Raw genomic sequence first — 226,584 nt, 5'->3', positions numbered from 1 at the left:
GCATTCAAGAAAGGCGTCAAGGACGGTACCGAAGAGATCGAACAGGACGCGTCCGAGCTGGCCAAGGATGTCACGCCCGAGTCCGACAAAGACAAGGTCTAATCGCCCATGTTTGATCTGGGCTGGACCGAGCTTCTGGTCATCGGCATCGTTGCCCTGATCGTCGTGGGGCCCAAGGACCTGCCGGTTCTGTTCCGCAATGTCGGACGGTTCGTCGGCAAGGCCCGCGGTATGGCGCGCGAGTTCTCAAGCGCCATGAACGAAGCGGCCGACCAGGCGGGCGTGAACGATATCAAGAAAGGTCTGGACGCGGCCACCAACCCGGTGGGCAGTGCGATGGACGGCGTCAAGCAGGCGGCCCAGGACATGGCCAAGAGCATGGACCCGACCAAGTTCGACCCCGACAGCGAAACCGGCAAACTGGCCGCTGAGCGGGCCGAGCAGGCGAAGAAGATCCAGGCCTCAACCGCCCGTGCCGCCGCCGAGCGCAAAGCGAAAGAAGCCGCCGAGGCCTTGGCCAAGGCCGAAGAGGCCGAAGCCGCGCTGAAAACCGAAGGCAAGACATGAGCAAGACCGACGAGATCGAAGATACCTCGGCCCCCCTGATCGAGCATCTGGCCGAGCTGCGCACGCGTCTGATCCACAGCGTCGTGGCCTTTTTGATCGGTATGATCATCTGTTTCACGGTTGCCACGCCGATCTTCAACTTTCTGACCCAGCCTCTGTGCGATGTTCTGTCCGAGCGCGGACAGGACTGCGACCTGATCTTCATTTCGCCGCAGGAGGGCTTCTTCGTGGCGATCAAGGTCTCGCTCTTGGGTGGGTTCATTCTGGCCTTTCCGTATATCGGTATGCAGATGTGGCGGTTCGTGGCGCCGGGGCTCTACAAGTCGGAAAAGAACGCCTTTCTGCCGTTCCTCGTGGCCTCACCTTTCATGTTCCTGTTGGGCGCCAGCTTTGCCTTTTACGTGGTCACGCCGCTGGCCTATGACTTCTTCCTTGGGTTCCAGCAATTCGGGGCCGAGGGCGAGGCCTTGGCGGATGGTGCCACTGCGCCGCTGAGCGTGGTTTTCCAGGGCTCGGCGCAGGAATATCTGAACCTGACGATCAAGTTCATCGTGGCCTTCGGTCTGTGTTTCCAGCTTCCGGTTCTGTTGACCCTGATGGGCAAGGCCGGGCTGGTCAGCGCCGAAGGTTTGGGCGCGGTGCGCAAATATGCCGTGGTGGGCATTCTGGTTCTGGCCGCCATCGTGACACCGCCGGACGTGATAACCCAGATCATCCTGTTCGTTGTGGTCTATGGCCTGTACGAGATTTCGATCTTCCTGGTGGCCCGGGTCGAGAGAAAGCGTGAAGAACAGCTGCGCGAGGAGGGCTATTACGACGATGAAGAAGCCGCCGATGATGCGATGATGAACGAGTTTGACGCAGAAGACGGCAAATAAACCCGAGCAATAAACGGGGAAGGGCGTGCCTTGACGGGTGCGCCCTTTCTTCATGCGGGTCTTGTTGACGGCTCTTGAACGTGGTTGAAATCGGCCGCACGACTTTGGAGGACCCATGGACGACCAAGCTCTGAACCGCATCGCCGACGCATTGGAACGCATGGCCCCGGCGCCGTTGGCCGCGCCTGATTTCTCGGCGGCGCCGGCCTTTGTCTGGCATGTCTCGCCCGACCGGCTTGAGCCGGTGCACCATGTCAACCGCGTCGATCTGGATCTGCTGGTGGGCATAAACCGGTCGCGCGATACGCTGCTGGACAACACGCGCCGCTTCGCCGCCGGGTACAAGGCCAACAACGCGCTGCTGTGGGGTGCCCGCGGCATGGGCAAGTCCAGCCTGGTCAAGGCGGTGCACGGCACCCTTCAGCCCGAGTTTCCGGACCTGAAATTGGTCGAGCTGCAGCGCGAGGACATGGGCTCGGTCGCGCGGCTGCTGAACCACCTGCGCGCCGCACCTTACCGGTTTATCCTGTTCTGCGATGACCTGTCGTTCAGCCATGACGATCAGCACTACAAGTCGCTGAAAGCCGTGTTGGATGGCGGGATCGAGGGCCGGCCCGAAAACGTGGTGTTCTATGCCACGTCGAACCGCCGCCACCTGATGCCGCGCGACATGATCGAAAACGAACGCTCAAGCGCGATCAACCCGTCCGAGGCGGTCGAGGAAAAGGTTTCGCTGTCCGACCGGTTCGGCCTGTGGCTGGGGTTCCACCCCTGCGATCAGGACGAATACCTTGCGATGATCGACCAGTATTGCGCGGCTTATGGCGTCAGCGTCGATGCCGACGTTCTGCGGGCCGAGGCGATCGAATGGCAGGCCACGCGCGGCGCGCGTTCGGGCCGCGTGGCGTGGCAGTTCTTTGTCGATCTGGCGGGCCGAAAGGGCGTTCACATCGAATGAAAACGGCGCCCGCTTGGGGCGCCGCAGCATCTTTCCCGTCGATCTGACCGAAAGGTCTCAGCCCAGCATGGACAGCAGGCGCGCGGCCTCGTCCGAGGGACTGGCCAGCTTCGACCGGTCCTCACCGGGGAAGAAACGCGCGCGCAGGGCTGTGGCCATCGGCTTGGGCTGCAACACATGAACCTTCGGCCCGGTGCGAACGGTTTCGGCGGCCCAGCTGCGCGCCATGGCGATCTGCGCGGCCTTGGTTGCGCCGTAGGTGGCGCAGAACTTCTCGCCGGCACGCGGGTCGTCAAAGAACACGGCCTGTCCAGCCTCACCCAGCAAGGGCGCGACATAGGGGATCAGCACCGAAGTTGCCGAGGCGTTCACGTCCACGGACTTTTGCCAATCCTTGGGGTCGATGAAATCTGCGGGCGTCAGCGGTGCGGTGTGGATGGCCGTATGCAGCCACAGATCCAGCTTGCCCCAGCGGTCATGGATGCCCCGGCACAGCGTGGCCATGGCATTGGGGTCGGCGATGTCCATCGGCGCCAGGGTGGCCGCGCCCCCTTTGGCCTTGATGCGGTCATCCAGGTCTTCCAGCCCGCCGGTGGTGCGGGCAACGGCGACGATGTGATATTCGGGCGCCAGGGCCTCGGCCAGAGCGGCACCCAGGCCGCGCGACGCGCCGGTAACAAGTGCGATTTTGGTCTGATCGGTCATGCGCGGGGTTTGAACCCAAGCGCGCAGCCCGTCAAGCCCGGATCAGCTTCCGGGGATGGCGATGCGCTGGGTCCGGCCGCTTTGTCGCAGCATGATGCCGTCTTTGTCGATGGCCACGATCGTGCCCGAACCAAAGCGGCTGCCTGTCTTGACCTCTTTCACCCGTCCAGACGATGAGCGCATCAGGGCGCGCATGTCGTTCTGCGGGCCAAAGACGCCCAGGACGGTCGTACCATTCTTGCTGAGCGCGCCCTTTTGGGTGGCCGCGCTGTCGACGCTGGGATTTGCCATGTAAACTGGCCGGCCCGGTGGCCCGGCCTCCGTGTGATTGCGTGAGTGAGCAGCCGGTTGGCTAGCAGAGCCAAAGGGGAAGGAAAAGCCGGTGCAGCAGGTTTCGGCCATGTTTCGCCACGCAGATCCGGACCATGAAAAAAGGGGCCCTGCGGCCCCTTGGAGAAGTCTCTGAATTCCGGCCTTATTCGGCCGCCGGTTGCATCTTGAACCCTTGTTCAACCATGTCCGCCGGAGTGACGGGATACTCGCCCGAGAAGCATGCATCGCAGTATTGCGGGCAGTCCTTGCTGCGGCCCTGCGATTCGCCGACCGCCCGGTACAGCCCGTCCAGCGAGATGAACTTGAGGCTGTCGACCGCCAGATGCTTGGTCATTTCTTCCTCGGTCATGGTGGCGGCCAGCAGCTTTTCGCGCTGTGGCGTGTCCACGCCGTAGAAACAAGGCCAGGCCGTGGGCGGCGAGGCGATGCGGAAATGCACCTCTTTCGCTCCGGCATCCAAGATCATTTCCTTGATCTTGCGGCTGGTCGTACCGCGCACCACCGAGTCGTCAACCAGAATCACCCGCTTGCCCTCGATCAGGGCGCGGTTCACGTTCAGCTTGAGGCGTACGCCCATGTTGCGGATCTGTTCGGTGGGTTCGATGAAGGTGCGGCCCATGTATTGATTGCGGATGATCCCCATCGCATAGGGGATACCCGACTCCAGCGAGTACCCAATGGCCGCGGGCGTGCCGCTGTCGGGCACGGGGCAGACTAGATCCGCCTCGACCGGGCTTTCCTTGGCCAGCTCGCGTCCGATGGCTTCGCGTGTCTCATAGACCGAGCGTCCACCCAGAATCGAGTCTGGGCGCGAGAAGTAGACATGCTCGAAAATACAGAACTTGCTGGGTTGCCGGCGGAACGGGAAGTGGCTTTCAACGCCGTTCTGGGCATTGATCACCACCATTTCGCCGGGCTCGATCTCGCGCAGGAATTCAGCACCGATGATGTCCAGGGCACATGTTTCCGAAGCAAGACACCAGCCATCGCCGATTTTGCCCAATACCAGCGGGCGCACGCCCAGCGGATCGCGTACGCCGATCAGCTTGGTGCGGGTCATGGCGACCACCGAGAAGGCGCCCTCGACCCGGCGCAGCGCGTCTTCCATCCGTTCGGGGATGTTGCGCTGTAACGAGCGGGCCATCAGGTGGATGATGCATTCGCTGTCGGACGAACTTTGGAAGATCGAGCCGCGCTCGATCAGCTCGCGCCGCAGGGCATTGGCGTTCGTGATGTTGCCATTGTGCGCAATCGCGGCCCCGCCCATCGAAAACTCGCCAAAAAACGGCTGGACGTCACGGATGGCGGTTTGGCCCTTGGACCCGGCCGTGGAATAGCGCACATGGCCGATCCCGATCGGTCCGGGCAGGCTTTCCATCACGTCGGACGAGGTGAAATTGTCGCGCACATAGCCAAATCGACGGGCCGAGTTGAAACCGAGTTCGGGATCATGGGTGACGATCCCGCCGGCTTCCTGCCCGCGGTGCTGCAGGGCATGCAGACCAAGAGCAACGAAATTGGCGGCATCCTTGACGCCGACGACCCCGAAAATCCCGCATTCCTCGCGGAGCTTGTCATCATCGAACGGGTGGGCGGGGGGCATCTGCGGGCTATGCAAGACAGGCAGCTCCGATTCCATGGCGAGTTGGCCCTCACATAATGCCTAATGCCCCCCATGTCACCAAAGGATCATAATTCGTTTTGCCGCAGGCCGGGTTTCTGGTTTGATGGGGCCGCGAACATGAGTGTTTCCCGTGTTTTGAACGCGCTGCGTGGAAAGTTGCCGGCAGCATTTGACCGAGGGCAAAACAAGTATGTGGCAGGGACGACCGGGCCAGAAAAAGGAAGAGCACGTCAAACGCCGGTGCCATCGATGCCGCGGAATGGGACGTGCACCTTGCCAGATATGCAACGGCAAGGGCGAAGTCCTGAAGGCCCGAGACCACTTGGGCAAGCCGCAGTTCAGCCGGTGTGACGGATGCTTTGGCCTGAAAACCAACCGCTGCTCGGTTTGTGGGGGCGAAGGGTTCGTCTGACCCTCTGACAAAAGAAAAGCCCGGCTAGCTGCCGGGCTGGTTCGTTTTGCTTGGCTGGTAGCTGTTACTGGCCCTGCGAATCCGCGGTGCAGGATGCAACAAGCTCTTCGTACTGGGTGGTCACCCAACCCAGGGCAGCCTCGGGGTTCTGTTCTTCGATCCTGTCGCTGAACTGCTCAAACACCTTGGCCGATCGGCTTTCGTCGACGATCGTGTAGGACTGGCCGGTCATCACGGTGTCGTAGACAAAGAAGGCGATGGCAACCAGCAGAATGCCGCGGGCAATGCCGAAGAAGAAACCCAGCGCCTGATCCAGCCCACCCAGCGCCGAGCGCTGTACCAAGGACGAGAACAACGGAGTGAAGATGCTGACCACGATGAGCGCAATGGCAAACACTGCGGCAAAGCCCGTAATCACTGACAATTCGCAGCTGTCACGCAAGAAGTCTCCGACCACAGGGATTTCCTTGACCAGCGGCACGGCTTGCGGTGCAAAGATGAAGGCCAGAACTGCGGCGGCGACCCAACCTGCAATGGCCATGACCTCGCGCATGAAGCCGCGCGAATAGGCCAGAATCCCCGACAGCACGATGATCAGGGCAACGAGCCCGTCAATTATTGTAAAACCTTCCATGGCCCTCGCCTGTTCTTTTTCTGCCCCTCGAGGCGCGACTTTAACCTGCTCCGAAGGTTTCGCCAACAAACCCGACCAAATCAGAGGGTCGGGTGAGTGTCAGACCTGCCACAGTACCGGTTTTGCCGCCTGCCGGAGCAATTGCTGCTGTGAAACCAAGTTTTTGCGCTTCTTTCAACCTGTTTTCGGTCTGCGGCGCTGGTCTAAGTGCCCCGGATAGCGAGATTTCTCCAAAAACCACGGTGTCGGCGGGCAGGGCGGTGTCCTCGCGCGCGCTCAGCAGAGCGGCGGCCACGGCAAGGTCGGCTGCGGGTTCGCTGATCTTCAGGCCCCCGGCAACGTTCAGATAGACGTCAAGCCCTGCAAAGGGGATGCCGCAGCGCGCTTCGAGCACGGCGAGGATCATCGCCAGCCGCCCGCTGTCCCAGCCGACGACCGTGCGGCGGGGCTGTGAATGGGGCGAGGGGGCGACCAGCGCCTGCAGTTCGACCAGCACGGGCCGCGTGCCCTCGATGCCTGCGAAAACGGCCGAGCCGGGGCTGGGTGTGCCGCGTTCCGACAGGAACAGGGCCGAGGGGTTGGTGACCTGCGCCAGACCTTTCCCGGTCATCTCGAACACGCCGATCTCGTCGGCGGGGCCAAAGCGGTTCTTGACCGCGCGCAGGATGCGGAACTGGTGGCCGCGCTCGCCCTCGAAATAGAGGACGGTATCGACCATGTGTTCGACCACGCGGGGGCCAGCGATTTGGCCTTCCTTGGTGACGTGGCCGACCATGATGATGGATACACCGTGGCGCTTGGCGAAGCTGGTAAGCTCGTGCGCGGCGGCGCGGACCTGACTGACTGATCCCGGTGCGCTGTCGACATTGTCCGCCCACATGGTCTGGATCGAGTCGATGATGGCAAGACCGGGTTTCTCGGCCTCGAGCGTGGTCAGGATGTTGCGCAGGTTGGTTTCGGCCGCCAGTTGCACCGGCGCGTCTTCAAGCCCCAGACGACGCGCGCGCATGCGGACCTGGGCGCTGGCTTCCTCGCCCGAGACATAGATGGTTTTCAGCCCCGACCGGGCAAAGCGCGCGGCTGCCTGCAACAACAGGGTGGATTTGCCGATGCCCGGATCGCCGCCCACCAGCAGGGCCGAGGCCGGGACCAGCCCGCCGCCCAAGACACGGTCCAGTTCCTCGACACCGCAGACCGTGCGGGGCGGCGGGGCCTCTTCTGTAGACAGGTCGGTCAGGGTAACGGCCTGGCCGCGTTTGCCGCCCAGCGATTTCTTGGCCGGGCCTGCCGACAATGGGGCCTCTTGAACTATGGTGTTCCACTCGCCACAGCCGTCGCAGCGGCCGGACCAGCGGGAATGCGAGGCGCCACAGGCCGAGCAGGTGAAAGTCGTCGTCTTTGCCATGGCGCAATTCGTGCCCGAGCTTGCGCGGTTCTTCAAGCCCTTCCGGTGTTCAATCCGGACTTACGGGCCGCTGCGTCAGGCCCGTGTGGGCCATCCTTCGCGGCGGGTGCTGACGCACCTGGTGAGTGAGTGGCTATTCTGCGGCGCGGGGCGGGGGCATTGCGATGACGCTCGACGCGGTCGGGTCGCTGTCGTCTGGCGGTGTCTGCAACTGGGCGGAAAGCTCGGGCAAAAGCTCGAACAATTCCTCGCGCAGGCGGGCTAGTTGCGCCTTGGCGATGGACTCCTCGATCTCGATGTCGCGGGTCCACTGGCGCAATTCATGCTGTATGGTCTGGGCGTCTTCGATCCGTTGCTGGAACAGTTCGACCTCTTCCTGCCGCTGTTGCAGGAACGCCCGCGCTCGGGCAACTTTGGCCGCGCCGTAGGTCTCGGCCAGTTCGTGGCTGACCTGGCTCATCTGCGCGGCCAGTTCAAGGATCTCGGGCTCCAGCGATTGCAAGTCGGGGTGATCGCGCAGGAAGGCCATGCGCTCCTTGACCGCGTCAAATTCCGAGGCCAGCGCGAACACGCCGCTGCGGTCGGCTGCATGGGCGATCTGGTAGGCATCGACCACGTCCTGCATCTGCAGCGAGAACTTCCGATGCGCGTTTTCCAACGCCATCATGCGCGCGCTGGAGGGCAGAAAGAAGGCGAGCATCAGAACCAGAGCGGTCAGGCCGATCTGGATGTAGATGCCTGCGTTCGGGATGTCCTGCCCGCCCAATCCAGCCCGCATCGTCAGCCAAGGCCAGACATTTACGGCAGCGAGCATGGTGGCGGATACGGCAAACAGAGCGGCGGCACAGATCAGGAAAAAAGTCAGTCGCAGGAATACGTTCTGGAAATGAATTGAAATCGAATGGAGGGCGGCCATGGCAGTCCTACTCCTTTTGAAACCGGCAAAACCGGGCCCGGGCGGAGTATCCATCAAACGTGCAAGACGGTCCGCGTCGGACCCTGAAACAAAAATGACTTGGCTGCTCGAATACTGGCCATCATAGCCAGAAATGCGTTTTCAATCAATCAGGTCCGGCGGTTTCGTGAACCAAGTTTCACTTCGGTAACGTATCCCAGTGCGATCGACGCAAGGATGCAGCCGGTGAACAGGTACAGGCCCCACGCTGTTTCGATCGTTGCGTATGAGATGCCCTTGGCCAAGGTGATGTAGAGCGCGATGAGGAAGATATCGGCCATGGCCAGCTTGCCCATGATGTTCAGCGCGGGTTGGACGCGCGGGTCCAGCAGGTCCCATTGGACCAGCGCGGTTCCGATGGTTTTGATGTACGGGGCGAACAGGGCAAAGACGGTGACGACCAGCGCGAGGAATATGTCGGATTTCCAGAGGGATTGGAGGCCGGTGATGACGCTGATCTCGCTGAGGCCGAAGATCGGCAGCAGGCCCGCGCGCATCAACGGGGCGAACCACGCGATGGGGTAGAGGATCAGCAGCGAGAGGGTGGCGAGGCGGAGGGTCATTATGCTTAAATCGTAGGGTTTATGGACGACGCTTTCTTCGACTGAATGATGTGATAACGTGTACAAGTGAAGTCATGTAAAGTCATTCGGCAAGGAGATAATTTCTATGCCCGCCTATTTGGCGTTCAAGTCGGTGGTTGATCCTTCCGATTGCGATTTCCTTGGGCACATGAATGTATCCAGGTATTTTGCAGCATGTTCAGATTCCGTTTTCGCCATGCAGGCCGAAATGGGCTTGACGGCAGACGATATGCGGAGCGGTAGGCGGCTTTCCTTCGCAGTGGTGAATATCAACAGCGACTTCCGGCAGGAACTTGGTTCAGGCGAAGCGATCCAAATGGAGAGCGAAATTCTGGAAATTGGAAAGAAATCCATGACTTTCCGCCACACGCTTAGAAAAGTAGCGGACGGTGAAACGGCTTTCATCGCTGTGTTTAAATGTGTTTTGCTGAACTTGGAAACACGCCGGGCTGAGGTGTTGCCCGGTGATGTTTCAGAAAAAGCGAAACTGTGGATGGATGTAGAATAGACCTACCGCACCGCCTCGATCGGTCCCTCGGCACTCCCACTGATGAACTGCTCGACGAAAGGATCACCCGAGGAATCCATCTGGCTGACCGGGCCGGTCCACTGGATCACCCCGTCATGCAGCATCGCCACGTTGTCAGCAATCGCGCGGACCGAGCTCATGTCGTGGGTGATGGTCATCGCGGTGGCGCCCATTTCGGTCACGATCTCGCGGATCAGGTCGTTGATGACGCCCGACATAATCGGGTCCAGGCCGGTGGTGGGTTCGTCGAAAAAGATGATCTCGGGCTCGGCGGCGATGGCGCGGGCCAGACCCACGCGTTTCTGCATGCCGCCCGACAGCTCGGAGGGATACAGATCTGCCACCTTGGCGCGCAGGCCCACGCGGCGCAGTTTCTCGATCGCGATTTCACGTGCCTCGTCCGTCGGTCGTTTCAGCGAGCCGCGCAGCAGGCGGAAGGCCACGTTCTGCCAGACGGGCAGCGAGTCAAACAGGGCCGCGCCTTGAAACAGCATACCGAACCTGGCCAGAAAGGCGTCTCGGTCGCCGGTCCGGGCGTCCTGCCCATCGACAAAAATCTTGCCGCTGTCGGGTTTGATCAGGCCAAGGATGCATTTCAGCGCCACGGATTTTCCGGTGCCCGAACCACCGATGATCACCATGGACGTGCCTTTGGCAATCTCGAGGTTCATGCCCCTGAGAATATGGTTGTCGCCGAAGGCCTTGTGTACGTTCTCCATTCGGATCATAGCGAGAAGAACACCCCCGTGAGAACGAAGTTGGCGGCAAGGATCAGGACTGCGGCGGCCTCGACCGAGCCCTTGGTTGCGCGGCCCACGCCTTGCGCGCCGCGTCCCGAATGCATGCCGAAATAGCAGCCCATGATCGCCGCGATCATCCCGAACGCCGCCCCTTTGACCAGCGAGGACAGGATGTCGAGCGGCTCGAGGAAATCGACCGTGTTTTTCAGATAGGCTGCCGGGTTGAAACCGAGGTTCTGTGTCGCCACCGCATAACCGCCTGCGATGCCGATGATGTCGCCCACGGCAACCAGAACAGGGACGGTGATCAATGCGGCCAGAACGCGCGGGGCCGCCAGGTATTTCATCGGGTGGGTCGACAGGGTGACCAGCGCGTCGATCTGCTCGGTCACCTTCATTGTGGCGATCTCGGCGGCGATCGACGAGGTGACGCGCGCGGCAATCATCAGGCCGACCATGACAGGACCCAACTCGCGGACCATGCCGATGGCGACGATCTGGGGCACCACGGCCTCGGCGTTGAAACGCGCGCCGCCGGCGTAGATCTGAAGCGCCAGCGCGCCGCCGGTGAATATGGTCGTCAGGCCTACGACCGGCAGCGACAGCCAGCCGATGTTCAGCAGAGCCATGCCCAGTTCACGCGGGTAGAACGGCGGTCGAAAGATGTGTGACAGAGCATCCAATGCAAACAGCGCCACGCGGCCGAACGCCGCCAGCAGGTTCAGGACCGCGCGGCCCAGTTCGCCAAGCCATGCGAGTGGGTTCATTCGACATAGCCCCGCGAATAGCGGCTGCCGAGTGAGGTCAGGATCTCGTACCCGATGGTGCCCGCGGCCTCGGCCAGGTCGTCCACCGTCTGGTGGCCGTTCAGAATGCGCAGACGTTCGGGCGTGTGCGGCAGGTCGGTCACGTCGACGGTGATCAGATCCATCGAGATGCGTCCGACGACGGGGCAGGGCAGGTCACCGGCGAAGGTGTCGATGCCGCCACCGATGGCGCGGTGCAGCCCGTCGGCATAACCCGCAGCCACGGTTGCGATCCGCGAGGGGCGCCGGGCTTTCCACGTGTTGCCGTAGCCGACGGTTTCTCCGATCGCCAGCTCGCGCACCTGTATCACCGGCAGATCGACGGTGACCACAGGTTTGGCGCCCGCAAAGGGCAAGCCGCCATACAGGCCGATGCCGGGCCGACAGAAATCAAAGTGGAATTCCGGCCCCAGCAGCAGGCCACCGGTGGCCGCCAACGAACGCGGAGCCGATACGCCATCGGTCATCTCGCGGAAGGTTTTCAGCTGTTGCCGGTTCATGGGATGGTCCGGTTCGTCCGAACAGGCCAGGTGCGACATGACCACGACAGGGTTCAGCGCCTCGGCCCGGCTGCGCAGAGCGGCCCAGTCGGAAGGCTCCAGCCCGAGGCGGTTCATGCCACTGTCCAACTGAATCCCGAACGGATGGACCGGTAGCGCCTGCAGGTGGCGTTGGAATTGCTCGGGCGAGTTGATCAGCGGCACAAGGTCGTGATCGCGCAACAGGTCGGCGTCGCCCTCCATATGGCCTGAAAAGACGCAGATCAGGGGGCCGGGGCCAATCGCTTGGCGGACGGCGGCTCCTTCCTCGGCAACGGCGACAAAGAACTTGCGGACGCCTTCTTCGGCCAGCGTGTTGGCCACAGGTCCGGCGCCCAGACCATAGGCGTCGGCCTTCACCACGGCGCCGGTCTCGACATCGGTTTTTGCGTCCAGCGCCCGCCAGTTACTGGCCAGCGCATGAAGGTTGATCGTCAAACGTGCAGTACTCATGACCCGTTCATGACATTGCGCCGCACGAGGTCAAGGGGGAATGCGCTGCAAACGCGCGTAAAGTCCTTGCCATGGGCGGCTTGTAGCCGGGTTGCGCAGGTCCGGGCGGGCTTGAACGCGGGCAAGACAGCCTGCCAGCATTGTCCGCCTATCCGGGCCAAAACCGTTGGCTGATCCAGATCGTTCATCCGGCGCATTGGGCCGCGGCACATGGATTCGGGCCTGATAGGCTTAGTAGCCTTCGATCTGGCTACCCTGCTGCCAGGGTTTGACAAGGTTGCCAAAGCGGGTGAACTGCGCTTCGAAGGACAGCTCGACCGTGCCGATGGGGCCGTGGCGCTGCTTGCCGACGATGACCTCGGCCTTGCCGTGCAGGCGTTCCATGGCCTGCTTCCACTCTTCCATCTTCTCCAGCTCGTGATCTCCAGGCTTTTCGCGCTCTTTGTAGTATTCCTCGCGGAACACGAACATCACCACGTCGGCGTCCTGCTCGATCGAGCCGGATTCGCGTAGGTCGGACAGCTGCGGGCGCTTGTCGTCGCGGTTCTCGACCTGACGCGACAACTGCGACAGGGCGATGACGGGAATATTCAGCTCTTTCGCGATAGCCTTCATACCCATCGAGATCTCGGCGATCTCGTTCACGCGGTTGTCGGACATGCCTCGGCACAGCTGCAGATAGTCGATGACCAGCAGGTCCAGCCCATGCGTCCGCTTGAGCCGCCGCGCCCGGGCCGCCAGCTGGCTGATCGGCAGAGCCGGCGTGTCGTCGATGTAAAGCGGACAGGCTTCCAGCGCCTTGGCCGCATCGACGAAACGGCGGAACTCGTCCTCGGTCATGTCCCCTTGGCGGATCTTGTGGCTGGAGATCTCGGACGCCTCGGCCAGAACCCGTCCGGCCAGCTGCTCAGCGCTCATTTCCAGCGAGAAGAAACCGACGACGCCGCCGTCCACCGCACCCTCGGTACCATCGGCGCGCTGACCCCGCTTATAGGCTTTGGCCACGTTGAACGCGATGTTGGTCGCCAGCGAGGTCTTACCCATCGACGGACGCCCGGCAAGGATGATCAGGTCCGACGGGTGCAACCCGCCCAGCTGTTTGTCCAGATCGGCCAGCCCGGTCGAAATCCCGGCCATGCCGCCGCCGCGCTGATAGGCCTCGTTGGTGACATTCACCGCCTCGGTCACAGCCTTGAGGAAAGATTTGAACCCCTGTTCGGTCTGGCCCTGTTCGGACAGCTTGTAGAGCTTCTGTTCGGCCTCGACGATCTGTTCCTTGGGTTCGCTGGCCACTTCGACCCGCGCGGCCTTGTCCGAGATGTCGCGGCCAAGCCGGATCAGTTCGCGCCGGATCGCCAGATCATAGATCATCTGGGCATAGTCATGCACGGCGAAGGCGCTGATCGAGGCCCCGGCCAGCTTGACCAGATAGGCCGGGCCGCCGAGTTCCTTCAAACCCTCGTCCTCGGCCATGAAGGATTTCAGAGTCACCGGCGATGCCAGCGCGTTCTTGGCGATGCGCGCGGCGGCGACCTCATAGATACGGGCATGGACCGGGTCATAGAAATGCTCGGGCCCGATGATCGAGGCGACCCGGTCATACAGGTCGTTGTTGGTCAGGATCGCACCCAGAAGCTGCTGTTCGGCCTCGATGGAATGCGGCATGGTCTCGGCGTTCTGAATCTGCGCCGCTGCCTGCTCGATACTGCTGATCTCGTTCATTGCTGCTCTCGCTGTCCCCATGGGACAAAGGTCATATCTCGGCCCCGTGAGTCGGGGCAAATTGTATGTTTTCTGGGGATATGCTGTGCATATCTTCCGCTCCTGCATCTTGCCGCAGGGACTGGTCATTCGTCAACATCTTGTGGATAGGCAGCAAGGCTGACGGCCAGTGTTTCCCGGCCGTCAACAATGGCCAGATAGTCAGCTCTTGTTGGCCTCCTGCCAGCCGCGCGGGTCGTTCAGGAAGGCTTCGACCCCGTCCAGCGTTTCCGCGTCAAAGGTGCCCTGCGCCTTGGCCTCGGCCAGAACGTCCCACCAGGTGCACAGGTGGTGCAACTGCACGCCATGATCGCCGAGCGTCTTTTCGGTTTCGGGGAAGATGCCATAGTAGAAGATCACCGCCGTATGCCCACAGGTGGCGCCCGTTTCGCGGATCGCGTCCACAAAGGACAGTTTCGAGCCGCCATCAGTGGTCAGGTCCTCGACCAGAAGCACGCGCTGGTCTTCGGTCATGACCCCTTCGATCCGGGCGTTGCGGCCATAGCCCTTGGGCTTTTTGCGCACATAGGTCATCGGCAGGGCCATGCGCTCGGCCACCATCGCGGCGAAGGGAATGCCCGCGGTTTCACCGCCGGCGATGTTGTCGAAGGCTTCGAAGCCGGCATTCCGCATGACGGTGACCGTCAGGAAGTCCATCAGGGTCGACCGGATGCGCGGGTACGAGATCAGCTTGCGGCAGTCGATATAGGTGGGGCTGGGCAGGCCACTGGCCAGCGTGAACGGCTCGCGCGCGTTGAAATGCACCGCCTTGATCTCCAGCAGCATCCGCGCGGTCAGGCGGGCGATTTCCGTGCTGTCGGGAAAGGAACTGGGGATCATGGCGGGACCTCGGTGCTGAAATGACGTTGCGGGCTGATAGCCTGCCGACCGGCCCGATGTCGAGAGGGGTTGGCCCAAAAGAAAAGCGGACCTCGCAAGAGGTCCGCTTGATGCCCGGATGGGCAGTCGAGCCAGCCAAGGTGGGCTTAGCTGCTCATGTCATAGGCCCGTTCGCCGTGGACCGACAGGTCGAGCCCGTTCGTCTCGGTCTCGGCGTCTACGCGAAGCGGGGTGACAAGCGCAACCACCTTGATCAGCACAAATGTGACAACTGACGTAAAGACACCCACGATCACCAGCCCGCCCAGCTGCGCGGTCCAGGCGCCCAGGCCGAAAACGGCGATCATGATGGTGCCGAAAATGCCGCCCACGCCATGCACGGCGAACACGTCCAGCGTATCGTCGATGTTCAGCACGTTGCGGACCACGTTCACCGCCTCTTGGCACAGGATGCCGGCGACCGCGCCGATGATCAGCGCCTGAACCGGATCGACATAGCCCGAGGCCGGCGTGATCGAGGCCAGACCCGCGATGGTTCCGGTGACCAGACCGACCAGCGAGGCCTTGCCGTACTTGATCCGCTCCCACAGCGCCCAGCTGAGCGATGCGGTGGCGGCCGAGATATGCGTGACCGTCAGCGCCATGGCCGCGCCGCCATCCGCGGCCAGCTGCGAGCCGCCGTTGAAGCCGAACCAGCCGACCCACAGCATCGCGGCCCCGATCATGACGTATCCGGGGTTGTGCGGCGGGGTGGTGCGGTTCCTGCGCGGCCCCAGGACCCACGCGATGATCAGAGCGGCCAGACCGGCGGTTTCGTGCACCACGATGCCACCGGCGAAATCGCGCACGCCGATTTCGCCCAGAATGCCGCCATCGGTCAGGATGCCGCCGCCCCAGATCCAATGAACCACCGGCGCATAGCACAGCAGCATCCAAAGGCCCGAGAAGACCAACACGAAGCCAAAGCCCACGCGCTCCACATAGGCGCCTACGATCAGAGCCGGAGTGATGATGGCAAAGGTCATCTGGAAGGCAAAGAACAGCACCTCGGGCAGGGTGCCTGACAGGCTGTCGGCATCGACGCCGTTCAGAAACGCCTTGCCCAGCCCGCCCCACAGGCCCGAACCGCCGTCACCGAAGGCGATCGAATACCCGGCGACCAGCCACAGGATGCTCATCAAGCAGGCGATCGCGAAACAGTGCATGAAAACGCTCAGCACGTTGCGGGCGCGCACCAGCCCGCCATAAAACAGGGCGAGGCCCGGCAAGGTCATGAACAAGACCAGCGCCGTCGCGACGATGATCCAGGCGGTATCGGCTCCGTTCATTGGGCCGTTCTCCTCTTTCCTGTAGCTGCGCCAAGGGGCGCGGTGTGAGTGACGTGCTGAGGGTTCAACCGAACGGCGGCCGAGGAAAAAAGAGGCAGGCTGTGAAAAAGGTGCCTGTTTTGGCGTCCTTTTTCCAAGTGGTGACAAAAAGTGCGCCTTGTCCGGGTGGGTGCCAAAAATTTAGGCGACTTCGGAAAGGCCGTTTTCCAGCAGCTTAAGCGCATGATCCCGCGCCGCGCGTCGGACATTGGCGCGGCCCGCGGTGCCGAACTCGACGGTTTCGGTCAGGGTGGGCTGGCCTGTGACGGCGAGGCCGAAACAAACCCGGCCCTCGGGTTTGAACTCGGACCCGCCGGGCCCCGCGATGCCGGTGATCGAGACCGCAAGCTGCGCCTGAGAATGCGCCAGCGCACCCTCGGCCATTTCGCGGGCGACCTCTTCGGAGACGGCCCCATGGGCCGCCAGCGTGTCGGCGCGCACGCCCAGTATGTCCTGCTTGGCGGCGTTGGAATAGGTGACGAAGCCTCGGTCAACCACGGCCGAACTGCCGGGAATGTCGGTCAGCGCGGCGGCAACCATGCCGCCCGTGCAGCTTTCGGCGGTGGCGATCATGACGTTCAGCGCCTTGGCGCGGTCGAGCAGTTCGGCGACGGTCATAGGCCCAGTACTCCATGTGCGATCCCGGCCAGGATCAGAACCCCCGCGGCCGCGAACGCGCCCGCGATCACGTCGTCCAGCATCACGCCCAAGGGGTCGCCGCGCCGGTCGGCCCAGCCGATGGGGCCGGGTTTGGTGATGTCGAACAAGCGGAACAGCAAAAACGCGGCGATCCAGCCCGGCCACAGGGCGGTGATCGCGATGTCATGCGCCCAGGCTGGATAGGACACGGCCCAGATGGCGATGAACTGGCCCGCGACCTCGTCGACGACGATCTCCGAAGGGTCGTGATCGTCCTGCCCGGCGGTCATGACACCTGTGGCCCAGGTGCCGGCCACAAAGACGGCGACGGTTGCGACGGCCAGCAGCGGGAAGCCACCCAGCAGGTGCAGCGCCAAGGCCAAAGGCAGTGCGGCCAGCGAGCCCCAGGTGCCGGGGGCAGGGCGCAGGTAACCGACCCCGCCCACGGTTCCGATCAGGCGCGCCAGGGTCATGGTTTCACCAGACAGGCGGTCGCGATAGCGGCGATGCCTTCCTTGCGCCCGGTAAAGCCCAGACGCTCGGACGTGGTGGCCTTGATCGACACGCGGTCGGCGTCCAGCCCCATGATTTCGCTCATTTTCTGCCGCATCGCCGCAGCGTGCGGGCCGATCTTGGGGTATTCGCAGACCAGCGTGCAGTCGACGTTCGAGATGCGAAAGCCCATGTGCGCGGCCAGATCCACCGCATGGCGCAGAAAGATCTCGCTGGCGGCGCCCTTCCATTGCGGGTCGGACGGGGGAAAGTGCTGGCCGATATCGCCCTGCGCCAGCGCGCCATAGATCGCGTCGGTGACGGCGTGCATGCCCACATCCGCGTCGGAATGGCCCTGCAGCCCCCGATCATGCGGGACCTCAACGCCGCACAGGATCACGTGATCGCCCGGCCCGAACCGGTGCACATCATATCCGTTGCCCAGCCTTACATCCATGTCTGACCTCAATATGCGTTCGGCCCGGGCAAAATCCTCGGGCCGTGTGATTTTCAGATTGTCCGCGTCGCCCGGCACGATGGCCACGTCGATCCCGGCGGCGCGGGCAACCTCGACATCATCGGCGGCCCCGCCGGGATGCGCCGCATGCGCGGACACGATGGCGTCATAGCGGAACCCCTGCGGCGTCTGCGCGGCAAACAGGCCCGCGCGATCTCGGGTGCCGGTTACCTGGTCGTTCTCTCCGGTCCACAGCGCATCGGTGACGGGCAGCCCCGGCGCCGCGGCGGCGTGGGTGTCGAGGGCCGCCAGCACGTCACCAATGACCCGCGCGCTGACACAGGGCCGAGCTACGTCATGAATCAGAACCTTGCTGACGCCGCGATCGGCCAGCGCCTGCAGCCCGTTGCGCACGGATTCGGCTCGGTCTGCGCCGCCGGGCGCAAGAATCAGGCCGCTGTCGGCGAAGTCCGCCCAAGCCTCGGGGTCATCGGGGGACAGGACCAGCACGACCAGTGGCACCTGCGCCCTGATCCGCTCGATCGTCCAGTCGGCCACACGCCGCTCGGCCAAGGGGCGCCACTGCTTGGGCTGGCCCCCTCCGGCGCGCAGGCCGCGCCCGGCGGCGACGATGATTGCGGCGGTTGTCATGTCTGAATTTCCGACCTTCGTTTGGCTTCCGTGTTTAGGCGGCGGTGAAAGCAGAGGCAATCACTCGCGGTAAGTCGATTAAAAATTAGGCACATGATGATTTTGCGGGCTTGTTGGTCGCGGATTTGTTGTTCATATGCCCCGGATTCGATATGAAACCCGCAATTGCTCAAGGATTAGGCACGTTGACGCTGCGAATTGCCGAGAAAACTTTGACCCCGCCGGTTCTGCTGGCGCCGATGGCCGGAATCACCGACCGGCCGTTTCGCGACCTCGTCATGCGGTTCGGCGCCGGGATGGTGGTCAGCGAGATGGTCGCCAGCCAGGAAATGGTGCAGGCCAAGCCCGGCGTGCGCGAACGGGCCGAGCTGTCGGCGGATGTGGAAAACACCGCCGTACAACTGGCCGGGCGCGACGCCTATTGGATGGCCGAGGCCGCGCGGCAGGTTGCCGACCGGGGCGCGCGTGTGATCGACATCAACATGGGCTGCCCGGCCAAGAAGGTGACGAACGGTTATTCCGGCTCGGCCCTGTTGAAGACGCCCGACCACGCCCTGACCCTGATCGAGGCGGTTGTGGGTGCGGTAGATTTGCCGGTGACGCTCAAGACCCGACTGGGGTGGGACGACACGCTGCTGAACGCGCCGGACGTGGCGCGGCGGGCGCAGGAGGCCGGCGTCCAGATGGTGACGATCCACGGGCGCACGCGCTGTCAGTTCTACAAGGGCGAGGCGGATTGGGCCGCGATCCGCGCCGTCAAGGATGCCGTCAGCATTCCCGTCGTGGCCAATGGCGACATCACCAGCCCCGAGCGTTCGCAGGCGGCGCTGGAACAGTCGGGCGCGGATGGCGTCATGGTGGGCCGTGGCGCGCAGGGCAAACCGTGGCTGCTGGCGCAGATCGCGCACGAGTTGTGGGGGACGCCGGCGCCAGAGGTTCCCGAGGGCGACGATCTGGCCGACATGGTGCGGGCGCATTATGAAGCGATGCTGGGGTTCTATGGCACCGATCTGGGGCTGCGTGTCGCACGCAAGCATCTGGGCTGGTACATGGACGAGGCCGGAACGCCGGCGTCGCTGCGCCGCGCGGTCCTGACCGCGCGCGATCCGGCCGAAGTTCTGCGGCTGATCGGCGACGCGTTGGCGGAAAATGCCGAGGTGGCAGCATGATTTCGGATCAGGTCATCTGGGCATCGCTGCCGGTTCCCGCCTTCATCATCGACCCCGAGGATCGCATCGCGGATGTCAATTCCTCGGGTGAGGGATTCCTGAACGCCTCACGCAAATCGGTGGTCGGGCATCCGGTCTGGGACCAGATCGCCGTGGACGCGCCGTTGGAAGAGGCGTTCACGCGCGCCCGCGAGCAGGGCACGCCGCTGTTCGTTAATGACGTGGACGTGGGCTCGGGCAATCGCGCGCCGCTGCAATGCGCGCTGCAGATCGCGCCTTTGCTGGGGCACCCGGGGTCGATGATCATGATCGTCTCGCCGCGCGAACTGGCCAGCCGCATGACCCGCGGCAACACGGTCAAATCGGCGGCGCAGTCGGCGATCGGCATGGCCGAGATGCTGGCCCATGAAATCAAGAACCCGCTGGCCGGGATCACCGGTGCCGCGCAGTTGCTGAGCATGAATATCGGCCCGCAAGACCTTGAGCTTACAGATCTTATCGTGGCCGAAAGTCGCCGGATCGTGAAGCTGCTCGAGCAGGTCGAGCAGTTCGGAAACCTCTCGCGTCCCGAGTTCAAGCCCGTCAACATCCACGATGTCCTAGACCGCGCGCGCCGCTCGGCGCTGTTGGGCTTTGGCGCGGACATGACCATCATCGAGGATTACGACCCGTCGCTGCCACTGGCCTATGGTGACCCGGATCAGCTGTTACAGGTGGTTCTGAACCTGCTCAAGAACGCGTCCGAGGCAGCAGGCCCCGAGGGCGGAATTATCCGCCTGCACACCTATTTCGAACATTCCTTCCGCCTGCGGCGCAGTGATGGCTCGGGCCACTCGTTACCGCTGCAGATCGAGATCATCGACGATGGCCCGGGCCTGCCCGAGGACATCCGCGGCGACATTTTCGACCCGTTCGTATCCGGCAAGGAGAACGGCACCGGCCTTGGCCTGGCGTTGGTCAGTAAGATCGTGTCCGACCACGACGGTTGGATCACGGCCGAGTCGGTTCCGGGGCGGACAGTCTTCCGGCTGTCGCTGCGCCGCGCACCGCGCGAGGCAGGGCAGGGCAAAGAATAATAAAGGAGAACACCAGATGGATGGCACGGTACTGGTTGCAGATGATGACAGAACGATCCGGACGGTTCTGACCCAGGCCCTCACGCGGGCGGGCTGCAAGGTGCATGCGACCTCGTCCCTGACGACGCTGATGCGTTGGGTCGGCGAGGGCAAGGGCGACGTGGTGATCTCGGACGTGGTCATGCCCGATGGCAACGGGCTGGAAATGCTGCCCAAGATCGCGCAGGACCGGCCGGGTCTGCCGGTGATCGTGATCTCGGCCCAGAACACGATCATGACGGCGATCCAGGCGGCCGAGGCGGATGCCTATGATTACTTGCCCAAACCGTTCGACCTGCCGGATCTTATGAAGCGTACTGCCCGCGCTCTGGACCGCAAGCAACGGGTTCAGATCGAACCCGCGGACACATCCGAAGACCGCCCCGACGAGCTGCCATTGGTCGGCCGAACACCGATGATGCAGGCCCTGTACAGGTTGGTGGCACGGGTCATGAATACCGATCTTTCGGTTATGATTTCAGGTGAAAGCGGAACGGGCAAATCTTTGATTGCGCGGGCAATTCACGATTTCTCAGACCGACGGACACTGCCCTTCGTGACTGCTACAGCAGCAGACCTGCGCGACCTGGAGGGTCCGGCCCGGGTCATGGCCCGAGTGCGCGGCGGTACCTTGCTGATCGACGAGATTGCAGACCTGGACGATGAAATCCAGGCCCGGATCGTGCGGATGATGGATACGCCCGGCGACCACGTTCCGCGCTTCATGGCGACCAGCCAGTCGGACCTGACCGAGGCGATGGAAAGCGGGCGGGTGCGGCAGGACCTTTACTACCGCCTCTGCGGTGCCACCATCCATGTGCCAGCCCTGCGCGAGCGGGTCGACGACATCCTGTTGCTGGCCGAGCATTTTCTGGCCCGTGAAGAACGCGAAAACGGCACAAAGCGGCGGTTGGGCCCTGACGCGATCGAACTTGTGCGCCGGTATTCCTGGCCTGGCAACGTGCGGCAACTGGAAAACGCGATCCGGCGGCTGAGCCTGACAAGCCGATCCGACGAAATCACCAAGTCCGAGGTCGAGGCCGTCTTGGGCAGCCAGCCCGAGGCCGAACCACTGCTGAGCGGGAGCGAACGAGAAAAACTGTCGTCGTCGGTTGCGCGGCATCTGCGGCGTTACTTCGACCTTCATGGAAACATGCTGCCGCCACCGGGTCTGTACCAGCGCATTCTGCGCGAGGTCGAGGCACCGTTGATCGAAATCGCTCTGGATGCGACCGGAGGAAATCAGGCAAAATGTGCCGATTTGCTGGGGATCAACCGGAACACGCTGCGCAAAAAAATCACGGATCTCGATATTCAGGTGACACGTCGACGCAAACTGATGTAATCTCGCCACACAAACCGTGGCATCCGGGCACAGTCCCGGAAAAGACCACGACATATGGCGGTACGCCGCGAAAGCGGCACATCAGGATGAGGGCAGACGGTGGTATCCCGGGCACAGAAACGGCCGGCATTATCCCTGAATCGGTGGCGTAAGTCCCGGAAACTGCGCAATTTCGGCACCTTGGGGCTGGTTGTGTTGGGGCCGGTCCTGACCCTTGCGACCTACCTTGTAATCGGGCCGTTTGACCTGGGTGCGAATGCCCCCACGCTTCGGCTGATTCTGCTGGCAGACCTTGTCTACATTCTGGTCGTGGCGGCCCTGGTTCTGGGGCAGTTGGGCAATCTTATTGCGGCGCGCCGGGCCAAATCGGCGGGCTCTCGCCTACACCTGAGGCTGATCGGTGCGTTCACGCTGTTGGCGCTGGTGCCCACGGTGACGGTTGCGATTTTTGCCGGTCTGACCGTGAATATCGGGCTTGAGGGATGGTTCTCGGACAGGGTCAGGCAGGTGGTCGGATCTTCGCTGACGGCCGCCGAGGCCTATGAACAAGAGCACGAACAGGGTCTGACGCAGGATGCCACGGTTCTTGCGCGGTTTCTTGACAATGCACGCAAGCTGGACTTCTACATCTCGGATGCCGAGCTGCGCGAGGTGCTGGCCCAGGGGCAGGCACAGATTCAGCGCGGACTGCGCGAAGCCTACGTGATTGACGGTAGTGGTGAAATCCGGGCCCGCGGAGACAGGTCTTATCTGTTCAACTACGAACCGCCGAAACCCGAGCAGTTGGAGCAGGCCCGAGACGAGGGTCTGTTGATCATCGCGGACTGGCCCAACAACGAATTTCGCGCTCTGGTGCCGCTGCGCGCCTATCTGGACCGATACCTGTATGTCAGCCGCGCCGTAGATGGCCAGTTGTTGACCCTTTTGGACGACACCAAGGAAACCGCGCAGTTCTATCAACAGTTGGAAAACGAACGGGGCAGGGTGCTGTTCGAGTTCGGGCTGCTGTATCTGGGGTTCGCGGTAATCCTTATTTTGGCGGCCGTTTCGCTGGGTATGTGGTTCGCCGAGCGGCTCTCGCGCCCGGTTGGTCGTCTGACCACGGCCGCGCAGCGGGTCGGGGCCGGTGATCTGGACGTGCAGGTCATCGAGGAGGCCAGCGACGACGAAATCGCCATGCTGGGGCGGTATTTCAACCAGATGACCCGGCAATTGAAGGCGCAGCGGGGTACGCTGCTGGAAAACACCCGCCAGATCGAAAGCCGCCGCCGGCTGTTCGACTCCGTGCTCAGCTCGGTGACTTCGGGCGTGGTCGGGGTGGATCCGGATGGTCAGGTGACATTCGTCAACCGCTCGGCCGAGCGCTTGCTTGACTGGAAAGGCCATGAACAACAACTGGCTATCGGCATCGCCGTGCCCGAGTTCCTGCCTTTGTTCGAAGCGCTGAAAGAAGGCAGCCAGGAAGCAATTCAGGACGAAATCAAGGTCACCCGCAAGGGACAGTTGGAAAACCTGCTGGTCCGGATGGCGACCCGACGCGGCGAGGACGGCAGGCTGGAAGGTTACGTGGTCGCCTTTGACGACGTGACCGATCTGGTCAGTGCCCAGCGGATGGCGGCCTGGGGTGATGTTGCACGCCGCATCGCGCATGAGATCAAGAACCCGCTGACCCCCATTCAGCTGAGCGCCGAACGCATCCGGCGGAAGTTTGCGCGGAAGCTGGATGAAGAGGACAGCGCCAGCCTGGAATCCATGACCGACGTGATCGTTCGCCAGACCAACGACCTGCGCCGGATCGTCGACGAGTTCTCGAAGTTCGCCCGCATGCCCGAGCCCGACCGGCACGAGGAAGACATCGCGGGCTTGGTGTGTGAGGCGGTTCTGCTGCAGCAGGCCGGTCAGCCAGACGTTCAGATCGACGCGGAGATCCCGGACCAGCCTGTATCGGCCGATGTGGATGCGACGATGCTGAACCAGGCGCTCACAAATCTGATCAAGAACGCCGGAGAAGCCATCGAAACCCTGAAAAAGAAGGGTCCGCCCGACAACCTCAACCCGCAGATAAAGGTGCGCCTGTCCACGGATGACGACGGAACACTGATTACCATCGCCGACAACGGCATCGGGCTGCCGGAAGACCGGGCGCGGCTGTTCGAGCCCTATGTGACCACGCGCGACGAAGGGACTGGCCTGGGCCTGCCCATCGTCAAGAAAATCATTGAAGAACACGGCGGTACGCTGACCCTTGAGGATGCGCCCGTGTTCGACGGACAGGACCATTTTGGCGCAATGGCCGTGATCCGGTTGCCGAAGGCCAACACGGCCCCGGTCGCAGCGCCGCAAAAGCAGGCAATTAAAACCAAAACACTGAAAGCAGGCCAAAGATGAGTGACATTCTGATCGTAGATGACGAGCGCGATATTCGCGAACTGGTGTCCGACATTCTGGAGGACGAAGGATATTCCACCCGGCTGGCCGGCAACTCGGACGAGTGCATGGCCGCGATCAACGCAGAACCACCCGGGCTGCTGATCCTGGACATCTGGCTCAAGGACAGCCGCATGGATGGGATCGACATTCTGAAGGCGGTCAAACGCGACAATCCGGATGTTCCGGTAGTGATCATATCGGGGCACGGAAATATCGAAATCGCCGTCGCGGCGATCAAGCAGGGGGCATATGATTTCATCGAAAAGCCCTTCAATATCGACCAGTTGATGGTGGTGATCCGCCGCGCGATGGAAACGTCGCGCCTTCGTCGCGAGAATGCCTCGCTCAAGCGCAAGGAAGTCAGCAATTCCGACATGATCGGCAAGTCGGCTGCGTTCCGCGCGATGCTGAGCCAGTTGGACAAGGTGACCAAATCCAACGGTCGGGTGATGCTGCGCGGTCCCGCCGGATCGGGCAAGGAAATCGCCGCGCGCTACATTCATGCGCACTCGAACCGGGCGAACGCGCCCTTTGTCACGGTCAACTGCGCCGGCGTCGAACCCGAGCGCATGGAAGAAGTGCTGTTCGGCCGTGAATCCGCCGAACGCGGCGTTGAATCCGGTCTGCTCGAACAGGCCCATGGCGGTGTGGTCTATTTCGACGAGGTCGCCGACATGCCCTTGGGCACGCAGTCCAAGATCCTGCGCGTTCTCGTCGATCAGCAGTTTCAGCGGGTGGGTGGCTCGGACAACGTCCGTGTCGATCTGCGGGTGATCTCTTCCACTAACCGCGACCTTGAAACCGAGATTTCCGCGGACCGGTTCCGCGAAGAGCTGTATCACCGTCTCAACGTCGTCCCGATCGCGGTGCCGTCTTTGGAAGAACGGCGCGAAGATATTCCTGTCCTAGCCAAGCATTTCATCGAGATGTGCAACGAAACCCAGGGCCTCCCCGTGCGCGAGTTGTCGGAAGAGGCCGTCGCTCTGCTGCAGACCATGAGTTGGCCCGGCAACGTGCGCCAGTTGAAGAACCTGGTCGAGCGGGTCTTGATCCTTGGTGATGGCACCGGACCGATCGAAGCGCGGGAATTGCCGAATGAGGAGGAAAAGGCCGACGATTCCGGCCGGGTCGTGCTGTCGGGCGCTCTGGCAACGCTGCCACTGCGCGAGGCACGAGAGGCGTTCGAGCGTGAGTATCTGCTGACCCAGATCAATCGCTTTGGCGGCAATATCAGCCGCACGGCCAGTTTCGTTGGAATGGAACGCAGCGCCTTGCACCGCAAGCTGAAATCGCTGGGTGTAGTCACGTCGAACAAGTCGGGCGCGCGGGTGGCCCAACTGGACGAGCCTGAACCGGCGGAATAGGGGCCGGCCATGCCGGCAGGACAACGGGAGGCGCCCGGCCATGACGCTATCGATGATCCAGCAGGGATTTCCCGCCTTTGGTCGTCGTCTCAAACGGCTTCGGCGGGCCACCGGGATGAAGCAGGCGGCGCTTGCACATGTGATGCGGGTCGATCAGGCCACGGTGTCGCGCTGGGAAAACGAAGTCCAGACCCCAAGCCCTGAACAACAAGCTGCGGTTTTCACGGCGCTTTCGGATCACCGCGCCGACGATGCAGCACTGAAGCGGCTTGTCGGCAGTTCGCAAGCCTGTCTCCATCTGGTGGACGAAGCGAGCCATGTTTGTCTGGCCTATTCACCCAGCCGCGCACGGGATTGGTCAGCGAGCCAGCACTCGTTGTTGGGGGTGTCGCTGTGGCAGTTTGCGACCGACGAGATCCGCCAGGCCGAAATGGAGCTGACGGACGAGGGTTGGTGGGACCTGCAGGTGCCAAATCCCAAGGCTTTCATTACTTCTCAGGCCGTGCACGACCAGATCACCATCAGCGCAGGCCAAATTGTATGGGAGCGGCTGTATCTGGCCGATGGAACCCCAGTGCGCCTTGTCAGCGGCACGCGCGTACGCGCCGCATAATATATGCGTTCACCTCGCCAGAGGCCGAGGGTAGAACGCGGGTGTGACTCAATCTTTTCGCATATTCCTGCAGGTGATCCTGTTATGGGTGGCTGGACTGGGCGCGGCCACGCAGTTCGCCAAGATCGCCGTTGCCTTCGACGCGGTCGGTGCATTGTACCCAGGCTATGGGGATTCGATCGGCTGGTTGTTGTCGATCATCAGTTTGATGGGCGCCGTTCTGGGGGCCATGTCAGGCGCCATTACCGCGCAGTTCGGACCGGTCCGCCTGCTGGTGTTCGGTTTGCTGCTGGGCGGCGTTGTATCGGTGTTCCAGTCCACCATGCCTAGCTTTCAAGTGATGCTGGCCAGCCGGATCATCGAGGGCGTTTCGCATCTGGCGATCGTGGTTGCCGCTCCGACGCTGATCGCACAGATCACACGCGGAGCCGCGCGCAATGCCGCCATGGTTTTGTGGAGTTCTTTCTTTGGAGTTGCCTTTGCGCTGAACGCTTGGTTCGGTCTGCCGATGATCCAGCGTTTTGGATTGGCGGATTACTTCATGGGCCACGGGTTCCTGATGGCGCTGATTGCAGGACTGGTCGCCGTGTTTCCGCCAAAGGTTCCGCCCATCGCGACGGAACGGCAGGGGTGGGGGCTGGGGTCCATCCTGAAGACGCATCTTGAAACCTACCGCTCGCCCCGCATGGCAGCACCGGCGATCGGATGGTTCTTCTACACTCTGACCTTCGTGTCGTTGCTGGCGATCCTGCCCGGCCGTATGCCCGAGGATCAGTCGGTTCTTGTAGCCAGTCTGATGCCGCTGGCAGGAATCGTGCTGTCGTGGGTCGCGGTGCCCGTGCTCTTGACTTTCCTGACCGCGGTCACGGTTGTAAATCTTGGTTTTGCGGCCGGGATGGCTGCCCTTGCCCTGCTGTTTTTCGGAGCGCCTCTGCCCGTTGTCGGCATTGCGCTGTTTGCGGTGTTGGGCCTGGTACAGGGCGGCAGTTTCGCGGCGGTTCCTCAACTGAATGGCTCGGTCCGGGATCAGGCGCTGAGCTATGGGGCGATGGCGCAGATGGGAAATGCGGGCAACCTGCTGGGCACACCTGTTCTGCTTGCTATCCTTTGGCGCGCCGGAGAGAGCTCGATGTTCGTGGCCGTACTTGTATTCTATGCAGCCGCCATCGCAGCACATCTGTTCCTGTCACTCCGCCGGCGATCGTCGCCTGGCGATCTGGCCTGAAGTCAGCCGGTCATCCCGGCAACCCCGGCGTGATGATCTGGAATGAGCCGTCGTCGAATTTGACGAAACAAGAGGCCGTGCCCAATGGCGGCAGTACGGTTGTTCGGGTCGGTGGAACGCCCGACTTGACCGACTGTTTGCAGGGCGGCAGGCTGATGGGGCGGTAGCCCTTCTTGGCCATGCACTGCGCCTCGACCGTGTTTCGCAGCCCCTGATTTACATCTACGGTGTAAACGCGGCCCGGCTCCCACCATCCTCCGGTGCGGTAGCATCGCCCGCGCCCGTCGCAATAGGTGCGGCCCGGCCAATAGGTGGGCGGGCTTTGGCGCACCTGGTTTGCAACCGGTGCATCCTTCAGCGCCTGCACTTGGCATTCGGTCGTTTCTGCCTGCATCCGCGAGACGCTTTCGCCTTCGCGATAATACATCGACAACGGCCCGCATCCGGCCAGCAGGGCAAGGGGAACAAGCAATCGAAGCACTGTTTTCATTCGCTTATCTTGCATCACACAGGCCGTCATGACAATTCGATTGACCGCTCTGTGGGCATCTGTCATTCAAAACGCTCAGGCAGAAAGGCCAAAGGCATGAAGGTCATCATTTGTGGCGCCGGCCAGGTGGGCTGGCAGATTGCTCGACACCTTTCGGGCGAGTTGAATGACGTCACCGTTGTGGACAACAACCCTGACCTGGTACGCCGGGCGACCGAGACTCTGGACGTTCAGGGCATCGCCGGCTTCGCCAGCTATCCAGACGTGCTCGAGCGGGCCGGAGCCCGTGACGCCGACATGATCATCGCCGCGACCCATTCGGACGAGGTGAACATGGTCACCTGCCAGATGGCGCACTCGGTGTTCTCGATCCAGCGCAAGATCGCGCGGTTGCGGTCGAAATCCTACCTCGAAGCGATCCATCGCGACCTGTACCGCCGCGACCATCTTCCGATCGACGTGGTGATCAGCCCCGAACGTGAAGTTGCCGCAGCAGCCATGCGCCGCCTGTCGGCGCCTGCGGCTTTTGACACGGAGCTGTTCATGGATGGCAAGGCGCAGCTTCTGGGCATTCGGATCGCCGAGGATTGCCCGATCGTCAACACGCCCTTGCGCCAACTGACAGACCTGTTTTCAACGCTCAGCGCCATCGTGGTGGGTATTCGCCGCGACGGAACGCTGTTCGCGCCGGAATCCGAGGACCAATTGTTCGTCGGTGACGAATGCTATGTCTTTACCAGCGTCCAAGACGTTGATCGTACGATGGAAGTCTTTGGTAAATCACAGAAAAAGCAGGATCGTGTGGTTATCGTGGGCGGCGGGAACGTCGGCCTCGAAGTCGCCCGGACGCTGGAAGAGCGCGAGGGACGCATCCGTGCAAAGGTTATCGAACGTGACCGGCGCTGTGCGGAACTGGCCGCCGAGTCGCTGGAGCGTACGATCGTTCTGAACGGCGACGGTCTGGATTCCGCGCTGTTGAGCGAAGCGGGGATCGAGCGCGCGGACGCGATGCTGGCCGTCACCGATGATGACCGGACCAACATGCTGGCTGCGGTACGGGCCAAGGCCGAAGGTTGTCCGCTAGCGATTGCGCTGATCAACGACCCCAGCATGGTGGCCTTGATGGGGCCATTGGGGATTGACGCCTATATCAACCCGCGGGCCACGACCGTCAGTTCGATCCTTCGCCATATCCGGCATGGCCGGGTGCGACAGGTCTATTCGATCGGCGATGCCGAGGCCGAAGTGATCGAGGCCGAAGTGCTGTCGACCTCGCCAATGGCCGGGCAGAAACTGCGCGACATCGACTTTCCCGAAGGCGTCCTGGTCGGCGCGGTGCGCAAGGGCGACGAGGTCCTGCGGCCCACTGGCAGTCTGCGGATTGACGAAAAGGACGTGGTTGCGATTTTCGCAATGGCCAATGATGTACCCGAGGTCGAACGCCTGATGCAGGTTTCGATCGACTTTTTCTGATGGCTGTCGCCCGCGCACCCAAAACCAGCGTTATTCGGCGGCTACCGCTGTTTCTGTTGATCTCGGCGGTTGTGTCCTTGGCGATGTGGATCCCGGCGATCTACGCCCTTGCCTTGGATGACCATCCAACGTCGCGGTCGTTCTTCTATTCGGGTTTGGTTGGGCTGTTCCTGGTCACGATCGTAGGTCTGGCGACGGCCAGCCGGCAACCGCGGCGCGGAACCTTGGGGCAGTTGGCGGTCCTGCTGGGCTCGTTGACGGTATTGCCGTTGTTTCTGGCCGTTCCGGTCCATGACGCGTTGGGGAACACGACCTTTCTGAACGCCTATTTTGACATGGTCAGCGCCATCACCACCACCGGAGCGGACCTGTTTCCCGATCCCGAGCGCCTGTCGGCGCCGGTTCACCTGTGGCGGGCACTCGTCGGCTGGATGGGTGGGCTGCTGATGTGGATTTCGGCGGCTGCGATCCTGGCGCCTCTGTCGTTGGGCGGGTTCGAGATTACCGCGCGGGGACAGCCGGGCCGCCCGGTTTCCGGCGTTGCCCAGAGCGAAAAGGTCGACCCGCGGGGGCGACTGCTCCGTGTGACGGCGACATTGACCCCGGTTTACGCCAGCCTCACAGCGGTAATCTGGGTCTTGCTGTTGATCGCCGGAGAAAAGGGCCTGACGGCCATCTGCCACGCAATGTCGGTTATGGCCACGTCCGGCATATCGCCAGTGGGCGGGTTGGAAGGGTCTACCGCCGGGATCACCGGCGAGGCCATCCTGTTTCTGTTCCTGTTCTTTGCCTTGTCCCGCCTGACGTTCTCAAAGGACACCGCAACAACCGGCTATTCCCGGCTGGACCACGACCCGGAATTCCAGATCGGCCTGATGATCGTCGTCGGCGTGGCGGCTCTGCTGGTTTTCCGGGTGCTGGCCGGGGTTGCCGAGATCGGTGGGCAGGTGACGGGCCTGCAAACGCTGAATGTCATCTGGGGTATGTTGTTCACGGTAATGTCGTTCCTGACGACGGCCGGGTTCGAAAGCGCTTATTGGAACGACGCGCAACAGTTGTCCGGTCTGGGAACACCGGGGCTAGTGTTGATGGGGCTTGCGCTTATCGGGGGCGGGGTCGCCACCACCGCCGGCGGGGTCAAGCTGTTGCGGGTCTATGCGCTTTACCTGAATGGCGCGCGTGAACTGGACAGGCTGATCCACCCGTCATCGGTCAGCGGGGCGGGCGGTGGCAACCGCCGCATCCAAAGCCAGGGTGCCTTTATCGCGTGGGTCTTTCTGATGATGTTCGCGCTGACGCTTGCGTTGCTTGATGTCGTTCTCGCTGCCGAGGGGGTTGGGTTTGAACGCGCCATGGTGCTGAGCGTCGCGGTTCTGAGCACGACCGGACCGTTGATCGAACTGGCCACCGATCTGCCGATCCGTCTGATCGATTTGTCGGCCGGAGCCAAGCTGACCATGTGCGCCGGGATGGTGATCGGCCGGCTGGAGACTCTGGCGATCATCGCGTTGATCACTCCGGCCCTGTGGCGGGATTGAACCGGCAATTCGGGCCTTCACGTTACTGCCTGATTTTTCATCTGGAATATCTCTGCGCGTCACTCCATACTCGCGCGGAGGGAGCGCGTTGGTCCGCAGCGCGTAAGCAAGAACAACGGCGAGATAACAAAATATGGCTTCGGACAGACAGAATCTTCAGGATGCCTTCCTGAACAATGTACGGAAAGCAAAGGTTCCCGTTACAATTTTCCTGATCAACGGCGTGAAATTGCAGGGTGTCATCACCTGGTTCGACAATTTTTGCGTATTGTTGCGCCGCGACGGACAGTCGCAGCTTGTCTACAAGCACGCGATCTCGACCATCATGCCGTCGCAGCCGATCAACCTGTATGAGGGCGAAGACGCCTCTTGATGGAACATGACCGGAGGCGCACCCGGGCCTGGGTGCTGCATCCCGATATCAAGTCAGATGACCAGCGCCGCGACCCCGTTCCGGCGCTGGAAGAGGCGGTGGCGCTGGCTGCCGCCTTGCCCGATCTGGATGTGATCGGGTCCGAGATCGTGCGCCTGCCGCGGGCGCAGCCCGGCCTGCTGTTCGGCAGCGGCAAGATCGAGGAATTGGGCGCGCGTTTTGCGGAAAACGAGATCGAGCTGGTTCTGATCGACGGGCCGGTCACCCCGGTTCAGCAGCGCAACCTGGAAAAGGCGTGGAAGGTCAAGATCCTCGACCGGACGGGGCTGATTCTGGAAATCTTCTCGGACCGCGCCCGCACGCGCGAGGGTGTGCTGCAGGTCGAGATGGCCGCGCTCAGCTATCAGCGCACGCGCCTGGTGCGGGCCTGGACCCACCTGGAACGTCAGCGCGGTGGGCTGGGCTTCGTCGGCGGACCGGGGGAAACCCAGATCGAGGCCGACCGGCGTGCGATCGACGATCAACTGGTGCGCTTGCGCCGCCAGTTGCAGAAGGTCGTGAAGACCCGGACGCTCCACCGGGCCGCGCGGGCCAAGGTGCCCTATCCGATCGTGGCACTGGTCGGCTACACCAACGCAGGCAAATCCACGTTGTTCAACCGCCTGACCGGGGCCGAAGTCATGGCCAAGGACATGCTGTTTGCCACGCTGGACCCGACCATGCGCCGGATCGAACTGCCCGACGGACCCGAAGTGATCCTGTCGGACACGGTGGGGTTCATCTCGAACCTGCCGACCGAACTGGTCGCGGCCTTCCGCGCCACGCTCGAAGAGGTTCTGGCCGCCGACCTGATCGTGCATGTGCGCGACATCAGTCATGCCGAGACCGAAGAGCAGGCCGAGGATGTGCGCACGATCATGGCCTCGCTGGGTGTGGACAATACCCGCCCTCAGCTTGAAGTCTGGAACAAAATCGACCTGCTGTCCGATGAGGACCGCGATGCCGTGCAGGCCCGGGCCGAGCGCGATCCGGCGGTGTTCCCGATATCGGCCGTGACCGGCGAGGGGATCGACCCGCTGTTGACCGAGATCGCCACGATCCTGCAGGGCGTGCGCCGGGAAGAGGTTTTGAAGCTGGGCTTTGCCGACGGCGACAAACGCGCCTGGCTGTTCCGTCAGGACGTGGTGCGCGATGAAAAACAGACCGAGGACGGGTTCGAGATCACCGTTCTGTGGACCGACAAGCAGGCCAATCAGTTCGCGGGCCTCTGACGATCAGGCCCCGTCGATCTGGCGCTGATGGTCGTCGGCATCGAACCAGCACAACGACGACCGGATCTTGTACTCCGCGTCCAGCTCCCATTCTTCCCAGCCGCGCGTGATCACCGCATTTCCGGTCTGTGCATGGTGCCCTTCCAGGGTCCAGACGAAAATGGCATGGGGACCGGCCCATCGCAGCATATCGCAGCGCACTTCAAGATCGGGAAAGTCGGTATGAATCCCGCGCGCCATTTCCGCGATGGCCGCCCGCCCGACGATGGGCGCGCCGCGATTGATCGTGATCTGCCCGTCCGACGTAAAGAAGTCGGCCACGGCATTGGCGTCACCCGAGCTCCAGGCGATGGCATAGTCGCGGGCTAGATTGTTCAGGGTATCGCGCAAACTGGCCATGATCTTCCCCCTCGCGCTGCGGTCCGGGCGCTCCGGAATGGTAGGCCAAGCCACGGGGCCACGTCCACGGGGCGACAAAAAAGGGGCGGGGGTCCGCCGAAACCCCGCCTATTGCGGCATCAGGCGGGTGGTCCCGACGGCGGCGGCGCGCGCCAGATCCAGATCCAGCGACATCGGAATGTACTCACCCCGGCGCCACAGTTGCGCCTGATCGTCATAGTAGCGCGACAGGAAGTGGCCCGATTGCCCGGTGGCCGTGATGAAGACCGAGCTGTCGGGGTCGGCAAAGTCATAAACCCCACGATAGCCCGCGCCGTGCACGTTCTGGAACGGGTCCGGCCCTTCGCCCGAGGTGCGTCCGCGCTGCAGGGTGTTGTCGCCGCCGCTGGTCGATTGGCGGATGTTAACAAAATAGCGCAGCACCGGAACCTCACCCAGCACCGGGTGATCATGGGTGGCCTGGTGGGCATCGCCCCAACGCAGGGATTCCAGTTGGCTGCCATAGCGCTCGGAAATCCAGACCAGTGCATCGTCAAGGGCCAGCCGGGCCATGTCGGTGCAGCTTTCCACCGGTGCGCTCTGCCGGACGTCGCACCAGGTCGAGGCCCCGTCGATGTCGCGAAAGACGCGTTCGATGAACAAGGGCTCGACATGCTTGAATTCCTTGGCCAGCGGCCCGAGGTCATCGGCGATCAGTCGTTTTTGCAGCGCGCGGACCCAGGCCGCATAGATCAGCGGCTCGGGCAGGTGCTCGTTCATCTCGCCGTTCCATTCGGCCAGCAGGGTCAAGGCGATCTGGCGCTGGCGTTCGGGGGTGCCTTCGGGCGCGGCCTCGCCGGTGAACCAAAGGTCGGCCCCGATCAGCGGCAGCAGTGACCGCGCGGTGAAGCTGACCGTGTCCAACTGCGCCTCGATGAAGCTGTCGCGGGTGTGCACCTCGCGGGATTGCATCAGGAATTCCCAGCGGTGGACGCGCTGCGTATCGCCCCATTCATAGGACACATGCAGGGGGAAGGGCCGGTCGATGATCTTGTTGTTGGTGTTGCCCAGTACGCCGCCGGCCGGAGCCACGAATTCGGGGTTGTCGGAATAGGGCAGACGGCCCTGCCAACGGTTGGCAGCGATCCAGCCCGGGGTCGGGATGCGCCCACGGCTCTGGTTGTTGAGGTCGCGGCTGGGCATTGCGCCGATGAGTTTCATGCCGACGGTCGTCTTGTCGACCACCGACAGGTTTTGCGACGGCGCGATGAACAGCTCGGCGGCTTCAATCGCTTCAGGTACGGTATCCGCGTTCATCAGCGCCATCGACGCGCTGATCGAGGTGTCGCGCGGACTGAGCGCCGTCCAGGACAGCGAGGCGACATGCCCCGGCGGTGTGATGGTTTCCAGGTTGAAATGGGTGCCTGGCAGGACGGGGCCGTTCTCGGTCCAGCGCAGGGTCAGGGTGATTGGGGGGGCGTCCTTGATCTCGATGATTGAAGGGCGCGACTTGAAGGGTTTGAAGCCTTCGGGCGTCAGATATTCCTCGGGGTTGTCGGGATTCACTCGTTCGATATGCACGTCCTGATCGTCCAGATAGGACGAGGTCAGGCCCCATCCCAGCCGGTCACTACGGCCGGACATAACCGCCGGAATGCCGGGGATGGTGGCGCCGATCACGCCGCCCTTGGTCAGTTCAAGACGCGCCAGATACCAGATCCCCGGCGCAGTCAGGCCCAGATGCGGATCGTTTGCCAACAGGGTTCCACCGGTTGCCGACCGCGAAGGAGCCGCAGACCATGCATTCGAGGCACCCGCCAACCCGCGCTGCGGGACCGGGTTCAGCCATGAGGCCGCGGGTTCCGAATTGGCGGCATAGCGGGGCAGGTTGGGAAACAGCGCCGCATATTCGGGCAGCGCTGCAATGCCCGCGCCAGGCACGTCCGGCAGAATATCTGAGAGCCGCTGCGGATCGTTCAGCATCAACGAGGTGCGCGCCCGCAGCACTTCGTCCTGCAAATGCCCGGATAGCTGAACCGCCATCAGCTTGATCATGGCTATGCTGTCACCCGGTTGCCAAGGAGCAACCGGTGCGTTGAACAAGAACATTTCGGGCGCGCCGCGGCCCAGGGCGTTTTCGTTGATTTCGTCCAGCCGCGCATTGACACCGGCGGCATAGGCGCGAAGAGCGGCCTTTGTGTAATCGTCCTGAACCTCGAAGGACTGATGCGCCAGCCCGTATAGATCCAGCCGACGCATGAGCTTGTCGATATGCACGGTCCGCTGGCCAAAAACCTCGGACAGGCGCCCCTGCACGGTCCGGCGCATGACCGTCATCTGCCACAACCGGTCCTGGGCATGCGCATAGCCCAGACCGAAGAACACGTCGGGGTCGGTCTGCCCCAGGATGTGAGGCACGTTGGCTGTGTCGCGCACGATCTCGACCGGGGCATTCAGGCCTTTGACCTGCAGCGTTTGATCGTAGTCAGGCAGCGACTGGCTGGCCAGGAAATACACCAGACCGATCGCCGCGAGGGTCAGCAGGACCAGACCCGAGGCGATACGCATCAACCAGCGAAAGACGACACCCATCAGCAGCGCACCATTTGAATTTGCAGATCAGGCGAAGGTTAATTCATGGCTCTGGCGACCGAAAGAGGCCGCGCCGCGGAATCTGCGTCTGAAACGAAAAACTCCGCCACGGCATTGGCCAGTGACGGAGTTTTCTTGAGGGGGATCAGGGGGTCAGGGAATAATGCGCGTGTATTTGATGCCTTCGACCGTCGCGCCCAATTGCAGCCCAGCCTGACCGAAGACCGCCGCCAGCACGGGTTTGCGCAGGGTGGTCAGGTCGGTCGACAACTGGTCCGCCTGGTCGCTGACGACATATCCAATGTCCGCGCCGGCGGTCCATCCGCTTGAGCGGCGGAAATCGTTCAGGGCGTCTTCGGTCATGAAGAATAGGACATGGGCGTATTGCTGGGCGCCAATCTGAAGCCCCGCAGTGCCCTTTACGGCGGAGTAGTAGTCGACCGTGGCGCCATTGATGCGCAGTGCGCCTTTTCCGTAGCCGCCTCCAAAGACGAACCCCGCCTCGGTGATCAGCGGCATGACCAGCATCCCGTTGGCCTTGTTGGCGATTTCCTGGGTGTTCGGGTAGCGGGTATACATCTCGGTCAGCGTGGCATCGACGCGGGCATCGATCGTTGCCGCGTTCGAGTTTCCGACGCCGTTGCCGCAGGCGGCGGTCAGGGTCAGTCCGGCCATGCCAAAGGCAAAGCCGCGACGGCTCAGTCGTGGTGTGTTGGAACTGCTCATGTTTGTTTTTCTCTGTCTATGTGCCTGAAAAGCCGGGTGGTCCCGGTCTTGTGTGCAAGAATACGCCGAGCCGCCTCGGGTGTCACGGGAAAACCGGCAGGCCAAGGCCGGCCGATCGGCGAAAAATCGCGGAGTCCCGCGGGATTAGCCGTGCAGAAGCCGGGCGACCTGCGGTGCGAAATAGGTCAGGATGCCGTCACAGCCCGCGCGTTTGAAGGCCAGCAGGCTTTCCAGCATCACCTTTTCGCCGTCGATCCAACCGTTCTGCGCCGCGGCCTGGATCATCGCGTATTCACCCGACACCTGATAGGCATAGGTGGGTGCGCCAAACGTGTCCTTGACCCTCCGGCAGATGTCCAGATAGGGCATGCCGGGCTTGATCATCACCATGTCGGCGCCCTCGGTCAGGTCGCGTTCGATCAAGCGCAGCGCCTCGTTCGAGTTGGCCGGGTCCATCTGATAGGTCTTCTTGTCGCCGGTCAACGCGCCCGAGGCGCCCACCGCATCACGGAAGGGTCCGTAGAAGGCGCTGGCATATTTCGCGGCATAGCTGAGGATCATGACGTCGTGATGGCCGACGGCCTCGAGCGCCCGGCGCATCGCGCCGATCCGGCCGTCCATCATGTCGGATGGGCCGATGATGTCGGCTCCGGCCTCGGCCTGGGCCAGCGTCATCTTGACCAGCGCCTCGACCGTTTCGTCATTCACGATCTTGCCGTCCACCACGTATCCGTCGTGGCCGTTGATGTTGTAGGGGTCCAGCGCCACGTCGGTCATCACCGCGATCTCGGGCGCGGCCTGCTTGATCGCGCGGATGGCGCGGTTCGACAGGTTGTTGGGGTTCCACGCCTCGGCACAATCCTGCGTCTTGAGGCTGGGATCGGTGTAGGGAAACAGGCAGATCGCCGGGATGCCCATTGCCTGCGCCTCGGCTGCGGCCTTGGCGATCAGATCGACCGAGCGGCGCACCACGCCGGGCATCGAGGGCACGGGCTCTTCGACGCCCTCGCCGTCGAGCACGAACACCGGCCAGATCAGATCATCAACGGTCAGGGTGTTCTCGCGCACCAGGCCCCGGATCGCCTCGGACTGGCGGGCGCGACGAAAGCGGCCGTGGGGGTAGGGGGCGATTGTCGGTTTCATGGCGCGTTCTCCTTGAACATTCGCGCATTGGGTGGCATGAATTTGCACAGGTCTCAAGGGTACCAATAGCCGCGCCGTTGCGATAGAACCGCCTGAGAATTTTGAATTAAAGGACCGAGTTTGGACTGGTACTCCTCGATTTTCGAACTCATCGACATGCGCAGCTTTTCGAATCTGTGGTACTGGATCGCGCTTGCGGTGCTGTGGTCGACAGCCAGCCATTGGGTGATGGGGGTTCCGTATGACCTGGTCGTGCGCGCCCGCCGCGTCGGTGGGCAGGCCGAGACCGACCTGCTGGACATCGTGCGGATCAACACCAATCGCATCCTCTACATTGCCGACGTTTCGGGGGTCGTAATCTTGGCGCTGTGCTGTTTCCTGTTCGCAGGGCTGGCGACGCTTGGGTTTTACTATCAGGTCGAGTTCGCCCAGGCCGTGTTCCTGCTGTTGTTCCCGATGGTTCTTGTCGGCGCAAACAGCCTGCGGGTGGCCCGGAACCTGCGGCGGCAGGAGTTGACGATTGAAGCTGTGTCCAAGGCGCTGCATCGATGCCGGCTGGCGACGCAGGTCATCGGCATGTTTGCGATACTGGTCACTTCGATGTGGGGCATGTATCAGAACCTTTCGATAGGCGTTCTGGGATAGCAGATTCAGAAAGGCAGCGTGATGAAGGCTCCGAACCACGTGACAGTCGGCGGCGCCCCCGAGGGGTTTGACGCGCAGCTGGTGCTGAACGAAGTCGCCCGCTCGGGCGGGCCGGTTCTGCATGTGGCGCGCGACGACAAACGTGCCGAGGCGATGCGCGCCGCGCTGCGTTTCTTTGCGCCCGACATGCCGGTGATCCTGTTCCCCGGTTGGGATTGCCTGCCTTATGACCGGGTGTCGCCCAACCCCGACATTGCGGCGGCGCGGGTGGCGACCCTGGCGGCGCTGGTGCATCAGATGCCCGAGCGCTTTGTTCTGCTGACCACGCTGAACGCCGCCACCCAACGCGTGCCGGCGCGCGACGTGCTGCGGCAGGCGGCGTTCACCGCACGGGTCGGCCAGCGCATCGACGAGGCCGCGCTGCGCGATTTTCTGGTACGCATGGGGTTCAGCCAAAGCCCCACGGTGATGGAACCTGGCGACTATGCCGTGCGCGGCGGGATCATCGACATCTTCCCGCCGGGCGAGGCAGGGCCGGTGCGGCTGGACCTGTTCGGTGACGTGCTCGACGGCGCGCGCCGGTTCGATCCGGCCACCCAGCGCACTACCGAAAAACTTGATCTGGTCGAACTGGCCCCGGTCTCCGAGGTGATACTGGACGAGGCCGCCATCACCCGGTTCCGTCAGAACTATCGCATCGAATTCGGTGCGGCCGGCACGGATGATCCGCTGTACGAGGCGGTCAGCGCCGGGCGCAAGCATCAGGGCATGGAGCACTGGCTGCCCCTGTTCCATGAAAAGCTGGAAACGCTGTTCGACTATCTGCCGGACGCGACGATCACGCTGGACGATCAGGTCACGCCCGCGCGTCTGGCCCGGTGGGACAGCATCGCCGATCAATACGAAACCCGGCGTCTGGCGCTCGAGAACCGCTCGCGGATGGATTCGGTTTATAAACCCACGCCGCCGGGTCTGCTGTACCTGGATGACGACACCTGGACCCGAGCTGTGGCGCAGCGGCGGGTGCTGCAATTCAGCCCTCTGCCGCAGGCCAGCGGCCCCGGGGTGATCGACGCGGGCGGTCGGATCGGGCGCAACTTTGCCCCCGAGCGCCAACAGGAAAGCATCAGTCTGTTCGGCGCGCTGGCCAGCCACATCAAGGACAAGCTGGAGAAGGGGCCGGTTCTGGTCGCCTCGTATTCCGAGGGCGCGCGCGAACGCCTGACCGGGTTGATCGAGGATGAGGGTCTGGCCGAGGCGATCCCCGTTTCGGATGGCTCGCGCATGGGCAAACGCGGCCTGCACCTGGCGGTCTGGGCGCTGGAGCATGGGTTCGAGACGCCCGACATGACGATGATCTCGGAACAGGACGTGCTGGGCGACCGGCTGATCCGTCAGCCCAAGAAACGCCGTAAGGCCGAGAATTTCCTGACCGAGACCCAGTCGCTCAGCCCCGGTGATCTGGTCGTGCATGTCGATCACGGCATCGGCCGCTACATGGGCATGGAGGTCGTGACCGCCCTGGGCGCCGCGCATGAATGCCTGCTGCTGGAATATGCCGAGGGCGCCAAGCTGTACCTTCCGGTCGAAAACATCGAGCTGCTGTCGAAATACGGGCACGAGGAAGGCTTGCTCGACAAGCTGGGCGGTGGTGCGTGGCAAGCCAAGAAGGCTAAGCTCAAGGAACGCATCCGCGAGATGGCCGACCGGCTGATCCGCATCGCCGCCGAACGCGCCCTGCGCAAGGCCCCGATCATGGACCCGCCGCCCCACGCGTGGGAAGAGTTCAGCGCCCGCTTCCCCTATCAGGAAACCGAGGACCAGTTGCGCGCCATCGCCGACGTGATGGAGGACCTGCACTCGGGCACGCCGATGGATCGCCTGATCTGCGGCGACGTGGGGTTCGGCAAGACCGAGGTCGCCATGCGCGCGGCCTTCGTTGCGGCCATGTCCGGCCTGCAGGTGGCGGTGATTGCGCCCACAACGCTGCTGGCGCGCCAGCACGCCGCCAGCTTCAAGGACCGGTTCCGGGGCTTCCCGCTGGAAGTCCGACAATTGTCGCGTTTCATCTCGGCCAAAGAGGCGCAGCAGACCCGGGAGGGGCTGGCAAAGGGCACGGTAGACATCGTGATCGGCACTCATGCTCTGTTGGCCAAGGGCATCCGGTTCCAGAACCTCGGGCTGTTGATCATCGACGAAGAGCAGCATTTCGGCGTGGCCCACAAGGAGCGGCTCAAGCAGTTGCGGTCCGACGTGCATGTGCTGACGCTGACCGCCACACCGATCCCGCGCACGCTGCAGTTGAGCCTGACCGGTGTGCGCGACCTGTCGATCATCGGCACGCCGCCCGTCGATCGCCTGGCGATCCGCACCTATGTCAGCGAGTTCGACGCAGTCACCATCCGCGAGGCGCTGCTGCGCGAGCACTATCGCGGCGGGCAGAGTTTCTATGTGGTGCCGCGCATCTCGGACCTGCCCGAGATCGAGGAATTTCTGAAGGAACAGCTGCCCGAACTGACCCATGTGGTGGCCCACGGCCAGATGGCGGCTGGCGAGTTGGACGATCGGATGAATGCCTTCTATGACGGCAAGTATGACATCCTGCTGGCCACCACGATCGTGGAAAGCGGGCTGGACATTCCCACCGCGAACACGATGGTCGTGCACCGGGCCGACATGTTCGGGCTGGCCCAGCTCTATCAGATCCGGGGCCGGGTGGGGCGGTCCAAGACCCGCGCCTACGCCTATCTGACCACCAAGCCGCGCGCGCGGTTGACGCCGGCCGCCGAAAAGCGGCTGCGGGTTCTGGGCTCGCTCGATACGCTGGGGGCCGGGTTCACGCTGGCCAGCCAGGACCTGGACATTCGCGGCGCGGGCAACCTGCTGGGCGAGGAACAGTCGGGCCAGATGCGCGACGTGGGCTATGAACTCTACCAGTCGATGCTGGAAGAGGCGATCGCCAAGATCAAGGCCGGTGAGATGGAGGGGCTGAGCGAGGCCGACGACCAGTGGGCGCCGCAGATCAACCTGGGCGTTCCGGTACTGATCCCCGAAGACTATGTGCCCGATCTGGACGTGCGGCTGGGCCTCTATCGCCGCCTGTCGTCGCTGTCGACCAAGGTCGAGCTTGAGGGTTTTGCCGCCGAACTGATCGACCGGTTTGGCCCGCTGCCGAAAGAGGTGAACACCCTGCTGCTGGTGGTGCGGATCAAGGCGATGTGCAAACGCGCGGGCATTGCCAAGCTGGACGGCGGACCCAAAGGGGCCACGATTCAGTTCCACAACGACAAGTTCGCCTCACCGCAAGGTTTGGTCGAGTTCATCCAGAACCAGCGCGGGCTGGCCAAGGTCAAGGACAACAAGATCGTGGTGCGGCGCGACTGGAAGAAGGACAGCGACAAGATCAAGGGCGCCTTTGCCATTGCCCGCGATCTGGCCGAGAAGGTCGCCGCCGAGAAAAAGAAGAAGGCCAGCGCCTGAGGGCGCGGCCTAGTCCCCGGCCACGAACGTACACAGCTGCCAGTCACCGCTGTCCGACTTCACGAAGGCCGCGCGATAGCCGACCATCGACCACAGGAATTCGGAATAGATATAGCCGCGCGTTCCGTCGGTCAGGATGACGCCCTGATATTCGGCCTCTTCCAGATAGTCCGGCACGATCACCACCTCGTGGCTGATCAGGTCCAGAATGGGCGCGCCGCGGTTTGGGGCCTGGCGCAGGGTGACATCCTGACCGGTCACGAAATAGGCGGTGAACGGATCCAGCTTCGCTGGCAGGGTAAGCCGCCACTGGTGCGGCATCCAGAATTCGCCATCCTCGTCGAAATAGCCGGGCTGGGTCAGCGTGGTCTCGAGGTCGCGCCAGTAGTCCTCGCGGATGGTGGCGGCGTGGCGGCGGTCGGCCTCGGGCAGGGTTTCGGGATCGACCGTCAGATTGGCGCGGAAAGTCTCGGGGCCGTCCTCGTCGCCGTGGCTGGTGTAGATCTCGGGGCAGGTGGCGGCCATCACGCCCTCGAGGTCGCGGGCGGCGACCTTTGCGCGCAGGTCCGCACGAAAGGCTTCCAGTGCCGGGTCTTGGCTGGCCTCGTCCACAGGCGGAAAAGTCTGACGGTCGGCCCAGGCGGGACCGCAGCACAGCGCGATCAGCGCAGCGTTCAACAGTTTCATTCAGCGGCTCTCATCGCGGCCTGGGCGCAGAAGCACGAGGCGCCGACGCTGCGGTCGGCCCGCGCCAGGGCCAGGTCAAGTCGTTGTCGGATCAGCTGCAATTCCTCTACCGCGCCACGCGCCTTGAGGCAATCGTGCAAGCCCTTGAGGCTCCAGACATTGTCGGGATGGATCGAGGCGCGGCTGAGGGTGCCGCCCAGACCCAGATCCTCGCGATAGACGGCTTCGGCCTCGGCCACGTGGCCCTGCTCGAACAGCAGCGCCCCCAGCGCGTGGCGGGTGGGCTGCATCCAGCCCCAGGGCTCGTCATAGGGCAGATTGTCGTCCAGCTCGACCGAGCGGCGCAGGTGGGCGAAGGCCGTGTCGAAATTGCCTTTGCGGTACTCGATCTCGCCCCGCAGCATTTCGCGCGCGATCTCCAGCAGGTCGATCACGCGGTTGTTGTGCAACAGGCGGGTTTCCGGCACGCGGTCCTTGGCGGAGAGGAACAGCTGCTCTTCAGCTTCGGCCTCGGCCACGTCGCCGGTGGCGGCATGGGCGATGGCGCGGGCGTAGTGCGTGGTGGCCGTCACCGTCAGATACAGGTCCGGATCGGGGGGCAGGAGCAGAGCCTTGGCTTCTTCCCAACGGCCGAAACGGATCAGGATATGCGGCCCCATGGCCATGTAGCTTTCGAAGTAATCCGCCATGGGCGGGCTTTCGATGCGCAGCATTTCCTCGGGCGTGGTGTCCCACAGGCCCTTGTTGGCACGCAGGGCGGGCTCCATCTGACCGAGGAACAACGCGCCATAGATGACGAAATGGTAATTGTGCTGGCGATAGCCGGTGTAGATGTTGAACGCGCCTTCGCGCTGGTAGTATTTCAGATCGGCAGTGACCGCCTGTTCGTTCCAGTGGACGACGTTCTGGTAGTGGCCGCACAGCACGTCGATATGGGTTGGCATGTGCACCAGATGCCCGGCATCCGGCACCAGCGTGCGCAGCACGTCACCGGCCTTCAGTGCCTTTTCTGGCGTGGGCGACATCTCCATCAGGTGTACGTAGAGGTGCAGCAGGCCCGGATGCGACATCGCCGCCGGATCGTGAGCCATGGCCCATTCCAACTCCTCCTGCGCTTCAAGCGTGGCGGCGCCCTCGGCGGGCTGGCCGGTCCTCAGGTCCCACATCTGCCAAGGGGTCAGGTTCAGCAGCGACTCGACATAGATGGTGCGCAGGTCCAGATGATCGGGCTGGGCCGCGAAGGCGGCGCGCATGGCGTCGGCGAAGTCGTGGTCCCAGCGGTGCATGTCGGGCGCCGGGTCACGCTGGGGATAGCGGGCGGGCAGGGCGCGGATCAGTTCGCGTTCGACGGGCGTGCAGCGATCCAGCAGGGCCTGTGCGCATTGGGTTGCGTCATAGGCGCAGTTCAGGGCCTTGGCCTTACCGCGGTCGTCCAGCAGATCCCAGGGCAGGTTGTAGTTGGGCCCGGCGGCATAGGCCACGCCCCAATGGGCCATGGCGCAGTCGGGGTCATGCTCCAGCGCGCGCTGGAAACACACGACCGCCTCTTCATGGTTGTAGCCGTAGGTCCAGACAAGGCCCCGGTCGAACCACAGCTGCGCCTGATCCGAGGACGTGGTGACGGGGCAGCTATGCGTGCCCAGATCGTAATAGTCGCTCATGCCGAACTCTCCCTGACTGGGGCGAGCCTAGCGCAGTTCGGGTGCGCTGCACAGGTCAGGCGGGAACGCGGTCTTCGATCCGGCCCATGTGGACCATCAGCCCGAAGGCCAGCGCGCACATGGTCAGGATGCCGATGGTCAGCGGCCCCAGCGTGCCGTCGAACAGCAGCCCCACCGGCGCGGCGATCGCGGCGGCCAGCACGGTCGAGATCGACCCGATGACCGAGGCCGCCATGCCGGCGATATGGCCCATCGGCTCCATCGCGATGGCATTCAGGTTACCCATGGTGACGCCGGCCATGAAAAAGACCGTGGTCTGCCAGAACACGAACAGCGCAAACGAGGCCTGCGGCGACAGGTTCGACATGTTCAGGGCAATCACCAGCGAGGTGATCAGGATCTGTCCGGCCAGCGCCCAGGTCACCATACGGCGCATCCCCACGCGCACCACGACGGCAGCGTTCAACAAGCTGGCCGAGCCGGACATCAGCGCCACGAATCCGAACCAGAAGGGGAAGCTGTCGGCGCGGTCGTGGATCACATCATAGATCGGCTGCACCATGGTCAGCATGGTGAACAGCATGCCCATGCACAGGGTCTGGACAAAGATCGACAGGCGCACGGTGGGGTGGGCAAACATCTCTTTCACCGCACCGACCATCAGCGGCAGGCGGAACGGGCGGCGGTTTTCCGGCGCGAGGGACTCCGGCAGTCGGAACCCCATCCAGACAATGATCACCAGCGCAAACAGGATGAACGACATGAACACACCGCGCCAACCGGCGAAGGCAATCACGGCGGCTCCGGCCATCGGCGCGATGGCGGGCACCAGGGTGAAGATCATCATTGCGATGGACACGATCCGCGCCATTTCCCGGCCCGAGAACAGATCGCGGATGATCGCCATGGCGACCACGCGGGGCCCGGCGGCCCCCAGCCCCTGAACCACCCGGGCGGCCAGAACCAACTCGAGCGACGAACTGGCCCAGGCCACGGCCGATGCCAGAATATAGACTGCTGCTCCGGCAAAGATCACCGGCCTGCGTCCGACCGCATCCGAGATCGGGCCGGTGAAGAATGTGCCGATCCCCATTCCCAGAACAAAGCTGGTCAGGATCAACTGCGCCCGGTTCACGTCATCAGGGCTGAGCTGCGCGCCGATCTCGGGCAGGGCAGGCAGCATTGAATCAATCGAAAATGCGATGGTGGCAAACATCATCGCGATCAGCGCGATGAATTCGGCCTTGGAAATACGGTCAGCCATGCGGGGACTCCTTGCCCCAACGCGCTAACACGACGGGGCAAGGTGGGCTAGGTGCAATCGCGCACAGAACTCTGTGCTATTCTGCAGAGGAAGGCTCAAGCTGAGACATGATTTCGCCGATCACTTGCGCCCACAATTCCGGTGGTTGCGCCCCAGGGACCGCGTGCTGGTTGGCGACGATGAAGGTGGGGACCGAGTTTACGCCCATCTCACGCGAGTGCGTATCCCGCTGACGAATGTCGTCCCGGTCGGCGTCGGATTTCAGCAGCTTCAGAACAACTGCGGCGTCCATGCCCACGCTGTCGGCGATGTCGGCCAAAACCTCGTGGTCGCCGATGTCGCGGCCCTGCACGAAATACGCAGTGAACAGCGCATCCACCACCTGGTTCTGCTTGCCCTCGATCCCTGCCCAATGGATCAGGCGATGGGCGTCCAGCGTGTTCGGGGTGCGTTTCATGGCCTCGAAATCGATGTTCAGGCCGGCCTTTTCGGCATGCTCCACCACCGGCGCATAGGCGCGAACCGCACCCTCCTTGCCACCGAATTTGCGTTCCAGGTATTCGCGCCGGTCCATGCCGCCTTCGGGCATGTCGGGGTTCAGCTGGAACGGATGCCATTCGATCACGAAGGGATGGTCCGGGACCGAGGCCAGCGCCTTGTCCAGGTTGGTCTTGCCGATATAGCACCACGGGCAGATCGGGTCGGACAGGATATCAAGCTTGACGGTCTGGGTCATTCTTCGGGTGCCTTGAAATAGGCCGGCAATGCGCGGCGCAGGAGTTTTCCGTTGCCCCCGGTGGGCAGTTCGGGAAGATGGATGAAGGCGCGGGGTTGCTTGTAGCGCGCCAGGTTGGCCTCGACATAAGCGCGCAGGGCGGTTTCGTCCAGTTTTTCCGGCCCGGAATAGAAGGCTGCGATCACGAAAGTGTCCGGTTTGACCTCGACCGCCGCCGCGCCGACCTGAGAGATTCCGGGAAAGCGCGACAGGACGGATTCGACCTCGACCGGGGACACGCGATAGCCGCCGGCGTTCATCATGTCGTCGTCGCGCCCCAGATAGGTGATCTGCCCATCCACGGCCATCGCCCCCTGATCGCCGGTCAGGAACCAGTCGCCCTGCATGCGCGCGCGGGCCTCGTCCGGGGCGTTGAGATAGGTCAGCATCAGCCCCGGGTCCGAGCGGTGAATGGCGATGGTGCCTTCCTGCCCCTGCGGAACCGGCCCGTCAGGCCCCAGGATCGCCACGCGGCGCCCCGGTTGCGGCTGGCCCAGAGAGTCTCCGCGCGCGGGGTGGGATGGGCTGGATGAGATGAAGGTCGAACATTCCGACATTCCATAGGCCTCGTACAGCTCGGTCCCGGTGGCCTGAACCCAGCGTTCGTGCAAGGCGCGCGACAGTTTCTCACCGGCGCTCAGGCCGTGGCGCAGATCGGGCAAGGACAGCGTGTCCGCCGCATTCAGCATCTTGCGGTAGACACCGGGGGCGGCCGCAAAGATCGAGGCGCGGTGGCGGCGCAGCAACTCAGGCAGGGCTGCCGGGTCGGTTCCGGGTTCGGGGATCAGCGCGGTGGCACCGATGGTCCACGGGTCCATCAAGCCGGTGCCCAGCGTGTAGGTCCAGTTGAACGCGCCCGCGTGGCACAGGCGGTCGGCCTCGCGCAGACCGTACCAGCCATCGACCATCATCTGCCGCGCCCAGATCGCGCGATGCGCATGGGCCACGGCGCGTGGTTTGCCCGAGGTGCCCGAGGTATAGACGACATAGGCCATGCGTTCCGGATCGCCCATGTCGAACGCCGCGGGCGGCAGGTTGCGCATGGCGGCAAGGTCGGCCAGGCAGATCTGGTTGGGGTGCGCGGCACAGGCCACGGACGGATCGCGCAGAATGGCGGCTGGAGACAGTTCCCGGATCATCCGCTCCGTTTCCGGCTCGGTCAGTTGCGAGGAGGTGGGCACCGGGACCAGCCCGACCGCGATTGCCCCAAGATAGGCGATGGGAAAATCGACCGTATTGCCCAGACGCATCAGCACGATGTTTCCGGGCACGAGGCCTGCACGCAGCAGCCCGGTTCCTGTGCCCAGAACTGCAGATTTCAACTTCGCAAAGGTCCAGTCGTTCGAACCGTCAGGGCGCAGCACGGACAGGGCCACCTTGTCGGGCGTGGCATCGGCGCGGCGCAGCACATGGGCGGCCAGGTTGAACGGCGCGGGGCAGGGCGTCGGCGGCCCCTGATCGAAAATCGACAACATGCGCCTTGGCTATTGCCGTTTGTCATGCGTTGCAAGCGCTCGGCGCTGGCCCTATAGAATGACGCATGACGAGCAAAGACCACAAATCCATCGTACGCATCGCCCGCGACAACGGTTCCCGCACCGAGCTGGAGCCGGTGGATCTGGGTGCCCGAGTGCGTGAACTGCGCAAGGCACGGAAATGGACCCTCGAGCAGGCGGCGAACCAGGCCGGGTTGGCCCGGTCCACGCTTAGCAAGATCGAGAATGGCCAAATGTCGCCGACCTATGATGCGCTCAAGAAGCTGGCGATCGGTCTCGAAATCTCTGTACCGCAGCTGTTCACCCCGCCCGAGCGGGATCAGGTTATCGGTCGCATGGCAGTGACCAAGATGGGTGAAGGCACCGCGCACGCCACCACGACCTACGAGCACGAGTTGCTGGCCGAAACGCTGACCAAGAAGCAGATGCTGCCCTATCGGGCCCGTGTGCGCGCCCGGTCAATGGACGAGTTCGACGGCTGGGTGCGTCACGATGGCGAAGAATTCCTGTATGTGCTGACCGGCGTGATCCGCCTGTACACCGAATTTTATGAACCGGTTGAGATGCGTCGGGGCGACAGCGCCTACTACGACGGCAGCATGGGGCACAACGTGATCTCGGTAAGCGATGAGGACGCGACCATCCTGTGGGTCACGTCGCTGGCCTAACGCCGGGCTAGCTCGCGGTTCAGGCCTTCGGTGTAAAGGAAATCCTCGACCTCTTCATGGGCCTCGTTCACCGTCAGGTGGTGCCGCTCGGCCAGATAGGCCTCAAAGCGTTTCCTGTCCGTCCTCACGCGCGCCATATCCTGATCGCGCAGGTTCGGAAAACGGTGCTTGGCACGTGCGTAGGACGCGCTCCAGTCTTGTGTCAAATCAGCCCAGTTCAACATCTGCGAGCCTTCCGTGGTTCGGGTTTCAGGACTGCTCTTCCCCAGACCAGCGTACGGAGCGCGCAGCCCGCGCGAAGACATGACAAAATGTCGCAGGTCAGGGCGCTGGAAAATCAAAGCGGTTTTTCACGCCGTGCTCGGCCCGTTTTCCCACTCACTGTCGGTTTTGGCGATCGTTCAAATGCTCGCACTCTGGACTGCGCCGAATACAGGGCTTTGTTCTATCTAAGAAATCTGTTTTCGGTGCAGGTGTCCGTTGCGTCGATCCTCACTTGGATTGCGAGATATCGTGGTAACAAGCGTTCCACCCGCAAAAAGTAGTCAAATGCTCTAGAAATAGCGGCCAGCGGATTTGTTTGATCGCCTTTTGGTGTTTGGTCACATGTGCCGAAAATTGCCGACGCCCGCGCGGCGTCCGATCCGAGCTAAGTGCATCACTTGAAATGGGCCGGGGCACAAGCCCCTGCCGGTTGCCTGCTACTCCTCGTACCACCAGACGTCGGGCATGAACTGCGGCCCGTCGCCGTAGATTGGCAAGATCTGAGGATGCTTCATTTCCTTCACATGGGCGATGCGGCCAACATCAAAGCTCCAGATTGGAATGACAAACCGTCCGGCGGTCAGAACCCTGTCAAGCGCGCGGGTGGCGGCCACGAAATCCTCACGGCTTTCCGAGGCCAGCATCGCATCGATCAGCCCATCCACTGCCGGAGAGGTGACCCCCATCAGGTTGCGTGTCCCTGAAGCATCCGCGCCTTCGCTGCCCCAGTAGAGGCGTTGTTCGTTGCCCGGCGACAACGACAGTGCGCGGCGGAACGGGGTCATGTCGAAATCCAGCTCGGACACTCGCTGGGTGTATTGTGCGTCATCCACCTTGTCGACGGTCAGCTCGATCCCCAGCCGTTCCAGCGCGCGGGCATACATCTCGGCAATCGCATCCACGTTCTGAACCACATTCAAGCTTCCCTGACTGATGACCAGGGTTATCTTGAGCGGCTCTCCCGCTGCGTTCTTCAACACGCCGTCCTGGATTGTCCATCCGGCTTGCTCCAGCAGATCTGCCGCCTTGCGGATGTCCTTTCGGTTGCGAACCGAGTCGTCGCCTTCGGGCAGAACATACCCTTCCAGAGTTCCCGGAGGCAGATCAGCCGCGTAGGGCTGCAACATCTCAGCCACCCGGCCGGTTGCCGGTCCGGGTTGCATCGCCAGTTCAGACCCCGAGAAATACGAGGTGATCCGAGGCTGAGCACCGCCAGTGATCGTGCCGTTGATGAACTCAAAATTGAACGCAAGCGTCAGCGCCTCGCGCACGCGCCAATCGTCAAAAGGCGCTTTGCGCGTGTTCATGACCAGACCTGTCATGCCCGAGGGCTTTTTATGCGGGATCTCGGTTTTGATGACATCGCCGCGCTGAACGGCCGGGAAATCGTATTGTGTGGCCCATTTGTCGGCGTTGAACTCGCGGACGGCCGAAAGCGCGCCGGCCTTGAAGGCCTCGAACAGAACCGTCTGGTCGCCGTAGAACTCCAACCGCATCTCGTCGAAATTCATGGTACCCCGGCGGAACGGGACATCGTTGCCCCAATAATCCGGATTGCGTTTGAGGTTCACGAAACGCCCGGCCTCGTAGTCATCGATGACATAGGGGCCGGTGCCGATCGGGACATCTTGCAGCGCTGCCTCGGCGAAATCCTTGCCCTCCCATTGGGCCTTCTTGAGGATCGGCCGCAGCCCTGCGATCAGGGCCAGCTCGCGGTCTGGCTCGTTGAAGATGATCCGGACCGAGCGTGGTCCGGTCTGCTGAATGCTGTCGATCTTGGACCACAAACCGCGATAGCGCAGATGCCCCTGCGTTCCGAGGGTTTCGTAAGACCAGATCACATCGTCTACCGTGACCGGCGATCCGTCAGAGAATCGGGCAGTCTCACGCAGGGTGAATTCGACCCAGGATCGGTCCGGCGCGGTGTCGATTGATTCGGCCAAAAGCCCGTAAAGAGTGAAAGGTTCGTCCCACGAACGGCCCATCAACCCCTCGTGGGTCCAAAATCTCAGCTGCCAAGGGGCGGTGCCTTTTTGCACAAACGGGTTGAGACTGTTATAGCCGCCGGTATTGCCGAACACGACCTTGCCGCCCTTGGGCGCGTCGGGGTTGGCATAAGGCAGCGACACAAAATCCGGTGGTAGGGCCGGGTCTCCATACATAGCTATGCCATGGGTCGATTCTGCTTGCGCTAACGTGGCGACAACCGAGGCAGCGATTCCCGCGATCAACGGGCGGATGGGACGGAGAATATCGGGGCTCATTTTGGAAACAATCCTGCTCTGGCCTTATTTTGTTGGGATTCACCGTACCGATGATTTTTCTTATTATCAAACTTTTAGCTTGGATGACGGCGCGGAATTGCTTATAAAGGTTCCACTGCTCGATAGGTTTCTTGCCTGTATGAAACCTGCCTCAATAACTTAACGCCCGCTTCGTGCGGGCGTTTTTTTCTGCCTCGAGCTCCGAACTTCCCGCCCATAAATTGACCGTATCCGCAACCGGGTCTTTCCCCGTTTATTTTGCAGGTGCAGCATGGCACTGTGTCTCCAAATCATGAGTCTGTGGGAGACCCAAAATGAACCTGTCGGGAAAAACAGCAATCATCACCGGATCGAACTCGGGCATCGGGTTGGGCATTGCGCGCGAATTGGCCAAGGCGGGGGCCGACGTGGTTCTGAACTCGTTCACCGACCGCGATGAAGATCACGCGCTGGCGGCCGAGATCAGCAAGGAGACCGGAACCAACGCGCGCTACATCAAGGCCGACATGTCCAAGGGCGAGGAATGCCGGGCGCTGATCGAACAGGCCGGAGCCTGCGATATCCTGGTCAACAATGCAGGCATTCAGCACGTCGCGCCGATCGACCAGTTCCCGGTCGAGAAATGGGACGCGATCATCGCCATCAACATGAACTCGGCCTTTCACACGATGGCGGCGGCGCTTCCGATGATGCGCAAGGCCGAGTGGGGGCGGATCGTCAACATTGCCTCGGCGCATGGGTTGACTGCATCGCCCTACAAGGCGGCTTATGTGGCGGCCAAGCACGGGGTTGTCGGCATGACCAAGACCGTTGCGCTGGAAACCGCGCAGGAGCCGATCACCTGCAACGCCATCTGTCCGGGCTATGTGCTGACGCCGCTGGTCGAGGCGCAGATCCCCGACACGATGAAGGAATACAACATGAGCCGCGAGGACGTGATCAAGAACGTCATGCTCGAACGGCAACCCTCGAAAGAGTTCGCGACCGTCGAACAGCTGGGTGGAACCACCGTGTTCCTGTGCTCGGACGCCGCGGCCCAGATCACCGGCACCACGATCTCGGTCGACGGCGGCTGGACCGCGTTGTGATCCGCGGCGCGTGCCGGGGCTGGCCGATATGGTAAAGCGTATCAATCTTGCCCTGCAGGGCGGCGGCGCGCATGGCGCATTCACTTGGGGCGTGCTGGACCGTCTGCTGGACGACGAAGACATTGAGGTTGCGGCGATTACCGGAACCTCGGCCGGGGCGCTGAACGGAGCCGCGTTCAAGGCCGGCATGGTTCATGCCGGTCGCGATGGCGCGCGCGAGACCCTGAACGCCCTGTGGGAGAGGATGGGCGCGGTGGGCGACATGCGCATCGCCAACTGGCTGGCCGGGATGGAGCCCGCTCAGATCGCGCAGGCGATGGAGTATTCCTTGCCGTTCTCGGTGGCTGATACCTGGTCGCGGATGGTGTCGCCCTATGCCTATGGACCGTTCTACCGCAATCCGCTGGCCCCGGTGGTCGAGGCGTTTGATTTTGGCGAGGTCTGCGCCGATCAGGGGCCACGCCTGTTCGTCTGCGCCACCTGTGTGCGCAGCGGCAAGATCCGTGTTTTCACGGGCGATGAGGTGACGACTGACGCGATTCTCGCCTCGGCCTGCCTGCCGAACCTGTTCCAGGCGGTTGAAATCCACGACCCCGAAACCGACCGGACCGAAGCCTATTGGGATGGCGGCTATACCGGCAACCCGGCGCTGTTTCCGCTGTTCAACGCGGGCCTGACCGAAGATGTTGTGATCGTGAACATCAACCCGCTGGAGCGCGACGAGGTTCCCAAGACCCCGCAGCAGATTCAGAACCGGATCAACGAGATCAGCTTCAATTCTTCCCTTCTGCGCGAGCTGCGGGCGATCAACTTCGTGCAGCGCCTGTTGGCCAAGGGCAAGCTGAAGGCGGGTGAAATGAGCCGGGTCTTCGTGCACATGATCGCCGATGACGCGCTGATGAACAGCCTGTCGGTGGCGACCAAGACAGTGCCCAACCCGGTGGTTCTGCACAGCCTGAAACAGGCGGGACGGGCCGCGGCCGACCAGTTTCTGGCCGATCACAAACCCGATCTGGGTGCGCGAAGCTCCGTTGATCTGCCCGCGATGTTCGGCTGATCACTCAGGCGGCTGCGTGGGGTCTTTCTGGTTCGGATAGACCAGCCCGGCCGAAATCACCAGCTTGGCGGCATCCTCGATCGACATGTCCAACAGGATTACGTCTTCCTCGGGGAAGAACAGCAGAAAACCCGAAGTCGGGTTCGGTGTGGTTGGGATGAACACGCTCAGCAGACCGCCGCCGGTTTCGGCGCGTTTGTTGATTTCGCCCTTAGCCTCGGTCGAGACGAAGCCGATGGCCCAGATGCCGCGGCGAGGATACTGCACCAGGCAGGCTTTCTCGAACGACCGCTCGGTCTGGGCAAAAACGGTTTCCGAGATCTGCTTGATCCCGGAATAGATCGACCGGACGACGGGCATCCGGTTGACCAGGCTTTCGGCAAAATGGATCAGTGACCGGCCCAGGATACCTTTGGCGATCCAGCCGACCAGAACCGTGAAGATCAGGAAGAACAGCACGCCCACGCCGCGCAGGTTGATGCCAACATATTGCTCGGGGCGGAACTGGTGTGGGATCAGGGGCAGGACCGCGCTGTCGATCCAACCGACCACCGACAGGATCAGCCACAGCGTCAGCCAGACCGGTGCGATGACGACGATACCCGTCAGAAACGACGCGCGTAGCCGCGACAGCAGGCCGGGGCGGCGGTGTGGTTCTTCATCAAACGGTGTGTTCATCGCGGTTCCGAGCGGTTTGCCGGACTAGTTAATCAGTCCGGCGCCTTGGTACAATAGGTCCGTTTGACGTTCAGCCAGCCTGAGCCTTCAAAGCCTTGGCGATACCAGCCGCAAGGCGCGCATTGTTGCGCACCAGGGCGATATTGGCGATCAGCGATCGGCCTTCGGTCCGCTCGTAGATGCGCTGCAGAAGATAGGGCGTGACGGCTTTGCCGGTGATGCGATGCGCTTCGGCGTCTTGCTGGGCCGAGGCGATGATGGGGTCCAGTTCCTCGGACGGGATCTGGTCGGCCAGCGGGATCGGGTTGGCTACCAGTTGTCCGCCGGGCAGACCCAGCGCGCGGCGCGTCGCATGGGCCTTGGCGATCTGCTCGGCCGTGTCCATCCGCAAGGGCGCGGCAAAGGGCGACTTGGCCGACCAGAAGGCCGGGAATTCATCCTGCCCATGGGCGATGACCGGCACGCCCAGCGTCTCAAGCACTTCGAGCGTTTTGGCCAGATCGAGGATCGCCTTGGCCCCTGCGGCCACGACCGTGACCGGGGTCTGCGCCAGTTCGTGCAGGTCGGCCGAGATGTCAAAGCTGGTTTCCGCGCCGCGATGCACCCCGCCGATGCCGCCGGTGGCAAAGACCTCGATCCCCGCGAAATGGGCCGCAATCATCGTGGCGGCAACAGTCGTTGCCCCGGTGCCGCCCGAAGCGATACAGGCGGCCATGTCCGCGCGCGAGATCTTGGCCACGCCCTGCGCCTGTCCCAGATCCTTCAGTTGATCGGGTTCCAGCCCCACACGCAGCCGGCCGTCGATCACCGCAATGGTGGCCGGAACGGCTCCCGCGTCGCGGATGTCCTGCTCGACCTGGGCCGCCACCTCGATGTTCTGCGGGTAGGGCATGCCGTGGGTGATGATGGTGCTTTCCAGGGCAACGATGGGGGTTCCGTCGTTCTTGGCCGCGCGCACTTCAGCGGAATACTGGATGTCGATCACAGGGGGGTCTCTCCGGATACATAGGTTGCGGCGGCATGCAGGGCGCGGGTCAGAGCCTCGTCGATGCTGGCGCCATTGGCTTCGGCGGCGATATGCGCCGCCATGAAGGTGTCGCCTGCGCCGGTCACGCGCGTGACCAGAACCGACGGGGGTTTCTGGGTGATCACCGCCTGGGCACTGGCCACGGTGGCCGAGTTGCCCCCGTCGGTAACAAGCGCACGCAGCGCGCCCCGGTCCAGCAGAGCGCGGGCGGCGGTTTCGGAATCGGCGAACTCGCGCTGGCACAGCAGCCCGGCTTCTTCGAGGTTCACGTACAGCGTGGCCCGGCCGTGCTTGAGGAAGGGCGACAGCCGTTCGGCCTTGCCGGGCGAAGCCGGGGCCACGCGCAGGTCGGCACGGGCGAAGGCCGGGCTGACGGCGATTTCTTCCAGAAGGTCCAGAGTCAGGTTGCCGTCCAGCGCGATCTGGCCCTCGAACGGGGTGTTTTCATAGCCCAGCGGGCCATGGATCAGCGGGCGCAGGATCTTGGCGCCGGCAGCCTCCAGCGAATGGGCGTCGGCGATGGCGGCGATCAGGCCGTTTGCGCCTTCGACCGCCATGTACCGGTCGGTGGGCAGGTCCTGCGAGCGGTAGACATGGGTCGTGTCCATGCCCAACCGCTTGCAGGCATGGACCAACTCGTCGCCTTCGGGGTCGCTGCCGATGGCGGTCAGCAGGGTCGGGGTCATGCCAAAGCGCACAAGCGTCATGGCGATGTTCATCGCCACGCCACCGGGCAGGCGCGTGATGCGGCCGGGCACGTCCGACCCTTGCCGCATGTGGCTGGCGGATCGTCCGATCACGTCCCACAGGACGGATCCGATACACAGGATGTCGCTGTTCTGAGTCATTTCCTCGTCATGCCGCAGGCGCAGGGCGCGCGCAAGCCGGAAGCTGCGCGGGCTGGGTCCACGTCGGCGATTTGGCTTGCCAATTGTTTGGAAGGACGAAACACTCGGACACAGTGTTTTTTGGTTCTTTTGGATATTTTCGGATGGGTCTCAATATCCGTTTGCTGACCTTCCTGCGGTTTCGCGCCTGGATCATTGCGCCATTGCTGGCATGTATTTTTTTGGCAATGCCAGCATGGGCGCAACAGAGCGGACGGACAATCGTTGACTTTCAGGTTCGGGACGGTCGGCTTCTGGTCGAAATCGCCTTGAACGCCGAGGCCGTTCTGGCCGGGGTCGATCCGCAAGAGGTCGCGAAGGGCGGCGACGGCGGGAGCGCGCGTTACGCACAGCTGCGCCGGCTTGTCTCGTCCGAGCTTGAGGAACACGTCCACGATTTTGTAACGGATTGGAAGCAATCCTTGCAGATCGACGTGAACGGGCCGGTTGCGTTGTCCTATGAAGGCGCAAGTATTCCGGTGGTCGGCAACCCGGACGTTCCGCGAATTTCCCGAGTGCTTTTGGCCGGTCCTCTGCCACCCGATGTAAGCAGCCTGCGCCTGACGTGGCCCGAAGGGATCGGCCCCGTGGTCTTGCGCCAGCAAGGGGTCGAGGCGCCCTATACCGGGTTTCTGAGTGGCGGCGAGGTCAGTCCTCGCATTCCCTTGGCAGGCGGAGCCGGGCTGGGTGCCCAGCAAGCGGCCGAGGCTTTTTTCCGGGCCGGGCTGCTGCATGTCGCGGGCGCGGGAGCACAGCTTCTGGCGCTGGCCTCGGTTCTGGTTTTCTTGTCACTGAAGTTGCGCCCGGTCCTTGTTCAACTTGCCGCGCTGGGGCTGGGCGTTCTGGTGACGCTGCCGCTTGGGATGTTCGACGTGTTGAATGCGAGGCCGTTCCTGCCGTGGCCGGTTGTGCCGGCGGCCATCGCCTTGTTGGCGCTTTGGAACCTCGTCACCGACCGGTTGGGGGTCTGGCGCGTGCTGTTCCTTTTGGCGACCGGTGCGGTCCTTGGCCTGACACTGTCAGAAACATCGTCGCGCCTGGGTGTGCCGCCGCACCATGTCGCGCCGGCGGTGCTGGGTTTTGCCGCTGGCATCCTGTTGGCGCTGAGCGGTGTCGCGATCCTGATCCTCGCCACCCTGACCGTGCTCTTGCCGGATTCGCCCAGGCTGCGCGGCCGTATCTCCACAGTCGCCTCGCTGTTGTTGGCGGGCTTAGGGCTGTACTGGGCGGTTGTGTCCTAACCGCCGGTTTTCATCGGCGCGATCAGCGTGTGCAGGGCGCTGAGCGGGTCCTCTGCGGTCCAGATCTCGTCTCCGATACCGAAGAAGTCGGTGCATTCAGCCAGTTCGGCAACCAGTTCGGGTGTCAGGCCGCCTTCGGCGACAACCGGAACCTCGATCATCTCGGACCACCATTGGAACAGATCACGCTCGGCGCGGGTCCCTTTGCCCAAGGACACATCTCCAACGGGCCCAAAGGCCACATAGTCGGCCCCGGCTTCGCCCGCGGTCATCCCGTCATGGCGCGAGGTTCCGCAGAAACTGCCGACGATGGCATCCGCCCCCAGCTCTTTGCGCGCGGCCCGGACCGAGCGGGCCGCATCCTCCAGATGCACCCCGTCCAGCCCCAGCCGTTGCGCCAGCAGGACATGGTTCGAGATCACCAGCGCCACGTCGCGCGCATGGGCCACCTCGCGGCAGGCGTCGGCCGCGCGGGCGATGGCGTCCTCGTCGCTGCCGGCCAGCGCCAGCCGGATGCAGGCGATCTCGGTCCCGTCCAGAACGCGGGCCAGCCGGTCGGGAAAGGTGGCCGGGTCGATGGTCGGCGGGGTGATCAGATAGATCTGAGGCTGCTCGGGGGTGTCCATTGGCGGATCCTTCGCGGTTGGTCTTTGGCGCGGTTTAGCCGATTGCGGCGGCGAAGCAAACTTTATTGCCCGCAGACCGCGTGATTTGCAATCGGGCAGGGCGGCCGGGCTTGCCCTGTGCCAGCGGCGGCAGTATGGCAGGCGCAACTTTCGGAGATCAGAATGCCCATCGACAGACCCCAGCCCTCATTCGTGCTTGTCCGCCCGCAGATGGGCGAAAACATCGGCGCCGCGGCGCGGGCGATGTGGAATTTCGGTCTGGACCGTATGCGCATCGTCGCCCCGCGCGACGGCTGGCCCAACCCCAAGGCCGTGGCCATGTCGAGTGGTGCCGGGCGGCTGCTGGACGAGGCGCAGTTGTTCGACGATCTGGCCGGCGCGTTGGGCGACCGCACATACGTTTTCGCCACCACCGCCCGTCAGCGTGGCCTGACCAAACCCGTCTACAGCCCCGAACGCGCCATGCAGATCGCGGCCCAAAAAGTGGCGGCGGGCGAAAAAGTGGCCGTGCTGTTCGGGCCCGAGCGGGCCGGGTTGGAGAATGAAGACATCGCCAAGGCCAATGCGATCATCTCAGTGCCGGTGAACCCCGAATACGCCTCGCTAAACCTGGGGCAGTGCGTGTTGCTGACCGCCTATGAGTGGATGCGCCAGACCGGCAACTTGGTGCACGAGGCCACCGATCTGGGCAAAGGCGACTGGGCCACCGGCATCGAGGTCGAGAAACTGGTCGAACACTACGAACAGCGGCTGGACGAGGCCGGGTTCTTCTACCCGCCGGAAAAGGCCGAAGGGATGAAGGTGAACCTGCGCAACCTTTGGTCGCGCATGCGGATGACGCGGGCCGATGTGCAGATGCTGCACGGGATCATGCGTCAGATGGTCCGCTGGAAGGACAAGGGCTGAGGCTGGACCTTCCCGGGCACTGGCCCTAGCTTGCGGGAAAATCAAGGACATGAGGACGGCATGAGCGGCAAGCGCAGCATCTTCGAAGAAGTCTCGGGTGAACAAAAGCAGGAAACGGTCCAGCCAGGCATGATCGACCGCGGCCGGGGCGGCGCGCGCAAGGCCATCCGTATCTGGCTGATGATCCTGTTCGCGCTTGTCGTCATGATGATCGCGGTGGGCGGGTTGACGCGTTTGACCGACAGCGGCCTGTCGATCACCGAATGGCGACCGGTCACCGGGGCGATCCCGCCGATGTCCGAGGCCGACTGGCAGGCCGAGTTCGACAAGTACAAACAGATCGACCAGTGGCGCATCATGAACCAGTGGATGGAGTTGGAGGACTTCAAGACCATCTACTGGTGGGAATGGGGCCACCGGCAGCTGGGCCGGGTGATCGGTCTTGTCTGGGCGCTTGGCTTCGGTGGCTTTCTGGTGCTGCGCAAGATCCCCGCAGGCTGGACCGGGCGCCTTGCGATCCCCGGACTGCTGGGCGGCGTTCAGGGCGCCGTCGGTTGGTGGATGGTGGCTTCGGGCGTGACGCAGGGCGAGGGGATGACCGCAGTTGCCAGTTATCGTCTGGCTACCCATCTTGGCCTCGCGTTCGTGATCCTCGGCTTTCTGGCCTGGTACATCTTCATGCTGGGGCGCGAGGAACGCGGCCTGATGCAGGCCCGCCGCGCGAAAGAGGCGCGGCTGTTCTCGCTGTCGACCGGGCTGCTGCACTTTGCCTTTCTGCAGATTTTGATCGGCGCATTGGTGGCTGGCATCGACGCCGGCCGGTCCTATACCGACTGGCCGCTGATCGGCGGGCAACTGCTGCCGCCGGACGCCACCGCGCTTGAACCGCTGTGGCGCAATTTCTTCGAAAGTCCGGGACTGGTGCAGTTCATCCACCGCTGCGTAGGCTATGCACTGTTCGCCTTCGCCATTTTCGTCTGGCGGCGCGGCAGCAGCAGCGCCCACCCGCAGACTCGGTTCGCCTTCAACGCCATGTTCGCGGCGCTTTCGCTGCAGGTGGTCGTGGGCATCCTCACCGTGGTCTATGGCGCGCCCTGGCAGATCGCCATCTTCCACCAGTTCATGGCCGTGGTCGTCTGGACCCTGATCCTGCGCGCCCGGTTCCTGACCGCTTATCCCATTGCAACCTCGCTGCGCGGAGCTTGACCCAATGACTGCATTCAACGACCTGATGGCCTTTCAGCGGGAAACCTCGGCACTGGCACAGATCGCCGGGCGTCTGGGCTGGGACCAGGAGACTGTCATGCCGCGCGGGGCCGCCAACCAGCGCGCCGAGGAGATGGCCGCGATCGAAGCCGTCCTACATGCGCGCCGTTCGGATCCGCGCGTGGCCGAGTGGTTGGAAAACGCCCATGCCGACACTGAGGTCGGTCAGGCGCAGTTGCGCGAAATCCGTCGCACATACGAGCGCACGGTCAAGGTGCCCGCTGATCTGGCCACGGCTATCGCCCGCGTGACCTCGGCCGCGCAGGGCAAGTGGGCACAGGCCCGCGCCGACGAGGATGTTGCCGCGTTTCTTCCGGTTCTGGAGGAAGTCGTGGCTCTGCGGCGTGAGGAAGGGGCGGCTCTGGCGCAAGGCGGCGATGTCTATGACGCGCTGGTCGAGGATTACGAGCCCTACACGACCGCTGCCCAGATCGGTGCGATCTTCGACGCCATGCGCCCACGCCTGGTTGCGCTGCGCGCGGCTGTGCTGGACCGGCCGTCCCCGGCGGGGGTGACCGGCACGTTCGACGAAGTGGCGCAGATGAAGCTGACGCAAAAGCTGGCCGTGACCTTTGGCTACGACCTTAACCGCGGTCGGGTGGACAAGGCGGTGCACCCGTTCAGTTCGGGCAGCGGCGATGACGTGCGGATCACTACCCGCACCAGCGAAACCGACCCGTTCAACTGTTTCTATTCGACCATCCATGAGGTCGGGCACGCCTGCTATGAGCAGGGCATAAATCCGGCTTACGCTCTGACTCCGCTGGGTGAGGGCGTTTCGATGGGTGTCCATGAAAGTCAGAGCCGCATCTATGAAAATCAGCTGGGCCGCTCGCGCGCCTTCACGGGCTGGCTGTTCCGGCAGATGACGGACACCTTCGGTGATTTCGGCATCGCGGATGAAGATACCTTCTATGCCGCCGTCAACCGGGTGCACAACGGATACATCCGCACCGAAGCGGACGAGGTTCAGTACAATCTGCACGTCATGCTGCGGTTCGATTTGGAACGCGCACTTATGTCGGGCGATCTGCAGGTGCAGGACCTCGAGGCCGCGTGGAACGACCGCTTCCATGCCGATTTCGGCTATGCGGTCGACAAGCCGTCGAACGGGTGTCTACAGGACGTGCACTGGTCGGTTGGCCTGTTTGGCTACTTCCCGACCTATTCGCTGGGCAATGTGTACGCAGGCTGTCTGTATCAGGCTCTGCGGGCGGCAGTTCCAAGCCTGGATGATCAACTGGCACAGGGCGATACCGCCGCTGCAACCGGATGGCTGCGCGAGCATGTTCAGCAGCATGGCAGTCTGTATGCCCCACGCGATGTCATCCGCCGCGCCAGCGGCATGGAGCCCGGACCCGAGCCGTTGTTGGCTTATCTCGAAGACAAATTCGGCACGCTCTACGGTCTTTGACCTGGAAAGATGACCGCCAAGGGCATGATAGGGGTCATCTAGCCGCGGTGTGCATCAGGCACCCAGTCTTCCAGAGGCCGGTTCCAGAACCGGTTCGGGTTGTCTACGTCCTGCCCGCGGATGTGCAGCGTTCGAAAACACGGGTGCAGAAAGATCACCGGTTCTTCATAGGGATGGGCCGCGTAGATTGCGCGCAGCACGGCCGAACGCGCGCCGTCCGACACATTCAGAAAGAACGAGACTTCGACGCAGGGAACATCGACCGTGTCGCAGGTGACGGCATTGCGTCCGGTCCCGAGTGACCGAAAGCTCTGAGTTCCGGGCGTCGACCGGAAGGTGACGCGATCATAATCGCCATAAACAAGGTTGGCTTCCGCCAGAACAGCATCAACCACCGCCTGCGCACGGTCCTCGGGAACCTGAACGATCAGGCGCCAACCTTCGTCTGTCAGATATCGTTCGGTGTCCTGTGGTTTTTGGGTCATTCCAGTCTCCTAACCAAGCAACTTCAGAATGACCGGGTTTGCGTCTCAAGTGTGACTTATCGCTTCGCCATCGACCGAACTGACGACTCGAGTCAATCAAGCGCGGAGTCCGACAGGCCGAAATGGCGAGTCAGTGCGATCTTGCCGTCCGGCGTGATGGTCAGGGCGCGACTGGACCTTTGGCGCGCCAACCATTTGTCTTTCAGAGCTTTTTCAAGAATCGAGATTCCCAAGGGACCTGAGATGTGATGGCGGCGCTCCGTCCAATCCAGACAGAATTTGGCGACCGGCCGGTGGGTGCTGACCCGCGGTGGGTTCAGGTCGAGATCGGTCAGAAACGCGTGATATCGCGGACCCGGCGCCAGTGCCCCATGTGCCAGCTGCAGAACACCCGTATCCAGCAGGTTGTCCGTGATCCAGACACCGAGACGCCCGGCAAGATGGTTATAGCAGCAACGGGCCAACAGGACTCCCGAGTCCGGTTTCGCGGCCCGCCGGACATGATCGCTGGGAGTTAGCGTCGACAGTTTTTCCAAAGCCGATGCGACCTGTTCGTTTGTGATCCGGTGATAGACATGCCTGCCGCTGCGCATCGATGTGGTCAGGCCGGCCTGCTCCAACTGCTTGAGATGGGCCGTCGCAGTTGGCGGCGTTATGTTGGCAGCGCAGGACAACTCCTTGTTGGTGAACGCCCGCCCGTCCATCAGTTCGCACAGGATGCGTGCACGGGTTGGGTCGGCGAGGGCGGCGCCGATGATGTCCAGCCTGGGTTCGGGTCTCATTGGATGAGCCTAACGCAAAACCCGGCTTGACCCCAGAAAGAACGCTTCGAGATCCACCGAAACGAAAAGGAGCGGCTGCTGTTGCAGAGCCGCTCCGTCGTCGTTGAGGTGAGAGCCGCCGATCTGCGGCGGCCATCCTTACGTTTCGCTATCGTCTTCTTCGTCACCCTGGTCTGCGATCCAGGCGACGCTGACGACTTCCTCGCCTTTGCCGGTGTTGAACACCTTGACCCCGCCCGCGCTGCGGGACCGGAACGAGATACCGTCGACCGGAACCCGGATCGACTGCCCCTTGGACGTGGCCAGCATGATCTGGTCGTCGATTTCGACGGGGAACGAGGCCACCAGCGCGCCGCCCCGCATCGCCTTGTCCATGGCCATCACGCCCATTCCACCGCGGCCGCGCACCGGGTAGTCATGCGACGAACTCAGCTTGCCCGACCCGCCGGCCGTGATGGTCAGGATCAGGTTTTCCGCCGCAGACATCTCGGCATAGCGCTCCTGAGGCAGGATGCTGTCTGCGTTGCCTTCGTCTTCGTCGGTTTCGGTCTCTTCGGTGACGCCTGCCATCAGGCGGCGCATCTTGAGGTAGGCGGCGCGCTCGTCCGCCGTGGCCTCGAAGTGGCGAATGACGGACATCGAGACGACCCGATCGCCATTCGTCAGCTTGATGCCGCGCACACCGGTCGACTTGCGGCCCTTGAACACGCGCACGGCAGTGGTCGGGAAGCGGATCGCCCGGCCGGAGTTGGTGACCAGCATCACGTCGTCATCCTCGGAACAGATGCGCGCATTGACCAGTTCCACACCCTCGGGCAGGTCCATCGCAATCTTGCCGTTGCGCTTGACGTTGGTGAAATCGCTCAGCGCGTTGCGGCGCACGTCGCCGGCGCTGGTGGCGAAGACGATCTGCAGGTTTTCCCATTCTTCATCCGGCACATCGACCGGCATGATCGCCGCAATCGAAACACCGGTGGGAATCGGCAGGATGTTGACGATGGCCTTGCCCTTGCCGGTGCGACCCGATTGGGGCAGGCGCCATGTCTTAAGCTTGTAGACCATCCCATCGGTGGTGAAGAACAGCAGTTGCGTATGCGTGTTCGCCACGAACAGATTGGTGACGACGTCCTCTTCCTTGGTCTGCATCCCTGACAGGCCCTTGCCGCCGCGCTTCTGCGCGCGGAAGTCGGCCAGCGGCGTACGCTTGATGTAGCCGCCAGAGGTCACGGTCACGACCATGTCCTCGCGTTCGATCAGATCTTCGTCTTCCATATCGCCGGACCAGTCGACGATTTCAGTGCGGCGCGGCACTGCGAACTGCTCTCGAACCTCGCGCAGTTCGTCTGCGATGATGCTCATGATCCGCTCGCGCGAGGACAGAATGTCCAGGTATTCCTTGATCTTGGCGGCCAGGTCTTCCAGCTCGTCCGTCACCTCTTTGACACCAATCTGGGTCAGGCGTTGCAGGCGCAGATCAAGGATCGCGCGGGCCTGAACCTCGGTCAGGTTGTAGGTGCCGTCGTCGTTCATCTTGGACAGCGGATCGTCGATCAGCCGCAGATAACTCTCGATCTCGGCTGCGGGCCAGCGGCGGGTCATCAGCTTTTCGCGCGCCTCGGCCGCATCGGCCGAGGACCGGATCGTAGCCACAACCTCATCCACGTTCGAGACCGCCACGGCCAGACCGCACAGGATATGGCTGCGTTCCCGCGCCTTGCGCAGGTCGTATGCGGTGCGGCGGGCAACGACATCTTCGCGGAAGTCGATGAAGCTGGTCAGGAACCGGCGCAGGGTCAGTTGCTCGGGGCGGCCGCCGTTCAGCGCCAGCATGTTGCAGCCGAACGAGGTTTGCATCGGGGTGAATCGGTACAGTTGGTTCAGCACCACCTCGGGTGTTGCGTCGCGTTTGAGCTCGACCACCACCCGCACGCCGTTGCGATCGGATTCGTCCTGAACGTGGCTGACGCCTTCGATGCGCTTTTCGCGCACGGCTTCGGCGATCTTCTCGATCATCGAGGCTTTGTTCACCTGATAGGGGATCTCGTCCACGATAATGGCATAGCGATCCTTGCGCAGTTCCTCGACGCGGGTCTTGGCGCGGATGATGACGCTGCCGCGGCCTTCCAGATAGGCCTTGCGCGCGCCAGACCGGCCCAGCATTACGCCGCCCGTGGGGAAATCGGGGCCGGGGATGTATTCGATCAGCTGTTCGCTGGTCAGGTCCGGATCGTCGATCAGCGCCAGCGTCGCGTCGACCACTTCGCCCAGGTTGTGCGGCGGGATGTTGGTGGCCATGCCCACCGCGATGCCGCCGGCGCCGTTGACCAGCATGTTGGGGAACCGCGCGGGCAGGACGGTGGGTTCCTTGTCCTTGCCGTCGTAGTTGTCCTGGAAATCTACCGTCTCTTTCTCGATATCCGCCAGCAGAGCGGCGGCGGGCTTGTCCATGCGGACCTCGGTGTAGCGCATGGCCGCCGGGTTGTCGCCGTCCATCGAGCCGAAGTTGCCCTGACCATCCAGCAGCGGCAGCGACATCGAGAAATCCTGCGCCATCCGCACCAGCGCGTCATAGATCGCGCTGTCACCGTGCGGGTGGTATTTACCCATCACATCGCCCACGGGACGGGCCGATTTGCGGTAAGCTTTGTCGTGGGTGTTCCCGGTCTCGTGCATCGCATAGAGGATGCGCCGATGCACCGGTTTCAAGCCGTCGCGCAGATCGGGGATCGCACGGGACACGATGACCGACATCGCATAATCCAGATAGGACGTCCGCATCTCGGATTCGATGGATACCGTCGGGCCGTCGTAAACCGGGCGCTCGGGCGGGGTTTCATCCATGTTTTCGGGGATTTCTGGCGTATCGCTCACGTAAACTGCCCGTTTATTGTGCTGGGTCTATATCTTGTGGATGCATCTTATCAGACCCGGCACATAGGGTGCAAGCAAGCAACCCGGAAGTGGCCAGAAACCGCGGTGTTTTTCGGTTAACACATTGTTTTAATACGGATTGAAAAGGAATCATGTTACCCTGAAGGGACCTTTGAGGAAATCTGGAGGTCTGAATGGAGAAAAACGAAACCGAATTGATGCTGAAGGGGTATGGCCTGACAACGGCTGAAATCTTCTATCGCATGCCGGATTACATCCATGTTCTGAACACGTTCATCTGGCAGGATTACGACTTGGCGCCGGATCATCCCAAGCTGTTCAATTTCATCGAGTTCTGGCAGCGCGAAATCGAGGGTCCGCTGCATTCGGTGCGCTTTACCCACCGCAAGATGATCGCACCCGGAGAATGGCGGAACGTCGTCGGAGAATACCGGCTGAACTAGCGTTTCGGCCAGGTTGCGCTCGAGGCCAATGCGCCTTGATCCGGCCGATGGATCATCGAATGAATGCCGACCTGCGTTTCGGCGCAGGTTACTCACTCTCATAATTTCTGAACACAACCAGATCTTGGCAATCCGTTGACGGCGGACGCGTTGAGCGGTTGAATATTCTTGTGCGTTTCGGTGGCGGTCCGGTGCGGCGCACACGATTGGTACAGATTGGAAAACCAGAGAAAGTCCAGGATATGATTGCGCTAACATTGGACATGCCGGCGATGGCGCGTTAAGGACGGCTCATGGTTTCTCGCGTTATACCCGTCGACCCATTTGATCTGGTCATTTTTGGTGGCACCGGGGATCTGGCGCAGCGCAAGATTTTGCCTGCCTTGTTTCGTCGTTATTGCGCGGGACAGTGGAATGACGATGTTCGGATAATCGCCGCAGCAAGGTCCGCACATGATCAGGCGGGCTATCGTGCGATCGTCGCCGAGTCGCTGGCCCAGCACGCACCTCGTCAAGCGGGAGATCCCGGCAACCTTGATGGGTTCCTGAACCGGCTGCAGTATCTGCGGTTGGATGCCAGCTCTGATGATGGGTGGGAAAACCTTTCAGGTCTGTTGACGGATTCGCGGATCCGCGCCTTCTATTTCTCGGTCGGACCCGGATTGTTCGCCCCGTTGGCGGAAAAAATCCGCCAGCACGGTCTGGCAAACGAGCAGACGAGGATCGTCGTCGAAAAGCCGTTCGGTCACGACCTGGACAGCGCGCGGGCGTTGAATGCCACGCTGGCCTCATATTTCAGCGAAAACCAAATCTACCGGATCGATCATTATCTGGGTAAGGAAACCGTCCAGAACCTGATGGCAGTCCGGTTCGGCAACATGCTGTTCGAGCCGCTGTGGAACAGTCAGTATGTCGACCATATCCAGATCACCGTCGCCGAGACCGTCGGCGTGGATGGTCGCGAAGAGTATTACGAGCGCGCTGGGGCAATGCGCGACATGGTGCAAAACCACCTGATGCAGCTTCTGTGCCTGATCGCGATGGAGCCGCCTGCCAAGTTCGATTCGGACGCCGTGCGCGATGAAAAGCTCAAGGTGATCCGCGCGCTGGACCCGGTGCAGCCGCACCACATCGTGCGTGGGCAGTATTCGGGTGGTCCCGACGGGCCGGGCTACCGCGAAGCGGTGGGCAATCCGCGCTCGACCACCGAAAGTTATGTGGCGCTGCGGGCGCATGTCAGCAATTGGCGGTGGGCGGGGACTCCGTTTTACTTGCGCACCGGCAAGCGGCTGGTGGCGCGGTCCTCGGTGATCAACGTCATCTTCAAGGATGCGCCGCATTCGATCTTTGGGGCCGAGGCCGGGCGGCATGCCAACACGTTGTCGATCCGCCTGCAACCGAACGAAGGCATAACGCTGAAAGTCACGATCAAAGAGCCGGGGCAGGGCGGAATGCGTTTGATCGACGTCCCGTTGGATATGAGTTTTGCCGAAGCGCTCGGGCCCGAAAACCAGGAAGCGCCGGATGCTTATGAGCGTTTGGTGATGGACGTGATCCGAGGCAATCAAACACTGTTCATGCGCGGAGACGAGGTCGAGGCCGCCTGGGCCTGGACCGACCCGATCATTGCGGGGTGGCAGGCGCGCGGCGACGTGCCTAAACCCTATGACAGCGGCAGTACCGGTCCCGGCGACGCCGAACTGCTGATGAAACGCGACGGTCGCCATTGGCAAGGGATCAAGCCATGAAGATTCAGGAATATGCCGACAGGGACATGCTGGCCATTGATGTTGCCAACGTTCTGGCAGGCGAGTTGGAGGCCGCACTGCTGCACAACGATGTCGTGGCTTTTGCGGTTCCCGGCGGCACCACGCCCGGACCGATCTTCGACAGCCTGTGCGCCGCGGATCTTGAATGGGAGCGTGTCCGTGTTCTGCCCACCGACGAACGCTGCGTCCCGGCGGACAGTGACCGGTCTAACGAACGCTTGATCCGCGACCGTCTTCTGACCAACCGGGCGGCGGCGGCGGACTATGTCCCGCTCTATATTCCCGGCAAGGCGCCCGAAGAGGTTCTGCCCCAAATCGAAGCTCTGATCGAGCCGCTGCGCCCGTTGGCGGTGCTGGTTCTTGGAATGGGCGACGACATGCATACGGCCTCGTTGTTTCCGGGGATGGAGGGGCTGGCGCAGGCATTGGCAAGCAACGCACCGGCATTGGCCGTTGCCCGCCCGCAGACGCAGCCCGAGACGCGCATCACTCTGACGGGTCCGGTTCTGGATGGTGCCCTGTCCAAACACCTGGTCATCTATGGTGAAAAAAAGCGCGCAGCGCTTGAGCGTGCCATGAGCCTGCCGCCCGAGGAGGCGCCAATTGCGGCAGTCTTGGATGGAATGACGGTACACTGGGCGGATTGATCTCATGCAACTGGACACTCTCAGAACCCTTGCCGCGCAGGCGGCGGATACCCGCATCCTCGACCTGTTCGCGCAGGATCCCGACCGGGCGCAGAGCTTCTCGGCCTCGACCGGCGATTTGCTGTTCGACTATTCGAAGACCCTGATCGACGCGGACATCCGCGCGGCGCTGATCGACCTGTGCGATCAAGCCGGTCTGGCCGAGCGGCGCGACGCGATGTTCCGCGGCGACAAGATCAACGAGACCGAGGGCCGCGCGGTGCTGCATACGGCGCTGCGCAATCTGGACGGCGGCCCGGTCGAGGTTGATGGCCAGGACGTGATGCCCGACGTTTTGGACACCCTGCAGCGCATGCGCGTGTTCGCCGAAGAGGTCCGGGGCGGAACGGCCCAGGGGGCAGGGGGCAGCTTTACCGACGTGGTGAATATCGGCATCGGCGGTTCGGACCTTGGGCCGGTGATGGCGACGCTGGCGCTGGCGCCCTATCACGACGGGCCGCGCCTGCACTATGTCTCGAACGTGGATGGCGCGCACATCGCCGACACGCTGCGCGAACTGGACCCGACGCGGACGCTGGTGATCGTGGCGTCCAAGACATTTACCACCATCGAAACCATGACCAACGCGCGGACGGCGCGGGCCTGGATGCTGGACGGCGGCGGCGACCCGGGGCGGCAGTTCGCGGCCGTGTCCAGCGCCGTGGACAAGACGGCGGACTTCGGCATCCCGTCTGACCGCGTGTTCGGCTTCGCCGATTGGGTCGGCGGGCGCTATTCGGTCTGGGGTCCGGTTGGACTGCCGGTGATGATTGCGGTGGGCTCGAACGCCTTCGACGCGTTCCTGCGCGGCGGGCAGGCGATGGACGTGCATTTCCGCGCCGCGGGCTGGGCCGAGAACATGCCGGTGATGCTGGCGCTGGTGGGCTTCTGGCACCGTCAGGTGCTGGGTCATGCCAGCCGCGCGGTTCTGCCCTATGACCAACGGCTGCTGCGGCTGCCGGCCTACTTCCAGCAGCTCGAGATGGAATCGAACGGCAAATCGGTGGCCATGGACGGCTCGGCGCTGAGCGTGCCTTCGGGGCCGGTGGTCTGGGGTGAGCCCGGCACCAACGGGCAGCACGCGTTTTACCAACTGATCCATCAGGGCGCCGACGTGATCCCCTGCGAATTCATGGTGGCCGCCGAAGGCCACGAGCCCGAACTGGCCCATCATCACCGTCTGCTGCTGGCCAACTGCCTGGCTCAGTCCGAGGCGTTGATGCGTGGCCGGTCGCTTGAGGAAGCGCGAGCGCGCATGGCCGAGATGGGCCTGCATGGCGACGAGTTGGAGCGTCAGGCCCGGCATCGCGTGTTCCAGGGCAACCGGCCCTCGACCACGCTGATCTATCCGCAGCTGACGCCCTTCGTTCTGGGCCAGATCATTGCGCTGTATGAACATCGGGTGTTCGTCGAAGGCGTGCTGTTGGGCATCAACTCGTTCGACCAGTGGGGGGTGGAGCTGGGCAAGGAGTTGGCCACCTCGCTGGGGCCAATCGTCGATGGCGATGCGGGCACCGAGGGCAAGGACGGCTCGACCGCCGCACTTGTGGCCTATGCGCTGCGGCACCGGGGCTGAAGCACTGCAAATCTGACGGCCTGCCGCCACGGCAGGCCGCATTCTTTTATTGTCAGACAATTAAATGATTGGCAGGATCGGCCCCGAGGAGAAGCCCTGGGGCCGGCCATGCCGCCGTGTCGCCTGGCCGCAACAGACGCCGCATCAGGCCGGCGCGATGAATGGGAGGATGTCCATGCTGGGACAGATGATGACGCAGCCGCTGTTGATTTCGTCACTGATCGATCATGCTGCGCGCTATCATGGTCAGACCGAGATCGTGTCGGTCGAAACCGACGGAACCGTCACCCGGACGAACTGGGGCGAGATCGCCGCCAATGCCCGGCGACTGGGGTCGGCGCTGACCAAGCTGGGCTTGCAGCCGCAGGACCGGATCGGCACCCTGGCCTGGAACAACCGCCGGCATCTGGAAATCTACTATGCGGCCTCGGGTGCGGGTTTCGTCTGCCACACGATCAATCCGCGCCTGTTCCCCGAACAGCTGGTTTACATCATCAACCATGCGCAGGACCGGGTGCTGTTCTTCGACGCCACCTTCCTCCCGCTGGTTGCCGCGATCCGCGATCAACTGATTGAGGTGAAGCATTTTGTCCTGATGGGGCCGCGCGACGAGGACGCACTCCAGCAGATTCCCGGCCTGGAATTCTATGACGAGTTGATCGAGACCGGCGACGCCGATTTCGAATGGCCCGTCTTCGATGAAAACACGGCCTCGAGCCTGTGCTACACCTCGGGCACGACCGGTCACCCCAAGGGGGTTCTGTATTCGCACCGTTCGACCGTTCTGCACAGCTTTGCCTCGAACACCCGCGACGTCATCGGGTATTCGGCGATGGATGTGGTGATGCCGGTGGTGCCCATGTTCCATGTCAACGCCTGGGGGTCGCCCTATGGCTGCGCCATGTCCGGTTCGCAAATGGTGCTGCCCGGGCCGGACCTGCATGGCGAGGCGCTGGTGAACCTGATCGACACCTATGGCGTGACGCTGGCGATGGGGGTTCCCACGATCTGGCAGGGACTGCTGGCCCACGCCGCCAAATGCGGCACCAAGCTGGAAAGCCTCGAACGTACGGTGATCGGCGGTGCGGCGTGCCCGCCCTCGATGATCGAGACCTTCAGGGAAAAATACGGCGTCGACACCGTGCATGCCTGGGGGATGAGCGAGATGAGCCCGCTGGGCACTGCCAACATTCCGCTGGCCAAGCATCGCAAGCTGCCGATCGAGGAACAGCACAAACTGCGCGAGAATCAGGGTCGTCCGCCCTTTGGGGTCGAGCTGAAGATCGTCGATGACGACGGCAACGACCTGCCGCATGACGGGGTCACGCAGGGCGACCTGATGGTGCACGGCCATTGGGTGTTGGACAGCTATTTTCAGCTGCAGGATCAAGATCTTCTGCAGGATGGCTGGTTCGCCACCGGCGATGTGGCGACGTTGGACCCCGATGGCTACATGACCATCCGCGACCGCTCCAAGGACATCATCAAGTCGGGCGGTGAGTGGATCAGCTCGGTCGAGCTGGAAAACATCGCCGTAGCGCACCCGAAACTGGCCACCGCGGCGGTGATCGGCGTGCCGCATCCCAAATGGGACGAACGCCCGCTGCTGGTGGCGGTCAAGGCCGAGGGCGAAGATCCGTCCGAGGCCGAGCTGCTGGAGTTTTTCGACGGCAAGATTGCCAAGTGGCAGGTGCCGGACAAAGTGGTCTTCGTCGACGCGCTGCCACTCAATGCGACGGGCAAGGTCCTGAAACGCAAACTGCGGGATGAATTCAAGGACGCCTTGGCAGGTTAACGATTGATTTCTAAGGATTTTTGGCTCCGGCGGTAGGGATCGAACCTACGACCAATTGATTAACAGTCAACTGCTCTACCGCTGAGCTACGCCGGAACTGAGGGGCGTGTACCAATCTGCAAAGACGAGGTCCAGACGAAAATTGCTTTCTCCGGACGAATTGCGCGCTCCAGGTTTCCGTTTCGGATTTCAATCGGGCTGCACAGGTTTGTTGTTTCCTGCGGCAGTGAATCGTTGCGTTGATCTACGCGCCGGTCGCGACGTGATCGTTTCATCCGGATCAGAAAGAGACTAGCCTCTCGATAATGCACCATGCTTCGGTGAACCTGTTGAAACCGGAAAGGAACCCAAGATGCGGACAGCTTGCAGGATTGTAGCGAAGCTTTTCTTCTTTGTTCTTGCCGCGCCGGGGATCGCCCAAGAGGCCGGAACCCTGATCACCGGCGCTCGGATTTTCGACGGGGTCAGTTCCGACCTGATCGAGGGTCAGGACGTTTTGATCCAAGACGGCATGATCACGGCCCTTGGTCCTGATCTGGATGCGCCGGAGGGGGCGACGGTGATCGATGCGCAGGGTCGGTTCCTGATGCCCGGATTTGCCGACATGCATGCGCATCTGATGTTTCAGATGCCGTTCGGTATCGCATTCAATGCCGATCGCGAATACTGGGCCTATGTTGCCGCAACCGTCGCCGAACAATACCTGATGCAGGGGTTCACGACGGTCCGCGATGTCGGCGGGAACTCGTTTTCACTGAAACGCGCCATAGACGAGGGCATCCTGAGGGGGCCTCGGGTCTATCCTTCGGGTCCCATGATCTCGCAGAGCTCGGGCCACTCGGATCATCGGACGGACGCAAACGAGCCCGGGTCATTGGTGTTCGAGCCCAGCATTCCGATGAAATACTTCCATGTCGCAGTTGCCGATGGGCGTGACGAGGTTCTGAAAACCGTACGCGAGGTGTTGCGCCGCAGGGCCTCGCAGATCAAGATTTCGGTCGGTGGCGGCACCGGGTCATTTGCTGATCCATTGGACACCACGCAGTACACGGAAGACGAAATCCGTGCAGCCGTCGAGGCGGCCGAAGACTGGAACACCTACGTTACCGCCCATGTCTACAACTCGGATGGCATCATCCGCGCCGTCGAGAATGGGGTGAAGTCCATCGAGCATGGCAATCTGATGAGCGAAGAGGCCATGCGCGTGATGATGGAGCATGATGCCTGGCTGTCGCCGCAGGTAATCGTCTACACATTCCATCCGGCAGGCTACAACGACGAACAAAAAGCCAAGCATGACGAAGCCTATGACGGCATCAACCAGATGTTCACCATGGCCAAGGAGCTTGGATTCGAGAATATCGTCTTCGGCACGGACGTGATCACTTCTCCTGAGATGATCAAGCGCGCAAACGAGGAGTTCGTTCTGAGAACGGAATGGTTCGACAATGCCGAAATACTCCGTCAGGCAACCTCGAAATCAGCCGAGTTGCTTGCCTTGTCGGGGCCGCGCAATCCTTATCCCGGGGCGCTGGGTGTCATTGCGGAAGGTGCTCATGCGGATATCCTTCTGATCGACGGCAACCCCCTTGAGGACATGTCTGTCATGACCGAATACGAAGAGCGCTTCGATCTGATCATGAAGGGCGGGGTGATCTACAAAAACGAACTGTAGCGGACGATCTGCTGTGCAAATGCATGGCGGACCAAACTTGCGTCACAGGCGCTGGAAAATTCTCTGATGTTTCGCGGGTGTGATTGACAGGATTGGGCTGATCGAAAGACCAACTCCAAACTAACGGCGCAGGTCCTTGGGGGCAGGCTGATTGTATGCCTGGAACCAGCTGAAAACCCGGCCTGTCGGATCGGCAACCGACCATACACGGGACGCGAGCGGTTGGGTGCGCCACAAACTTCTGAAATCAGAGGATTTTGGCTCCGGCGGTAGGGATCGAACCTACGACCAATTGATTAACAGTCAACTGCTCTACCGCTGAGCTACGCCGGAACTGAGGCGCATATAGCAATCCGGTTTTTCGGCGTCCAGAGGGGAAAAGCACCGAGGGCGAATTTTTTGTGCGTTCAGGAGATGCGATGAAAACTGGTCTGCACCGACAGCGCGCCCCGGGGGGCGACGCGGTCTTTTCCGGTCAGGTCCACCAGATGGGCAAACACGTTGCGCTCGGCCGCTGGAAGCAGGGCAGGCGGGGTTTCGACATAGATCCGCTGGGCCAGATCCCGGGCTGTGCCCGGGCGCTCGGCCAGCGCGTCGAGGATTTGTGCCTCACGTTCGAGCCGGTGGCGGATCAACCAGTCAAGCCGACCCGAAGGGTCTGTGATCGGCGCGCCGTGTCCGGCATGGAAGACGGACCAGTCGCGTGCGCGTAGCCGGTGGCAGGCTTTCATGAAGTCTGTCAGATCGCCATCCGGAGGCGAAACCAGCGAACTGGCCCAGCCCATCACGTGATCGGCGGTGAAACACACGTCTCCCCAGGCCAGCGCGATGTGGTTGCCCAGATGACCCGGCGTGTGAATGACCTCAAGGCCCCATCCGTCCCCCTCGATCCTGTCGCCGTCCGCCAACTCGATGTCCGGGCGGAATTCCGTGTCGATTCCCTCACCGCCGCCGGCGAGGCCTTGCTCGGCCAGTTGGGACATGATCGCGCTGCGCCCTGACTGTGGCCCGCCAAAGGCGTAGATCGGGGCACCTGTCCGTTCTGACAGCGGAGCAGCCAGCGGCGAATGGTCCAGGTGGCTGTGGGTGACCACGATATGGCTGATCTTTTGCCCGGGCAGCAGCGCATCCAGAATGGCTTGCATGTGACTGTCGCTCAACGGTCCGGGGTCGATTACGGCAAGGTCGTTGGTGCCCAGGAGGTATGTGTTTGTCCCCAGATAGGTCATCGGCGACGGGTTTGGGGCCAGCAAGAGCCTGAGGCCCGGCTGCAGGGCGACAGGGATCCCCGGTTTCGGGTTGAAATCGTCTGCTGGCAGCATCTTGGCCTCTTTCTCTTGGCGGGGCAGCCCGCTAGGTTTAACGCATGTCTTCGCGCTGGCTCAAACCCTATTTGCCCCGCAGCTTGTATGCCCGGGCGGCCCTGATTCTGGTGCTGCCGGTGATCGTGGTTCTGTTGGTGGTGTCGGTGGCATTCGTGCGTGAACACCTCGAGGATGTGACCGGTCAGATGACCCGCGCAGCGTCGCGCGAAGTGCGGCTGGTTCTGGAAGATATTCAGGGTGCCGAAACCCAACAGCAGGCGTTGGCCGCGGTGCGCCCGGATCTGAGGGTGCTGGACATGCAGGCCCGGTTTCTGGGGATCAACGAAACGCCTACGATTGAACCTCGGCGCTGGTATGATTTCATCGCACCGCAGATCGACGCTGATCTTCAAGAGCTGCTGCCAAACCTCGTGGCGGTATCGTTGCCGGACAGTCAGGTCGCGACTTTGTTCTTGAACACCCATCTGGGTGTTTTGGAGCTTGGCTTTGATCGCCGGCGTCTGTCGACGGTCGCTCCGCACCAGTTGATCGTTACGATGCTGTTCTTTGCGGTGATCATGACCTCGATTTCGTTCTTGTACATGCGCAATCAGTTGCGGCCGATCACTCGGCTGGCCGACGCGGCGCAGGCTTTTGGTCGCGGTCGGGTCGTGCCGTTCACCCCTGGAGGGGCCGTCGAGGTGCGGGCCGCCGGTAGCGCGTTTCTTGACATGCGTGCCCGGATCGAGCGGCAGATCGAGCAGCGGACCTTGATGCTGTCGGGTGTCAGCCATGACCTACGAACGCCTCTGACCCGGCTCAAGCTTGGCCTGTCGCTGCTGCCCGAGGAAGATGCCAAGCCGCTGCTTCAGGACGTGAACGAAATGCAGTCACTCCTGGATGCCTTCCTTGATTTCTCGCGCGGCGCGTCCGAGGGCGAGCAGGTCGAGGTTCGTCCGGATGAGCTTTTGCGCTCGATCGTGGATGATGCGCAACGGGCCGGGCAAAGCGTCGAGTTGCTGCCGCCCGAAGGGCAGGGTGCAGTGATGCTGCGTCCGACTGCGATCCGCCGCGCGGTGGAAAACCTGATCGGCAACGCGGTGCGCTACGGGTCGCACGCGATGGTCAGCATGACCCTGACTGACAAATCGCTGCGCATTCGGGTTGAGGATGATGGCCCCGGCATCCCGCCCGAGCAGCGGACCGAGGCGGTGAAGCCGTTCAGCCGGTTGGACCCGTCGCGGAACCAGAATCAGGGCAGCGGGGTGGGCCTCGGGCTGGCGATCGTTGCAGATATTGCTCGTGTCCACGGCGGTGTTTTACGCTTGGGACAAAGCGAGCGCTTGGGCGGTTTGTGCGCAGACATCATCATCGGGCGGTGATTTCGGCCGAATATGGTAGGCCCGGAGGGACTCGAACCCCCAACCAAAGCGTTATGAGCGCTCTGCTCTAACCAATTGAGCTACAGGCCCGCCTGAGCGCTTGGGTACCACGCAGAACAGCCGCGTCAAGCCTGACCGTTGCAACGCGGCGCACAATCGACTAACCCGCGCTGAAAGCATTCATGAGGGAACGGCCATGACAGCGGGCAAGAACGGCATCACCTATGCAGATGCGGGTGTGGACATCGATGCGGGCAATGCCCTGGTTGACCGGATCAAGCCCGCCGCCAAGCGGACGAACCGCCCCGGCGTCATGAGCGGCCTTGGCGGGTTCGGCGCGCTGTTTGACCTGAAGGGGGCAGGGTATTCCGACCCGATCCTAGTGGGGGCAACCGATGGCGTGGGCACCAAGCTGCGGATCGCGATCGACACGGGCGTGGTCGATGGTGTGGGCATCGACCTGGTGGCCATGTGCGTGAACGACCTGATCTGTCAGGGGGCCGAGCCGCTGTTCTTCCTGGATTACTTCGCAACAGGCAAGCTGGACACTGACACTGCCGCGCGGATCATCGAAGGCATCGCCGAGGGCTGCGTCCGCTCGGGATGTGCCTTGATCGGGGGTGAGACCGCCGAAATGCCGGGGATGTACCCCGATGGCGATTTTGACTTGGCCGGCTTTGCCGTCGGCGCGATGGAGCGCGGCAGCGATCTGCCTGCCGGTGTGCAGGCCGGGAATGTTCTGCTGGGGCTGGCCTCGGACGGGGTGCATTCCAACGGCTATTCGCTGGTGCGTAAGCTGGTTCAGATCTCGGGCTTGGGATGGGACGCGGACTCGCCCTTCTGCGACGGGCCTTTGGGAGAGGCGCTGCTGACGCCCACGCGGCTCTATGTCAAACCCGCCTTGGCCGCGATCCGGGCCGGTGGTGTGCATGCGCTGGCGCATATCACCGGCGGCGGGCTGACCGAGAACCTGCCGCGCGTGCTGCCCGACGATCTGGGTACGCAAATCGACCTGAATGCCTGGGACCTGCCGCCGGTGTTCAGGTGGATGGCGGAAACCGGGGGCATCGCCGAGGCGGAAATGCTCAAGACCTTCAACTGCGGGATCGGCATGATCGTCGTCTGTGCCGCCGACCGCGCAGATGACCTGGCCGCCCTGCTGACGGATGCCGGCGAGAGCGTCGCGCGCATCGGATCGGTCACCGAAGGGGCGGGCGTCAGCTACGCAGGCAAGCTGCTGTGAGCCACAAGCGCGTCGCCATTCTGATTTCCGGGGGCGGGTCGAACATGGTGTCGCTGGTCGACAGCATGACCGGTGACCACCCGGCGCGCCCTTGTCTGGTTCTGTCGAACAATGCAAATGCGGGCGGACTGGCCAAGGCGGCGGATCGCGGGATCGCCACGGCCGTGGTCGATCACCGACCGTTTGGCGGTGACCGCGCGGCGTTTGAGGCTGAGCTGTGCAAGCCGCTGCTCGGGGCGCAGCCAGACATCGTCTGCCTGGCGGGGTTCATGCGCGTGCTGACTGGCGATTTCGTGTCCCGCTTTCAGGGACGGATGCTGAATATCCACCCCTCGCTGCTGCCCAAGTACAAAGGGCTCAACACCCACGCCCGGGCCATCGCCGCCGGGGATGCCGAACACGGCTGCACCGTGCACGAGGTCACCGCGGCGCTGGATGACGGTCCGATCCTGGGGCAGGCCCGGGTTCCGGTCGAACCCGGCGACACCCCGGAATCGCTTGCTCGGAAGGTGCTGGCCTGGGAACACAAGCTGTATCCGGCCGTTCTGAAGCGCTTTGCCCGTGGCGATCGCGCACCGGTGTTACTCCCCTGATCTTGCGCCAGAGATTTACATGAGCGGCCAATTCGGCCTATGGTCTGGCCAAGCGCTCGGGGCAGAAGAAACCAACGGGCAATGACCAGAGCAAGAGCAAGAATAGCAAGCGCATGAAGACCCTCAAAACCACGCGAGAGTTGGCTGACTTCTGCAAGGCTGCCGCCCAACATCCCTATGTGACCGTCGATACCGAATTCCTGCGCGAGCGGACCTACTACTCCAAGCTATGTCTGGTGCAGTTGGCTGTGCCCTCTGAAGACGAGGACAGCGCGGTATTGGTCGATCCGCTGGCAGATGGGTTGTCGCTGGAGCCGCTTTACGAATTGTTCCAAAACGAAAACGTCGTCAAAGTGTTCCATGCCGCCCGCCAGGACCTTGAGATTTTCTGGGTAGAAGCCGGCATTTTCCCCAAACCGCTTTTCGATACGCAAGTCGCTGCAATGGTTTGTGGTTTCGGGGAACAGGTTGGCTATGAAACGCTGGTTCGCAAGATCTGCAAGCAGGGTCTGGACAAGACCTCGCGGTTTACCGATTGGTCGCGGCGCCCGCTGAGCGAGGCCCAGCAGACCTATGCGCTGGCGGATGTGACGCATCTGCGCAAAATCTATGAACATCTGGCCGCCGAGCTGGAAAAGTCCAAACGCAGCCATTGGGTAGCGGAGGAGTTGCGCGTTCTGACCGATCCCGCAACCTATGACATCCGCCCCGAAGAGGCATGGCGGCGGGTCAAGACCCGGACCAACTCGGCCAAGTTCCTTGCGGTGGTGCGGGAGCTTGCCCGGTTCCGTGAGGAATATGCCCAACAAAACAACGTGCCGCGAAGCCGTGTATTCAAGGATGATGCGCTGGTCGAACTGGCGTCGACCAAACCACGCACGCATGCTGATCTGGGCGGCTCGCGTTTGCTGCAGCGCGAAGCGCGCAAAGGTGCCATCGCCGACGGGATTCTGGCCGCCGTGCAGGCAGGTGTGAATTGCCCGCCAGAGGATCTTCCCAAAGTGGACAACAGCCGGGACAAGATCAAGGTGAACCCTGCGCTGGCTGACCTGCTGCGAGTTTTGCTGAAGTCAAAGACGGAAACCGCAGGGGTCGCGGCCAAGCTCATCGCGACCAGCTCGGAGCTGGATCAGATCGCGGCTGGGGACCGTGACGTTGCTGCGATGTCCGGCTGGCGGTTCGAGGTTTTTGGAGAGGACGCGCTCAAACTCTGCAGAGGCGAGATTGCCTTGGCAGCGAAGGGACAAACTGTTCAGGTCGTCCCCCTGTAAGATCGATTTCAGCGCCGACGCGATTCCAGGGCGTTCTGCTGACCGACCACGCGGATCAGACGAATGCCTTCAAGGTCCTGACGGCTGACATTGACTGCATCGGTCACTTCACGCGTACGTTCGGGCCCCTGCGCAGTGGCATAGGTCGGGTAGTTCACGCGGAAAACGAACTCCATAACGCCGTTCTTCCGGTTTTCCTCGGATTCGACGAAGGTGAGCTTTGCGTCATAGGCGCCCTGGCGGAAGGCGGTGCCTTGCGCGACAACGATGGCACCCGAGGCGTTCGGCTCGATCCGCAGCTCAGTGATGGTGGTGATCGGTACGCTGGTATCTTCGGGTTCAGGGCGCGCGAACAGTCCCCGGCCCGAGCTTTGCTTCGGCACCAGCGCATCTGCGTCGCTGGCCGATGTCTCGACCGGGGCAGGGGTGCTGTTCCCGAACCAGTTCGACGGGTTTGCCCGGGAATCGCGCCAGCTGCTGCAGGCGGACAGGGTCAACAGGGTGACGAGAAGGACGGAAACAGTTTTTTGCATGGACCCAAAGCTTTGCAAGGTATTACTCGCACTGGGTAGCCTACTTTGGGTCGTTTGAAAAGCCGCCCATAGGGGTGGACACCGGACATCGGGCGACTTAGGTCAGAACCAGAACCGCAACCAGAGGACCCACGTTCATGGCCACGCCTGCCTTTGAGGAGATTGTCGAGGATTTCGAGTTCCTTGAGGACTGGGAAGACCGGTACCGCCACGTGATCGAGCAGGGCAAGGCGATGGCTCCGCTGGATGACGCCTTGAAGGTGCCGGCAACCAAAGTCCATGGCTGCGCCAGTCAGGTCTGGCTTCATCCGGTGATCGAAAATGGTGTTTTTCGGTTTGACGGCGACAGCGATGCGCTGATCGTGCGTGGTCTGATTGCTGTATTGCGCTCGCTTTACAACGGTTTGCCCGTTGCCGAAGTGGAGAAGGTCGACGCCGCGGCCGAGCTTGCCCGATTGGGGTTGAATGAACATCTGTCGGCCCAGCGGTCAAACGGTGTGCGTGCGATGATCGACCGAATCCGAGACGTAGCGCGCGAAAACGCCTGAGCCGGGTTCGCCACTCGGGGGCCAATCAGGAAGATTTGGGGCGTGCGCCGGCCCAGTCTGTCAGCGTGGTCTGGAGATCGCCATATCCGGTGAAACGGCGTTCGAACTCCAGCCCCATCCGCTCCGCGCATTCCTGTGCCCGACGGGTCAGTTCGGGGTCATCTGTCTGCGCCTGGTAGATCAGCTTGGTGTAATTTCCGAAATACATGTCGCGCAGTTCCGGGTGCCGATCCAGCCCCAGCGGCTTCCAGACGAACGCATCGAATTGTCTGGCCAGAAAGTCGGTCAGGTAGAAGGCCGTAGTCTCATCGTCGCCGCGTTCGGCGAATTTTTCGTTTCCTTCGAAGAAGGAATAGCAGTGCGGCCCCCGCACCATTTCGACACCCAGCCGTTTACACGCCTGCTCCAACAGTCCGCCGGTCCCGCAATCGGCATAGACGACAAAAATCCGGTCATACTGGTCGCGATGCTTGGCGACGGCATCCTCGACAGCCTGAGTGATCCGTTCGGGATAGACATGCAGGATGGCAGGCAGGCACGTCAGTGCAAGGTGGTCCCAGCCGTTGCGTGTCTTCAGATCCAGAATCTCGCGCGCCAACGCACCGCAGGCGATCAACAGGATGCTTTGCTGTGAATCCATTTCGTCAAACCCCTGTTCCGTCAGGCATTTGTCGTCAGGTATGTCATGCTGCGGCATGTGTCGCCTCCGCAAGGTTCCAATGTCAAATGACTGCGAAAAAGCCCCGGATGCAAGTTCGCGGCCTTTGGGATCACACACTCGGCACCCGAGTTTCAATCTCGTTGTGTTGCCCTGGTGCGGAAATGAAAAAGCCGCCCGGACAGGCGGCTTTGCCAAAACAAGGCGTGCAGGATCAACCCGCCAGCTGGTTGTGCTTGCGCGAGACGAACTCCTTGGCGGTTTCGACCGCAACCGCCGCGTCCCGGCAATAGGCGTCAGCGCCGATCGCCTTGCCGAACTCTTCGTTCAGCGGGGCGCCGCCGACCAGCACGATGTAATCGTCACGCTTGCCCTGTTCGACCAACGTGTCGATGACCACTTTCATATACGGCATGGTCGTCGTCAGCAGAGCCGACATACCCAAGATATCAGGCTGCTCTGTTTCCAGCGCTTCCAGGTAGTTTTCGACCGGATTGTTGATGCCGATATCGACAACCTCGAAGCCGGCGCCTTCCATCATCATCGAGACGAGGTTCTTGCCGATGTCGTGGATGTCGCCCTTGACGGTACCGATCACCATCTTACCGACGCGCGGAGCGCCGGTTTCCGCCAGCAGAGGCTTGAGGATGGCCATACCGCCCTTCATCGCGTTGGCGGCCAGCAGAACTTCGGGCACGAACAGGATGCCGTCGCGGAAATCCTGTCCGACGATGGTCATACCGCCGACCAGCGCCTTGGTCAGAATGTCATACGGTGCCCATCCACGTTCCAGCAGGATGTTCACGCCTTCTTCGATCTCTTCCTTCAGGCCATCGTAGAGGTCATCAAACATCTGTTCGACGAGTTCGTCGTCGTTGAGTTCCGACAGGACGATGTCTTCTTCATCGGACATGGGTCATTTCCCTGAGCTGGCGGGCCTTGCGCCCTTGGTGGCTGTTTTTCCCGTTTTGGCCATTTCGCCGCAGTTAGACTGTGACGATTGCGACCTCGGCGGTTCCGAGACCGACCTATAGGTGAAAATCTTGCCGCGCTCGACGCCAAATTTCACATGATCTTTCTGAGCGGTATTCATGGGTTCTGTGCATGAGACAAGACCGGCAACTGTGATGGCGGACTTGCCGCGGAAACCCGCAGATGCTAGGGATTGCGCGAACAAAGAGGGAACAAATATGCCGTTGCGCCACACTATTTCCGGGCGAGGTGCCGTATCGAACGATGCTGGTCGGTACGAGGCGTATGCGCACGAAGCGGTCGATGACGGCTGGGAGGATCCCGAGCCTCTGCCTCCCTTGCGAACCTCGGTTCGGGACGAGGTCGCGAAGTCTCTGATCACCTACAACAAGTCACCCGATCTGCCATTTGACCGGTCGATCAACCCGTATCGCGGGTGCGAACACGGTTGCGTCTACTGCTTTGCCCGACCCACACATGCATATCTCGGACTATCTGCCGGGTTGGATTTCGAAACGCGACTGATCGCACGTCCGAACGCGCCTGATGTGCTTGCGCGCGAGCTTTCGTCCGCGCGGTACAAGGTGGCGCCGATTGCGCTGGGTACAAATACGGACCCGTATCAGCCGATCGAAAAAACACGTTCGATCACAAGGGCCTGCCTGGAGGTTCTGAGAGATTTCAACCACCCGGTTGCGATCGTGACAAAGGGTGCTTTGATCGAACGGGATATCGACATTCTCGCGCCGATGGCCGCCCTCGGGCTGGTCCGGGTCGGCATCTCGCTGACCACGTTGGATTCTGGCCTGTCGCGGCGGATGGAACCGCGTGCCCCTGCGCCAAAACGTCGGCTGCGCACGATCCGAAAGTTGACCCAGGCCGGGATTCCCGTGCGCGTCATGACGTCCCCGATCATTCCGGGACTGACCGATCACGAGCTTGAAGCGCTGTTGGAGGCGGGCCGCGACGCAGGCGCGGATGCGGCCAGTTGGATCATGCTACGGTTGCCCCGCGAAGTCTCTCAACTGTGGCAGGAGTGGTTGTCCGAGCACGAGCCCGGTCGCGCCGAAAAGGTCATGGCGCGGTTGCGCGAAATGCACGGGGGCAGGGACTACGACCCGCGGTGGGGGCATCGGATGCGCGGCGAGGGGGTCTACGCCGAAATGGTCGCCAAGCGGTTCAAGTCTGCGATTGCGCGATTTGGATTGGCGACCACAACTCCCAAACTGCGTTGCGACCTCTTTGCCCGGCCTGCGCGGGCCGGGGATCAATTGTCACTGTTCCAATAAGAAAAGACCCCGCTCGATGGCGGGGCCTTTTTGCCTGTCTCAGCGGTTTTCGATGTCGACGTAGTCGCGCAGAGTTTCGCCCAGATACAGCTGGCGCGGGCGGCCAATCTTGTTCTGAGGGTCGGCGATCATTTCTTTCCACTGGCTGACCCAACCAACGGTGCGCGACAGCGCGAAGATCGGGGTGAACATCGAGGTCGGGAAACCCATCGCCTCGAGGATGATGCCCGAGTAGAAATCGACGTTCGGGAACAGCTTCTTGTCGACGAAATACGGATCTTCCAGTGCTTGTTTCTCAAGCGCCTTGGCGACCTGCAGTTTCGGGTTGTTCTCGATGCCCAGCAAGTCCAGAACCTCGTCGGCCGACTGCTTCATCACTTTGGCGCGCGGGTCAAAATTCTTGTACACGCGGTGACCAAAGCCCATCAGGCGGAACGGATCGTTCTTGTCCTTGGCGCGTTCGATGAACTCGGGGATGCGGTCGACGCTGCCGATCTCTTCCAGCATCTCCAGGCAGGCCTGGTTGGCGCCGCCGTGCGCCGGACCCCAGAGGCAGGCGATACCGGCCGCGATGCAGGCGAACGGGTTCGCGCCCGACGACGAAGCCAGACGCACGGTCGAGGTCGAGGCGTTCTGCTCGTGATCGGCGTGCAGGGTGAAAATCCGGTCCATGGCGCGGCTGAGGATCGGGTTGACGACGTAATCCTCGGCCGGAACGGCGAAGCACATGTACAGGAAGTTCGACGCGTAATCCAAGTCATTGCGCGGGTAGATGAACGGCTGACCGATCGAGTATTTGTATGCCATCGCCGCAATTGTCGGCATTTTTGCGATCAGGCGGTGCGTCGCGATTTCGCGCTGGCGCTCGTCGCCCACGTCAGTCGAGTCGTGATAGAAGGCCGACATGGCTCCGACCACGCCCACCATCGTAGCCATCGGATGCGCGTCGCGGCGGAAACCACGGAAGAAATAGTGCATCTGCTCGTGGATCATGGTGTGGCGGGTGATCGTCGTTTCGAACTCTTCCAGTTCGTCGGCCTTGGGCAGGTACCCGTACAGCAGCAGGAAACACACTTCGAGGAAGTGCGATTTCTCGGCCAGTTGGTCGATCGGATAGCCACGGTGCAGCAACTCGCCCTTTTCACCATCGATATAGGTGATGGTGCTGTCGCAGCTTGCGGTCGAAGTGAAGCCCGGGTCGTAGGTGAACACGCCGGCCTGACCGTAGAGCTTGCGGATGTCGACTACGTCGGGTCCGGCCGTTGGCGAATGAACCGGCAACTCATAGGTTTTTCCGTGGACGGTCAGAGTCGCTGTCTTGTTGCTCTCGGTCATTTTTTCCCTTCCTCAATCATACGAATGCCGGCTCGCTGACCGACAAAACGGGCGGTGATCGCGCAAGGCTGCGCGAGTCACGTCGTAGCGGAGCAGCGTTACCCGAATGTGAAGTCAGGACTGTGCCGCTGCATCAGAAATCCGTGCAATGGTCTCATCCCGACCCAGCACGAGCATCATGTCAAAAACCGAAGGTGTGACGGCCCGACCCGCCAACGCAGCCCTGAGGGGGCTAGCCAGCTTGCCGAACTTCAACCCGTTTGCCTCGGCAAACGAATTGAGGGTCTCCTCCAGTTCGTTCCGCGTCCAGCTAGCATTTTGCAGCTGCGGCGTCAATTGATCCAGTATACCGTCGGATACAGAACTCAGCGCCTTTTCTGCTTTCTCATCGCGCTGGATCGGCCGCGAGGTCAGTGCAAAATGCGCCTTTTCAAGGAGTTCTGGAAATGTACGCGCCCGATCCTTGAGGCAATACATCGCACGTTCCAAATCATCCGATTGTGTTCCTGTCAGCTCAGGCAGGCCAGCGGCGTCCAGATATTCTTCGATTTCGTGCCGCAATGCAGCATCTTCGGATGTGGCGATGTGCTGTCCGCACAAGTTCTCGAGCTTTTTTAGATCGAACCGCGCCGGGCTTTTCCCGATTCCGTCCAGGTCGAACCATTCCTTGGCCTGTTCATCGGTAAAGAACTCGTCGTCCCCGTGGCTCCAGCCCAGGCGCGCCAGGTAGTTTCGCATACCGGCGGCAGGATAGCCCATGGCCTGGTACTCCTGCGCGCCCAACGCGCCGTGCCGCTTGCTGAGTTTCTTGCCGTCAGGGCCGTGGATCAGCGGGATGTGCGCCCAAACCGGAACCTTCCAGCCCATGGCTTCATAGATCGTCATCTGCCGCGCCGCGTTGTTCAGGTGGTCGTCGCCGCGAATGACATGCGTCACACCCATGTCGTGGTCATCAACGACCACCGCCAGCATATAGACCGGTGTGCCGTCCGAACGCAGGAGGACCATGTCGTCCAGCTGATCGTTTCGGATGGTCACGTCACCCTGGACCTTGTCGCGGATGACGGTTGTGCCGTCCTGCGGAGCCTTGATCCGCACAACGAAGGGGCGATCGGGGTGGGTGCTGGGATCGGCGTCGCGCCACGGGCTGCGGAACAAGGTCGACTTGCCTTCGGCCCGGGCCTGTTCACGAAAGGCCGCGATCTCTTCCTGGGTTGCAAAGCACTTGTATGCTTTGCCTTCTGCCAGCAGCTGGTGGGCGACTTCGGCGTGACGAGCTGCGCCCGCGAACTGGCTGATGACATTTCCGTCGTGGTCGAGCCCGAGCCAGCTCATGCCCTTGAGGATTGCCTCGGTCGCTTCGGGCGTTGACCGTTCGCGGTCCGTATCTTCGATCCGCAGTAGGAACTTTCCGCCTCGTCCGCGGGCGTAAAGCCAATTGAACAGCGCAGTACGGGCTCCGCCAATGTGCAGATAGCCGGTGGGCGAGGGTGCAAATCGGGTGACGACCTGATCGGACATTGTAGTGATTAACCTTTTGGTAACCGCGTTGAGCGTAGAGTTGAGCCTGTCTAACGAGCCTCAAGGACGGGGGCAACCATGCGTGTTGTGGCGTGGGTCGAAGGTGCGTTGCTAAACCAGCGAGGGCACCTTTTGCCTTGGTCTCCGGTTTGTCTGGCCATCGGCATAGGCCTGTATTTCGCAACCCGGTTCGAGCCGGATGCGCGGATTTATTCGGGCCTGTCCGGGTTGGTCCTGCTTGCCATTTGGGCCAGCCGCCGGATGTCGTCTGCCTGGGCTCCGTTGGCAATAGGGGGGGCGCTGGTCGCCGTCGGGTTCATCCTGGCGGGTGCTCGCGCTCACATGGTTGCAGAGCCGGTTTTGAAATGGCGCTATTACGGCCCGGTTGAGGGGAGGGTCGTGGCGTTGGATCGCTCTGCTTCGGATGCGCTGCGGGTTACGCTGGACCAGGTGCGGATCGGGGACGTGCCGCCGGACCAAGCCCCGCAGCGCATCCGGCTTTCGTTGCATGGCGACCATGCACCGATTGTGCCAGGGCAACGCGTTATGACGACGGCCCATCTGTCACCGCCGCAAGGTCCCGTCGAGCCCGGCGGCTTTGATTTTCGCAGACACGCCTGGTTTCAGCGCTTGGGCGCGGTCGGATACGCGCGCACGCCGGTGGTCACAGCTGCTCCGGCCCGCTTTGAGGCCGGAGTGCGTATCGCTGCCGTACGCATGGCCATTTCCGGCAGAGTGCGAGAAGTGCTGCCAGGTGATGTCGGCGGCTTTGCCGCCGCTGTTTCGACCGGGGATCGCAGCGGCATCAGCGCCGACGCTTTGGACAAATTGCGTGCGTCGAATCTTGCCCATCTGCTTGCAATCTCAGGCCTGCATATGGGGTTGTTGACGGGGTTCGTCTTTGTGACTTGCCGGGTACTGCTTGCGGCCTTGCCTGCACTGGCGTTGCGGTGGCCGGTCCGCAAGGTTGCCGCGGTCTGCGCGCTGATCGCTGCAACGCTCTATCTGTTGCTTTCTGGGGGCAATGTCGCGACCGAGCGCGCCTTCGTGATGGTATCGGTTCTGTTTGGGGCAGTTTTGATCGATCGGCGTGCCATATCCTTGCGGGCCGTCGCGGTTGCCGCGCTGTTGGTGCTGTTTCTTCGCCCTGAATCATTGCTCAGCCCCGGTTTTCAGATGTCCTTTGCCGCCACGACAGCACTGGTCGCGGTTTTCGGTGCCCTTCGCGACGTCGAGGTTCCAAGAGCGCCCAAGTGGTTGCGCCCGGTGGGTGGGCTTCTGTGCTCCTCGGCGGTCGCTGGTTTGGCGACCGCCCCAATTGGTGCGGCGCATTTCAACATGGTTTCGCACTACGGCTTGCTGGCCAACACCCTGTCCGTGCCGGTTATGGGATCCGTCGTGGTTCCCTCGGCAGTTCTGGCAGCGATCCTCGCGCCTTTCGGGATCGAGGCCGTGGCGATCCATGTGATGGGTTTCGGGCTGGCGTGGATCCTGGCCGTTTCGGACTGGGTGTCCGGCCTGGATGGTGCGCGGAGCTTTGTTGCCAGCTCGCCCGGTTTTGTCCTGCCGCTGTTTTCCTTGGGTGCGCTGTGGGTCGTTTTGTGGCAGGGACGCAGCCGCTGGGTCGGAGTTTTTCCGATGGCGTTTGCCGCCGTATTCTGGGGACAAGGCCAGCGACCCGAGGTGCTGATCGCCGATTCAGGTGGTTTGGTTGGGGTGATGACCGAGCGGGGCCGCGCGTTGAGCAAGGAAAAGGGCGCTGGGTTCGTCGCTTCGGTCTGGCTTGAAAACGATGGAGACGGAGCAACCCAGCCGGAGGCTGCAGGCCGGTGGCCATCGGCCCCAGATCTTGTTCAGCGATACCCTTTCGAGAAATTCCAGCTGGTCCACATCACGGGCAAGCGCGCGGCCCAGCAGGTCACCGTTTGCCACCCGGGCGAACTCGTGGTCTCTGCTGTGCCGATCAAGCTGACTGGTGTCTGCGCCGTTTTTGATCCAGATCGACTGCGAAAGACCGGAAGCCTTGCGATCCGCCAAGGAAAGCTGTTCAGCAGCGCTGATGCGACGGGGCCGCGCCTTTGGTCACCGGCTCGGCCCGACGGCTTCAGTAAGTCCGAATAAGTCCGACCAGACGCCCTTGGACCTTGACCTTGTCCTCGGGCAATACCCGCGTTTCGTAGGCGGGGTTGGCAGCCTCGAGCGCGATCGCCTGGCCGCGCCGGAAGAACCTTTTGAGGGTTGCTTCCTGGTCTTCGACCAAGGCCACGACAATGTCGCCATTGTCTGCCGAAGACGTTTCGCGGATGACGACCACGTCCCCGTCATTGATACCGGCGTCGATCATGGAGTCTCCGCGCACCTCAAGGGCATAGTGTTCGCCGCGGCCCGATACCATCGTGCCCGGTACTGCAACATGATGGGAAACGTGACTGATCGCCTCGATCGGAACACCGGCGGCAATTCTGCCCATCACCGGAAGTTCGAGAGCGTCCACCGACACAGGCTCGACATTGGCAGGGCGGGGTACGCTGGGCTTGTCACCTTCGATCACGCGGGGCGTGAAGCCGGCGGTCGGCTCGCCTCCCAGACTTTCGGGCAGTTTCACGATCTCGATCGCGCGCGCCCTGTGGGCGAGACGCCGGATGAACCCACGCTCTTCCAGCGCGGTAATCAACCGATGGATGCCGGATTTGGATCTCAGGTCCAACGCCGTTTTCATTTCGTCAAAGCTGGGTGGAACACCGTCCGCCTGAACGCGTTTGTGGATGAATTCCAGCAAATCCAATTGCTTCTTGGTCAGCATCGCTCACACCTCGTTGCCCATGCGTTTTCTTTTGTTCTACGCATGTTCACGTTTTGTGTCAATGGATTTGCCGGCTGAACCTAAATCGGCAGGTAGGAGACCGTTTCCCCCGCAGCCCGCGCGGGATCGTTTGGAGGGCGCATCAGCAAGGCGTTCGACCGCGCCAGAACGCTGAGCAGCGAACTGTCCTGATCCTCGAATGCGCGTATCCCATCGCTTTCCAATCGAGCGCGCATATAGTGCTCGCGCGGGCCGTTTGGTGGAAGGGCCTCCGACAGGACGGCCTGATGGAGTATCGGGTCAACAGTCTGGATGCCCAGCATCTTTTTGACCAAGGGGACCAGGAAGAGATATCCGCAAACCATCGCGCTGACCGGGTTGCCGGGCAACCCGATCATCGCCGCATCACCCAGCCGTCCCGCCATCAGTGGTTTTCCGGGGCGCATCAGGACCTTGTAGAAGGATTGTTCGAGCCCCAGCCGTTGCGATGCTTCGGCCACAAGGTCGTAGTCACCCACCGACGCTCCGCCAATTGTCACGACCAGATCGGAGCCTTCGGCCAAGCCAAACGCGGTTTCCAGCGATGACAGTGTGTCTTGTGCCACTGGCAACATGCGAACATGTGCGCCAGCTTTCTCGAGCAACGCTTTGATGCCAAACGAGTTCGAGGCAATAATCTGGTCAGGTCCCGGAGTTTCGCCCGGCATGACCAGCTCGTTTCCCGTGGCGATCAGCGCGATCTGAGGTTTGGTGGCTACGGAGACGGTCGGAACATTCATCGCCGCCAGCAATGCAAGATCCTCGGGCGAGAGGACTCGCGGTGCACTAACCGTATCGCCGATGGTGAAGTCCACGCCTGCCGGTCGGATGTTGGTTTTTTGGCCGGGTTCTTCCGTGATCGTCAACAGATCGCCGCGTAGGTCGGTGTCTTCCTGGATGACGACGAAATCTGCCCCCTCGGGGACCGGAGCCCCGGTGAAGATCCGAACTGCCTGGCCCGGGCCAACTGTACCGGTGAAACGCTGACCAGCGGCGGCCTCACCGATGACCTTGAACATTGCGTGACGCTCAACCTCGGCCGACTTCAGCGCATATCCATCCATTGAAGAGGCAGCAAACGGGGGTTGGTCCCGCTCGGCTTTGACATCCCGCATCAGCACTCGACCGGCCGCGTCAGCAAGCGCAATTTGCTCTTCGGGCATGGTGGCTACCAGGCCGAACAGCAGCTGCCGGGCTTCTTCAACGGTTATCATTTCGCCTCGTAACGACCTGATTTGCCGCCATCTTTCAGCAGAACGCGGATGCCGCCGATTTCCATTGCCTTGTCAACGGCTTTGGCCATGTCATAGACGGTCAGTGCTGCGGTAGACACGGCTGTCAGGGCCTCCATCTCGACGCCAGTCTGTCCAGTGGTCTTGACCGTCGCTTCGATCTGCACGCCCGGCAGGTCCGGGTCCAATGTCAGGTCAACCGACACCTTGGTGACAGGCAAGGGATGGCACAGCGGAATCAGGTCCGGTGTCTTCTTTGCCCCCATGATCCCGGCCAACCGGGCAACCCCCAGAACATCGCCCTTCTTCGCGCGGCCTTCGGAAATAATTTCAAAGGTTTGTTGCGCCATTTTCACGTAACCCGCGGCAACGGCGACGCGGTTTGTCGTGTCCTTGTCCGATACATCGACCATATGGGCTTGGCCGTCGCTGTCAAAATGCGTCAAGGGCATCACATGACCCCCGGCACCAGCGGGTTCGACAGGATGTGACGGGTCGCGGCGGCGACGTCCTGCTGCCGCATGAGGCTTTCTCCGATCAGGAAACACCGGGCACCATAGCGGGCGATATCCGCAAGGTCTTCCGGGGTGTTCAGCCCGCTTTCGCACACGATCATGCGGTCAGCGGGAACCAGCTTGGACAAGCGGCGAGTGGTATCAAGCGAGGTCTCGAACGTCTTGAGATTGCGGTTGTTTATTCCAATGAGAGGGCTTTTGAGATCGGCCGCGCGCTCAAGCTCGACCTCGTCATGTACCTCGATCAGGACATCCATGTCCCAGTCAAACGCGGTTTGTTCCAGTTCGGCGGCTTGCTGATCGTCGACCGATGCCATGATGATCAGGATACAGTCGGCACCCAGTGCCCGCGCTTCGACCACTTGATAGGGATCATACATGAAGTCCTTGCGCAGTGCCGGAAGCGAGCATGCAGCCCGGGCGGCGGTCAGAAACTCCTTGGCGCCCTGAAAGCTTGGCGTGTCAGTCAAAACCGAGAGGCAGGCGGCGCCACCTTCTTCATAGGCTTTTGCCAGTGCGGGCGGATCGAAATCCTCACGGATCAACCCCTTGGACGGGCTTGCTTTCTTGATTTCGGCGATCAGGCCATAACCGCGGCGACTTGCCGTGCGCAGAGCATCCACAAAGCCGCGCGTTTCAGACGCTTCGCGGGCTTGTTGCTCGACCTCGTCCAGGGGAACTTGGGCTTTGTCGGCGGCGACTTCTTCCAGCTTGTAGGCCTTGATCTTGTCCAGAACGGTTTCGGTCATGCGGCTTCCTGTGTGAGTTGTGCCAGAGCAGCAATCTTGTCTTTCGCCTTGCCGCTGTCGATGCTTTCGGCGGCCATTTCGACGCCTTGCTTCAGGTCCGGTGCAGCTTCGGCGACCACAAGGGCCGCAGCCGCGTTCAGCAGGACCGCATCCCGGTAGGCCGACGGCGCGCCATCCAGCAATGCGCGGAACGCGACGGCGTTTTCCTCGGGTGTCCCGCCCAGAATATCTTCAAACGGATGAACCGGCAGGCCCGCATCTTCGGGATGCAGTTCGACCTCTTTCACGCGCCCGTCCTCAAGCGACGCGACCCAACTGATGCCAGTAATCGTCAACTCGTCGGTCCCGTCCGAGCCATGTACCAGCCAGGCGTGCTCGGCCCCAAGCAAGCCAAGAGTCTCGGCCATCGGTCGGATCAGGTCACGGCTGAAGGCTCCGGTCAGCTGTCTCTTGACTCCGGCGGGGTTGGTCAGGGGGCCAAGGATGTTGAAGATGGTTCGGGTGCCAAGCTCTTGCCGGGTGGGCATGACATGGGCGATGGCCGGGTGATGCATAGGCGCCATCATGAACCCGATGCCGACGGTCTGCAAAGCCTTTTCAACGACTTGCGACCCGACCATCACGTTGATTCCCATCTGTCCCAATGCATCGGCGGCCCCGGATTTCGAGCTGAGATTCCGGTTGCCGTGCTTGGCCACGGTAACACCCGCGCCAGCCACGACAAAGGCCGTCGCGGTCGAGATATTGAGCGTGCCTTTCCCGTCACCGCCGGTCCCCACGATGTCGATCGCGCCCGCTGGTGCTTTGACCGCGTTGCATTTCGCGCGCATCACGGCGGCTGCGGCGGCATATTCCTCGACCGTTTCGCCGCGCGTCCGCATGGCCATCAACAGACCGCCGATCTGGCTGGGCGTGGCGCGACCCTCAAACAGGATCTCAAAGGCCTGTTCGGCTTCGGCACGGGTCAGGGCGCGATCGGCCGCAGCTCCGATCAGCGGTTTCAGTGCGTCACTCATGCGGGGACTTTCATTTCGTTCAGGAAATTCTTCAGCAGAGCGTGGCCGTGTTCCGAGGCGATCGATTCCGGGTGGAATTGAACACCGTGGATCGGCAGCTCTTTGTGTTGCAGGCCCATGATGGTGCCGTCTTCCAACTCTGCCGTGATTTCGAGGCAATCGGGCAGGGTATCCCGATCGACGACCAGTGAGTGGTAGCGGGTCGCTTCAAACGGTGACGGCAGGCCGGCGAACAGGCCTTTGCCAGTGTGATGCATGGTTCCCATTTTGCCGTGCACGATTTCGTGGCACCGCACGACCTTGCCGCCAAAGGCCTGACCAATGGTCTGGTGACCCAGACATACACCCATCAAAGGCGTGCGCGTTTCCGCAGCTGCCTCGGTCAGCGCGAGGCAGATCCCGGCCTGGTCCGGATCACAAGGGCCGGGGCTCAGCAAGATGCCGGCGGGGTTCATGGCCATCGCTTCCTGCACATCCAGCGCATCATTGCGGCGCACGACCATTTCCGCGCCCAATTCGCCCAAATAGTGGACAAGGTTGTAGGTAAACGAGTCGTAGTTGTCGATCAGCAGCAGCATTTGGCACTTGTCTTGTGTTTGGGCAATTCGGACTGGCGATACAGCCCCGCGCCGCGGTATAGTGTTGGGACATACATGCTCAGGCTTGTGCGGCAGCGTCAAGGGGACAACCCCAACAAGGCGACCGGACGGGTGAGTGCCGCAAAGACGGTGCACGGGCTGCCGAGGCAGGATGAAAGACGAGAGGCAAGAACAGATGGGCGGATTTATCGGTGGACTGATCGCCGGCGCGGTCGTTGTGTTGGTTCTGGGCGCAGTGCTTTCCCTGAACACGCCACTTGGCAGCAAACCGGATATTCAGACAGCGGCGCCAGCGGCGGCGGAAGCCGATCTGCCCAAGGCGGATACGGAGGTGCAGGGCGCTGGTCCGGATTCCGATCTTGTCGAAATCGCACCACGAGCGCTCGAGGCGCTGGACGATACGTCGGATGGGGCCACTGGGCTGGATGGCATTCAGGCCGAGCCGGATGATCGTCCGCAGGTCGGTGACACCGTGGCAGGCCTGAACGACCCGGGTGCAGGAGATGCCGCGTCGGTCGATGTGACGACCGACGCGCCAGCCGCGCCCCCGGCGCCCGGACCGGTTCCGTCCAGCCCGGACGAAGAGGTCCAGCCTGTCACTGTGGACGCGACGCCGCCGGCCGCACCGCAGCCACCGGCGCAAGAGGTCACGGCCGTCGAGCCCGAGACCGCCGAACCAGAGACCACGGCAAATGCGGAACCCGAAGCGACCCCCGAGCCGGAAACAGCCGCGCTGCCGTCGACGCCTGAGCCGGATCAACCGACCGGAACCGGCGACAGCCCGATCGCCGTCGAGGGGGACGAAGACACGCAGCCCCGCAAACGGGCCCGGATCGCGGCCTTGCCCCAGATCGGCGGCGAACAGGCAACGGCCTCATCCTCGATTGCCGGCAAACGCGTGATCCCGCTGACCGAACGCGATGATGCCCCGGCCGATCAGCCGGCAGAGGGTGAGGGCATGCCCGGCAAGCCGATCGATGCTTATGCGGCTGCCTTTGACAACCCGGATGCCAAACCGCTGATGTCGATCATCCTGATCGATGACGAAGGTGCGTTCGGGGCTGAAGCGCTGAAGGATTTTCCGTATCCCCTAAGCTTTGCGGTCAGCCCTTCGGATCCGCAAGCGGCGGAGAAGATGAAGCGCTATCGCGAGGCTGGGTTCGAGGTTCTGGCCTTGACCGACCTGCCAAAGGCGGCCAGCGCGCAGGATGCCGAAGTTTCGCTGGCGGTCTGGCTTGAAACCTTGCCTGAAACCGTTGGCCTGCTTGAGGGCGTGAACACCGGGATACAAGGCAACCGAAAGTTGGCCGATCAGGTGGCTGCCATCGCGGCAGGAACGGGCCGTGGGCTGGTCGTGCAGGACAACGGGCTGAATACCGTTCAAAAGCTGGCCGCGCGGGCCGGTATTCCATCCAGTGTGGTGTTCCGCGACATCGACGGTGCGCGTCAGGATCCAACGGTCATGCGCCGGTTCCTGGATCAGGCCGCTTTTCGTGCCGGGCAGGAAGGCGCGGTTGTGATGCTGGGCCGATTGCGGCCCGAGACAATTTCGGCGTTGTTGCTCTGGGGCCTTGAGGATCGCGGCAACCGAGTTGCCCTGGCCCCGATCTCGGCGGTGATGAAAAGCCAGATCCAGTAATCAGTGTAAAAAAGAAGAAAAGGCGGCCAGGTTAGCCGCCTTTTTTATGAATTCCCGGATTCGGTGAACCGCGCCGCATCCGCGGCGGCCCGCCTGATCGCATTCGATTTGTGCACGGTTTCCATATATTCGGCCTCGGGGTCGCTGTCATAGACGACACCACCGCCGGCCTGGATATATAGCTTCTGGTCCTTCACGATGGCCGTACGCAGCGCAATGCACATGTCCATGTCGCCACCGGCGCTGAAATAGCCGACACCGCCACCGTAGACACCGCGCTTTTCGGGTTCCAACTCGTCGATGATCTGCATCGCCCGGACCTTCGGTGCACCTGACACCGTGCCCGCCGGCATCCCGGCAAAGAAGGCGTCCAGGGCATCCTTGTCGTCGGCCAACTCGCCCACAACGTTCGACACGATGTGCATCACGTGGCTGTAGCGCTCGATGATGAATTCCTCGGTCGGGCGGACGGTACCGATTTTGGACACGCGCCCTGTGTCGTTGCGGCCCAGGTCCAGCAGCATGAGGTGCTCGGCCAGTTCCTTTTTGTCGGCCAGCAAATCCAGCTCGTTCGCCTTGTCCTCTTCGGGGGTGGCACCGCGAGGACGTGTTCCGGCGATCGGCCGGATGGTCACTTCGTTGCCGAACACGCGCACAAGTATCTCGGGGCTGGCGCCGATCACCTGGAAGCCACCGAAGTTGAAATAGAACATGAACGGCGACGGATTTGTGCGGCGCAATGAACGATACAGCGCAAAGGGCGGCAGCGGAAAATCTTGTGTCCAGCGTTGTGCCGGAACCACCTGGAAGATGTCACCAGCCCGGATGTACTCCTTGGCCTTTTCCACGGCTTCCATGTAGCCCGACTTGGTGAAGTTGGATACCGGCGGCGCGATCTCGTGCGCTTCGCCCAGATCTCGAGACTCCGAGGGCATCGCGCGTTCCAGGTCGCGAACCGCGTCCATCACACGCTCGGCCGCTTGTGCGTAGGCGGCCTTGGCTGACTGCCCGTCGCTGGCCCAGGCCAGAGACACAATGGTGACTTCGCCTTTCACGCCGTCCAGGACCGCAACCACCGACGGGCGCAGCAGTATCGCATCCGGCAGCCCTAAAGGATCGGGGTTCACATCCGGCAGGTATTCGACAAGGCGCACCATGTCGTATCCCAGATACCCGAACAGGCCGGCCGCAGCCTGGGGCAGGTCATCGGGCAGGTCGATGCGGCTTTCAGCGAGCAGCGCGCGCAGGTTGTCCATCGGGTTGCCATCTTGCGCGTCGAACGCATCCGCATCAAACCGCGCCGAACGGTTCAATTCCGAGGTTTCGCCCCGACAGCGCCAGATCAGATCCGGCTTCATCCCGATGATCGAATACCGCCCGCGAACTTCGCCTCCGGTCACCGATTCAAGGACGAAGGCGTCCTTCTGGGCGCCCGTCAGCTTGAGCATCAGCGAAACCGGTGTGTCCAGATCCGCGGCCAGACGGGTATAAACGACTTGGTTCTGTCCGGCCTCGTAGGCGCGGGCAAAGCTGTCGAAATCGGGTGTCAGAGCCATTTTCGTTCCGGTCAGAAGTTGGCCTGAACCGCGTTCAGCGCGCGCTGGTCCAGGGTCGGCCGCGCGCGTGTCTGAGCGTCGCGCACATAGATGTCGAAGATGTTTTGGGCCAGTGCCTGGTTCAGCTGAGCGGCAGCAGCTTCCTGCATCAGGCGCTGTTCGTCGGTTTCCGCAGGCGGAAGAACCTCGTCCAGCCGCACGATGAATGCCGCGTCCGGTCCCGCGATCACGCGCATCTCATTGGGCTCCATCTCAAAGATCTGGGTCATGAAGTCAGCCGGGACGTTATCCAGAAACGCGGTCCGGGTCAGCGCGTTTTCGACACGGAATGGCAGCCCGGTCGCCGTGAAATCACCGTCGACGGCCAATTGAGTCACGATGCCGTTGGCCTGTTCCTCAAGCGCCTTGGCCGTCTGTTCCTGTACCCATGCGGCGGCGACGCGGTCGCGAGCGGACTCCAGCGGCTCGGGGCGCGGCGGCAGAACCTCATCCAGCCGCAGGGCAAAGATCGAACCATCCTCGAGGAATCCGATTTCCGGGAAATCATCTTCGCGGACGGCCTGAGCGGCTTGGCGGAAGCCGTCATACGCGGCTATTCCGTCGTCGCTTTGGCGGGTCCAGTCAGTCTTGCCAAGCTCCATTTCGGTTTCGTTGGCCAACTCTTCCAGCGTGGCGCCGCCGGCCAGCATGTCGTTGATGTCTTCGGCCTGGCTTTCGATCAGGCGCCGGGCGCGTTCGCCGGCCAGCTCTGCGCGCAGTTCCGGTTCGGCGTCCTCAAAGCTCACGTTCTGTTCGGCCAGCGATCCGTTGACCCGGAACAGGGCCGGACCAAAGACCGAGGGCAGGGGACCCACGACCTGATCAATCTCTGCGGCAAAAACGGCATCCGCGGCCTCGCCCAGATCTTCGCGGGTCACATCACCCAGATCGACACTGCTCAGTTCAAGTTCGCGTTCGCGTACCAGCTGCTCAAAATCCGCCCCGCCGACTTCCAGCTGCGCCATCGCCGCAGTCGCCTCTTCTTCCGAGGGGTAGACCAGCCGTTCAACCAGACGACGTTCGGGTTGCTGATACTGGTCATTGCGCTGTTCATACAGACGCTTGAGCGCTTCTTCGTCGATTTCGACCGTATCCTGCAGCATCTCCGGCGACAGAACGGCGTAGGTGATCTTTTTGGTGCGCGGCAGGGTGAACCGATCGGTATTCGCGTCGTAATACGCTTGAATCTCGGCGTCTGTCGGCTCGGGGATCGGGGTGGTCAGAGCGTCCGGCGACAGAGTCGCGACGGTAAAGCTGCGGCGAGCGAGAACATAGTCGGCCAAGGCTTTGGTCATGATCGCGGGCATTTCAACACCGTCCATCATCGCGCCTTGGACAATTGTCCGTGCTGTTTCCTTTCGCAGGTCTTCCTCGAACTCGGTTTCGGTCATGCCGATCTGTTCCAGCTGGAAGCGGTAGGCTTCGCGGTCAAAAGATCCGTCAGGGCCCTGAAAGGCCTGAATGCCGACGATTTCCTTCTGCAGGTTGGCATCACCGATCGAAACACCCAGCTGTGCGACCTCGTTGTTCAGGGCTGCCAGCGAAACCAGACGCGCCAAGGCCCGCTGATCCAGCCCCAGCTCGCGGGCTTGTGACATCTGCATCGGTTGACCGGTCTGCGCCTCGACCGCGCGGATTTCGCGCTGCAGCTCGCGGACATAGGCATCGACCGAAACGTCCTCATCCCCGACCTGGGCGACTGTGCGTACCGTTCCGCTGAGGTTGACGGCGCCAAAACCGGCAAGACCCAGCATCAGCATGCCCATGAGAATCCAGACGAAGGTTTTGGAGAGTTTGTTAATGCCTGCGGCCATAGTGCCCTCTTGGATCTTGCGGCAGGGTTCTGCCGTGACTGTTGCGGCCCTGAATACGACGCGGGATGCCGGGGGGCAAGCTCAGAAGGACAGAGCCTGCAAGCGGTCGAACAACAGCCCGATTCCGGCACGGTCCAGATTGGCGAAAGCAATGCGCACCTGGCGTTTCCCGGCGGGGTCGTGATCGGGCATGAACATTGTGCCCGGCAACAGCAGAATACCGGCCTCGGCGACCAATCTACGCGCCAGAATGTCCGACGGAAAATCGAACGGGTGTTCGAGATAGGCGAAGTAGGCCCCCAGACCCAGCAGCCGCCAGCCCTTGTCCGTCAGGCGGGGCATGCTCTCGGTGATTGCGGCGCGGCGATCCAGAATTTCGGCGCGTTCGCCCGCCAGCCATTGAGACAGGTTCTGCATCCCCCACAGCGCCGCGAACTGGCCCATCTGGCCCGGGCAGATGGCGACGGTGTCGAGGAATTTCTCAACCTCGGCCAGCAGCGGCGCACCTGTGGCGATCGCGCCCACGCGGTGACCGGTCAGGCGGTAGGCCTTCGAGAAGGAATAGAGATGCACCAGCGTCCGATCCCAGTCGGGCTGCTGGAACAGCGCGTGCGGCGGGCCGCTGCGGCTGTCGAAATCACGATAGGTTTCATCGACCAGCAGGCGCAGGCCATGCTGTTGCGCCAGGTCATAGAAGGCGCGGACCAGATCCGCCGGGTATTCGACGCCACCCGGGTTGTTGGGCGTGACCAGCGCGATCGCGCGTGTGCGCTCGGTGATCAGCGCGCACGCCTGTTCCGGATCGGGCAGCAGGTCCGACCCGGTCGGCAGATCAACCGCCCGCACACCGGCCATGTCCAACCACATTTTATGGTTGAAATACCAAGGCGTTGGCAGGATGACCTCATCCCCCTGATCGGTGATCGCCGAGATGACCGAGGCAAAGGCCTGATTGCAGCCCGAGGTGATGGCTGTCTGCTCCGGCCGAACGTCGGCAGCGTAGTGATCGCCGATCTCACGCGCGAGCTCCGTGCGCAGATCGGGGTTGCCCAATACCGGGCCGTAGAGATGTGCGGCGTCCTGATTGATCGCGAAATCGGCCATCGCCTGCCGCAGCGCCAGAGGCGGCGGATCAACCGGCGCCGCCTGGCTCACATTGATCAGCGGGCAGTCTTCCGAGAACGTGACCCCCTCGAGCCAACGCCGCGCCTCCATCACCGGAGGGGCGAAGGTGGCGGCGGTGCGGGTCAATGTCATCGGGTGTCCGGTCTTGCTGATTTGTGGTGGATAAGTGGGATCAGTCGGTGCCGCGGTAGGGCTCGACATATTGCAGCGCCATATCCCAAGGGAAGAAGATCCAGGTGTCCTGGCTGACCTCGGTGATATAGGTGTCAACCATCGGGCGGCCCTTGGGCTTGGCATAGACCGTGGCGAAATGGGCCTTGGGGTACATCTTGCGCACCAGTTCCAGCGTCTTGCCGCTGTCGACCAGATCATCGATGATCAGTACGCCCTCACCATCCCCCATCAGATCGGCATCGGGGGCCTTGAGCACCTCTGCCTCGCCACGTTCCTGATGGTGATAGGATTTGACGCTGATGGTATCGACGGTGCGGATGTCCAGCTCTCGGCTGACGATCATCGCCGGTGCCATGCCGCCGCGCGTGATCGCGACGACGGCGCGCCAAGCACCGTCATCGGGGCCCTGACCGTCCAGCCGCCAGGCCAGCGCGCGCGAGTCGCGGTGAATCTGGTCCCAGCTGATATGAAAGCCTTTTTCGTGGGGCAGGCGGTCCTTTGCGCTCATGGTCTTATCCCTTTTCCACATCCGGCGCGTCGACGGCTTTCATGCCGACGATGTGATAACCCGAGTCAACGTGCAGGTTTTCACCGGTTACGCCGCTGCTGAGATCCGACAGAAGATAAAGGGCCGATTTGCCCACGTCATCGATGGTCACGTTGCGGCGCAGGGGAGAGTTGTACTCGTTCCACTTCATGATGTAGCGGAAGTCGCCGATGCCGCTGGCGGCGAGGGTCTTGATCGGCCCGGCCGAGATCGCGTTGATGCGGATGTTGTCCTTGCCCAGGTCCTCGGCCAGGTATTTCACCGACGCCTCGAGCGCAGCCTTGGCAACACCCATGACATTGTAATGCGGCATGACCTGCTCAGCACCATAATAGGTCAGGGTGATGGCGCTGCCGCCGTCAGTCATCAGCTTCTCGGCGCGTTGCATCACCGCGGTGAAAGAGTAGACCGACACGTCCATCGTCAGCTTGAAATTCGCGCGCGACGTGTCGACATAACGGCCGCGAAGTTCGTTCTTGTCGGAGAAACCAATGGCGTGGACGACGAAATCCAGCTTGCCCCATTTCTCTTTCAGCGCTGCGAACAGTTCATCGATCGACTCTTCGTTGCTGACGTCACACGGCAGGACGATTTCGCTCCCCAGTTGAGCCGCCAACGGGTCGACCCGTTTTTTCAGTGCATCCCCCTGATAAGAGAAAGCCAGTTCGGCTCCGGCTTCGGACAAGGCGCGGGCGATTCCCCATGCGATTGATTTGTCATTGGCCAGTCCCATGATGAGGCCGCGCTTGCCGGCCATCAACTGATTTGACATGTTCGGTTCTCCGCCTGTCGTCGCGATGTGTTGCGTTGGTTTATGCCATTGATTGCGCTGCATCAAGGCCATGCACTCTTGCCCGGGGCGGGTTCTCGCCGTAGGGTCATGTTCAATTCGTTCCAGGGGATGGACATGAGTGAGCGAAACGGCATCTTTGCCGGTGACGATCCGTTCGTGATCGCGGCCCGTTGGTTGGCCGAGGCCGAAAAGACGGAACCGAACGATCCGAACGCGATTGCCCTGGCGACCGTGGACCCCGATGGTATGCCGAACGCACGGATGGTGTTGCTGAAGGATATCGAGGCGGACTCCTTCGTTTTCTATACCAACTATCACAGTGCCAAGGCCCAAGAGCTGGATGCGGCCGGCAAAGCCGCCTTTGTGATGCACTGGAAATCACTGCGGCGTCAGATCCGGGTTCGTGGTACAATCACCAAAGAAGACGGTCCCTTGGCCGACGAATATTATGCGTCACGCTCGCTGAAAAGCCGGCTGGGTGCCTGGGCATCGCGACAGTCGGAACCTCTGAGCAGCCGGGCTGCCCTGATGGCCGAAGTTGCAAAGGTGACGGCAAAGCTGGGATCCAACCCGCCGAGGCCCGAATTCTGGGGTGGCTACAGGCTGACGCCGGTTGAAATCGAGTTTTGGGCGGATGGTGCCTTTCGGCTGCACGACAGGTTCCGCTGGCGGCGCGACCCGTCCAAGCAAAAGTGGAACGTACAGAGGTTGAATCCATGACGTTCGCGTATCGTGAAATGCAACACCCGGAAATGTCTGAATTTTTTCAGCTTGAATTTGCCCGACGTTTCCATACACATCAGACCCCTAACGACCCTTTGAATCTCGTGATGGGAACACCGTGCCAGAAGACCTGAACAGCATGTACCGCGTTCGTGGACACGTAAAATGGTTTGACCCCGCAAAGGGGTATGGCTTTGTCGTGTCCGACGATGGCGGTCCTGATATCCTGCTGCACGTGAACGTTCTGAGGAACTTCGGGCAAAGTTCGGTCGCGGATGGCGCGGGCATTGAGATCATGACTCACCGCACCGATCGTGGGGTTCAAGCGGTTGAGGTCGTGAGCATCGATCCGCCCGAACGGGCCGACTCGGTGATGCTGGCGGATTTCGCCGAAATGGATCCCAATGAGATCGCGCATGCGCCGCTCGAGGCTGCGCGGGTCAAGTGGTTCGACAAGAGCAAGGGTTTCGGCTTTGCCAATGTCTTTGGCCGCAGCGAGGACGTGTTTCTGCATATCGAAGTTCTGCGCCGGTCCGGGTTGGCCGATCTCCAGCCGGGCGAGGCGCTGGCGATGCGGGTCATCGACGGCAAGCGGGGGCGCATGGCCGCGCAAGTGCTTGCGTGGGAATCCGCGCTCAATGACTGAGCGCTGCGCGTGATGCGGATTCTGGCCGGTCTTCTTCTGAGTATTTTTCTGTCACAAGGCGCCTTTGCCGAATGCCGGCCTGACCGGGTGGACCTTCGCAATGACAAGGCACAGGTCCGGTTTCTGGTCGAATTGGCCGTTTCTCCGCAGGAGCGGGCAAAGGGTTTGATGTTCCGCGAAAGCATGCCTCAGGGCGAAGGGATGCTGTTCGTGTTCGATCCGCCCCAGCCGGTCGCATTCTGGATGAAGAACACCTTGATCCCGCTGGACATGATCTTTCTGGATCGCACTGGAGTGGTGACCCGTGTTCATGCCGACGCCGTACCGGGGGATCTGACCCCAATCGAGGGCGGCGATTCGGTCTTTGCGGTCCTTGAGGTCAATGCGGGACTGGCCGCCCGTTACTCGATCGCACCAGGTACGGTCATGCGCCACGAAATTTTTTCGCAAGGCTCTGCAATCTGGCCCTGTTAGGGCTTTTCAAATCCGAATGACGCCGTTAGGAAGGCGCACGGTCCGGGGCGTGGCGCAGTCTGGTAGCGCACCTGTTTTGGGTACAGGGGGTCGTGAGTTCGAATCTCGCCGCCCCGACCACTTTCCTTACAACGGAGTTCCACCGAAATAACGGTAGAGCCGTGTCAATTCATCATCCAGAACCGAGCTTTCGACGGGAACCTTGATCGTCGCTCCGTCCTTCTGGGGGACCAGGAAAAACAACTCGGCATCGACCCGGTAACCGGCCTGATTGCGGGTTGAAGACATGCGGCGCACCCCTTTGGGCAAGTCCTGCGGGTAACCGTCATAGTTGAGGATCAAGAACGCGGTGGTTTCCGGAGGCAGAGAGGAACGGCACTCGAAACTGCTGCGCTCGGGGCGTGTGAACCGTTCCTCCGGACCTTCGCAGCTGATCTCGAACGTGCTGAACAATTGGTCGGGGTATTCGGCGAACTGAGCGCTGCGTGAAGACTTTTCCGGCTCCGGCGTCGCGCAAGCGGCCAGCAAGGTAAGAACCGGTAACAAACGGATAATCGAGGTTTTCACGGCGCACTCCGTCTTTTGTGTGTCGTGATGCGTCGCGTTGCGCTGCCACGAAGATTGGTGATTCTCCTCCCAGTATGGGGCACGGGCGGGCGGGTGACCATTTTCTCGTAACCGGGCCGGGAAAAAAGAAAATCCGATTTGACCGAACTGCACGGTTTTGTGGACAGCGTTGTGGAGGAATCGGCGCGTTCTGTCTTGGCCCATCCTGCGGTTTTGCGGTCAACAGAAAAGTTTTGGTTCGGAGCCAAAAAATGCCGTTGACCAACTATGGGTAGATACGCCAGATTGTATGAGCCGAGTGAGTTGCCACTAAATCTGGTAGGAATAGCCGGAGTTGGCATAGGGCGAGGGTCGGAAAGCACTCCAAACTGACGTGCAACCGTGCGAACGGGTTTGCGCTGCCAAAGGCAGCGCCCGGTCCTTAGCGTCCCTGATCGGCGGTCAAGGCGGGCGGCACCCCGCCAAAAAATGGAATTGGTGCCGGACAACCGAATTTGGGCTGATTGATCTAGGGCGGCGGACATGAAGATTGAAAGAACATTTACCAAGGCAGGGCAGGACGCATACGCAGAGTTGGACTTCGTGTCCGTCACGTCCGAGATCCGCAATCCGGATGGAACGATCGTGTTCCGCCTTGATAACATCGAGGTCCCCTCTCGGTGGAGCCAGGTCGCCAGCGATGTGATCGCTCAGAAGTATTTCCGCAAGGCCGGCGTTCCCAGCAAACTGAAAAAAGTCCGTGAGAAGGACGTGCCCGAGTTTTTGTGGCGCTCGGTTCCGGCCGACGATGCCGAATTTGGCGGCGAGACGTCTTCGAAGCAGGTGTTTGACCGCCTGGCGGGGGCGTGGGCCTATTGGGGCTGGAAGGGCGGTTACTTCTCGACCGAGGAAGACGCGCGCGCCTATTTCGACGAGATGCGCTACATGCTGGCGACCCAGCGCGCCGCGCCGAACAGCCCGCAATGGTTCAACACCGGTCTGCACTGGGCCTATGGGATCGACGGCCCGGCCCAAGGTCACCACTATGTGGACTACAAAACCGGCAAGCTGACCAAGTCGAAATCGGCCTATGAACATCCGCAGCCGCACGCGTGCTTCATCCAGTCGGTCGATGACGACCTGGTGAACGAAGGCGGGATCATGGATCTGTGGGTGCGCGAGGCGCGCCTGTTTAAATACGGCTCGGGTACCGGGACCAACTTCAGCCATCTGCGTGCAGAAGGCGAAGCGCTGTCGGGTGGCGGCAAGTCCTCGGGCCTCATGGGCTTTCTCAAGATCGGCGACCGCGCCGCTGGCGCGATCAAATCAGGCGGGACAACCCGTCGGGCAGCAAAGATGGTGATCGTCGATGCAGATCACCCTGACATCGAGCAATTCATCGAATGGAAGGTGATCGAAGAGCAGAAGGTGGCCTCGATCGTTGCTGGATCGAAGATGCACGAGAAGATGCTGAACGGCATTTTCGAGGCCATCCGCGCTTGGGACGGCGCACAGGACGACGCCTATGACCCCAAGAAAAACGACGCGCTGAAAGCGGCGATCCGCGAAGCGAAAAAGGTCGCGATCCCCGAGACTTATATCAAGCGCGTGCTGGATTATGCCAAGCAGGGCCACGACAGCATCGAGTTCCCGACCTATGACACCGACTGGGACTCTGAGGCCTACAGTTCGGTCTCGGGGCAGAACTCGAACAACTCGATCCGTGTGACCAACGCTTTCCTGAAGGCGGTAGCAAAAGATGCCGATTGGGAGCTGATCAACCGTACCGACGGCAAGGTTGCCCGGACGGTCAAGGCACGCGATCTGTGGGAAAAAGTCGGCCACGCGGCCTGGGCCTGCGCCGATCCGGGCATTCAATTCCACGACACGGTCAATGAATGGCACACTTGCCCTGAAGACGGCGAGATTCGTGGCTCGAACCCGTGCTCAGAGTACATGTTCCTGGATGACACGGCCTGCAACCTGGCTTCGATGAACCTGTTGACCTTCCTGAAGGATGGCGAGTTCCAGGCGGCCGACTACATGCACGCGGCCCGTCTGTGGACGCTGACGCTGGAAATCTCGGTGACGATGGCGCAGTTCCCGTCGAAAGAGATCGCACAGCTGTCTTACGACTTCCGTACGCTGGGTCTGGGTTATGCCAACATCGGCGGGCTGCTGATGAATATGGGCTATGGCTACGACTCGGACGAGGGTCGGGCGATCTGTGGCGCCCTGACCGCGATCATGACCGGCGTTGCCTACGCCACCTCGGCCGAGATCGCCGGAGAGCTGGGGCCGTTCGCCGGCTACAAGCGCAACGCCGAGCATATGCTGCGGGTCATCCGCAACCACCGTCGCGCTGCGCAGGGTGTGACCGAGGGCTATGAGAAGCTTTCGGTCAAGCCGGTGCCGCTGGATCACGCCAACTGTCCGGACAAACGCCTTGTCGATCTGGCCATGAGTGCCTGGGACGAAGCGTTGAGCTTGGGCGAGAAGAACGGCTATCGCAACGCGCAGGCCACGGTGATTGCGCCGACCGGCACGATCGGTCTGGTGATGGACTGCGACACCACCGGGATCGAGCCCGACTTTGCGCTGGTGAAGTTCAAGAAACTGGCCGGGGGCGGCTACTTCAAGATCATCAACCGCTCGGTGCCGTCGGCGCTGGAAAAGCTGGGCTATTCCTCGGCCCAGATCGAAGAGATCGTGTCCTACGCGGTGGGTCACGGCACCTTGGGCAACGCGCCGGGGATCAACCACACCTCGCTGACCGGTCACGGGTTCGGCCCGAACGAGCTGGCCAAGATTGACGCCGCGCTGGAAAGCGCGTTCGACATCCGGTTTGTCTTCAACCAGTGGACGCTGGGCGAGGATTTCTGTACCGGTGTTCTGGGCATCCCGGCCAGCAAGCTGAACGATCCGACCTTTGACATGCTGCGCCATCTGGGCTTCAGCAAGTCGGATATCGACGCGGCCAACGACCATGTCTGCGGCACCATGACCCTGGAAGGGGCCCCGCATCTGAAGCCCGAGCACTATGCGATCTTCGACTGCGCCAACCCCTGCGGCAAGAAGGGCAAGCGGTTCCTGGGTGTTGACAGCCACATCACCATGATGGCTGCGGCGCAAAGCTTCATCTCGGGCGCGATCAGCAAGACGATCAACATGCCCAATGACGCCACGATCGAAGATTGCCAGAAGGCCTACGAACTGTCCTGGAGCCTGGGCGTCAAGGCCAACGCGCTGTATCGCGACGGGTCCAAGCTCAGCCAGCCGCTGGCGGCGGCGTTGGTCGAGGATGACGACGAAGCGGCTGAAAACCTCGAAAGCGGCTCGATCCAGGAAAAGGCCGTTACATTGGCCGAGAAGGTCGTCGAGAAGGTGGTGGTCAAAGAGATCATCCGCAGCCACCGCGAAAAGCTGCCGCACCGTCGCAAGGGGTATACCCAAAAGGCGATCGTGGGCGGGCACAAAGTCTATCTGCGCACCGGCGAATTCGAAGATGGGCAACTGGGCGAGATCTTCATCGACATGCACAAGGAAGGCGCTGGCTTCCGAGCGATGATGAACAACTTCGCCATCGCCGTCTCGGTCGGTCTGCAATATGGCGTGCCGCTGGAAGAGTTTGTCGACGCCTTCACCTTCACCAAGTTCGAACCCGCCGGGATGGTTCAAGGCAACGACTCGATCAAAAACGCGACGTCGATCCTCGACTACATCTTCCGCGAACTGGCCGTGTCGTACCTCGATCGCACCGACCTGGCGCATGTGAAGCCCGAGGGCGCAACATTCGACGACCTGGGTCGTGGCGAGGAAGAGGGTGTATCGAACGTCTCGGAGATCAGCGACAGCGCGGCTTCGAAATCCCTCGAGGTGCTGAAACAGATCAGTTCGACCGGTTATTTGCGCAAGCGTTTGCCGCAGGACCTGATGATGTTCAACGGTGCCGCCGAAGCGACCGGACTGTCCGAAGCGGCTGTGACCTTTGAAACCAAGAGCGAAACCACCGTCGTCACCGAAACGGCTACGGGGATGGATGCCCGGACAAAGGCCAAGATGCAGGGATACGAGGGTGATCCTTGTGGCGAATGCGGAAACTACACGCTGGTGCGCAACGGCACCTGCATGAAATGCAACACCTGCGGGGCAACCAGCGGGTGTAGCTAAGGCAAACGCCCCGCCAGGCGGGGTGTAGGGACCTGGATTTCCCCCCGGACTTCCGGTCCCGACGAATTCGGAGCAGGGCAAAACCTGAGACTTACCCTAGGTTGCCCTGGTCCACTCGGCCGGCATGCCCGTGCTGGCCGGGAACAGGGTGGGGCGGAATATCGGTCCTTCCCACTCTCTCACGGGGCGGGTGCGCTCGTCCCATGTGCAGTCCAGGCCGCAGGCAAAAAAACACCGGGCGGTCAACGAATTGAGCCTGGACGGCAAAACTGACAGGGGGCTTCGGCCCCCTTTCTTTTTTGCGACTCGGTCAGGCTGAGCGGCGGATTGCCGGGAACAGGGGTACCGATGAGGGAAGTTGTGCCGATGCGCTGGCGGACGGCTTGGCGCAGCGAAAGCTTGCGAATCCAAATGGCCCAAACGGGCAGGGATTGGCGCGAATTGCGGGAAAATCTCTTCGGCCGATGACAGTGCGGCTGAGCGGGTGTTTGGTGTGCCTGTCCGGACAGACTACCACAAACCCCCTATCAGGAGACTGACAATGAACTCTCAGAAACTGGCCGTTCTGGCCGCAGTTGCCCTCGGGTTCCCTGCGCTTGCATTCGCGCAGAGCTCGGCTGACGCAAATGGCGACGGTGTTCTGACCATCGAAGAGGTTCAGGCCGTTGTGCCCGACATGGATGCCGATGCGTTCTCGCTTTTGGACGCGAATGGTGACGGCGCTTTGGATGAAGCCGAAATTGCAGCCGCGCAAGAAGCCGGTCTGCTGCCGCCCAGCAACGGTTAACAGCTTGAAGCACGAGGCAGCCCAGAGTGATCTGGGCTGCTTTTCAATTTGTTATGCAGGCAAGTGAATGTTGAACCTGCTTCTGAGTTCCGCATCCAGCACCGGATCGAAACGCGCCGGAGACGGGGCGCCAAGGATCTCTTCTTTGCGTGCGGTGGCCTTTTCGACTAGGTCCGGCTTGCCCAGCTCGGCCCATTCCTTGGGCGAGGTCCGGTCGCCAAGCGCCGGATAGACATAGTCAGCCTGCATACGGCTGAGTGTTGCGTCGGTACCCAGGTAGTGACCCGGGCCACCGAGACAGACCGACACGATCTGGTCCAGCGCCAGCGTGTCGTCCGTGACCTCGATCCCACGAACGCATCGCAGGGCTTGACCGATCAGATCGTCACCAAGGATCAGGCTTTCAAAGCAGAAACCCAGCAGCGAAGCGTGCATGCCCGCTGCTTCGTAGACCATGTTCAGGCCGGACAGCCCGGCCATGACGTTGGAACACATCTGCTCCCATCCGGCTTGCATGTCGGGCAGTTTGGAGTCCGAAGCACCTGCTGCAGCGCCGCCGGGCAGGTCATAGAATTTGTGCATCTGGGCGCAGCCTGCCGTCAACAGGGCCTGCTCGCCAGACCCGACGCTCATCGCACCGGTCCTGAGATCAAGGCCAAAGGGCCAAGTGCCAAAAACCGCAGGAGCGCCTGGGCTTACGGCGTTTACATAAACCAGACCGGCCAAGCATTCCGCCGTAGCCTGGACAATCGCACCAGCCACCGTTGACGGGGCCGTGGCGCCCGCCATCCCAGCGGATAGCAACAGGACGGGCATCCCCGCCTTGATACATTCTTCCATCACCTGGCAGCTCTCGGTCGCGAATTTCATCGGTGGCACGACAAAGCAGTTCGAGTTCGAGACGAAGGGCCGCTCACGCCATTTGTCCTCGCCGCCAGCGATCATATGCAGCATTTCCATGGCCGGAGCTACATAGCTGGGGTCTGTGAAGGATGTTCCGATATGCTTGTAAGTTCCAGAACAACAAGCATAAATCGTGTTCAGATCCATTTCGCGGTTGTCGGTGATGTCGCGGCAGACCATGGGGCGCTGCACGAAATGGATATTGTCCAGTTGTTCGCAAATCCGCGCGGCATCGTGCAAGTCCTGCACTGTCGAGTCGCGGTAATTGCGTCCCTGGGCGTCGACCATGCTGACGGCTGCTCCGGCGGTTCCATAATGAACACGTCCCCCGGTCAGTTCGAGATCGGTTTTGCCGTCGCGGCTGTACAACGTGACCGAGCGGTTGGCGCGGGCGATCGTGTCCTCGACCAGCGCACGGGGAAAACGGATGCGTCCGTCATCGCCCAGCGTACAGCCGGCATTGACCAGGTAATCGATCCCGCTGGGTGGTGCGTCGGCCAGACCGATGGTTTCGAGCGCATCGAGCGCGGCGGAGTGAATACGCTCCATGTCCTGTTTGCTGAGCGGTTTGTAGGTGCCGCCCTCAAGCCCCGGGCGGACGGGGCGCAGATGTTCGGGCAAGGCCGCGGCACGGGCGGCCCGACGGGCGGCGCGGCCGCCACTGCGGGACGTTGAGCGGGATTGGTCGTTCATGGTGAGGATTCCAAATTGAAAGTCAGGTCAAAAGGGGGAAGCTTCAACCCGTCACGGCCGCCCTCGAGCCGCACGCCCCCGATCGGCACCGATGGTGCGGCTGATCAGGCAGATCTTCCAGATATCGTTTGGCATGTGGTCCTCAACTCCTGCGACGAATGGTGTCAGGGTCCGCGCAAGCAATCTGTCCTGTTTGCGACCGATGTCGCTTTTGACCTCGAAAACTTGGAAGTTCGATGAACGCCGCAGGAAATCCTCACGCAAAGGGCGAAATATGTTATGCTTCCATTACTTATTGTTAAGAATTGCGTGACTTGAATTGATCTGACGGCACCAAAGCACATGTTTAATTGAGGTGCACATCACCGCATCTGTTGCAATCGCAAAGGGTGCTGAATGAAAACTCGGAGGGCTGCATGAAACTGATCCGCGCCTTGCTGTCGGTCCTGCTGATTCCAGCGGCGCAGGTGGCGTTGGCCGAGGATTGGACGGGTGCTTATGCCGGGTTCACCTTCGGTTATACCGACGCGGACGGTCCTGGCGGCAGCGGTGGCAATTCGGGCAGCATCGGTGCGAATATCGGATACGATCTGGATCTGGGCAGCTTCGTCGTCGGGGGTGAGTTGGAATATGACCGGCTGAATCTCGACTTAGGAGCCTCGGAGGGCAGTTTGGACAGCGTGTCCCGCGTGAAACTGCGCGGAGGGTACGAGTTCGGGCCCGCTTTGGGCTACGTCGTGGTGGGTGCCGCGCGGGCGAATACTTCGGGCGACAGCGACACGGCGGCCGTCTACGGGATCGGCGTAGCCTATCCTCTGAGTGACCGGCTGATCATCAGTGGCGAAGCCTTGCGGCAGAATTTCAACGATGTCACGCGGTCGCGCGGCGATCTGGACACCAACACCTTCAATCTGCGCACGACCTTCCGGTTCTGAACGAAACCCGTCTGCAGTTACTCGGCCGCTGTCTGACCCGCTAGCCGGGCGGCGAAATCGCATAGGGTCTGAAGGGCGGCGGCGAACCGGTCATCGTCAATGGTCATGGCCACACGCACATGCCCTGCGGCGGCTTGGCCAAAACTTTCTCCGGGCATGACCGCGATGGCGTGGGTGTCCAGCAGCGCATTGGCGAAGTCTTCGCCGCTTTGCCCCGTCGCGCGGATGTCCAGCATCAGATACATCGCGCCTTGGGCCGGGATCAGGCCCACGGTGTTCTGTCGGGCCAGAACCTGCATCGCCAAGGCGCGGCGGCGGCGGAAGGGAGCCGCGACCTCTTCCTCCAGTTCGTCCCCGGCGGTCAGCGCAAAGCTGGCAGCGTCCTGAATGAATCCCGGAACCCCGTAGGTGGTGTGCGTGGCGAGGTTGATCAAATGGTCGATGGCCTCTTCGGGGCCGACGATCCAACCGCAGCGTGATCCGGTCATGGCGTGGGATTTCGACATCGAGCCCACGACAAGGGTGCGGTCGGCCATACCGGGCAGGGCGCGGGGCGACAGGTGCGCGCCGTCCCAGACCTGCGTGTCATAGACCTCGTCCGAAATCAGCCAGATGTCGCGTTCGCGGCACAGATCGGCGATCTCGGTCAGGGTCTCGCGGGAATAGACGACCCCGGTCGGGTTGTTCGGCGTGTTGATCAGCAGCGAAGCGGCACCCTTGGCCTGTTCCGCGATCATGGCCGCGTCGGGTTGAAAGGCGTCCTCGGCTCGGGTCTGAACCGCGCGCGCGATCGCGCCGGCCCCGCGGATCGTGCCGGGGTAGGTGGCGTAGAACGGATCGAGATAGAGGCCCACATCGCCCGGGTCGCACACGGCCATATGCGCGGCGAACAGCGCGGCCTGTCCGCCCGGGGTGATCAGCACGTTGTGGCGCGTGGTGGGAACGCCCGTCCGGGTCTGCACCCGCGCGGCCACGGTATCGCGCAGCAGATCGGTGCCCGGAACCATGGCGTATCCGGTATGGCCCGCGCGCGCCGACCGGTCCATCTCGGCCAGGATCGAGGGGTGGGTGCGGATGTCATGCTCGCCGATGGTCAGCTCGGTCACGGCTTGGCCTTCGGCGATCATGCGGCGCGCACGATAGAACACGTCCCACCCGTCCGAACCTCCTCCGGTCAGATGCGTGATGCGGTGCGAAAGTTTCATGGCGCGCCTCCGTTGCAGCAAGCCCGCCGAATGGGTCAGAGCCGCGGTGATTTGTCAATCAGCTTCCCCGGTTGGCAACAGAAGTCTTGGCGCGCGGGACCGGGCGTGCTATGCGATGGGCCATGAACCGGAAGACCTGCATCATTATCTGCTGCATTCCCTGCTGAACTTTCACGCGGGCCGGTTTCTTTCGTTTTCTTCCCTGAGACAAGTTGCTAAGCCCGCGTCAACGCGCACGCTATTGCTGTATCCAGGAGCCAGACGCATGACGACGATCAAACTGCACAACACGTGGACCCGGACGAAGGAAGATTTCGTTCCGATCGATCCCGACAACGTGCGGATGTATGTCTGCGGACCCACCGTGTATGACCGGGCGCATCTGGGCAACGCGCGGCCGGTGGTGGTGTTTGACGTGCTGTATCGCCTGCTGCGTCATGTCTACGGGCCCGAGCATGTGACCTATGTGCGCAACTTCACCGACGTTGATGACAAGATCAACGCGACGGCCCTGGCGCGCAAGCAGGCCGGGGCCGAAGGAACGCTCGAACAGTTGGTGCAGGAGCGGTCGGACGAGACGATCGGCTGGTACCTGCATGACATGGGCGCGCTGGGGGCGCTGGAGCCCGACCAGATGCCGCGGGCCACGCGGTACATTGACCAGATGATCGCCATGATCGAGGACCTGATCGCCAAGGGTCACGCCTATGAGGCCGAGGGGCATGTTCTGTTTGCGGTGGACAGCTGGCGCGACGACTATGGCAAGCTGTCGGGCCGGTCGGTCGATGACATGATCGCAGGCGCGCGAGTCGAGGTGGCGCCCTACAAGAAGAACCCGATGGATTTCGTGCTGTGGAAGCCCTCGGACGATGAACTGCCCGGTTGGGAGTCGCCCTGGGGCCGGGGGCGTCCGGGCTGGCATATCGAGTGCTCGGCCATGAGCTATGAGTTGCTGGGCGAGAGTTTCGACATCCATGGCGGCGGCAATGACCTGATGTTCCCGCACCACGAAAACGAGATCGCCCAGAGCAAATGCGCCCATCCGCACGGCGAATTTGCGCGCTATTGGCTGCATAATGAGATGCTGCAGGTCGAAGGCAAGAAGATGTCCAAATCGCTGGGCAATTTCTTCACCGTGCATGACCTGCTGGATCAGGGCGTGCCGGGCGAGGTGATCCGGTTCGTCTTCCTGCAGACCCACTATCGCAAGCCGATGGACTGGACCGAGAAGAAGGCACGCGAGGCTGAGGCCACGTTGCGCAAGTGGCGGGCGCTGACTGCGGGCATTGAACCCGCAGCCAGCGCGGCGCCCGCGGTGATCGCGGCGCTTGCCGATGACCTCAACACTGCGGGCGCCCTGGCCGAGCTGCATCGCCTGGCCTCGGACGGCGACGCCGCTACCTTGCTGGCCAGTGCGCGGGTCTTGGGCCTGTTGGAATCCGAGATGGGGGGCTGGGCCGAAACCGACGGCGTGGATCTGTCGGCCCATGCCGACAGGCTGGCCCGTGTTCGGGCCGAGGCGATGCAGACCAAGGATTTCTCGGAAGTGGATCGGTTGAAGGCCGTCTATCTGGCGGCTGGTCTGGAAGTGCGGATGAGCAAGGACGGGGTCGAACTGGTGCCCGGCGCGGGCTTTGACGCCAGCAGGCTGGAGGGCGTGGAATGAGCAAAGAGCGCCTGTACCTCTATGACACCACGCTGCGCGACGGGCAGCAGACGCAGGGCGTTCAGTTCTCGACCGCCGAAAAGGTCCAGATCGCGCAGGCGCTGGATGCTTTGGGGGTGGACTATATCGAAGGCGGCTGGCCCGGCGCGAACCCCACCGACAGCGCGTTTTTCGATACTGCGCCAAAGACGCGCGCCCGCCTGACCGCTTTTGGCATGACCAAGCGGGCCGGGCGCTCGGCCGAGAATGACGACGTGCTGGCCGCCGTCATGAACGCCGGCACGCGGGCGGTCTGTCTGGTGGGCAAGTCGCATGACTATCACGTGACCGACGCGCTGGGGATCTCGCTGGAGGAGAATGTCGAGAACGTCCGCGCCTCGGTCGCGCATATCGTGGCGCAGGGGCGCGAGGCGCTGTTCGATGCCGAGCATTTCTTTGACGGCTACAAAGACAACCCCGCCTATGCGATGCAGGTCTGCCAGGCGGCGCTGGAGGCCGGTGCCCGCTGGGTGGTGTTGTGCGACACCAATGGCGGCGCGCTGCCGGCCGAAGTGGGGCGGATCGTGTCCGACCTGGTCGCCGCGGGCTTCCCCGGCGACCGGCTGGGCATCCACACCCACAACGACACCGAAAATGCTGTGGCCTGTTCCTTGGCGGCCGTGGATGCCGGCGCACGCCAGATCCAGGGCACGTTGAACGGGCTGGGTGAGCGTTGCGGCAACGCCAACCTGACCGCCCTGATCCCGACGCTGCTGTTGAAGGAGCCCTATGCCTCGGCCTTCGAGATCGGCGTCAACCGCGACGCGCTGACCGGTCTGACCCGCATCAGCCGCATGCTGGATGACATCCTGAACCGGGTGCCCAGCAAACAGGCGGCCTATGTCGGGGCCTCGGCCTTTGCGCACAAGGCGGGGCTGCACGCCAGCGCGATCCTCAAGGATCCGTCGACCTATGAACATGTCGATCCGGCCACCGTGGGCAATGCGCGGATCATTCCGATGTCGAACCAGGCGGGCCAGTCGAACCTGCGCAAACGCCTGACCGAGGCTGGGTTGCAGGTAGAGCCGGGCGACCCGGCGCTGGGGCGCATTCTGGAACGGATCAAGGCGCGCGAGGCCGAGGGGTATTCCTATGATACCGCGCAGGCCAGTTTCGAGCTGCTGGCCCGCGATGAACTGGGCCAGCTGCCGCAATTCTTCGAGGTCAAGCGCTACAAGGTCACGGTCGAGCGGCGCAAGAACAAGTACAACCAGATGGTCAGCCTGTCCGAGGCGGTCGTCGTGGTGAAGGTGGATGGCGAGAAGAAGCTGTCGGTCAGCGAGTCGATGGACGAAAACGGTAGCGACCGTGGCCCGGTGAACGCGCTGGCCAAAGCTTTGGCCAAGGATCTGGGGCAGTACTCGCCCATCCTGGACGATATGCATCTGGTGGACTTCAAGGTACGCATCACCCAGGGCGGGACCGAGGCGGTGACCCGCGTCATCATCGACAGCGAAGACGGGCAGGGGCGGCGCTGGTCCACGGTTGGGGTCAGTGCGAACATCGTCGACGCCTCGTTCGAGGCACTGCTGGAAGCGATCCAGTGGAAGCTGGTGCGCGATTGCAGCCCGCAATCGGTGGTGGCCGAGTGAGCGTGCCCTTCGACGACGACGTCAAGGCCTGCGCGGCGCTGGTCCACCGGGCCGACCCCGATCGGTTCATGGCCGCGATGGCGGCGCCGGTGCCGGCGCGGGCCGTGCTGTTTCCGATCTATGCGATGAATATCGAGGTCGCCCGCGCGCCTTGGGTCACCCAAGAGCCGATGATCGCGGAAATGCGCCTGCAATGGTGGCGCGACGCGCTGCAGGAGATCGCCGAAGGACCCTCCGTGCGGCGGCACGAGGTGGTCACGCCCCTGTCGCGCGTCCTGTCCCCGCATCTGGCGGCGATGCTGGATGAATTCGTGGCCGTAAGGCGTTGGGATATCTACCGGGATCCGTTCGAGGATGAGGAACACTTCGAGGCCTACCTCACCCACAGCGCAGGGTCGCTCATGGTCGCCTCGGCGCAAGCCCTGGGTGCCGCCGACGAAACGGTCCTGCGCGACTTTGGCTACGCGGTCGGTGTGGCGAACTGGTTCCGCGCCATCCCCGAGCTTGAAGCCCGCGGGCGCATTCCCCTGTTGGACGGGACGCCGGACGGGGTGCGCCAGTTGGCCGAGCGCGCGCTGGACAGGATGGCCGCGGCGCGAGCACGGCGGGCCGATGTTTCGGATCAGGCGCGCCCTGCGCTTTTTGTCGGCTGGCAGGCAGACCGCGTCCTGCGTCATGCGTTGGCTGAGCCCGGTCGGGTCGCTGCTGGTGCGCTGAACGTGGGCGAAATCCGACGACGCGTGTCACTGATCTGGACGGCTTCGACCGGTCGGTGGTGATCAGGAGAGTTTGGCCTCGCGGGGCCTCAGCACCAGCCACAACAGCGCGCCGCCTGCCAAAGTCAGCAACGGCACCATCGCCAGATTGACGGCGGTCCATCCTTCGACCGGGGATCCGCCAGAACAGTTCATCAATCCGCCCGAGGCCAGCGACGCAATCGTCACGCCTCCGAACACCAGCAGGTCGTTCAGGCCCTGCACGCGGCCGCGTTCATGCACATCGTGCTCGGCCGCCAGCATGCTGGTGGCGCCGATGAAGCCGAAGTTCCAGCCGATGCCAAGCAGCACGAGGGCTAGAAAGAAGTTCTCGATCTCAACGCCTTGCAGGGCCACAACGCCCGCACCGCCCAAAACCGCCAAACCGATTGCGACCATCTTCTCGGCCCCGAACCGGGAGATCAGATGGCCGGTGAAGAAACTGGGAACATACATCGCCAGAACGTGGCTGGTGACCACATCCGCCGCATCACCTTCGGAGAAGCCGCAGCCGACGACCGCCAGCGGTGTCGAGGTCATCACTAGGTTCATCAGCGCGTATGAGACCATGGCACAGATGATGGCCACGGCGATGCGCGGGGTTTTCAGCAGCTCCAGCCGCGACCGGCCTTTGGGTGCATCCTGTGACGGACGGTCGGGGGTTGGAATGTCCAGAAACAGGAACAGGACCGACCCGATGACGTTCACTGCGATCACCGCGAAATAGGTGCCCAGGAAGGGAATGACATAGGCCTGCGAGGTCAGCTTGACGATCTGCGGCCCGATGATGGCCGCGGCCAGACCGCCGGCCATGACGTACGAGATCGCCTTGGGCCGGAACACATCCGACGCGGTATCAGCGGCGGCAAAGCGATAGAAGCCATGTGCGCTCATGTAGATGCCGGTCAGCAGGCTGCCCAACAGGAACACGGGAAACGACCCCAGATACAGGCCATAGGCGCCTACGGCGCCGCCCACCGCTCCGGCGGTGGCGCCGACGAGGAACCCGGCGCGGCGGCCCCAGCGCTGCATGATGGCCGAGACCGGCGTGGCCGCCAGCATCGAACCCAGAACGATCAGCGAAATCGGCAGCGTGGCGAGGCAAGCGTTGCTGGCCAGCGACTGGCCCGCCAATCCGCCGACGATGAAGATCATCGGCATCTGCGCGCCCAGAATCGCCTGGGCCGCCACCAGAACGGCAACGTTGCGCTTGGCGCGGGTATCGTCGGGGGCGGTGCTGGTCATCGTCATGCGCAAATGGGTATCGGCGAACCGACAGACATACAAGCGGGTTGCATATGCGACAAAGCAGCCTAACCTGCGCCCCGAACCGCCACCCGGAGCCGCCATGACCGTTGGTCGAATTATCGAGACACCAGAATGCGTTGCGGAAGGGGCCGAGTGGCTGTCTGACGCCTGTCCGCGCATGGCGCACGCAATCGAACTGACCAGCCCGTTGCCCTTGCGCCGTCGGCCCGACGGCTTCGCGCAACTGCTCAGCGCCATCGTCAGCCAGCAGGTCAGCGTGGCCTCGGCCAACGCGATCTGGAGGCGGATGCAGCAGGCGGGCCTGACCGGGCCACGCAAGATCAAATGGGCCACCGACGACGATCTGCGCGCAGTGGGGTTGAGCCGTCAGAAGATCCGCTATGCCCGGGCGTTGGCCGAGGCGCGGATCGACTACAAGGCCCTGCGCGAGGCGCCCGATGACGAGGTCATTACGACCCTGACACAGGTGCCGGGCATCGGGGTTTGGACGGCCGAGATCTATGCCATGTTCTCGCTGGGGCGGGCGGATGTGATCGCGCCGGGTGATCTGGCCCTGCAGGAGGCCGCGCGGATGCTATACGGCCTGCCGGATCGGCCGACCGACAAGGCGTTGCGGCAGATGGCCGAGGCGTGGTCGCCGTGGCGGTCGGTTGCAGCCCGGGTTCTGTGGGCCTATTACCGCGTGGCCAAGGATAGGGAAGGGATCAGATGACACGGGTTTTGAACGCGCTCCGCAAAGAGCCGGTTTCGGGCGACACGCGCTCGGTCGTGGTGTTCGTGCATGGCTATGGCGCCAACGGGGCCGATCTGCTGGGCCTTGCGGATGTTCTGGGCGAACACCTGCCCGACACGCTGTTCGTGGCCCCCGACGCGCCCGAGCAGATCCCCGGCATGCCCAACGGCTTCCAGTGGTTTCCGATCCCGTGGATCGACGGCTCGTCCGAGGAGGAGGCCCGGCGCGGCATGGAAATGGCGGTCGAGGATTTCAACGCCTTCCTGGACGCCCTGATGGTGGACGAAGACGTGCTGCCCGAGCAGGTGGTGCTGTTCGGCTTTTCCCAGGGCAGCATGATGAGCCTGCACGTGGCCCCACGTCGCGAAGATCCGGTGGCTGGCGTGATCGCGTTTTCCGGCCGCCTGTTGGAGCCTGACCTGCTGGCCGACGAGGTGGTCAGCCGGATGCCGGTGCTGCTGGTCCATGGCGATGCCGATGACGTGGTGCCGCCGCAATCGCTGCCCGAGGCCGCCGAGGCCCTGCAGCGTGCGGGCTTCAAGGAGGTCTATGCCCACATCATGAAGGGCACTGGCCACGGTATCGCACCCGACGGGCTGGGCGTCGCGTTGGCTTTCATGCGGGACAAGCTGAGCCTGTGATGCGGCTGGCTCACCCCCACAGGTGCCCCTCGGCAAACTCCACCGAATTTCCGGCTGGATCGCGTACGTAGAGCGACCGAGCCCCGTTGGGCCAGTCGAATTCGGCCTCAATCGGGACGTTCCAGTCCAGCAGATGCTTGCGCATCGACGCGATCTGGTCGCGGGTCAGGATGAGGCACACATGCCCCGGACCGCGCGCACCATGCGGCGGCACCGGCAGGTCGGGATTGGTCGGAGGCTGTTCCGTCTGGTCCGGGTTGAACAACAGCAACACCGAAGTGCCAACCCGGAAGAACACGTGCCGGCCCTCGACGCGCTGAATGCGGTCCAGGCCCAGAACCTCGCCATAGAACCGTTCGGCGGCGTCCAGATCATCGACATACAGCGCGGCCTCGAGAATGCCCGAAGGCGACGGGATTCCGGCTGCTACTTTCATGACGCTATTATAACGGACATCGCTGAAAAAGTCACCGCCGCGGACGCCGGTCGCGCTTGCGTTGGGGGGCGGTTTCCAGAACGGGCATCGGCAGGCTGTCCCAGCTGCCGGGGGCGAGATTGTCTAAGGTCCAGTCTCCGATCCGGGCGCGGATCAGGCGAAGGGTGGGGTGGCCCACGGCGGCCGTCATGCGGCGCACCTGACGGTTGCGCCCCTCGCGCAGTGTCAGTTCCAGCCAACAATCCGGCACCGACTTGCGTTCGCGGATCGGGGGCGTGCGCGGCCACAGGCCTTGGGGTTCGTCAATCAGCCGCGCCTTGGCTGGGCGGGTCATGCCGTCATTCAACTCGACCCCGTCACGCAGGGCCCGGATGGCCGCCGCATCCGGGATTCCTTCGACCTGAACCCAGTAGGTTTTGGGCATCTTGTGCTTGGGGTCAGAGATCTGGGATTGCAGCCGCCCATTGTCGGTCAGCAGCATCAGCCCCTCGCTGTCACGATCCAGCCGCCCGGCCGGATAGACCCCCGGCAGGTCGATGAAATCCGACAGGGTGCTGCGGGGCGACTCGGCATTTTGCCGGTCGGTGAACTGCGGCAGCACGTCAAAGGGTTTGTTGAAGCGGATGAACCATGACATGAGCTCCGCCATACTCTCAGTTCCGGACCTGCGCAAGCTGTGGATAACTGTCACGTGATTGTTACGGATTCAGAATAGTCCGTTACCGAGATGTTGTGGAAAAACAGGACTTGTCAGAGTTTTAACACGATATATAGTTAAGTTAAGACCGGGGCGGGTGCTCCCCGCTCTGGTGTCCCATACAGGCAGCCGAGAGCGAGGAGCGATTCAGCCATGGACGGAGATTTCAGGACCGAATTTGTCAGGGAGCCAGGTGCCCTCAAGCACCATCCGGCATTGGTTTTGAACGCCGATTACCGCCCGCTTTCCTACTATCCGCTGTCGCTGTGGCCCTGGCAGGAGGCGATAAAGGCCGCCTGGCTGGACCGGGTCGATATCGTCGCCGAGTATGACGAAGTGGTCCGCAGCCCGAGTACGGTGATCCGAATACCGTCGGTGGTTGTCCTGAAAGACTATGTGAAACCCAGAAAGCGCGTGGCCTTCACGCGCTTTAATTTATTTCTGAGGGATGAATTCCGCTGCCAGTACTGCGGCAGCCGGGGCGAACTGACTTTCGACCACGTCGTGCCGCGTGCAGCAGGGGGTGTCACCAGTTGGCAGAACGTGGTGGCCGCCTGCAGTCCATGCAATCTGCGCAAAGGGTCGAAATCGCTGCGTCAGGCCGGGATGAGCCTGCGCAAGCCACCTCGGCAGCCTGACGCCAGCATGCTGCAGAATATCGGACGGAAGTTTCCGCCAAACCACCTGCACGAAAGCTGGATCGACTTTCTGTATTGGGACGCAGAACTGGACGCCCAGTAGGTTCAACGCGCGCGCCAAGCGGCCAGCCAGACCAGAACCAAACCGGCGGACAGCAGGGCGTTCCACCCAGCCATGGACAGCCCGAACATTTCCCACGGGATATCATCGCACCGCACCAACGGGGCGGCCATGATCTGCTCCATCAGTTCCTCGGCGGACAGGCCGCTAATACTGCCCGATGTGCAACTGGACGGACCTTCCCAAAGACCACGCTCGACCCCGGCGTGATAGACGCCGATACCGGACGTGGCGGCGGCAGCGGCTGCGCCGAGGAGAGGCAGCAGGCGCACGCCCGGAAGTGCAAAGGCCAGCGCGCCGAGCAATACAGCCGCACCATGCGGGTAGCGTTGCCAGATGCACAATTTACACGGGGCCATGCCGCCCAGATACTGGAACCCCCAAGCCGCAAGAAGCAAAGCTGCAGACCCACCCGCAGCCAGCAAAATGAGTGTCCGTTTCCGCGTCATATGTATTTCACCACCAGAAATCCGCCGATCAGAAGAATGATGAACAAGGTGAACATCAACCCAAGCCGTTTTTCGATGAAGTCCCGGATAGGCTCGCCAAAGCCCCAAAGCAACCCGGCGACGATGTAGAACCGCAAAGCGCGGGCGAGAATCGAAGTGGCGATGAACGTCCCCAGCGGCATTCCCGTCCAGCCGGACATGATCGTGATGACTTTGTACGGGAAAGGCGTGACGCCGGCGGTCAGAACGGCCCAGAACCCGAAATCGTTGAACCGCTGGTTGAACTCCTGCATCGCGTGACCCTTGCCCATCGCTTCGAGGATGGGTTGTCCGATGCTATCGTAGAAGAACGCGCCGATTGCGTATCCCAAAAGGCCGCCCAAGACCGAGAACACCAGCGCAACGGTGGCAATCAGCCATGCCCGCGATGGGCGCGCCAGAATCATCGGGATCATCAGCACGTCGGGTGGAATCGGAAAGACCGAGCTTTCGATGAATGCCACTAATGCCAACACCCACAGTGCGTGTGGGTGGTCGGCCAGTCGGATCGTCCGATCATAAAGCGATTGCAGCATCAGCGCGTGTTCCCAAGCTTTGTCATAACGAGGCAAACCACGCGTCCGACGGGGCGTCAACCGATCTGTCCCGGGCTGATCGTCGATTGACCGATTTTTGCCTCTGGACGTTCGGCAAGATGGGCGGTAATTCAATGCGCGTGGCCCAAGTGGCGGAATGGTAGACGCAGGGGATTCAAAATCCCCCGCCTTCACGGGCGTGAGAGTTCGAGTCTCTCCTTGGGCACCACCACCGCAACCGTTACCGCATAGTCCCCAGGGCGTTTGAGCTGTCAAAGCTCGCGTGCTCGGCTGGCTACAGCTCGAGCATCCAGCCTCGAATTGAGCGACGAAACTGTACGCGGAACAGTGGGATCCGGACCGTTGTCTGATGCGGTATCACGAGCAACGGTAGAGTTTCCAAATCGTCAACTATAGCCGGCGCAGGGGCTGTCTGTGTCTCTGTTGCGCGGTGTCTCTGGTAGCGTATCCGCGCGCGACTGAGCGCTGAAGTGGGCGCATTCCAGAGTGATGTGATCCTTGAAGCTCGCGCAATCTGAATACCGCCGCATTGGGTGCAGAGCCGGCAAACGATTGAAAGAACGCGATTATGGTACAGCGTCACCGGGACAGGCCGTGACGCCATCATTTGGCCATAGAAATTGGTGAAACAATGAGCCGTGACAGGCACTGACGTGATATCAAAGCAGGCTATGACGAGAAGGGTTGGCGGGCACGGTTGTGCAGTTGCCATGCCTTTTGAGCTTTGCAATAACGGACCTCATAGTTCCCCGTCCCGGGTAATGATTATAGTTGGTTGATTTATGTGCAAAATCCTTGTGGTAGATCTGGATGGCACTCTTTTGAAGAGTGACATGCTGTATGAAAGCTTTTGGTCGGCTTTCGGACGAAACTGGCGTAGCCCGTTTCACTCAGCTGCGGCTCTGTTGGGGGGACGCGCTTCATTGAAACGTTACCTGGCCGAAGAGGCCGAAATTGACGTCACCTCGTTGCCCTATGATCCCAAGGTGCTGGAATACGTCGAGAAATGGCGCGCAGACGGCGGCAAGACCGCCCTTGTGACGGCCTCGGATGAGGGCATCGCCCAAAGCATCGGAGCCCATTTGGGTATTTTTGACGAGGTTTATGGTTCCGACGGGTCGCTGAACCTGAAAGGTGAAAACAAGGCCGAGTTTCTGGACGAACGCTTTGGTCCGGGCGGATACGCCTATATGGGCGATTCCCACTCCGACCTTGCGGTGTGGCGAAGGGCCAATCTGGCGGTTTCCGTGAACGCGGGGCCGGGACTGGCGAAACAAGCGGAAGCGGTCGCACCCAAGGTCGAGCATCTGCACACACACGAAGTGACCGCCAAGTCCTACCTCAAGGCCTTGCGTCCGCATCAATGGATGAAGAACCTTCTGGTCTTTTTGCCGATGCTCGCGGCCCATCAACTGACGGGGCAGGTCTTTTGGTTGTCGCTTCTGGCTTTCATATCGTTCAGCCTGATCGCCTCAAGCGTCTATGTCCTGAATGACTTGCTAGACCTTGCAGCAGATCGGGCGCATCCGCGCAAACGCGCGCGGCCGTTTGCTTCGGGCAGCATTCCGATTTCGTCTGGAACGTGGATGGCTGCCGGTCTGCTGATTTCAGGCTCGGTCATTGCGGCCATGGTCGGGCTGGAGTTTTTCCTGGTGATGGTGGCGTATTATGCACTGACGACCGGGTACTCATTGAATCTAAAGCGCCAGCTGGTCATCGACATCTGTGTCTTGGCCGGCCTTTACACGACCCGGATCGTGGCGGGTGGAGCGGCAACAGGGTTGGAGCTTTCAGTCTGGCTCCTGGCATTTTCGATGTTTCTGTTCCTGTCGCTTGCGGCGGTCAAAAGGCAGGCCGAGTTGGTGGACTATGCGGCACGCGGTAAATTGTCGGCAACCGGGCGCGGCTATCACGTGGATGACCTTCCAATCATCTCCATGATCGCCGTCAGCGCGGGTTATGTCGCCGTTCTGGTGATGGCACTCTACGTCAGCTCGCCGGCGGTGGTGCAGCTCTACTCCTACCCGCAGGCCCTGTGGGGCGTGTGTGCTGTTCTGCTGTTCTGGATCACCCGGGCCGTCATGATTACGCATCGTGGCAACATGCACGATGATCCCGTGATCTACGCGGCCAAGGACCCGGTCAGCCTGCTTTGCTTTGCCATAATTTTGCTGTTCGTCGTCGCGGGGTCAATGCTGTGACGGTTCAGGGATTGATTCTGCGCTATTCCGCCTTTGCCATCGTGGCGATGGCCTTGAACCTGGCCGCGCAGCGCGCAGTCCTGTCGCTTGGCGAGGGTGGCTGGTACTTCGCGGCTGCAGTGTTTGCGGGTACTCTGGTCGGCCTTGTGGTCAAGTATACCCTCGACAAGCACTGGATTTTCTATGACCGGCAGACGGGACTGAAGGCCCACGGTCAGAAATTCTCGCTGTATACGGCGATGGGTGTGGTCACCACTGCAATTTTTTGGGGCACCGAGACGGCCTTTTGGGTGGTTTGGAAAACCGATCTCATGAGGGAGGTTGGCGCGGTTATCGGGCTGACAGTGGGTTACGTGATAAAGTACCATCTCGATAAGCGCTTCGTATTCAACACCGGCTCGGCGGAGGCTCGGGCATGAGGCTTTCCGGCTGGGGCAGGTACCCCGTTCTTGAGACCAGCGTGATCGCGCCGCGCAGCGTCGAAAGCCTTCGATCGGTCGTGCGGGAGGGACCCGATGTGATCGCGCGCGGCAATGGACGTGCCTACGGGGACAGCGCAATTGGGCGCACGACAACCGTACACACCCGGCATCTGAACAGGATGGTGTCCTTCGACAACCAGACCGGAGTGCTGGTTGCCGAGGCGGGAGTTCTGCTAGGCGACGTGATCGCAGCGTTTCTGCCCCGGGGTTGGTTTCCGATCGTTACACCGGGCACCAAATTCGTCACGATCGGCGGTGCCATCGCCGCAGATGTTCATGGCAAGAACCACCACCGTGTCGGTAGTTTCCGCCATTGCGTCGAATGGGTTGAGGTCATGGGCGATGATGGGGAAATCACCCGATGCAGCCGCGCCTCGAACAGCGCATTGTTCGACCACACCTTGGGCGGCATGGGCCTTACCGGGATCATCGTACGGGCCGCGGTTCGGCTGCAGCCGGTCGAGACAGGTTGGATCAAGCAAAAGACCATAGCCGCACCCAGCCTTCAGGATGCGATGAATGCATTCGAGGCCGCACAGGATGCAACATACTCGGTCGCGTGGATCGACTGCTTGTCCACTGGCCGAAACCTGGGGCGGTCTCTGGTGATGCTGGGAGAACACGCTGCGGTCTCGGACCTGCCGGGGCGGTATGCCCGGCAACCCCTGATCTGCCCGACCAAGCGAAAAAAATCCGTGCCGATGGATCTGCCGTCGTTTGCCTTGAATCGCCATTCGGTTCGGGCGTTCAACGCCGGTTACTACTGGATGGGGGTTCGAAACGGCGACACCAAGCTGGTGAACTGGGATACGTTCTTTTATCCGCTGGACGCCATATTGGGGTGGAACCGTATCTACGGTCGCAGCGGCTTTGCCCAGTTTCAATGCGCGTTGCCTATCCACCGTTCACGCGCCGGTCTGACCGAGCTTTTGCAAGCTATCGCTGGCAAAGGCATGGGTTCGTTTTTGTCTGTGCTGAAACGGTTCGGTCCACAGGACAGTCCGTTTTCCTTCCCCATGGAGGGATACACGCTGGCGCTTGATTTCCCGATTTCCGACAAAACGCTCATCCTCATGGACAAGCTGGATCGGATTACTCTGGAACATGGTGGACGGTTCTACCTGGCCAAAGACAGCAGAATGTCGGCCAATACTTTGAACAGATCAGACGATCGCGTGACCCGATTCCGCGAGGCGCGCAACGTCAATGGGTGGCGGGACCGGTTCCGCTCGGCCCAGTCAGAAAGGCTTGAAATATGACAATGGAACACGTTCTCGTTCTTGGTGCCCGGTCGGATATCGGCAAGGCCATCGCTCATGAGTTTGCCGAGCGGGGGCACCCGGTCCAGCTGGCCGCCCGGAATGCTGAGACGCTCGAGGCCGACAAGGCCGATATCGAACTGCGCTATGGTGTCGGGGCAACGTTGCACGAGTTCGACGTTCTGGAAACCGGCAGCTTCGATGGGTTCATCGATGCGTTGCCTGATTTGCCGGGGATCGTCGTGTGCGTTGTCGGGTACATGGGCGAGCAGACCGAGAATGAAGGGGACGCTGCCGCGGCTTCTCTGGTGATGCGCAGCAACTTCGAAGGGCCGGCTCAGATCCTCGGAGCGTTTGCCAACCGGTTTGAAGAGCGCGGATCGGGTACGATTGTGGGTGTCAGTTCCGTGGCCGGTGATCGGGGCCGGGCGACCAACTATGTTTACGGATCGGCCAAGGCCGGCCTGACTGCTTTTCTGTCCGGCTTGCGCAACCGGCTCGCCAAGAAAGGCGTGCATGTCGTGACGGTTCTTCCGGGATTCGTCGACACACAAATGACCGAAGGAATGGACTTGCCCGAGCGTCTGACGGCGCAGCCGTCCGAAGTTGCCGCCGCAACGGCCCGGGCGGTCGAGCGCGGTCGGAACGTGATCTACGTTAAGCCGATTTGGCAATTGATCATGGCGATCATCCGAAACATCCCCGAGCCGGTGTTCAAGAAGCTCAGCATCTGACCTCGCGTTGCCGGGTGGCCTCGTCACTCATTGCCGTCTCTAGACGAAGTCGCGCGCAAGTTGTCGCTGGCTGCGAGGGCCTGAATGCAGCCCACGACAAAAAACGGCATGAAGTACATGACCAGCCGACCGATATTGAACTGTACGTTCAACATGGCGATGAGCGAGAAAAACGCCAGCAGCGCCAAAACGTCCGTCCGGCGTAGGACCTGATGTTCAGCTTGACCGGTCACGGCAATCCACCAGCAGGCGGTCAGAACCAACAACGGCCAGACGTTCAGATACAGTCCTTTGACACTTGTGCTGCCTTTCAGCGTGGACAGCGCGCTGGAGATGAATTGCCCAATCTCTCTCTGATTGTCGTTCACGCCCGGAAACGGAAATGCGGTAATGACAACCAGAAATCCAACGAACAGGCAAAACAGAGCGGCCGTGACCTTGGCCTCGTGGCTGCGCAAGGACATTATTGCCAATGCGCGCAGACCAAAGATCAGCAGCGTCACGATGATGATCTTTTCATTGATGAACGCGCCAAGAAACACGGTAAGAAGAAACCACTTCCATTTCTTCTCGGCAGCAAACAGAAGGGCCACTGTCAATGGAAAGACCGAGATGCCGTCATTGCCTTCCAGCGCCAGAAACTGCCCCAGAAACAGAACTGACGCGGCGCCGATGAATGCCCACTGCGCATTGGTTCCAACACGCCGCAGCAAATAGGCGTAAACCAGAAGCGCCGTCAGAACCAGGTAGAAGACGTTTGCGGCACACATCGCGGCCAGTGCCTTTGCGTCAGCAACGCTGTCAGGAAGAAAGACTTCTCCCGACCCGGTGGACAGTGAGACGAATGGCAGATTGTAGAACGGCAGCGCAAGTATAACCGAGCCTATGCGGTAAACATGCGGCGAAGGGGGAACCCGGCCACGCTCTTCATCCAGAAGATACAGCAGGTAGTGGGAATAGTCGTCAAAAGAGACCGCGCCAAAGTAAACGACGCGATATGTGTCGAAAAACATCTCGCCGGCGGCGACCGTGAAGACCAGCGCCAGAAACAAATGCCAGCGGAACTCGCTGATTGATGACGATTTGCTTTGCAATGAAGAATAACCAATCACGCTGTGAACTCACACGAACAGGAAAAAAACAAATAACCGATTGTCACAAAACAAGAAATCTTCGAACTCAGCGACCTGAGAGATCATACTTGACGCGCCACAGACCGGTCAACACGGTGCGACACCCATAGTTGCGGGGTCAAGCCGGGGAAATTTTCGGGTTCTACGTCATATGTGCGTCCCGGCGCCGGGGACGGGCGCTTAACGCTTGACAACAGCGGTACGGGCAACAAACCATCGTGACCGTTGGGAGAATTCGGGAAAATTTGAGCTCATCCGTTGCCTGCTCATGCGGATTGTCATAATGGCTCGTCCCCCGGACAAGGGGCCTTTGGCCTGTCTTCCGTCCACAATAAGAATCTTGGGAGTTCCTAAATGATCAAGAAAAGCAAGCTCAGCCTCGGCGCGGTCGTGACCGCTGCCCTCATGGCTCCGGCGGCTTATGCCGAAGAATTCATCACCATCGGCACCGGCGGTGTGACCGGCGTGTACTATCCCACCGGTGGCGCGATCTGCCGTCTGGTGAACAAGGGCCGCAAAGAACATGGCGTGCGTTGCTCGGTCGAATCGACGGGTGGATCGGTCTACAACATCAACACCATTCGCGAAGGCGAGCTGGAATTCGGTGTGGCCCAGTCCGACTGGCAGTACCATGCCTACAACGGCACCTCGAAATTCGAGGAAAACGGCCCGTTCGAAGAGCTGCGCGCCGTATTCTCTGTTCACCCCGAGCCGTTTACCGTGGTGGCCCGTGCCGATTCCGGCATCAAGAACTTCGAAGACCTGAAGGGCAAGCGCGTCAACATCGGCAACCCCGGTTCGGGTCAGCGCGGCACTATGGAAGTTCTGATGGAAGCCCTGGGCTGGACCACGGATGACTTCGAACTGGCAACCGAGCTGAAGGCCGCCGAACAGTCGGCCGCGCTGTGTGACAACCAAATCGATGCGATGGTCTACACCGTCGGCCACCCGTCCGGTTCGATCCAGGAAGCCACCACTGCGTGCGACTCGGTTCTGGTGAACGTCAGCGGCGAAGCCGTTGACAAGCTGGTTGCCGACAACTCGTTCTACCGTACGGCCACCATCCCCGGCGGCATGTATCGCGGTTCGGACGCTGACACCCAGACCTTCGGTGTGGGCGCGACCTTCGTGACTTCGGCAAACGTGTCTGACGATGCGGTGTACGCGGTTGTCAGCTCGGTCTTCGAGAACTTCGACGACTTCAAAAAGCTGCACCCGGCCTTCGCCAACCTCAAGCCTGAGGAAATGATCAAGGACGGTCTGTCGGCTCCGCTGCATCCGGGCGCCGAGAAGTACTACAAAGAAAAAGGCTGGATCCAGTAATCCACCTTCAAGTCCAGAAACGAGGCGCTGTTCGCGCCTCGTTTTCACCGGTGAGAGGCCGGTAATACCAAAACTGCGCCGGAAACCGGCCGTTGGACGGGGAGACATTTGATGAGCGCTGATCAACAGGGCAATCGTCCGTTATCCGAAGAAGAACTACAGGAACTGGTCGCATCCTCGGATGCGGGGGCGCGGGACCCGGCTGGCAATGTCGGCTTGTTCCTGGCGATCGTGGCCGCGATTTGGTCGATCTTTCAAGTCGTTCTGGCGTCACCGATTGCCAACTATGTGCTGCCCGGCAGCGTTGTGAACAACGCGCGTCAGTTTCATTTGGCCTTCGCGATGTTCCTGGCCTTCGCGGCTTATCCAGCGCTTAAATCCAGTCCGCGAAACTACATTCCGATCCAGGATTGGATCATGGGTGTACTGGGGGCCGGTGTCGCCCTTTACGGCTATTTCTTCTATGACAAGATCGTCAATGCGGGCGGTCTGGCGGATGATGTCGACAAGTGGATCGCCCTCGGTGGTTTGATCCTGCTGTTCGAAGCCGCGCGGCGCGCGCTTGGCCCCGCCATGGCGATCATTGCGACGATCTTCCTGGCCTATGTGTTCTTCGGCTCGTCCGAGTGGGTGCCCGAGGTGATCCGCTGGAAAGGCGCCAGCCTGAAAAAGGCGATGAGCCACATGTGGATCACGTCCGAGGGTGTGTTCGGTATCGCCTTGGGTGTTTCGACGAAATTCGTGTTCCTCTTCGTTCTGTTCGGCGCTTTGCTGGATAAGGCCGGGGCAGGGAATTACTTCATCAAGATGGCCTTCGGCGCGCTGGGTCACCTGCGCGGCGGTCCGGCCAAGGCCGCCGTTGTCGGCTCGGCCGCAACCGGCCTGATTTCGGGCTCGTCCATCGCCAACGTCGTCACCACCGGCACCTTCACCATCCCGCTGATGAAGCGCGTAGGCTTTACCAGCGAGCAGGCCGGCTCGGTCGAGGTTGCAAGTTCGGTCAACGGCCAGATCATGCCGCCCGTGATGGGCGCCGCCGCCTTCCTGATGGTTGAGTACGTGGGCATCTCGTATGTCGAGGTCATCACCCACGCCTTCCTGCCGGCGGCGATTTCCTACATCGCGCTGGTCTACATCGTCCATCTCGAGGCCGTGAAGCGGAACATGCCCACTCTGGGCGACCGCGACGTGCATCTGGCGCGCACGGTCGTGGGGATGCTGATGTTCTTCCTGGTGTTTGCGGGGCTCTGCTATGGTTCGCAGTTCCCGGTGGATGCTGTCACAAGCTGGGCGCCGTCCAGCGCTGGTCTGATCCTGAGCCTGGCGGTGTGCGCCGTCTATGTTGCTCTGCTGTTCCTGGCGGCTCAGGTTCCCGACCTTGAGCCCGATGACCCGAACGCGACCGAAGTGAAGCTGCCGGTGATCTCCGAGATCTACAAGGCCGGCCTGCATTACCTGCTGCCGATCATCGTTCTGGTCTACTTCCTGATGATCGAACAGAAGTCGCCGGGTCTGTCGGCCTTCTGGGCAACCGCGCTGCTGTTCGTGATCCTGCTGACGCAGAAACCGCTCAAGGCGATTTTCCGGGGTCAAAGCGATCTGGCAAACTCCTTTGTCGATGGGGTTGCCGATCTGTGGCAGGGCTTGATCGACGGCGCGCGCAACATGATCGGCATTGCGCTGGCCACGGCCACGGCCGGCGTGATCGTGGGCACCGTGACCCTGACCGGTGTGGGGCAGGTGATGGCCGATCTGGTCGAGTTCCTGTCCGGCGGCAACCTGATCCTGATGCTGGTGATGGTCGGGCTGCTCAGCCTGATCCTCGGCATGGGGCTGCCGACCACGGCAAACTATATCGTCGTCAGCTCGCTGATGGCGGGCGTTGTGGTGGAACTGGGCGCGCAAAGCGGCCTGATCGTGCCGCTGATCGCCGTGCACCTGTTCGTGTTCTACTTCGGCATAATGGCTGACGTGACGCCTCCTGTGGGCCTCGCCAGTTTTGCTGCGGCCGCCGTTTCGGGAGGTGATGCGATCAAGACCGGCTTCACCGCCTTCTTCTACAGCCTGCGTACGGTGGCGCTTCCCTTCGTGTTCATCTTCAACACCGACCTGCTGCTGATCGATGTCACCTGGGTTGAGGGGATCATAGTGGCCATATTCGCAACGATTGCGATTCTCGTGTTCACGGCCGGCACGATGGGCTACTTCCTGACCCACAGCCGCATATACGAAAGCGTTGCGCTGATCGCGATCGCTTTCGCGCTGTTCCGGCCGGATTATTTCATGGATCGCATCTCGCCCTCGCACCTCGAAGTCGAGCCGGCCGGATTCGTGCAGGCCATTGGTGAGGCCGAACCCGGCACCGACGTGCGGGTCGTGGTCAGCGGGCCGGATTTCGACACCGGCAACATGACCGAGACCACGGTCGTCGTCACCGTAGGGTCCGAACCTGATGGTGCGGCGCGTGTTGATGCCATGGGCTTTTTGCTGATCGATGAAGATGGCCTGATGAAGATGGACGAACCTATGTTCGGCTCGCCCATCGCCGATGATCTGGCCAATTTCGACTATTACGCGGACGAGCCGGTGCGTATCGCATCCGCCGATCTGCCGGTCAGCCAGCCGCCCAAACAGTTGATCTATATCCCGGCCATGCTGCTGCTGGGGTTGATCGCCTTCCTGCAACGCGGCCGTGCCGCCAGACAAGAGGTGCCCGCATGACAAAGTCCGTCCTGTGCGCCGTTGATATCAGCAACGGCAATATCGATGCTCCTGTCCTGAAAATTGCCGCGAAACTGGCCGATCTCGACGGGGCGCAGCTGGACGTGGTGACCGTACTGCCGGATTTCGGTGAAAGCTGGGTGTCCGGCTTTTTCCGGCCCGACTTCCACGACAAGGCTCAGCACGAAGCGCATGACAAGCTGGTTGAGCTGTGTGTCGATGCGGTCGGGTCGGAGCGCAACGCCACGATCCGCCATGTCGTTGCAACCGGGACGGCCTATCAGGAGATCCTGAAGACCGCCGAAAGTGCCGGCAGCGATCTGATCGTGATCGGTGCGCACAAGCCGGATTTCAAGGATTACCTGCTGGGACCGAACGCGGCGCGAGTGGTGCGCCACTCGAACGTTTCGGTCTATGTGGTCCGCTAAGTCCCGCTAGTAGCCGGTCATCTCAAGGTAGCCGCGCCCCTTGTGGCTGCCTGACACGGTGACCGGTCCCTCCCAGTATTGAAAGCGCGTCCCCATCCAGGCTTGGGTGTTCTGAGCTTGGACGCGAATGTCCAGATCCTCGCCCGGGATGGTCACGCGCCAATCCGTCGGAACATCGCGGTCCGCCACCCGGCTGGTTTCCAGTGGTGTGAAGGTCACTGACCCGTCCGGCAGGTTGCGGCTGGAACCATCCGCGTTGATCCAGGTGGCCGAGGTATAGTCCCCACGTCCGCCGCGCAGGCGAAACGCCATCAACTTGTCGCCGTCCTTGAAGCTGAGTGAGAACCAGTCCCACCCTGACTGGTCGGCGGCCAAAGGCTGCGAAGACCACTCTCGGTCCAGCCATCCGTTCCCGGTGACCGCTACATCGCCGTCGGGCAGATACAGCGTGCCTTGGACGGCGTAGCCCGGCTGCGAATAATAGTAGCTGGCTTGCCCATCAGCGGATTTCACGGAAAAGCCATTCTCACCATGAAAGACCAGCGGCCCCGAAGCAGACAGGTTCAGGTCGTACCCGAAATCGGCTCCGTTTGCAGTCAGGGTCAGGGTCTCGAGCGTTGGTCCTGCCATGCGCCATTCGTCGATCCATGCTTCGAACGGGTCGGCAGTGACACCGGCCTGCCCAATTCCTCCACGAGACAGGCGCTCGGCAAAGAAGTGGCGTTCCGGAGTTGTCAGTGCGGCATGGCCCATCCAGATCTGTGGGCTTTGCCAGCCAGCGGTTTCAAATGGCTTCAAGGCAGAGCGAAACAGAGTCCACTGTATGCCGTAGTCCCGACCGTCCTCTCCGGTCAAATTGGCCGTCAGGTACCACCATTCGATCCGATAGGATGGATGCGGGCCGTGGTCGGCGGGAAAATCGAACTGGTACTCTGGTTGTGGTACGTCAAACCCGTCGGCAGAACCGCCCAAACCGGCAAACCCCTGCGCCATTGCCGCAAGGGGCCAGAACAGCGCACACACGAGTAGTTTAGCGTTCATTGGCAAAGACCCTCAGCAAATCGGCCGGCGGCACCCGACGAAGACGCAAGGCGGGCAGCGCCGCGGCAAGGGCGGCGGCCACAAGTGTCCAAAGCATGAGCTGCACCCATGACGACGGGAAAAGGTGCATGGGTAGCCGCCATCCAAACGCCTCGACATTGATGACGGCCAGCAGAATCCAAGCCAGCGCCAGACCCAGCGGCAAGGCGAGGCAGGCGGTAAGGAAAGCCAGAACCATGCTCCGCGCCAGTTCCAGTTTCGACAGATGCGACAGCGTCAGCCCCATTGCCCAGACCGGAGCGACCTGAGGCAGCCGCTGGGTCCAGAGCGTAAGCAAGCTGGTCAGAATGGCGAAGCCGGCCACGCCAAGCGTCAGGATGTTCAGCGCGGATGTCACGACGAATGTCTTTTCGAAGATCGCCATGGACTGCGCCTTCACCGCGGCCTGCCGGATGATCGCGCCGGGGTCCAGATCAAACCTGTTCTGCAGATCCGCCGCCAGCTCATCTACGCGCTCCGGAGCGATGCGAATACCAAACCGTCGGTTTTCGGCATTTGGCGCGACCCTGCCGAACAGGTCCATTGAGACGATCCCTTGCCCGGTCGGATTGCCGTAGTCGGAATAGACGCCAGCGATTGCCAGAGTGTGATCGGCGTTGAGCGCAATCGAATCCCCGGGCCACAGATCAGCACGGCGGGCCAGTTGTTCGTTGATCAGGATGGCGCCGTCGGCCAGAACCTTGGTCCATACGTCCGGGACAGCGGCGACAAGGGGCCAGTTGTCCCGGTAGGTCGCGTGATCGACCACTCCGTACAGAAACAGCGGGCCTGTTGGATGATCCAGCTCCACATTCCGTATCGGTAGGACTGCGTCAACGCGCGGGGTCAGCCATGTCTCGATCTCGAGACCTTGATCCGAGTCCTTTGCCGTGATGTACAGCTCGGCCATCAGGCGCTGGTCCAGCCAACCGACGAAGGTAAGCCGGAAGCTGGACACCATGGTTCCGACACCGATATTGGCGGCCAGGGCCAGCAGCAGGGCCATCAGCGCAAGCGACAGGCCCGGCAGCTGGGCCTGCATGTCGGCCAGCACCCACTGCCGCACCGGGTCACGGACGCGCCCTGCACACAGGTGCAATATGCTGGACAAAACCAAAGGTAGCAAAAGGGCGCTGCCGGTCAGAATGCCTGCCATCAGAGCGAAACCAGCGACCAATCCGTCAAAGAGCAGAAAGATCACGACCCCGCCAAGAGCGAGCCCCACACCCGCCAGTCCGGTCACGACGGCTCGTGTGCTGCGTCCACGCCATGCCTGCAGGCCGGGGCCGGACAATATCGGCATTCGGCTCAGACGCCACAGGGCGGATCCGCTGGCCGCCAAGGTCCCTGCGATGGACATACCCAGCCCGGCCAGCACCCAACCGCCCCTCAGTTGCAACTGGCCATCCACCGGAGCCCCATAGAGCCCGCGCAGGGTTGCGGCGACATCGGGCAACAACGCTCCGGCCAGGAAAAAACCCAGCAGCAGGCCCATGGATCCACCGATCAAAGCCAGACCTACAAGTTCGGCCAGAATGATGCGGGAAAGCGTCCCCATCGGGACACCCATCGCACGCAGACTGCGCACCATTCCGCGGCGCTGCGCAAAGGCCAGCCCAACCGTTCCATGTACAATGAACAGCCCGACGGCGAAGGACAGCAGGCCGAACGCGGAAAGGTTCAGGTGGAAGCTGTCGGTCAGGCGAGCAGTGTCGACGCTGTTTCCGGGGGGCTGGCGGTTCAGCTCTGGCGCAACCTGGGACAGGGGCGCAACTCCGCGAGGCTGATCGGGCAGGATGGCAAGTCGCGAAATCTCACCCGGTTTGTTCAGCAACGTCTCAGCCACGCCGATATCGGTCAGAACCACATTGGGGGGAAGCGCAGTGCTGGCGATCGCCGGTGGAAGATCGGGCCGATCCTCCAGCATCGGCACCAAGTCGGGTGGCGCCAGCAGTCGGCCGGGCGCGGTCAGCATGGCCGCCGGGTCGGGTGGGGCTTCTTCCTGTTCCAGTTGCGTTACCGCCGGAAGCGGGGGGTAGGAGACAAGGTCCACTCCGGTCAAAAGAACCGACCGGTCCCCAACCCTGTACCGACCTTCCAGAACGGCCGCGACCTGCCATCCGGCGCGACGCATATTTACGTATGTTTCCAATGGAATGTGGCCGGACGGATGCCGCAGCATCTCCATCTGCCCAAGCGCCAATTGTTGGTTGGCACGCGCATAGCTGGCACGGGCTTCGGCGTTGATGGCCTGGACCGCCGACCAAAGGCCTGTCGCAAGCGCGATTCCGATCAGCAGCGTGGCCAGTTGGATACGGTGCCAACGCCAATGCGACCAGAGGGCCTGGATCACGGTGCGCGTCATGCGATCCGCCCGTTTGCAAGGTGCGCCGTTCGGTCAAGCCGGGCTGCGATCACGGGCGAATGCGTCACCAACAGCAGGGCTGCCCCGGTATCCGCGACCAAGGACAGCATAAGGTCCAGAACCGCCGCGCTTGCAGTCTCGTCCAGGTTTCCCGTCGGCTCGTCCGCCAGCAGCAGCTTGGGCCGGACGGCAAGGGCCCGGCCAATCGCGACCCGCTGTTGCTGGCCGCCCGACAGATGTTCGGGATAGCGTTGGGTCAAATCGGCGAGACCGAGCGTCGCGGTCAGATGCGCGAGCCACTCGGGGTCAACGCGATTTGCCAGCCGGGCATGAAATGACAAGTTCTGCGCAACCGTCAGCGACGGGATAAGATTGAATTGCTGGAACACCAGGGACACGTCTTCGCGCCTTAACAAGGCGCGGCCGCGATCGTCCAGTCGCGACAACGCCGTGCCATCCAGAACGATCTCACCGCTGTCAAAACTGTCCAGCGCGCCGGCAAGGTTCAGCAACGTGCTTTTACCGCTGCCACTTTCGCCGGTGATGGCAAGCGTCTGACCGCGTTCCAGCGACAACGATACGTCGTTCAGGACAGGCCGCCCGCGCGGGTAGGTTTTGTGGATATTCTGTATTTCCAACAACATGATCAGTTCCACTTGGTGCGCTCTACAATGTGCGGCGCGCCGATCCGCTGTCCAGCCTTCAAAAAGTTTCGGTTCTTTTCGTCGCATGACCGCCCGCTGTCCGGCCTTGTGCCTAGAGGGCAGAGCCGCCATTGTGCAGTTTCAGTTTCCGGGCCGATGCAGGGTATCACCATGACATTGTCGCAGCAGATCCTTTGGGGCAGCTTCTATCTGGGGCTGTGTTTCCTGATCGAGATCGGGCTGCTCACATGGTGCACCATCATGGTGCGCAAGGTGATCGACAGGTGGGAAGGGCAGGGAACCTTTCTGCCCACGGCAGGCCCGATCGCCTTGGCGCTGGCCGTCATCGTGGCGACGCACACGATCCAGGTGTGGATCTGGGCGATCGTCTGGGTGATGGGAGATGTCCTGCCGGACTGGAACTCGGCCCTGTACTTCTCGCTCGTGACCTTCACGACACTGGGCTATGGCGACATTGTATTGGGCGAGGGGTTGCGGATTTTCGGGGCCTTCGCCTCGGTCACCGGATTGTTGGCCTTCGGTCTTTCCACGGCATTCATGGTCGCGCTGATGACGCGCGTGTTCCAAGAACGATTCCTGACCTAGAGGATCGGCGAGAACAACCGCGCCAAAGGCGCGCCATAGCGGATATGCGGCGGTTGCTGGGCGAGGCTTCTGGTCATTTCGTAGCTGGCTTCGAAATCGGTCTTCAGCATGTCCTCGGTGGCAGCGGCTGCCCGGCTGTCGAAGAACAGCGCCATCGCTTCGAAATTCAGACGGAACGAGCGGTTGTCCAGGTTGGTGGTGCCAACTGCGGCCAACGTATCGTCCACCAGAATGACCTTTTGGTGCATGAACCCGTCGGTGTAGCGGAACACACGTACGCCGGAATCCCGGATTTCATCGAAATAGGCAAAGGCGGCCAACCAGGGCAGGCGGTGGTCGATCATGTCCGGCACCAGAATGCGGACATCGACGCCGCGCAGCGCGGCATGTTCCAGTGCCGTCATCACGTCGATATCCGGCACGAAATAGGGTGATGCGATCCACAGCCGCTCCTGTGCCGCAGCGATCGTGGAAAAGAACATCAACGACCCCGTTTCAGTCGCGTCGCCCGGTCCGGTGGCGACCAGCAGCGCGTTCATGTCCTGATCGGATTCCGATCCGGCCCAGTCCAGCACGTCAATCAGGTCTTCTCCGCGGGCCCAGTGCCAGTCCTCGGTGAAAATCAGCTGCAACTGACGAACGATATGGCCGGTCATCTTGATGTGGGTGTCCCGCCAGCGGCCAAAATACGGATCCTGCCCCAGGTATTCGACGCCCACATTGTGCCCGCCGATGAACCCGGTTTCGCCGTCGATGATCACGGTCTTGCGGTGGTTGCGGTAATTCAGCTGAAACCGGAACTTCGGCCCGCGCTGGTCCCGTGGATCAGCGACATCCACACCGGCCGAGCGCAGATCCTCCAGGTATGAGGACGGCAGGCCATAGCTGCCCACCGCGTCAGTCATGAACCGGACGCTGACCCCGCGTTTGGCCGCATCGATCAGCCTGTCTTGCAGTTCCAGCCCCAGCGCGTCATCGCGCACGATGTAGAACTGAATGAGGACGTAGTTTTTGGCCGCATCGATCGCGCGGAAGATGGATTGGAACGTCGCCTGTCCGTCGATCAACAGTTCGGCCCCGTTGCCGCGGGACAGGGGCAGGTGAGCCAGCGCCTCAAACGGGCGCGGATTGACGGTCAGCGTCGCGGGATCGGGTTTTGAGTGATCGGCAAAGCTGCGGATCCCTTCGACCACGCGCTCACTTTCCTTGCGGGCGATCCGATACCCTTTGAACCGGTGATGTCCCAGAAACAGGTATAGCGGCACCGCCAGAAACGGTGCCGAAAGCAGAAACACCACCCATCCCACGGCACCCTGCGGGGTGCGCGCCGTCTGGGCGGCCCGTACTGCGAAAAACACCGCGACACAGTAGATGGCAAAGACGGACAGCGAGGCGATGAATGTCCACATGTGTGTGCCGACCTTTCCGCGCTTTAGTTCGAGCCGGTGAAAACCCGGGACCAGTCTTTGGCCATATCCACGATAACCCAGCCCATTTCAGTGCCTTTGTCCAGCCCGTCGACAAGCCGCCCGATGTGGCTGTCGCGATCATAGGCCCATTCCCGTTCGGCATCTGTGTGGTGGATCAGAACGCCCATCCGCGGCCCGTCGCCGGCGGTGGTCCATTCCAGCATGGCAAAATCACCGTCCGAGTTGCCGACCGCCAGGATCGGGCGTTTCCCGATCGTACGCTCGATGTTGATTGGCTTGCCCTCCTTGTCGTCGATGAACGCCAGCGCGGGCGCCTTCATGATCGTGGGAGTGCCGTCGACAAGTTCGTAGGTGCTGTCCGCATAGGTACCCAAGATCTGGTTGGGCGGTATCCCATAGGCGTCCTCGGCGAACACGCGCATGAAATGCAGGCCTCCACCCGAAACTATGTAGGTCGTGAATCCCTCGTCGCGCAGATACCTGAGCAGTTCGACCATGGGCTGGTACGTCATCTGGTCATAGGCCAGCCCCGTATCGGGATGGCGTTCCGTCTGAAGCCATTCGGCGACGGAAGCCTGGAACGCATCGACGCTGAGCCCCGAATGCGTGGCGCTGACGACTTCGATCAAGGCATCTTCACCGCCCTTCAGAACGGTTTCGGCGTCGCCCTTGGCCGCGGCCTCCAAGGTCGGCGTGGTCAGGATCGAGGGATCGTCCTGCGCCATCTCGGCCAACTCATCCATGGCGTATATGAACTGGAAATAGACCGGCTGCTCGGCCCAGAGCGTTCCGTCATTGTCAAACACCGCCACCCTGTCTGCGGGGGTGACATAGTCGTCCGAGTTCGGCGTCGTCACCGTATCGACAAAGGCGATGATCCGTTCCTTGGCCGGACTGTCGGTCCAACTGGGCAGAGGGTCCGCCGCAAGGCCCGCAGGCAACGCGAAAACGGCGGCTGAGAAGATCAGGCGGAACATGAAATATCCTTTCGCATCAAAGAAATGAGGGTCGCCGATCAAGCCGGCGACCCTCGAGAGTAGAACCGACCTTTATCAGTTGTTGGTCGGCGTCAGCATCTTTTCCATCACCTGATCCAGGCTGAAGCTCGCCGCCTTCTGGCGCGGCGGGAATTCTTGGAAGGTTGCGAGGAAATTCGCCACGTATTGCTGCGCGGGCACCAGGAAATACACGCGGTCGATCATCCAGTCATAGTAGGTGTTGGACGTGCGATATCCGCGTTCATAGGGATCGCGGCGCAGGTTCACGATGATCGGAACGCGCAGTTCGGTCCACGGCTCCATCCAGGCGCGCAGGGTGGCCCAAGCCTTCTGCTCCAGGAAGATCAGCTTCCAGTCTCCGAAGCGCAGCGCCGTCATGTCGCCGTCATCCGAAAAATAGAAGATCTCCTTGCGCGGGCTTTCTGTGGTTTCACCCGTCAAGAGCGGCAGGATGTTGTAGCCGTCCAGATGCACCTTGTAGTCGCGACCCATCCCCGAGGACGAATAGCCTGCCTTCAGCTTGTCCTTGATCTCGGGATCTCCGGCCGCCGCCAGATAGGTCGGGAGCCAGTCCATGTGATGCACGATCTCGTTGGTGACCGATCCGGGTTCGATCTTGCCGGGCCAACGCACCATCGAAGGCACGCGCCAGCCGCCTTCCCAGTTGGTGTTCTTTTCGCCCCAGAACGGCGTGGAAGCAGCATCGGGCCACGTATTGTAGTGCGGTCCGTTGTCTGTCGAGTAATGGACGATCGTGTTGTCGGCGATGCCCAGCTCGTCCAGCAGATCGAGCAGCTGGCCCACATGCATGTCATGTTCGATCATGCCGGCCGAGTATTCGTCCATCACACGTCCGGTCATGTCATTGGCCTGCTGGCGCATCTCGTCTTTGACATGAGTGCGGAAGTGCATGCGCGTTCCGTTCCACCAGACATAGAAGGGCTGGCCTTGCTCGTGGGCCCGCTTGATGAAGTCGATCGCCGCAGCCACCGTTTCCTCATCCACGGTCTCCATCCGCTTCTTGGTCAGCGGTCCGGTATCTTCGATGGTTCCGTCGGCCTTGGACTTGATGACGCCACGGGGACCAAAGGCTTCGCGGAAAGTCCGGCCATCGGGCAAAACGGTATCACCCGGATAGTCTTCGTTCTCGGGCTCCTCTTCCGCGTTCAGGTGATAGAGATTTCCGAAAAACTCGTCAAATCCGTGGTTTGTCGGAAGATGTTCATCTTTGTCTCCAAGGTGGTTCTTGCCGAATTGACCGGTGGCATAGCCGTGGTCCTTCAACAACCCAGCAATGGTCGGATCTTCGACCTGCATACCAAGATCGGCACCTGGCAGGCCAACCTTCGACAGCCCTGTGCGGAACACTGACTGACCCATGATGTAAGACGACCGCCCTGCGGTACAGGACTGCTCACCATAATAGTCGGTGAAGATCATACCTTCATTCGCGACCCGGTCGATATTGGGCGTACGGTATCCCATCATGCCTTTGGTATAGGCCGAGATGTTCGACTGACCGATGTCGTCGCCCCAGATGACCAGAATGTTGGGTTTCTGATCTTGCGCCCAGGCCGGCGCGGCCAGCGCGACAGAAACCGTAGCAACTGCCAATCGTCGCAGTCCTCTGCGCCATAGATGCGTTAAATTTCCCTGTGATGACATCTTTTTCTCCTTATGTGGTCAGGCAAAAACGGCCTTGCAGGAAAGTCAAAAAGGGGAAAATGCGTCCCCCGATCCGTCAATCATTCAACACGCCCTTCGCAGGTCAGGCGGTTCGGCAAAAAGGGGGAATCAAGACAAGCCCCTCTAGGCAATTGATAACTATCACAAAGACCAATCTAAAAATACTTATGTTTGAAGATAGCGCCCTGGGACTTGGCTCAGATTGGGTTGACGTCAGGTAAGTAATTGGCGGTCGCGTCAGGGATTGAGCTGAGGCAAAGCGGATTTAGAGTGGCCTAGGGGGCGGGCGATACGGTCAAGGCAATCTCGGACCTTGCTCCAGTTTTCCGCTTGTTGATCGCCGCCGCCATATCTGGACGCGCCGATTTCTGCCAGAGAAGCCTCGAATTCAGCAGTGTCTGGCGGGTCGGCCAGTCGCCGTTTCCAGACTTCCAACTTTTGATAAACACGGGCCAAGTCTTGTTGGCGCACTGCCTGCTTGAGTTCCGAAAAGGCATGCGCTGCCGAGGCCAGCCTGCGTTGCCTAGCCGCTGCCCAGCGTGCTTTGATAACCGGATGTAGCCTACGAAACACAAGCCATAATATCGCGATCCCAATGATGAAATAGCCTGCCAGCCGCAGGACGGTTTCTCGGTCGGGAGGCCGCCAAGGCGGCGGCGCAAGAACGAGGTCGACAGGATCGGCGCGCGCAGTTTCGACCTTGTTGGTCTTGAGATTGAACCAATCGATCTCGACAGCCGGCAATTGAGTTTGTCCGCCGTCCTGGGCCACATAGGTCACCCGGTCGGTTCGTTGGCCGGACAGAACGCCCCGGTCTTCGGTTTCCGACAATCGGGGTTCATTGGGATAGGCTCGCAACAACGGGCCCTCGATCTCGGGTAACAAAGGCGGGATCATGATCGGGGTCGTTCCAGTGATTTTGGCCGTCAGGGTGCGGGTCAGCGCGTCGCCGGTTTGAAGGCTGGTATCGCCCTCAATCTCCTGGGTCAGCTCGAACCCGTGAGCGATTATCAGGGGATCCAATCCTTGGGCTGCGTCAGGAACCTCGACTGTCAGGCGAACGGCGGGCAGGGGAACCGAGACCTGAACGGGATCATTGGTTTCCGGATCCGCAAATGTCACCTGCACCTCGGCAGCGGCGAAATCATACGTGCCGGGAGCCAGCGGATACAGCCGATAGCTACGCTGAACCCCTGACCATGTTTCGCCCTCAACGCTCTCGCTGACCGGCCCAGAAGCGCGATCGGGCAGGCGTACCAGAAGGTTTTCCTGTTCAAGCGATGGAAAGACCGGCGGATCTGGCATGTAGGTCGGCACCAGCACCTTCAGGCGAACGATGGCGGGTTGGCCGACGATTGTCGGATCCTCAGGCACTTCGATCGTGACGCGGGGCTGGATGTCTGTTGCTTGCGCCAAAACCTGGACTGGGCATAGAAGCAGCATCAAGAGCGCCAGGTACCTCATTGGGACCTCTCCTGATTTTCAAGAACAAACCGGCTGCGCAGGAAGTCCTGCATGTCTGTGTCGATGGCGCTGATCCACTGGTCGGCAGACAGGGGCGCGGCGTCCCCGGTCTCGGCCTGTTGCGTGGTGTCCGCGCCCAGACCGGCTTCGTTGTCGAACACCACGTCATCAGCCCCGATGCCCGCTTCCTCGCCGGTATCGGATTGCTCGCGGGTGGATTCGACTTCGGCCAGAATGGCTTTGGCGACGGCCAGATTGTACGCGGCCTCCGGCCAATCCGGGCGGCGCTCAAGCGCGGTTTCAAAGGCTGCGATGGCCGGACGATACTCTCGATTTCGGATGCGGGCCATGCCTTCGGCAAACGCCGCTTCGGGCGTTGAAAGCTGAGCAAAGGTCTCGGAGGCTTCCGCATATTGCCCGGCCTTTAGCTGCGCATACCCTCGGTGATACGGATCCTGAAACAGGGTGCTGGCGGCGGCGTAGTCCCTTTGGTTCATGGCGATGTGGCCCTGCTGGTCCGGGGTCAGGAACCAGTCCCGCCAACCGTCTGCGCGCGCGCCGGTCGGCGGCAGAAACAGCAATGCCACAAATCCCCAGCGAATGACCCAGCCACGTCGGAACCACAGAAGCGCGATCAAGGCGACGGGCCAGGCCAAAATCCAGGCCCGGTCCTGCCAGTCGACGCGATCATCCTCGCCCAAGGCTGCAGAAAAACTGCGGGTGATCCCGCGGTTCAGCCGGGTGATGTCGCGGTCGTCGCCCGAGAAGGGAACGATCGTGGCGCTGCGCAGGCCGTCCAGTTGCGGAATCTGGCGGCCATCCGGAAGCATTGTCAGAAAAAACAACGGGGTATCAGATTGTCCCAATGCGGAAACCTGTTGCGGATCGATGTCGTCGAGTACGAAGAGAACCGCGCCTGTGCCCATCTGATCGCCAAGAATGTCCTGCGCCAGCGTCAGTGCGTCACCGGCGGCATCGCCCGAAACCGGCATGACCGCCGGGGTCAAGCCTTCCAGCAAGGGGCGCAGGATGTTGGCGTCTTCGGTTAGCGGCGCGACCCGGTGCGCGGATCCGGCATAGGCGATCAGGGCGGTGGGCGCGCCTGCGCGGGTGTGGATCAGATCGGTGATCTTCAACTTGGCACGGTCCAACCGTGACGGCGCAAGGTCCGCCTCCTCCATGCTGTCGGTGACCTTGAGCGCGATCACCAGCGGCGCGGTGTCCGCGATCAGAGGGTTTGGCGCCCGTGACCATGTCGGCCCTGCCACGGCAAGGGTGAGAAGACCGGCGGCGAGCGCGGCGAGGTCCAGCGGACCGACTCGCCTTTGATCTTCGGCCCCCAGACGCAGTGCCTGCGCCAGGTGGGGCGCGATGCCCGCAGGCAGGTCCGAGCTGCCCGATCTGCGCGGCCGGGTAAGCCACCAGGCGGTGGCAATCGGCAGCAAAAGCAGCAACCAGTAGGGGCGCAGGAAATGGAACTGGGCCAGAGCGTCGATCATGCCGCGCGCCTCCGACCCTGTGAAAGGTAAAAGCCCAGGGTACTGGCGAGGATGAGCAGCAGCGCCGCCGCCAGCGGATAATGCGCAAGGCTGACCCTCGGGCGATAACTTTGGGTTTCCACCACGCGGGGGTTCTGGGCGTCGATCTGTTGGTAGACCTCGGTCAGAGCGGCCTCATCATCGGCAAAGAAATACTGGCCTTGGGTTTTGTTGGCGATGTCCTTCAGCGCGTCCAGATCGACCCGGTCTTCGCCCGTGGCATCCGGGTCGCCGACGCCGATCGTGTAGATCACGACACCCTTGTCCGCGGCAATCGATGCGGCATTGACCGGCGTCATGCGGCTTGAGGTGTCGGCACCGTCCGACAGCACGATCATCAGGCGTTGGTCCACCTCGCTCGACTCGAAGGTTCGGATGCCCAGCCCGATCGCATCGCCCAGCGCCGTGTTCGGACCGGCCATGCCGACGGCGGTCTGGTCCAGAAAGCCGGTGAGGCTTTGCAAATCCTCGGTGAACGGGGCCTGAACGAAAGCGCGGGTGCCAAAGATGATCAGCGCCATCCGGTCGCCGTCGCGCGCGGCGATGAAGGCGCGCAGAACGTCCTTGACGGCCTCCAGCCGCTGCTTGGGCGTGCCATCTGCGGCCTTGAAATCGCGCTGGTCCATCGAACCCGAGATGTCCACGGCCAGCACCACGTCGCGGGCGGTTTTTTCGATGACGATCGGGTCGCCCAACCGTTCGGGCCGTGCCATTGCCAGAACCAGAAGCACCCAGATCAGGATCGCCAGACCGGTTTGCAGCCGCCTCCGTCTCAGGGTTACCGAGCCGGATTGCGGCTCGGCCCCGGCCGCCCGGGCGACGTGGCGAAAGAACGGGATGCGAATGGCATCGACCCGCTGCCGGTGCGGCGGAGCATAGAAATAGACCAGTGCCGGCAGCGGCAGCAGAAGAAACACCCAAGGCGCGGCGAAACTGAACATCAGACCGCCCCCTTGGACCGATGCGACTTGATCCAGTGCCGCGCCAGTTCGGTGGCATCCGGATCGGTGACCCCCTTGCGGTAGGGGGCGGCCGCCAGATTGCCGAGGGCAGAGGCGGAAAACCCGGACAGATCAGCGGTTTGGCCCAGAAAATTCGTCCAGTCGTCACCGGTCAAACTGGCCACCTGAGACCGGTGAAAGGCGGCAAGGGCGGCACGGCGCACGATCTCCGCGGCTTTGGCCGGGTCATTCTGACACCGGTCCAATTCCTTCAGCGCAAGCCGCCGATAGGCATTTGCCCGCCGGTGCCGCCAGATCGTAACGAGGATCAGACCAAGCACGAGCAACAGCGCCACCGCCAGAACAACCCAGCCCCAGGTCTGCGGCACCATGGAAATCGGAGCCGGCTCGGGCGCGGGTTCCAGCATGTCCAGAAGCTCGACCAGCGATTTGCCTTCGGTGTCCGGGGTCATAACCGCCCCCCTTGATGGCCGAACAGCCTCAGGATCTGGGCCAATGCGGGCTCGGCGGTGGTCAGCGGGACGATGGGAAACCCGTATCGGCGCGACCAGGATTGCAGCTGCGCCAGTCTTTGCTCCATCGCTTGGGTCACGCGGTCCGACATTTGGCGGTCTGACGCATCCAGTTCGATCTGCTGGTCGCCGTCCGAGACCGTCAGCCGCAGCTCGGGCGGCATATGGCGCGAGATTGGGTCGGAGATGTCGAACAGGATCAGGTCATTGGAATGGGCCAGGCGGCGCAGCAGCCGTTCGGACCCGTCGGTCAGGCCGTCAAAATCCGAGAATACACAGACCAAGGCATTGGTATGTGCGATGCGCGCAGCCTGTTGCAGCACCTGGTTCAGCGTGACCGAGGCTTGTGGGCGCAGCCCGGCATCCAGGCTGCAATTGAGCGCACCGAGCGAGGACAGAAACCGCCGCAAGGCCGCTGGGCGGCGCTGTGGCCGATGTTCGGCCAGGTCGGTATCGCCGAACACGATACCGCCGACGCGGTCGCCTTGCGCCAGAACCCGATGAGCAGCGATGGCCGCGGCCTCGGCTGCCACTACCGATTTCATGTAGACTTGTGTGCCGAAGAACATCGAAACCCGCTGATCCACCAGCAGCAGCGCCGGGCGGTCACGCTCTTCGGTATAGACGCGCACATGCGGCTCGCCCGTTCGGGCCGTCACTTTCCAGTCGATCGTGCGGATGTCGTCGCCGGGCAGATAGGTGCGCAGTTCCTCGAAATTCAGGCCGCGCCCGCGCAGGCGCGAGGCATGGCGGCCGTTCAGCACCGAACGGGCAGGCTGTCGCGGCAAAAGGCTGAGTGCGCCGCTGCGTCCGCCGAGGCTCAGCAGGTGGCGGGCATCGACGTGGATGCGTGGGTCGCGGGATGTCGCTGCGGTCGGGGACACGCGGCTCTCCTTTGTTGCGATCAGGGCAGGGCGACGAGCTTCAGGATCTCGTCGATCACGTCATCGGCGGTCTTGGCGTCCCCCTGCGCTTCGAAACTCAGCGTGACGCGGTGGCGGAACACGTCATGGGCAATGGCACGGATGTCGGCCGGGTCGACATAGTCGCGCCCGTTCATCCAGGCATGGGCCCGGCCGCATTTGTCCAGCGCCAGCGACGCCCGCGGACTGGCGCCGATCTCGATCCACGCGGCGAGGTCATCGCTGAGCGCGGACGGCGTCCGGGTCGCCTGAACCAGATCGGCCATGTACCGATCCATCGCATCCGAAACATGGATCTGCCCGATCTGCTGCCGGGCGGCAAAAACGGCATCCTGCGGGATCGGTGAGGGTTTCTCGGCAGTGGTTCCGGAATTGGCGGCGGTGTCCTCGCCGCGGACCAGACGGATCACCAGCACCTCGTCCTCGACCGGGGGGTAGGTGATCTGCACATGCATCAGGAACCGGTCCATCTGCGCCTCGGGCAGCGGATAGGTACCTTCCTGCTCGATCGGGTTCTGGGTGGCCATCACGATGAACAGCGGCTCCATCTTATGGGTGGTGCCGGATACGGTGACCTGCCGTTCCTCCATCGCCTCAAGCAGCGCGGCCTGAACTTTGGCCGGCGCGCGGTTGATCTCGTCCGCCAGGACGATGTTGGCGAAGATCGGGCCGGGCTCGAACCGAAAGGTGCCGCCCGCGTCGGTCTGGGTATAGACTTCGGTTCCGGTCACGTCGGACGGCAGCAGGTCCGGCGTAAACTGGATGCGGCTGAATTCGGCATCAAGATTGCGCGCCATCGCCTTGACGGCACGGGTTTTGGCCAGGCCGGGCAAACCTTCGATCAGCAGGTTCCCGTTGGCCAGCAGCCCGATCAGAAGGCGGTCGATGACCTGTGTCTGTCCAATGATCGATTGGGCCATCCGGGCTTTCAGATCGTTGATTTGGTCAAGCGGTGTCATGGCGGTCCAATCATCAGAAACGGTCAATCATGCGTTTGCGCCGGACCCGCTGGATCTTTTCGGTCAATCCATTGCAATATTTGAAAGTTAGCAGCGCACCTCGGGCCGATCCACCCCCGATTTCAGGGTGTTCAGCCCTGATCAGGGCCGTGCCGACTTGACGTCGTCGGCCAGACGTCCGTCCAGCGACATCAGGACGGCGATCGGGCGCAGGGCCGGAATGTGGCTGAAGATGATCAGAATGCACACGGTCAACGGAACGCTGAGAAACGCGCCGATCAGGCCCCAGACCGTGGTCCAGAAGGTCAGCGCCAAAATCACAAGAAAGGTCGACATGTTCAGCGAGCGGCCCAGCAGGGCCGGATCAAGGAAGTTGCCGATCAGGAATTGGATGGTACCGCACCCGAAGACGATGATCAGGAACGGGCCGATCGTCTCGAACTGAACAAGGGCGATCATCGCGGGAAAGATCACAGCGATGATCGACCCGATTGATGGGATGAAGTTCAGGGCAAACGTCAGAACGGCCCAGGTTTCCGCGTATTCCAAACCCAACACGCGAAAAACCGAATAGCTGATTCCAGCGGTAACGAGGCTGATGAAGGTCTTGACCCCGACATAGCGCTGCAAGCTGAAGGTTATCGCATCCAGTACCGAGGAAAGCTCAGCTCCGGTGACGGGGTTGCCGGCTGCAATCCGCAGCTTTTTGCGGAAGGCCAGCCGCTCGGCCATAAGGAAGGCCACATAAAGGCTGATCAGGAAGAACTGGTTCAGCATCGAGGTGGCGCTGCCCAGCAAAATCCGGGCGACTGAAGTCATGTCGATGCTGATCAGGTTGTCCCGGACAAAAGAGGTGACATCATTCCCGACCAGACCGGTGACGCGGTTGATCACGCCGTCGAACTGGCTTTCGTAGGTACCCGCAGTTCGCGCGAACTGCGTGGCCTGACTGCCCAGGATGTAGGTGATCATGAACAGGCCCGCCAGAACTACTGTTACAGCGGCCAGGTTGGCCAGCCAGACCGGCGCACGGGTCAGCGCGATCACCCGATCGCTGAGTGCGATGATCAGCACGTTGATCAGCAAGGCCATGGTCAGCGGAATCAGAAAGCTGGCGCCTGCGTAAAGCCCGAGAACCACAAGCGTCAGCACGATGGTGACGTCGCGAACGACACTCAACCTCAGCGGTGTGCGGGTGGGGGGCTCTGATGGCGTCATGCGGGGCCTCAGCTATACCGGCGCAAGCCGGCAGCGATTGGAGTTTTGTGGGGCAATCCTGCACAGGCGGCGGGCTTTATGCAATCGGGCCAGACAGTTATTCGGTAGAATCTCGTGCAATTGGCACATTGGCCGGTTCTTCCAACGCGGATTGCAGGCTAGAGTTTCCCAATGACACGTCTTTCGATTCCCGTTTTTGGCCGGTTTGGCCGGGCGCTGTGGCTGGCGGTCCAACGCTTTGGCGACAAAAACGGTTTCGTCATGAGCAGCCATGTGGCGATGTCGCTGATGCTGGCGCTGTTTCCGTTTGTTCTGTTCACCGTCGCTTTGGCCGGATCGTTGTCGCAGGGATTTGTGACGGACGAACTGATCGAGTTGATTTTCGGTGCGTGGCCACAGGACGTGGCCCAACCCATCGTGGCCGAACTGCGCGCGGTTCTGGACGGGTCGGGTTCGGGTGTGATCACGCTTGGCGGTCTGCTGGCCGTCTACTTTGCCTCGAACGGAGTGGCGGCCGTACGTGCTGCCATGAATCAGGCCTATCATGACAATGACAGTTGGCCATTCTGGAAAACGCGCCTGCTGTGCCTCGGGTTGGTCATTTTGGGCGGAGCCGCGATCCTGCTGATCGCGGCGGTTGAACTGGTGCTGCCGGTCTACACACGTCTGGTGTCCGAGAATACGGCCGTGGACGTGGGCGAATGGCTGTCGGTTGACCGTTTGCGGTGGACCTTCACGGTGGCGGTGCCGGCGGGAACGGTTCTGCTGGCCCATCTGATCCTGCCGACCAAGCGTCACCGCATCATGCAAATCCTGCCCGGTGTGGCGCTGACCCTTCTGTTGTGGGCGGCCGGAGGGTGGGGGTTCTCGGTCTATATCGCGCAATTCGCGACCTACAGCGCCACCTATGCTGGCCTGGCGGGGGCCATGGCCGCGTTGATTTTCATGTATCTGTGCGCCGCCATCCTTATTTTCGGCGCAGAGTTCAACGGCGCGCTGATGGACATCGACAACCAGGGCGAGGTCGGACCTTCATGAGAAATTGGCACCGCATCGCCTGGATCATTGCGTTTTCCGGATGCGCCCTCTTGCAAAACAGCGGTTGGACGTGGGCGCAGGACTATGTCGGCTCGGACGCTTGTCGTGATTGTCATGACGAACAGGTGCAAGCCTGGGCCGGATCCCACCACGCCTTGGCCTGGACAGAGCCCACGTCAGACACCGTTGTGGCCGATTTTGATGAAACGACCTTTTCTCATGACGGCGTGTCCGTCACGTTTCGGCGGGAGGGGTCGGACTATTTTGCCGACGTGACCGAGAAGGACGGCCAAAGCCAGCAATACAGGGTTCATTCCGTCGCGGGGATTGAGCCGTTGCAGCAATATCTGTTTGAAACCGAGCCCGGCCGATTGCAGAGCTTTGATGTGGTCTGGGACACGCAGGCCGAGCGCTGGTACCACCTGTATCCGGATCAGGACTTGCCGCCAGACGATGGGCTGCATTGGACCGGCCCCTACAAGAATTGGAACGGCCGCTGCGCGGAGTGCCATGCGACAGGGTTCGAAAAGAACTTCCAGCCGCAGACCCAGTCCTTTGCTTCCGACCAGGTCGAGATCGGCGTGGGCTGTGAGGCCTGCCACGGCCCCGGCTCGGCCCATCTGGATTGGACAAAAGGTCAGCCCGCGCCTGCCGGGCTGAACGAGTTTGGCTTTCCTGCCATCTGGGGTACGGGCGACACCGAGGTCGAGATTCAGCAATGCGCCGGCTGTCATTCCCGCCGCGAAGCGATGGAGGACGGAAACCCGCTGCCTGGCACGCCATTCCACGATGCCTACAATCTGGCGCTTCTGCGTCCGGGTCTGTACCAGCCCGACGGCCAGATACTGGACGAGGTCTATGTCTATGGATCGTTTCTGCAGTCCAAAATGTATGCGCAAGGCGTCGGCTGCCTGAACTGCCATGAGGCGCACAGTGCAACCTTGAAAGCCGAGGGCAATGCGGTCTGTACGCAGTGCCATTCCCCGGCTGGCAATCCCGATTTTCCGTCACTGCGAAAGGCGCAATACGACGATCCCTCACACCACCACCACCCGGAGGGAGGCGAGGGGGCGCAGTGCAAAAGCTGCCACATGATCGAACGCCTCTATATGGGCGTGGATGGTCGGCGCGATCACAGTTTCCGTGTGCCGCGCCCCGATCTGGGCTTGGGAGAGGATGCCTGCACTGATTGCCACACCGATCAGGATCAGCCATGGGCGGCCGCCGCCATCAATGACTGGTTCCCGAACTCCGATCATCGTACGCCCCATTTCGGGACCTCATTCGCCCCCGCATTCGCCGGAGAGGTCGAGGACCCGGCCGCGTTGCTGGCTATTGCTCAAGACGGTGCGCAACCCGGCATCGTGCGGGCGACGGCCGCCTATCTGCTGCAACCCTTCGCGACCCCCGAAATGGCCGAGCAAACAGCAACGATGCTGACGGACGAAGACCCATTGGTTCGCGCCAACGCGGCGGTGTTGCAGCGGGCGGCAGGGCTGGACGACAGGGTGGCCCGTTTGTCGCCGCTGTTGTCCGACCCAGTGCGAAGTGTACGCCTTGCCGCTGCCAAAGAGTTCCTGCCCATTCCCGCCGCGGCTTTGACGCCCCTGCAACGCAACAACGCGCGTGAGAACATGGCGGATTGGCAGCGCTCCTTGGCAAACCGTCTGGATTTCCCGGAAACTCATCTGGTCCTTGGGGGGATGGCGCTGACGCTGAGAAACCCTGTCGCCGCCGAGCAGGCCTTTCGTCAGGTGGTGTCGTTGGATCCCCAGCGCGAAGATGCTTGGCCAATGCTGATCCAACTGGCCCAAATCAACCGCGGCACGGATGCAGCCCGCCAGGTATTGGAGGAGGGGCTTCGGACTCTGCCGGACAGCCCAGCACTTCAGGATTTTGCGCGGCAGCTAGGCCGGTAGGCCGGCATCGAAGCGACGCAGTTGCGCCATTTTGCAGTCCCATTTACGGGTCAACATCCATGGTCAAGGCATTGACCAGTTCAGGATGTGGTAATCCATGTTGTATTTGAAACGCCCGTCGACCAAGCTCGACCAACCTGTGGCCACGCGCCGGGTCTCGCTGGATCAGCGGATCGACGAGTTGCGCAACAAGCCGGCCACGTATCTCAACCATGGCGAGGCGTTGCTGCTGCAGGGGATGGCGGCGGCGTCGTTGCGGCCGCAGCGGATTGTAGCCGACAAGATCGCGTTGGACGACGACTGATCAGCCCCGAAAACCGGTTGCCACCACGAATTTTTCCGAACTGTCCGACCGTGAAGCTGGCGGTTTGACGTTTGCCACTTTGTCGAACTTCTGCTTCAGCAGTTTCTGCAGATCACCCTCGGCGCCACCGGCCAGGACTTTTGCGACAAAGGTTCCTCCGACCTCCAGCACGTCAAAGGCGAAATAGGCGGCGGTTTCGCACAGCGCCATGATCCGCAGGTGGTCGGTCTGCTTGTGCCCGGAGGACGCGGCGGCCATGTCCGACATGACAACATCAGCCTTGCCGCCCAACCACTGTTTTACCTTCTCGTCGGCATCGTCTTCCATGAAGTCCAGAACGTGGGTTTCGGCACCCGCCACGGGCTCGACCTCTTGGAGGTCGACACCCAGAACCGTCCCGATCCGCTTGCCCGATTTCTCGCCCAGCGCATTCACGCGTTTGACCGCGACCTGGCACCAGCCACCGGGTGCGCAACCAAGGTCGACCACGCGTGCGCCCGGAACCAAAAAGCGGAACTTGTCGTCCAACTCCAGAATCTTGTAGGCCGCGCGACCCCGATACCCCTCGGCCTGCGCTCGCTTGACATACGGGTCATTCAGCTGCCGCTCGAGCCAGCGGGTCGAGCTGAGCTTGCGTCCGCGCGCGGTCTTGACCTTGACCTTCAGGTCACGCTGCCCGCGTCCCGAAGTGTTTTTGCCGCTGGGTTTCTTGGCCATTGAAAAGGTCTCCTGAAGACTGCGAGGCCTTTACCCGCTTGTTCATGTGGCATCAAGCCGATGATATCGACCGCTCCATCAATAGCAGATCGGGCCAGGGCGTAGAAATACCAAATGCCACCCATCCAAGACCGTTCAAGAGCTTCCCGCCGAGGGTGCCAGATGTCGGCGGTGGGCTCGAAAAACTGTGCAACAGTTCTAGCGCCTTTGCCGAGTCGACCGCTGGCACGGCGATCCCAATGCCGCCAATCGCCAAAGCATAGTGCGGAACGGTGTTGGCGATGTGAAAACCCGGGCTGAACACCTTGAACCCGGCAGCCTCAAGCGCACAGATCGTTGTTGCAGCCGTCGAAACCCGGTAGGCGATCGCTATGGTCGCAAGCGGCATGCAGCGCAGAGCTTTCTCAAAACGGCCCGTCTTCCAGGACGCCATCGGCGCTCATCTGTGCATAAAGCAAACCCTCGCGCAGCCCGCGGTCCGCCACCGAGAGGCGGTCGGTCGGCCAGCAGCGCAACAGCGCCTGCAAGATGGCAGATCCGGACATGATCAGGGCCTGCCGGTCCTCGCCGATGCGTGGATCGCGACGGCGGCCTTGAGGGCCAAGCTCCAGATAGCCGCGAATGACCTTGTCGATCTGATCGCTGGTCATGCGCAGGCCGTCCACCTTGGTCCGGTCATAGCGTTTCAAGCCCAGATGAGAGGCAGCAACGGTTGTGACGGTGCCGCTGGTGCCAACGATCTGAAACCCCTCACGGGCCTGTTCGTCCTTATACGGCGCAAAATCGGCGAGGTTTTCTTCAAAAAACCAACTCATCAGGGCAAAGCGGGCAGCATCGTCTTCGACATCGTGGAACTGATCGCGCAGTGTGGCGACGCCCAGTGGAACGCTGATCCAGTCCACCACCTTGGCGGCGGGAAAGGGACTGTCGACGGTGTGAAACCCGTTATGCAGCCGCATGATCGCCGTTGAACGGTCGCGTCGCGGAACCGAGGACAGGTCAATCCAGACCAGCTCGGTCGAGCCGCCGCCGATATCGACGACCAACAACTGCTCGGTCTTGGTGCTGACCAGCGGAGCACAGGAAATGACCGCCAGACGGGCTTCTTCCTCGGGTTGGATGATTTCAAGGTTCAGGCCAGTCTCACGCTTCACCTGACGTATGAAGTCGCGTGAGTTTCGGGCGCGGCGGCAGGCCTCGGTCGCCACCAGCCGCATGCGCTTGACCTTGTTGCGCTTCAGCTTCTGCTGACAAATGCGCAAGGCTTGAATGGTTCGCGCCATGGAGGACCGCGACAGCCGTCCGGTCCTTTCAAGCCCCGAGCCCAGTTGCACGGACTTCGAGAAGCTGTCCACCACATGAAACCCGCTGCCCTTGGGCTGGGCGATCAACATGCGGCAGCTATTTGTTCCCAGATCCAGCGCAGCGTACAGGGCGTCTGGATCGGGTCTTGCCGGCGCGGGGCTTTCGACCACCTTCGGGAACGCGCCCGCACCTTTGGGACGCTTGGGCGCCATCGTCACGCCCTCCGATTTTCGAGTTACCCCGACCTTAGGTCGCGGGCGCGCGTCGTGCAAGACGCTCATTAAAGTCATGAGGATTTTGATGGACCCCGACACTGGAGAAACCGGTGCAGGGCCTGTATCCCGAACTGCAAAACGTCGCTGTAAAAGCCCCGGGTGTCGAAATCCGACCGACCCGGCCCCACATAGCCGTTTAGAACCGGATCATCTGGTTAGGAGGAATCAAGATCAATGCCTGACGTCACCATCGTTTACTGGCGCGACATCCCCGCTCAGGTCATCGTGGGCAAGGGCCGCCGTGGCGCAAAACGACAGTTGGATGTGCGGTTCGAGCAAGCCATCGATCGCGCAGCCATGAAGGTGAACGCCAAGGACAGTGATGCCTATCTGGCCGAGTGGCGCAAAGCCGAGCCGTTCGAGGTTGAGGGTGACCCGACCGAGATCGCCGAGGCTGAAGCGCTACGCCTGGAAACGGAATACGATCAGGACCGCATCAAGGCCCTGATCGCAAATGACGGTTGGGCATGAGCCCCAGATCTTTATGGGAGGCCGCAATGGCTTTGCTGAACTTCAAGAAACGTGATGCGGCCGACAAGGCCCCGGTGAACCCGACCGTCGAAGCCTTTTTGCAGGGTTATTCGATCGAAGTCATGCCGCGCACAGCCGAGAAGGTCGAGGATTTCCGCGACCTGCTGCCCGAAGGCACGCGCGTGTACATCGCCCATATCGAGGGCACACCCATCGAGGACATGGTCAAGACCGCCAAGCGGATCGCGGCCGAGGGATATCCTGTCATGCCGCATTTTCCGGCCCGCATCATCAAGGACGCGGCGACGTTGGAAAACTGGATCGCCATGTATCAGGGCGAGGCCGGCGTCGAGCAGGCGTTGCTGCTGGCAGGCGGCGTGGACAAGCCGCATGGCGACTTCGACAGCTCGATGCAGTTGCTGGAAACGGGGCTGCTCGACAAGGCGGGCTTCAAGCGCCTGCACGTCGCGGGTCACCCCGAGGGCAACAAGGACATTGACCCGGACGGTTCGACCAAAAACGTGGACGAGGCGTTGCGCTGGAAGCAGAAATTCAGCGAAACCACTGACGCTGAAATGGCGCTGGCCACCCAGTTTGCCTTTGACGCCAAGCCGATCATCGCTTGGGCCGACGGCCTGAAGGCGGCCGGGATCGAACTGCCGATCCACATCGGCATCGCCGGTCCGGCCAAGCTGCAGACCCTGATCAAATTCGCGATCGCCTGCGGTGTGGGCCCGTCGCTGAAGGTGCTGCAGAAGCGCGCCATGGACGTGTCCAAGCTGCTGCTGCCCTACGAGCCGACCGACGTGATCACCGCGCTGGCCGAGCACAAGGCGGCCAACCCCGACTTCAACATCACCAACGTGCACTTCTTCCCGCTTGGCGGCATCAAGACCAATGCCAACTGGGCCATCGAAAACGGCGGCGCCTCGGCGAAGCCTGCAAACTCCTAAGGACCCGACATGACCCGTACAGTCGTAGAATCAAAGACGAAAACCGCGATCATCGGCTTCGATCAGCCGTTCTGCGTGATTGGCGAGCGGATCAACCCCACCGGCCGCAAGAAGTTGGCCGCCGAGTTGGAAGCGGGCGATTTCTCGACCGTCGAGCAGGACGCGCTGGCGCAGGTCGCGGCCGGGGCGACCGTGCTCGATATCAACGCAGGCGTGGTCTACAACTCGAACCCCAACCCGAACGAGACCGAACCGCCGCTGATGAGACAGATCGTCCAGCTGGTGCAGGGTCTGGTCGACGTGCCGCTGTGCATCGACAGCTCGGTTCCGGGTGCGTTGGAGGCCGGGCTGGAGGCCGCCGAAGGCCGCCCGCTGCTGAACTCGGTCACCGGTGAGGAGGACCGCCTGGAACTGGTTCTGCCGCTGGTCAAGAAATACAACGTGCCGGTCGTTGCGATCTCGAACGACGACACGGGCATTTCGGAAGACCCCGACGTACGCTTTGAGGTTGCCAAGAAGATCGTCCAGCGCGCAGCTGACTACGGCATTCCGGCCCACGACATCGTGGTGGACCCGCTGGTGATGCCGATTGGCGCGATGGCTACTGCCGGCCAGCAGGTCTTTGCCCTGGTACGCCGCCTGCGCGAGGAGCTGGGCGTGAACACCACCTGTGGCGCGTCCAACATCTCGTTCGGTCTGCCGAACCGTCACGGCATCAACAACGCCTTCCTGCCGATGGCGATGGGCGCGGGCATGACCTCGGCCATCATGAACCCGGTGGCGCTGCCGGTGACGCAGAAGAAGATTGCCGAGAAAAAGGCCGAGGTTGCGGCGGCGGGCATCATCCTGCCCGACGGCATGGACGACGAAACCTTCGTTCAGATGTTCGGGCTGGGCTCGACCAAGCCGCGCGCCGGCAAGGAAATGGAGGCCATCCGCGCTGCCAACCTGCTGACCAACAACGACCCGCATGGCGGCGAGTGGATCAAGTTCAACAAACCGGCCGATGCTGCTGGTGCCGAAGGCGAGAGCGCACGTGGCCGCCGGGGCGGTGCTCGACGTCGCCGGGCCTGAACAGGCTGCTTTGTCAACGGGCCGGGCAATCTGCCCGGCCTTTTTGTTTGCCGCGCTGATCGAAGCATCTTGAATTCGGCGAAGGACGGGTGATATTCAGCACCGAGCGGCGGGTATGATGTAATGGTAGCCTGTCAGCTTCCCAAGCTGAACGTGCGGGTTCGATTCCCGCTACCCGCTCCAAAACACTTTGATATTGGCCCGCTTGAAGCTCAAAAGCTGAGGTGGACTGGGGCCATTTCGCGCCAAAATCCCGCCACAAAAAAGCCTAAATGAACGAATTCTCGCGTTATACGGGAAATCCTTTTCGTTTGTGGGGAGGTTTGCCAGATGCGGGCTCGCTACGATTTGAACTGACGGGGGAACCCTCGTTCCTGTGCGAAATTCGCACATTAATGAGTACAAACTGGAGTTCAAATCATGTCGAAGGCAATTCGTAGTCTTTTTATTCGTCTGCGCCGTGACGAGCGTGGCGCCACTCTTGTCGAATACGGTATCGCACTGTTCATCGCGATCGCTGTTGGCGGGACCCTGCTGACCGGTCTGGGCGGCACAACCAACACCAACTTCAATGACGCCAACACGGCTGCAACACGGCCGTAATCCTGCTGTTTTGGCCTGAAAAGCAACTGGTTTTCCGCCGCGAAGACGGCGGGAAGCCAGAACCAGCCCAGTCTCGGCATTCGGCGTCCCGCGTGACGCAGTTTGGGCCTAGGACTGGCCCCACGTTTTCAGAATGACCGGCCCGGCTATTTGGAGGGACCTATGCGATTGAAATCCTTGATGATGACTATTCTTGGCGTGGGTCTGGCGGGTGGCGCCGTGATGATCGCGCAGGAGCAGCTGAGACGGAGCCAGGCCGCCGCTGATCCGACGATCGTTCGCGTGGTCGCCGCAGCAGAAGAGATCCCGTTCGGATCTCCGATTGAAGGTCACAAGTTGACCGCCATCGACTGGCCGGCGGATTCCGTGCCGGCAGGGGTATTTACAAGTTTCGAAGATGTTCTGCCCACAGCAGGTGCCGATCCGCGGCGCGCCAAGCGCGCGTTGGCGCAGGGTGAAATCCTGTTGGCGTCAAAGGTTTCTGACTTCGGTGAGAAGGTCACCATCGTTCAGACCTTGGGCGAGAACAATCGTGCAATGGCCATCAATGTGGATGCGCAGACCGGTGTTGGCGGGTTCGTCACACCAGGTGACTTTGTTGATATCGTGCTGACGCAGGGCAAGAACGAGTCGCTGCGGGCGGTAACGATCCTGCAAAATATCCGTGTCATTGGTGTTGATCAGACGGCTGATGAAGATGTCGACCAGCCCGGGATTGCCCGAACGGTGACTGTCGAAGTCACTCCGGACCAGGGACAGCGGTTGGCATTGGCTCAGAAGGCCGGGCAACTCAGCCTGTCGCTTCGGTCGCTGCAAATCCAGGAAGACAAGCCATTGGAGGCCATCCGCCTCAGCGACATTCTGCTTGAAAAGTCGCCGGTTGCAGAGGGCGCGCCCAAGCCGATCGTGAAGGTGCGTCGGGGCACCACGGACGTCCAGGAAGTTCCTGTTGCCGGCAACCCCTCGAATGCAACCGTGTCCAACTGATCGCTCTCGAGGTCTGTTCATGCCCACGCTGCGCAACATAAAGGACGACGAACAGGGGACCATTCTGGTTTTCGTCGGAATTTGCATGACCGTGATCGTTGGCATGGCGGCGCTGACCTTTGATCTTGGGCGACTGGCTTCTACGCAGACCGACCTGCAGGCTTATACCGATCACGTGGCTCTGGCCGCCGCCGGAGAACTGGATGGCGGTAGTGATGCGATCACACGCGCCACGGCCGCTGCAGCCGGAATGATCGAAGACTCCCAGTTCTTTGCCGAGGGCAGCCAAGATCTGGGGACGGCCGCAGATTATTCGCTGCGGTTTCTGTCGGGACTGCCCGATCCTGCCGCCGATCCGGATGACAATGATCCAGTCGATGGGTTTGTGACGACCGATCCCGCTCTGGCCGTTCTGGTTGAGGTGACCGCGACCCCTAGAACCGTTTTCCTTCCGTTCGGTCGGGCGCTCGCTGACTTGTTGGGCGTCACGCGTCCGGATGAGGATGTCGAGGCTGTCGCGATTGCGGGTTACACCCAATATGCCTGTGATGTGACGCCGTTGATGTTCTGCATCCCTCCCGGCTGGACGGCGAATGCAAACAAAGGGTCAACCATCAAGTTGCGCACTGGAGGTAACGGTGCCGCTTGGGGGCCGGGGAATTTTGGTTTCCTCGACCCGACGGACATCGGCATAAACCCCAACGGTCCTTGCGCGGGGCAGACCGGATCAAAACTCTATATCTGCCTGATCGCGGCGCATGGAAACCTGACGCAATGCGTGTCTCAGCGCGGGGTCGATACCGAACCCGGTCAGCGCAATGGCATTGGCAGCGCAATCTACAATTCACGGTTCGATATTTTCCACTCGACGATGAGCAACCTCAAGAATGATGAAGATTATGCGCCCGGACCGCAGGTCATCGCGGGCTGGGAAAACTCTGGCGGAAGCTGTCTGAAGAACAATCCCGAGGTTTCGACCGACTCGATGCCGTTTCCGCCCGACGATTGCTTTGCCGCCGGCACCTGCGCGCATGGCGGCCGTTTTGGAAACGGTGTCTGGACCTCCGGCAAAGCGGCTTATTTGGACATGAACTATGGCGACGGTCCGGCCAATGATCTGACGCCGCACCCGCTGGGTAACCCGACGGGTAATACGCGATACGAAATGTATCTCGACGAGATCGCCAGGGCTGGTACGGGTGATGTGCTGTTCGGGCGCAGCGAGTCCGGCCGCCCGCAATGCGCGAGCACAACGCTGGACGACCCTGACCGCCGCACATTTATCGCAGCCGCCATAAACTGCGGTGCCAATCCGGTCGCGGGACGCGCGGAGAACGTTCCGGTGCAGGAGTTTGTAAAGGTTTTCCTGATCCAGCCGCTCGAAGAATCCTCGGGGACTGATTTTGACATCTATGTCGAGGTGGTCGAGCAGGTCGGCGGTGGAGTAGGTGGCAGCAGCGATGATGGCGTTTTTCGCGATGTCGTGAGGTTGTATCGATGACTCGGCTCGTTCGACATATCCGACGGTTGCGGTCGTGCGAGGCCGGCGCCCCGATGGTCGAGTTCGGGATCGTACTTCCGTTGATCCTGCTGTTCTTTGCCGTGATCATCGAAGGTGGGCGTATCACTTGGATTCATCAGGCAACGTCGGCCGGTGTGCGTGACGCCTCGCGTATGATCGCGCGGATCGCGCCGTTGGACTTGTGCGCAGCGGGCGGAGTCGGCAGCTATGACGCTCTGGCCACGGACATCGTCCAGAACCAGTTGGGCGGTTCGTCGATCATGCCGCATGGCACAACCGTCATCGACGTCACGCCGCGCTGTATCTCGCGGGCTGGCGTGTACCGGATCAATCCGACTTCGGTGGTCGAGGTCACGGCTCAGATCCGGATCGAGTACCTGTTTGGAAATGTTTTCAGCCTTTTCGGGGCAGCGCTGGGGCCTCTCGACACCGAGATCTCGGACCAGAGCCGGGTGTTTGGGGTATGACGGGTAATCTGCATATGCTGCGCGCTTTCTGGCGCCGTGAACATGGATCGGCACTGGTCGAGCTGGGCATGGTCGTTCCGTTGTTCCTGGTGCTCGTGTTTGGAATTCTCGAGTACGGACGGCTCTACTGGTCCACGACGATGGCGCAGAAAGCGATGCAAAAAGCCTCACGGCTTGCCACGGTCGGGCCGCCCCTGTGTGGCGCGATGCCGGCCACGCACACGCTGGCCGGTGGCGCCCCCGCAACAACCAAGTTCGGCGCGCTGTGCCGCAGTGGCAGCATCTGCGCCACTCCGAACCTGCCGGCGCCGTGTCAGCTTGACGCATCAACCGCCTATGGCAGCCGGATCTGGGACGAGATCGAAATGCTGCTGCCGCCCGGAGCCACCGCGGCAAATGTGCAAATCACCTATTCGCACGATCCTCGTCTTGGTTTTCTTGGTGGACCCTATACGCCGGTAGTTACAGCCGAACTGGTAAACCTGGACTACGATTTCGCGCTGCCAATTGGGCCGCTGGTCGCCCTTGCTGCTGGCAACCCTGCCATATCCGCCAGCAGCCCCAACACCATTTCAATCCCAACGATGAGCACATCCGTCCCGGCCGAGGATCTTGCCATCGGTGCCGTTGAGTAAGGAGAAGAGTCATGAGTGCCAAGCAGATTTCAGTGCTGTTGATTTCACCGGACGAAGAGATTTTCGCGGCAATCGAAACCTCGTTGGAGGGGCTGAGCAATTGCCGTTTTACGGGCCGCAAGGACACTGTCGCGCGGGTCAACGGGACGGCTGTTGCATTGTCAGCGCGTCATGACGTGGTTCTGTTCGATGTGGATGACAGTTCGCCCGAGCTGTTGCAGACCGCACAGCAAATTTGTGACGCGCGCATGCCCAATGCGATCATTATCGCGCTGGCGTCCGAAGATCTGCCGCTGGAGAAAGCCCGACAGCTCAAAAAGCTTGGAGTTGATGACGTGCTGCCGCGCAATGCAATCCATGAGGAGATCATTCCGCAGGTGGATGCGATCCGTGCCCGGCGGCAGGCGCAGCTTCCCGCCGTTTGGGGTGGACAAGCCACACTTGGCAAGTTGATCGCGGTTGGCAAATCTCGTGGTGGCGTCGGATCGTCCTTGGTTGCGGCCAATATGGCGAACGAGCTTCAATCCAAGGCCGGATTCCTGAAAAAGACGGCGTCGAACTCGGTTGCGCTGGTGGATCTGGACTTTCAGTTCGGCTCGATTGCGGCCCTGATGGATGTCGCCGAAAGCGACGCGATGTGGCGTATGGCCATGGAAGGCAGCATTCCCGACAGTGCCTTTTTGGAACAGGCGATGGTCAAGTCGCCCTGCGGGGTCGATATCCTGGCGGCTCCGTCGCGCTATGGTCCGTTGACTGCAATCAAGGAAGAGCAGATTTCGGCCATTCTGGATTCCCTGAAACGTACCCATGACTACGTCGTGGTAGATTTGCCGCGGGCGCTGGTGGAATGGATTACGCCCGTCCTGACGCAAGCGGACCGCCTATATTTGGTGACGGACGTTGCCGTTCCGTCCGTTCGCTCGGCCCGCAAGCTGATGGATTTCTACCAAGCGGAAAACCCAGCGCTGGAAATTCAACTGGTCGCCAACCTTGAAAAGAAACCCATCATTCCGGCGGCGCACCACAGAGCGGCGGCAAAACTCCTTGAAAAGGACTTTGCATTTTGGGTGCCGCGCGACGAGCGCACGGTACGCGAGTCGGTCGATCGGGGCGTGCCGTTAGAGGATGTTTCATCCCGTGCACCGATGACACGCGCAATCCGAAAGCTGGCGCACGAGACATGCCTGTCATTGCCGCCTCGGGTCGGCCAGAACTGAGCCAGACTGTTTCGGAATAGTTAAATATTTGCAGAAGGTTAAGTAGATGTTTCGAGAATTCGACCGACCAGGCCAGGAAAAACCGGACGCTTCGAAAGTTGTGCCGTTGGACACCAAGCAGTTTGCTCAGATCGGCAAGCCGGTTCATGGCTCCGGCGATGACCTCGTATTGATGCATGACATCCAGAACGATCGGATAGATCTGAAGGCGCGACTGCATAACTCCTTGCTGGACAAGCTGAACCTCGCCGTTATCGAAAAGGTCGAGGAAGAAACGCTGCGGGGCGAAATTGGGCGACATGTCACCGAACTGCTGCGCGCCGAAGGCCGTGCGATGCGCAGCGAGGAGGTCAAGCAGCTTGTCGAAGAGCTGATGCACGAAGTGCTTGGACTGGGTCCGCTGGAACCGTTGTTGGCCGACCCCACGATCAACGATATCCTCGTGAACGGCCACACGCAGATTTTTGTCGAGCGCTCCGGCATCCTCGAAAAGACATCGGCACGCTTCCGGGACGAACGTCATCTGCTGCGGATCATCGACAAGATCGTCAGCCGGATTGGTCGCCGTATTGATGAACGGCAACCGTGGGTGGATGCGCGGTTGGAAGATGGCAGCCGCGTCAACGCGATCATTCGGCCCTGCGCACTGGACGGGCCGGCGCTTTCCATTCGAAAATTCTCGCGGGTTCCGCTGACGATGGAACGCCTGATCAAAAACGAGGCCTTGAACGAAAGCGCGGCCAAACTGCTGCGGGGATTGGTTGAAGCCAAGATGAACGTGCTGATCTCGGGCGGAACCGGATCGGGCAAGACCACGATGCTGAATGCATTGTCGTCGTATATCAGCCCTCGGGAGCGGATCGTCACGATTGAAGACGCGGCCGAACTTCAGCTTCAGCAGGAACATGTCTTGCGCATGGAAACGCGGCCTGCTGGCCTCGACGGTACTGGCGCCGTTGCCCAACGAGACCTTGTGCGAAACGCGCTGCGGATGCGTCCGGATCGGATCATCATCGGCGAGGTGCGCGGCTCCGAAGCATTCGATATGTTGCAGGCGATGAATACCGGCCATGACGGGTCGATGACGACGGTACACGCCAACAGCCCACGCGATGCACTTTCCCGGGTCGAGCAGATGGTGCAAATGGGCGGGCTGGAGCTGCCGCATGCAGCAATCCGCGCGACTATCGCTTCGGCAATTCACTTTGTTCTGCAATTGAACCGCCTGTCTGATGGTACCCGCCGTGTCACCTCGATTGCCGAGATCACCGGCATGGAGGGCGATATCGTGACCATGCAGGACATCTTCGTCTTCAAACGTGAAGGCAAGGACGAGGCCGGCAACATCCTTGGGCGCTTCATGCCGACCGGTATCCGACCGAAATCCAGCGATGCGCTGGCGGCGGCGGGTGTCGACCTTTCATCGATCAAGTTCAACTGAGGGACCCGGCCATGTTGGAAGATCTCAGATCCTTCTTTTCGACGCACAGCATAGACTCGTTGATCGGACCAGAGATGGAAGTGGGCGGTTACGATGTCCGCTTTGTCCTGTCACTCTTGATATTCCTCGGCGCACTGATTGCCTTCGAAGGGGTCCGTCAGCTTTTGAAGCGCGGAGAAAACCGGGAAGAGGCGATAAACCGGCGCATCCAGATGCTGAACCAGGGAAAGACTGGCGAGGACGTTCTGGAATTGCTCAAGCCGCGGGAGAGCAAACCACTCATGAAGTCGTTTCCGCTGGTCGGCGACTTGCCGGGTGCCCTTGCGGCATCGGGCCTGAACATGGTGCCGGAAATGTTCCTGTTGGGTTGTGGGGGTGCTTTTCTGGTTTCGGCGACAGGAGGCTCATTGGTGGCCAACCCACTGACGGTAATACCCGTGAGCGCTGTGTGCTTCCTGTTGGCTCCGTTGGTCTACCTTGGCGCCAACCTCAGACGGCGCAAGGCTGCGCTGATCAAGCAGTTGCCGGATGCGTTGGACCTGATGTCGCGTGGGTTGAAGGTCGGACATCCGTTGAACACGACCTTGCAGAGCGTAGCAAACGAAATGCCCGATCCGATCGGAACTGAATTCGGTCTGGTCGTGGACCAAGTCGCTTACGGAGAAGAGTTAACGACCGCCATTCGCAACATGGCAGACCGAGTAGATGAAGAGGATATCCAGTACCTCTCGGTCGCGCTGACGATGCAGCACGGCACTGGCGGCGATCTGGCCGGCATTCTGCGGACATTGGCGCGCGTCATCCGTGCCCGAATGTCCTTGCGGCGCAAGATCAAGGCCATTTCTGCCGAGGGTCGGATGACCGCCTATATCCTGTCGTTCATTCCTGTCGGGATTGCCCTCGTGATGACGGTCATGACGCCGGACTATTACGGAAGCGTGGTGCAATACCCGATTTTCTGGCCCGTCATGAGCGTCATTTCTGCGGCCATCGTTCTGAATGCCATCGTTTTGTTCAAGCTTGTCAATTTCCGGATCTGAGGGAGGGTTGTCGAAATGGAAATCGTGAACTCGCTACTCGACACTGGTCTCTTTTCCCAACTCATGATCCTGGGCGTTGTTGCCGCCGGCGCGATCGTTGCATTCTTTGGGATATCATCGTCGCTCGGCGATCGGTCTACAGCAGCCGAACGGATGCTGCCCAAACGAACAAGGGGCCAGAGCCTTGCACGTCTTGTGCCGGAAAAGGTGGAGGGCGATACACCGACCGGGCTGAGCGCCGCACTTATCCCCAGCGATGCAAGTGTCAGGTTCGAAGTTGGCCAAGTGCTTGCGCGCTCAGGGTTTCGCGGCCGGAATGCAATCGCCAATTTCTATCTGATCCGTTTGGGCTTGGCGACGTTTCTGCCGCTCGTCTTTCTTGTCCTCATGTCTTGGCAGCCTGCGTCCAGTATCGGCGCCACGATCAACGATTATGTGTCTGGTCTAAATTCATTTCAGATCTTGCGGAACCTTGGCATCCTCTGCGGCATCGGGTTCTTCATCCCCCAGCTTTGGATGAGCGCTCGGATCAAGGAGCGTAAACGTCGGATGGAGAATGCGTTCCCGAACATGCTGGACTTGCTCCAGATTGGGATCGAGGCGGGAATGGGCTTTGACCAGGCGCTTCTCAAAGTTGCAGTGGAAATGCAGACTGTATCGCCCGAAATGTCCGAGGAAATTCTGATTGCCCTGAGCGAGATTCAGGCCGGGCGCGACCGTGAAGTCGCGTTGATGAGAATGGCGCGCCGGACGGGGATCGACGAAATGAGTTCGTTCGTGAGCGTCGTCCTCCAGTCGTCCCGGTTCGGCGTCCCGTTGTCGGCCGCCTTGACTACGTATTCCGAAGAAATGCGCGAACTGAGAGAGCTTCGCGCGCAGGAGAAAGCCAACAAGTTGCCGGTGCAGATGTCCGCGGTCATGGCGAGCCTGATGTTGCCCTCGATCGCGGGGCTGATCCTTGCACCGATCATCATTCGATACGTCGAAACCTTCGTGAAATGACGTTGTTTTTGTGGGTGCGGCGCTCCCGGGTCCACACGAGGTCAACTGTGCGTCCCCGACTTGGGTCGCGTTCTTTCAGGCGCTGTAAAGCAGCATCGACCAGCCGGCCAGGATCAGGCCCGAAAGGCCTATGGCAATCCCAAGAGGAAACTCGCGTCCGCTGAGCGTTGCTGCAAGCTTTCCTGTCGGTTGTCGGACGAACAGGCGCAGCAGGGTCAAGCTGGTCAGTCCAAACGCCATCGCGGCAGAAAGCAGCAGCATATATGTCGAAAGGGCTTGGGTCGGTATCGCCAGAAAAACCACCGGTAGCATCTTGGCGTCTCCGCCCCCCAGCCAACCGGCGGCGAAAAGGGCAAAACAGATCCCAAAGCAAAGCCCGGCGGCGATCAATCGCAATCCAACTTCATGCAAACCGAGGGCAGGGGACCCTACCAGAAACAGGGCAACCCCTATCAGGCAGTACAGGTTCGGTATCCGGTATTCGGTTAGGTCCGTCCACGCCACCGCCACAAACAGCGGCACCATCAACCACAGAGGTACCCAACTATGCCAAGGCAGATCAATCATCATGCGCGTGCCTGATTGTGTCTGCCGTGCAAGGCTTCGCGTTCTTCGATCGAAACCAGCCGTCTGGCCAACATGTGGAAGTTCTCCATTCCTGTCTTGCCGTAGATATGCTTGAGATGCGTTCTCACAGTCGCCGGACCAATCTCGAGCTCGGATCCAATGGACTGTTGCGACAGTCCCCGGGAAATCAGAACGCAGACCCGCCATTCGGCCCGTGTCAGGCCCGCTGGGTTTTCGAGGCTCATCAGCGGCGCGTCATTCACCGCCCTTTGGATGGTCGTTACGGATTGGCGGGAAATTGCTTCCGTAATCAGACCGGCGCGTCTGTTGCGGTAGATTTCGGAAATTTCGGGTGCGACTGTCTCTATCGCTTCGCGCCAGCCGGGTTCGAGACCTTTGGCGAAATGCAGCTCCAGAAAATCGATTTCGCAGCCTTGGTTGTCGAGACAGACGAACAGGATATCGTGCAGCTTGCGGTGCGAGATCCAGTCCAGAACAACGGCAGAAAACTCGTTTACGGGTTTCCCGTGATCCTTGAGACTGAAGACGACGCCTTTCTTTGGCTTGCTCGCAAACGGACCAATCACGTCGTTCGTGAAGGAAAGGAAAAGCGGCCGGCTTATTGTCGTGTCACGGGTATCTGCGCGCGCAGCTACTCGGCTGCCACCTTTATTGAGCCAGACACGGCTGAGGGTACCACAATCGGCTCCAAACGCGTTGACAACTTCGGTCAACGCAGCGTCCAGAACCACTCCGCCCTGGCTCCATTGAATGAAACTGATCAATGCGCGTGTGTGTTGCGTGTTCGGTAGCCACGCACCTGCACGGCCCATCCCCCTGTCCATATAGCACCAACTGGTAAACGTCTTACTCACTAAAGCGAGCCGGTTCAGCGGCTTCTGTAGATTTGAATTACTCTGCCCAATACATTCATATTTTACGATTTTTACGCAAAAATCACCAAGAATCTTATTAAGTTTCCGGATGGGGAGAAAAACACACGAAAAAAAGCAGACAATTAGGCTCAAAAGGCTGAAAAGAGTTGACGATCAGAAACAATAACAGTCAGCGGGTGTGATTGGCCAAGGGCGACACGCTCTGGTATTTCAGGAGGGCTGGCGGGCCTGAAAGACGTTGATGACTGCCGGGATGCCAAACCCATCTGCCGTTTGAAAACTCGAAAACTCCTGGGCCACGGCGCTCTGGATTTTTCGTTCGTCGGCCTCATCGCCTTCAAAATGCGCTATCACGCGCGCGGCCGGCCCGACCCGGGTGCAAAGCTCAGCGGTGGCCTCCACCGATCCAAGCCCCGGTAGTCGGAGGCTTACGGGGTTGGCGAAGATGTCATCCAAACCCGCCGTTGCCATCATGCCGGTCACATGGTCGATGTCATGAAAGGCCAGTGGCCCGGGTGCGTACCGACCATATTTTGGTGGGTGGCCCAGATGCGATGTGGCGGCCATGTGGGGAATCCTGAACCAGGGATTGTCAGCCAGAGGTCCCCATGCGGCAAAAGTCATTTGTCCGCCGGGGGCCAGAGCCTTGGCGATGTTGGCGAACGCCGCAACAGAATCCTGAAAGAACATGACACCGAACCGCGATATCGCAGCGTCGAACGCGCCCTCGGGGAACCGGGCGACCTGAGCGTCGACGCATTGGAAATCGACGTTTTCAACACCCGCGGACAAGGCCCTTTCCCGCGCTCGGCTTAGGAACGGCTCAGAAATGTCGCCGCCAAGAACATGGCCCTGCGGTCCGACACGCTGGGCGGCCGCGATGGTGCTGGCGCCGGTCCCGCAGCCGATGTCCAGCACGCGCATTCCGGGTTCCAGTTCGGCCTGATCCAGAACGAGGTCCAGAACCGGGGCCAGCATGTGGTCCAGTTTGTCCTCAAAAGTCAGCCACTTGGTGCCGGATTCGGAGTTGCCCCAGTATTCAGCCTGATCTTCGTTTGCTGTTTGCATGGGGGTCCTCCGCAGTTTTTCGGACTATGCCTTTCTGCGGCGACGGCGGCCAGTTTTTTCCGCATCGCCTCCGGTGTTGAAGGACGGAGCGGGGAGGGTGACGATCTTAACCAGTTCCGGGAACGGGTCGGTCTTGTGCGGAATCGCGTTGGCGGCGACGAAATGCTCCTGGAATTTCGGCTCGATCGCGGTTTCGACCTTGGTGATCTCGCGCACCACGCGTTCGATCTCGGCCCGGGCGGCGATGTTGCACAGCGCGATGCGTGCGCCGGTGCCGGCGGCGTTGCCCGCGCTTTGGACCTTGTCCAGCGGCGCGTCGGGGATCATGCCCAGAACCATCGCGTGTTTGGTCGAGATATGGGCGCCGAACGCCCCGGCCAGCACCACGCGTTCCACACGGTCCACGCCCATCTCGTCCATCAGCAGCCGCGCCCCGGCATATAGCGCGGATTTCGCCAGCTGGATCGCCCGGATGTCGCCTTGGGTCACGGTGATGCGCGGGCCGCCCTCGGCGCTGGCGTCATGGATCAGGTAGGAATGGGTGCGGCCCTCGGGGATGCAGCGGCTGGAGCCGGTCTGTTCGGCCGAGCCGATCAGGCCGCTCTCGTCCAGCAGGCCGGCCATGCGCATTTCGGCCACCGCCTCGATGATGCCCGACCCGCAGATGCCAGTGATGCCGGTGGTGGCGATGTCGGCCTCGAACCCGTCTTCGTCCGACCACTTGTCCGAGCCGATCACCCGGAACCGGGGTTCCTTGGTCACGGGGTCGATTTGAATGCGCTCGATCGCGCCGGGCGCGGCACGCTGGCCCGAGCTGATCTGCGCACCTTCGAAAGCAGGTCCGGTGGGCGAGGAACAAGCCAGCACGCGGGTCGTGTTGCCCAGCAGAATCTCGGCATTGGTGCCGACGTCCACGATCAAAACCAGGTCCTGCGACTTGCCCGGCTCTTCGCTTAGCGCCACGGCGGCGCAGTCGGCCCCCACATGGCCCGCGATGCAGGGCAGGATGTAGACCTGCGCGCGGGGGTTTATCGTGGTCATATCCATCTCGCGCGCGGGCAGCGACACGCTTTCCGACGTGGCCAGCGCAAACGGCGCCTGGCCCAGTTCGACCGGGTCCAGACCCAACAGCAGGTGGTGCATCACCGGGTTGCAGACGAACACGGTTTCCACGATCAGGGCCGGGTCGATCCCGGCCTCCTCAGCGATCGAGGTGACCAGATCGTTGATCGCCTCGCGCACGGCCCGGGTCATTTCCTGATCACCGCCGGGGTTCATCATCGCGTACGAGACGCGGCTCATGAGGTCCTCGCCGAACCGGATCTGCGGGTTCATCAGGCCGGAGGAGGCCTTGACCTCGCCGGTGTCCAGATCGGTAAGATGCGCGGCGATGGTGGTCGAGCCGAGGTCGATGGCCAGCCCGTACAGCCCGCCTTCGTGCAGGCCGGGCCAAATTTCGACGATTCGCGCCACGCTGTCCTTGTGGCCCTTGTGCAGGGCGACCGTGACCTCCCACTTGCCCTTGCGCAGGGTCGGCTGCAGTTTGGACAGAAGCGACAGGTCGGCGGTGACGGCGTCGATCTGCCACTGCTCGCGCAGGGCGCGCTCCAGCCGTTCCAGATCGCCAGTGGGCGAGTGCATGTCCGGTTCTTCGACCACTACGAAATAAAGGCGCGTGGCCGGGTCCATGGTGATGGCGCGCGCGGCGGCGGCCTTGCGCACCACCTGGCGGTGAACCTGGCTTTCGGGTGGGACGTCGATCACCACGTCGCCTTGAACGGTGGCCTGACAGCCCAACCGACGGCCTGGTTTCAACCCGCGCTTGTCGTCATAGCGCTGCTCGACCGCGTTCCATTCGCTCAGCGCGTCTTCGCGGACCGTGACGCCGTGTTTGGGAAACTCGCCATAGCTGGGCGTGATCTGGCATTTCGAGCAGATCCCGCGCCCACCGCAGACCGAATCCAGATCGACCCCCAGCTGCCGGGCCGCCGTCAGGATCGGAGTGCCAACGGGGAAATGTCCGCGTTTGCCCGAAGGGGTAAAGACGACAAGGGGATCGGTGGTCATGACGGATGCCTTTTTGGTGTTCGCGCATATGGCGGCAAGATATGGGTTTCGCGGCAAAGGGAAAGGCCAATCCGCGGCAGGTTTTGCGCGGCTTGCGTCGTTTTCCGCGCCATCACGGCGGTTTGTGGGCGAACAAGTTGGGCCAAGGGCTTTTCCTTTGGTCGAAACCATGTAATAGGGTCACCGCCAAACGGGGTTTTGCATGGGGTTAACAGATGCAGATTCGTGAGGCACTCACCTTTGATGACGTTCTTTTGGTTCCGGCGGCCTCGTCGGTGCTGCCGGCAACGGCGGACACGTCCACGCGCGTGACGCGCGCGATCACCATGAACATACCGCTGCTCAGCTCGGCCATGGACACGGTGACCGAGGCGCGCATGGCCATCGCCATGGCGCAGGCCGGCGGCATCGGGGTGATCCACAAGAACCTGACAGTCGAGGAACAGGCCCGCGAGGTGCGCCGGGTCAAGCGGTTCGAATCCGGCATCGTTTACAACCCAGTCACCCTGCGCGCCGATCAGACGCTGGCCGATGCCAAGGCCTTGGTCGAGCGCTACAACTTCACCGGTTTCCCGGTGGTGGATGAAGAAGGCCGCGTCGTTGGCATCGTGACCAACCGCGACATGCGTTTCGCTACCTCGGACGACCAGCCGATCCGCGCGATGATGACCTCGGACAACCTGGCCATGCTGCAAGAACCGGCCGACAGGGAAGAGGCCATCAGCTTGATGAAGGCCCGCCGGATCGAAAAGCTGCTGGTCGTGGATGCCGACGGCAAGCTGACCGGCCTGCTGACGCTGAAAGACACGGAACAAGCGGTGCTGAACCCCACGGCCTGCAAGGACGGTTTGGGCCGACTGCGTGTCGCGGCGGCAACGTCTGTTGGCGATGCCGGTTTTGAACGATCCGAGCAGCTGGTCGACTCTGGTGTCGACATCATCGTGGTCGACACGGCGCACGGTCATTCCCAAGGAGTGCTTGACGCGGTGAAGCGGATCAAGTCGCTATCCAACGAGGTTCAGATCATCGCGGGTAACGTAGCAACGGGCGACGCGACCAAAGCTCTGATCGACGCCGGTGCCGATGCGGTGAAGGTCGGGATCGGGCCGGGCTCGATCTGCACCACGCGCATGGTGGCCGGTGTCGGCGTGCCGCAACTGACCGCGATCATGGATTGTGCGGCGGCGGCCGGAGACGTGCCGGTCATTGCTGATGGTGGCATCAAGTTTTCGGGCGATTTCGCCAAGGCCATCGCGGCGGGGGCGTCCTGCGCCATGGTCGGCTCGATGATCGCCGGCACCGATGAAAGCCCGGGCGAGGTCATTCTGTACCAGGGCCGCTCTTTCAAATCCTACCGCGGCATGGGCAGCTTGGGCGCGATGGCGCGCGGCTCAGCCGATCGTTATTTCCAGAAGGACGCCGCGAATGACAAGCTGGTGCCCGAGGGGATCGAGGGACAGGTGCCCTACAAGGGCTCGGCCAGCGCCGTTGTTCACCAACTGGTCGGCGGTCTGCGTGCGGCCATGGGCTATACCGGCTGCGCGACCGTTGATGAAATGCGCCGCAATTGTCAGTTCGTGAAGATTACCGGAGCGGGTCTGAAGGAAAGCCACGTGCATGACGTACAGATCACACGCGAAAGCCCCAACTATCGCGTGATGTGACGGTTTCCGTCGGACTCAGGACCTCGACATGACCCCAGGCGCGCGCGTTCAGGCCGCTATCGAAATCCTAGACGATTTTCTGGGCGGAACTCCCGCCGAGAAAGCGTTGACGGGCTGGGCGCGGCGCAGCCGTTTCGCCGGATCGAAGGACAGGGCAGCGATCCGCGACCATGTCTTTGACGCGCTTCGGCATCTTCGGTCTTACGCTGCGATCGGCGGTGCAAGGACGGGGCGAGGCCTGATGCTGGGCGCTCTGCGGTCGCAGGGTCAGGACCCGGGCGATCTGTTCACCGGAGATCGTCATGCCCCAGACTCCGTCACGGCGGACGAAGTCGGTCGCCCATTCGAAACGGAAGCCGAGCAGTTTGACATTCCCGAGTGGCTTTGGCCGGTTTTCGAGCGGTCGCTTGGTGAAAATGCCAGAGAAGCCGCCGCCGCGCTGCAATCGCGCGCTCCGGTTCACCTGCGGGTCAATTTGGCCCGCACGAGCTTGCAAGAGGCGGTGGACGCGCTGACGCGGGAAGGGATTTCCACTGCGCCGCACCCGGCCTGCGAGACAGCGCTTGAAGTTGTCGAAGGTGCCCGGAAGATTTCGCAATCCCAAAGCTATCGTGACGGCTTGGTCGAGTTGCAGGATGCAGCGAGCCAAGCTGTCGTTGCTGCATTGAACCTCAGGCCTGGCATGAGGGTTCTGGACTATTGTGCCGGGGGTGGCGGCAAGGCGCTGGCCATGGCCGCCACCGGCGGTGTCGAAGTCTTCGCCCATGACGCCAACCCCGGGCGCATGCGTGACCTTCCTGACCGAGCGCAACGGGCGGGAGCGCGCATTACAATCCTGTCCACAGATGACCCGGAAAAACTCGGCCCGTTTGACGTGGTGCTGACTGACGCCCCCTGTTCCGGGAGCGGCTCGTGGCGGCGCGCACCTGCGGGCAAATGGGCTTTGACGCCCGAGCAATTGGCCCAGTTGCCTCAGACACAATTGTCCATTCTGGACGCGGCCGCACCCCTCGTCTGTGATGGCGGTGTATTGGCTTACGCCACCTGTTCGATGCTGGATGTCGAAAACAGAGGCGTCATAGACACGTTCCTGTCGTCGCATCCGGAATGGCAATGCACGTTCAGCCGATTGTGGCAGGTTGTACACGGGACTGACGGCTTCTATTCCGCCCACTTGACGCGACGCTGATACGCTGAAAACAACTTAAAGGAGAATATTCGCCGGATTCCTTAAGCGGATATTAACCCTTTGTGCCACGATATGCCGTGGATTGATTTTGAATTGAGTTGTTGATGACCGAAGTCGCTCAATTTACGCCAAGCTTGACTGGGCGGCACTTTCCGAGCTGGTCGCGGGCCATCTCTCTGGTCGGTGTCGCGCTTTTGTTGGTCATTCTCGCACAGTTCTTTCCGATCTCACCCCAGTTGGTTTCGGGCCTGCTGGCGGTCGGAGGGTCTTTTCTGGCCGTTGGCGCGTTTGTTATGTTGCGCGGATGGTTCTCGTATCGCGTTGACAAACAGGCGCAAACCATTCTCGCGTCGTTTCTAGAAAAAGAGCCCGCCCCGGGATTCATCACGGATGCCAACGGGCGGGTGCTGATCGTGAATTCCGCAGCGCGAGACAGGTTCAACGCCTCGACAGGCGCAAGGCTGGACATGTGTTTGCGGTCCGTTTTCGCCAATCCTGCGGCGATACTGGTTCGGATGCAGTCATTGGCGCAAGTCGAAGGGCGCGCGGCAGAAGACATCGTGACAAAGGGTACGACAATTCCAGTTCTGGCGATCGACCTCGGCGATGATCTGTACCTGTGGCGGATCAAGGCCTCGGGTCGGCAACCCTGGGCGTATGCTTCGCTTCCAATCGTGACGCTCGGGCGAAATGACGTGGTCCTGAACATGAATGCCGCGGCCGAGGCGATGCTCCAAGGCAGCGAGGTGGGCGCGGCCGAGGCTCTGACGCCGGAGGTCATATCCGGTGAAACGGTTCTACGCCTGCCTGCTCAAGAAGGTTCGCGGCGGGTATTCGTGTGCGAGGTTCAAAAAACCAGTGCGGGCCGGGATATCGGGCTGGTCGTGCTTGACGACGCGCCTGCAGATCAGTGGACCACGACTTTCGCCGACGTCCCGGTACCCATGATGCACCTTGCTCCGGGCGGAGAGATTCTGGATGCCAATCGATTGGCGCGCAAGCTGATCGGTGATGTTGAGTTGGGTCAGACCAATATCGACACGATTCTAAGCGGATTGGGGCATCCCTTGCGGGACTGGCTGCTTCAGGTCGCCGCATTCGATGGGCCACCACGTTCCGAATTCCTGCGGCTGGGTGGAAAGGACCGAGAGGTCTTCGTGCAACTGACCCTGACCCGCATCGTCAAGAACGGTGAGGTGCGCCTTGTTGCTGTGTTGAACGACGCGACCGAACTCAAGACGCTGGAGGCTCAGTTCGTCCAAGGGCAAAAGATGCAGGCGGTCGGGCAGCTGGCGGGCGGTGTGGCGCATGATTTCAACAACCTGCTGACCGCCATTTCCGGACATTGCGACCTGCTGCTGCTGCGCCATGATCAAAGTGATCCGAACTACGGCGATCTCGTCCAGATAAACCAGAATGCCAACCGGGCCGCTGCGTTGGTCAGCCAGTTGCTGGCCTTTTCCCGAAAACAGACTCTGCGACCCGAAGTGCTGGATCTGCGCGATACCATTTCCGACCTGATCCACTTGTTGAACCGCCTTGTAGGCGAGAAGGTCAAGCTGATCCTCAGTCATGATCCGGTTCTCAAGCCCGTTCGCGCAGACAAGAGGCAGTTGGAACAGGTCGTCATGAACCTCGTGGTGAACGCGCGCGATGCGATGCCCGACGGCGGAGAGATCCGTATCGAAACCGAGGTGTTTTCTTTGACCGAGCCGCTGATGCGGGACAGGGCGACCGTTCCGGCGGGTGAATATGTTTCGGTCAAGGTCATCGACAGTGGCGTCGGTATTCCGTCAGACAAGCTGCAGAAGATTTTCGAACCCTTCTACACGACCAAACGGACAGGCGAGGGGACCGGGCTGGGTTTGTCAACGGTCTATGGCATCGTCAAGCAAACCGGCGGCTTCATCTTTGTGGACAGCACCGAAGGGCGTGGGACCGAGTTCAACGTCATGCTGCCGGTCTGCTTGGCACGGGACCCCGAGGTTGCGATCGAACCGCCGGCGCAACCGGGGCCGAATGCGCATCAAGGCGAAGGTGTCGTTTTGTTGGTCGAGGACGAAGCACCGGTACGCGCCTTTGCAACCCGTGCCTTGCGCCTCAAGGGCTATACCGTCTTTGAGGCGGGCTCGGCCGAGGACGCGTTGCGCATTCTCGAGGATCAGAACCTGCACGTCGACGTCTTCGTCACGGACGTGGTCATGCCCGGAATGGATGGTCCAACCTGGGTTGCCAAGGCGCTGGAAAGCCGGCCCGATGTGCGGGTGGTCTTCATGTCAGGCTATACCGAAGGCGCGTTTGGGGACGCTGGGCCGGAGATCAGAAACTCGACTTTCCTGCCCAAGCCCTTTTCACTGACACAATTGACCGAGGCGGTGTTTCAGCACCTCAACTAACGCGCCTGCTGATGCAGACGAAACTCGACGGCATGAGCCTTGCGGAATGTATCCATGGTCTGGTCCGAAAGTGTCAGTTCCCGTTTGGGCGATACATTTTCGCGGGTCAGACTGATCCGGGCGTTCAGCCGATCTTGAAGGAAGTCCAGAATCTCGTCCTGGTGTTCGTAACGAAAGATATGCTTAGCGCCGGCGCCATTGCTGCGGGTCCGGAAGAATTCAGTTTGGCTTCCGACATCGGCAAACCCGGGACGGGGCGATTGCATATAGGCCTGAACAAACATGTCGAAAGACATGCCGGCGGTCGAATGCGGGTGGCCAGTCAATTCGGTGCGCGTCCTGTACCGGTACCAGCTGCCCAGCCAATCGACGGGTTCGCGGACTACGGCCATGATTTCCATTTCCGTGTCGTACATCTTGCGGAAAATGTTTTGGAAGAAACGGTCATAGCGACGCACCGGCGCATGTTTCAGATCCGGTGGACCCGATACCACGATATCTGCGCGGTCCCGCAACGCGACCTGATAGGCGGTGCTTCCGGTTTTGGGCAGCGACAGAAGCGCAAGGCGTTCCTTGAAGAAGATCAGCATTTCATGTCTTTCCTGCGCCGAAGGCTGTCGTGCCGCATGATTGTCCGCCCCGGCGGCCGAGGTCAATTGCTTCCGCACAAAATCACCAGCCTGTTCAAGTTAAATTTCATCGCAAAGACAGAGCCTTGGGCATGATTGAGCAGTTTCGAGATCAGAATAAACGACTCTTTAACCTCTTCATCGAAGGGTAAGGAATGAAAGTTTTTGTTGAAATGTTCTCTTTTTGATCTCATAAGGAACAAGAGGCGAACAAAGCAGCGATTGCCGCCCGGTGATGGGTGTGACAAAAGGGAAGGCGACAGGACAATGGCGGATCTTCTGACAATGAACGACAAGAAAAACCCCGACAAGCAAAAGGCGCTGGACAGCGCGTTGGCGCAGATCGAGCGGCAGTTCGGCAAGGGCTCGATCATGAAATTGGGCGATGGCGCCCGGCAGGAGATCGAGGCCAGTTCGACCGGGTCACTCGGGCTGGATATCGCCCTTGGCATCGGCGGACTGCCGATGGGTCGGATTGTCGAAATTTACGGCCCGGAAAGCTCGGGCAAGACGACCCTGACCCTGCATTGTATCGCCGAGCAGCAGAAACGCGGCGGCGTCTGTGCATTCGTCGATGCGGAACACGCGCTGGACCCGCAATACGCCCGCAAGCTGGGGGTGGATCTGGACGAACTGTTGATCTCACAGCCCGACACGGGTGAACAGGCGCTGGAAATCACCGATACGCTGGTGCGTTCCGGCGCAGTCAACATGGTTGTGGTGGACTCGGTGGCGGCGCTGACGCCGAAATCCGAGCTGGAAGGCGACATGGGCGACAGCAGCGTGGGCGTGCAGGCCCGGCTGATGAGCCAGGCGATGCGCAAACTGACAGGCTCGATCGCCCGCAGCAACTGCATGGTGATCTTCATCAACCAGATCCGCATGAAGATCGGCGTCATGTTCGGTAGCCCGGAAACCACGACCGGGGGCAACGCCCTGAAATTCTACAGCTCGGTCCGCCTGGACATCCGCCGCATCGGCGCGATCAAGGACCGCGACGAGGTGGTCGGCAACCAGACCCGCGTGAAGGTGGTGAAAAACAAGGTGGCCCCGCCGTTCAAGCAGGTTGAATTCGACATCATGTATGGCGAAGGCATCAGCAAGATGGGCGAACTGCTGGATCTTGGCGTCAAAGCCGGAGTGGTCGAAAAATCCGGCTCGTGGTTCAGCTATGGGGATGAGCGGATTGGGCAGGGGCGCGAGAACGCCAAGCAATACCTGCGGGACAACAGTCGGGTTGCGCTGGAAATCGAGGACAAGATCCGTGCCGCGCACGGGCTTGATTTCGACATGCCGCCTGCGGCGGATGAGGATGATATCCTCGAAGCCTGATCGGAAGATTCGAGTGAAAACTGCCAAGGTGAGCCTTCGGGTTCACCTTGTTTCGTTTGCGGTGCAGCAACCCTGTGGACTATCGGCGGGCAGGGGGCTAAACCGTCGCGATAGATCATGAATGCGCGCTGAGAGAGCCCAATGCCCACGCTGAACGATATCCGCTCAACCTTTCTGAACTACTTTGCCAAACAAGGGCACGAAGTGGTCGCGTCGAGCCCGCTTGTGCCGCGCAACGACCCGACGCTGATGTTCGTCAACTCGGGCATGGTGCAGTTCAAGAACCTGTTCACCGGCCTTGAGACACGCGACTACACACGTGCCACCACGGCGCAGAAATGCGTGCGCGCCGGCGGCAAGCACAACGACCTGGACAATGTCGGTTACACGGCCCGCCACCACACGTTCTTCGAGATGCTGGGCAACTTCTCGTTCGGAGACTATTTCAAATCGGAAGCGATTCCGTTCGCTTGGGAGTTGATCACCAAGGAGTTCGGGATCGACAAGAATCGTCTGCTGACGACCGTCTATCATACCGATGACGAGGCGTTCGAGATATGGAAGAAAGTCGGCGTTCCCGAAGACCGGATCATCCGCATCGCCACCAGCGACAATTTCTGGCAGATGGGCCCGACCGGCCCCTGCGGCCCCTGTACCGAGATCTTCTATGATCACGGCGACCACATCTGGGGCGGACCTCCGGGATCGGCCGAGGAAGACGGTGACCGGTTCATCGAGATCTGGAATATCGTTTTCATGCAGAACGAGCAGTTCGAAGACGGCTCGATGCGTGAACTGGACATGCAGTCGATCGATACCGGCATGGGTCTGGAACGGATCGGCGCGTTGCTGCAGGGCAGCCATGACAACTATGATACCGACCTGTTCAAGACACTGATCGAGGCCTCGGCCGAAGTCACGCATGTGGACCCCTATGGCGATCAGAATGTGCACCATCGGGTGATTGCCGACCACTTGCGGTCGACCTCTTTCCTGATTGCTGACGGGGTCATGCCTTCGAATGATGGTCGCGGATATGTCCTGCGCCGGATCATGCGCCGGGCCATGCGCCACGCGCATCTTCTGGGCGCAAAGGATCCGGTCATGCACAAGCTTGTTCCGACACTGGTTCAGTTGATGGGCGCGCAGTATTCCGAACTGGGTCGTGCTCAGGCTCTGATCGAAGAGACGTTGTTGTTGGAGGAAACCCGGTTCAAGCAGACGTTGGACCGGGGGCTCAAGCTGCTGGATGACGAAGTGGCGGGCCTGCCGGATGGGGCGCCACTGCCCGGGGATGCCGCCTTCAAGCTGTATGACACCTATGGCTTCCCGCTTGACCTGACCCAGGATGCCCTGCGCGAGAAAGGTCGGACGGTTGATACCGCCGGGTTCGACACCGCCATGGCCGAGCAGAAGGCGAAGGCGCGCGCCGCCTGGGCTGGTTCGGGCGAGGCAGCAGATCAGGCGGTCTGGTTCGACATACTGGACGCAAGCGGTGCGACCGATTTCCTGGGCTACGAAACCGAAATGGCCGAGGGTCAGGTTGTGGCTCTGGTTGTCGACGGTGACCTTGTGGACCGTATCGAGCAGGGCGGATCCGGCTGGGTGGTCGTAAACCAGACACCCTTCTACGGCGAGGCCGGTGGCCAAGTTGGCGATTCCGGCAGCATCCGCCGTCTTGAAGACCGCACCCAGAGCGCGACGGTCGAAGACACCCGGAAGTTCGCGGATGGCAAGGTCTATGCACACAAGATCGTCGTGGACAGCGGTGCGATCGCCAAAGGTGATGCCGTCGAGCTCGAAGTCGATCACGCCCGGCGCTCGGCCATCCGAGCGAACCACTCGGCGACCCACCTACTGCACGAAGCGCTGCGAGAAACGCTTGGCGATCATGTTGCACAGCGCGGATCGTTGAATGCTGCCGACCGTCTGCGGTTTGATTTCAGCCACGCCAAAGCGCTGACACAGGCTGAGTTGCAGACCGTGGAACGCGAGGTGAATGAGTTCATTCGTCAGAACTCGACGGTCGAAACCCGTATCATGACCCCGGACGATGCCCGCGCCTTGGGGGCACAGGCGTTGTTCGGTGAGAAATACGGCGACGAAGTCCGGGTCGTCTCGATGGGCAAGGCCCAGACCGGCAAGGGCCATGACGGCCAAACCTGGTCGATCGAACTGTGTGGCGGTACGCATGTGCGCCAGACAGGAGATATCGGGACCTTTGTCATTCTGGGTGACAGTGCAAGCAGCGCGGGCGTGCGGCGGATCGAGGCTCTGACCGGGGACTCTGCATTGCGGTACTTGACCGAGCAGGATCGGCGGCTTGGCCAGATTGCTGCCGAGTTGAAGGCGCAGCCGGATGATGTCGTCGATCGCATCAAAGCTCTGCTGGACGAGCGCAAGTCGTTGCAGAACGAAGTGGCGCAACTGCGCCGCGATCTGGCGATGGCCGGTGGAGCCGGTCAAGGCGGCGGCGCGGAAGCCAAAGAGATCAACGGCGTCAAGTTCCTGGCACAGGCTCTGAATGGTGTGTCGGGCAAGGATCTGCCGGCCCTCATTGATGAGCACAAAGCGCGGCTGGGATCGGGCGCCGTTCTTCTGATCGCCGACACGGGCGGCAAGGCTGCAGTTGCTGCCGGTGTCACAAGCGACCTGACGCAGTCGATATCGGCCGTCGATCTGGTCAAGGCCGCCGTGCAGGAACTGGGCGGCAAGGGCGGCGGCGGGCGTCCCGACATGGCGCAGGGCGGTGGTCGCGATGCCGCCAACGCCGCGGCGGCCATCAAGGCCGCGGAAGAGGTTTTGGGAGGATAAGATGCCAGCACTCTGGATTGCACATGTCACGGTTACTGATGCCGAAGCTTATGGCAAATACGCCGAGCTTGCCGGCCCGGCCATTTCCAAACATGGGGGCACGTTCATTGCCCGTGCAGGACGCTATGTCCAACTGGAAGGCAAAGAGCGGCCCCGCAATGTCGTGGCGAAGTTCCCGTCGGTTGAAGCCGCCGTCGCCTGTTACAACTCGGCTGAATACCAAGAAGCCCTGAGCCACGCCCGGGGCGCAAGCGAGCGCGAATTGCTGGTCGTCGAAACGACCGAGTGAGAATCAACCTGAGCCGGTCTTGGATTGGCTCCGGAATCCGCTTTGGGTGACGCAACGTCAGCCAAAGTTGCGACGCCGATCCTGTAATTGGGCCGATAGTGTTCCGGTGATCACGTCCCGCAACAAAATTTCCCTCATACTTTCAATGAGTTGAGCTTTTTTGTGGCGGCGAAACTATGACGTTCTACCTCTAATTGTGTCAGGCTTCGCCATTTTCTTGCGCGGAAAAGGTCATATTGAGTTACGAATTTCCGCCGTTTTTTGCCGACAACCTGACCGAGGATTGCCAGAGCCAGTCTGTTAACGGATAGTTTCCAAAAGCAGAATATGGTCCTCAGAAGCGGCAGTCAGTCGAACGTATGGGATCGAGGGACAGGCATGAAACGGGTTTTGGACAGGCTCAACACAGTGGCAAGTCGCGCGGCCAGCAAGGCCACATTGGCTCTGGGTGTGTTGGGAGTGATCGGCGGTGCCGTTCTTGCGACAGAACAAGCCAGCGCTTCAGAGACAGCTTTCATTTCGGGGTTTTCGGCTTCGCCACCGCCGTCGGGCGCACGGACCTTGTGCCGCCAGTATGCTTGGGCTTGTGCGAACAAGAAGTCGGTTTCGCTGCCCAGCCATCAGGAACTGCGTCTGGTCAAGCAAATCAATGCCCAGGTCAATGCGACAACGCGTGAGGTCACGGATCAGGTGCAGTACAAGACGCGGGAGCGTTGGGCCCTGCCAACATCGCGCGGCGGTGATTGCGAGGATTTTGCGCTGCTGAAAAAGCGTGACCTAATCAAGGCAGGAATTGATCCCAACAAGCTTTTGCTGGCGACCGTCCTGGACACCCGTCGCGGACCTCACGCGGTTCTGGTTTACCGCTCCAATCAGGGTGATCTCGTACTGGACAACCTGACCAATCGGATCAAACCCTGGTCGGCCACACGCTATTTGTTCCTGCGGATGCAGGACCCGAAACAGCCCCAGCGTTGGGTTGGGATCTACGGGCGAAGCTAAGAAGCAACAGCGAATTTGAGTTTCTTGAAGGCTCCAGCAAAAAAGGGCGATGAATTCATCGCCCTTTGTCATTTGTATGCCAGACTGCCACTCAAACGTGGCATCACGACCAAAGGCGGTTAGTCCTCGTCGTTGTTGGCGTTGTTGCCCTGACCAGGGCTTGCGCCTTCCGATCCATTTCCACCGCCATTATTACCGTTAACGCCGCCGCCGTTACCGTTGCCGCCGCCGTTACCGTTGCCGCCGCTTGAGCTGCCACCGTCGCCGCCGCCCGAGCCGCCATCACCCGAGCCGCCGCCGTCACCGCCGTCGCCACCGCCCGAGCCGCCATCACCCGAGCCGCCGCCGTCACCGCCGTCGCCACCACCAGAGCCGCCGTCACCAGATCCACCGCTGGAGCTACCGCCGCTTGAGCTGCCACCACCATCGCCGGACCCACCGCTGGAGCTGCCGCCACTCGAGCTGCCACCGCCATCGCCGGACCCGCCGCTGGAGCTGCCTCCGCTGGAGCTTCCACCATCGCCAGAACCGCCGCTGGAGCTGCCGCCGCTTGAGCTGCCACCGCCGTCGCCGGACCCACCACTGGAGCTACCGCCACTGGAACTGCCGCCGCTGGAGCTGCCGCCGCTGGAGCTGCCACCGCCGTCGCCGGACCCACCACTGGAGCTACCGCCACTGGAACTGCCGCCGCTGGAGCTGCCACCGCTGGAGCTACCGCCCGATCCATCCGGGGGCGGTGCGGGATTATTGCCACCGCTCGAGCCACCGCTGGAGCTGCCACCACTGGAACTGCCACCGCTGGAGCTGCCGCCACCGGTTGGGGTAACGCCGCTTCCGCCAGAGGAACTCCCACCGCTCGAGCTGCCGCCCGAAGAACTACCACCCGGGTCCGAAGGGCCGTCGCCGGATCTTTGATCAACCGTACCAATCGACGCGGTCGGGAAATCCGTCAGTACGGCCGCAAAGGCAGGACAGGTCTGCAAAGTGCGGGCAAGAATGTCTTCGAAATCGGCACGACGCTGGATGTAACGCAGCATCCGTGCATCCACGACCGTACAGGCACACAGGGTTTCTGTGGAAACCGACTGCCGGGCTGTCTGGATCGTACACTTGTCCGCGGCGACAACAGGCCCGCCGGACATCAGAGGCAATGAAGCTGAAGCAAATACTATTGTCAGTAGACGGGATTTGATGCGCATATCGCGCCTCCTTAAACTCGTTAAACTCATCACCGAACAACCTGGCGATGACACACTTTGAACACAAATACACCCCTATCACGTCGCATTTTCAAGGGCAACACCGCGATAGCGATGCGGAATTAACTCATCTTATGAGCGAAATTGCAGGTAAAACAAAAGGGAAGCCATGAACCATTCATGGCTTCCCTGAGAAAACACCGTTTCAGATGGACGCAAAAATGCCACATTCGCGCCATTGTTTCCGACACGTTCAAAATCGAACGGACCGGGGGTCAGGCTGACTTGGCCATACGCTTGCGTTCGTGCGGGTCAAGGAACCGCTTTCGCAGTCGAATCGCGTTCGGGGTTACTTCGACCAGCTCATCGTCGTCGATGTAAGCAATGGCCTCCTCCAGCGAGAACTGGACATGCGGTGTCAGGCGAACGGCATCGTCCGAACCGCTGGCCCGCACGTTTGTCAGTTTCTTGCCTTTCAGCGGGTTCACCTCAAGGTCATTGTCCCGCGAGTGTTCGCCGATGATCATACCCTGGTACACATCGGTCTGGGGGCCGACGAACATCCGCCCACGCTCCTCCAGGTTCCACAGCGCATATGCGACGGCCTGGCCGTTCTCCATCGAGATCAGAACGCCGGCGCGGCGGCCGGGGATCGGGCCCTTGTGCGGTGCCCAGCCGTGGAAAACGCGGTTCAGAACGCCGGTGCCGCGGGTGTCGGTCAGGAATTCACCGTGATAGCCAATCAGACCGCGCGACGGTACATGCGCGATAATGCGGGTTTTGCCAACGCCTGCGGGGCGCATCTCAACCAACTCGCCCTTGCGCGCGCCTGTCACCTTTTCGATGACTGCGCCCGAGAATTCGTCATCCACGTCGATGGTGACTTCCTCGATAGGCTCCAGGCGTTGGCCGTCTTCCTCGCGGAACAGAACCTGCGGACGCGAGATGCTGAGTTCGAACCCTTCGCGACGCATGTTCTCGATCAGAACGCCCATCTGCAATTCACCGCGGCCCGCGACCTCGAAGGCTTCGCCACCGGGGGTGTCCGTGATCTGGATGGCCACGTTCGATTCGGCCTCTTTCATCAGGCGGTCGCGGATGACGCGCGACTGGACCTTCTTGCCGTCCCGCCCCGCCAGCGGCGAGTCGTTGATGCCGAAGGTCACCGTGATGGTCGGCGGGTCGATCGGCTGGGCGGGCAGGGCCTCATCCACCTGGGGCGCCACCAGCGAATCCGCAACGGTGGCCTTGCTCATGCCTGCGATGGTTACGATGTCGCCCGCTTCGGCGACGTCGATCGGTTGCTGGCTGAGACCACGGAAGGCCAGGATCTTGGTGGCCCGGAAATTCTCGATCAGCTTGCCGTCACGGCTGAGCGCTTTGAGGCTATCACCCGCTTTGAGCGTGCCGCTTTCCACACGGCCGGTCAGAATGCGACCGATGAACGGGTCGCTGCCCAGCGTGGTCGCCAACATGCGGAAGGGTTCATCCTTGCGCTCAGCTTGTTTGGGGGCGGGAACGTGGTCGACTACCAGATCGAACAGGGCGGACAGGTCCTTGCGTGGGCCGTCCAGTTCCATGTCGGCCCAGCCCGACCGCCCCGAGGCATACATGGCGGGGAAATCCAACTGGTCATCGTCGGCGCCGAGGTTGGCGAACAGGTCAAAGCACTCGTCCAGCGCGCGGTCGGGCTCGGCATCAGGCTTGTCGACCTTGTTCAGCACCACGATCGGACGCAGACCCAGCGCCAGCGCCTTCGAGGTCACGAATTTCGTCTGGGGCATCGGGCCTTCGGCGGCATCGACCAGCAGCACGACGCCGTCAACCATGCTGAGAATACGCTCGACCTCGCCGCCGAAATCGGCGTGGCCGGGGGTGTCAACGATGTTGATGCGCGTGCCTTTCCACTCGACACTGGTGGCTTTGGCCAGAATGGTGATGCCGCGTTCACGTTCGAGATCGTTGCTGTCCATGGCACGCTCGGCCACGGCCTGGTTTTCCCGGAATGCACCGGATTGTTTCAGTAGCTCGTCCACCAGGGTCGTTTTGCCGTGGTCCACGTGAGCGATGATTGCGATGTTGCGCAGGTCCATGAGGTCAGCCTTTGAACGGGAAGTTGCCGCGCGCATAACGCGGCGCGGCACAAGTTACCAGCCCTAACGCGCGATCAGTGGCCCGCAGTCTGCGAAAAGAGGTGGATGACCAGAATGCCGCCTAGAATCATCGCAAGGCCAAGAACCGCGGGCCAGTCCAGCCGTTGGCCAAAAACCACAAAGCCGATCAGCGCAATCAGAGCGATGCCAAGCCCGGACCAGATTGCATAAACGATGCCGACGGGCATTACCTTCAGCGTCAGCGCCATCAGGTAAAAGGCAAACCCATAGCCCACCGCCACCAGCACCGAGGGCCAGAACCGGGTGAATTGCTGGCTGGCCTGCAGTGCGGTCGTTCCGATTGTCTCGGCAATAACAGCGAGAAGGAGGATCAGGTAGGCTTGGGGCATGGTTCTTGAACCCTTGATGCATCTGCTGCGACGTTGAGCACAGAATTCAGAAACGGCGCAAGGAATTTCAGGCAGTCGCCCCTTTCGTTGGTTCACCTAGGGTCAGGTAAACCCGACTATGGCAAGGCCATAAAGCGTGTAAACTAATACACGTTTTCGATTACTTTTTTAACGAGTGTGTTTCATGACGACATTTGCAAAAACGGTCGTATTGGCTTCGGCAATAATCGTGGCGATTGGGTGGCTTGCTGACGGGGGGTCCGTCGATACTGACGCAGCCAAATTGGTTGATAGGTCAAGCGCAACAACAGTTTGAACGCCACGAATGAAACGAAAAAGGAGCCCGCGGGCTCCTTTTTTGTGCGCCTATTGCTTTTCGATCGCCTTCACTTTGGACCGGTGATCCGACAGCCTCTTGATCAGGAATTGCCGCGCCTTGCGCTCGGCCAACCGGACGCGGATTTCGGTAAGGAAAGCCTCCTCAAGCGATTGGGAGGCTGCGCCCAGCACGTCACCGACTTCGACGTAGAACCGATCCTGGCCGGTTTCGTCCATGACCTTCATCGTATCCTCGGCCAGTTTCGCCGCGAGAATGGTGATGGTGTCGGACATCAGCGTGTGTTCTCGGTCAGGCGGCGTTTGACGTAGTCGGTCACGTTGGTCATCAGCGTATCCATGTGCTCACCCTGGAAGAAGTGGTCGGCTCCTTCAACCTCGGTATGGGTGATTGTGATACCCTTCTGTTCGTGCAGTTTTCCGACCAGTGCGGTGGTGTCCGCCGGCGGTGCTACACGGTCGGCCGTCCCGTTGATGATCAGCCCGGACGAGGGGCAGGGGGCAAGGAACGAAAAATCATACATGTTCGCGGGCGGCGACACGCTGATGAAGCCGGTGATCTCGGGGCGGCGCATCAGCAACTGCATGCCGATCCAGGCTCCGAACGAAAAGCCTGCGACCCAGCAGTGTTTCGAGTTGTTGTTCATCGACTGCAGATAGTCCAGCGCCGATGCCGCGTCGCTGAGTTCTCCGACGCCCTGGTCATACTCGCCCTGGCTTCGGCCGACGCCCCGGAAATTGAAGCGCAGGACCGTAAAGCCCATGTTGTAGAACGCGTAGTGCAGGTTGTAGACGACCTTGTTGTTCATGGTCCCGCCGAACTGGGGGTGCGGGTGCAGCACGATGGCGATCGGTGCGTCTTTTTCCTTTTGGGGGTGGTAACGGCCTTCCAGTCGGCCTTCAGGTCCGGGAAAAATCACCTCGGGCATGTGTGCGGTTGTCCTGTCTTTTTCTCGCGGGCGCCGGGATATACTTGACGGTTATCGTCAGGCACCTTAGAACGGTTCTAATTGAGTATCGCAGCGTGAACACGCTGTCAGTCGGAGATACGCACTGACCGCGGCGACGTCAATGTTTTCACGCGGTTCACGCCGGAGGGATCGAGGAAATGAAGCTGTCCACCAAAGGTCGTTACGCAATGGTTGCGCTGGCTGACATCGCGCTTCAGCCCGCCGACACTTTGGTGACGCTGGGTGAGATTTCCGAGCGTCAGGACATCTCGCTTCCTTATCTGGAACAGTTGTTCGTCAAACTTCGCCGCGCCGATCTGGTCGCATCGGTGCGCGGGCCGGGGGGCGGCTATCGTCTGGCGCGGCCTGCGTCCGAGATTCGCGTGGTCGAGATTTTGTCGGCGGTGGACGAGACCGTGGACGCCATGCACAAGGGGGCCGGGGCTTCGGGGGGATCCTCGGGCAGCCGGGCGCAGTCGCTGACCAATCGCCTGTGGGAAAGTCTCAGTGCGCATGTCTACGTGTTCCTGCACCAAACACGCTTGTCCGATGTGATCCAGAACGACCTTGCGCCGTGTCCGGCGGTGCCTGGGCTGTTTTCGGTCGTGGATGATTGACCGGTGAGCGGATCGGGAATCTCGAAGGGTGTGGCCGTGGATGAAAAGGTGAGTCCATGAGACGTGTTTACCTGGATCACAACGCCACGACCCCGCTGCGCCCCGAGGCGCGCGACGCGATGATCGCGGCGATGGAGGTCTGCGGCAACCCCTCCTCGGTACATGCCGAGGGGCGAGCGGCCAAGGCCGTCATCGAAAAGGCGCGTGCGCAGGTTGCGGCGGCCTTTGGGGCGGATGGGGCCGATATCGTATTCACATCCGGGTCGACCGAAGGCGCGGCGCTGGCCTTGGAAGGGCACGACCTGCATGGCGCGGCGATCGAACATGATGCCGTAAGGGCCTGGACTGTCGAGGATTTGCCGGTTTCGAGCCAAGGCGTTGTTACGGTTTCCGATCCGGCTCGGTCCACGTTGCAGCTCGCCAATTCTGAGACCGGACTCATTCAGGCCTTGCCCAAGGGTCTGGCCGTCACCGATGCCACGCAAGCGTTCGGGAAATTGCCGATCGCCTTCAACTGGTTGGACGTGCAGATGGCGTTGGTCTCGGCGCACAAGCTGGGCGGGCCAAAGGGTGCGGGCGCCGTGGTGATGAAACGCGGCACCGATCTGGAGGCCCGGATTAAGGGCGGTGGCCAGGAAATGGGGCGCCGGTCGGGAACGGAAAATGTCATTGGAATAGCAGGGTTCGGCGCTGCGGCTGAAGCAGCGGCGCGGGATCTGGCAAACGGAGTTTGGGAAAAGGTTGCAGAACTTAGAAATATTCTAGAAAAGGCCCTTGAGGCTGGTTCTAAATCTACTATTTTTGTCGGGAAAGATCAGGATCGGTTGCCTAACACCCTGTGCTTTGCGACGCCCGGCTGGAAGGGCGAAACGCAGGTAATGCAGATGGATCTGTCGGGCTTTGCGATTAGCGCCGGTTCGGCCTGCTCCAGCGGCAAGGTGAAGGCAAGCGCGGTACTGACCGCAATGGGATATGACGAGGCCACGGCAGCCAGCGCAGTACGCGTTTCGCTGGGCCCCGAGACGAGTGAAGAAGACGTGCTACGTTTCGCCGAAACGTGGCTGGAAAAAGAGAAAAAGCATCGCGCGCGGGCCGCGTGATCTGACGGAGGGTGGAACATGGCCGCTTTGGACCAGACCCAGGTAAAAGAAGGTGTCGATCAGGAAACCGTTGACGCGGTACGCGAGGTCGGAACCTATAAATACGGGTGGGATACGGATATCGAGATGGAGTACGCGCCCAAAGGCGTGAACCCCGATATCGTCAAGCTGATCTCGGAAAAGAACGAAGAACCCGAGTGGATGACCGAATGGCGTCTGAAAGCCTTCGAGCGCTGGACCCAGATGGAAGAGCCCAAATGGGCCATGGTTCACTATCCGAAGATCGACTTTCAGGACCAGTATTACTACGCCCGGCCCAAGTCGATGGAGACCAAGCCCAAGTCGCTGGACGAGGTCGATCCCAAACTGCTGGCCACTTACGAAAAGCTGGGTATCCCGCTGAAAGAGCAGATGATTCTGGCAGGCGTCGAAGGCGCTGAGGATGCCCCGGCCGAGGGCCGCAAGGTCGCCGTGGATGCGGTGTTCGACTCGGTTTCGGTGGGCACGACCTTCCAGGCCGAGCTGAAGAAGGCCGGCGTCATCTTCTGCTCGATCTCCGAGGCGATCAAGGAACACCCCGAACTGGTCAAAAAGTATCTGGGCTCGGTTGTTCCGGTGTCGGACAACTTCTACGCCACGTTAAACTCGGCCGTGTTCTCGGACGGCTCGTTCGTCTATGTGCCGCCCGGCGTGCGCTGCCCGATGGAGCTGAGCACCTATTTCCGCATCAACGCAGAAAACACGGGGCAGTTCGAGCGGACGCTGATCATCGCCGACAAGGGCTCGTACGTGTCCTATCTGGAAGGCTGTACCGCGCCGCAGCGTGATACCGCGCAGCTGCACGCCGCAGTGGTCGAAATCATCGTCGAAGAAGATGCCGAGGTGAAATACTCGACCGTTCAGAACTGGTTCCCGGGGGATGAGAACGGCAAGGGCGGCATCTACAACTTCGTGACCAAGCGCGCCGATTGCCGGGGCGACCGGTCAAAGGTGATGTGGACGCAGGTCGAGACCGGCAGTGCCGTGACCTGGAAATACCCGTCCTGCATCCTGCGAGGCGATGACAGCCAGGGCGAGTTCTATTCGATCGCCATCACCAACAACATGCAGCAGGCCGATACCGGCACCAAGATGATCCATCTGGGCAAGAACACCAAGTCGCGTATCGTGTCCAAGGGCATCAGCGCGGGCAAGGCCCAGAACACCTATCGCGGGCTGGTGTCGATGCACCCCAAGGCCAAGAACAGCCGCAACTATACCCAGTGCGACAGCCTGCTGATCGGCGACAAATGCGGGGCGCACACCGTTCCGTATATCGAGGTCAAGAACAACAGCAGCCGGGTCGAGCACGAGGCCACCACCTCGAAAGTCGATGACGATCAGCTCTTCTATTGCCGCCAGCGCGGCATGGACGAGGAAGAGGCCGTGGCGCTAGTTGTCAACGGGTTCTGCAAGGACGTGCTGCAGGCGCTGCCGATGGAGTTCGCCATGGAAGCCCAGCAGCTGGTCGCGATCTCGCTGGAAGGCTCGGTCGGCTGATGGCGCGTACCAGCCAAATCAGCCAAGAGGCCAAGGTTTTCGAAACCAATGCCAAGGAAGGCGCACGCTCGGAGGCTTTCTGTTGGTTGTCACGTCGGGCCGTGTTGCCGGTTGTGTTGATTTGTGTGGGACTCATTGTTGCGGCATTCGTCAAAAACGGACCGATGGCTGGAAGTCTGAGTCTTCTGATTTTCGTGCCGCTGTTGATCGTGGTTTGGAGGCTCTGGTGGCGTCAGTTTCAGAAGATATGGAAGTATTGGAGAAGTTGATGGCGCGAAATCACCAAAACGGCATCCGCAAGGATAATTTGCTGACTTGGCTTGGCTATGCGCTGCCGGTTCTGGGCGGTTTGCTGGGCGTGGCCTATGTCAACGTCAACTACACCGATTTCATCAACCCGGTCTGGGCAATCGGCGGCGGGGCGGTCCTGGGATGGATCGCGGCGCGGCTGCTGCGCAGAGTGCTGGGATAGGGACAAACCGGGGCCGGCGCGTCCCGACGATACGCAAAAGGAAAAAACATGCTGGAAATCAAGAACCTGCACGTCAAACTTGAGGAAGAGGAAAAGCAGATCCTCAAGGGCGTGGATCTGACGGTCGAGGCCGGCAAGGTGCACGCGATCATGGGGCCGAACGGCTCGGGCAAGTCGACGCTCAGCTATGTGCTTTCGGGCCGTGACGGGTATGAGGTAACCGAGGGTTCGGCGACTCTGGATGGCGCCGACCTGCTGGAGATGGAGCCGGAAGAGCGTGCCGCCGCCGGCGTGTTCCTCGCGTTCCAATACCCGGTCGAGATCCCGGGTGTGGGCAACATGACCTTCCTGCGTACCGCCGTGAACGCCCAGCGCAAGGCGCGCGGCGAGGAAGAACTCTCGGCTGCGGATTTCCTCAAACTGGTGCGCGAAAAGGCCAAGTCGCTGAAGATTGACGCCGACATGCTTAAACGCCCCGTGAACGTTGGTTTCTCGGGCGGTGAGAAGAAGCGCAACGAAATCCTGCAGATGGCCATGCTCGAGCCCAAGATGTGCATCCTGGACGAGACCGACTCGGGCCTCGACGTGGATGCGATGAAGCTGGTAGCCGAGGGCGTGAACGCACTGCGCGACGAAGGCCGCGGGTTTCTGGTGATCACGCACTATCAGCGCCTGCTGGACCACATCAAACCCGACGTGGTGCACATCATGGCCGATGGCCGGATCGTCAAGACCGGCGGGCCTGAGCTTGCGCTGGAGGTCGAAAACAACGGTTACGCCGACATTCTTGCCGAGGTGAACTGATGGCCTTGCCCGATGTGAAACAATCCGCGACCGAGGCGCGGCTCGCCACGCTGCGCATGCCCGAAGCCGGCTGCACCCGCGAAGCGCGTGAGGCGGCCCTGGCCCGGCTGCGCGCCATGGGTCTGCCCGGGCGGCGCGACGAGTATTGGAAATACACGCGTCCCGATACGCTGATCTCGCCCGAGGTTCCGGTGGCCGAGGTATTCCACACCGACGAGCCGATGGTCTTTGACGGGTTTGACCGCTTGAAGATCGTCTTCGTCGATGGCGTATTCAGCCCCGAGGACAGCGATGATTTGACGCTGGAAGGCGTGAGCATCGACCGGCTTGAGGATATCTGCTGCAAGGACATCCACTGGGCCAAGCAGCTGTATGGTGTGCTGGAAGAAAGGGGCCAGACCCCGGTTCAGCGCCCGCTCGCGGCCATGAACACCGCCTTTGCGCAGGACGGCGTGGCGATCCATGTGACCGGCAAACCGTCCAAGCCGATCAGCCTGATCTATCGCCACGACTCCGAGACCTCGGACGCAATCCTGCACCACGTGATCCGCGTGGAAAGCGGCGCCGAGGTGACGATTCTGGAGAATGGCCCGGCGGCCTCGCGGTTCAACAAGTGCATCGAGATCGACATCGCCGATCGCGGTACGCTGCACCATGTCCGGGCGCAGGGCAGGGACCATCAGCGCCGCGCCGCGACGCATATGTTCACCCGGTTGGGCAAGGAATCCGTTTATAAATCCTTTACCCTGACCGTGAATGGTGTGCTAACGCGCAATGAACAGGTGGTCGAGCTGACCGGCGACGATGCTGTGGCGCATGTGGCCGGCGCTTGTGTGGGCGATGGCGACTTCCACCATGACGACACGGTGTTCATCACCCATGACGCGGTGAACTGCGAAAGCCGTCAGGTGTTCAAGAAGGTTCTGCGCAACGGCGCGACCGGCGTGTTCCAGGGTAAGATCCTGGTCAAGGAAGGCGCCCAGAAGACCGACGGTTACCAGATCAGCCAGTCTTTGCTGCTGGATGACGACAGTCAGTTTCTGGCCAAGCCCGAGCTTGAGATCTATGCCGATGACGTGGCCTGCTCGCACGGGTCGACCTCGGGTGCCATCGACGAGACCGCGATGTTCTACCTGCGCTCGCGCGGGGTTCCGGCCAAGGAAGCGACCAACATGCTGACGCTGGCCTTTTTGGCAGAAGCCGTGGAAGAGATCGAAGACGAAGCGCTGGCCGAGGACATCGTCTCGCGGCTGGAAGGCTGGTTGGCGCGGCACAGCTGATGCCGGTGACCACCGATATCGTCGCCTCGTATCGCGGGCCCGGTCGAGTTGTGCGTCGACTTCTGGACATGGGCCCGCGCGAAGACCGCGCGCTGGCCTTTGTCATGGCGTTCTGTGTGATTGGCTTTATCGCACAGTTGCCGGGCCTTGCGCGCCGTGCCCATCTTGAGGGGCTGGACCTGAACATGCTGATGGGTGGGGCCCTGTTGGGGTCGGTCTTCATTCTGCCGTTGCTGTTTTACGTCCTTGCATGGGGGACTCACCTGATTTCTCGCATGTTCGGCGGTGCAACCACGTCCTATCAGGCGCGGCTTGCGCTGTTCTGGGCTCTGCTCGCCTCATCACCGCTGGTGTTGTTGAACGGGCTGGTGGCTGGTTTCATCGGTCCGGGCCCTGTCCAGACACTGACCGGAGCCCTTTGGGTTGCGGTATTCGTCTGGTTCTGGTTTTCCGGGTTTTCTCAAACACGAAGGGCGCGGGCATGAACGCCGCATTTCTGGGACATCTGGCCGTTCTGACATTGGCAAATCCGGCCGAGGCGGCAAGGCGTCTGTTGGCCGGAGTACCCGGTCGGGATGTGCTTTGGACAGCGCTGGCATTGGTCGTTGTCCTGAACGCTTTGTCTCAATCACTGTCGACCCTTGTGTTTCCGGCGCTTGATCCATCGCTGGATATGGCGTTTGAACCGGTCGTGCAGTCGTTGGCGACTTCGGCCGGAGCCGTTCTCTTGGGCATCTTCGCGTTTCATTTTGTCGGCAGGATGATTGGCGGCACCGGCAGCCTGGACGGTATGCTGCTGCTGATGGTCTGGCTGCAATTCCTGCAGATTCTGGGCCAATTGATCATCTTCGTCATGGTGATGATTGCGCCGACTATGTTCCTGATCCTCGTATTGGGGATGAGCCTGTACAGCCTCTACATCAGCCTGCATTTCATCAATCAGGCGCACCATTTCGACTCGCTGGGCAAATCCTTTGTGGTCATCCTCATCTCGGGATTGCTGGCGATACCTTTCGTCCTGTTGATGACCCCAAGCGGGCCTGTTTAGGGATTTCGATCATGTATGACGTCCAGAAAATCCGCGCCGATTTCCCGATCCTCTCGCGTGAGGTGAACGGGAAACCCCTGACCTATCTCGACAACGGGGCCTCGGCGCAGAAACCTCAGGTGGTGATAGATGCAGTCACCAATGCCTATGCGCACGAGTATTCGAACGTGCATCGCGGATTGCACTACCTGTCGAACCTAGCGACCGAAAATTACGAATCCGTGCGCGGGACCGTCGCCCGGTTTTTGAATGTCGCGAATGAGGATGAGATCGTCCTGAATTCCGGGACGACCGAGGGGATCAACCTTGTCGCATATGGGTGGGCCATGCCACGGATGCAGGCCGGCGATGAAATCGTTCTGAGCGTCATGGAGCATCATGCCAACATCGTACCCTGGCATTTCCTGCGCGAACGCCAGGGCGTCGTTCTGAAATGGGTGGACGTGGATGCAAGTGGTGCGCTGGATCCGCAGGCTGTGATCGACGCCATCGGGCCCAAGACCAAACTGGTGGCGGTGACCCAGTGTTCCAACGTTCTGGGTACCGTGGTTGACGTAAAGACGATTACCGAAGGCGCCCATGCCAAAGGCGTGCCTGTGCTGGTCGACGGAAGCCAGGGCGCGGTTCACATGCCGGTGGATCTGCAGGATATCGGGTGTGATTTCTACGCTATCACCGGGCACAAGCTGTACGGCCCCTCGGGATCTGGCGCGATCTTCATCAAATCGGAACGCATGGCCGAGATGCGCCCCTTCATCGGAGGAGGCGATATGATCAAGGAGGTGTCGAAAGACACGGTGATCTACAACGATCCGCCGATGAAATTCGAAGCCGGCACTCCGGGTATCGTCCAGACAATCGGCATGGGCGTTGCGCTCGACTACATGATGGGTTTGGGGATGGATAATATCGCGGCCCATGAGGCGGGCTTGCGCGACTACGCAATGCAGCGCCTGACCGGGCTGAACTGGCTGCAGGTTCAGGGGACGACGCCCGACAAGGCTGCTATCTTCAGCTTTACGCTGGATGGTGCGGGCCACGCGCACGACGTATCCACCATTCTCGACAAGAAGGGCGTCGCGGTTCGGGCGGGGCACCATTGCGCCGGACCGTTGATGGATCATCTCGGGGTTACGGCCACCTGCCGCGCGAGTTTTGGTTTGTACAACACAACCGATGAGGTCGACAAGCTGATCGATGCGCTGGAACTGGCGCACGAATTGTTTGCCTGATTGTTCGTCGCTAAACCGCATTCCGACATGCAAAATCCAGTTGCACCCGGATCGGAACAAGGTTAGCTAACGGCCAACGCACCTGTAGCTCAGCTGGATAGAGCGCTGCCCTCCGAAGGCAGAGGCCAGAGGTTCGAATCCTCTCAGGTGCGCCACTTTCTGTCAGAATTTCAAGGCGTAGCGCTTCTGCGCCTGTGTCCGCCACTGCCGGATGGGCGCTGCGCAGCAAAAAGCCCCGGGCAGTGATGCGCCGGGGCCTTTTGCGGGGTTGGTGAGTGGTAGTGTATTAGCCGCGCCAGGAGCGAACGTCGCCGCAATCCATGTGCACGAAATTTGATCCATAGTACTGGCCGACACCGCCGGCACGGCACGAAATGGCTGCCTTGGCCATCTGTGAGACCGAGCGGGAGGCAAGCCGCAGATCCGCAGCCTGGCCTTTGACGTGGAGAGAGTTCTTGGCGACACCGCGCGACCGGCGGCGCAGCATGGCGTTGGTCTGCGGAGAGCGGTAGCCCGACAACAGCATGTAGGGCTCGTTCACATCCAGAAGGTTGTGGGCCGCGGCCATGATGTCGATCGTCCGCAGATCCATGTCCTTTGACTGATCGGTGCGCCAGTCACGCATGAAGTGGTTGATTTCCTTGACTGCGTCTTTGACGTATTTGCCATCGACCCAGTAGATCATGTCCAAACGCTCGCCGGTACGACCCGAATACATACGGATCCTGCGGATGTCTCCACCCCCGCGAAGGAAGCCTGCTGCGTTTGAGTAGGTTGGTGCTGCAACAACTGCCGTTGCCGCGAATGCGCCCAATAGGGCACGCCGGGTCATCCCCGAGGTACTGCTCTTGGTCATAGCGTGTTTCGTCCCGTACAGTTCCTGCCTGCACACGATGTTACGTGCGCTTTCTTAATTCTTTCCCATCCCAGATGCGGATTTTATGCCACAGAGGGATTCTTGCGCCAAGTGATCTTTTGGTCTTGTGCCTTCTTACGGGGAATTTTCGGCGAAAATCTGCGCAAGTGACAAAAAATGTGGCGAACAGGCCTGAATCCCTTTCGTTTTTTTCCAGACGATGCAAACGCGCATCAGGGGGCCAGCGGTGTGATGTGCTGTTGGAAATGTGAGTGGACAATCCCCCGACGCGTGAAACATAATTGTCGGGCTCAAAAACTAGTGTTCCAAGTTATTGAAAACCAAGGCTATCCCATGAATTCTGTCCGTCGGACCTGTACGATTTTTCTGTTTGCCGCAAGCATCGCCGTGTCGGCCACATCCGTTCCGGCGGCTCCGACCCAGCCTGAGAGTTTCGCCTTTCGGATGGCTGTCGCGGAAAGTGCAGGGACAACCCCGGAAATCGCGTCCTTTTACCGAGAACAGGAGTTCGCGCCGATTTGGGTCGGTGCTACCTCTGGTCACGCGGCACGCCGATCGGCACTTATCAAAGCATTGTCCCATGCTCAGATGCACGGTCTTCCGGCCGAACGATATGACGTTGACGGCCTGATGGCGAAGATGCAGAGCGCTCGGTCAAACCGCGATCTCGGAGCGCTTGAAGCGGCACTGAGCGAGGCGTTTGTCCGCTATGCACAGGATATTCAGTCCGGGCTGCTGCGCCCGGCTCAGATCGACGCTGGCCTCGTGCGTGCGGTCGAACGGAGGCCGGCCTCGGAACATCTTGCGGCGATGATGAAGTCCACCGACGGCTCTTATCTCGCGCAGCTTCCGCCGCAGTCCAGTCAGTACCGGGCGCTGCTCAAGCAGAAGATGGCGCTGCAGTCACTGAACGAACATGGTGAATGGGGGCCGACCGTTCCAACCGGAAAATACGAACGCGGCGATACAGGGCCGAGTGTACTAAAGCTGCGTAACCGTCTGGTTGCGATGGGGTTCCTCAAGCCCACGGCCAGCCCGGAATATGACGACTCTATGGTGGCCGCGGTGCAAGCCTTCCAAAGCGCCCATGGACTTGAACCAGATGGTGTCGCCGGCCAGGGAACGATTGCCGAAATCAACCGTTCACCTTCTGACCGGCTCAAGGCGGTGATGGTTGCGATGGAACGTGAACGCTGGCTCCCTCGCGAGAGGGGTGCACGGCATGTTCTGGTCAATCAGGCCGACTTTTCCGCGAAGATCGTCGACGATGGTCGGGTGACATTCGAAACACGTGCGGTGATCGGTAAAAACACCAGCGATCGTCAAAGCCCCGAGTTTTCCGATGTGATGGAGCACATGGTGATCAATCCCAGCTGGCATGTGCCGCGCTCGATCATCACCAAGGAATACCTGCCGAAGTTGCGGGCCAACCCCAATGCCGTCCGGCATCTAGAGATAACCGATCGGCGCGGGCGGCAGGTGAACCGCAACGCGGTGGACTTCAACCAGTTCACGGCTCGCAGCTTCCCGTTTGCGATGCGCCAGCCTCCGGGGCAGAGCAACGCTCTGGGGCTGGTCAAGTTCATGTTCCCCAACAAGTACAACATCTATCTGCACGACACCCCGCAGAAGAGCCTGTTCGCACGCGAAGTGCGTGCCTTCTCTCACGGGTGCATTCGTTTGGCGCAACCCTTTGATTTCGCATATGCTTTGCTGGCAAAACAGGAAGAGGACCCCAAGGCCTTTTTCCACAGGGTTCTGGGCACCGGGCGTGAAACCAAGGTTGACCTCAAGCAGCCGGTCCCGGTTCATCTGATCTACCGCACCGCATTCGTCGGGCCGAAGGGCGACGTGCAGTATCGGCGCGATGTCTATGGGCGGGATCAGAAGATTTGGGATGCCCTGCAAAAAGCAGGGGTGGCCCTGCCGAACGTTCAGGGGTAAGCACGGGGCGCAAATCCTGCGACAAGGAAGCCCGCGATGCAGTTCACCTTACAGCAAATCGCCGATGCTCTGGGGGCGCCGGCCGAGGGAAACACCAGCCTGACGATTCTGAGGGCGGCCGAGCCCAAGGATGCCGGTCCGACCGATTTGGCTATGGCGATGGCTCCGAAATACGCCGAGGCGCTGGCTGAGGGTCAGGCGCGTTGTGCTGTTCTGTGGGAAGGTGCCGACTGGCGCGCACTGGGTCTGGAGGGCGCCGTGTTTGTTGGCCGCCCCCGTATGGCAATGGCCGGAATTACCACGATGCTGGACCGGGGGCAGGGCGTCGCACCCGGGATCCATCCTTCGGCGGTCGTGGACCCGACGGCCGAGATCGCCGGAGATGTGTCCATCGGGCCTCTGGCCGTTGTCGGCCCCCGGGCCCGCATCGGGTCCGGAACGGTGATCGGCGCCCAGTGCCACGTGGGTATGGATGTCGTGCTGGGCGAGAACTGCCTGTTGCGCGAAATGGTCAGCATCGGTGCGCGCGCCATGATTGGCGATCGCTTTATTGCGCAGCCCGGAGCGAGGATCGGCGGAGATGGGTTCAGCTTTGTCACGCCCGAGGTGTCCGGGGTGGAAAACGTGCGCAAGACCATGGGCGACGCCGGAGACGCCAAGGCACAGAGCTGGTTGCGCATCCATTCACTCGGTGCGGTCCAGATCGGCAATGATGTCGAGGTTGGCGCGAACTGCACCATCGACAACGGTACGATCCGCAACACCGTCATCGGAGACGGCTCCAAGTTGGACAATCTTGTTCATGTCGGGCACAACACTCAGGTCGGCAGAGACTGTCTGCTTTGCGGTCAAACCGGCGTGTCCGGTTCGGTCGAGATCGGCAACAACGTGGTTTTGGGTGGCCAGACCGGAGTCGTCGACAATATTTTCATCGGTGACGGCGTGATCGCGGGCGGTGGAACCAAGGTACTTTCGAATGTCCCGGCAGGTCGTGTGATCATGGGCTATCCGGGCGTGAAAATGGAAACGCACACCGAAATCTACAAGGCGCAGCGTCGGCTTCCACGCATGGCCCGTGACGTAGAGGCGCTTAAAAAGACGGTTTTCAAACCCTCGTCGAGCGACTAAATCAACCGCAACGCGACAATCAGGGGAACGACATGAGCATCAGCGACCGCGTCATCGCAATCATTGCAGAGCAGGCCGTGCTGGAGCCGTCCGACGTGACGCCCGAAAGCTCTCTTGAAGATCTCGGGATCGATAGCATGGGCCTCGTTGAAAGCATCTTTGCCATCGAGGAAGAATTCGACATCTCGATCCCCTTCAACGCCAACGAACCGACGGCAAGTGATTTCGACATTTCGAATGTTGCGGCGATCATTGCCGGGATCGAAAAGCTGGTCGCGGAAAAGGTTTGATCCGCGGTCATGAAACGGGTTGTCATCACCGGCGCTGGCACGATCAATTCGCTGGGCCATTCCGTGCCCGACACCCTGGAAGCGATGCGCGAAGGCCGTTGCGGCATTTCCGAGCTTGAATTTCGTGACGTCGACCGACTGAGCATCAAAATTGGCGGCCAGGTCCGCGGGTTCGAGGCAGAGGGCCGGTTCAATCGCCAGCAAATGGCGCTGTATGACCGTTTCACGCAATTCACTTTGACTGCGGCCAAAGAGGCGATCGACCAGTCGGGGCTGGAGTTTCACGGCGAATTGGCCGTGCGGTCGGGGGTCGTTCTGGGAACGGCCGGCGGTGGTGTTTCGACCTGGGATGACAACTACCGCTCGGTCTACGAAGACGGGAAGAACCGGGTCCATCCATTCGTCGTGCCGAAGCTGATGAACAACGCGGCAGCAAGCCACATTTCGATGGAGCACAACCTCAAAGGCCCCAGCTTCACCGTTTCGACGGCCTGTGCATCGTCCAACCACGCGATGGCGCTGGCGTTCCAGATGGTGCGCAGTGGCGCCGCCCCGGCGATGATTACCGGCGGGTCGGAATCCATGTTGTGTTTTGGCGGGGTCAAGGCCTGGGAGGGCCTTCGGGTTATGTCGAAGGACGCCTGCCGGCCGTTCAGCGCAAATCGCAATGGCATGGTTCAGGGCGAGGGCGCCGGTGTGTTCGTATTCGAGGAATACGAACATGCGCGTGCTCGCGGCGCTGAAATTCTGTGTGAGGTTGCGGGCTATGCGATGTCATCGGACGCGACGGATATCGTAATGCCCAGCAAGCAGGGCGCGGCCCGTGCCATGGCCGGGGCCTTGAAGGACGCCGGGCTGAACGCAAGTGACGTGGGCTATATCAACGCCCACGGCACCGGAACCGCCGCCAATGACAAGACCGAATGCGCAGCAGTCGCGGATGTGTTCGGACGCCATGCCGACGATCTGATGATCTCATCGACCAAATCCATGCACGGCCACCTTATCGGCGGAACCGGCGCGGTTGAACTGTTGGCCTGTATCATGGCCGTCCGTGACGGCGTGATTGCTCCGACCATCGGGTATGAAGAACCCGACCCGGAATGCGCTTTGGACGTCGTACCAAACGAGGCGCGCGAGGCCGAGGTGAATGTGGCATTGAGCAACGCCTTTGCGTTTGGCGGTCTGAACGCGGTGTTGGCCCTCAAGAAGGTATGAAAAAAGCCGCCATCGGGGGATGGCGGCTTTGGTCATTCATCTTGGCGTGATCAGTTGGTGTTGACCTCCAGCCCGTCAAAGGCAGCGGTAAATCCGCTCAGCGACAGATCCATGTTGATAACCTGATCGGGCGCGCGTGCGGGCACCAGTGAAATGGTAGCCTTCGTTCCTGCTTTCATCGCGTCAATGTCGCCCTGCGTCAGACCCAGCTGTGCAACACAACCGACCGGAACACAGTGATGATAGTTGTACAGCTTGCGCGGTGCGCCATCGATCGAGATGGCCAGTTGTGCCTGCAGCAGGGTTTCCAGCGGAACAATTACGTTCGCCCAGGCTGCGGCGGCACCACCGGCGGGCAGCTTGCCAACGGTGATCTCGGCCAGAGGTTCATTCTGCGCACCGTTGAGAATCTGAACCATCGCACAGGGGTCATCGCCGGATTGCGCCTTGATGCAGGAGATCTCCCAGTCGCCCGACTTCTCGCGGACATATTGCTCGCCGACACGCGGGCCGCTTTGACCCAGATCCAGGTCGGAGCCGGTATCCGTGGTCTGACCGGCTTGGGTCTGCTCTTGAGTTTCAGTCGTGGCTTCCTGGGCGAACGCGCCTGAGCCCAGCAATGCAGCCGTTACCAGGGTGGCTGGAACAAGTTTGGTGATCATCAGTGCCTCATTGTGCTGATACAGCTTTTTCAAACGTCTCTAGCATTCCTGCTCGGCCATGTCAGTTGCAAAGCGCGCGCTGCACGCGGGATTGGACGGATTTTCGCCGACACATCGGAGGCCACCTGAAGTGACGCCGAGAAGCCTTTGAGTACAAACGACAAAGGGAGCCGTACGTGCGGCTCCCTTCAATCAATGTATCTCCCCGTCGGACTGGCCGACTTAGTTATGCCCGAACGTTACGAGAGGCGAACCCAGTGGTCAACTGCTAACAGCGAAATTTAATGTTTCCACAAGCAGAAACTTGGCAATTTCAAAAAATGGCTGTGCCCGAAAGCACAGCCAGTCGACAGGGAGGAAGTTTGCCCACCACACGAGGGAATTGCGAGGTGGGCAAAATCACTATCGCAGTCAAAGGTTAAGTTTGTATGGTGGTGCCGGGACGCTAAGTTTTGGGACGTATCAATATGACGGAAAACGTTTTTGTCGGCGGTGGCGGTGTTGAATACAAGCAGCCGCAGGGTTTGACGCTGAAATATGCAAACCGGCACGGTCTGATTGCCGGTGCAACGGGGACGGGCAAGACCGTGACCCTGCAAATCCTGGCCGAAGGGTTCTCGCAGCAGGGCGTTCCTGTTTTCCTGTCTGACGTCAAAGGTGACCTGTCCGGACTGGCGCGTCCCGGTAGCCCCGATCACAAGTTGCACCAGGCCTTCATGGACCGTGCCCAGCGCATCGGGTTTGCCGACTATTCCTATGCCGCGTGCCCAGTCACGTTCTGGGATCTGTTTGGTGAGCAGGGCCACCCTGTCCGGACAACGGTTACCGAGATGGGGCCGCTGTTGTTTTCCCGGCTTCTGGACCTGAGCGAAGCGCAGGAAGGTGTGCTGAACATCGCCTTCCGGGTTGCGGATGAAGAGGGGATGCCGCTGCTGGATCTCAAGGACCTGCAGGCTCTTCTGGTCTGGATTGGTGAAAACCGGTCACAGCTGTCGCTGCGCTACGGAAATGTCTCGACCGCTTCGATTGGCGCCATACAGCGACGATTGCTTGTGCTGGAGAACCAAGGAGGCGCACGGCTGTTTGGTGAGCCTGCGCTCGAACTGTCGGATTTGATGCGCTCGGATGAAAACGGCCACGGGATGGTCAACATCCTGGCTTCTGACAAGCTGATGGGCGCGCCCGGGCTGTATGCCACGTTCCTTTTGTGGCTGCTGAGCGAACTGTTCGAAGAACTGCCCGAAGTCGGCGATCCCGACAAGCCCAAGCTGGTCTTTTTCTTCGACGAAGCCCATCTGTTGTTCGATGATGCGCCCAAGGTTCTGGTGGACAAGGTCGAGCAGGTCGCGCGATTGATCCGATCCAAGGGCGTTGGGGTTTACTTCATTACTCAGAACCCGGCCGATATTCCCGAAGATATCCTCGGACAGTTGGGCAACCGCGTCCAACATGCTTTGCGCGCCTTCACCGCGCGCGATCGCAAGAATTTGCGGCTGGCCGCGGAAACCTATCGGGAAAACCCGGCCTTCGACACGGAAACCGCGATCCGGGAAGTCGGAGTGGGCGAGGCGTTGACCTCGATGCTCGAACGGAAGGGTGCGCCCGGTATGGTCGAGCGGACATTGATACGTCCGCCGGGTTCACAACTGGGGCCGATTGCCGACGCCGAGCGCAAGGCTGTGATGGCGGCGTCTCCGATGGCCGGAAAGTACGAAACGCTTCTAGATCGCAAATCGGCATTCGAAATCCTGCAGGCGCGCGCGGCGAAGGCCGCGGCCGAGGCCGAGGAAGCCGAACCAGAGGAGCAAGACGACACCCGGTCGGTGTCCGAGCGGGAGTATTCGGCGGCGCGCAGATACAGCGGCAGCCGAGTAGGGCGATCGTCTGCGCGATCGGTCCGAAAGCAAGACAGCTTTGCCTCTGCCATGAGCGAGGCAGTCATCAAAGAGCTGAAAGGAACCACAGGACGCCGCATCGTTCGCGGCATTCTGGGCGGGCTGTTTCGCAACCGTTGAATTTCATCGCCCTGCCAGCCGGAACTGGCGGGGCGTGCCGCGTCAGCGCTTGAGGCGCCGCTGTCCTTCCTGCTGGCAATAGGCGTCAGCTTCGGGAACCGACATCTTGGTGGCCGGGAAATCAATCGCGCGATCCCAGACAACCCGATCCTGGCGATACAGTTGGCAGGTCACGACGCCCTTGGGCGTCTGTACCTGGACGGGTGTGGTTTCCAGTTCACGGGGGCTCGGGATACATCCGGCCACAACAGCTAGGACCGGAACCATAAGGGCAATTTTCTTTGTGGAAGTCTTCATGGTGCAAGAACTTTTCTTCTGGGTCAGAGTTTACTCGTTAAGATCGGCGCATCAGGTGAGTGGTCTTTCGAACAATATGCGCCGATATGGTTCATAGAGTGTGAAGCCGTCTATTGATTTTTCAAGCCGCAATCAAGAAACCGCGCCATTCGCATGGCGCGGCCTGACGGTTTAGTGATGAAAGATGTCTACTTCTCGGGGATCAGGCCCCTTGGGCTGAATCTGAGAACAATCAGCAGGATAAGCCCCATCGTGAACAGGCGCATATGTGCCGTGCTTTCGATCAGGTGGGCCTTAAGCGCGCTGCCATCTGGCATGCTGGAAGTGATCAGGTTCATAAGCCACAGACCGATCGGTTCGACCTCGACCCACAGGAACCAGATCAGAAAGGCCCCCAGGACCGAGCCGAAATTGTTGCCGGAACCGCCGACGATCACCATCACCCAGACAAGGAAGGTGAACCGGAGCGGTTGGTAGGCGCTGGGTGTCAGCTGGCCGTCCAGCGTCGTCATCATCGCCCCGGCAATGCCACAGATGGCCGAGCCCAGAACGAAGATCTGCAGATGACGGCGGGTGACGTCCTTACCCATGGCTTCGGCGGCGACCTCGTTGTCGCGGATCGCGCGCATCATGCGGCCCCACGGGCTTTTGAGCGCCATCTGAGCCATCCAGAGCAGGATGAGAAGCACGATCAGAAACAGGAATGCATAACCCAGTTTCACCCACAGGGTCGAAGCGGTCACCGGGTCCAGCCCGAATGAGGCTGCACGTTCGACGAAGGTCGGATCGCTCTGCAGGTCAATCTCATAGCCTACGATAGGTGAAGGGCGGGGGATGCCGTAGACGTTCTTGACCCCTCGGGCCAGCCAGTCCTCGTTTTTCATGATCGCAATGATGATCTCGGCGATACCCAGCGTGGCAATCGCAAGATAGTCCGAGCGCAGACCCAAGGCCGTCTTGCCAATCAGCCAGGCAGCGCCCGCGGCCAATAGCCCACCCGCCGGCCATGCAAGCAGCACCGGAAGATTCAGCCCGCCGATATTTCCGGCAATGGCTGGGTCGATGGCTTCGACGGCAGCGATGCTCGGGTCGAACACCGCGCGATAGACGAAGAACCCGACGACGAGGATTGCGATGATTGCCAGCGTTCGTGCCCGGCCCTTGGGCATCTTTTGCGCGGCCATCACGGCTGCGACAACGGTCGCTGCCCCCAGCAGAAGCGCCAGCACGATCCCATACCCGCCTGCGGACCAGGCTCCGGGTGTCGGCGGGGTCGAGACCAGCACAACCGCAAGTCCGCCCAGCGCAACAAAACCCATGACGCCGACATTGAACAGTCCGGCAAAGCCCCATTGCAGGTTTACACCGATCGCCATGATCGCGGAAATCAGACCCATGTTCAGAATCAGGATCGCCGTGTTCCAGCTTTGAACGAAACCGGTCAGCAGGATGAGCCCGCCGACAATCACGAAAAGCAGGGTGTTTTTGACTGCTTCGTTCATACCGCTTTCCCCTTGAACAGACCCGTTGGCTTGAACAGAAGCACGATCAGCAGAATGACGAAGCTGACGGCGAATTTGTAATCGGTGGACAGGAACTGCACCAGGCCCGAAGGTTCGAGGCTTTCCGGGGCAAGGTAGGTCAGCACCTTCTTCCAGGCATAAGTGATCGTGACTTCGGAAAAAGCGATGATGAATCCGCCTGCGATAGCCCCAATCGGGTTGCCCAATCCGCCCACGATGGCCGAGGCAAAGATCGGCAGAAGCAGCTGGAAATAGACGAATGGCTTGAAGCTCTTGTCCAGCCCATAGAGAACCCCGGCCGTCGTGGCCAGTGCCGCAACGATGATCCAGGTGATCATCACCACACGTTCCGGGTTGATGCCGGACAACAAGGCCAGATCCTCGTTGTCGGAATAAGCGCGCATCGACTTACCGGTGCGGGTCTTGTTGAGGAACCAGAACAGCAAGGCGACGGCAACGACGGCGACGATCACGGTGATACCCTGCGAGGTCTTGATCGCAAGCCCCTCATCCAGCCCGGTCATCTTTTTGAAATCCCGCGCAGAAATCAGGAACCGTGCCCCATCCGAGAACCTTTGGTCATCGGGGCCGATGATGAAGCGCACCAGCCCATTCATGATGAACATCACGCCCATGGACACGATCACCAGGATCACAGGTTTGGCCTTTTGCTCGCGGTAGAACCGATAGACCAGCCTGTCGGTGATCAGCACCAGAAGGATGCACCCCAGGATCGCAAACGGAAGCGCCAGAAGCGCCGTCGGCAGGGGCCCGAACCCGATCCCTGCGGCCTGAAGACCCCAGGTGACCAGCACGGCAATCATTGCGCCGAAGGCCATCGTATCCCCGTGGGCAAAGTTGGAAAACCGCAGGATGCCGTAGATCAGGGTGACCCCCAGCGCCCCAAGTGCCAACTGGCTGCCATAGGCAACCGCAGGCACGATCACAAAGTTCGCAAGCGCAACAAGCGCATTCAGTAGGTCCATTATGTTCTTCTCACTGTCCGGGTGCGGCTTTATGGCATGACGCCGACAAAAGACACAACAATTTGGAGCATGATTTTTGCGGCTTTGTGCATGTTTTTATGCGGTTTGGCGGACATTGATCACGTGCGCTCCGACCGTCTGCCGATCCCCGAAAGAAAAAGACCGCGCCACCATGTGGGACGCGGCCTGAAATCGCAGATGATTGCGGGACTAGGCTCCTGTTTCCGTGCATTGGCCGCGGTCATTCTGAAGGACCGGACGGCGAATGGACAGGTTGTAGGACAGATCAGGGCTTTTGACGAAGAAGGTCATGACATGCTGTTCGGTCGCCAGGATGAACGTCATGTTGTTCAGGCCAGGAAACACCTGAGCATCCCCGGTCGTGTCACCGAATTTGACCGATCCCTTTTGCTTGCCTTCAAGCCGCGTCAGCCGGTACTCGGTTCCATCAATATCCGATATGCACACAAACTCGCGTTGCTGAGCCACAGCGCCAGTTGCCAAGTGTGCGACCAGTGCGGCGATCATCCATTTCTTCATTTTGACTTCCAATTTCTGTGCCCCCAACTGGGGCGCGTTTCTGGGATTGGTGTAGTGGTTCGGGCGCAGCGATATTTTTGAAATTTGACCTGATTAAAGCAGCAGATTGGCATTACGGGAATTTCCACAGGCTTTTTGCTACGGTGGGCTTCAGAGAAATAAATTATATTTTTCAGATACCTAATAATGGTTCTCAGGAAGGAGGGCGTGGCCTAAAGTACCGATTGCCATCTTCTGGCCTTCAATTTTGCGCAATGCGATCAAGCAAAAGGGCCAGTCGAGAATCCCGACTGGCCCCATGAAAAACCGATTTCTGAAAAGCGTCAGTTAGCCGCCCAAAAACGACTTGCGTACTTCCTCGTCCGCCAGGAGTTCCTTGCCGGTTCCCGTGTATGCGTTGCGCCCCTGGACCAGCACATAACCCTTGTCGGCGATCTCAAGTGCCTGGCGTGCATTCTGCTCGACCATCAGGATCGGAAGGCCGGTGCGCGACACTTCGATGATGCGGTCGAACAGCTCGTCCATCACGATCGGCGAAACGCCCGCGGTCGGTTCGTCCAGCATCAACACCTTCGGCTTGGTCATAAGCGCGCGGCCGACGGCCACTTGCTGGCGCTGTCCGCCCGAGAGCTCGCCCGCCGCCTGGTTGCGTTTGTCTCTCAGGATCGGGAACAGCTCGAACACCTGTTCCATCGTGTCCGAGAAATCATCCGTGCGAATGAACGCGCCCATTTCCAGATTTTCTTGAACCGTCATCGAGGTGAAAATGTTCTGCGTTTGGGGTACAAAGCCCATGCCCTTGATCACCCGGTCCTGGGGGCTGAGGTTGGTGATGTCCTCGCCATCCAGCCGCACCGATCCGGCGCGCACGTCCAGCATGCCAAAAACGGCCTTCATCGCGGTGGATTTACCAGCGCCGTTGGGGCCAACGATCACGGCGATTTCGCCCTTGTCCACGGCGATCGTGCAATCGTGCAGAATGTCGGGGCCTTTGCCGTACCCGCCGGTCATGGTGTCACCGATCAGGAATGGACCGCCTTCTACCCGGTGGGTCTTGCCGCTGACCCGATGGGCGGGCGTCATCGTGCCAATGCCATGCGCTTTGGTGATCGAGGCGTCCTTGTTGCCCTTGTCGTCCTGATAGGGATTGTCGCTCATGCCCCGGCCTCCAACTGGTCTTTGTTCTTGAGCCCAGTACCCAGATAGGCCTCGATGACGTGCTCATTGGCCTTGATCTCGTCCAGCGTGCCTTGTGCCAGAACTTTGCCCTCGGCCATGCAGATCACCGGGTCGCAGATCTTGCCGATGAAATCCATGTCGTGTTCGATCACGACGAAGGTATAGCCGCGTTCCTTGTTCAGACGCAGGATCGTATCGGCGATGGTCATCAGCAGGGTGCGGTTGACGCCTGCGCCGACCTCGTCCAGAAACACGATCTTGGCGTCCACCATCATCGTGCGACCCAGTTCCAGCAGCTTTTTCTGGCCGCCCGAGACCTGACCCGCCTTGTGGTCGGCCAAGTGTTCGATGGTCAGGAACTCCAGCACCTCGTCGGCCTTGGCGCGCAGGGAGCGTTCCTCATCCGCAATCCGCTTGCGGCCGAACCATGTGTTCCACAGCGATTCACCGGATTGGCCACCGGGGACCATCATCAGGTTTTCGCGGCATGTCATCGACGAGAACTCGTGCGCAATCTGGAACGTGCGCAACAGCCCCTTGTGAAACAGATCATGGGGCGGCAGGCCGGTGATGTCTTCGCCGTCCATCCAGACCTTGCCGCTGGTCGGTGGTAGAACGCCCGCGATCACATTGAAAAGAGTGGTTTTTCCGGCCCCGTTTGGACCAATCAGGCCGGTAATCGAGCCCTTTTCGATCTCCAGCGATGCCCCGTCCACCGCGTGGAAACCGCCGAAATGCTTGTGCACGTCCTCGACGACGATCATGTGTTCCCCTGTCCGCGGCTTTCGCGGTTCTTCGTGTTGCCCCATCCCCAAGATAAGGTGGCGCCTTTTGTCATTGAAACAGCCCGGGCACAAGGCCCGGGCTGCTTGGTATCATGCGGTCAGCTGACGGATCAACGGAACTTGACGGTCTCGTTCTTGCCGTCTTTCACTTCGATCTCGCGGTAGGACCCAGCGCTTTCGCCCGGACCGATCAGTTCGACACCCGAAGCGCCGACATAGTCGATGTCCTGACCAGCGGCCAGCAGTTCCAGACCCTTGGCCAGTTCACCCGGATAGATCTTCTCGCCGGGGGCGTTGGCCACATCCAGGATCTTGCCACCGTATTGGGCGGGATCGGCCGACCCTGCGGCCTGCATGGCCAGCATGAACAGCGCGGCTGCGTCATAGCTTTCAGGCGAGTAGGGCGACGAGCCGTCAAAGCCCGCGGCTTCGGCCATGGCGAAATATTTCTCGGCGCCTTCACCGCCCGAACCGGCGATCTGACCAAACGATCCATCCAGATCAGGGCCGACATTCGCCGGCAGCGAGTCACCGATCATGCCGCCCGGCAGACCGAACGTGTCGAATGCTCCGCTGTCCAGGGCCGACTGGATGATGCCCAGGCCACCCTGATCCAAGTAGCCGGCAACCACGAGGATGTCACCACCCGCCGAGGCCAGTGCGCCGACTTCGGCCGAATAGTCCGCCTTGCCGTCTTCATGTGCTGCGACGATGGTCACTTCACCGCCCACGGCCTCGAACGACGACTGGATCGCGTCGGCCAGGCCTTTGCCGTAGTCGTTGTTGGTATAGGTCAGAGCGATCGAGTTGATGCCGCGATCTTTCAGAATGTCGGCCATAACCTGACCTTCACGCGCATCCGACGGGGCGGTGCGGAAGAACAGCCCGTTGTCTTCCATCGTCGAAAGACCGGGCGAGGTCGCCGACGGCGAGATCATGACCATGCCATTCGGAATAGCGACGTTCTGCAGGATTGCGCCAGTCACACCAGAACAGTCGCCGCCGATGATGCCGGCAACGCCATCGGCAATCATGCGTTCGCCGTTCGAGGTGGCCAGACCGTTGTCGATGCAGCCGGTATCGGCGCGCATCGGTGTCACGGTGGCGCCGCCCAGCAGCTTGCCGGATTCGGTAACTTCGGCGATTGCCAGTTCGGCGCCCGCGCCCATTGCGGGGGCCAGCGATTCAATCGGCCCGGTAAATCCGAACAGTACGCCCAGTTTGACGTCTTCGGCCATTGCGGCACCGGCCAGCAATGCGGTTGCTGCAGTCGCAGTAAGCAGCTTTTTCATTAGGTTACTCCCTTGTTGGAACGTATTCGTTCTGAGCAAGACCCTAGGCAAGCTGTTCAGAAAAGAAAAGTCCAAACAGGAATGTGTCTTTTGGCTGAACAACTCTATTTGTTTTCTAAGGTTTGGTTCCCGGGCGGCTCATTCTGACCGGGATTGGAGCGATAGATATGATTAGGGTTTTTACGATTCTCATTCTGATGATTTGCGGCAGCGTCGCGTGGGCCGAGTCATTGAAGACATCCGCAGGCGAGGTCTCGGTCACGACCATGCTTGCCGACCTAGATACGCCCTGGGCGATCGGCCTGCTGCCGGATGGCAGTTTCTTGGTCACCGAGCGCGACGGCCAGCTGCTTTTGGCGCGTGATGGCAAGGCCACCAAGGTCCAGGGCGTTCCGAAGGTCGCAGCGCAAGGGCAGGGCGGTCTGCTGGACGTAACCGTCGCCCGCGATTTTGACCGCACAAGAGAGGTGTTTCTTTCTTTCTCGAAGCCACAGAGCGGCGGCGCCGGGACGGCGGTCGCCGTGGCACGCCTGTCCGAGAACGGCAAGCGGCTGACCAATCTGAAGTTGATATTCGAAGCGGTGCCCGGCGGCGCAGGCGGCCGGCATTTCGGATCGCGCGTGGTCGAGGCGCAGGACGGGACGCTGTTCATCACTTTGGGGGATCGTGGCGACAGGCCAAGTGCGCAGGACCGCTCGAACCACATGGGGACGGTCATTCGAATCAACCGTGATGGTTCGATCCCGGCCGATAACCCGTTTATCGCGCAAGAAGGCATCCGTCCCGAGATCTGGTCCTTTGGTCATCGCAACCCGCAAGGCGCTGATATTGATACGAGCGGCCGGTTGTGGGTCTCTGAACATGGCGCAAAGGGCGGGGACGAGGTGAACCTTGTGAAACCCGGCGCCAACTACGGTTGGCCGGTCATTTCCTACGGGACGCATTATTCCGGAGAGAAGATCGGCGAAGGCACCAGCAAGGCCGGAATGGAACAGCCGCGCTTGTATTGGGATCCGTCCATCGCTCCGTCGGGCTTGATGGTCTATTCGGGCGGGATGTTTCCCGAATGGCGCGGTGACATTTTCGTGGGCTCGCTGAAATTCGACTATATTGCACGATTGTCCGGAAACCCGTTGCGCGAGGTCGAGCAGATCAAAGGCGCCGAGACCGAACGGGTCCGTGACATCGTGCAGGCCCCAGACGGTGCGATCTGGTTCATCTCGGTCGGGCAGGGTGCGGTTTACAGGATTTCCCGTTCGTCCTAGGAGTGCAGCGATACACTTCTAAGAGGATTAATATGTTCCGCATTCTCGCAGCGATATTTTTGTGCCTTTCGACACTTCCAGCCGCGGCCGACGAGGTCTTTCCGACCTATGCCGATTACGAAACTTTCGTCGACACCAAGATCAAGAACCGCGAGTTCTCGAACGTCATCACCCGGTTGGGCGGCGCCGACGAATACACGCCGCAGCAGATGCAAGTCCTGCAAGGGCAGCTACGTGACCTTGTTCCGTACTACCTGACCAATGCCGACGTTGCCAAACGGGTCGAGCTTGAGAACGGGTTCGCGCAGGAAATGCGGATCTACTGGAACGACAAGAACAGCTATCTCTACTATTACGCTCTTCTGCATCAACGCGAAGACGGCGTGCTAGTTCTGCAGTTCAGCATCAACACACGCGCCGAGCCCATTTTGGGCATGTTCTAGGCGTCAGACCGACAGCCGCCCGCTCTGCGTCCCACGCTCGCGATAGGGCGTGGTGTTGTAGTGCGCGCGGTAGCATTTCGAGAAATGGCTAGGGCTTGCAAAACCGCAGGCCAAGGCCACGTTGATTACGCTCATGTCGGTCTGCATCAGCAGGTTGCGCGCCTTGTGCAACCGCAGTTCCATGTAATAGCGCTTGGGCGAACGGCTCAGATACCGGCGGAACAGCCGCTCGAGCTGGCGGGTCGACATGCCGACATCCTTGGCGAGGATCGAGGGCGAAATCGGCTCTTCGATGTTTTTCTCCATCATCAGGATGACCTGGCTCAGCTTGGGGTGGCGCACGCCGATCCGCGTGGGCGTCGACAGGCGCTGGGTGTCCTGATCGGTGCGGATCGAGGAATAGATCATCTGGTCGGCCACGGCATTGGCCAACTCCTCGCCGTAATCATCGGCAATCAGTTTCAGCATTAGGTCGATTGACGAGGTGCCACCGGCCGTTGTCATCCGGTTGCCGTCGATCAGAAAGACGGATTTCGTCAGTTCGACGTTTTCGAACTCTTCCGCAAAGCTGTCGGCGTTTTCCCAGTGGATGGTGGCCCGCTTGCCGTCCAGCAGGCCGGCCTTGGCAAGGGTATAGGCCGCGGTGCACAAGCCACCGATCTTCAGACCTTTGCGGGCCTCGCGGCGCAGCCAGTTCAAGACCTTTTTGGTGGTCGCCGCCTGAACATCGACGCCGCCACAAACAAGGATCACCTCGTCCCGCTGCAGTTCGTCCAGGTCGCGGTCAAGCTCGAACGTCGTGCCGGCCGAGCAGGTGACGACCTCTCCGCCTTCGCCGGCCAGCGACCAAGTATAGATCTGCTGATCCGCCATACGATTTGCAATCCGAAGGCTGTCCAGTGCCGAGGCAAAAGACAGCAACGAAAACTTGTCGAGCAACACGAATACGAAATTGAGCGGCTTGGCCGCGCGCTTGTCCACAGTGACAACTTGGCGTTGCTCTTGCATGGCGAACTGTCCTTGATTCGGCGGGCCGAGGCCCGAGGCCTGCGGCGAATTTGACCGACACCATGCTCAAAGCTTGTTTCCGACGTCAAGAGGCGCAAATCGGATATGGTCTCTGGTCTATGGATTTTGTATAGAGACCACCTGAATTACCTCAGCGGAGATCAAAGCTATGACCGAGTGGCAAAAAACGAACTGGCGCAGCAAGCCGCGGGTTCAGATGCCAGACTATACCGACGCGGCCGCGCTGGCCAAAGTCGAGGCCAAGCTTTCGCAGTATCCCCCGCTGGTTTTTGCGGGCGAGGCCCGACGTCTCAAACAGCATTTGGGCGCGGCCGGCCGTGGCGAGGCCTTCCTGCTGCAGGGCGGGGACTGCGCCGAAAGCTTCGATCAGTTCAGCGCCGATGCGATCCGCGACACCTTCAAGGTGATGCTGCAGATGGCGATGGTTCTGACCTATGGTGCCAAGGTTCCGGTGGTCAAGGTGGGCCGTATGGCCGGCCAGTTCGCCAAGCCGCGCAGCGCGCCGACCGAGGTGGTCGATGGTGTGGAACTGCCCAGCTATCGTGGTGATATCATCAACGAGCTGGCCTTCACGCCCGAGGCGCGTATTCCGAACCCAGAAAAGATGCTGCAGGCCTATACCCAGGCTGCAGCCACTCTGAACCTGCTGCGTGCATTCTCGACCGGCGGTTTCGCGGACATGAGCCGTGTGCATTCCTGGACCTTGGGCTTTACCAACGAACAGGACGTGCAGAAGTATTCCGAGATCGCCGACCGCATTCAGGACACGATCGACTTCATGGAAGCCGCCGGCATCACCGCGGATACCACCCATGAATTCTCGACCGTCGAGTTCTACACTAGCCACGAAGGACTGCTGTTGGAGTACGAAGAAGCGCTGACGCGACTGGATTCGACTTCGGGCAAATGGCTGGCCGGCTCGGGCCACATGATCTGGATCGGCGACCGCACCCGTCAGCCTGACGGCGCGCATGTCGAATTCTGCCGCGGCGTGCTGAACCCGATCGGTCTGAAATGCGGCCCGACGACAACGGCCGAAGACCTCAAGGTTCTGATGTCCAAGCTGAACCCGGACAACGAAGAAGGCCGTCTGACCCTAATCGCGCGCTTTGGCGCGGGCAAGGCGGGCGAGCATCTGCCGCGTCTGATCAAGGCCGTCAAGGAAGAGGGCGCCAAGGTGACCTGGGTCTGCGACCCGATGCACGGCAACACGATCAAGTCGGCCACCGGCTACAAGACCCGTCCGTTCGAATCGGTCCTGCGCGAGGTGCGGGATTTCTTCGGCGTGCATCAGGCCGAGGGCACGATCCCCGGCGGCGTGCATTTCGAGATGACCGGTCTGGACGTGACCGAATGCACGGGCGGCGTCCGCGCCGTCAGCGAAGAGGATCTGTCGGACCGCTACCACACCGCCTGCGACCCGCGCCTGAACGCGTCGCAGTCGCTGGAGCTGGCGTTCCTGGTGGCTGAAGAGCTGACCAACCTGCGCCGTGACCGAAAGGACCGCGCGGCAAGCTGAGGCATGTCGGATTGAAACGCAAACGGAGGGCCCTCGGGTCCGCCGTTCTGCGTTTCACTCGTCGCGAGAGAATACTAGCCGCAGGTGTTTCGCCGGTCTCTGGAAATCGGCCTGATCCTCGGCAAAGCCCGCCTCGACAGGCCGGCTGTTGTGGGCCTGATCCTGAATGTTCACCAGTGCGCGAATCCGAGTGTCCTCGATTCCGAACCGGCGCGGCGTAGCGCCGATCGTACCATCGCTGACCATCACACCCAGCACTCGGCTGACATCCCCCAGATCGCTTCTGAGGGGCAACAGGATCATGCGGGCCTGCAGCCGCGTCCGGCCGAGCTTGCCTTTTGAATAAAGGCTGAACTCACCGATCGCCGGAGCGGCGAACACCTCTTCCAGTGTCTCTGACACCTGATCACGGGCGCTGGGATCAAAGAAGGCGGTCAGGGGCATTCCGCGCACCTCCATCCCCGCGATCTTGTTCAGATGACTTCCCGCCAGTCGAAACCGGGCGAGGCCAGGCGCGATGCGTTCCAGAATAAATGTGTATTCCAGAATGTTTTCGAGGCCGCGTGGGTCGATCTGGGAACGCTTGGGAACGCCGTCGCCGCTCAGCAGCGCGGTCCAATACGCTTCAGCCTGACGGATGGGGGACAGACTGCGCCCACTGTCAAAGCGATCCATTGCGATGATCTTTCCAGCTTTCGACCCGGAACCATTCCAGAAGAAGGTTTTCATTACCATGCACCTCGTGTCGATTGGCGGCCATCCGGTCCGTGCGCCATGCAAAGCGATAGCGGCCGACCCAACCTTCGACTGACAGATTGACACGGGTTTATTCAATTTTGGACCAAATCTTTAAGGAATGGTTAACTTCTTGCGTTGAATTGCACATCCGGCAAGGTCTTGCCCTATGGGGTACGATAGCTTTAGGTGCAGCAGAACAAGGCTGCGCAGCAGTGGGAAAGGGCAGGCATGATCAAATCCATGACCGGTTTTGCATCCGGAAAGGGCGCATTGGGGCCGCACAGCTGGAGCTGGGAACTGCGCAGCGTCAACGGCAAGGGCCTGGACATGCGGTTGCGGGTGCCGGACTGGCTGACGGGACTTGAGGCTGCGCTGCGCGCGGATATGTCCAAACAGGTCAGCCGGGGCAACGTGACGCTGAGCCTGCGCGTCGCCCGCGAGGAAACCGCTGCCGAGTTGAAGCTGAACGAAGGCGCAATGAGCGCTGCGCTGGATGCGTTGGCGCATGCCGAGGAATTGGCGGTCAACAAGGGCGTCGCGCTTGCACCATCAAAGGCCAGCGATCTGCTGATGCTCAAGGGGATGCTGGACGCGGCAGCCGAGGACGACGATCCCGCGCCGCTGGTCGAGGCGCTGAAATCCGAATTTGGCAGTCTGCTGGCCGAGTTTGTGGAAATGCGCCGGGATGAGGGCCAAGCCCTTGCTTCCATCCTGTCGGCCCAGTTGGATCAGATCCAGACCGTGACCGAGCAGGCCACCGAGCTGGCTGAGCGGCGCAAGGAAGCCATGGCCGACACTCTGCGCCAGAACCTAGCGCGGGTCATGGAAAACAGCCACGGCGCTGATCCCGACCGGGTGGCGCAGGAGTTGGCCCTGATCGCGGTCAAAGCGGATATCACCGAAGAACTGGACCGCCTGGCCGCGCATGTCGTAGCCGCGCGCGCACTGCTGGAGCAGGAGGCCCCGGTCGGCCGCAAGTTGGATTTCCTGATGCAGGAGTTCAACCGCGAGGCCAACACGCTGTGCTCCAAATCCCAGAACTCGGAGTTGACATCAGTCGGTCTGGAGTTGAAGGCGGTGATCGACCAGTTGAGAGAGCAGGTGCAAAATGTTGAATAAGCAAGGGAAAGCGTAATGGCGGATCGCCGCGGTCTACTCATCATCCTGTCGTCGCCCTCGGGTGCCGGTAAATCCACTTTGGCCCGTCGCCTGATGGAGTGGGACACCGAACTCGAGTTTTCGATCTCGGCCACCACACGCGCCCCGCGCCCGGGTGAGGAACATGGACGCGAATACTATTTTCTTAGCGAAGATGATTTCCGCCAGCAGGTATCAAACGGGCAGATGTTGGAACATGCCCATGTGTTCGGCAATTTCTACGGCTCACCAGCTGGTCCAGTGCGCGAAGCGATCCAGAGCGGGCGGGACGTGCTTTTTGACGTGGACTGGCAGGGTGAAGTGCAGATCCGGAATTCGGAATTGGGCAAACATGCGTTGTCCATTTTCATTCTACCGCCATCGATCAAAGAGCTGCGCCGCCGGCTTGAAACCCGCGGTCAGGACAGCGCCGACGTCATTTCCAAGCGCATGATGAAAAGCTGGGACGAAATCAGCCATTGGGGCTACTACGACTATGTGTTGATCAATGACGATCTGGCCGCAACCGAGGAAAAGCTGAAGACGATCGTCAGCGCCGAGCGGATGCGCCGTATTCAGCAGCCCCGGTTGCAGGATCACGTCCGCGCCTTGCAATACGAATTCGAGAGCATGTCATGACCATTTACGCATTGGGACAGGACGTCCCGCAGATCCACGAAGACAGCTGGGTTGCGCCGGACGCGAACCTGATCGGCAAAGTCGTCCTTGAGCAAGGTGCATCCGTCTGGTTCGGGTGCACGATCCGAGCCGATCACGAAGAAATCCGAGTGGGCGAGGGCAGCAACGTTCAGGAGAACTGCGTGATGCATATCGACGCCGGTTTTCCTCTGACGATCGGAAGGAATTGCACCATCGGCCACAAAGTGATGCTGCATGGCTGCACTATCGGTGACAACAGCCTGATTGGTATGGGAGCCATCGTCCTGAACGGCGCGAAGATCGGCCGGAACTGCCTGATCGGGGCAGGGGCCCTGATCACGGAAGGCAAGGAGATCCCCGACAACTCGCTGGTGATGGGAGCCCCTGGCAAGGTGGTCCGGCAACTGGACGAAGCGGCGGCCCGGCGGATCACGTTCAGCGCGCTCCACTATCAAGAGAACATGCGCAAGTTCCGGGAAACGCTGACGCCCGTTTCGCCCGTCGCATAGGTCCTGTGAACCGGTCATGAGCAACGAACTGCTTGCCGAAGTCGTCTCTGCTTTGCCGATGCCCGCATTGATGGTCGATCAGACCGAGCGGATCATCGCTTCGAACGCGGATGCGCGTGCGCTGTTGGGCCGAAACATCGACGGTCGCCATTTTGCGACGATCCTGCGACAGCCGCAGGTCATCGAAGCGATGGAGAAAAGCTTGCGGAGCAAGGGGCCGGCCAACAGCCGGCATCTGGCGAACGACGGCGCACAGGACACTGCGTTTCAGGTCCACTGTCGGTACATGCAGGGCGTTGGCGCGGTTTCCGGTGGCGCGGTTCTGGCAACGTTCATGGATGTGACCCACCTTGAACAGGCCAGCCAGATGCGCCGTGACTTCGTTGCCAATGTCAGCCACGAACTTCGTACCCCACTGACCGCTCTGATGGGCTTCATCGAGACTTTGCAAGGACCGGCGAAGGATGACGCGGCGGCCCGGGACAGATTCCTGAAGATCATGACAGCCGAGGCCAACCGGATGAACCGTCTGGTCGGTGACCTGCTGTCGTTGAATCGGGTCGAGAGCGAAGAGCGCGTTCGGCCAAGGCAGCAGATTGAACTGATCGAGCTGCTGCGCGTGACGCTCGAGACGTTGCGCCCCTTGGCGGATGACGCGGGCGTTTGCCTGTCTCTGAGCGCCCCGGATAACCCCGTTCGCCTTCCGGGCGACAATGACCAGCTGCGGCAGGTCTTCACCAACCTGATTGAAAACGCGATCAAATATGGCGGCAGCGGTGGCGGTGTCGATGTGCAAGTGACGGTTTCAGATCAGGATACCGCGATCCGGGGACCGGCCGCCCGGGTGAGGGTCATCGACAAGGGCCCTGGCATTGACCCGGTTCATCTGCCCCGGCTTACCGAACGGTTTTACCGCGCCGACAGCCATCGCTCGCGCGAACTGGGGGGTACGGGGCTGGGCCTGGCTATCGTCAAGCACATCATCAACCGCCACCGCGGCCGGTTGCGAGTGGAAAGTGATTTGGGAAAGGGCGCGGTGTTCACCGTCATTTTGCCCATGTAAGACCGGCGCGTGATAGGCTAGGAACGGTCAAGCCGAGCACTCGGACCAAAAAACGAAGGACCCGCCACCCGTGGATAGCGCATTGGAACCCGAAACCCTCAAGGTCTCAGCCAGGAACGTGAACGTGTTCTATGGTGACACGCACGCCATCAAGGACGTGAATGTAGAAATCCAGGACAAGACCGTCACGGCGTTCATTGGGCCCTCGGGGTGCGGCAAGTCTACCTTTTTGCGATGTCTGAACCGGATGAATGACACCATCGACATCTGTCGGGTCGAGGGAGAAATTCGCCTGGATGGGGAAGACATCTATGACAAGCGGATCGACCCCGTGCAACTGCGCGCCAAGGTCGGCATGGTGTTTCAGAAACCCAACCCTTTTCCAAAGTCGATCTATGACAACATCGCATACGGTCCGCGCATTCATGGTCTGGCCAAGACCAAGGCCGAACTTGACGAGATCGTCGAGAAATCCCTACGCCGCGGTGCCATCTGGGACGAGGTGAAGGATCGCCTGGATGCCCCTGGTACTGGTTTGTCAGGGGGGCAACAACAGCGCCTGTGTATCGCCCGCGCCATCGCCACAGCACCCGAAGTTCTGTTGATGGACGAGCCCTGTTCGGCGCTGGACCCGATTGCCACCGCCCAGGTCGAAGAGCTGATTGATGAACTGCGTGAGAGGTTTTCGGTCGTGATTGTCACCCACTCGATGCAACAGGCGGCGCGCGTCAGCCAGAAAACGGCGTTTTTTCACTTGGGCAATCTTGTCGAGTTCGGTGATACCGCCCAAATCTTCACCAACCCCGAAGACCCGCGTACCGAAAGCTACATCACCGGCCGTATCGGCTGAGAACAGGTAAAAGACCATGAGCGAACAACATATTGCATCTGCCTTCGACCGCGATCTTGAGGCGGTTCAAGCCCACATCATGAAAATGGGTGGTCTGGTCGAGGCCGCGATCACAGGTGCGGCCCGTTCGCTGGAAACGCGGGATGAGGAACTGGCGCAGCAGGTGCGGCAGGGCGACAAGGCCATTGATGCGCTCGAGGACCTGATCAACGAAGAAACCGCCCGGGTGATCGCTTTGCGGGCTCCCACCGCCGGCGACCTGCGGTTGGTGCTGTCGGTTCTCAAGGTTTCGGCCAACCTGGAACGCATCGGCGATTACGCAAAGAACATCGCCAAGCGTACCACCATTCTGGTCGAGGCCAACCAGATCGGCGGCAGCACCGCCGCACTGCGCCGCATGGCGCGCGAGGTCGAGCGGATGCTGCGTGACGCATTGGATGCCTATATTCAAAGGGATGCTGAGCTGGCCCGTGACGTCATCGATCGGGACCAGGAAGTGGACCAGATGTACAACGGCCTGTTCCGCGAGTTGCTGACCTTCATGGCTGAAGACCCGCGCAACATCACGGCATGCATGCATCTGCATTTCATCGCCAAGAACATCGAGCGGATGGGTGACCACGTCACTGCCATCGCCGAGCAGGTGATCTATCTGGTGACCGGCGAACGGCCGACCGAAGCGCGCCCGAAAGCAGACAACACCTCGCAATCTCTGTAGGGAGTGGCCGGCATGCCGACAGGCCAGCCGACTATCCTGATCGTCGATGATGAGCCGGCGCTGCGCGAGGTGCTGGCCTACAACATGCAGTCCGCCGGGTACGAAGTGGTTCAGGCGGCAAGCGGCGAAGAAGCCCTGGTGCTGGTCCAAGAGGTGGCGCCTGATTTGATCGTGCTTGACTGGATGATGCCCAATCTCAGTGGGATTGAGTTGTGTCGTCAGCTAAAGGCACGCCCGCAGACCCGCGCAATTCCGATCATCATGCTGTCGGCGCGGTCGGATGAGGTGGACAAAGTGCGTGGTTTGGAGACGGGGGCCGATGACTATGTGGCCAAACCGTATTCGATGGCGGAGTTGATGGCGCGGATCCGAGCTCAACTGCGTCGGGTACGCCCGGCGGCGGCTGCGGAAACCCTAGAATACGACGACATCATCGTGGACCTCGAAAGCCACAAGGCCAGTCGAGCGGGCAAGCCGCTCCGGATGGGACCAACCGAATTCCGGCTGCTGAGCACCTTCATGGAAAAGCCGGGGCGCGTGTTCAGTCGCGATCAGCTATTGGGCCGTGCCTGGGGGCGTGACGTCTATGTCGATTCCCGCACCGTGGATGTCCATATTGGTCGACTGCGCAAGGCTTTGACGGCATTCGGCGGATCCGACCCCCTTCGAACGGTTCGAGGTGCTGGATACGCGCTGGATTAGCCTACCTGGGCAGTGTTTCGTCGTTTTGGGCCTGAGAAGCCAACCAGTGACGGAAGTGCCGAAGTGTCGGATCTTCGGACTTTGAGCTTGGCCAGACCAGGTAATAGGCCCCCATGGTTTCAACCGGATCCTTGCAGGCCGCAACAAGCCTGCCGGTCGCCAGGTCTTGCTCGATCAGGTAGTTGGGCAGCAAGGCGACGCCCAGCCCATGCAGGGCGGCTTGATTGATGGTCGTGAATTGATCGTGCACCGTACCGGGCAGGGCGCCTGAATGCGGAACACCCATTTGCTTGAACCATTCTTGCCAGGCGCGCGGGCGGGTCTGGATGTGAAGCAGGGGCAGTTTCAGCAATTCGCGCGGATCGTCCGGCGCGCCTCCTGGCAGCAGCGCGGGGGAACATACAGGCAGAACCCTTTCCACCTTCAGCAGCAAGCGCTCGGTGCCGGGCCAATCCGGTTCCCCGAAATGTAACGCGGCATCAAAGGGTTCCGATGAGAAGTTGAATGGCCTCAGACGCGTGGACATGTTGATCGTGATGTCAGGATGCAAACGGGCGAAATCCGGCAGCCGTGGCACCAGCCAACGCATTCCGAATGTCGGCAGGATTGCCAGATTCAGCGTTCCACCCACTGGCGCGACGTGCAGTTTCAGGGAAGCCTGCGCAATTTGGTTCAGACCTTGTCGAATTTCCGCGACATAGTCCTGCGCCACCGGCGTCAACGCCAATCGCTTTTTGTCACGCAGAATGAGCTGCACGCCCAGCTGGGTCTCGAGCGTCTGCAGTTGCCGGCTGACGGCGCTCTGGGTCAGCGCAAGCTCTTCCGCGGCGGCCGAGGCGGAGCCCAGCCGGTCCAACGCTTCGAGCGCGCGAAGCGAAGAAATTGACGGAAAGAGTCGACGAGGCGTATCCATCTATGCGTTTTACTCATGAAAACTTGCAAATGTCTCGCTGTTTTTTGCGTAAATTGCAGGGTAGGGTGCGTGTGAACTTCAGTTTGGAGCCAGAAGATGAACGCCCCCGACACCAAACCTGCATTGCGCGCAAAGGATGCGCCCGATCTTGGCCGCTTTGCTTGGTACGATCCGTTCCGCCTGTCTGATCAACTGACCGAGGATGAACGCCTGATCGCCGACAGCGCCCGTGCGTATGCGCAGGAAAAGCTGCAACCTCGGGTAACTCAGGCGTTTCAGAACGAGGAAACCGATCCTGAAATCTTCCGTGAGATGGGCGAAATGGGCCTGCTGGGCACCACCATTCCCGAGGAATACGGCGGGATTGGCGCCGGTTACGTAACCTACGGTCTCGTCGCGCGCGAGGTCGAACGTGTGGATTCCGGCTATCGCTCGATGATGTCGGTGCAAAGCTCGCTGGTGATGTATCCGATCTATGCCTATGGCAGCGAAGAGCAGCGCCGGAAATACCTGCCGAAACTGGCCAGTGGTGAATGGATCGGTTGCTTTGGCCTGACCGAACCGGATGCGGGATCTGATCCGGCTGGTATGAAAACCCGGGCAGAAAAGATCGACGGCGGCTACCGTCTGACCGGCAGCAAAATGTGGATTTCAAACGCGCCAATCGCCGATGTGTTTGTTGTCTGGGCCAAGTCCGATGCGCATGACGGAAAGATCCGCGGCTTCGTACTTGAAAAAGGCGCCAAGGGTCTGGGCGCGCCAAAGATCCAAAACAAGCTTAGCCTGCGCGCGTCAATCACCGGTGAAATCGTTATGGACGGCGTGGAGGTCGACGACAGTGCCTTGTTGCCGCACGTCCAGGGCCTGAAAGGGCCATTCGGATGCTTGAATCGAGCGCGCTATGGCATCAGTTGGGGTGTCATGGGGGCTGCAGAATGCTGCTGGCATGCGGCGCGTCAGTACGGTTTGGATCGAAAGCAGTTCAATCGTCCTTTGGCGCAGACACAGCTATTCCAGAAGAAACTGGCGGACATGCAGACTGAAATCGCGTTGGGTTTACAGGCCAGCCTGACGGTCGGACGGCTGATGGACAAAGCCGAAGCCGCGCCTGAGATGATCTCGATCATCAAGCGGAACAATTGCGGCAAGGCGTTGGATATCGCGCGGATGGCGCGGGACATGCATGGTGGCAACGGGATCTCGTTGGAGTTCCAAGTCATTCGTCACATGGTCAACCTTGAGACCGTCAATACCTACGAGGGCACGCATGATGTTCATGCGTTGATCTTGGGGCGGGCGCAGACCGGGTTGCAAGCATTCTACTGATCCGCAACCCAAAGTGCGCGTAATCGGTATTATGTAATTAAAGTGCAAGGCCTGGCACCGCTACGTTCGCGTTGGCGGTGCTATTTCAACCTGTTACGGTCCTGTGTGAAACCAAGACAGGATGCGCTGATGGACCTTCAAGGCAAAATCGTAGTTATTACCGGTGCAGCCCACGGCATCGGCAAAGGTATGGCGACACGCTTCGCTGCGGATGGCGCGCGTGTGATCTGTGCGGATATCGATGAAACCGGCGCCGAAGCCGTCGCCCAAGACATTGGCGGGCATTCGTTCAAATGCGATGTGGCCGACGAACACGAAATCCAGGCAATGATCGAAAGCGTTGAATCCAGCATCGGCCCCATTGATCTGTTCTGCGCCAACGCCGGCATCCTGACGCTTGGCGGTCTCGATGTTCCCGATGCGCATTGGGACAGGATCTGGAAGATCAACGTCATGTCTCATGTGTGGACGGCACGCCATCTGGTACCGCGGATGATTGCGCGCGGCGGCGGCTACATATTGATCACGGCTTCTGCTGCGGGGCTGCTCAACCAGCCCGGAGCCGCACCATACGGAGTCACCAAACATGCGGCGGTTGGTTTCGCGGAATGGCTGGCTTTGACCTATGCCGACAAAGGCATCCGGGTCTCGGTCTTGTGTCCTCAGGCCGTCCGATCGGAAATGACCAAAGGGTTTGAAGACTCAGTAGCCGCGATTGATGGCATGCTTGAACCCGAGGACGTGGCACAGGCATGTGTCGAGGCCATTGGGGCTGAGAGCTTTCTGGTTCTGCCGCACCCGCAGGTTCTGGACTACATGCGCTTGAAAACCGCCGATTACGACCGTTGGATTTCGGGAATGAACAAGTTGAATCAGCAGTTTGCAGGCGATACCTAGTCTTTCTTACGAGCGCGGCGCAGAAGGCCTTCCTGCGCGACGGACGCGACCAAGGTACCATCCTGCGTATAGATTGACCCGCGGTTGAAGCTGCGTCCCTGCCCTGTCCATGGCGACTCCATGGAATAGAGATGCCAGTTCTGGAATTGAACCGGCGCATGAAACCAGATTGCGTGATCCAGGCTCGCGCCATTGATTTCGCCCGTGAACCAGCTCAACCCGTGCGGACGCATGCCGGAACTCAGCAGCGCCATGTCCGAGGCATAGGCCAGCAATAGGTGTTGGGTCACGTGATCAGCCTGTTCCGCTGCTCCCATGCGGAACCACAGATGGTTTCGGTCGTCGCTTTTCTCGGGCTGAAATATGTCCAGGGGATCAATCTCGCGAACCTCGATCGGACGTTCGCGCAGCAATTCGGCGCGTAGCCTTTCGGGAACGCGGTTCAGGTATTTCTGCCGCAATTCATCGCGGGACGGTTGCGTTTCGGGCGCTGGGACATCAGGCATCGCGTGCTGATGGTCCCAGCCTTCATCCTGAATGTGGAACGAGGCCGACATGTTGAGGATCTGCTTGCCGTGCTGGATTGCCACCACGCGCCGTGTGGTGAACGACCCGCCATCCCGTGCGCGATCCACCTGATAGATAACCGGAATTTCCGGATCTCCCGGACGGATGAAATAGGCATGCAGCGAATGGCAAAGGCGGTTTTCGACCGTTCGGTATGCTGCTGCCAAAGCCTGTGCGATGACCTGACCGCCAAATATCCGCGTGGGCGTTTCACCGCCGGACCCGGTGCCTCGGAACAGGTCAACTTCAAGGCGTTCAATGTCCAGCAAATCCAACAGAATGCGTTCGGCTTCGGTCATTCGACTCTCTCTGGTTCTGTTCGTGATCGGCCTAGCAGGCCCGCGCGGGTCATTCAATGAGGGCGGCGTGAACCAGCGCTTTGAGTTCCGAGCGTGACGGGTAAGAACTGGAGGGCGACAACTGAGCAAAGAAAACCGCCGACAGGTCGTTCTTTTGGTCGACCCAGAAAAAGGTCGACGCCATTCCGCCCCAACTGAAATCTCCGACCGATCCGGGGGTACGTGCACGGCCCGGGTCCAAAACCACAGCGCCGCCAAGCCCGAACCCCATGCCGTCCATTGGCTGTTCGGCAAAGCTTTGGGGCCCCATGGACGCGATGTCGCCCGGCAAGTGGTTCCGCATCATGAAATCCACCGTGCTCGGGCCCAGCAGTCGTTGATCACCCACCTGCCCTTTGGCGCGCAGCATCTCGGCGAAACGGGCAAAATCGTCGATCGTGCTTACCAGCCCACCACCGCCGGAAAACAGCGTGGCCGCTTCGAATGGCGAGTCTCCGGCCTGATCCACCAATCGCAACGTTTCGCCGCCGGACCTGGCCGCGTTCAGGGCCATCGCGTCCCCCTCGAGCGGTGTGTAGAGCGAGGCGAACCGGTCCCCAGCCCCTTTGGGAACCGAAAACCAGGTTTCGTCCATTCCAAGCGGGCCAAAGATCTCATCGGCAAAGAATTGGCTCAGACTCCTGCCGGACACGACTTCGACCACGCGTCCGATAACGTCGATGCCAACCGAATACTCCCAGCGGCTGCCGGGGTGAAACGCCAATGGCAATGCAGCCACCGCCCGAACCTGATCGGCCAGCAGACCCTGATCCGGCTTGAACATCAGGTCCTGAGCATCCATCGCAGCGGGAAGAACGCCCGGATTGAATGGATAGCTTAGTCCGCTGGTGTGGGTCAGCAGTTGATGCAGGGTCGGCGACGTCGAGTCTTCTGTTTGATCAATGGATTGCGCGTCTTTCCGCAACGCCTTCATGTCGGCGAATTCCGGCAGAAACTCGGACACCGGCGCCTCAAGGTGCATTAGACCTTGTTCTACCAGCATCATCAGCGCTGTCGTGGTTACTGGCTTGGTCATCGAGTAGATGCGAACCAAGGTCTGGCGGTCGAACGGCAAATCTCCCTCGAGACTACGCAATCCACAATCGTGAAAGAAGACTTCGCGCCCGTGCTGCTTCAACAGAAAGGCGCACCCGGGGTATTTTCGTTCGTCCACATACCTTTGCATCCATGTCTGAATGCGGTTCAGCCTCGTCCGATCAAACTGCATTGGCCGAAATTTCCCCGTTTTTCTCTCACCTACGCGCAATCCTGCCGCCCCGTGGCAGAGAAAAACAGCCCAAAAAACAAAGCCGGCAAAAATTGCCGGGCGGGCGATCTGCAAGTCCGCTCTCGGCCACGACCCGCGACGCTGGTAGACTGACTGCGTTCTGGATTCGTGATTTGCAGCCGTTACCCCCTGATTTCGCCACCGGCCGGAGGTGCCAGATGACGCAGAACGTGGAATTCGTATACGACTTTTGCAGCCCAAACGCTTACCTCGCTCATAAGGTTTTGCCAGATATCGCCGCGCGGCACGCGGCCAGGATCCGTTATGTGCCGGTTCTGCTGAGCACAGTTTTCAAGGCCACCAACAACCAGAGCCCATTTCAGGCGTTTTCGGAAAATCGGAAGAAATCGGCGTATCTGACCCATGACCTGCACCGCTTTGCGCGGCGGCGAGGCCTGATCTTTCATATGAGCCCCTATTTTCCGCTGAACACGAAGTTCGCCATGCGTGGGGCAGTCGCGGTGATGGGAAAACCTTGGGAAGGCAGATACATAGATGCCGTTTTTGATGCAATATGGGTGCACGGGCAGAAGATTGACGACCTGAATGTATTGACCGACATCGTTCAAGAACATGAGCTGCCCGTACGAAAAATCCGCGAGGCGATCACCGGCGATTTGGGCAAGCAGACTCTGAAGGATCAGACAAAGGCGGCCGTTCGCCGCGGAGTTTTTGGGGTGCCTAGCTTGTTTGTCGGGTCTGAGATGTTTTTTGGTAAGAACAGCCTGGCCAACGTAGAACTCGAACTCGAGGCGTTGCACTGAGGTTTCAAGGACGCAGTCCCAATTGCCGGGCAGCATCAATAAGCTTGTGCGCGTGGTCTTTTTCAAGCTCTTCCGGGGTCACGTAAAAGCTGGGCCCGCCGATATTCAATCCAAATACCCGCCCGTCGCTGGCGGTGGATACTGGAACGGAAATGGCATGGACGTCGTCCCGCCACAGAGAATATCCGGTACAATAACCTTGTGTATCGTACTCATCCAACGCGGTTTTTATCGAGTCGCGCAGGTGACCTTCGGGCAGGTTCAGATCCCGTCGTGCAGCGTAAACCGCGGTTTCCCTTTGATCCTCGGTCATGCCAACCAGAATGGCCCGCCCCATGGCCGAGGAGAACAACGGCAGCCGGGATCCGACATGCATGGTAAGCGCCACGTTCTGCGTCGACCTGCTGACCGCGACGTATACGACCTCGGCCCGATGCGCTTCGCCGAGGGCGGCCGTCAGGTAAGGATTGGCGCCATCGCGCAGTTCCCTCAGCACCTCGACGGCACGTTCGCATATGTCAGCCGCTCCCAGAACTCCAAATCCCAGCCGCAGCACTCCGACACCAAGCCGATACGAACCGCCTGCGTGATCCTGAACAAGGTAACCAAGCTGGCACAGCGTATGGGTCAACCGCGAGATCGTTGGCTTGGGCAGACCCGTGCGTTCGGCAAAATCCGTGTTGGTCAGGGCCGTTTCGCCGTGGCGAAAGCACCGCAGCAGTTCAAGCCCCCGCGCCAGTGCAGTGACGAAGTTCCGATCCTTGCCAATGTCGGCGCTTGATGATGTCTCGGATACCACGCCTGCCCCTCTATCCCAGCGCTGCCAGACCATGTTTGGCGAACATCGGCACATAAGCTCCGAATGCGCGCGCTCGGGCCGGATCGGATGCATTCCCGTCCAGGGCGCGTTTGTAGACGCCTTGGAGAATTCCGGCCATGCGGAAGAAGTTGAACGCAAGATAGAAGCCGAAATTGTCGATCCCCGGCAAACCGCGCCGCTTACAATATGAGGCGATGAACTGCTGGTCGCTGGGCAGCCCGAGGCTGTCTCGGTCAACACCGGCCAGCCCCCGACCCTCTTTGCCCGGCGGCATCTGCCATTGCATGATTACGGCCGCCAGATCGGCATAGGGATGGCCGATGGTGGACAGCTCCCAATCCAGGACCCCGATGCAGGTGGTGCCGTCACGCTCGAACATCAGATTGTCGATGCGATAGTCGCCATGAACCAGCGTTCGTTGACCATCATCCGCCGGGATCGAGCTTTCCAGCGCGTGGATCAGCGCATCCATGTCGGCAACCGTTTCGGTTTCCGATGCGCGATACTGTTTGGTCCAGCGCGCGATCTGGCGTTCAAAGTAGTTGCCGGTCGGTCCGTAGTCGGACAGGCCCACGGCGTCGATATCGACCATGTGCAAT

The 226,584-nt window shown here is 61.2% G+C and carries 212 protein-coding genes and 7 tRNA genes (2 of these 219 only partly in view); 114 read left to right on the top strand and 105 right to left on the bottom strand.

All coding sequences use genetic code 11. The features are described from left to right. From ACR0NY_RS03650 to ACR0NY_RS03635, 4 genes are all read left to right on the top strand, one after another. Positions 1–102, top strand: the 3' portion of a protein-coding gene (locus ACR0NY_RS03650; protein WP_170338833.1) for a twin-arginine translocase TatA/TatE family subunit. The gene continues 114 nt to the left of window position 1, outside the view; the window shows 102 of its 216 coding nt (coding positions 115–216); its start codon lies off the left edge, out of view; the stop codon is at positions 100–102. Positions 103–108: 6 nt separating this feature from the next. After that, positions 109–567 (top strand): Sec-independent protein translocase protein TatB, encoded by a 459-nt coding sequence (gene tatB / locus ACR0NY_RS03645; RefSeq protein ID WP_170338333.1) that lies wholly within the window; start codon positions 109–111, stop codon positions 565–567. Beyond that, a complete protein-coding gene (gene tatC / locus ACR0NY_RS03640; RefSeq protein WP_170338335.1) occupies positions 564–1,445 on the top strand; it encodes a twin-arginine translocase subunit TatC in 882 nt (293 codons plus the stop codon). The genes tatB and tatC overlap by 4 nt, the downstream gene beginning before the upstream one ends. A 115-nt stretch (positions 1,446–1,560) precedes the next feature. Continuing rightward, positions 1,561–2,403: an ATP-binding protein gene (locus ACR0NY_RS03635; RefSeq protein ID WP_170368561.1), complete on the top strand. Its 843-nt coding sequence runs from the start codon at positions 1,561–1,563 to the stop codon at positions 2,401–2,403. 57 nt (positions 2,404–2,460) lie between these two features. Here ACR0NY_RS03635 and ACR0NY_RS03630 read toward each other — a convergent pair whose 3' ends face one another. From ACR0NY_RS03630 to ACR0NY_RS03600, 7 genes are all read right to left on the bottom strand, one after another. Continuing rightward, entirely contained in the window at positions 2,461–3,108 is a 648-nt protein-coding gene (locus ACR0NY_RS03630; protein WP_170368560.1) for an SDR family NAD(P)-dependent oxidoreductase, read from the bottom strand. Between the two features lie 42 nt (positions 3,109–3,150). Then, a complete protein-coding gene (locus ACR0NY_RS03625; RefSeq protein WP_170338340.1) occupies positions 3,151–3,399 on the bottom strand; it encodes a hypothetical protein in 249 nt (82 codons plus the stop codon). 184 nt (positions 3,400–3,583) lie between these two features. After that, positions 3,584–5,044, bottom strand: coding sequence for an amidophosphoribosyltransferase (purF, locus tag ACR0NY_RS03620; protein ID WP_093962976.1), 1,461 nt, complete (start codon positions 5,042–5,044; stop codon positions 3,584–3,586). Positions 5,045–5,541: 497 nt separating this feature from the next. Further along, the gene (locus tag ACR0NY_RS03615) at positions 5,542–6,111 is read right to left on the bottom strand and encodes a CvpA family protein (RefSeq protein ID WP_093962256.1); all 570 of its coding nucleotides are present in this window, start codon (positions 6,109–6,111) and stop codon (positions 5,542–5,544) included. Positions 6,112–6,151: 40 nt separating this feature from the next. Further along, complete coding sequence (gene radA, locus ACR0NY_RS03610; protein WP_093962255.1) at positions 6,152–7,516, bottom strand: DNA repair protein RadA; 1,365 nt, start codon at positions 7,514–7,516, stop codon at positions 6,152–6,154. Between the two features lie 133 nt (positions 7,517–7,649). Next, positions 7,650–8,432 carry a kinetochore Spc7 family protein gene (locus ACR0NY_RS03605; protein ID WP_170368559.1) on the bottom strand — a complete coding sequence of 261 codons (783 nt, stop codon included), beginning with the start codon at positions 8,430–8,432 and terminating at the stop codon, positions 7,650–7,652. Positions 8,433–8,581: 149 nt separating this feature from the next. Beyond that, positions 8,582–9,034: a paraquat-inducible protein A gene (locus tag ACR0NY_RS03600; protein WP_093962253.1), complete on the bottom strand. Its 453-nt coding sequence runs from the start codon at positions 9,032–9,034 to the stop codon at positions 8,582–8,584. Positions 9,035–9,140: 106 nt separating this feature from the next. Between ACR0NY_RS03600 and ACR0NY_RS03595 the strand changes: the two genes are divergently transcribed. Continuing rightward, positions 9,141–9,563 carry an acyl-CoA thioesterase gene (locus ACR0NY_RS03595; protein WP_170338348.1) on the top strand — a complete coding sequence of 141 codons (423 nt, stop codon included), beginning with the start codon at positions 9,141–9,143 and terminating at the stop codon, positions 9,561–9,563. A 2-nt stretch (positions 9,564–9,565) separates the two neighbouring features. Here the strand turns inward: ACR0NY_RS03595 and ACR0NY_RS03590 are convergent, their stop codons facing one another. From ACR0NY_RS03590 to ACR0NY_RS03550, 9 genes are all read right to left on the bottom strand, one after another. After that, the gene (locus ACR0NY_RS03590; RefSeq protein ID WP_170368558.1) at positions 9,566–10,312 is read right to left on the bottom strand and encodes an ABC transporter ATP-binding protein; all 747 of its coding nucleotides are present in this window, start codon (positions 10,310–10,312) and stop codon (positions 9,566–9,568) included. Continuing rightward, positions 10,309–11,091: an MlaE family ABC transporter permease gene (locus ACR0NY_RS03585; RefSeq protein ID WP_170338351.1), complete on the bottom strand. Its 783-nt coding sequence runs from the start codon at positions 11,089–11,091 to the stop codon at positions 10,309–10,311. Before ACR0NY_RS03585 ends, ACR0NY_RS03590 begins: the two co-directional genes overlap by 4 nt. Further along, positions 11,088–12,122: an alanine racemase gene (gene alr, locus ACR0NY_RS03580; protein ID WP_170338353.1), complete on the bottom strand. Its 1,035-nt coding sequence runs from the start codon at positions 12,120–12,122 to the stop codon at positions 11,088–11,090. The genes ACR0NY_RS03585 and alr overlap by 4 nt, the downstream gene beginning before the upstream one ends. Before the next feature lie 231 nt (positions 12,123–12,353). Beyond that, on the bottom strand, positions 12,354–13,844 hold the full coding sequence (locus ACR0NY_RS03575; RefSeq protein ID WP_170338355.1) for a replicative DNA helicase: 1,491 nt from the start codon (positions 13,842–13,844) through the stop codon (positions 12,354–12,356). 201 nt (positions 13,845–14,045) lie between these two features. Continuing rightward, positions 14,046–14,723, bottom strand: a complete 678-nt coding sequence (locus tag ACR0NY_RS03570) for an orotate phosphoribosyltransferase (protein WP_170338357.1) — start codon at positions 14,721–14,723, stop codon at positions 14,046–14,048. Between the two features lie 146 nt (positions 14,724–14,869). Continuing rightward, positions 14,870–16,051 carry an ammonium transporter gene (locus tag ACR0NY_RS03565; RefSeq protein WP_093962246.1) on the bottom strand — a complete coding sequence of 394 codons (1,182 nt, stop codon included), beginning with the start codon at positions 16,049–16,051 and terminating at the stop codon, positions 14,870–14,872. Between the two features lie 180 nt (positions 16,052–16,231). Further along, positions 16,232–16,708, bottom strand: a complete 477-nt coding sequence (locus ACR0NY_RS03560) for a CinA family protein (RefSeq protein WP_170368557.1) — start codon at positions 16,706–16,708, stop codon at positions 16,232–16,234. Further along, entirely contained in the window at positions 16,705–17,202 is a 498-nt protein-coding gene (locus ACR0NY_RS03555) for a phosphatidylglycerophosphatase A family protein (RefSeq protein WP_170338361.1), read from the bottom strand. The genes ACR0NY_RS03560 and ACR0NY_RS03555 overlap by 4 nt, the downstream gene beginning before the upstream one ends. Further along, on the bottom strand, positions 17,199–18,329 hold the full coding sequence (locus tag ACR0NY_RS03550) for a bifunctional 2-C-methyl-D-erythritol 4-phosphate cytidylyltransferase/2-C-methyl-D-erythritol 2,4-cyclodiphosphate synthase (RefSeq protein ID WP_170368556.1): 1,131 nt from the start codon (positions 18,327–18,329) through the stop codon (positions 17,199–17,201). The genes ACR0NY_RS03555 and ACR0NY_RS03550 overlap by 4 nt, the downstream gene beginning before the upstream one ends. A 152-nt stretch (positions 18,330–18,481) precedes the next feature. Between ACR0NY_RS03550 and dusB the strand changes: the two genes are divergently transcribed. The 7 genes from dusB to ACR0NY_RS03515 all read left to right on the top strand — a co-directional run bounded on the left by dusB (position 18,482) and on the right by ACR0NY_RS03515 (position 27,590). Next, positions 18,482–19,498 carry a tRNA dihydrouridine synthase DusB gene (gene dusB, locus ACR0NY_RS03545; RefSeq protein WP_170338364.1) on the top strand — a complete coding sequence of 339 codons (1,017 nt, stop codon included), beginning with the start codon at positions 18,482–18,484 and terminating at the stop codon, positions 19,496–19,498. Beyond that, positions 19,495–20,574, top strand: coding sequence for a two-component system sensor histidine kinase NtrB (locus tag ACR0NY_RS03540; RefSeq protein ID WP_170338366.1), 1,080 nt, complete (start codon positions 19,495–19,497; stop codon positions 20,572–20,574). Before dusB ends, ACR0NY_RS03540 begins: the two co-directional genes overlap by 4 nt. Positions 20,575–20,590: 16 nt before the next feature. Then, positions 20,591–21,958, top strand: coding sequence for a response regulator (locus tag ACR0NY_RS03535; protein WP_170368555.1), 1,368 nt, complete (start codon positions 20,591–20,593; stop codon positions 21,956–21,958). Between the two features lie 99 nt (positions 21,959–22,057). After that, the gene (locus ACR0NY_RS03530; RefSeq protein WP_170368554.1) at positions 22,058–24,346 is read left to right on the top strand and encodes a sensor histidine kinase NtrY-like; all 2,289 of its coding nucleotides are present in this window, start codon (positions 22,058–22,060) and stop codon (positions 24,344–24,346) included. Continuing rightward, a complete protein-coding gene (ntrX, locus tag ACR0NY_RS03525) occupies positions 24,343–25,752 on the top strand; it encodes a nitrogen assimilation response regulator NtrX (RefSeq protein WP_170359009.1) in 1,410 nt (469 codons plus the stop codon). The genes ACR0NY_RS03530 and ntrX overlap by 4 nt, the downstream gene beginning before the upstream one ends. 40 nt (positions 25,753–25,792) lie before the next feature. Continuing rightward, positions 25,793–26,365 (top strand): helix-turn-helix domain-containing protein, encoded by a 573-nt coding sequence (locus ACR0NY_RS03520; RefSeq protein ID WP_254432894.1) that lies wholly within the window; start codon positions 25,793–25,795, stop codon positions 26,363–26,365. A gap of 43 nt (positions 26,366–26,408) precedes the next feature. After that, entirely contained in the window at positions 26,409–27,590 is a 1,182-nt protein-coding gene (locus tag ACR0NY_RS03515) for an MFS transporter (protein ID WP_170368553.1), read from the top strand. 10 nt (positions 27,591–27,600) lie between these two features. On the opposite strand, the gene ACR0NY_RS03510 is transcribed toward ACR0NY_RS03515, so the two are convergent. Then, positions 27,601–28,080 carry a hypothetical protein gene (locus tag ACR0NY_RS03510; protein ID WP_093962235.1) on the bottom strand — a complete coding sequence of 160 codons (480 nt, stop codon included), beginning with the start codon at positions 28,078–28,080 and terminating at the stop codon, positions 27,601–27,603. A 96-nt stretch (positions 28,081–28,176) separates the two neighbouring features. On the opposite strand from ACR0NY_RS03510, the gene trkA reads away from it, so the two are divergent. The 4 genes from trkA (at position 28,177) to hflX (ending at position 32,735) form a co-directional block, all read left to right on the top strand. Next, entirely contained in the window at positions 28,177–29,553 is a 1,377-nt protein-coding gene (trkA, locus tag ACR0NY_RS03505; RefSeq protein WP_093962234.1) for a Trk system potassium transporter TrkA, read from the top strand. Further along, positions 29,553–31,091 carry a TrkH family potassium uptake protein gene (locus ACR0NY_RS03500; protein ID WP_170368552.1) on the top strand — a complete coding sequence of 513 codons (1,539 nt, stop codon included), beginning with the start codon at positions 29,553–29,555 and terminating at the stop codon, positions 31,089–31,091. Before trkA ends, ACR0NY_RS03500 begins: the two co-directional genes overlap by 1 nt. Positions 31,092–31,224: 133 nt before the next feature. After that, positions 31,225–31,464, top strand: coding sequence for an RNA chaperone Hfq (gene hfq / locus ACR0NY_RS03495; RefSeq protein ID WP_005982826.1), 240 nt, complete (start codon positions 31,225–31,227; stop codon positions 31,462–31,464). Continuing rightward, a complete protein-coding gene (gene hflX / locus ACR0NY_RS03490; protein WP_093962232.1) occupies positions 31,464–32,735 on the top strand; it encodes a GTPase HflX in 1,272 nt (423 codons plus the stop codon). The genes hfq and hflX overlap by 1 nt, the downstream gene beginning before the upstream one ends. A gap of 3 nt (positions 32,736–32,738) precedes the next feature. Here hflX and ACR0NY_RS03485 read toward each other — a convergent pair whose 3' ends face one another. From ACR0NY_RS03485 to hemB, 4 genes are all read right to left on the bottom strand, one after another. Next, positions 32,739–33,134 (bottom strand): nuclear transport factor 2 family protein, encoded by a 396-nt coding sequence (locus ACR0NY_RS03485; RefSeq protein ID WP_170338375.1) that lies wholly within the window; start codon positions 33,132–33,134, stop codon positions 32,739–32,741. Positions 33,135–33,242: 108 nt separating this feature from the next. Continuing rightward, the gene (locus ACR0NY_RS03480; protein ID WP_170368551.1) at positions 33,243–35,705 is read right to left on the bottom strand and encodes a penicillin acylase family protein; all 2,463 of its coding nucleotides are present in this window, start codon (positions 35,703–35,705) and stop codon (positions 33,243–33,245) included. A 153-nt stretch (positions 35,706–35,858) separates the two neighbouring features. Then, positions 35,859–36,431 (bottom strand): lipid-binding SYLF domain-containing protein, encoded by a 573-nt coding sequence (locus ACR0NY_RS03475; RefSeq protein WP_093962230.1) that lies wholly within the window; start codon positions 36,429–36,431, stop codon positions 35,859–35,861. Between the two features lie 144 nt (positions 36,432–36,575). Beyond that, positions 36,576–37,574, bottom strand: coding sequence for a porphobilinogen synthase (gene hemB / locus ACR0NY_RS03470; RefSeq protein ID WP_170368550.1), 999 nt, complete (start codon positions 37,572–37,574; stop codon positions 36,576–36,578). Between the two features lie 120 nt (positions 37,575–37,694). Between hemB and ACR0NY_RS03465 the strand changes: the two genes are divergently transcribed. Continuing rightward, the gene (locus tag ACR0NY_RS03465; RefSeq protein ID WP_170338895.1) at positions 37,695–38,219 is read left to right on the top strand and encodes a component of SufBCD complex; all 525 of its coding nucleotides are present in this window, start codon (positions 37,695–37,697) and stop codon (positions 38,217–38,219) included. Positions 38,220–38,240: 21 nt separating this feature from the next. Beyond that, positions 38,241–41,699 (top strand): transcription-repair coupling factor, encoded by a 3,459-nt coding sequence (gene mfd, locus ACR0NY_RS03460; protein ID WP_170368549.1) that lies wholly within the window; start codon positions 38,241–38,243, stop codon positions 41,697–41,699. A gap of 9 nt (positions 41,700–41,708) precedes the next feature. On the opposite strand, the gene ACR0NY_RS03455 is transcribed toward mfd, so the two are convergent. The 5 genes from ACR0NY_RS03455 to ACR0NY_RS03435 form a co-directional block, all read right to left on the bottom strand. After that, on the bottom strand, positions 41,709–42,386 hold the full coding sequence (locus tag ACR0NY_RS03455; RefSeq protein ID WP_170368548.1) for an SH3 domain-containing protein: 678 nt from the start codon (positions 42,384–42,386) through the stop codon (positions 41,709–41,711). Continuing rightward, entirely contained in the window at positions 42,383–44,047 is a 1,665-nt protein-coding gene (locus ACR0NY_RS03450) for a hypothetical protein (RefSeq protein ID WP_170368547.1), read from the bottom strand. Before ACR0NY_RS03450 ends, ACR0NY_RS03455 begins: the two co-directional genes overlap by 4 nt. Positions 44,048–44,102: 55 nt before the next feature. Further along, positions 44,103–45,311: a multidrug effflux MFS transporter gene (locus ACR0NY_RS03445; RefSeq protein WP_170368546.1), complete on the bottom strand. Its 1,209-nt coding sequence runs from the start codon at positions 45,309–45,311 to the stop codon at positions 44,103–44,105. Positions 45,312–45,387: 76 nt separating this feature from the next. Then, positions 45,388–46,047, bottom strand: coding sequence for a DsbA family oxidoreductase (locus ACR0NY_RS03440; protein WP_170338392.1), 660 nt, complete (start codon positions 46,045–46,047; stop codon positions 45,388–45,390). After that, positions 46,044–47,561: a class I adenylate-forming enzyme family protein gene (locus ACR0NY_RS03435; protein WP_170368545.1), complete on the bottom strand. Its 1,518-nt coding sequence runs from the start codon at positions 47,559–47,561 to the stop codon at positions 46,044–46,046. Before ACR0NY_RS03435 ends, ACR0NY_RS03440 begins: the two co-directional genes overlap by 4 nt. A 65-nt stretch (positions 47,562–47,626) precedes the next feature. On the opposite strand from ACR0NY_RS03435, the gene ACR0NY_RS03430 reads away from it, so the two are divergent. After that, entirely contained in the window at positions 47,627–48,250 is a 624-nt protein-coding gene (locus ACR0NY_RS03430; protein WP_093962221.1) for a helix-turn-helix domain-containing protein, read from the top strand. Here ACR0NY_RS03430 and ACR0NY_RS03425 read toward each other — a convergent pair. Both ACR0NY_RS03425 and ACR0NY_RS03420 read right to left on the bottom strand, forming a co-directional pair. Next, entirely contained in the window at positions 48,247–48,474 is a 228-nt protein-coding gene (locus tag ACR0NY_RS03425; RefSeq protein WP_170368544.1) for a hypothetical protein, read from the bottom strand. The genes ACR0NY_RS03430 and ACR0NY_RS03425 overlap by 4 nt on opposite strands. A 477-nt stretch (positions 48,475–48,951) precedes the next feature. Then, entirely contained in the window at positions 48,952–50,778 is a 1,827-nt protein-coding gene (locus ACR0NY_RS03420; RefSeq protein ID WP_170368543.1) for an extracellular solute-binding protein, read from the bottom strand. Between the two features lie 314 nt (positions 50,779–51,092). Between ACR0NY_RS03420 and ACR0NY_RS03415 the strand changes: the two genes are divergently transcribed. After that, complete coding sequence (locus ACR0NY_RS03415) at positions 51,093–51,866, top strand: 3-hydroxybutyrate dehydrogenase (protein ID WP_170338398.1); 774 nt, start codon at positions 51,093–51,095, stop codon at positions 51,864–51,866. A 28-nt stretch (positions 51,867–51,894) separates the two neighbouring features. After that, positions 51,895–52,923, top strand: a complete 1,029-nt coding sequence (locus ACR0NY_RS03410; protein ID WP_170368542.1) for a patatin-like phospholipase family protein — start codon at positions 51,895–51,897, stop codon at positions 52,921–52,923. Here ACR0NY_RS03410 and ACR0NY_RS03405 read toward each other — a convergent pair whose 3' ends face one another. The 3 genes from ACR0NY_RS03405 to ACR0NY_RS03395 all read right to left on the bottom strand — a co-directional run bounded on the left by ACR0NY_RS03405 (position 52,924) and on the right by ACR0NY_RS03395 (position 55,476). Further along, entirely contained in the window at positions 52,924–53,601 is a 678-nt protein-coding gene (locus tag ACR0NY_RS03405; RefSeq protein ID WP_093962217.1) for a DUF502 domain-containing protein, read from the bottom strand. 70 nt (positions 53,602–53,671) lie between these two features. Further along, entirely contained in the window at positions 53,672–54,586 is a 915-nt protein-coding gene (locus ACR0NY_RS03400) for a pseudouridine-5'-phosphate glycosidase (RefSeq protein ID WP_170368541.1), read from the bottom strand. Then, complete coding sequence (locus ACR0NY_RS03395; protein ID WP_093962215.1) at positions 54,583–55,476, bottom strand: PfkB family carbohydrate kinase; 894 nt, start codon at positions 55,474–55,476, stop codon at positions 54,583–54,585. Before ACR0NY_RS03395 ends, ACR0NY_RS03400 begins: the two co-directional genes overlap by 4 nt. A 143-nt stretch (positions 55,477–55,619) precedes the next feature. Here ACR0NY_RS03395 and ACR0NY_RS03390 point away from each other — a divergent pair, with 143 nt between their 5' ends. Continuing rightward, positions 55,620–56,756, top strand: a complete 1,137-nt coding sequence (locus ACR0NY_RS03390; protein WP_170368540.1) for a HupE/UreJ family protein — start codon at positions 55,620–55,622, stop codon at positions 56,754–56,756. Here the strand turns inward: ACR0NY_RS03390 and ACR0NY_RS03385 are convergent. Beyond that, positions 56,753–57,382 (bottom strand): thiamine phosphate synthase, encoded by a 630-nt coding sequence (locus tag ACR0NY_RS03385; protein ID WP_170338406.1) that lies wholly within the window; start codon positions 57,380–57,382, stop codon positions 56,753–56,755. The genes ACR0NY_RS03390 and ACR0NY_RS03385 overlap by 4 nt on opposite strands. 162 nt (positions 57,383–57,544) lie before the next feature. Here ACR0NY_RS03385 and ACR0NY_RS03380 point away from each other — a divergent pair, with 162 nt between their 5' ends. The 3 genes from ACR0NY_RS03380 to ACR0NY_RS03370 are packed head-to-tail and all read left to right on the top strand — an operon-like array spanning position 57,545 to position 60,968. Beyond that, a complete protein-coding gene (locus tag ACR0NY_RS03380) occupies positions 57,545–58,288 on the top strand; it encodes an RNA methyltransferase (RefSeq protein WP_170338408.1) in 744 nt (247 codons plus the stop codon). Positions 58,289–58,348: 60 nt separating this feature from the next. After that, positions 58,349–59,494 carry a heme A synthase gene (ctaA, locus tag ACR0NY_RS03375; RefSeq protein WP_170368539.1) on the top strand — a complete coding sequence of 382 codons (1,146 nt, stop codon included), beginning with the start codon at positions 58,349–58,351 and terminating at the stop codon, positions 59,492–59,494. Between the two features lie 4 nt (positions 59,495–59,498). After that, entirely contained in the window at positions 59,499–60,968 is a 1,470-nt protein-coding gene (locus ACR0NY_RS03370) for a carboxypeptidase M32 (protein WP_170368538.1), read from the top strand. 38 nt (positions 60,969–61,006) lie between these two features. Here the strand turns inward: ACR0NY_RS03370 and ACR0NY_RS03365 are convergent, their stop codons facing one another. From ACR0NY_RS03365 to gyrA, 3 genes are all read right to left on the bottom strand, one after another. Beyond that, positions 61,007–61,453: a YqfO family protein gene (locus ACR0NY_RS03365; protein ID WP_170368537.1), complete on the bottom strand. Its 447-nt coding sequence runs from the start codon at positions 61,451–61,453 to the stop codon at positions 61,007–61,009. A gap of 92 nt (positions 61,454–61,545) precedes the next feature. Then, positions 61,546–62,235: an ArsR/SmtB family transcription factor gene (locus ACR0NY_RS03360; RefSeq protein ID WP_170368536.1), complete on the bottom strand. Its 690-nt coding sequence runs from the start codon at positions 62,233–62,235 to the stop codon at positions 61,546–61,548. A gap of 138 nt (positions 62,236–62,373) precedes the next feature. Further along, positions 62,374–65,076 carry a DNA gyrase subunit A gene (gene gyrA, locus ACR0NY_RS03355; protein ID WP_170368916.1) on the bottom strand — a complete coding sequence of 901 codons (2,703 nt, stop codon included), beginning with the start codon at positions 65,074–65,076 and terminating at the stop codon, positions 62,374–62,376. 224 nt (positions 65,077–65,300) lie between these two features. Between gyrA and ACR0NY_RS03350 the strand changes: the two genes are divergently transcribed. The 5 genes from ACR0NY_RS03350 to ACR0NY_RS03330 all read left to right on the top strand — a co-directional run bounded on the left by ACR0NY_RS03350 (position 65,301) and on the right by ACR0NY_RS03330 (position 71,396). Further along, positions 65,301–65,570 carry an usg protein gene (locus tag ACR0NY_RS03350; protein WP_093962206.1) on the top strand — a complete coding sequence of 90 codons (270 nt, stop codon included), beginning with the start codon at positions 65,301–65,303 and terminating at the stop codon, positions 65,568–65,570. Between the two features lie 293 nt (positions 65,571–65,863). Then, positions 65,864–67,318: a glucose-6-phosphate dehydrogenase gene (gene zwf / locus ACR0NY_RS03345; protein WP_170368535.1), complete on the top strand. Its 1,455-nt coding sequence runs from the start codon at positions 65,864–65,866 to the stop codon at positions 67,316–67,318. Continuing rightward, positions 67,315–67,986 (top strand): 6-phosphogluconolactonase, encoded by a 672-nt coding sequence (gene pgl, locus ACR0NY_RS03340; protein WP_170363374.1) that lies wholly within the window; start codon positions 67,315–67,317, stop codon positions 67,984–67,986. The genes zwf and pgl overlap by 4 nt, the downstream gene beginning before the upstream one ends. A 4-nt stretch (positions 67,987–67,990) precedes the next feature. After that, positions 67,991–69,601 carry a glucose-6-phosphate isomerase gene (pgi, locus tag ACR0NY_RS03335; protein ID WP_170368534.1) on the top strand — a complete coding sequence of 537 codons (1,611 nt, stop codon included), beginning with the start codon at positions 67,991–67,993 and terminating at the stop codon, positions 69,599–69,601. 175 nt (positions 69,602–69,776) lie between these two features. Continuing rightward, positions 69,777–71,396 carry a long-chain-fatty-acid--CoA ligase gene (locus tag ACR0NY_RS03330; protein ID WP_170368533.1) on the top strand — a complete coding sequence of 540 codons (1,620 nt, stop codon included), beginning with the start codon at positions 69,777–69,779 and terminating at the stop codon, positions 71,394–71,396. Positions 71,397–71,417: 21 nt separating this feature from the next. On the opposite strand, the gene ACR0NY_RS03325 is transcribed toward ACR0NY_RS03330, so the two are convergent. Further along, positions 71,418–71,492 (bottom strand) — tRNA-Asn (locus ACR0NY_RS03325). A gap of 256 nt (positions 71,493–71,748) precedes the next feature. Here ACR0NY_RS03325 and ACR0NY_RS03320 point away from each other — a divergent pair. After that, on the top strand, positions 71,749–73,071 hold the full coding sequence (locus ACR0NY_RS03320; RefSeq protein WP_217354876.1) for a metal-dependent hydrolase family protein: 1,323 nt from the start codon (positions 71,749–71,751) through the stop codon (positions 73,069–73,071). Positions 73,072–73,329: 258 nt separating this feature from the next. Here the strand turns inward: ACR0NY_RS03320 and ACR0NY_RS03315 are convergent. Beyond that, positions 73,330–73,404 (bottom strand) — tRNA-Asn (locus tag ACR0NY_RS03315). 74 nt (positions 73,405–73,478) lie between these two features. After that, the gene (locus ACR0NY_RS03310) at positions 73,479–74,393 is read right to left on the bottom strand and encodes an MBL fold metallo-hydrolase (RefSeq protein ID WP_170368499.1); all 915 of its coding nucleotides are present in this window, start codon (positions 74,391–74,393) and stop codon (positions 73,479–73,481) included. Between the two features lie 44 nt (positions 74,394–74,437). Between ACR0NY_RS03310 and ACR0NY_RS03305 the strand changes: the two genes are divergently transcribed. Continuing rightward, positions 74,438–75,757: an ATP-binding protein gene (locus ACR0NY_RS03305; RefSeq protein ID WP_170368498.1), complete on the top strand. Its 1,320-nt coding sequence runs from the start codon at positions 74,438–74,440 to the stop codon at positions 75,755–75,757. 13 nt (positions 75,758–75,770) lie between these two features. On the opposite strand, the gene ACR0NY_RS03300 is transcribed toward ACR0NY_RS03305, so the two are convergent. Then, positions 75,771–75,847: transfer RNA gene (locus ACR0NY_RS03300), tRNA-Ile, on the bottom strand. A 106-nt stretch (positions 75,848–75,953) separates the two neighbouring features. On the opposite strand from ACR0NY_RS03300, the gene purM reads away from it, so the two are divergent. The 3 genes from purM to rnd all read left to right on the top strand — a co-directional run bounded on the left by purM (position 75,954) and on the right by rnd (position 78,864). Then, the gene (gene purM / locus ACR0NY_RS03295; protein WP_170338430.1) at positions 75,954–77,000 is read left to right on the top strand and encodes a phosphoribosylformylglycinamidine cyclo-ligase; all 1,047 of its coding nucleotides are present in this window, start codon (positions 75,954–75,956) and stop codon (positions 76,998–77,000) included. After that, entirely contained in the window at positions 76,997–77,593 is a 597-nt protein-coding gene (purN, locus tag ACR0NY_RS03290; protein WP_170368497.1) for a phosphoribosylglycinamide formyltransferase, read from the top strand. The genes purM and purN overlap by 4 nt, the downstream gene beginning before the upstream one ends. Before the next feature lie 113 nt (positions 77,594–77,706). Beyond that, on the top strand, positions 77,707–78,864 hold the full coding sequence (gene rnd / locus ACR0NY_RS03285) for a ribonuclease D (RefSeq protein WP_170368496.1): 1,158 nt from the start codon (positions 77,707–77,709) through the stop codon (positions 78,862–78,864). Between the two features lie 8 nt (positions 78,865–78,872). On the opposite strand, the gene ACR0NY_RS03280 is transcribed toward rnd, so the two are convergent. Beyond that, entirely contained in the window at positions 78,873–79,397 is a 525-nt protein-coding gene (locus ACR0NY_RS03280) for a hypothetical protein (protein ID WP_170338433.1), read from the bottom strand. A 137-nt stretch (positions 79,398–79,534) separates the two neighbouring features. Between ACR0NY_RS03280 and ACR0NY_RS03275 the strand changes: the two genes are divergently transcribed. Beyond that, a complete protein-coding gene (locus tag ACR0NY_RS03275) occupies positions 79,535–79,945 on the top strand; it encodes a SufE family protein (RefSeq protein WP_170368495.1) in 411 nt (136 codons plus the stop codon). A 25-nt stretch (positions 79,946–79,970) separates the two neighbouring features. Here ACR0NY_RS03275 and ACR0NY_RS03270 read toward each other — a convergent pair whose 3' ends face one another. Together ACR0NY_RS03270 and ACR0NY_RS03265 are read right to left on the bottom strand one after the other, a co-directional pair. Further along, entirely contained in the window at positions 79,971–80,642 is a 672-nt protein-coding gene (locus tag ACR0NY_RS03270; protein ID WP_170368494.1) for a DUF1638 domain-containing protein, read from the bottom strand. Between the two features lie 175 nt (positions 80,643–80,817). Continuing rightward, complete coding sequence (locus tag ACR0NY_RS03265; protein WP_093962188.1) at positions 80,818–81,516, bottom strand: corrinoid protein; 699 nt, start codon at positions 81,514–81,516, stop codon at positions 80,818–80,820. A 277-nt stretch (positions 81,517–81,793) separates the two neighbouring features. On the opposite strand from ACR0NY_RS03265, the gene ACR0NY_RS03260 reads away from it, so the two are divergent. Continuing rightward, complete coding sequence (locus ACR0NY_RS03260) at positions 81,794–82,864, top strand: PA0069 family radical SAM protein (protein WP_170368493.1); 1,071 nt, start codon at positions 81,794–81,796, stop codon at positions 82,862–82,864. Positions 82,865–82,903: 39 nt separating this feature from the next. On the opposite strand, the gene gltA is transcribed toward ACR0NY_RS03260, so the two are convergent. Together gltA and gltX are read right to left on the bottom strand one after the other, a co-directional pair. Further along, positions 82,904–84,199, bottom strand: coding sequence for a citrate synthase (gene gltA, locus ACR0NY_RS03255; RefSeq protein WP_170338439.1), 1,296 nt, complete (start codon positions 84,197–84,199; stop codon positions 82,904–82,906). 114 nt (positions 84,200–84,313) lie between these two features. Continuing rightward, the gene (gene gltX / locus ACR0NY_RS03250; RefSeq protein ID WP_170368492.1) at positions 84,314–85,720 is read right to left on the bottom strand and encodes a glutamate--tRNA ligase; all 1,407 of its coding nucleotides are present in this window, start codon (positions 85,718–85,720) and stop codon (positions 84,314–84,316) included. A gap of 78 nt (positions 85,721–85,798) precedes the next feature. Between gltX and ACR0NY_RS03245 the strand changes: the two genes are divergently transcribed. Beyond that, positions 85,799–87,841: a ComEC/Rec2 family competence protein gene (locus ACR0NY_RS03245; protein ID WP_170368491.1), complete on the top strand. Its 2,043-nt coding sequence runs from the start codon at positions 85,799–85,801 to the stop codon at positions 87,839–87,841. On the opposite strand, the gene lexA is transcribed toward ACR0NY_RS03245, so the two are convergent. The 6 genes from lexA to ACR0NY_RS03215 all read right to left on the bottom strand — a co-directional run bounded on the left by lexA (position 87,825) and on the right by ACR0NY_RS03215 (position 92,652). Beyond that, positions 87,825–88,523: a transcriptional repressor LexA gene (lexA, locus tag ACR0NY_RS03240; RefSeq protein WP_093962183.1), complete on the bottom strand. Its 699-nt coding sequence runs from the start codon at positions 88,521–88,523 to the stop codon at positions 87,825–87,827. The two genes, ACR0NY_RS03245 and lexA, sit on opposite strands and share 17 nt — an antisense overlap. Before the next feature lie 80 nt (positions 88,524–88,603). Next, complete coding sequence (locus tag ACR0NY_RS03235; RefSeq protein ID WP_170368490.1) at positions 88,604–89,776, bottom strand: molybdopterin molybdotransferase MoeA; 1,173 nt, start codon at positions 89,774–89,776, stop codon at positions 88,604–88,606. Next, positions 89,773–90,246, bottom strand: a complete 474-nt coding sequence (gene moaC / locus ACR0NY_RS03230; RefSeq protein WP_170338969.1) for a cyclic pyranopterin monophosphate synthase MoaC — start codon at positions 90,244–90,246, stop codon at positions 89,773–89,775. Before moaC ends, ACR0NY_RS03235 begins: the two co-directional genes overlap by 4 nt. Beyond that, the gene (gene trpC, locus ACR0NY_RS03225) at positions 90,246–91,058 is read right to left on the bottom strand and encodes an indole-3-glycerol phosphate synthase TrpC (protein WP_170368489.1); all 813 of its coding nucleotides are present in this window, start codon (positions 91,056–91,058) and stop codon (positions 90,246–90,248) included. Before trpC ends, moaC begins: the two co-directional genes overlap by 1 nt. Continuing rightward, entirely contained in the window at positions 91,055–92,074 is a 1,020-nt protein-coding gene (gene trpD / locus ACR0NY_RS03220) for an anthranilate phosphoribosyltransferase (protein WP_170338973.1), read from the bottom strand. Before trpD ends, trpC begins: the two co-directional genes overlap by 4 nt. Then, the gene (locus ACR0NY_RS03215; protein ID WP_170338975.1) at positions 92,071–92,652 is read right to left on the bottom strand and encodes an anthranilate synthase component II; all 582 of its coding nucleotides are present in this window, start codon (positions 92,650–92,652) and stop codon (positions 92,071–92,073) included. The genes trpD and ACR0NY_RS03215 overlap by 4 nt, the downstream gene beginning before the upstream one ends. A gap of 196 nt (positions 92,653–92,848) precedes the next feature. Here ACR0NY_RS03215 and ACR0NY_RS03210 point away from each other — a divergent pair, with 196 nt between their 5' ends. Then, entirely contained in the window at positions 92,849–94,312 is a 1,464-nt protein-coding gene (locus tag ACR0NY_RS03210) for a divergent polysaccharide deacetylase family protein (protein ID WP_170368488.1), read from the top strand. Between the two features lie 44 nt (positions 94,313–94,356). On the opposite strand, the gene trpE is transcribed toward ACR0NY_RS03210, so the two are convergent. From trpE to fabI, 5 genes are all read right to left on the bottom strand, one after another. Then, positions 94,357–95,868 (bottom strand): anthranilate synthase component I, encoded by a 1,512-nt coding sequence (gene trpE, locus ACR0NY_RS03205; RefSeq protein ID WP_170368487.1) that lies wholly within the window; start codon positions 95,866–95,868, stop codon positions 94,357–94,359. Positions 95,869–95,879: 11 nt separating this feature from the next. Continuing rightward, positions 95,880–97,721 (bottom strand): peptidyl-prolyl cis-trans isomerase, encoded by a 1,842-nt coding sequence (locus ACR0NY_RS03200; RefSeq protein ID WP_170368486.1) that lies wholly within the window; start codon positions 97,719–97,721, stop codon positions 95,880–95,882. 81 nt (positions 97,722–97,802) lie between these two features. After that, positions 97,803–98,978: an aminotransferase gene (locus tag ACR0NY_RS03195; RefSeq protein ID WP_170368485.1), complete on the bottom strand. Its 1,176-nt coding sequence runs from the start codon at positions 98,976–98,978 to the stop codon at positions 97,803–97,805. 40 nt (positions 98,979–99,018) lie between these two features. After that, the gene (gpt, locus tag ACR0NY_RS03190) at positions 99,019–99,528 is read right to left on the bottom strand and encodes a xanthine phosphoribosyltransferase (protein WP_093962173.1); all 510 of its coding nucleotides are present in this window, start codon (positions 99,526–99,528) and stop codon (positions 99,019–99,021) included. Positions 99,529–99,532: 4 nt separating this feature from the next. Then, on the bottom strand, positions 99,533–100,339 hold the full coding sequence (gene fabI, locus ACR0NY_RS03185; protein ID WP_170338454.1) for an enoyl-ACP reductase FabI: 807 nt from the start codon (positions 100,337–100,339) through the stop codon (positions 99,533–99,535). 135 nt (positions 100,340–100,474) lie between these two features. On the opposite strand from fabI, the gene pdxH reads away from it, so the two are divergent. The 4 genes from pdxH to ACR0NY_RS03165 all read left to right on the top strand — a co-directional run bounded on the left by pdxH (position 100,475) and on the right by ACR0NY_RS03165 (position 102,323). Then, positions 100,475–101,080, top strand: coding sequence for a pyridoxamine 5'-phosphate oxidase (pdxH, locus tag ACR0NY_RS03180; RefSeq protein WP_170368484.1), 606 nt, complete (start codon positions 100,475–100,477; stop codon positions 101,078–101,080). 121 nt (positions 101,081–101,201) lie between these two features. Then, entirely contained in the window at positions 101,202–101,729 is a 528-nt protein-coding gene (locus tag ACR0NY_RS03175) for a cold-shock protein (RefSeq protein ID WP_093962172.1), read from the top strand. A 12-nt stretch (positions 101,730–101,741) separates the two neighbouring features. Further along, the gene (locus tag ACR0NY_RS03170; RefSeq protein ID WP_170339450.1) at positions 101,742–102,203 is read left to right on the top strand and encodes a DUF192 domain-containing protein; all 462 of its coding nucleotides are present in this window, start codon (positions 101,742–101,744) and stop codon (positions 102,201–102,203) included. A gap of 43 nt (positions 102,204–102,246) precedes the next feature. Further along, positions 102,247–102,323 (top strand) — tRNA-Pro (locus ACR0NY_RS03165). Positions 102,324–102,329: 6 nt separating this feature from the next. On the opposite strand, the gene ACR0NY_RS03160 is transcribed toward ACR0NY_RS03165, so the two are convergent. After that, the gene (locus ACR0NY_RS03160) at positions 102,330–102,770 is read right to left on the bottom strand and encodes a hypothetical protein (RefSeq protein WP_367646342.1); all 441 of its coding nucleotides are present in this window, start codon (positions 102,768–102,770) and stop codon (positions 102,330–102,332) included. Between the two features lie 522 nt (positions 102,771–103,292). Here ACR0NY_RS03160 and ACR0NY_RS03155 point away from each other — a divergent pair. Then, positions 103,293–106,919 (top strand): vitamin B12-dependent ribonucleotide reductase, encoded by a 3,627-nt coding sequence (locus ACR0NY_RS03155; protein ID WP_170368483.1) that lies wholly within the window; start codon positions 103,293–103,295, stop codon positions 106,917–106,919. A 541-nt stretch (positions 106,920–107,460) separates the two neighbouring features. Continuing rightward, positions 107,461–107,706, top strand: a complete 246-nt coding sequence (locus ACR0NY_RS03150) for an EF-hand domain-containing protein (RefSeq protein WP_093962168.1) — start codon at positions 107,461–107,463, stop codon at positions 107,704–107,706. A gap of 51 nt (positions 107,707–107,757) precedes the next feature. On the opposite strand, the gene ACR0NY_RS03145 is transcribed toward ACR0NY_RS03150, so the two are convergent. Beyond that, positions 107,758–109,302: a trimethylamine methyltransferase family protein gene (locus ACR0NY_RS03145; protein WP_170368482.1), complete on the bottom strand. Its 1,545-nt coding sequence runs from the start codon at positions 109,300–109,302 to the stop codon at positions 107,758–107,760. 416 nt (positions 109,303–109,718) lie between these two features. On the opposite strand from ACR0NY_RS03145, the gene ACR0NY_RS03140 reads away from it, so the two are divergent. Then, on the top strand, positions 109,719–110,237 hold the full coding sequence (locus tag ACR0NY_RS03140; protein WP_170338459.1) for an outer membrane protein: 519 nt from the start codon (positions 109,719–109,721) through the stop codon (positions 110,235–110,237). Between the two features lie 17 nt (positions 110,238–110,254). Here the strand turns inward: ACR0NY_RS03140 and ACR0NY_RS03135 are convergent, their stop codons facing one another. After that, complete coding sequence (locus ACR0NY_RS03135; RefSeq protein WP_170338460.1) at positions 110,255–111,442, bottom strand: pyridoxal phosphate-dependent aminotransferase; 1,188 nt, start codon at positions 111,440–111,442, stop codon at positions 110,255–110,257. Positions 111,443–111,707: 265 nt separating this feature from the next. Between ACR0NY_RS03135 and cysS the strand changes: the two genes are divergently transcribed. Genes cysS through ACR0NY_RS03120 form a run of 3 tightly spaced genes read left to right on the top strand, consistent with a single transcriptional unit; the run spans position 111,708 to position 115,518 of the window. Then, positions 111,708–113,108 carry a cysteine--tRNA ligase gene (cysS, locus tag ACR0NY_RS03130; RefSeq protein WP_170338461.1) on the top strand — a complete coding sequence of 467 codons (1,401 nt, stop codon included), beginning with the start codon at positions 111,708–111,710 and terminating at the stop codon, positions 113,106–113,108. Then, positions 113,105–114,739 (top strand): citramalate synthase, encoded by a 1,635-nt coding sequence (cimA, locus tag ACR0NY_RS03125; RefSeq protein WP_170368481.1) that lies wholly within the window; start codon positions 113,105–113,107, stop codon positions 114,737–114,739. The genes cysS and cimA overlap by 4 nt, the downstream gene beginning before the upstream one ends. 2 nt (positions 114,740–114,741) lie before the next feature. Continuing rightward, the gene (locus ACR0NY_RS03120; RefSeq protein WP_170368532.1) at positions 114,742–115,518 is read left to right on the top strand and encodes a squalene/phytoene synthase family protein; all 777 of its coding nucleotides are present in this window, start codon (positions 114,742–114,744) and stop codon (positions 115,516–115,518) included. On the opposite strand, the gene ACR0NY_RS03115 is transcribed toward ACR0NY_RS03120, so the two are convergent. Next, positions 115,519–116,745: an MFS transporter gene (locus ACR0NY_RS03115; protein ID WP_170368480.1), complete on the bottom strand. Its 1,227-nt coding sequence runs from the start codon at positions 116,743–116,745 to the stop codon at positions 115,519–115,521. A 97-nt stretch (positions 116,746–116,842) separates the two neighbouring features. Here ACR0NY_RS03115 and ACR0NY_RS03110 point away from each other — a divergent pair, with 97 nt between their 5' ends. Together ACR0NY_RS03110 and ACR0NY_RS03105 are read left to right on the top strand one after the other, a co-directional pair. Next, the gene (locus ACR0NY_RS03110; RefSeq protein ID WP_170368479.1) at positions 116,843–117,475 is read left to right on the top strand and encodes a DNA-3-methyladenine glycosylase family protein; all 633 of its coding nucleotides are present in this window, start codon (positions 116,843–116,845) and stop codon (positions 117,473–117,475) included. Then, complete coding sequence (locus tag ACR0NY_RS03105; protein WP_170368478.1) at positions 117,472–118,137, top strand: alpha/beta hydrolase; 666 nt, start codon at positions 117,472–117,474, stop codon at positions 118,135–118,137. The genes ACR0NY_RS03110 and ACR0NY_RS03105 overlap by 4 nt, the downstream gene beginning before the upstream one ends. A 10-nt stretch (positions 118,138–118,147) precedes the next feature. Here the strand turns inward: ACR0NY_RS03105 and ACR0NY_RS03100 are convergent, their stop codons facing one another. After that, complete coding sequence (locus tag ACR0NY_RS03100) at positions 118,148–118,573, bottom strand: VOC family protein (protein WP_093962160.1); 426 nt, start codon at positions 118,571–118,573, stop codon at positions 118,148–118,150. Between the two features lie 31 nt (positions 118,574–118,604). Then, a complete protein-coding gene (locus ACR0NY_RS03095) occupies positions 118,605–119,210 on the bottom strand; it encodes an rRNA large subunit pseudouridine synthase E (protein WP_170368531.1) in 606 nt (201 codons plus the stop codon). Positions 119,211–119,423: 213 nt separating this feature from the next. Here ACR0NY_RS03095 and ACR0NY_RS03090 point away from each other — a divergent pair, with 213 nt between their 5' ends. After that, positions 119,424–120,011, top strand: a complete 588-nt coding sequence (locus tag ACR0NY_RS03090) for an HNH endonuclease (protein ID WP_093962158.1) — start codon at positions 119,424–119,426, stop codon at positions 120,009–120,011. 2 nt (positions 120,012–120,013) lie between these two features. Here the strand turns inward: ACR0NY_RS03090 and ACR0NY_RS03085 are convergent, their stop codons facing one another. Further along, positions 120,014–120,478, bottom strand: coding sequence for a disulfide bond formation protein B (locus ACR0NY_RS03085; RefSeq protein ID WP_093962157.1), 465 nt, complete (start codon positions 120,476–120,478; stop codon positions 120,014–120,016). Beyond that, a complete protein-coding gene (locus ACR0NY_RS03080; protein WP_170368530.1) occupies positions 120,475–121,053 on the bottom strand; it encodes a YqaA family protein in 579 nt (192 codons plus the stop codon). The genes ACR0NY_RS03085 and ACR0NY_RS03080 overlap by 4 nt, the downstream gene beginning before the upstream one ends. Positions 121,054–121,196: 143 nt before the next feature. Between ACR0NY_RS03080 and ACR0NY_RS03075 the strand changes: the two genes are divergently transcribed. The 5 genes from ACR0NY_RS03075 (at position 121,197) to ACR0NY_RS03055 (ending at position 125,750) form a co-directional block, all read left to right on the top strand. Beyond that, positions 121,197–121,282 (top strand) — tRNA-Leu (locus tag ACR0NY_RS03075). Positions 121,283–121,856: 574 nt separating this feature from the next. After that, positions 121,857–123,275, top strand: a complete 1,419-nt coding sequence (locus tag ACR0NY_RS03070) for a UbiA family prenyltransferase (protein ID WP_170368477.1) — start codon at positions 121,857–121,859, stop codon at positions 123,273–123,275. After that, positions 123,272–123,694 (top strand): GtrA family protein, encoded by a 423-nt coding sequence (locus ACR0NY_RS03065; protein ID WP_170338477.1) that lies wholly within the window; start codon positions 123,272–123,274, stop codon positions 123,692–123,694. The genes ACR0NY_RS03070 and ACR0NY_RS03065 overlap by 4 nt, the downstream gene beginning before the upstream one ends. Beyond that, entirely contained in the window at positions 123,691–125,016 is a 1,326-nt protein-coding gene (locus ACR0NY_RS03060) for an FAD-binding oxidoreductase (RefSeq protein ID WP_170338478.1), read from the top strand. Before ACR0NY_RS03065 ends, ACR0NY_RS03060 begins: the two co-directional genes overlap by 4 nt. A gap of 2 nt (positions 125,017–125,018) precedes the next feature. Further along, entirely contained in the window at positions 125,019–125,750 is a 732-nt protein-coding gene (locus ACR0NY_RS03055; protein ID WP_244952411.1) for an SDR family oxidoreductase, read from the top strand. A gap of 23 nt (positions 125,751–125,773) precedes the next feature. Here the strand turns inward: ACR0NY_RS03055 and ACR0NY_RS03050 are convergent, their stop codons facing one another. Then, complete coding sequence (locus tag ACR0NY_RS03050) at positions 125,774–126,862, bottom strand: hypothetical protein (protein ID WP_170368476.1); 1,089 nt, start codon at positions 126,860–126,862, stop codon at positions 125,774–125,776. A gap of 375 nt (positions 126,863–127,237) precedes the next feature. Between ACR0NY_RS03050 and ACR0NY_RS03045 the strand changes: the two genes are divergently transcribed. From ACR0NY_RS03045 to ACR0NY_RS03035, 3 genes are all read left to right on the top strand, one after another. Beyond that, positions 127,238–128,206, top strand: a complete 969-nt coding sequence (locus tag ACR0NY_RS03045) for a TAXI family TRAP transporter solute-binding subunit (protein ID WP_170338481.1) — start codon at positions 127,238–127,240, stop codon at positions 128,204–128,206. A 111-nt stretch (positions 128,207–128,317) separates the two neighbouring features. Next, positions 128,318–130,927, top strand: a complete 2,610-nt coding sequence (locus tag ACR0NY_RS03040) for a TRAP transporter permease (protein ID WP_170368475.1) — start codon at positions 128,318–128,320, stop codon at positions 130,925–130,927. Beyond that, a complete protein-coding gene (locus ACR0NY_RS03035) occupies positions 130,924–131,355 on the top strand; it encodes a universal stress protein (protein WP_170338483.1) in 432 nt (143 codons plus the stop codon). Before ACR0NY_RS03040 ends, ACR0NY_RS03035 begins: the two co-directional genes overlap by 4 nt. Positions 131,356–131,361: 6 nt before the next feature. Here ACR0NY_RS03035 and ACR0NY_RS03030 read toward each other — a convergent pair whose 3' ends face one another. The 3 genes from ACR0NY_RS03030 to ACR0NY_RS03020 are packed head-to-tail and all read right to left on the bottom strand — an operon-like array spanning position 131,362 to position 135,444. Then, positions 131,362–132,396, bottom strand: a complete 1,035-nt coding sequence (locus ACR0NY_RS03030) for a lipocalin-like domain-containing protein (RefSeq protein ID WP_170368474.1) — start codon at positions 132,394–132,396, stop codon at positions 131,362–131,364. Further along, positions 132,386–134,800, bottom strand: a complete 2,415-nt coding sequence (locus tag ACR0NY_RS03025) for an ABC transporter permease (protein WP_170368473.1) — start codon at positions 134,798–134,800, stop codon at positions 132,386–132,388. Before ACR0NY_RS03025 ends, ACR0NY_RS03030 begins: the two co-directional genes overlap by 11 nt. Then, positions 134,797–135,444, bottom strand: a complete 648-nt coding sequence (locus ACR0NY_RS03020) for an ABC transporter ATP-binding protein (protein WP_170338488.1) — start codon at positions 135,442–135,444, stop codon at positions 134,797–134,799. Before ACR0NY_RS03020 ends, ACR0NY_RS03025 begins: the two co-directional genes overlap by 4 nt. A 171-nt stretch (positions 135,445–135,615) precedes the next feature. Here ACR0NY_RS03020 and ACR0NY_RS03015 point away from each other — a divergent pair, with 171 nt between their 5' ends. Continuing rightward, positions 135,616–136,050, top strand: coding sequence for an ion channel (locus ACR0NY_RS03015; protein ID WP_170338490.1), 435 nt, complete (start codon positions 135,616–135,618; stop codon positions 136,048–136,050). Here ACR0NY_RS03015 and cls read toward each other — a convergent pair. The 10 genes from cls to ACR0NY_RS02965 all read right to left on the bottom strand — a co-directional run bounded on the left by cls (position 136,047) and on the right by ACR0NY_RS02965 (position 147,740). Next, the gene (cls, locus tag ACR0NY_RS03010) at positions 136,047–137,459 is read right to left on the bottom strand and encodes a cardiolipin synthase (protein WP_170338491.1); all 1,413 of its coding nucleotides are present in this window, start codon (positions 137,457–137,459) and stop codon (positions 136,047–136,049) included. The two genes, ACR0NY_RS03015 and cls, sit on opposite strands and share 4 nt — an antisense overlap. 23 nt (positions 137,460–137,482) lie before the next feature. Beyond that, on the bottom strand, positions 137,483–138,457 hold the full coding sequence (locus ACR0NY_RS03005; RefSeq protein ID WP_170368472.1) for an HAD family hydrolase: 975 nt from the start codon (positions 138,455–138,457) through the stop codon (positions 137,483–137,485). Positions 138,458–138,532: 75 nt separating this feature from the next. Continuing rightward, positions 138,533–140,143 carry an arylsulfatase gene (locus tag ACR0NY_RS03000; RefSeq protein WP_093962145.1) on the bottom strand — a complete coding sequence of 537 codons (1,611 nt, stop codon included), beginning with the start codon at positions 140,141–140,143 and terminating at the stop codon, positions 138,533–138,535. Between the two features lie 258 nt (positions 140,144–140,401). Then, on the bottom strand, positions 140,402–141,628 hold the full coding sequence (locus ACR0NY_RS02995; RefSeq protein ID WP_170368471.1) for a BatD family protein: 1,227 nt from the start codon (positions 141,626–141,628) through the stop codon (positions 140,402–140,404). Continuing rightward, positions 141,625–143,127: a vWA domain-containing protein gene (locus tag ACR0NY_RS02990; protein WP_170368470.1), complete on the bottom strand. Its 1,503-nt coding sequence runs from the start codon at positions 143,125–143,127 to the stop codon at positions 141,625–141,627. Before ACR0NY_RS02990 ends, ACR0NY_RS02995 begins: the two co-directional genes overlap by 4 nt. Continuing rightward, positions 143,124–144,107 carry a vWA domain-containing protein gene (locus tag ACR0NY_RS02985; RefSeq protein WP_170368469.1) on the bottom strand — a complete coding sequence of 328 codons (984 nt, stop codon included), beginning with the start codon at positions 144,105–144,107 and terminating at the stop codon, positions 143,124–143,126. The genes ACR0NY_RS02990 and ACR0NY_RS02985 overlap by 4 nt, the downstream gene beginning before the upstream one ends. Further along, positions 144,107–144,580, bottom strand: a complete 474-nt coding sequence (locus tag ACR0NY_RS02980) for a DUF4381 domain-containing protein (protein ID WP_170338501.1) — start codon at positions 144,578–144,580, stop codon at positions 144,107–144,109. The genes ACR0NY_RS02985 and ACR0NY_RS02980 overlap by 1 nt, the downstream gene beginning before the upstream one ends. Further along, positions 144,577–145,524: a DUF58 domain-containing protein gene (locus tag ACR0NY_RS02975; RefSeq protein ID WP_170338503.1), complete on the bottom strand. Its 948-nt coding sequence runs from the start codon at positions 145,522–145,524 to the stop codon at positions 144,577–144,579. The genes ACR0NY_RS02980 and ACR0NY_RS02975 overlap by 4 nt, the downstream gene beginning before the upstream one ends. A 20-nt stretch (positions 145,525–145,544) precedes the next feature. After that, the gene (locus ACR0NY_RS02970) at positions 145,545–146,522 is read right to left on the bottom strand and encodes an AAA family ATPase (protein ID WP_170338505.1); all 978 of its coding nucleotides are present in this window, start codon (positions 146,520–146,522) and stop codon (positions 145,545–145,547) included. Positions 146,523–146,663: 141 nt separating this feature from the next. Next, on the bottom strand, positions 146,664–147,740 hold the full coding sequence (locus tag ACR0NY_RS02965) for an AI-2E family transporter (protein ID WP_170338507.1): 1,077 nt from the start codon (positions 147,738–147,740) through the stop codon (positions 146,664–146,666). A gap of 171 nt (positions 147,741–147,911) precedes the next feature. Between ACR0NY_RS02965 and ACR0NY_RS02960 the strand changes: the two genes are divergently transcribed. The 3 genes from ACR0NY_RS02960 (at position 147,912) to ACR0NY_RS02950 (ending at position 151,001) form a co-directional block, all read left to right on the top strand. Beyond that, on the top strand, positions 147,912–148,778 hold the full coding sequence (locus ACR0NY_RS02960; protein ID WP_170368468.1) for a YihY/virulence factor BrkB family protein: 867 nt from the start codon (positions 147,912–147,914) through the stop codon (positions 148,776–148,778). Next, complete coding sequence (locus tag ACR0NY_RS02955; protein WP_170368467.1) at positions 148,775–150,697, top strand: multiheme c-type cytochrome; 1,923 nt, start codon at positions 148,775–148,777, stop codon at positions 150,695–150,697. The genes ACR0NY_RS02960 and ACR0NY_RS02955 overlap by 4 nt, the downstream gene beginning before the upstream one ends. Positions 150,698–150,794: 97 nt before the next feature. After that, entirely contained in the window at positions 150,795–151,001 is a 207-nt protein-coding gene (locus ACR0NY_RS02950; protein ID WP_093962135.1) for a hypothetical protein, read from the top strand. Here the strand turns inward: ACR0NY_RS02950 and ACR0NY_RS02945 are convergent, their stop codons facing one another. Genes ACR0NY_RS02945 through ACR0NY_RS02935 form a run of 3 tightly spaced genes read right to left on the bottom strand, consistent with a single transcriptional unit; the run spans position 151,002 to position 153,235 of the window. After that, on the bottom strand, positions 151,002–151,718 hold the full coding sequence (locus tag ACR0NY_RS02945; RefSeq protein ID WP_170338513.1) for an RlmE family RNA methyltransferase: 717 nt from the start codon (positions 151,716–151,718) through the stop codon (positions 151,002–151,004). Between the two features lie 52 nt (positions 151,719–151,770). Further along, positions 151,771–152,151 (bottom strand): hypothetical protein, encoded by a 381-nt coding sequence (locus ACR0NY_RS02940; protein WP_170368466.1) that lies wholly within the window; start codon positions 152,149–152,151, stop codon positions 151,771–151,773. Next, positions 152,123–153,235, bottom strand: a complete 1,113-nt coding sequence (locus ACR0NY_RS02935) for a Ppx/GppA phosphatase family protein (protein WP_170338517.1) — start codon at positions 153,233–153,235, stop codon at positions 152,123–152,125. The genes ACR0NY_RS02940 and ACR0NY_RS02935 overlap by 29 nt, the downstream gene beginning before the upstream one ends. 237 nt (positions 153,236–153,472) lie before the next feature. Here ACR0NY_RS02935 and ACR0NY_RS02930 point away from each other — a divergent pair, with 237 nt between their 5' ends. The 13 genes from ACR0NY_RS02930 to ACR0NY_RS02870 all read left to right on the top strand — a co-directional run bounded on the left by ACR0NY_RS02930 (position 153,473) and on the right by ACR0NY_RS02870 (position 164,710). Continuing rightward, entirely contained in the window at positions 153,473–153,769 is a 297-nt protein-coding gene (locus ACR0NY_RS02930) for a virulence factor (RefSeq protein WP_093962131.1), read from the top strand. Positions 153,770–153,795: 26 nt separating this feature from the next. Continuing rightward, positions 153,796–154,722, top strand: coding sequence for a methylenetetrahydrofolate reductase (locus ACR0NY_RS02925; RefSeq protein ID WP_170359172.1), 927 nt, complete (start codon positions 153,796–153,798; stop codon positions 154,720–154,722). Positions 154,723–154,731: 9 nt separating this feature from the next. Further along, entirely contained in the window at positions 154,732–155,796 is a 1,065-nt protein-coding gene (locus ACR0NY_RS02920; protein WP_170338520.1) for a methyltetrahydrofolate cobalamin methyltransferase, read from the top strand. Between the two features lie 109 nt (positions 155,797–155,905). Beyond that, a tRNA-Gly gene (locus ACR0NY_RS02915) sits at positions 155,906–155,979 on the top strand. Between the two features lie 237 nt (positions 155,980–156,216). Beyond that, complete coding sequence (locus ACR0NY_RS02910) at positions 156,217–156,399, top strand: Flp family type IVb pilin (protein WP_093962121.1); 183 nt, start codon at positions 156,217–156,219, stop codon at positions 156,397–156,399. A gap of 162 nt (positions 156,400–156,561) precedes the next feature. Further along, entirely contained in the window at positions 156,562–157,386 is an 825-nt protein-coding gene (cpaB, locus tag ACR0NY_RS02905; RefSeq protein WP_170338522.1) for a Flp pilus assembly protein CpaB, read from the top strand. Between the two features lie 19 nt (positions 157,387–157,405). After that, complete coding sequence (locus tag ACR0NY_RS02900) at positions 157,406–158,887, top strand: pilus assembly protein TadG-related protein (protein WP_170368465.1); 1,482 nt, start codon at positions 157,406–157,408, stop codon at positions 158,885–158,887. After that, on the top strand, positions 158,884–159,375 hold the full coding sequence (locus ACR0NY_RS02895) for a TadE/TadG family type IV pilus assembly protein (protein ID WP_170338526.1): 492 nt from the start codon (positions 158,884–158,886) through the stop codon (positions 159,373–159,375). Before ACR0NY_RS02900 ends, ACR0NY_RS02895 begins: the two co-directional genes overlap by 4 nt. After that, a complete protein-coding gene (locus ACR0NY_RS02890; protein ID WP_170338528.1) occupies positions 159,372–160,010 on the top strand; it encodes a TadE/TadG family type IV pilus assembly protein in 639 nt (212 codons plus the stop codon). The genes ACR0NY_RS02895 and ACR0NY_RS02890 overlap by 4 nt, the downstream gene beginning before the upstream one ends. A gap of 11 nt (positions 160,011–160,021) precedes the next feature. Beyond that, a complete protein-coding gene (locus ACR0NY_RS02885; RefSeq protein ID WP_170338530.1) occupies positions 160,022–161,227 on the top strand; it encodes a CpaE/TadZ family protein in 1,206 nt (401 codons plus the stop codon). 46 nt (positions 161,228–161,273) lie between these two features. Continuing rightward, positions 161,274–162,668, top strand: a complete 1,395-nt coding sequence (locus ACR0NY_RS02880) for a TadA family conjugal transfer-associated ATPase (protein ID WP_170338532.1) — start codon at positions 161,274–161,276, stop codon at positions 162,666–162,668. Between the two features lie 11 nt (positions 162,669–162,679). Continuing rightward, positions 162,680–163,708 (top strand): type II secretion system F family protein, encoded by a 1,029-nt coding sequence (locus ACR0NY_RS02875; RefSeq protein WP_093962114.1) that lies wholly within the window; start codon positions 162,680–162,682, stop codon positions 163,706–163,708. A gap of 15 nt (positions 163,709–163,723) precedes the next feature. Continuing rightward, complete coding sequence (locus ACR0NY_RS02870) at positions 163,724–164,710, top strand: type II secretion system F family protein (protein ID WP_170359189.1); 987 nt, start codon at positions 163,724–163,726, stop codon at positions 164,708–164,710. Between the two features lie 75 nt (positions 164,711–164,785). Here the strand turns inward: ACR0NY_RS02870 and ACR0NY_RS02865 are convergent, their stop codons facing one another. The 4 genes from ACR0NY_RS02865 to ACR0NY_RS02850 form a co-directional block, all read right to left on the bottom strand. Further along, positions 164,786–165,280: an A24 family peptidase gene (locus tag ACR0NY_RS02865; RefSeq protein WP_170367135.1), complete on the bottom strand. Its 495-nt coding sequence runs from the start codon at positions 165,278–165,280 to the stop codon at positions 164,786–164,788. After that, the gene (locus tag ACR0NY_RS02860) at positions 165,277–166,011 is read right to left on the bottom strand and encodes a helix-turn-helix transcriptional regulator (RefSeq protein WP_170368464.1); all 735 of its coding nucleotides are present in this window, start codon (positions 166,009–166,011) and stop codon (positions 165,277–165,279) included. Before ACR0NY_RS02860 ends, ACR0NY_RS02865 begins: the two co-directional genes overlap by 4 nt. A gap of 372 nt (positions 166,012–166,383) precedes the next feature. Then, positions 166,384–167,241 carry a class I SAM-dependent methyltransferase gene (locus ACR0NY_RS02855; protein ID WP_170368463.1) on the bottom strand — a complete coding sequence of 286 codons (858 nt, stop codon included), beginning with the start codon at positions 167,239–167,241 and terminating at the stop codon, positions 166,384–166,386. Positions 167,242–167,265: 24 nt separating this feature from the next. Further along, positions 167,266–169,308 (bottom strand): ASKHA domain-containing protein, encoded by a 2,043-nt coding sequence (locus ACR0NY_RS02850; protein ID WP_170368462.1) that lies wholly within the window; start codon positions 169,306–169,308, stop codon positions 167,266–167,268. A 215-nt stretch (positions 169,309–169,523) separates the two neighbouring features. Between ACR0NY_RS02850 and guaB the strand changes: the two genes are divergently transcribed. The 3 genes from guaB to ACR0NY_RS02835 all read left to right on the top strand — a co-directional run bounded on the left by guaB (position 169,524) and on the right by ACR0NY_RS02835 (position 174,557). Continuing rightward, positions 169,524–170,972, top strand: a complete 1,449-nt coding sequence (guaB, locus tag ACR0NY_RS02845) for an IMP dehydrogenase (RefSeq protein ID WP_170368461.1) — start codon at positions 169,524–169,526, stop codon at positions 170,970–170,972. A gap of 28 nt (positions 170,973–171,000) precedes the next feature. After that, positions 171,001–172,161: an RsmB/NOP family class I SAM-dependent RNA methyltransferase gene (locus ACR0NY_RS02840; protein ID WP_170368460.1), complete on the top strand. Its 1,161-nt coding sequence runs from the start codon at positions 171,001–171,003 to the stop codon at positions 172,159–172,161. 104 nt (positions 172,162–172,265) lie between these two features. After that, a complete protein-coding gene (locus tag ACR0NY_RS02835) occupies positions 172,266–174,557 on the top strand; it encodes a hybrid sensor histidine kinase/response regulator (protein WP_170368459.1) in 2,292 nt (763 codons plus the stop codon). On the opposite strand, the gene ACR0NY_RS02830 is transcribed toward ACR0NY_RS02835, so the two are convergent. Beyond that, on the bottom strand, positions 174,554–175,147 hold the full coding sequence (locus tag ACR0NY_RS02830; RefSeq protein WP_170368458.1) for a sulfotransferase family 2 domain-containing protein: 594 nt from the start codon (positions 175,145–175,147) through the stop codon (positions 174,554–174,556). The genes ACR0NY_RS02835 and ACR0NY_RS02830 overlap by 4 nt on opposite strands. Before the next feature lie 306 nt (positions 175,148–175,453). Between ACR0NY_RS02830 and recA the strand changes: the two genes are divergently transcribed. The 4 genes from recA to ACR0NY_RS02810 all read left to right on the top strand — a co-directional run bounded on the left by recA (position 175,454) and on the right by ACR0NY_RS02810 (position 180,623). Further along, positions 175,454–176,518, top strand: coding sequence for a recombinase RecA (gene recA / locus ACR0NY_RS02825; protein ID WP_170338550.1), 1,065 nt, complete (start codon positions 175,454–175,456; stop codon positions 176,516–176,518). A gap of 141 nt (positions 176,519–176,659) precedes the next feature. Further along, on the top strand, positions 176,660–179,332 hold the full coding sequence (gene alaS, locus ACR0NY_RS02820) for an alanine--tRNA ligase (protein ID WP_170359206.1): 2,673 nt from the start codon (positions 176,660–176,662) through the stop codon (positions 179,330–179,332). 1 nt (position 179,333) lies between these two features. Then, entirely contained in the window at positions 179,334–179,621 is a 288-nt protein-coding gene (locus ACR0NY_RS02815) for a DUF1330 domain-containing protein (protein WP_093962104.1), read from the top strand. A gap of 378 nt (positions 179,622–179,999) precedes the next feature. Beyond that, positions 180,000–180,623: a transglutaminase-like cysteine peptidase gene (locus ACR0NY_RS02810; RefSeq protein ID WP_170368457.1), complete on the top strand. Its 624-nt coding sequence runs from the start codon at positions 180,000–180,002 to the stop codon at positions 180,621–180,623. 119 nt (positions 180,624–180,742) lie between these two features. Here the strand turns inward: ACR0NY_RS02810 and ACR0NY_RS02805 are convergent, their stop codons facing one another. The 5 genes from ACR0NY_RS02805 to ACR0NY_RS02785 all read right to left on the bottom strand — a co-directional run bounded on the left by ACR0NY_RS02805 (position 180,743) and on the right by ACR0NY_RS02785 (position 185,590). Beyond that, positions 180,743–181,660 (bottom strand): hypothetical protein, encoded by a 918-nt coding sequence (locus ACR0NY_RS02805; RefSeq protein ID WP_170367669.1) that lies wholly within the window; start codon positions 181,658–181,660, stop codon positions 180,743–180,745. A 437-nt stretch (positions 181,661–182,097) separates the two neighbouring features. Beyond that, positions 182,098–183,915 carry a translational GTPase TypA gene (typA, locus tag ACR0NY_RS02800; RefSeq protein WP_170338557.1) on the bottom strand — a complete coding sequence of 606 codons (1,818 nt, stop codon included), beginning with the start codon at positions 183,913–183,915 and terminating at the stop codon, positions 182,098–182,100. 74 nt (positions 183,916–183,989) lie between these two features. Then, positions 183,990–184,325 carry a DMT family transporter gene (locus ACR0NY_RS02795; RefSeq protein ID WP_170368456.1) on the bottom strand — a complete coding sequence of 112 codons (336 nt, stop codon included), beginning with the start codon at positions 184,323–184,325 and terminating at the stop codon, positions 183,990–183,992. Between the two features lie 366 nt (positions 184,326–184,691). Further along, positions 184,692–184,937, bottom strand: coding sequence for a hypothetical protein (locus ACR0NY_RS02790; protein WP_093962100.1), 246 nt, complete (start codon positions 184,935–184,937; stop codon positions 184,692–184,694). Then, positions 184,937–185,590: an alpha/beta hydrolase gene (locus tag ACR0NY_RS02785; protein ID WP_093962099.1), complete on the bottom strand. Its 654-nt coding sequence runs from the start codon at positions 185,588–185,590 to the stop codon at positions 184,937–184,939. Before ACR0NY_RS02785 ends, ACR0NY_RS02790 begins: the two co-directional genes overlap by 1 nt. A gap of 179 nt (positions 185,591–185,769) precedes the next feature. On the opposite strand from ACR0NY_RS02785, the gene iscR reads away from it, so the two are divergent. The 11 genes from iscR (at position 185,770) to ACR0NY_RS02730 (ending at position 193,858) form a co-directional block, all read left to right on the top strand. Then, the gene (gene iscR, locus ACR0NY_RS02780; protein WP_093962098.1) at positions 185,770–186,228 is read left to right on the top strand and encodes a Fe-S cluster assembly transcriptional regulator IscR; all 459 of its coding nucleotides are present in this window, start codon (positions 185,770–185,772) and stop codon (positions 186,226–186,228) included. A 56-nt stretch (positions 186,229–186,284) separates the two neighbouring features. Beyond that, the gene (locus tag ACR0NY_RS02775) at positions 186,285–187,328 is read left to right on the top strand and encodes a cysteine desulfurase family protein (protein ID WP_170338559.1); all 1,044 of its coding nucleotides are present in this window, start codon (positions 186,285–186,287) and stop codon (positions 187,326–187,328) included. An 18-nt stretch (positions 187,329–187,346) separates the two neighbouring features. Beyond that, on the top strand, positions 187,347–188,867 hold the full coding sequence (gene sufB, locus ACR0NY_RS02770) for a Fe-S cluster assembly protein SufB (RefSeq protein WP_170338561.1): 1,521 nt from the start codon (positions 187,347–187,349) through the stop codon (positions 188,865–188,867). Beyond that, on the top strand, positions 188,867–189,136 hold the full coding sequence (locus ACR0NY_RS02765; RefSeq protein ID WP_170338563.1) for a hypothetical protein: 270 nt from the start codon (positions 188,867–188,869) through the stop codon (positions 189,134–189,136). Before sufB ends, ACR0NY_RS02765 begins: the two co-directional genes overlap by 1 nt. After that, the gene (locus ACR0NY_RS02760) at positions 189,136–189,339 is read left to right on the top strand and encodes a hypothetical protein (RefSeq protein ID WP_170338565.1); all 204 of its coding nucleotides are present in this window, start codon (positions 189,136–189,138) and stop codon (positions 189,337–189,339) included. Before ACR0NY_RS02765 ends, ACR0NY_RS02760 begins: the two co-directional genes overlap by 1 nt. 48 nt (positions 189,340–189,387) lie before the next feature. Beyond that, on the top strand, positions 189,388–190,143 hold the full coding sequence (gene sufC, locus ACR0NY_RS02755; protein ID WP_170357887.1) for a Fe-S cluster assembly ATPase SufC: 756 nt from the start codon (positions 189,388–189,390) through the stop codon (positions 190,141–190,143). After that, complete coding sequence (gene sufD / locus ACR0NY_RS02750; RefSeq protein WP_093962093.1) at positions 190,143–191,423, top strand: Fe-S cluster assembly protein SufD; 1,281 nt, start codon at positions 190,143–190,145, stop codon at positions 191,421–191,423. The genes sufC and sufD overlap by 1 nt, the downstream gene beginning before the upstream one ends. Next, positions 191,423–191,908, top strand: a complete 486-nt coding sequence (locus ACR0NY_RS02745) for a YIP1 family protein (protein WP_093962092.1) — start codon at positions 191,423–191,425, stop codon at positions 191,906–191,908. The genes sufD and ACR0NY_RS02745 overlap by 1 nt, the downstream gene beginning before the upstream one ends. Then, entirely contained in the window at positions 191,905–192,471 is a 567-nt protein-coding gene (locus ACR0NY_RS02740; protein ID WP_170368455.1) for a Yip1 family protein, read from the top strand. Before ACR0NY_RS02745 ends, ACR0NY_RS02740 begins: the two co-directional genes overlap by 4 nt. 11 nt (positions 192,472–192,482) lie before the next feature. After that, the gene (locus ACR0NY_RS02735; protein WP_170368454.1) at positions 192,483–193,703 is read left to right on the top strand and encodes a cysteine desulfurase; all 1,221 of its coding nucleotides are present in this window, start codon (positions 192,483–192,485) and stop codon (positions 193,701–193,703) included. A 78-nt stretch (positions 193,704–193,781) separates the two neighbouring features. Next, positions 193,782–193,858, top strand: a tRNA-Arg gene (locus ACR0NY_RS02730). Between the two features lie 131 nt (positions 193,859–193,989). On the opposite strand, the gene mepK is transcribed toward ACR0NY_RS02730, so the two are convergent. Next, positions 193,990–194,559 (bottom strand): peptidoglycan L,D-endopeptidase MepK, encoded by a 570-nt coding sequence (mepK, locus tag ACR0NY_RS02725; protein WP_170338571.1) that lies wholly within the window; start codon positions 194,557–194,559, stop codon positions 193,990–193,992. 354 nt (positions 194,560–194,913) lie between these two features. Between mepK and ACR0NY_RS02720 the strand changes: the two genes are divergently transcribed. The 4 genes from ACR0NY_RS02720 to ACR0NY_RS02705 are packed head-to-tail and all read left to right on the top strand — an operon-like array spanning position 194,914 to position 199,160. Next, positions 194,914–196,524: a L,D-transpeptidase family protein gene (locus ACR0NY_RS02720; RefSeq protein WP_170368453.1), complete on the top strand. Its 1,611-nt coding sequence runs from the start codon at positions 194,914–194,916 to the stop codon at positions 196,522–196,524. A gap of 36 nt (positions 196,525–196,560) precedes the next feature. Beyond that, positions 196,561–197,652, top strand: coding sequence for a UDP-3-O-(3-hydroxymyristoyl)glucosamine N-acyltransferase (gene lpxD, locus ACR0NY_RS02715; RefSeq protein ID WP_170338575.1), 1,092 nt, complete (start codon positions 196,561–196,563; stop codon positions 197,650–197,652). Positions 197,653–197,684: 32 nt separating this feature from the next. Further along, positions 197,685–197,942 carry an acyl carrier protein gene (locus tag ACR0NY_RS02710; RefSeq protein WP_093962086.1) on the top strand — a complete coding sequence of 86 codons (258 nt, stop codon included), beginning with the start codon at positions 197,685–197,687 and terminating at the stop codon, positions 197,940–197,942. 9 nt (positions 197,943–197,951) lie between these two features. Then, positions 197,952–199,160, top strand: coding sequence for a beta-ketoacyl-[acyl-carrier-protein] synthase family protein (locus ACR0NY_RS02705; RefSeq protein ID WP_093962085.1), 1,209 nt, complete (start codon positions 197,952–197,954; stop codon positions 199,158–199,160). 50 nt (positions 199,161–199,210) lie between these two features. Here the strand turns inward: ACR0NY_RS02705 and ACR0NY_RS02700 are convergent, their stop codons facing one another. Further along, a complete protein-coding gene (locus ACR0NY_RS02700) occupies positions 199,211–199,822 on the bottom strand; it encodes an invasion associated locus B family protein (RefSeq protein ID WP_093962962.1) in 612 nt (203 codons plus the stop codon). A 467-nt stretch (positions 199,823–200,289) separates the two neighbouring features. Here ACR0NY_RS02700 and ACR0NY_RS02695 point away from each other — a divergent pair, with 467 nt between their 5' ends. Continuing rightward, a complete protein-coding gene (locus ACR0NY_RS02695; protein ID WP_170368452.1) occupies positions 200,290–201,837 on the top strand; it encodes a helicase HerA-like domain-containing protein in 1,548 nt (515 codons plus the stop codon). A gap of 42 nt (positions 201,838–201,879) precedes the next feature. Here the strand turns inward: ACR0NY_RS02695 and ACR0NY_RS02690 are convergent, their stop codons facing one another. The 3 genes from ACR0NY_RS02690 to ACR0NY_RS02680 form a co-directional block, all read right to left on the bottom strand. Further along, positions 201,880–202,134 (bottom strand): hypothetical protein, encoded by a 255-nt coding sequence (locus ACR0NY_RS02690; RefSeq protein WP_170338583.1) that lies wholly within the window; start codon positions 202,132–202,134, stop codon positions 201,880–201,882. A 188-nt stretch (positions 202,135–202,322) separates the two neighbouring features. Next, the gene (locus tag ACR0NY_RS02685; protein ID WP_170338584.1) at positions 202,323–203,636 is read right to left on the bottom strand and encodes a branched-chain amino acid ABC transporter permease; all 1,314 of its coding nucleotides are present in this window, start codon (positions 203,634–203,636) and stop codon (positions 202,323–202,325) included. Further along, positions 203,633–204,643 carry a branched-chain amino acid ABC transporter permease gene (locus ACR0NY_RS02680; RefSeq protein ID WP_093962081.1) on the bottom strand — a complete coding sequence of 337 codons (1,011 nt, stop codon included), beginning with the start codon at positions 204,641–204,643 and terminating at the stop codon, positions 203,633–203,635. The genes ACR0NY_RS02685 and ACR0NY_RS02680 overlap by 4 nt, the downstream gene beginning before the upstream one ends. Before the next feature lie 36 nt (positions 204,644–204,679). Here ACR0NY_RS02680 and ACR0NY_RS02675 point away from each other — a divergent pair, with 36 nt between their 5' ends. Next, positions 204,680–205,264 carry a hypothetical protein gene (locus tag ACR0NY_RS02675; protein ID WP_170368451.1) on the top strand — a complete coding sequence of 195 codons (585 nt, stop codon included), beginning with the start codon at positions 204,680–204,682 and terminating at the stop codon, positions 205,262–205,264. A gap of 246 nt (positions 205,265–205,510) precedes the next feature. Here ACR0NY_RS02675 and ACR0NY_RS02670 read toward each other — a convergent pair whose 3' ends face one another. From ACR0NY_RS02670 to ACR0NY_RS02660, 3 genes are all read right to left on the bottom strand, one after another. Then, on the bottom strand, positions 205,511–206,341 hold the full coding sequence (locus tag ACR0NY_RS02670; RefSeq protein WP_170368450.1) for an ABC transporter ATP-binding protein: 831 nt from the start codon (positions 206,339–206,341) through the stop codon (positions 205,511–205,513). After that, positions 206,338–207,126: an ABC transporter ATP-binding protein gene (locus ACR0NY_RS02665; protein WP_170368449.1), complete on the bottom strand. Its 789-nt coding sequence runs from the start codon at positions 207,124–207,126 to the stop codon at positions 206,338–206,340. Before ACR0NY_RS02665 ends, ACR0NY_RS02670 begins: the two co-directional genes overlap by 4 nt. 131 nt (positions 207,127–207,257) lie before the next feature. Beyond that, positions 207,258–208,439, bottom strand: coding sequence for an ABC transporter substrate-binding protein (locus ACR0NY_RS02660; protein WP_093962078.1), 1,182 nt, complete (start codon positions 208,437–208,439; stop codon positions 207,258–207,260). A 167-nt stretch (positions 208,440–208,606) separates the two neighbouring features. On the opposite strand from ACR0NY_RS02660, the gene ACR0NY_RS02655 reads away from it, so the two are divergent. Both ACR0NY_RS02655 and ACR0NY_RS02650 read left to right on the top strand, forming a co-directional pair. Continuing rightward, a complete protein-coding gene (locus ACR0NY_RS02655; RefSeq protein ID WP_170368448.1) occupies positions 208,607–209,704 on the top strand; it encodes a PQQ-dependent sugar dehydrogenase in 1,098 nt (365 codons plus the stop codon). 32 nt (positions 209,705–209,736) lie between these two features. After that, a complete protein-coding gene (locus tag ACR0NY_RS02650) occupies positions 209,737–210,147 on the top strand; it encodes a hypothetical protein (protein WP_170368447.1) in 411 nt (136 codons plus the stop codon). Positions 210,148–210,150: 3 nt separating this feature from the next. Here ACR0NY_RS02650 and ACR0NY_RS02645 read toward each other — a convergent pair whose 3' ends face one another. After that, the gene (locus tag ACR0NY_RS02645) at positions 210,151–211,155 is read right to left on the bottom strand and encodes a GlxA family transcriptional regulator (protein WP_093962075.1); all 1,005 of its coding nucleotides are present in this window, start codon (positions 211,153–211,155) and stop codon (positions 210,151–210,153) included. 169 nt (positions 211,156–211,324) lie between these two features. Between ACR0NY_RS02645 and ACR0NY_RS02640 the strand changes: the two genes are divergently transcribed. Further along, the gene (locus tag ACR0NY_RS02640; protein WP_093962074.1) at positions 211,325–212,695 is read left to right on the top strand and encodes a class II 3-deoxy-7-phosphoheptulonate synthase; all 1,371 of its coding nucleotides are present in this window, start codon (positions 211,325–211,327) and stop codon (positions 212,693–212,695) included. Between the two features lie 54 nt (positions 212,696–212,749). Here the strand turns inward: ACR0NY_RS02640 and ACR0NY_RS02635 are convergent, their stop codons facing one another. Then, on the bottom strand, positions 212,750–213,424 hold the full coding sequence (locus ACR0NY_RS02635; RefSeq protein ID WP_170368446.1) for a PAS domain-containing protein: 675 nt from the start codon (positions 213,422–213,424) through the stop codon (positions 212,750–212,752). A 237-nt stretch (positions 213,425–213,661) separates the two neighbouring features. On the opposite strand from ACR0NY_RS02635, the gene ACR0NY_RS02630 reads away from it, so the two are divergent. The 7 genes from ACR0NY_RS02630 (at position 213,662) to phoB (ending at position 219,072) form a co-directional block, all read left to right on the top strand. Continuing rightward, the gene (locus tag ACR0NY_RS02630) at positions 213,662–214,552 is read left to right on the top strand and encodes a YicC/YloC family endoribonuclease (protein WP_170368445.1); all 891 of its coding nucleotides are present in this window, start codon (positions 213,662–213,664) and stop codon (positions 214,550–214,552) included. 15 nt (positions 214,553–214,567) lie between these two features. Then, positions 214,568–215,209: a guanylate kinase gene (gene gmk, locus ACR0NY_RS02625; protein ID WP_170363457.1), complete on the top strand. Its 642-nt coding sequence runs from the start codon at positions 214,568–214,570 to the stop codon at positions 215,207–215,209. Then, positions 215,206–215,739 (top strand): gamma carbonic anhydrase family protein, encoded by a 534-nt coding sequence (locus ACR0NY_RS02620; RefSeq protein ID WP_170368444.1) that lies wholly within the window; start codon positions 215,206–215,208, stop codon positions 215,737–215,739. The genes gmk and ACR0NY_RS02620 overlap by 4 nt, the downstream gene beginning before the upstream one ends. Positions 215,740–215,755: 16 nt before the next feature. Continuing rightward, a complete protein-coding gene (locus ACR0NY_RS02615) occupies positions 215,756–216,802 on the top strand; it encodes a sensor histidine kinase (protein WP_170339160.1) in 1,047 nt (348 codons plus the stop codon). 70 nt (positions 216,803–216,872) lie between these two features. Next, positions 216,873–217,652 carry a phosphate ABC transporter ATP-binding protein PstB gene (pstB, locus tag ACR0NY_RS02610; protein WP_093962069.1) on the top strand — a complete coding sequence of 260 codons (780 nt, stop codon included), beginning with the start codon at positions 216,873–216,875 and terminating at the stop codon, positions 217,650–217,652. A gap of 16 nt (positions 217,653–217,668) precedes the next feature. Next, complete coding sequence (phoU, locus tag ACR0NY_RS02605; protein WP_093962068.1) at positions 217,669–218,370, top strand: phosphate signaling complex protein PhoU; 702 nt, start codon at positions 217,669–217,671, stop codon at positions 218,368–218,370. Positions 218,371–218,382: 12 nt separating this feature from the next. Beyond that, positions 218,383–219,072, top strand: a complete 690-nt coding sequence (phoB, locus tag ACR0NY_RS02600; protein WP_170368443.1) for a phosphate regulon transcriptional regulator PhoB — start codon at positions 218,383–218,385, stop codon at positions 219,070–219,072. Position 219,073: 1 nt separating this feature from the next. On the opposite strand, the gene ACR0NY_RS02595 is transcribed toward phoB, so the two are convergent. Next, positions 219,074–219,985, bottom strand: coding sequence for a LysR family transcriptional regulator (locus ACR0NY_RS02595; protein ID WP_170338607.1), 912 nt, complete (start codon positions 219,983–219,985; stop codon positions 219,074–219,076). A 96-nt stretch (positions 219,986–220,081) separates the two neighbouring features. Here ACR0NY_RS02595 and ACR0NY_RS02590 point away from each other — a divergent pair, with 96 nt between their 5' ends. Next, entirely contained in the window at positions 220,082–221,311 is a 1,230-nt protein-coding gene (locus ACR0NY_RS02590) for an acyl-CoA dehydrogenase (RefSeq protein WP_170368442.1), read from the top strand. 129 nt (positions 221,312–221,440) lie between these two features. Further along, entirely contained in the window at positions 221,441–222,208 is a 768-nt protein-coding gene (locus ACR0NY_RS02585) for an SDR family oxidoreductase (protein ID WP_170368441.1), read from the top strand. Here ACR0NY_RS02585 and ACR0NY_RS02580 read toward each other — a convergent pair. Both ACR0NY_RS02580 and ACR0NY_RS02575 read right to left on the bottom strand, forming a co-directional pair. Next, complete coding sequence (locus tag ACR0NY_RS02580; protein WP_170338613.1) at positions 222,205–223,074, bottom strand: acyl-CoA thioesterase; 870 nt, start codon at positions 223,072–223,074, stop codon at positions 222,205–222,207. The genes ACR0NY_RS02585 and ACR0NY_RS02580 overlap by 4 nt on opposite strands. 49 nt (positions 223,075–223,123) lie before the next feature. After that, positions 223,124–224,341, bottom strand: coding sequence for a serine hydrolase domain-containing protein (locus tag ACR0NY_RS02575; RefSeq protein ID WP_170368440.1), 1,218 nt, complete (start codon positions 224,339–224,341; stop codon positions 223,124–223,126). 218 nt (positions 224,342–224,559) lie between these two features. Between ACR0NY_RS02575 and ACR0NY_RS02570 the strand changes: the two genes are divergently transcribed. Further along, positions 224,560–225,165, top strand: a complete 606-nt coding sequence (locus ACR0NY_RS02570; protein ID WP_170368439.1) for a 2-hydroxychromene-2-carboxylate isomerase — start codon at positions 224,560–224,562, stop codon at positions 225,163–225,165. Between the two features lie 4 nt (positions 225,166–225,169). Here ACR0NY_RS02570 and ACR0NY_RS02565 read toward each other — a convergent pair whose 3' ends face one another. Further along, positions 225,170–225,964: an IclR family transcriptional regulator gene (locus tag ACR0NY_RS02565; protein WP_367646341.1), complete on the bottom strand. Its 795-nt coding sequence runs from the start codon at positions 225,962–225,964 to the stop codon at positions 225,170–225,172. Between the two features lie 10 nt (positions 225,965–225,974). Continuing rightward, on the bottom strand, positions 225,975–226,584 hold the 3' portion of the coding sequence (locus ACR0NY_RS02560; protein ID WP_170368438.1) for a phosphotransferase. The gene runs 416 nt beyond the window's last position; only the last 610 of its 1,026 coding nucleotides appear in the window; the start codon falls outside the window, past its right edge; its stop codon occupies positions 225,975–225,977.

This window comes from Ruegeria sp. BJ5 (assembly GCF_056537865.1).
This window is presented reverse-complemented; position numbering and strand designations above follow the sequence as displayed.

Coding starts and splice junctions, on each gene's coding strand:
- pdxH (WP_170368484.1), top strand. CDS start 100,475: ATGAGTGAGCGAAACGGCATCTTTGCCGGTGACGATCCGTTCGTGATC.
- ACR0NY_RS03105 (WP_170368478.1), top strand. CDS start 117,472: ATGACACGGGTTTTGAACGCGCTCCGCAAAGAGCCGGTTTCGGGCGAC.
- alr (WP_170338353.1), bottom strand. CDS start 12,122: ATGAGTACTGCACGTTTGACGATCAACCTTCATGCGCTGGCCAGTAAC.
- tatC (WP_170338335.1), top strand. CDS start 564: ATGAGCAAGACCGACGAGATCGAAGATACCTCGGCCCCCCTGATCGAG.
- ACR0NY_RS02650 (WP_170368447.1), top strand. CDS start 209,737: ATGTTCCGCATTCTCGCAGCGATATTTTTGTGCCTTTCGACACTTCCA.
- ACR0NY_RS02895 (WP_170338526.1), top strand. CDS start 158,884: ATGACTCGGCTCGTTCGACATATCCGACGGTTGCGGTCGTGCGAGGCC.
- ACR0NY_RS02575 (WP_170368440.1), bottom strand. CDS start 224,341: ATGCAGTTTGATCGGACGAGGCTGAACCGCATTCAGACATGGATGCAA.
- ACR0NY_RS02830 (WP_170368458.1), bottom strand. CDS start 175,147: ATGCTGATCTTCTTCAAGGAACGCCTTGCGCTTCTGTCGCTGCCCAAA.
- hflX (WP_093962232.1), top strand. CDS start 31,464: ATGGAACATGACCGGAGGCGCACCCGGGCCTGGGTGCTGCATCCCGAT.
- lpxD (WP_170338575.1), top strand. CDS start 196,561: ATGCAGTTCACCTTACAGCAAATCGCCGATGCTCTGGGGGCGCCGGCC.
- ACR0NY_RS03265 (WP_093962188.1), bottom strand. CDS start 81,516: ATGTCCGATGAAGAAGACATCGTCCTGTCGGAACTCAACGACGACGAA.
- ACR0NY_RS03500 (WP_170368552.1), top strand. CDS start 29,553: ATGGCTGTCGCCCGCGCACCCAAAACCAGCGTTATTCGGCGGCTACCG.
- ACR0NY_RS03520 (WP_254432894.1), top strand. CDS start 25,793: ATGACGCTATCGATGATCCAGCAGGGATTTCCCGCCTTTGGTCGTCGT.
- ACR0NY_RS02920 (WP_170338520.1), top strand. CDS start 154,732: ATGACCCGTACAGTCGTAGAATCAAAGACGAAAACCGCGATCATCGGC.
- ACR0NY_RS03275 (WP_170368495.1), top strand. CDS start 79,535: ATGGCCACGCCTGCCTTTGAGGAGATTGTCGAGGATTTCGAGTTCCTT.
- phoB (WP_170368443.1), top strand. CDS start 218,383: ATGCCGACAGGCCAGCCGACTATCCTGATCGTCGATGATGAGCCGGCG.
- ACR0NY_RS03415 (WP_170338398.1), top strand. CDS start 51,093: ATGAACCTGTCGGGAAAAACAGCAATCATCACCGGATCGAACTCGGGC.
- ACR0NY_RS03145 (WP_170368482.1), bottom strand. CDS start 109,302: ATGAACGACCAATCCCGCTCAACGTCCCGCAGTGGCGGCCGCGCCGCC.
- ACR0NY_RS02950 (WP_093962135.1), top strand. CDS start 150,795: ATGTTGTATTTGAAACGCCCGTCGACCAAGCTCGACCAACCTGTGGCC.
- ACR0NY_RS03480 (WP_170368551.1), bottom strand. CDS start 35,705: ATGGGTGTCGTCTTTCGCTGGTTGATGCGTATCGCCTCGGGTCTGGTC.
- gpt (WP_093962173.1), bottom strand. CDS start 99,528: ATGAGCGCAAAGGACCGCCTGCCCCACGAAAAAGGCTTTCATATCAGC.
- ACR0NY_RS02665 (WP_170368449.1), bottom strand. CDS start 207,126: ATGATCGTCGTCGAGGACGTGCACAAGCATTTCGGCGGTTTCCACGCG.
- ACR0NY_RS02775 (WP_170338559.1), top strand. CDS start 186,285: ATGAGACGTGTTTACCTGGATCACAACGCCACGACCCCGCTGCGCCCC.
- ntrX (WP_170359009.1), top strand. CDS start 24,343: ATGAGTGACATTCTGATCGTAGATGACGAGCGCGATATTCGCGAACTG.
- ACR0NY_RS03195 (WP_170368485.1), bottom strand. CDS start 98,978: ATGACATTGACCCGCACCGCCGCCACCTTCGCCCCTCCGGTGATGGAG.
- ACR0NY_RS02965 (WP_170338507.1), bottom strand. CDS start 147,740: ATGACGCCATCAGAGCCCCCCACCCGCACACCGCTGAGGTTGAGTGTC.
- ACR0NY_RS02670 (WP_170368450.1), bottom strand. CDS start 206,341: ATGAGCGACAATCCCTATCAGGACGACAAGGGCAACAAGGACGCCTCG.
- ACR0NY_RS02585 (WP_170368441.1), top strand. CDS start 221,441: ATGGACCTTCAAGGCAAAATCGTAGTTATTACCGGTGCAGCCCACGGC.
- radA (WP_093962255.1), bottom strand. CDS start 7,516: ATGGCAAAGACGACGACTTTCACCTGCTCGGCCTGTGGCGCCTCGCAT.
- ACR0NY_RS03085 (WP_093962157.1), bottom strand. CDS start 120,478: ATGACGCGGAAACGGACACTCATTTTGCTGGCTGCGGGTGGGTCTGCA.
- ACR0NY_RS02875 (WP_093962114.1), top strand. CDS start 162,680: ATGTTGGAAGATCTCAGATCCTTCTTTTCGACGCACAGCATAGACTCG.
- ACR0NY_RS03430 (WP_093962221.1), top strand. CDS start 47,627: ATGACGAGCAAAGACCACAAATCCATCGTACGCATCGCCCGCGACAAC.
- ACR0NY_RS03200 (WP_170368486.1), bottom strand. CDS start 97,721: ATGGCCGCAGGCATTAACAAACTCTCCAAAACCTTCGTCTGGATTCTC.
- ACR0NY_RS03000 (WP_093962145.1), bottom strand. CDS start 140,143: ATGTCATCACAGGGAAATTTAACGCATCTATGGCGCAGAGGACTGCGA.
- trpE (WP_170368487.1), bottom strand. CDS start 95,868: ATGGCTCTGACACCCGATTTCGACAGCTTTGCCCGCGCCTACGAGGCC.
- ACR0NY_RS03270 (WP_170368494.1), bottom strand. CDS start 80,642: ATGCCGCAGCATGACATACCTGACGACAAATGCCTGACGGAACAGGGG.
- ACR0NY_RS03365 (WP_170368537.1), bottom strand. CDS start 61,453: ATGACCCAAAAACCACAGGACACCGAACGATATCTGACAGACGAAGGT.
- ACR0NY_RS03140 (WP_170338459.1), top strand. CDS start 109,719: ATGAAACTGATCCGCGCCTTGCTGTCGGTCCTGCTGATTCCAGCGGCG.
- ACR0NY_RS02935 (WP_170338517.1), bottom strand. CDS start 153,235: ATGGCGCCCAAGCGTCCCAAAGGTGCGGGCGCGTTCCCGAAGGTGGTC.
- ACR0NY_RS02630 (WP_170368445.1), top strand. CDS start 213,662: ATGATCAAATCCATGACCGGTTTTGCATCCGGAAAGGGCGCATTGGGG.
- ACR0NY_RS02810 (WP_170368457.1), top strand. CDS start 180,000: ATGAAACGGGTTTTGGACAGGCTCAACACAGTGGCAAGTCGCGCGGCC.
- ACR0NY_RS02910 (WP_093962121.1), top strand. CDS start 156,217: ATGTCGAAGGCAATTCGTAGTCTTTTTATTCGTCTGCGCCGTGACGAG.
- ACR0NY_RS03425 (WP_170368544.1), bottom strand. CDS start 48,474: ATGTTGAACTGGGCTGATTTGACACAAGACTGGAGCGCGTCCTACGCA.
- ACR0NY_RS02705 (WP_093962085.1), top strand. CDS start 197,952: ATGAAACGGGTTGTCATCACCGGCGCTGGCACGATCAATTCGCTGGGC.
- ACR0NY_RS02835 (WP_170368459.1), top strand. CDS start 172,266: ATGACCGAAGTCGCTCAATTTACGCCAAGCTTGACTGGGCGGCACTTT.
- cpaB (WP_170338522.1), top strand. CDS start 156,562: ATGCGATTGAAATCCTTGATGATGACTATTCTTGGCGTGGGTCTGGCG.
- ACR0NY_RS02900 (WP_170368465.1), top strand. CDS start 157,406: ATGCCCACGCTGCGCAACATAAAGGACGACGAACAGGGGACCATTCTG.
- ACR0NY_RS03080 (WP_170368530.1), bottom strand. CDS start 121,053: ATGCTGCAATCGCTTTATGATCGGACGATCCGACTGGCCGACCACCCA.
- ACR0NY_RS03475 (WP_093962230.1), bottom strand. CDS start 36,431: ATGAGCAGTTCCAACACACCACGACTGAGCCGTCGCGGCTTTGCCTTT.
- ACR0NY_RS03100 (WP_093962160.1), bottom strand. CDS start 118,573: ATGAAAGTAGCAGCCGGAATCCCGTCGCCTTCGGGCATTCTCGAGGCC.
- ACR0NY_RS02700 (WP_093962962.1), bottom strand. CDS start 199,822: ATGATCACCAAACTTGTTCCAGCCACCCTGGTAACGGCTGCATTGCTG.
- ACR0NY_RS03015 (WP_170338490.1), top strand. CDS start 135,616: ATGACATTGTCGCAGCAGATCCTTTGGGGCAGCTTCTATCTGGGGCTG.
- guaB (WP_170368461.1), top strand. CDS start 169,524: ATGCAGATTCGTGAGGCACTCACCTTTGATGACGTTCTTTTGGTTCCG.
- ACR0NY_RS03310 (WP_170368499.1), bottom strand. CDS start 74,393: ATGCTGCCAGCAGACGATTTCAACCCGAAACCGGGGATCCCTGTCGCC.
- rnd (WP_170368496.1), top strand. CDS start 77,707: ATGAAGACCCTCAAAACCACGCGAGAGTTGGCTGACTTCTGCAAGGCT.
- ACR0NY_RS02945 (WP_170338513.1), bottom strand. CDS start 151,718: ATGGCCAAGAAACCCAGCGGCAAAAACACTTCGGGACGCGGGCAGCGT.
- ACR0NY_RS02960 (WP_170368468.1), top strand. CDS start 147,912: ATGACACGTCTTTCGATTCCCGTTTTTGGCCGGTTTGGCCGGGCGCTG.
- ACR0NY_RS03235 (WP_170368490.1), bottom strand. CDS start 89,776: ATGATAACCGTTGAAGAAGCCCGGCAGCTGCTGTTCGGCCTGGTAGCC.
- ACR0NY_RS03405 (WP_093962217.1), bottom strand. CDS start 53,601: ATGAACACACCGTTTGATGAAGAACCACACCGCCGCCCCGGCCTGCTG.
- ACR0NY_RS03260 (WP_170368493.1), top strand. CDS start 81,794: ATGCCGTTGCGCCACACTATTTCCGGGCGAGGTGCCGTATCGAACGAT.
- phoU (WP_093962068.1), top strand. CDS start 217,669: ATGAGCGAACAACATATTGCATCTGCCTTCGACCGCGATCTTGAGGCG.
- ACR0NY_RS03020 (WP_170338488.1), bottom strand. CDS start 135,444: ATGTTGTTGGAAATACAGAATATCCACAAAACCTACCCGCGCGGGCGG.
- ACR0NY_RS03445 (WP_170368546.1), bottom strand. CDS start 45,311: ATGGCTGACCGTATTTCCAAGGCCGAATTCATCGCGCTGATCGCGATG.
- gyrA (WP_170368916.1), bottom strand. CDS start 65,076: ATGGATGAAACCCCGCCCGAGCGCCCGGTTTACGACGGCCCGACGGTA.
- ACR0NY_RS03420 (WP_170368543.1), bottom strand. CDS start 50,778: ATGAGCCCCGATATTCTCCGTCCCATCCGCCCGTTGATCGCGGGAATC.
- ACR0NY_RS03555 (WP_170338361.1), bottom strand. CDS start 17,202: ATGACCCTGGCGCGCCTGATCGGAACCGTGGGCGGGGTCGGTTACCTG.
- ACR0NY_RS03360 (WP_170368536.1), bottom strand. CDS start 62,235: ATGAGACCCGAACCCAGGCTGGACATCATCGGCGCCGCCCTCGCCGAC.
- alaS (WP_170359206.1), top strand. CDS start 176,660: ATGCCCACGCTGAACGATATCCGCTCAACCTTTCTGAACTACTTTGCC.
- ACR0NY_RS03485 (WP_170338375.1), bottom strand. CDS start 33,134: ATGGCCAGTTTGCGCGATACCCTGAACAATCTAGCCCGCGACTATGCC.
- ACR0NY_RS02985 (WP_170368469.1), bottom strand. CDS start 144,107: ATGTTCAGTTTCGCCGCGCCTTGGGTGTTTCTTCTGCTGCCGCTGCCG.
- ACR0NY_RS03330 (WP_170368533.1), top strand. CDS start 69,777: ATGCTGGGACAGATGATGACGCAGCCGCTGTTGATTTCGTCACTGATC.
- hemB (WP_170368550.1), bottom strand. CDS start 37,574: ATGAAACCGACAATCGCCCCCTACCCCCACGGCCGCTTTCGTCGCGCC.
- typA (WP_170338557.1), bottom strand. CDS start 183,915: ATGGACCTGCGCAACATCGCAATCATCGCTCACGTGGACCACGGCAAA.
- ACR0NY_RS03605 (WP_170368559.1), bottom strand. CDS start 8,432: ATGGCCGCCCTCCATTCGATTTCAATTCATTTCCAGAACGTATTCCTG.
- ACR0NY_RS02805 (WP_170367669.1), bottom strand. CDS start 181,660: ATGCTGCGTTACATCCAGCGTCGTGCCGATTTCGAAGACATTCTTGCC.
- sufD (WP_093962093.1), top strand. CDS start 190,143: ATGGCCTTGCCCGATGTGAAACAATCCGCGACCGAGGCGCGGCTCGCC.
- ACR0NY_RS02880 (WP_170338532.1), top strand. CDS start 161,274: ATGTTTCGAGAATTCGACCGACCAGGCCAGGAAAAACCGGACGCTTCG.
- dusB (WP_170338364.1), top strand. CDS start 18,482: ATGAAACCCGCAATTGCTCAAGGATTAGGCACGTTGACGCTGCGAATT.
- ACR0NY_RS03635 (WP_170368561.1), top strand. CDS start 1,561: ATGGACGACCAAGCTCTGAACCGCATCGCCGACGCATTGGAACGCATG.
- pgl (WP_170363374.1), top strand. CDS start 67,315: ATGAAGATTCAGGAATATGCCGACAGGGACATGCTGGCCATTGATGTT.
- ACR0NY_RS03025 (WP_170368473.1), bottom strand. CDS start 134,800: ATGACGCGCACCGTGATCCAGGCCCTCTGGTCGCATTGGCGTTGGCAC.
- ACR0NY_RS02790 (WP_093962100.1), bottom strand. CDS start 184,937: ATGTCCGACACCATCACCATTCTCGCGGCGAAACTGGCCGAGGATACG.
- ACR0NY_RS03245 (WP_170368491.1), top strand. CDS start 85,799: ATGCGTGTTGTGGCGTGGGTCGAAGGTGCGTTGCTAAACCAGCGAGGG.
- ACR0NY_RS03585 (WP_170338351.1), bottom strand. CDS start 11,091: ATGAACCCACTCGCATGGCTTGGCGAACTGGGCCGCGCGGTCCTGAAC.
- ACR0NY_RS03595 (WP_170338348.1), top strand. CDS start 9,141: ATGCCCGCCTATTTGGCGTTCAAGTCGGTGGTTGATCCTTCCGATTGC.
- ACR0NY_RS03535 (WP_170368555.1), top strand. CDS start 20,591: ATGGATGGCACGGTACTGGTTGCAGATGATGACAGAACGATCCGGACG.
- ACR0NY_RS02990 (WP_170368470.1), bottom strand. CDS start 143,127: ATGATCGACGCTCTGGCCCAGTTCCATTTCCTGCGCCCCTACTGGTTG.
- ACR0NY_RS02680 (WP_093962081.1), bottom strand. CDS start 204,643: ATGGACCTACTGAATGCGCTTGTTGCGCTTGCGAACTTTGTGATCGTG.
- sufB (WP_170338561.1), top strand. CDS start 187,347: ATGGCCGCTTTGGACCAGACCCAGGTAAAAGAAGGTGTCGATCAGGAA.
- ACR0NY_RS02645 (WP_093962075.1), bottom strand. CDS start 211,155: ATGCAAGAGCAACGCCAAGTTGTCACTGTGGACAAGCGCGCGGCCAAG.
- ACR0NY_RS03615 (WP_093962256.1), bottom strand. CDS start 6,111: ATGGAAGGTTTTACAATAATTGACGGGCTCGTTGCCCTGATCATCGTG.
- ACR0NY_RS02795 (WP_170368456.1), bottom strand. CDS start 184,325: ATGCCCCAAGCCTACCTGATCCTCCTTCTCGCTGTTATTGCCGAGACA.
- ACR0NY_RS02695 (WP_170368452.1), top strand. CDS start 200,290: ATGACGGAAAACGTTTTTGTCGGCGGTGGCGGTGTTGAATACAAGCAG.
- sufC (WP_170357887.1), top strand. CDS start 189,388: ATGCTGGAAATCAAGAACCTGCACGTCAAACTTGAGGAAGAGGAAAAG.
- ACR0NY_RS03590 (WP_170368558.1), bottom strand. CDS start 10,312: ATGATCCGAATGGAGAACGTACACAAGGCCTTCGGCGACAACCATATT.
- ACR0NY_RS03350 (WP_093962206.1), top strand. CDS start 65,301: ATGGAGAAAAACGAAACCGAATTGATGCTGAAGGGGTATGGCCTGACA.
- recA (WP_170338550.1), top strand. CDS start 175,454: ATGGCGGATCTTCTGACAATGAACGACAAGAAAAACCCCGACAAGCAA.
- ACR0NY_RS03045 (WP_170338481.1), top strand. CDS start 127,238: ATGATCAAGAAAAGCAAGCTCAGCCTCGGCGCGGTCGTGACCGCTGCC.
- ACR0NY_RS03390 (WP_170368540.1), top strand. CDS start 55,620: ATGGGTCTCAATATCCGTTTGCTGACCTTCCTGCGGTTTCGCGCCTGG.
- ACR0NY_RS02760 (WP_170338565.1), top strand. CDS start 189,136: ATGGCGCGAAATCACCAAAACGGCATCCGCAAGGATAATTTGCTGACT.
- ACR0NY_RS03280 (WP_170338433.1), bottom strand. CDS start 79,397: ATGCAAAAAACTGTTTCCGTCCTTCTCGTCACCCTGTTGACCCTGTCC.
- ACR0NY_RS03540 (WP_170338366.1), top strand. CDS start 19,495: ATGATTTCGGATCAGGTCATCTGGGCATCGCTGCCGGTTCCCGCCTTC.
- ACR0NY_RS03380 (WP_170338408.1), top strand. CDS start 57,545: ATGCCCATCGACAGACCCCAGCCCTCATTCGTGCTTGTCCGCCCGCAG.
- moaC (WP_170338969.1), bottom strand. CDS start 90,246: ATGCCCTTGACGCATTTTGACAGCGACGGCCAAGCCCATATGGTCGAT.
- ACR0NY_RS03570 (WP_170338357.1), bottom strand. CDS start 14,723: ATGATCCCCAGTTCCTTTCCCGACAGCACGGAAATCGCCCGCCTGACC.
- gmk (WP_170363457.1), top strand. CDS start 214,568: ATGGCGGATCGCCGCGGTCTACTCATCATCCTGTCGTCGCCCTCGGGT.
- tatB (WP_170338333.1), top strand. CDS start 109: ATGTTTGATCTGGGCTGGACCGAGCTTCTGGTCATCGGCATCGTTGCC.
- ACR0NY_RS02710 (WP_093962086.1), top strand. CDS start 197,685: ATGAGCATCAGCGACCGCGTCATCGCAATCATTGCAGAGCAGGCCGTG.
- ACR0NY_RS02580 (WP_170338613.1), bottom strand. CDS start 223,074: ATGACCGAAGCCGAACGCATTCTGTTGGATTTGCTGGACATTGAACGC.
- ACR0NY_RS03410 (WP_170368542.1), top strand. CDS start 51,895: ATGGTAAAGCGTATCAATCTTGCCCTGCAGGGCGGCGGCGCGCATGGC.
- ACR0NY_RS03385 (WP_170338406.1), bottom strand. CDS start 57,382: ATGGACACCCCCGAGCAGCCTCAGATCTATCTGATCACCCCGCCGACC.
- trkA (WP_093962234.1), top strand. CDS start 28,177: ATGAAGGTCATCATTTGTGGCGCCGGCCAGGTGGGCTGGCAGATTGCT.
- ACR0NY_RS02785 (WP_093962099.1), bottom strand. CDS start 185,590: ATGCCCGAGGTGATTTTTCCCGGACCTGAAGGCCGACTGGAAGGCCGT.
- ACR0NY_RS02970 (WP_170338505.1), bottom strand. CDS start 146,522: ATGACACCGCTTGACCAAATCAACGATCTGAAAGCCCGGATGGCCCAA.
- ACR0NY_RS02740 (WP_170368455.1), top strand. CDS start 191,905: ATGAACGCCGCATTTCTGGGACATCTGGCCGTTCTGACATTGGCAAAT.
- ACR0NY_RS02640 (WP_093962074.1), top strand. CDS start 211,325: ATGACCGAGTGGCAAAAAACGAACTGGCGCAGCAAGCCGCGGGTTCAG.
- ACR0NY_RS02615 (WP_170339160.1), top strand. CDS start 215,756: ATGAGCAACGAACTGCTTGCCGAAGTCGTCTCTGCTTTGCCGATGCCC.
- ACR0NY_RS02885 (WP_170338530.1), top strand. CDS start 160,022: ATGAGTGCCAAGCAGATTTCAGTGCTGTTGATTTCACCGGACGAAGAG.
- ACR0NY_RS03625 (WP_170338340.1), bottom strand. CDS start 3,399: ATGGCAAATCCCAGCGTCGACAGCGCGGCCACCCAAAAGGGCGCGCTC.
- ACR0NY_RS03305 (WP_170368498.1), top strand. CDS start 74,438: ATGTCTTCGCGCTGGCTCAAACCCTATTTGCCCCGCAGCTTGTATGCC.
- ACR0NY_RS02660 (WP_093962078.1), bottom strand. CDS start 208,439: ATGAAAAAGCTGCTTACTGCGACTGCAGCAACCGCATTGCTGGCCGGT.
- pgi (WP_170368534.1), top strand. CDS start 67,991: ATGCAACTGGACACTCTCAGAACCCTTGCCGCGCAGGCGGCGGATACC.
- ACR0NY_RS03550 (WP_170368556.1), bottom strand. CDS start 18,329: ATGACAACCGCCGCAATCATCGTCGCCGCCGGGCGCGGCCTGCGCGCC.
- ACR0NY_RS02635 (WP_170368446.1), bottom strand. CDS start 213,424: ATGAAAACCTTCTTCTGGAATGGTTCCGGGTCGAAAGCTGGAAAGATC.
- ACR0NY_RS03560 (WP_170368557.1), bottom strand. CDS start 16,708: ATGACCGTCGCCGAACTGCTCGACCGCGCCAAGGCGCTGAACGTCATG.
- ACR0NY_RS02765 (WP_170338563.1), top strand. CDS start 188,867: ATGGCGCGTACCAGCCAAATCAGCCAAGAGGCCAAGGTTTTCGAAACC.
- ACR0NY_RS03210 (WP_170368488.1), top strand. CDS start 92,849: ATGGGCGGATTTATCGGTGGACTGATCGCCGGCGCGGTCGTTGTGTTG.
- ACR0NY_RS02595 (WP_170338607.1), bottom strand. CDS start 219,985: ATGGATACGCCTCGTCGACTCTTTCCGTCAATTTCTTCGCTTCGCGCG.
- ACR0NY_RS03110 (WP_170368479.1), top strand. CDS start 116,843: ATGACCGTTGGTCGAATTATCGAGACACCAGAATGCGTTGCGGAAGGG.
- ACR0NY_RS03455 (WP_170368548.1), bottom strand. CDS start 42,386: ATGAAACTGTTGAACGCTGCGCTGATCGCGCTGTGCTGCGGTCCCGCC.
- ACR0NY_RS02890 (WP_170338528.1), top strand. CDS start 159,372: ATGACGGGTAATCTGCATATGCTGCGCGCTTTCTGGCGCCGTGAACAT.
- mfd (WP_170368549.1), top strand. CDS start 38,241: ATGAAGGCTCCGAACCACGTGACAGTCGGCGGCGCCCCCGAGGGGTTT.
- ACR0NY_RS02570 (WP_170368439.1), top strand. CDS start 224,560: ATGACGCAGAACGTGGAATTCGTATACGACTTTTGCAGCCCAAACGCT.
- ACR0NY_RS02620 (WP_170368444.1), top strand. CDS start 215,206: ATGACCATTTACGCATTGGGACAGGACGTCCCGCAGATCCACGAAGAC.
- gltA (WP_170338439.1), bottom strand. CDS start 84,199: ATGACCGAGAGCAACAAGACAGCGACTCTGACCGTCCACGGAAAAACC.
- ACR0NY_RS03040 (WP_170368475.1), top strand. CDS start 128,318: ATGAGCGCTGATCAACAGGGCAATCGTCCGTTATCCGAAGAAGAACTA.
- ACR0NY_RS02925 (WP_170359172.1), top strand. CDS start 153,796: ATGGCTTTGCTGAACTTCAAGAAACGTGATGCGGCCGACAAGGCCCCG.
- ACR0NY_RS03630 (WP_170368560.1), bottom strand. CDS start 3,108: ATGACCGATCAGACCAAAATCGCACTTGTTACCGGCGCGTCGCGCGGC.
- ACR0NY_RS03095 (WP_170368531.1), bottom strand. CDS start 119,210: ATGTCATGGTTCATCCGCTTCAACAAACCCTTTGACGTGCTGCCGCAG.
- ACR0NY_RS03370 (WP_170368538.1), top strand. CDS start 59,499: ATGACTGCATTCAACGACCTGATGGCCTTTCAGCGGGAAACCTCGGCA.
- ACR0NY_RS02655 (WP_170368448.1), top strand. CDS start 208,607: ATGATTAGGGTTTTTACGATTCTCATTCTGATGATTTGCGGCAGCGTC.
- ACR0NY_RS03440 (WP_170338392.1), bottom strand. CDS start 46,047: ATGACCCAGACCGTCAAGCTTGATATCCTGTCCGACCCGATCTGCCCG.
- ACR0NY_RS03155 (WP_170368483.1), top strand. CDS start 103,293: ATGAAGATTGAAAGAACATTTACCAAGGCAGGGCAGGACGCATACGCA.
- ACR0NY_RS02745 (WP_093962092.1), top strand. CDS start 191,423: ATGCCGGTGACCACCGATATCGTCGCCTCGTATCGCGGGCCCGGTCGA.
- ACR0NY_RS02685 (WP_170338584.1), bottom strand. CDS start 203,636: ATGAACGAAGCAGTCAAAAACACCCTGCTTTTCGTGATTGTCGGCGGG.
- cysS (WP_170338461.1), top strand. CDS start 111,708: ATGACGACGATCAAACTGCACAACACGTGGACCCGGACGAAGGAAGAT.
- ACR0NY_RS02865 (WP_170367135.1), bottom strand. CDS start 165,280: ATGATGATTGATCTGCCTTGGCATAGTTGGGTACCTCTGTGGTTGATG.
- cls (WP_170338491.1), bottom strand. CDS start 137,459: ATGTGGACATTCATCGCCTCGCTGTCCGTCTTTGCCATCTACTGTGTC.
- ACR0NY_RS02930 (WP_093962131.1), top strand. CDS start 153,473: ATGCCTGACGTCACCATCGTTTACTGGCGCGACATCCCCGCTCAGGTC.
- ACR0NY_RS03395 (WP_093962215.1), bottom strand. CDS start 55,476: ATGACTCAGAACAGCGACATCCTGTGTATCGGATCCGTCCTGTGGGAC.
- iscR (WP_093962098.1), top strand. CDS start 185,770: ATGAAGCTGTCCACCAAAGGTCGTTACGCAATGGTTGCGCTGGCTGAC.
- ACR0NY_RS03060 (WP_170338478.1), top strand. CDS start 123,691: ATGAGGCTTTCCGGCTGGGGCAGGTACCCCGTTCTTGAGACCAGCGTG.
- hfq (WP_005982826.1), top strand. CDS start 31,225: ATGGCTTCGGACAGACAGAATCTTCAGGATGCCTTCCTGAACAATGTA.
- ACR0NY_RS03575 (WP_170338355.1), bottom strand. CDS start 13,844: ATGAACGAGATCAGCAGTATCGAGCAGGCAGCGGCGCAGATTCAGAAC.
- zwf (WP_170368535.1), top strand. CDS start 65,864: ATGGTTTCTCGCGTTATACCCGTCGACCCATTTGATCTGGTCATTTTT.
- ACR0NY_RS02735 (WP_170368454.1), top strand. CDS start 192,483: ATGTATGACGTCCAGAAAATCCGCGCCGATTTCCCGATCCTCTCGCGT.
- purF (WP_093962976.1), bottom strand. CDS start 5,044: ATGCCCCCCGCCCACCCGTTCGATGATGACAAGCTCCGCGAGGAATGC.
- ACR0NY_RS02940 (WP_170368466.1), bottom strand. CDS start 152,151: ATGGCGTCCTGGAAGACGGGCCGTTTTGAGAAAGCTCTGCGCTGCATG.
- trpD (WP_170338973.1), bottom strand. CDS start 92,074: ATGAGTGACGCACTGAAACCGCTGATCGGAGCTGCGGCCGATCGCGCC.
- purM (WP_170338430.1), top strand. CDS start 75,954: ATGACAGCGGGCAAGAACGGCATCACCTATGCAGATGCGGGTGTGGAC.
- ACR0NY_RS03320 (WP_217354876.1), top strand. CDS start 71,749: ATGCGGACAGCTTGCAGGATTGTAGCGAAGCTTTTCTTCTTTGTTCTT.
- mepK (WP_170338571.1), bottom strand. CDS start 194,559: ATGACCAAGAGCAGTACCTCGGGGATGACCCGGCGTGCCCTATTGGGC.
- ACR0NY_RS03150 (WP_093962168.1), top strand. CDS start 107,461: ATGAACTCTCAGAAACTGGCCGTTCTGGCCGCAGTTGCCCTCGGGTTC.
- ACR0NY_RS03450 (WP_170368547.1), bottom strand. CDS start 44,047: ATGAGCGACTATTACGATCTGGGCACGCATAGCTGCCCCGTCACCACG.
- lexA (WP_093962183.1), bottom strand. CDS start 88,523: ATGCTGACCAAGAAGCAATTGGATTTGCTGGAATTCATCCACAAACGC.
- ACR0NY_RS03565 (WP_093962246.1), bottom strand. CDS start 16,051: ATGAACGGAGCCGATACCGCCTGGATCATCGTCGCGACGGCGCTGGTC.
- ACR0NY_RS02690 (WP_170338583.1), bottom strand. CDS start 202,134: ATGAAGACTTCCACAAAGAAAATTGCCCTTATGGTTCCGGTCCTAGCT.
- ACR0NY_RS03600 (WP_093962253.1), bottom strand. CDS start 9,034: ATGACCCTCCGCCTCGCCACCCTCTCGCTGCTGATCCTCTACCCCATC.
- gltX (WP_170368492.1), bottom strand. CDS start 85,720: ATGTCCGATCAGGTCGTCACCCGATTTGCACCCTCGCCCACCGGCTAT.
- ACR0NY_RS02675 (WP_170368451.1), top strand. CDS start 204,680: ATGACGCCGACAAAAGACACAACAATTTGGAGCATGATTTTTGCGGCT.
- ACR0NY_RS03215 (WP_170338975.1), bottom strand. CDS start 92,652: ATGCTGCTGCTGATCGACAACTACGACTCGTTTACCTACAACCTTGTC.
- ACR0NY_RS02995 (WP_170368471.1), bottom strand. CDS start 141,628: ATGAGGTACCTGGCGCTCTTGATGCTGCTTCTATGCCCAGTCCAGGTT.
- ACR0NY_RS03170 (WP_170339450.1), top strand. CDS start 101,742: ATGCGGATTCTGGCCGGTCTTCTTCTGAGTATTTTTCTGTCACAAGGC.
- ACR0NY_RS03030 (WP_170368474.1), bottom strand. CDS start 132,396: ATGAACGCTAAACTACTCGTGTGTGCGCTGTTCTGGCCCCTTGCGGCA.
- cimA (WP_170368481.1), top strand. CDS start 113,105: ATGAGCAAAGAGCGCCTGTACCTCTATGACACCACGCTGCGCGACGGG.
- ACR0NY_RS02590 (WP_170368442.1), top strand. CDS start 220,082: ATGAACGCCCCCGACACCAAACCTGCATTGCGCGCAAAGGATGCGCCC.
- ACR0NY_RS03070 (WP_170368477.1), top strand. CDS start 121,857: ATGTGCAAAATCCTTGTGGTAGATCTGGATGGCACTCTTTTGAAGAGT.
- ACR0NY_RS02850 (WP_170368462.1), bottom strand. CDS start 169,308: ATGACCACCGATCCCCTTGTCGTCTTTACCCCTTCGGGCAAACGCGGA.
- ACR0NY_RS03435 (WP_170368545.1), bottom strand. CDS start 47,561: ATGTTGTCGATTTTCGATCAGGGGCCGCCGACGCCCTGCCCCGCGCCG.
- ACR0NY_RS02955 (WP_170368467.1), top strand. CDS start 148,775: ATGAGAAATTGGCACCGCATCGCCTGGATCATTGCGTTTTCCGGATGC.
- trpC (WP_170368489.1), bottom strand. CDS start 91,058: ATGACCGAAACCGTTCTGGACAAGATCAAGGCCTACAAGCTGGAAGAA.
- ACR0NY_RS03135 (WP_170338460.1), bottom strand. CDS start 111,442: ATGAAACTTTCGCACCGCATCACGCATCTGACCGGAGGAGGTTCGGAC.
- fabI (WP_170338454.1), bottom strand. CDS start 100,339: ATGTCAAATCAGTTGATGGCCGGCAAGCGCGGCCTCATCATGGGACTG.
- ACR0NY_RS02720 (WP_170368453.1), top strand. CDS start 194,914: ATGAATTCTGTCCGTCGGACCTGTACGATTTTTCTGTTTGCCGCAAGC.
- ACR0NY_RS03035 (WP_170338483.1), top strand. CDS start 130,924: ATGACAAAGTCCGTCCTGTGCGCCGTTGATATCAGCAACGGCAATATC.
- ACR0NY_RS02840 (WP_170368460.1), top strand. CDS start 171,001: ATGACCCCAGGCGCGCGCGTTCAGGCCGCTATCGAAATCCTAGACGAT.
- ACR0NY_RS02855 (WP_170368463.1), bottom strand. CDS start 167,241: ATGCAAACAGCAAACGAAGATCAGGCTGAATACTGGGGCAACTCCGAA.
- ACR0NY_RS03090 (WP_093962158.1), top strand. CDS start 119,424: ATGGACGGAGATTTCAGGACCGAATTTGTCAGGGAGCCAGGTGCCCTC.
- ACR0NY_RS03115 (WP_170368480.1), bottom strand. CDS start 116,745: ATGACGATGACCAGCACCGCCCCCGACGATACCCGCGCCAAGCGCAAC.
- ACR0NY_RS03510 (WP_093962235.1), bottom strand. CDS start 28,080: ATGAAAACAGTGCTTCGATTGCTTGTTCCCCTTGCCCTGCTGGCCGGA.
- ACR0NY_RS02870 (WP_170359189.1), top strand. CDS start 163,724: ATGGAAATCGTGAACTCGCTACTCGACACTGGTCTCTTTTCCCAACTC.
- ACR0NY_RS02815 (WP_093962104.1), top strand. CDS start 179,334: ATGCCAGCACTCTGGATTGCACATGTCACGGTTACTGATGCCGAAGCT.
- ctaA (WP_170368539.1), top strand. CDS start 58,349: ATGAGCGGCAAGCGCAGCATCTTCGAAGAAGTCTCGGGTGAACAAAAG.
- ACR0NY_RS03005 (WP_170368472.1), bottom strand. CDS start 138,457: ATGTTCCGCCTGATCTTCTCAGCCGCCGTTTTCGCGTTGCCTGCGGGC.
- ACR0NY_RS02980 (WP_170338501.1), bottom strand. CDS start 144,580: ATGACCCCGGACACCGAAGGCAAATCGCTGGTCGAGCTTCTGGACATG.
- ACR0NY_RS03055 (WP_244952411.1), top strand. CDS start 125,019: ATGGAACACGTTCTCGTTCTTGGTGCCCGGTCGGATATCGGCAAGGCC.